This window comes from Plantibacter elymi (nom. nud.) (assembly GCF_900177795.1).
In the GTDB taxonomy this organism is placed as follows: domain Bacteria; phylum Actinomycetota; class Actinomycetes; order Actinomycetales; family Microbacteriaceae; genus Plantibacter; species Plantibacter elymi.
Window position 1 is genome coordinate 56,628 of record NZ_FXWJ01000004.1, and the last position, 226,056, is coordinate 282,683.

214 protein-coding genes, 2 tRNA genes, 1 pseudogene and 1 riboswitch (1 of these 218 cut by a window edge) are annotated in these 226,056 nt (G+C 68.6%); of the genes and pseudogenes, 59 read left to right on the forward strand and 158 right to left on the reverse strand.

Annotation, left to right across the window (positions count from 1 at the left end; genetic code table 11):
• The 5 genes from CCK91_RS12790 to CCK91_RS12810 form a co-directional block, all read left to right on the forward strand.
• A protein-coding gene (locus CCK91_RS12790) for a helicase-associated domain-containing protein (RefSeq protein WP_086474371.1) crosses the window boundary here: on the forward strand, positions 1–1,571 show its 3' portion. Its footprint begins 265 nt before the window's first position; the window shows 1,571 of its 1,836 coding nt (coding positions 266–1,836); its start codon lies beyond the left edge, outside the window; the stop codon is at positions 1,569–1,571.
• A gap of 50 nt (positions 1,572–1,621) precedes the next feature.
• A complete protein-coding gene (locus CCK91_RS12795; RefSeq protein ID WP_086474372.1) occupies positions 1,622–3,265 on the forward strand; it encodes a DNA repair helicase XPB in 1,644 nt (547 codons plus the stop codon).
• A gap of 46 nt (positions 3,266–3,311) precedes the next feature.
• The gene (locus CCK91_RS12800; protein WP_056007716.1) at positions 3,312–4,001 is read left to right on the forward strand and encodes a response regulator transcription factor; all 690 of its coding nucleotides are present in this window, start codon (positions 3,312–3,314) and stop codon (positions 3,999–4,001) included.
• A 10-nt stretch (positions 4,002–4,011) separates the two neighbouring features.
• The gene (locus tag CCK91_RS12805; RefSeq protein ID WP_086474373.1) at positions 4,012–5,676 is read left to right on the forward strand and encodes a sensor histidine kinase; all 1,665 of its coding nucleotides are present in this window, start codon (positions 4,012–4,014) and stop codon (positions 5,674–5,676) included.
• Positions 5,677–5,829: 153 nt separating this feature from the next.
• Entirely contained in the window at positions 5,830–6,120 is a 291-nt protein-coding gene (locus tag CCK91_RS12810; protein WP_086474374.1) for a WXG100 family type VII secretion target, read from the forward strand.
• Positions 6,121–6,135: 15 nt separating this feature from the next.
• Here CCK91_RS12810 and CCK91_RS12815 read toward each other — a convergent pair whose 3' ends face one another.
• The 5 genes from CCK91_RS12815 to CCK91_RS12835 form a co-directional block, all read right to left on the reverse strand.
• Positions 6,136–7,170 (reverse strand): hypothetical protein, encoded by a 1,035-nt coding sequence (locus CCK91_RS12815; RefSeq protein ID WP_086474375.1) that lies wholly within the window; start codon positions 7,168–7,170, stop codon positions 6,136–6,138.
• 323 nt (positions 7,171–7,493) lie between these two features.
• On the reverse strand, positions 7,494–9,113 hold the full coding sequence (gene groL / locus CCK91_RS12820; RefSeq protein WP_064296567.1) for a chaperonin GroEL: 1,620 nt from the start codon (positions 9,111–9,113) through the stop codon (positions 7,494–7,496).
• A 204-nt stretch (positions 9,114–9,317) separates the two neighbouring features.
• A complete protein-coding gene (locus CCK91_RS12825) occupies positions 9,318–9,521 on the reverse strand; it encodes a cold-shock protein (RefSeq protein WP_079705369.1) in 204 nt (67 codons plus the stop codon).
• A 285-nt stretch (positions 9,522–9,806) separates the two neighbouring features.
• The gene (locus tag CCK91_RS12830; protein ID WP_086474376.1) at positions 9,807–10,379 is read right to left on the reverse strand and encodes a LytR C-terminal domain-containing protein; all 573 of its coding nucleotides are present in this window, start codon (positions 10,377–10,379) and stop codon (positions 9,807–9,809) included.
• Between the two features lie 21 nt (positions 10,380–10,400).
• The gene (locus CCK91_RS12835) at positions 10,401–10,703 is read right to left on the reverse strand and encodes a DUF3263 domain-containing protein (RefSeq protein ID WP_086474690.1); all 303 of its coding nucleotides are present in this window, start codon (positions 10,701–10,703) and stop codon (positions 10,401–10,403) included.
• Positions 10,704–10,926: 223 nt separating this feature from the next.
• Here CCK91_RS12835 and msrB point away from each other — a divergent pair, with 223 nt between their 5' ends.
• A complete protein-coding gene (gene msrB / locus CCK91_RS12840) occupies positions 10,927–11,346 on the forward strand; it encodes a peptide-methionine (R)-S-oxide reductase MsrB (protein WP_079705364.1) in 420 nt (139 codons plus the stop codon).
• Entirely contained in the window at positions 11,343–11,891 is a 549-nt protein-coding gene (locus tag CCK91_RS12845; RefSeq protein WP_086474377.1) for a nitroreductase family protein, read from the forward strand. The genes msrB and CCK91_RS12845 overlap by 4 nt, the downstream gene beginning before the upstream one ends.
• 34 nt (positions 11,892–11,925) lie before the next feature.
• Here the strand turns inward: CCK91_RS12845 and CCK91_RS12850 are convergent, their stop codons facing one another.
• The 3 genes from CCK91_RS12850 to CCK91_RS12860 all read right to left on the reverse strand — a co-directional run bounded on the left by CCK91_RS12850 (position 11,926) and on the right by CCK91_RS12860 (position 14,034).
• On the reverse strand, positions 11,926–12,882 hold the full coding sequence (locus tag CCK91_RS12850) for a DMT family transporter (protein ID WP_086474378.1): 957 nt from the start codon (positions 12,880–12,882) through the stop codon (positions 11,926–11,928).
• A 61-nt stretch (positions 12,883–12,943) separates the two neighbouring features.
• Positions 12,944–13,019: transfer RNA gene (locus CCK91_RS12855), tRNA-Thr, on the reverse strand.
• A 46-nt stretch (positions 13,020–13,065) separates the two neighbouring features.
• Positions 13,066–14,034 carry a DsbA family protein gene (locus tag CCK91_RS12860; RefSeq protein WP_086474379.1) on the reverse strand — a complete coding sequence of 323 codons (969 nt, stop codon included), beginning with the start codon at positions 14,032–14,034 and terminating at the stop codon, positions 13,066–13,068.
• 256 nt (positions 14,035–14,290) lie between these two features.
• Between CCK91_RS12860 and CCK91_RS12865 the strand changes: the two genes are divergently transcribed.
• Positions 14,291–15,400 carry an ABC transporter ATP-binding protein gene (locus tag CCK91_RS12865; RefSeq protein ID WP_079705359.1) on the forward strand — a complete coding sequence of 370 codons (1,110 nt, stop codon included), beginning with the start codon at positions 14,291–14,293 and terminating at the stop codon, positions 15,398–15,400.
• Between the two features lie 104 nt (positions 15,401–15,504).
• Positions 15,505–16,785: a DUF4032 domain-containing protein gene (locus CCK91_RS12870; protein ID WP_064296363.1), complete on the forward strand. Its 1,281-nt coding sequence runs from the start codon at positions 15,505–15,507 to the stop codon at positions 16,783–16,785.
• A 95-nt stretch (positions 16,786–16,880) separates the two neighbouring features.
• Here the strand turns inward: CCK91_RS12870 and rlmB are convergent, their stop codons facing one another.
• Positions 16,881–17,891: a 23S rRNA (guanosine(2251)-2'-O)-methyltransferase RlmB gene (gene rlmB / locus CCK91_RS12875; protein ID WP_064296364.1), complete on the reverse strand. Its 1,011-nt coding sequence runs from the start codon at positions 17,889–17,891 to the stop codon at positions 16,881–16,883.
• Positions 17,881–19,335 (reverse strand): cysteine--tRNA ligase, encoded by a 1,455-nt coding sequence (gene cysS / locus CCK91_RS12880; RefSeq protein ID WP_086474380.1) that lies wholly within the window; start codon positions 19,333–19,335, stop codon positions 17,881–17,883. Before cysS ends, rlmB begins: the two co-directional genes overlap by 11 nt.
• 40 nt (positions 19,336–19,375) lie before the next feature.
• On the opposite strand from cysS, the gene CCK91_RS12885 reads away from it, so the two are divergent.
• Positions 19,376–20,488, forward strand: a complete 1,113-nt coding sequence (locus CCK91_RS12885; RefSeq protein ID WP_086474381.1) for a winged helix DNA-binding domain-containing protein — start codon at positions 19,376–19,378, stop codon at positions 20,486–20,488.
• An 11-nt stretch (positions 20,489–20,499) separates the two neighbouring features.
• Here CCK91_RS12885 and ispD read toward each other — a convergent pair whose 3' ends face one another.
• Positions 20,500–21,750: a 2-C-methyl-D-erythritol 4-phosphate cytidylyltransferase gene (gene ispD, locus CCK91_RS12890; protein WP_086474382.1), complete on the reverse strand. Its 1,251-nt coding sequence runs from the start codon at positions 21,748–21,750 to the stop codon at positions 20,500–20,502.
• A 46-nt stretch (positions 21,751–21,796) separates the two neighbouring features.
• Positions 21,797–22,279, reverse strand: coding sequence for a CarD family transcriptional regulator (locus CCK91_RS12895; RefSeq protein ID WP_064296368.1), 483 nt, complete (start codon positions 22,277–22,279; stop codon positions 21,797–21,799).
• 211 nt (positions 22,280–22,490) lie between these two features.
• On the opposite strand from CCK91_RS12895, the gene CCK91_RS12900 reads away from it, so the two are divergent.
• Positions 22,491–23,024, forward strand: coding sequence for a hypothetical protein (locus CCK91_RS12900; RefSeq protein ID WP_207568234.1), 534 nt, complete (start codon positions 22,491–22,493; stop codon positions 23,022–23,024).
• A gap of 76 nt (positions 23,025–23,100) precedes the next feature.
• Here the strand turns inward: CCK91_RS12900 and CCK91_RS12905 are convergent, their stop codons facing one another.
• On the reverse strand, positions 23,101–23,784 hold the full coding sequence (locus tag CCK91_RS12905; protein WP_064296370.1) for a response regulator transcription factor: 684 nt from the start codon (positions 23,782–23,784) through the stop codon (positions 23,101–23,103).
• A complete protein-coding gene (locus CCK91_RS12910) occupies positions 23,781–24,947 on the reverse strand; it encodes a sensor histidine kinase (protein WP_079705355.1) in 1,167 nt (388 codons plus the stop codon). Before CCK91_RS12910 ends, CCK91_RS12905 begins: the two co-directional genes overlap by 4 nt.
• A gap of 166 nt (positions 24,948–25,113) precedes the next feature.
• On the opposite strand from CCK91_RS12910, the gene phoU reads away from it, so the two are divergent.
• Entirely contained in the window at positions 25,114–25,782 is a 669-nt protein-coding gene (gene phoU / locus CCK91_RS12915) for a phosphate signaling complex protein PhoU (RefSeq protein WP_064296372.1), read from the forward strand.
• Positions 25,783–25,858: 76 nt separating this feature from the next.
• On the opposite strand, the gene CCK91_RS12920 is transcribed toward phoU, so the two are convergent.
• The 3 genes from CCK91_RS12920 to CCK91_RS12930 form a co-directional block, all read right to left on the reverse strand.
• Positions 25,859–27,253, reverse strand: a complete 1,395-nt coding sequence (locus CCK91_RS12920; protein WP_086474383.1) for a chaplin family protein — start codon at positions 27,251–27,253, stop codon at positions 25,859–25,861.
• 110 nt (positions 27,254–27,363) lie between these two features.
• Positions 27,364–28,227 carry a hypothetical protein gene (locus CCK91_RS12925; protein WP_086474384.1) on the reverse strand — a complete coding sequence of 288 codons (864 nt, stop codon included), beginning with the start codon at positions 28,225–28,227 and terminating at the stop codon, positions 27,364–27,366.
• Positions 28,228–28,389: 162 nt separating this feature from the next.
• On the reverse strand, positions 28,390–29,139 hold the full coding sequence (locus CCK91_RS12930; protein WP_079705352.1) for a phosphoglyceromutase: 750 nt from the start codon (positions 29,137–29,139) through the stop codon (positions 28,390–28,392).
• Between the two features lie 71 nt (positions 29,140–29,210).
• On the opposite strand from CCK91_RS12930, the gene CCK91_RS12935 reads away from it, so the two are divergent.
• Positions 29,211–30,035: an SAM-dependent methyltransferase gene (locus CCK91_RS12935; RefSeq protein WP_086474385.1), complete on the forward strand. Its 825-nt coding sequence runs from the start codon at positions 29,211–29,213 to the stop codon at positions 30,033–30,035.
• 19 nt (positions 30,036–30,054) lie between these two features.
• On the opposite strand, the gene CCK91_RS12940 is transcribed toward CCK91_RS12935, so the two are convergent.
• From CCK91_RS12940 to CCK91_RS12955, 4 genes are all read right to left on the reverse strand, one after another.
• Positions 30,055–31,122: an FUSC family protein gene (locus CCK91_RS12940; RefSeq protein WP_133059992.1), complete on the reverse strand. Its 1,068-nt coding sequence runs from the start codon at positions 31,120–31,122 to the stop codon at positions 30,055–30,057.
• A gap of 62 nt (positions 31,123–31,184) precedes the next feature.
• Positions 31,185–32,345: a CAF17-like 4Fe-4S cluster assembly/insertion protein YgfZ gene (gene ygfZ, locus CCK91_RS12945; RefSeq protein ID WP_369821900.1), complete on the reverse strand. Its 1,161-nt coding sequence runs from the start codon at positions 32,343–32,345 to the stop codon at positions 31,185–31,187.
• 1 nt (position 32,346) lies between these two features.
• A complete protein-coding gene (locus CCK91_RS12950) occupies positions 32,347–33,051 on the reverse strand; it encodes an FABP family protein (RefSeq protein WP_086474387.1) in 705 nt (234 codons plus the stop codon).
• A gap of 133 nt (positions 33,052–33,184) precedes the next feature.
• Positions 33,185–33,475 (reverse strand): hypothetical protein, encoded by a 291-nt coding sequence (locus CCK91_RS12955; RefSeq protein ID WP_064296602.1) that lies wholly within the window; start codon positions 33,473–33,475, stop codon positions 33,185–33,187.
• Positions 33,476–33,585: 110 nt separating this feature from the next.
• Between CCK91_RS12955 and CCK91_RS12960 the strand changes: the two genes are divergently transcribed.
• The 8 genes from CCK91_RS12960 to pstB all read left to right on the forward strand — a co-directional run bounded on the left by CCK91_RS12960 (position 33,586) and on the right by pstB (position 42,689).
• Positions 33,586–34,275, forward strand: coding sequence for a response regulator transcription factor (locus CCK91_RS12960; RefSeq protein ID WP_175116223.1), 690 nt, complete (start codon positions 33,586–33,588; stop codon positions 34,273–34,275).
• Positions 34,247–35,152, forward strand: a complete 906-nt coding sequence (gene mshD / locus CCK91_RS12965; RefSeq protein ID WP_086474388.1) for a mycothiol synthase — start codon at positions 34,247–34,249, stop codon at positions 35,150–35,152. Before CCK91_RS12960 ends, mshD begins: the two co-directional genes overlap by 29 nt.
• A gap of 90 nt (positions 35,153–35,242) precedes the next feature.
• Positions 35,243–37,438 carry an RNA degradosome polyphosphate kinase gene (locus CCK91_RS12970; protein ID WP_079705346.1) on the forward strand — a complete coding sequence of 732 codons (2,196 nt, stop codon included), beginning with the start codon at positions 35,243–35,245 and terminating at the stop codon, positions 37,436–37,438.
• A 52-nt stretch (positions 37,439–37,490) separates the two neighbouring features.
• Positions 37,491–38,429 (forward strand): NUDIX hydrolase, encoded by a 939-nt coding sequence (locus CCK91_RS12975; protein WP_086474389.1) that lies wholly within the window; start codon positions 37,491–37,493, stop codon positions 38,427–38,429.
• Positions 38,430–38,622: 193 nt separating this feature from the next.
• Entirely contained in the window at positions 38,623–39,714 is a 1,092-nt protein-coding gene (gene pstS, locus CCK91_RS12980; protein ID WP_369821901.1) for a phosphate ABC transporter substrate-binding protein PstS, read from the forward strand.
• Between the two features lie 130 nt (positions 39,715–39,844).
• A complete protein-coding gene (gene pstC / locus CCK91_RS12985) occupies positions 39,845–40,789 on the forward strand; it encodes a phosphate ABC transporter permease subunit PstC (protein ID WP_079705344.1) in 945 nt (314 codons plus the stop codon).
• Entirely contained in the window at positions 40,789–41,889 is a 1,101-nt protein-coding gene (gene pstA / locus CCK91_RS12990; RefSeq protein WP_086474391.1) for a phosphate ABC transporter permease PstA, read from the forward strand. The genes pstC and pstA overlap by 1 nt, the downstream gene beginning before the upstream one ends.
• 20 nt (positions 41,890–41,909) lie before the next feature.
• Positions 41,910–42,689, forward strand: coding sequence for a phosphate ABC transporter ATP-binding protein PstB (gene pstB / locus CCK91_RS12995; protein ID WP_056007815.1), 780 nt, complete (start codon positions 41,910–41,912; stop codon positions 42,687–42,689).
• A 126-nt stretch (positions 42,690–42,815) separates the two neighbouring features.
• Here pstB and CCK91_RS13000 read toward each other — a convergent pair whose 3' ends face one another.
• The 3 genes from CCK91_RS13000 to CCK91_RS13010 form a co-directional block, all read right to left on the reverse strand.
• On the reverse strand, positions 42,816–43,673 hold the full coding sequence (locus CCK91_RS13000) for an anti-sigma factor (RefSeq protein ID WP_086474392.1): 858 nt from the start codon (positions 43,671–43,673) through the stop codon (positions 42,816–42,818).
• On the reverse strand, positions 43,670–44,260 hold the full coding sequence (sigK, locus tag CCK91_RS13005) for an ECF RNA polymerase sigma factor SigK (RefSeq protein ID WP_229940357.1): 591 nt from the start codon (positions 44,258–44,260) through the stop codon (positions 43,670–43,672). Before sigK ends, CCK91_RS13000 begins: the two co-directional genes overlap by 4 nt.
• A 346-nt stretch (positions 44,261–44,606) precedes the next feature.
• Positions 44,607–45,236: a DNA-directed RNA polymerase subunit beta gene (locus CCK91_RS13010; RefSeq protein WP_086474394.1), complete on the reverse strand. Its 630-nt coding sequence runs from the start codon at positions 45,234–45,236 to the stop codon at positions 44,607–44,609.
• Positions 45,237–45,366: 130 nt separating this feature from the next.
• On the opposite strand from CCK91_RS13010, the gene CCK91_RS13015 reads away from it, so the two are divergent.
• Positions 45,367–45,442 (forward strand) — tRNA-Lys (locus CCK91_RS13015).
• Between the two features lie 722 nt (positions 45,443–46,164).
• On the opposite strand, the gene CCK91_RS13030 is transcribed toward CCK91_RS13015, so the two are convergent.
• The 5 genes from CCK91_RS13030 to CCK91_RS13050 all read right to left on the reverse strand — a co-directional run bounded on the left by CCK91_RS13030 (position 46,165) and on the right by CCK91_RS13050 (position 51,854).
• Positions 46,165–47,598 (reverse strand): hypothetical protein, encoded by a 1,434-nt coding sequence (locus tag CCK91_RS13030; protein ID WP_086474397.1) that lies wholly within the window; start codon positions 47,596–47,598, stop codon positions 46,165–46,167.
• 185 nt (positions 47,599–47,783) lie between these two features.
• Positions 47,784–48,239, reverse strand: coding sequence for an NUDIX hydrolase (locus CCK91_RS13035; RefSeq protein WP_165767054.1), 456 nt, complete (start codon positions 48,237–48,239; stop codon positions 47,784–47,786).
• A 131-nt stretch (positions 48,240–48,370) separates the two neighbouring features.
• On the reverse strand, positions 48,371–48,907 hold the full coding sequence (locus CCK91_RS13040; RefSeq protein ID WP_086474399.1) for an HIT family protein: 537 nt from the start codon (positions 48,905–48,907) through the stop codon (positions 48,371–48,373).
• 317 nt (positions 48,908–49,224) lie between these two features.
• Entirely contained in the window at positions 49,225–50,886 is a 1,662-nt protein-coding gene (locus CCK91_RS13045; protein ID WP_086474400.1) for a ThiF family adenylyltransferase, read from the reverse strand.
• A complete protein-coding gene (locus tag CCK91_RS13050; protein ID WP_086474401.1) occupies positions 50,883–51,854 on the reverse strand; it encodes an SMODS domain-containing nucleotidyltransferase in 972 nt (323 codons plus the stop codon). Before CCK91_RS13050 ends, CCK91_RS13045 begins: the two co-directional genes overlap by 4 nt.
• Positions 51,855–52,124: 270 nt before the next feature.
• On the opposite strand from CCK91_RS13050, the gene CCK91_RS13055 reads away from it, so the two are divergent.
• The gene (locus CCK91_RS13055; protein ID WP_165767056.1) at positions 52,125–53,132 is read left to right on the forward strand and encodes an SAVED domain-containing protein; all 1,008 of its coding nucleotides are present in this window, start codon (positions 52,125–52,127) and stop codon (positions 53,130–53,132) included.
• Between the two features lie 51 nt (positions 53,133–53,183).
• On the opposite strand, the gene CCK91_RS13060 is transcribed toward CCK91_RS13055, so the two are convergent.
• Entirely contained in the window at positions 53,184–53,582 is a 399-nt protein-coding gene (locus tag CCK91_RS13060; protein ID WP_133059994.1) for a helix-turn-helix domain-containing protein, read from the reverse strand.
• Positions 53,583–53,676: 94 nt separating this feature from the next.
• On the opposite strand from CCK91_RS13060, the gene CCK91_RS13065 reads away from it, so the two are divergent.
• Both CCK91_RS13065 and CCK91_RS13070 read left to right on the forward strand, forming a co-directional pair.
• The gene (locus tag CCK91_RS13065; RefSeq protein WP_242664538.1) at positions 53,677–54,642 is read left to right on the forward strand and encodes a pyridoxal-phosphate dependent enzyme; all 966 of its coding nucleotides are present in this window, start codon (positions 53,677–53,679) and stop codon (positions 54,640–54,642) included.
• A 140-nt stretch (positions 54,643–54,782) separates the two neighbouring features.
• Entirely contained in the window at positions 54,783–55,292 is a 510-nt protein-coding gene (locus CCK91_RS13070) for a hypothetical protein (RefSeq protein ID WP_086474404.1), read from the forward strand.
• 59 nt (positions 55,293–55,351) lie between these two features.
• On the opposite strand, the gene CCK91_RS13075 is transcribed toward CCK91_RS13070, so the two are convergent.
• The 3 genes from CCK91_RS13075 to CCK91_RS13085 all read right to left on the reverse strand — a co-directional run bounded on the left by CCK91_RS13075 (position 55,352) and on the right by CCK91_RS13085 (position 57,725).
• Positions 55,352–56,005, reverse strand: coding sequence for a ScbR family autoregulator-binding transcription factor (locus CCK91_RS13075; RefSeq protein WP_086474405.1), 654 nt, complete (start codon positions 56,003–56,005; stop codon positions 55,352–55,354).
• Positions 56,006–56,305: 300 nt separating this feature from the next.
• Positions 56,306–57,109, reverse strand: coding sequence for a hypothetical protein (locus CCK91_RS13080; protein ID WP_086474406.1), 804 nt, complete (start codon positions 57,107–57,109; stop codon positions 56,306–56,308).
• A 4-nt stretch (positions 57,110–57,113) separates the two neighbouring features.
• Positions 57,114–57,725 (reverse strand): TetR/AcrR family transcriptional regulator, encoded by a 612-nt coding sequence (locus CCK91_RS13085; RefSeq protein WP_086474407.1) that lies wholly within the window; start codon positions 57,723–57,725, stop codon positions 57,114–57,116.
• Positions 57,726–57,831: 106 nt separating this feature from the next.
• Between CCK91_RS13085 and CCK91_RS13090 the strand changes: the two genes are divergently transcribed.
• Entirely contained in the window at positions 57,832–59,328 is a 1,497-nt protein-coding gene (locus CCK91_RS13090) for an MFS transporter (protein ID WP_086474408.1), read from the forward strand.
• Between the two features lie 80 nt (positions 59,329–59,408).
• On the opposite strand, the gene CCK91_RS13095 is transcribed toward CCK91_RS13090, so the two are convergent.
• Positions 59,409–59,765: a DUF2200 domain-containing protein gene (locus CCK91_RS13095; protein ID WP_086474409.1), complete on the reverse strand. Its 357-nt coding sequence runs from the start codon at positions 59,763–59,765 to the stop codon at positions 59,409–59,411.
• A 117-nt stretch (positions 59,766–59,882) separates the two neighbouring features.
• Between CCK91_RS13095 and CCK91_RS13100 the strand changes: the two genes are divergently transcribed.
• A complete protein-coding gene (locus tag CCK91_RS13100) occupies positions 59,883–60,974 on the forward strand; it encodes a CPBP family intramembrane glutamic endopeptidase (protein WP_165767057.1) in 1,092 nt (363 codons plus the stop codon).
• On the opposite strand, the gene CCK91_RS13105 is transcribed toward CCK91_RS13100, so the two are convergent.
• Positions 60,916–61,431 carry a YbaK/EbsC family protein gene (locus CCK91_RS13105; RefSeq protein WP_086474411.1) on the reverse strand — a complete coding sequence of 172 codons (516 nt, stop codon included), beginning with the start codon at positions 61,429–61,431 and terminating at the stop codon, positions 60,916–60,918. The two genes, CCK91_RS13100 and CCK91_RS13105, sit on opposite strands and share 59 nt — an antisense overlap.
• 67 nt (positions 61,432–61,498) lie before the next feature.
• Complete coding sequence (locus CCK91_RS13110; RefSeq protein WP_086474412.1) at positions 61,499–62,311, reverse strand: DeoR/GlpR family DNA-binding transcription regulator; 813 nt, start codon at positions 62,309–62,311, stop codon at positions 61,499–61,501.
• A gap of 83 nt (positions 62,312–62,394) precedes the next feature.
• On the opposite strand from CCK91_RS13110, the gene galT reads away from it, so the two are divergent.
• The 3 genes from galT (at position 62,395) to CCK91_RS13125 (ending at position 65,754) form a co-directional block, all read left to right on the forward strand.
• Positions 62,395–63,546: a galactose-1-phosphate uridylyltransferase gene (gene galT / locus CCK91_RS13115; protein ID WP_086474413.1), complete on the forward strand. Its 1,152-nt coding sequence runs from the start codon at positions 62,395–62,397 to the stop codon at positions 63,544–63,546.
• On the forward strand, positions 63,543–64,703 hold the full coding sequence (gene galK, locus CCK91_RS13120) for a galactokinase (RefSeq protein ID WP_086474414.1): 1,161 nt from the start codon (positions 63,543–63,545) through the stop codon (positions 64,701–64,703). Before galT ends, galK begins: the two co-directional genes overlap by 4 nt.
• A 133-nt stretch (positions 64,704–64,836) precedes the next feature.
• Positions 64,837–65,754, forward strand: a complete 918-nt coding sequence (locus CCK91_RS13125; RefSeq protein ID WP_086474415.1) for a hypothetical protein — start codon at positions 64,837–64,839, stop codon at positions 65,752–65,754.
• A 26-nt stretch (positions 65,755–65,780) separates the two neighbouring features.
• Here the strand turns inward: CCK91_RS13125 and CCK91_RS13130 are convergent, their stop codons facing one another.
• Positions 65,781–66,653, reverse strand: a complete 873-nt coding sequence (locus tag CCK91_RS13130) for a bifunctional methylenetetrahydrofolate dehydrogenase/methenyltetrahydrofolate cyclohydrolase (RefSeq protein ID WP_071259424.1) — start codon at positions 66,651–66,653, stop codon at positions 65,781–65,783.
• Between the two features lie 11 nt (positions 66,654–66,664).
• Complete coding sequence (gene glyA / locus CCK91_RS13135) at positions 66,665–67,936, reverse strand: serine hydroxymethyltransferase (RefSeq protein WP_064296623.1); 1,272 nt, start codon at positions 67,934–67,936, stop codon at positions 66,665–66,667.
• A 42-nt stretch (positions 67,937–67,978) separates the two neighbouring features.
• Positions 67,979–68,097, reverse strand: a riboswitch (ZMP/ZTP riboswitch).
• A 158-nt stretch (positions 68,098–68,255) separates the two neighbouring features.
• On the opposite strand from glyA, the gene CCK91_RS13140 reads away from it, so the two are divergent.
• Both CCK91_RS13140 and CCK91_RS20080 read left to right on the forward strand, forming a co-directional pair.
• Entirely contained in the window at positions 68,256–69,758 is a 1,503-nt protein-coding gene (locus CCK91_RS13140) for a beta-N-acetylhexosaminidase (RefSeq protein WP_086474416.1), read from the forward strand.
• Positions 69,759–70,163: 405 nt separating this feature from the next.
• Entirely contained in the window at positions 70,164–72,389 is a 2,226-nt protein-coding gene (locus CCK91_RS20080; RefSeq protein WP_086474417.1) for a sigma-70 family RNA polymerase sigma factor, read from the forward strand.
• A 40-nt stretch (positions 72,390–72,429) separates the two neighbouring features.
• On the opposite strand, the gene CCK91_RS13150 is transcribed toward CCK91_RS20080, so the two are convergent.
• The gene (locus tag CCK91_RS13150) at positions 72,430–73,659 is read right to left on the reverse strand and encodes an MFS transporter (RefSeq protein WP_086474418.1); all 1,230 of its coding nucleotides are present in this window, start codon (positions 73,657–73,659) and stop codon (positions 72,430–72,432) included.
• Between the two features lie 184 nt (positions 73,660–73,843).
• Between CCK91_RS13150 and CCK91_RS13155 the strand changes: the two genes are divergently transcribed.
• The 5 genes from CCK91_RS13155 to CCK91_RS13175 are packed head-to-tail and all read left to right on the forward strand — an operon-like array spanning position 73,844 to position 78,066.
• A complete protein-coding gene (locus CCK91_RS13155) occupies positions 73,844–74,236 on the forward strand; it encodes a MerR family transcriptional regulator (protein ID WP_159453310.1) in 393 nt (130 codons plus the stop codon).
• A 27-nt stretch (positions 74,237–74,263) separates the two neighbouring features.
• Complete coding sequence (gene purU, locus CCK91_RS13160; protein ID WP_369821902.1) at positions 74,264–75,160, forward strand: formyltetrahydrofolate deformylase; 897 nt, start codon at positions 74,264–74,266, stop codon at positions 75,158–75,160.
• Positions 75,161–75,200: 40 nt separating this feature from the next.
• Positions 75,201–75,557 carry a YrdB family protein gene (locus CCK91_RS13165; protein WP_234993927.1) on the forward strand — a complete coding sequence of 119 codons (357 nt, stop codon included), beginning with the start codon at positions 75,201–75,203 and terminating at the stop codon, positions 75,555–75,557.
• A complete protein-coding gene (gene nagA / locus CCK91_RS13170; protein ID WP_086474420.1) occupies positions 75,554–76,708 on the forward strand; it encodes an N-acetylglucosamine-6-phosphate deacetylase in 1,155 nt (384 codons plus the stop codon). Before CCK91_RS13165 ends, nagA begins: the two co-directional genes overlap by 4 nt.
• A complete protein-coding gene (locus tag CCK91_RS13175) occupies positions 76,705–78,066 on the forward strand; it encodes an FAD-binding oxidoreductase (RefSeq protein ID WP_086474421.1) in 1,362 nt (453 codons plus the stop codon). The genes nagA and CCK91_RS13175 overlap by 4 nt, the downstream gene beginning before the upstream one ends.
• A 116-nt stretch (positions 78,067–78,182) precedes the next feature.
• Here the strand turns inward: CCK91_RS13175 and CCK91_RS13180 are convergent, their stop codons facing one another.
• From CCK91_RS13180 to CCK91_RS13205, 6 genes are all read right to left on the reverse strand, one after another.
• Entirely contained in the window at positions 78,183–79,337 is a 1,155-nt protein-coding gene (locus CCK91_RS13180; protein ID WP_086474422.1) for a mannitol-1-phosphate 5-dehydrogenase, read from the reverse strand.
• Positions 79,337–79,771: a PTS sugar transporter subunit IIA gene (locus CCK91_RS13185; RefSeq protein ID WP_064296632.1), complete on the reverse strand. Its 435-nt coding sequence runs from the start codon at positions 79,769–79,771 to the stop codon at positions 79,337–79,339. Before CCK91_RS13185 ends, CCK91_RS13180 begins: the two co-directional genes overlap by 1 nt.
• Before the next feature lie 118 nt (positions 79,772–79,889).
• Entirely contained in the window at positions 79,890–81,476 is a 1,587-nt protein-coding gene (locus CCK91_RS13190) for a PTS mannitol transporter subunit IICB (protein ID WP_086474423.1), read from the reverse strand.
• Positions 81,473–83,152 carry a phosphoenolpyruvate--protein phosphotransferase gene (gene ptsP, locus CCK91_RS13195; RefSeq protein WP_085510291.1) on the reverse strand — a complete coding sequence of 560 codons (1,680 nt, stop codon included), beginning with the start codon at positions 83,150–83,152 and terminating at the stop codon, positions 81,473–81,475. Before ptsP ends, CCK91_RS13190 begins: the two co-directional genes overlap by 4 nt.
• 4 nt (positions 83,153–83,156) lie before the next feature.
• Positions 83,157–83,432: an HPr family phosphocarrier protein gene (locus CCK91_RS13200; protein WP_064296634.1), complete on the reverse strand. Its 276-nt coding sequence runs from the start codon at positions 83,430–83,432 to the stop codon at positions 83,157–83,159.
• A gap of 4 nt (positions 83,433–83,436) precedes the next feature.
• Positions 83,437–83,760 (reverse strand): PTS sugar transporter subunit IIB, encoded by a 324-nt coding sequence (locus CCK91_RS13205; RefSeq protein ID WP_086474424.1) that lies wholly within the window; start codon positions 83,758–83,760, stop codon positions 83,437–83,439.
• Between the two features lie 187 nt (positions 83,761–83,947).
• Here CCK91_RS13205 and CCK91_RS13210 point away from each other — a divergent pair, with 187 nt between their 5' ends.
• Positions 83,948–85,870, forward strand: coding sequence for a BglG family transcription antiterminator (locus tag CCK91_RS13210; protein WP_369821903.1), 1,923 nt, complete (start codon positions 83,948–83,950; stop codon positions 85,868–85,870).
• 92 nt (positions 85,871–85,962) lie between these two features.
• Here CCK91_RS13210 and CCK91_RS13215 read toward each other — a convergent pair whose 3' ends face one another.
• A complete protein-coding gene (locus tag CCK91_RS13215; RefSeq protein WP_086474425.1) occupies positions 85,963–86,535 on the reverse strand; it encodes a helix-turn-helix domain-containing protein in 573 nt (190 codons plus the stop codon).
• Positions 86,536–86,601: 66 nt separating this feature from the next.
• Between CCK91_RS13215 and CCK91_RS13220 the strand changes: the two genes are divergently transcribed.
• Positions 86,602–87,291, forward strand: a complete 690-nt coding sequence (locus CCK91_RS13220) for an AzlC family ABC transporter permease (protein ID WP_086474695.1) — start codon at positions 86,602–86,604, stop codon at positions 87,289–87,291.
• Complete coding sequence (locus CCK91_RS13225) at positions 87,288–87,611, forward strand: AzlD domain-containing protein (RefSeq protein WP_086474426.1); 324 nt, start codon at positions 87,288–87,290, stop codon at positions 87,609–87,611. The genes CCK91_RS13220 and CCK91_RS13225 overlap by 4 nt, the downstream gene beginning before the upstream one ends.
• 4 nt (positions 87,612–87,615) lie before the next feature.
• Here CCK91_RS13225 and CCK91_RS13230 read toward each other — a convergent pair whose 3' ends face one another.
• Positions 87,616–88,395 carry a glucosamine-6-phosphate deaminase gene (locus CCK91_RS13230; protein WP_086474427.1) on the reverse strand — a complete coding sequence of 260 codons (780 nt, stop codon included), beginning with the start codon at positions 88,393–88,395 and terminating at the stop codon, positions 87,616–87,618.
• On the reverse strand, positions 88,388–89,299 hold the full coding sequence (locus tag CCK91_RS13235; protein ID WP_086474428.1) for an ROK family protein: 912 nt from the start codon (positions 89,297–89,299) through the stop codon (positions 88,388–88,390). Before CCK91_RS13235 ends, CCK91_RS13230 begins: the two co-directional genes overlap by 8 nt.
• A gap of 258 nt (positions 89,300–89,557) precedes the next feature.
• Between CCK91_RS13235 and CCK91_RS13240 the strand changes: the two genes are divergently transcribed.
• Positions 89,558–89,971, forward strand: coding sequence for a hypothetical protein (locus CCK91_RS13240; protein ID WP_086474429.1), 414 nt, complete (start codon positions 89,558–89,560; stop codon positions 89,969–89,971).
• Positions 89,972–90,039: 68 nt separating this feature from the next.
• Here the strand turns inward: CCK91_RS13240 and CCK91_RS13245 are convergent, their stop codons facing one another.
• The 4 genes from CCK91_RS13245 to CCK91_RS13260 form a co-directional block, all read right to left on the reverse strand.
• Positions 90,040–90,957 carry a carbohydrate ABC transporter permease gene (locus CCK91_RS13245; protein WP_086474430.1) on the reverse strand — a complete coding sequence of 306 codons (918 nt, stop codon included), beginning with the start codon at positions 90,955–90,957 and terminating at the stop codon, positions 90,040–90,042.
• Complete coding sequence (locus CCK91_RS13250) at positions 90,954–91,907, reverse strand: carbohydrate ABC transporter permease (protein WP_369821904.1); 954 nt, start codon at positions 91,905–91,907, stop codon at positions 90,954–90,956. The genes CCK91_RS13245 and CCK91_RS13250 overlap by 4 nt, the downstream gene beginning before the upstream one ends.
• On the reverse strand, positions 91,904–93,241 hold the full coding sequence (locus CCK91_RS13255) for an ABC transporter substrate-binding protein (protein ID WP_086474431.1): 1,338 nt from the start codon (positions 93,239–93,241) through the stop codon (positions 91,904–91,906). Before CCK91_RS13255 ends, CCK91_RS13250 begins: the two co-directional genes overlap by 4 nt.
• Before the next feature lie 149 nt (positions 93,242–93,390).
• Positions 93,391–94,605: an NADP-dependent isocitrate dehydrogenase gene (locus tag CCK91_RS13260; RefSeq protein WP_079705296.1), complete on the reverse strand. Its 1,215-nt coding sequence runs from the start codon at positions 94,603–94,605 to the stop codon at positions 93,391–93,393.
• Between the two features lie 281 nt (positions 94,606–94,886).
• On the opposite strand from CCK91_RS13260, the gene CCK91_RS13265 reads away from it, so the two are divergent.
• Together CCK91_RS13265 and CCK91_RS13270 are read left to right on the forward strand one after the other, a co-directional pair.
• Positions 94,887–95,339, forward strand: coding sequence for a GNAT family N-acetyltransferase (locus tag CCK91_RS13265; protein ID WP_086474432.1), 453 nt, complete (start codon positions 94,887–94,889; stop codon positions 95,337–95,339).
• A 4-nt stretch (positions 95,340–95,343) separates the two neighbouring features.
• On the forward strand, positions 95,344–95,664 hold the full coding sequence (locus CCK91_RS13270; RefSeq protein ID WP_086474433.1) for an MGMT family protein: 321 nt from the start codon (positions 95,344–95,346) through the stop codon (positions 95,662–95,664).
• Between the two features lie 16 nt (positions 95,665–95,680).
• On the opposite strand, the gene CCK91_RS13275 is transcribed toward CCK91_RS13270, so the two are convergent.
• The 12 genes from CCK91_RS13275 to sucC all read right to left on the reverse strand — a co-directional run bounded on the left by CCK91_RS13275 (position 95,681) and on the right by sucC (position 109,774).
• Positions 95,681–97,459 carry a sensor histidine kinase gene (locus CCK91_RS13275; RefSeq protein ID WP_086474434.1) on the reverse strand — a complete coding sequence of 593 codons (1,779 nt, stop codon included), beginning with the start codon at positions 97,457–97,459 and terminating at the stop codon, positions 95,681–95,683.
• Positions 97,452–98,129 (reverse strand): LuxR C-terminal-related transcriptional regulator, encoded by a 678-nt coding sequence (locus tag CCK91_RS13280; RefSeq protein ID WP_086474435.1) that lies wholly within the window; start codon positions 98,127–98,129, stop codon positions 97,452–97,454. Before CCK91_RS13280 ends, CCK91_RS13275 begins: the two co-directional genes overlap by 8 nt.
• Positions 98,130–98,223: 94 nt before the next feature.
• Positions 98,224–100,044, reverse strand: coding sequence for an ABC transporter ATP-binding protein (locus CCK91_RS13285; protein WP_086474436.1), 1,821 nt, complete (start codon positions 100,042–100,044; stop codon positions 98,224–98,226).
• The gene (locus CCK91_RS13290; protein WP_086474437.1) at positions 100,041–101,873 is read right to left on the reverse strand and encodes an ABC transporter ATP-binding protein; all 1,833 of its coding nucleotides are present in this window, start codon (positions 101,871–101,873) and stop codon (positions 100,041–100,043) included. Before CCK91_RS13290 ends, CCK91_RS13285 begins: the two co-directional genes overlap by 4 nt.
• A gap of 159 nt (positions 101,874–102,032) precedes the next feature.
• Positions 102,033–102,158 carry a hypothetical protein gene (locus CCK91_RS20050; RefSeq protein WP_255376697.1) on the reverse strand — a complete coding sequence of 42 codons (126 nt, stop codon included), beginning with the start codon at positions 102,156–102,158 and terminating at the stop codon, positions 102,033–102,035.
• Positions 102,159–102,338: 180 nt separating this feature from the next.
• Positions 102,339–102,653, reverse strand: coding sequence for a hypothetical protein (locus CCK91_RS13295; protein ID WP_086474697.1), 315 nt, complete (start codon positions 102,651–102,653; stop codon positions 102,339–102,341).
• A gap of 88 nt (positions 102,654–102,741) precedes the next feature.
• A complete protein-coding gene (gene ddaH / locus CCK91_RS13300; protein WP_086474438.1) occupies positions 102,742–103,953 on the reverse strand; it encodes a dimethylargininase in 1,212 nt (403 codons plus the stop codon).
• 109 nt (positions 103,954–104,062) lie between these two features.
• On the reverse strand, positions 104,063–105,670 hold the full coding sequence (gene purH, locus CCK91_RS13305; protein WP_086474439.1) for a bifunctional phosphoribosylaminoimidazolecarboxamide formyltransferase/IMP cyclohydrolase: 1,608 nt from the start codon (positions 105,668–105,670) through the stop codon (positions 104,063–104,065).
• The gene (purN, locus tag CCK91_RS13310) at positions 105,667–106,293 is read right to left on the reverse strand and encodes a phosphoribosylglycinamide formyltransferase (protein WP_064296651.1); all 627 of its coding nucleotides are present in this window, start codon (positions 106,291–106,293) and stop codon (positions 105,667–105,669) included. Before purN ends, purH begins: the two co-directional genes overlap by 4 nt.
• A gap of 9 nt (positions 106,294–106,302) precedes the next feature.
• Positions 106,303–107,580, reverse strand: a complete 1,278-nt coding sequence (locus CCK91_RS13315) for a cell division protein PerM (RefSeq protein ID WP_086474440.1) — start codon at positions 107,578–107,580, stop codon at positions 106,303–106,305.
• A 125-nt stretch (positions 107,581–107,705) separates the two neighbouring features.
• Complete coding sequence (gene sucD / locus CCK91_RS13320; RefSeq protein WP_064296653.1) at positions 107,706–108,596, reverse strand: succinate--CoA ligase subunit alpha; 891 nt, start codon at positions 108,594–108,596, stop codon at positions 107,706–107,708.
• A gap of 14 nt (positions 108,597–108,610) precedes the next feature.
• Complete coding sequence (gene sucC / locus CCK91_RS13325) at positions 108,611–109,774, reverse strand: ADP-forming succinate--CoA ligase subunit beta (RefSeq protein WP_086474441.1); 1,164 nt, start codon at positions 109,772–109,774, stop codon at positions 108,611–108,613.
• 160 nt (positions 109,775–109,934) lie between these two features.
• On the opposite strand from sucC, the gene CCK91_RS13330 reads away from it, so the two are divergent.
• Both CCK91_RS13330 and CCK91_RS13335 read left to right on the forward strand, forming a co-directional pair.
• The gene (locus CCK91_RS13330; RefSeq protein ID WP_086474442.1) at positions 109,935–110,735 is read left to right on the forward strand and encodes an oxygenase MpaB family protein; all 801 of its coding nucleotides are present in this window, start codon (positions 109,935–109,937) and stop codon (positions 110,733–110,735) included.
• A gap of 104 nt (positions 110,736–110,839) precedes the next feature.
• Positions 110,840–112,414, forward strand: a complete 1,575-nt coding sequence (locus CCK91_RS13335; RefSeq protein WP_086474443.1) for a hypothetical protein — start codon at positions 110,840–110,842, stop codon at positions 112,412–112,414.
• Here the strand turns inward: CCK91_RS13335 and CCK91_RS13340 are convergent.
• From CCK91_RS13340 to CCK91_RS13350, 3 genes are all read right to left on the reverse strand, one after another.
• A complete protein-coding gene (locus tag CCK91_RS13340) occupies positions 112,341–113,336 on the reverse strand; it encodes an SseB family protein (RefSeq protein ID WP_086474444.1) in 996 nt (331 codons plus the stop codon). The genes CCK91_RS13335 and CCK91_RS13340 overlap by 74 nt on opposite strands.
• A gap of 70 nt (positions 113,337–113,406) precedes the next feature.
• Positions 113,407–115,875, reverse strand: coding sequence for an ATP-dependent helicase (locus tag CCK91_RS13345; RefSeq protein ID WP_086474445.1), 2,469 nt, complete (start codon positions 115,873–115,875; stop codon positions 113,407–113,409).
• A gap of 13 nt (positions 115,876–115,888) precedes the next feature.
• Positions 115,889–116,968: a glycerophosphodiester phosphodiesterase family protein gene (locus CCK91_RS13350; protein ID WP_086474698.1), complete on the reverse strand. Its 1,080-nt coding sequence runs from the start codon at positions 116,966–116,968 to the stop codon at positions 115,889–115,891.
• A gap of 194 nt (positions 116,969–117,162) precedes the next feature.
• On the opposite strand from CCK91_RS13350, the gene CCK91_RS13355 reads away from it, so the two are divergent.
• The gene (locus CCK91_RS13355) at positions 117,163–118,020 is read left to right on the forward strand and encodes a Bax inhibitor-1/YccA family protein (RefSeq protein WP_064296659.1); all 858 of its coding nucleotides are present in this window, start codon (positions 117,163–117,165) and stop codon (positions 118,018–118,020) included.
• A 272-nt stretch (positions 118,021–118,292) separates the two neighbouring features.
• On the opposite strand, the gene guaA is transcribed toward CCK91_RS13355, so the two are convergent.
• The 7 genes from guaA to CCK91_RS13390 all read right to left on the reverse strand — a co-directional run bounded on the left by guaA (position 118,293) and on the right by CCK91_RS13390 (position 126,225).
• The gene (gene guaA, locus CCK91_RS13360; RefSeq protein ID WP_086474446.1) at positions 118,293–119,897 is read right to left on the reverse strand and encodes a glutamine-hydrolyzing GMP synthase; all 1,605 of its coding nucleotides are present in this window, start codon (positions 119,895–119,897) and stop codon (positions 118,293–118,295) included.
• Complete coding sequence (locus CCK91_RS13365) at positions 119,894–120,337, reverse strand: DUF3817 domain-containing protein (RefSeq protein ID WP_056778703.1); 444 nt, start codon at positions 120,335–120,337, stop codon at positions 119,894–119,896. Before CCK91_RS13365 ends, guaA begins: the two co-directional genes overlap by 4 nt.
• 37 nt (positions 120,338–120,374) lie before the next feature.
• On the reverse strand, positions 120,375–121,151 hold the full coding sequence (locus CCK91_RS13370; RefSeq protein WP_079001734.1) for an SURF1 family protein: 777 nt from the start codon (positions 121,149–121,151) through the stop codon (positions 120,375–120,377).
• A 64-nt stretch (positions 121,152–121,215) separates the two neighbouring features.
• A complete protein-coding gene (locus CCK91_RS13375) occupies positions 121,216–122,592 on the reverse strand; it encodes a cation:proton antiporter (protein ID WP_086474447.1) in 1,377 nt (458 codons plus the stop codon).
• Between the two features lie 2 nt (positions 122,593–122,594).
• Positions 122,595–123,122, reverse strand: coding sequence for a cation:proton antiporter regulatory subunit (locus CCK91_RS13380; protein ID WP_056008027.1), 528 nt, complete (start codon positions 123,120–123,122; stop codon positions 122,595–122,597).
• A 109-nt stretch (positions 123,123–123,231) separates the two neighbouring features.
• Entirely contained in the window at positions 123,232–124,965 is a 1,734-nt protein-coding gene (locus CCK91_RS13385; protein ID WP_207568235.1) for a glycerol-3-phosphate dehydrogenase/oxidase, read from the reverse strand.
• A 141-nt stretch (positions 124,966–125,106) separates the two neighbouring features.
• The gene (locus CCK91_RS13390) at positions 125,107–126,225 is read right to left on the reverse strand and encodes a GuaB3 family IMP dehydrogenase-related protein (RefSeq protein WP_086474448.1); all 1,119 of its coding nucleotides are present in this window, start codon (positions 126,223–126,225) and stop codon (positions 125,107–125,109) included.
• 140 nt (positions 126,226–126,365) lie between these two features.
• Here CCK91_RS13390 and CCK91_RS13395 point away from each other — a divergent pair, with 140 nt between their 5' ends.
• Positions 126,366–126,911: a hypothetical protein gene (locus tag CCK91_RS13395; protein ID WP_133059996.1), complete on the forward strand. Its 546-nt coding sequence runs from the start codon at positions 126,366–126,368 to the stop codon at positions 126,909–126,911.
• Positions 126,912–127,190: 279 nt separating this feature from the next.
• On the opposite strand, the gene guaB is transcribed toward CCK91_RS13395, so the two are convergent.
• A complete protein-coding gene (gene guaB, locus CCK91_RS13400; protein WP_079705279.1) occupies positions 127,191–128,693 on the reverse strand; it encodes an IMP dehydrogenase in 1,503 nt (500 codons plus the stop codon).
• 315 nt (positions 128,694–129,008) lie between these two features.
• Between guaB and CCK91_RS13405 the strand changes: the two genes are divergently transcribed.
• From CCK91_RS13405 to CCK91_RS13425, 5 genes are all read left to right on the forward strand, one after another.
• A complete protein-coding gene (locus CCK91_RS13405; RefSeq protein ID WP_086474700.1) occupies positions 129,009–130,226 on the forward strand; it encodes a branched-chain amino acid ABC transporter permease in 1,218 nt (405 codons plus the stop codon).
• 10 nt (positions 130,227–130,236) lie between these two features.
• Positions 130,237–131,217: a branched-chain amino acid ABC transporter permease gene (locus CCK91_RS13410; RefSeq protein WP_086474449.1), complete on the forward strand. Its 981-nt coding sequence runs from the start codon at positions 130,237–130,239 to the stop codon at positions 131,215–131,217.
• The gene (locus CCK91_RS13415) at positions 131,207–132,178 is read left to right on the forward strand and encodes an ABC transporter ATP-binding protein (RefSeq protein ID WP_064296668.1); all 972 of its coding nucleotides are present in this window, start codon (positions 131,207–131,209) and stop codon (positions 132,176–132,178) included. Before CCK91_RS13410 ends, CCK91_RS13415 begins: the two co-directional genes overlap by 11 nt.
• Complete coding sequence (locus CCK91_RS13420; protein ID WP_064296669.1) at positions 132,175–132,951, forward strand: ABC transporter ATP-binding protein; 777 nt, start codon at positions 132,175–132,177, stop codon at positions 132,949–132,951. Before CCK91_RS13415 ends, CCK91_RS13420 begins: the two co-directional genes overlap by 4 nt.
• 479 nt (positions 132,952–133,430) lie before the next feature.
• Positions 133,431–134,375, forward strand: a complete 945-nt coding sequence (locus CCK91_RS13425; protein WP_133059997.1) for a hypothetical protein — start codon at positions 133,431–133,433, stop codon at positions 134,373–134,375.
• Between the two features lie 341 nt (positions 134,376–134,716).
• On the opposite strand, the gene CCK91_RS13430 is transcribed toward CCK91_RS13425, so the two are convergent.
• From CCK91_RS13430 to groES, 3 genes are all read right to left on the reverse strand, one after another.
• Positions 134,717–135,994 carry an ABC transporter substrate-binding protein gene (locus CCK91_RS13430; protein WP_086474451.1) on the reverse strand — a complete coding sequence of 426 codons (1,278 nt, stop codon included), beginning with the start codon at positions 135,992–135,994 and terminating at the stop codon, positions 134,717–134,719.
• 187 nt (positions 135,995–136,181) lie between these two features.
• Positions 136,182–137,120: an EamA family transporter RarD gene (gene rarD / locus CCK91_RS13435; RefSeq protein WP_086474701.1), complete on the reverse strand. Its 939-nt coding sequence runs from the start codon at positions 137,118–137,120 to the stop codon at positions 136,182–136,184.
• A 195-nt stretch (positions 137,121–137,315) separates the two neighbouring features.
• A complete protein-coding gene (gene groES / locus CCK91_RS13440; RefSeq protein ID WP_056008047.1) occupies positions 137,316–137,612 on the reverse strand; it encodes a co-chaperone GroES in 297 nt (98 codons plus the stop codon).
• Between the two features lie 158 nt (positions 137,613–137,770).
• Between groES and CCK91_RS13445 the strand changes: the two genes are divergently transcribed.
• Positions 137,771–138,976, forward strand: a complete 1,206-nt coding sequence (locus CCK91_RS13445) for a class I SAM-dependent methyltransferase (protein WP_086474452.1) — start codon at positions 137,771–137,773, stop codon at positions 138,974–138,976.
• A gap of 38 nt (positions 138,977–139,014) precedes the next feature.
• Here CCK91_RS13445 and CCK91_RS20085 read toward each other — a convergent pair whose 3' ends face one another.
• The 71 genes and pseudogenes from CCK91_RS20085 to CCK91_RS13805 form a co-directional block, all read right to left on the reverse strand.
• Positions 139,015–139,836 (reverse strand): DUF4190 domain-containing protein, encoded by an 822-nt coding sequence (locus tag CCK91_RS20085; protein WP_119863561.1) that lies wholly within the window; start codon positions 139,834–139,836, stop codon positions 139,015–139,017.
• Between the two features lie 94 nt (positions 139,837–139,930).
• Positions 139,931–140,989: a tRNA (adenosine(37)-N6)-threonylcarbamoyltransferase complex transferase subunit TsaD gene (gene tsaD, locus CCK91_RS13460; RefSeq protein ID WP_086474455.1), complete on the reverse strand. Its 1,059-nt coding sequence runs from the start codon at positions 140,987–140,989 to the stop codon at positions 139,931–139,933.
• The gene (gene rimI / locus CCK91_RS13465; protein WP_242664539.1) at positions 140,986–141,522 is read right to left on the reverse strand and encodes a ribosomal protein S18-alanine N-acetyltransferase; all 537 of its coding nucleotides are present in this window, start codon (positions 141,520–141,522) and stop codon (positions 140,986–140,988) included. Before rimI ends, tsaD begins: the two co-directional genes overlap by 4 nt.
• The gene (gene tsaB / locus CCK91_RS13470; RefSeq protein ID WP_086474456.1) at positions 141,519–142,148 is read right to left on the reverse strand and encodes a tRNA (adenosine(37)-N6)-threonylcarbamoyltransferase complex dimerization subunit type 1 TsaB; all 630 of its coding nucleotides are present in this window, start codon (positions 142,146–142,148) and stop codon (positions 141,519–141,521) included. Before tsaB ends, rimI begins: the two co-directional genes overlap by 4 nt.
• 10 nt (positions 142,149–142,158) lie before the next feature.
• Positions 142,159–142,659 carry a tRNA (adenosine(37)-N6)-threonylcarbamoyltransferase complex ATPase subunit type 1 TsaE gene (tsaE, locus tag CCK91_RS13475; RefSeq protein WP_086474457.1) on the reverse strand — a complete coding sequence of 167 codons (501 nt, stop codon included), beginning with the start codon at positions 142,657–142,659 and terminating at the stop codon, positions 142,159–142,161.
• Complete coding sequence (gene alr / locus CCK91_RS13480) at positions 142,656–143,816, reverse strand: alanine racemase (protein ID WP_086474458.1); 1,161 nt, start codon at positions 143,814–143,816, stop codon at positions 142,656–142,658. Before alr ends, tsaE begins: the two co-directional genes overlap by 4 nt.
• The gene (locus CCK91_RS13485) at positions 143,813–144,169 is read right to left on the reverse strand and encodes a holo-ACP synthase (protein ID WP_086474459.1); all 357 of its coding nucleotides are present in this window, start codon (positions 144,167–144,169) and stop codon (positions 143,813–143,815) included. The genes alr and CCK91_RS13485 overlap by 4 nt, the downstream gene beginning before the upstream one ends.
• Positions 144,170–144,242: 73 nt before the next feature.
• Complete coding sequence (glmS, locus tag CCK91_RS13490; protein WP_086474703.1) at positions 144,243–146,090, reverse strand: glutamine--fructose-6-phosphate transaminase (isomerizing); 1,848 nt, start codon at positions 146,088–146,090, stop codon at positions 144,243–144,245.
• 132 nt (positions 146,091–146,222) lie between these two features.
• Complete coding sequence (gene coaA / locus CCK91_RS13495; protein WP_064296681.1) at positions 146,223–147,176, reverse strand: type I pantothenate kinase; 954 nt, start codon at positions 147,174–147,176, stop codon at positions 146,223–146,225.
• Between the two features lie 46 nt (positions 147,177–147,222).
• Positions 147,223–148,584, reverse strand: a complete 1,362-nt coding sequence (gene glmM, locus CCK91_RS13500; RefSeq protein WP_086474460.1) for a phosphoglucosamine mutase — start codon at positions 148,582–148,584, stop codon at positions 147,223–147,225.
• A 25-nt stretch (positions 148,585–148,609) separates the two neighbouring features.
• The gene (rpsI, locus tag CCK91_RS13505; protein WP_064296683.1) at positions 148,610–149,095 is read right to left on the reverse strand and encodes a 30S ribosomal protein S9; all 486 of its coding nucleotides are present in this window, start codon (positions 149,093–149,095) and stop codon (positions 148,610–148,612) included.
• Positions 149,096–149,123: 28 nt separating this feature from the next.
• Complete coding sequence (rplM, locus tag CCK91_RS13510) at positions 149,124–149,570, reverse strand: 50S ribosomal protein L13 (protein ID WP_071259493.1); 447 nt, start codon at positions 149,568–149,570, stop codon at positions 149,124–149,126.
• Between the two features lie 176 nt (positions 149,571–149,746).
• A complete protein-coding gene (gene truA, locus CCK91_RS13515; RefSeq protein WP_242664540.1) occupies positions 149,747–150,691 on the reverse strand; it encodes a tRNA pseudouridine(38-40) synthase TruA in 945 nt (314 codons plus the stop codon).
• Positions 150,681–151,694, reverse strand: a complete 1,014-nt coding sequence (locus CCK91_RS13520) for a GNAT family N-acetyltransferase (protein WP_086474461.1) — start codon at positions 151,692–151,694, stop codon at positions 150,681–150,683. The genes truA and CCK91_RS13520 overlap by 11 nt, the downstream gene beginning before the upstream one ends.
• A gap of 94 nt (positions 151,695–151,788) precedes the next feature.
• Complete coding sequence (gene rplQ, locus CCK91_RS13525) at positions 151,789–152,334, reverse strand: 50S ribosomal protein L17 (protein WP_086474462.1); 546 nt, start codon at positions 152,332–152,334, stop codon at positions 151,789–151,791.
• A 44-nt stretch (positions 152,335–152,378) separates the two neighbouring features.
• Positions 152,379–153,371: a DNA-directed RNA polymerase subunit alpha gene (locus CCK91_RS13530; RefSeq protein ID WP_056008091.1), complete on the reverse strand. Its 993-nt coding sequence runs from the start codon at positions 153,369–153,371 to the stop codon at positions 152,379–152,381.
• 157 nt (positions 153,372–153,528) lie between these two features.
• A complete protein-coding gene (gene rpsK / locus CCK91_RS13535) occupies positions 153,529–153,927 on the reverse strand; it encodes a 30S ribosomal protein S11 (protein ID WP_056008094.1) in 399 nt (132 codons plus the stop codon).
• A gap of 41 nt (positions 153,928–153,968) precedes the next feature.
• Positions 153,969–154,343: a 30S ribosomal protein S13 gene (gene rpsM / locus CCK91_RS13540; RefSeq protein WP_064296688.1), complete on the reverse strand. Its 375-nt coding sequence runs from the start codon at positions 154,341–154,343 to the stop codon at positions 153,969–153,971.
• Positions 154,344–154,505: 162 nt separating this feature from the next.
• A complete protein-coding gene (gene rpmJ / locus CCK91_RS13545) occupies positions 154,506–154,619 on the reverse strand; it encodes a 50S ribosomal protein L36 (RefSeq protein ID WP_021759549.1) in 114 nt (37 codons plus the stop codon).
• A gap of 80 nt (positions 154,620–154,699) precedes the next feature.
• The gene (infA, locus tag CCK91_RS13550; RefSeq protein WP_017885304.1) at positions 154,700–154,921 is read right to left on the reverse strand and encodes a translation initiation factor IF-1; all 222 of its coding nucleotides are present in this window, start codon (positions 154,919–154,921) and stop codon (positions 154,700–154,702) included.
• 149 nt (positions 154,922–155,070) lie between these two features.
• Positions 155,071–155,955, reverse strand: coding sequence for an aminodeoxychorismate lyase (locus CCK91_RS13555; RefSeq protein WP_242664541.1), 885 nt, complete (start codon positions 155,953–155,955; stop codon positions 155,071–155,073).
• Between the two features lie 57 nt (positions 155,956–156,012).
• Entirely contained in the window at positions 156,013–156,852 is an 840-nt protein-coding gene (map, locus tag CCK91_RS13560) for a type I methionyl aminopeptidase (protein ID WP_086474463.1), read from the reverse strand.
• A 21-nt stretch (positions 156,853–156,873) separates the two neighbouring features.
• Positions 156,874–157,482 carry an adenylate kinase gene (locus tag CCK91_RS13565; RefSeq protein ID WP_086474464.1) on the reverse strand — a complete coding sequence of 203 codons (609 nt, stop codon included), beginning with the start codon at positions 157,480–157,482 and terminating at the stop codon, positions 156,874–156,876.
• Positions 157,479–158,807, reverse strand: a complete 1,329-nt coding sequence (gene secY / locus CCK91_RS13570; protein WP_085510249.1) for a preprotein translocase subunit SecY — start codon at positions 158,805–158,807, stop codon at positions 157,479–157,481. The genes CCK91_RS13565 and secY overlap by 4 nt, the downstream gene beginning before the upstream one ends.
• A gap of 93 nt (positions 158,808–158,900) precedes the next feature.
• On the reverse strand, positions 158,901–159,497 hold the full coding sequence (gene rplO, locus CCK91_RS13575) for a 50S ribosomal protein L15 (RefSeq protein ID WP_079705265.1): 597 nt from the start codon (positions 159,495–159,497) through the stop codon (positions 158,901–158,903).
• Positions 159,497–159,679, reverse strand: coding sequence for a 50S ribosomal protein L30 (rpmD, locus tag CCK91_RS13580; RefSeq protein ID WP_079001710.1), 183 nt, complete (start codon positions 159,677–159,679; stop codon positions 159,497–159,499). Before rpmD ends, rplO begins: the two co-directional genes overlap by 1 nt.
• Positions 159,679–160,347, reverse strand: coding sequence for a 30S ribosomal protein S5 (gene rpsE, locus CCK91_RS13585; RefSeq protein WP_229939737.1), 669 nt, complete (start codon positions 160,345–160,347; stop codon positions 159,679–159,681). Before rpsE ends, rpmD begins: the two co-directional genes overlap by 1 nt.
• Positions 160,348–160,385: 38 nt before the next feature.
• A complete protein-coding gene (gene rplR / locus CCK91_RS13590; RefSeq protein ID WP_064296693.1) occupies positions 160,386–160,745 on the reverse strand; it encodes a 50S ribosomal protein L18 in 360 nt (119 codons plus the stop codon).
• Positions 160,746–160,747: 2 nt separating this feature from the next.
• The gene (gene rplF, locus CCK91_RS13595; protein ID WP_064296694.1) at positions 160,748–161,284 is read right to left on the reverse strand and encodes a 50S ribosomal protein L6; all 537 of its coding nucleotides are present in this window, start codon (positions 161,282–161,284) and stop codon (positions 160,748–160,750) included.
• Positions 161,285–161,290: 6 nt separating this feature from the next.
• Entirely contained in the window at positions 161,291–161,689 is a 399-nt protein-coding gene (gene rpsH / locus CCK91_RS13600) for a 30S ribosomal protein S8 (RefSeq protein ID WP_064296695.1), read from the reverse strand.
• Positions 161,690–161,834: 145 nt separating this feature from the next.
• Positions 161,835–162,419 (reverse strand): 50S ribosomal protein L5, encoded by a 585-nt coding sequence (gene rplE / locus CCK91_RS13605; RefSeq protein WP_056008119.1) that lies wholly within the window; start codon positions 162,417–162,419, stop codon positions 161,835–161,837.
• Positions 162,419–162,778: a 50S ribosomal protein L24 gene (gene rplX / locus CCK91_RS13610; RefSeq protein WP_056008121.1), complete on the reverse strand. Its 360-nt coding sequence runs from the start codon at positions 162,776–162,778 to the stop codon at positions 162,419–162,421. Before rplX ends, rplE begins: the two co-directional genes overlap by 1 nt.
• 3 nt (positions 162,779–162,781) lie before the next feature.
• Positions 162,782–163,150 carry a 50S ribosomal protein L14 gene (gene rplN, locus CCK91_RS13615; protein ID WP_064296696.1) on the reverse strand — a complete coding sequence of 123 codons (369 nt, stop codon included), beginning with the start codon at positions 163,148–163,150 and terminating at the stop codon, positions 162,782–162,784.
• A 31-nt stretch (positions 163,151–163,181) separates the two neighbouring features.
• Positions 163,182–163,502, reverse strand: a complete 321-nt coding sequence (gene rpsQ / locus CCK91_RS13620; protein WP_056008125.1) for a 30S ribosomal protein S17 — start codon at positions 163,500–163,502, stop codon at positions 163,182–163,184.
• Positions 163,503–163,504: 2 nt separating this feature from the next.
• Positions 163,505–163,840, reverse strand: coding sequence for a 50S ribosomal protein L29 (gene rpmC, locus CCK91_RS20090; RefSeq protein ID WP_079705264.1), 336 nt, complete (start codon positions 163,838–163,840; stop codon positions 163,505–163,507).
• The gene (gene rplP / locus CCK91_RS13630) at positions 163,840–164,259 is read right to left on the reverse strand and encodes a 50S ribosomal protein L16 (protein ID WP_056008131.1); all 420 of its coding nucleotides are present in this window, start codon (positions 164,257–164,259) and stop codon (positions 163,840–163,842) included. Before rplP ends, rpmC begins: the two co-directional genes overlap by 1 nt.
• 2 nt (positions 164,260–164,261) lie before the next feature.
• Positions 164,262–165,050: a 30S ribosomal protein S3 gene (rpsC, locus tag CCK91_RS13635; protein ID WP_064296699.1), complete on the reverse strand. Its 789-nt coding sequence runs from the start codon at positions 165,048–165,050 to the stop codon at positions 164,262–164,264.
• Positions 165,050–165,442: a 50S ribosomal protein L22 gene (gene rplV, locus CCK91_RS13640; RefSeq protein ID WP_056008137.1), complete on the reverse strand. Its 393-nt coding sequence runs from the start codon at positions 165,440–165,442 to the stop codon at positions 165,050–165,052. Before rplV ends, rpsC begins: the two co-directional genes overlap by 1 nt.
• 26 nt (positions 165,443–165,468) lie before the next feature.
• Positions 165,469–165,750, reverse strand: a complete 282-nt coding sequence (gene rpsS, locus CCK91_RS13645) for a 30S ribosomal protein S19 (RefSeq protein ID WP_064296700.1) — start codon at positions 165,748–165,750, stop codon at positions 165,469–165,471.
• Between the two features lie 12 nt (positions 165,751–165,762).
• Positions 165,763–166,602, reverse strand: a complete 840-nt coding sequence (gene rplB, locus CCK91_RS13650; RefSeq protein ID WP_064296701.1) for a 50S ribosomal protein L2 — start codon at positions 166,600–166,602, stop codon at positions 165,763–165,765.
• Positions 166,603–166,630: 28 nt separating this feature from the next.
• Positions 166,631–166,930 (reverse strand): 50S ribosomal protein L23, encoded by a 300-nt coding sequence (rplW, locus tag CCK91_RS13655; protein ID WP_056008147.1) that lies wholly within the window; start codon positions 166,928–166,930, stop codon positions 166,631–166,633.
• The gene (gene rplD, locus CCK91_RS13660; protein ID WP_079705263.1) at positions 166,927–167,592 is read right to left on the reverse strand and encodes a 50S ribosomal protein L4; all 666 of its coding nucleotides are present in this window, start codon (positions 167,590–167,592) and stop codon (positions 166,927–166,929) included. The genes rplW and rplD overlap by 4 nt, the downstream gene beginning before the upstream one ends.
• A gap of 4 nt (positions 167,593–167,596) precedes the next feature.
• Positions 167,597–168,250, reverse strand: a complete 654-nt coding sequence (rplC, locus tag CCK91_RS13665; protein ID WP_056008154.1) for a 50S ribosomal protein L3 — start codon at positions 168,248–168,250, stop codon at positions 167,597–167,599.
• 24 nt (positions 168,251–168,274) lie between these two features.
• Positions 168,275–168,583 (reverse strand): 30S ribosomal protein S10, encoded by a 309-nt coding sequence (gene rpsJ / locus CCK91_RS13670; protein ID WP_005050520.1) that lies wholly within the window; start codon positions 168,581–168,583, stop codon positions 168,275–168,277.
• A 469-nt stretch (positions 168,584–169,052) separates the two neighbouring features.
• Positions 169,053–170,867 (reverse strand): DUF4012 domain-containing protein, encoded by a 1,815-nt coding sequence (locus CCK91_RS13675; RefSeq protein WP_133059998.1) that lies wholly within the window; start codon positions 170,865–170,867, stop codon positions 169,053–169,055.
• Positions 170,868–171,042: 175 nt separating this feature from the next.
• Positions 171,043–172,233, reverse strand: coding sequence for an elongation factor Tu (gene tuf, locus CCK91_RS13680; protein WP_064296705.1), 1,191 nt, complete (start codon positions 172,231–172,233; stop codon positions 171,043–171,045).
• 141 nt (positions 172,234–172,374) lie between these two features.
• Entirely contained in the window at positions 172,375–174,489 is a 2,115-nt protein-coding gene (gene fusA, locus CCK91_RS13685; RefSeq protein WP_079705261.1) for an elongation factor G, read from the reverse strand.
• Positions 174,490–174,576: 87 nt separating this feature from the next.
• On the reverse strand, positions 174,577–175,047 hold the full coding sequence (gene rpsG, locus CCK91_RS13690) for a 30S ribosomal protein S7 (protein ID WP_064296707.1): 471 nt from the start codon (positions 175,045–175,047) through the stop codon (positions 174,577–174,579).
• The gene (gene rpsL / locus CCK91_RS13695) at positions 175,047–175,421 is read right to left on the reverse strand and encodes a 30S ribosomal protein S12 (protein WP_056008169.1); all 375 of its coding nucleotides are present in this window, start codon (positions 175,419–175,421) and stop codon (positions 175,047–175,049) included. Before rpsL ends, rpsG begins: the two co-directional genes overlap by 1 nt.
• Positions 175,422–175,769: 348 nt before the next feature.
• Complete coding sequence (locus tag CCK91_RS13700; protein WP_086474466.1) at positions 175,770–177,224, reverse strand: hypothetical protein; 1,455 nt, start codon at positions 177,222–177,224, stop codon at positions 175,770–175,772.
• A gap of 120 nt (positions 177,225–177,344) precedes the next feature.
• Positions 177,345–177,986: a spermidine/putrescine ABC transporter substrate-binding protein gene (locus CCK91_RS13705; RefSeq protein ID WP_086474706.1), complete on the reverse strand. Its 642-nt coding sequence runs from the start codon at positions 177,984–177,986 to the stop codon at positions 177,345–177,347.
• 37 nt (positions 177,987–178,023) lie between these two features.
• Entirely contained in the window at positions 178,024–180,477 is a 2,454-nt protein-coding gene (locus CCK91_RS13710) for a transglutaminase-like domain-containing protein (protein ID WP_086474467.1), read from the reverse strand.
• Positions 180,474–181,853 carry a DUF58 domain-containing protein gene (locus CCK91_RS13715; protein ID WP_086474468.1) on the reverse strand — a complete coding sequence of 460 codons (1,380 nt, stop codon included), beginning with the start codon at positions 181,851–181,853 and terminating at the stop codon, positions 180,474–180,476. Before CCK91_RS13715 ends, CCK91_RS13710 begins: the two co-directional genes overlap by 4 nt.
• Positions 181,850–182,818, reverse strand: coding sequence for an AAA family ATPase (locus CCK91_RS13720; protein WP_085510244.1), 969 nt, complete (start codon positions 182,816–182,818; stop codon positions 181,850–181,852). The genes CCK91_RS13715 and CCK91_RS13720 overlap by 4 nt, the downstream gene beginning before the upstream one ends.
• 45 nt (positions 182,819–182,863) lie before the next feature.
• The gene (locus CCK91_RS13725; protein ID WP_086474469.1) at positions 182,864–188,110 is read right to left on the reverse strand and encodes an Ig-like domain-containing protein; all 5,247 of its coding nucleotides are present in this window, start codon (positions 188,108–188,110) and stop codon (positions 182,864–182,866) included.
• A 102-nt stretch (positions 188,111–188,212) separates the two neighbouring features.
• A complete protein-coding gene (locus CCK91_RS13730) occupies positions 188,213–188,974 on the reverse strand; it encodes a hypothetical protein (protein WP_086474470.1) in 762 nt (253 codons plus the stop codon).
• 39 nt (positions 188,975–189,013) lie between these two features.
• Positions 189,014–190,657, reverse strand: coding sequence for a serine/threonine-protein kinase (locus tag CCK91_RS13735; RefSeq protein WP_086474471.1), 1,644 nt, complete (start codon positions 190,655–190,657; stop codon positions 189,014–189,016).
• Position 190,658: 1 nt separating this feature from the next.
• Entirely contained in the window at positions 190,659–192,014 is a 1,356-nt protein-coding gene (locus CCK91_RS13740) for an FHA domain-containing protein (RefSeq protein ID WP_133059999.1), read from the reverse strand.
• 10 nt (positions 192,015–192,024) lie between these two features.
• Positions 192,025–192,846, reverse strand: coding sequence for a PP2C family protein-serine/threonine phosphatase (locus CCK91_RS13745; protein ID WP_086474473.1), 822 nt, complete (start codon positions 192,844–192,846; stop codon positions 192,025–192,027).
• The gene (locus CCK91_RS13750; RefSeq protein ID WP_086474474.1) at positions 192,843–193,373 is read right to left on the reverse strand and encodes a hypothetical protein; all 531 of its coding nucleotides are present in this window, start codon (positions 193,371–193,373) and stop codon (positions 192,843–192,845) included. Before CCK91_RS13750 ends, CCK91_RS13745 begins: the two co-directional genes overlap by 4 nt.
• Positions 193,374–193,384: 11 nt before the next feature.
• Positions 193,385–195,043, reverse strand: coding sequence for a hypothetical protein (locus CCK91_RS13755; RefSeq protein WP_086474475.1), 1,659 nt, complete (start codon positions 195,041–195,043; stop codon positions 193,385–193,387).
• Positions 195,040–195,984: a hypothetical protein gene (locus CCK91_RS13760; RefSeq protein WP_086474476.1), complete on the reverse strand. Its 945-nt coding sequence runs from the start codon at positions 195,982–195,984 to the stop codon at positions 195,040–195,042. Before CCK91_RS13760 ends, CCK91_RS13755 begins: the two co-directional genes overlap by 4 nt.
• Positions 195,984–196,481: pseudogene (locus CCK91_RS13765) on the reverse strand (hypothetical protein); the annotation flags it as partial. The gene CCK91_RS13760 and the pseudogene CCK91_RS13765, both read right to left, overlap by 1 nt.
• 119 nt (positions 196,482–196,600) lie before the next feature.
• Complete coding sequence (locus CCK91_RS13770; protein ID WP_056008215.1) at positions 196,601–196,897, reverse strand: WXG100 family type VII secretion target; 297 nt, start codon at positions 196,895–196,897, stop codon at positions 196,601–196,603.
• Positions 196,898–197,018: 121 nt separating this feature from the next.
• Complete coding sequence (locus CCK91_RS13775; protein WP_086474478.1) at positions 197,019–201,539, reverse strand: FtsK/SpoIIIE domain-containing protein; 4,521 nt, start codon at positions 201,537–201,539, stop codon at positions 197,019–197,021.
• Between the two features lie 95 nt (positions 201,540–201,634).
• The gene (locus tag CCK91_RS13780; protein ID WP_086474479.1) at positions 201,635–202,066 is read right to left on the reverse strand and encodes a hypothetical protein; all 432 of its coding nucleotides are present in this window, start codon (positions 202,064–202,066) and stop codon (positions 201,635–201,637) included.
• A 184-nt stretch (positions 202,067–202,250) separates the two neighbouring features.
• On the reverse strand, positions 202,251–204,539 hold the full coding sequence (locus CCK91_RS13785; protein ID WP_133060000.1) for a hypothetical protein: 2,289 nt from the start codon (positions 204,537–204,539) through the stop codon (positions 202,251–202,253).
• 113 nt (positions 204,540–204,652) lie between these two features.
• Positions 204,653–204,925, reverse strand: a complete 273-nt coding sequence (locus CCK91_RS13790; protein WP_133060001.1) for a hypothetical protein — start codon at positions 204,923–204,925, stop codon at positions 204,653–204,655.
• Positions 204,926–205,058: 133 nt separating this feature from the next.
• Entirely contained in the window at positions 205,059–206,381 is a 1,323-nt protein-coding gene (locus CCK91_RS20095) for a hypothetical protein (protein WP_086474482.1), read from the reverse strand.
• Between the two features lie 89 nt (positions 206,382–206,470).
• Entirely contained in the window at positions 206,471–206,959 is a 489-nt protein-coding gene (locus CCK91_RS13800; protein WP_086474483.1) for a DUF6121 family protein, read from the reverse strand.
• 2 nt (positions 206,960–206,961) lie between these two features.
• Positions 206,962–207,996: a hypothetical protein gene (locus CCK91_RS13805; protein ID WP_133060002.1), complete on the reverse strand. Its 1,035-nt coding sequence runs from the start codon at positions 207,994–207,996 to the stop codon at positions 206,962–206,964.
• Between the two features lie 261 nt (positions 207,997–208,257).
• Between CCK91_RS13805 and CCK91_RS13815 the strand changes: the two genes are divergently transcribed.
• Entirely contained in the window at positions 208,258–209,253 is a 996-nt protein-coding gene (locus CCK91_RS13815) for an amidase domain-containing protein (RefSeq protein WP_086474486.1), read from the forward strand.
• A gap of 96 nt (positions 209,254–209,349) precedes the next feature.
• Here the strand turns inward: CCK91_RS13815 and CCK91_RS13820 are convergent, their stop codons facing one another.
• The 6 genes from CCK91_RS13820 to CCK91_RS13845 all read right to left on the reverse strand — a co-directional run bounded on the left by CCK91_RS13820 (position 209,350) and on the right by CCK91_RS13845 (position 220,235).
• Complete coding sequence (locus tag CCK91_RS13820; protein WP_086474487.1) at positions 209,350–210,120, reverse strand: hypothetical protein; 771 nt, start codon at positions 210,118–210,120, stop codon at positions 209,350–209,352.
• A gap of 115 nt (positions 210,121–210,235) precedes the next feature.
• Positions 210,236–214,117 (reverse strand): DNA-directed RNA polymerase subunit beta', encoded by a 3,882-nt coding sequence (locus CCK91_RS13825; RefSeq protein WP_064296730.1) that lies wholly within the window; start codon positions 214,115–214,117, stop codon positions 210,236–210,238.
• Positions 214,118–214,162: 45 nt separating this feature from the next.
• Positions 214,163–217,654, reverse strand: coding sequence for a DNA-directed RNA polymerase subunit beta (gene rpoB / locus CCK91_RS13830; protein WP_079705237.1), 3,492 nt, complete (start codon positions 217,652–217,654; stop codon positions 214,163–214,165).
• Positions 217,655–217,891: 237 nt separating this feature from the next.
• A complete protein-coding gene (locus CCK91_RS13835) occupies positions 217,892–218,761 on the reverse strand; it encodes a biotin-dependent carboxyltransferase family protein (RefSeq protein WP_086474488.1) in 870 nt (289 codons plus the stop codon).
• Complete coding sequence (locus tag CCK91_RS13840) at positions 218,758–219,450, reverse strand: 5-oxoprolinase subunit B family protein (RefSeq protein ID WP_242664542.1); 693 nt, start codon at positions 219,448–219,450, stop codon at positions 218,758–218,760. Before CCK91_RS13840 ends, CCK91_RS13835 begins: the two co-directional genes overlap by 4 nt.
• Positions 219,447–220,235, reverse strand: coding sequence for a LamB/YcsF family protein (locus tag CCK91_RS13845; RefSeq protein ID WP_086474489.1), 789 nt, complete (start codon positions 220,233–220,235; stop codon positions 219,447–219,449). The genes CCK91_RS13840 and CCK91_RS13845 overlap by 4 nt, the downstream gene beginning before the upstream one ends.
• Positions 220,236–220,291: 56 nt before the next feature.
• Between CCK91_RS13845 and CCK91_RS13850 the strand changes: the two genes are divergently transcribed.
• The 5 genes from CCK91_RS13850 to CCK91_RS13870 all read left to right on the forward strand — a co-directional run bounded on the left by CCK91_RS13850 (position 220,292) and on the right by CCK91_RS13870 (position 224,464).
• Complete coding sequence (locus tag CCK91_RS13850; RefSeq protein ID WP_071259566.1) at positions 220,292–221,146, forward strand: spermidine synthase; 855 nt, start codon at positions 220,292–220,294, stop codon at positions 221,144–221,146.
• 2 nt (positions 221,147–221,148) lie between these two features.
• On the forward strand, positions 221,149–222,381 hold the full coding sequence (locus CCK91_RS13855; RefSeq protein ID WP_086474490.1) for a PQQ-dependent sugar dehydrogenase: 1,233 nt from the start codon (positions 221,149–221,151) through the stop codon (positions 222,379–222,381).
• A 73-nt stretch (positions 222,382–222,454) separates the two neighbouring features.
• Entirely contained in the window at positions 222,455–222,979 is a 525-nt protein-coding gene (locus CCK91_RS13860; RefSeq protein WP_064296385.1) for a SprT-like domain-containing protein, read from the forward strand.
• Complete coding sequence (locus tag CCK91_RS13865; RefSeq protein ID WP_086474491.1) at positions 222,976–223,542, forward strand: DUF1697 domain-containing protein; 567 nt, start codon at positions 222,976–222,978, stop codon at positions 223,540–223,542. The genes CCK91_RS13860 and CCK91_RS13865 overlap by 4 nt, the downstream gene beginning before the upstream one ends.
• A gap of 100 nt (positions 223,543–223,642) precedes the next feature.
• A complete protein-coding gene (locus CCK91_RS13870; RefSeq protein ID WP_086474492.1) occupies positions 223,643–224,464 on the forward strand; it encodes a TspO/MBR family protein in 822 nt (273 codons plus the stop codon).
• 27 nt (positions 224,465–224,491) lie between these two features.
• Here CCK91_RS13870 and CCK91_RS13875 read toward each other — a convergent pair whose 3' ends face one another.
• Genes CCK91_RS13875 through CCK91_RS13885 form a run of 3 tightly spaced genes read right to left on the reverse strand, consistent with a single transcriptional unit; the run spans position 224,492 to position 225,957 of the window.
• Complete coding sequence (locus tag CCK91_RS13875) at positions 224,492–224,995, reverse strand: DinB family protein (RefSeq protein WP_086474493.1); 504 nt, start codon at positions 224,993–224,995, stop codon at positions 224,492–224,494.
• On the reverse strand, positions 224,995–225,297 hold the full coding sequence (locus tag CCK91_RS13880; RefSeq protein WP_086474494.1) for a DUF427 domain-containing protein: 303 nt from the start codon (positions 225,295–225,297) through the stop codon (positions 224,995–224,997). The genes CCK91_RS13875 and CCK91_RS13880 overlap by 1 nt, the downstream gene beginning before the upstream one ends.
• Positions 225,298–225,306: 9 nt before the next feature.
• Positions 225,307–225,957 (reverse strand): 2-phosphosulfolactate phosphatase, encoded by a 651-nt coding sequence (locus CCK91_RS13885; protein ID WP_242664543.1) that lies wholly within the window; start codon positions 225,955–225,957, stop codon positions 225,307–225,309.
• Positions 225,958–226,056 lie beyond the last annotated feature (99 nt).

The window sequence follows — 226,056 nt, forward strand, 5'->3', positions numbered from 1 at the left end:
CCGCACTGGAGCGGCTGGAGCGCGACATCCTGGTGCTCGACGACGGGGCCGGTCCGATCAGGCCGGTGAGCGCGGTGGCCGCGGTGTTCGAGGAGTGGGCGGCGAGCGGCAGACCCGGCCGTACCGAACTCCAACGTCCGGCGGAGGCGCCGACATCCCATGCGACCCGCCCCTCGCCCGACACGGACGCCCTCGCAAGCGAGCGAGCGGCCGGCGCGGTCGGCATCGTCGGCGAGAGCCTCCACGAACTCGACCGCGAGCCCGCGCGCCTGCTCGGCCGCGGAGCCCCGTCCATGCCGGACCTCAAACGGCTCGCAGCCGCGGCGGTGAGCACGCCCGACCAGATCGAGCTCGCCCTGTCCGTGGCGTCGGCTGCCGGGCTCACGGACGCGATCAGCTCCGCCATCCGCCTGAGCGAGGTCGGCGAGGCCTGGTTGGCATCGGCCACCGCGGAGCGCTGGCTCCGTCTCGCGACAGCCTGGCGCGACGCGATCCCGGCCACGGTCCGCGATCACATCCTGACGGCGTATCGGCGCGGTTCCGTCGACCTGGTCGAGGAGCTCAGCTGGTGGTATCCGTTGGCGGAGGATGCCGTCGTGGCACCGACGCGTGCGGTCGCCGCGGTCGCCGAGCTGCTCGGGATCACCGTCGACGGGGCGACCAGTGGGTTCGGACGATTCCTCGTCGACGGCCACGCGGCCGACGCAGCCTCGGCGCTCGCGTCGATGCTCCCCGCCGAGGTGTCGCAGGTCGTCCTCCAGGACGACCTGACCGTCATCGCGCTCGGTCCCCCGACGGCGGAACTCGACGTGCGACTCCGGGCCCTCGCGGAGCCGGAGGGGCGCGCTCAGGCGTCGAGGTACCGCATCACGACCGCGAGCGTCACCCGGGCCCTCGCCGACGGAGACACGGCCGAGGACCTGCTCGCGTACCTCGAGTCGATCTCCCTGACCGGCGTCCCTCAACCCCTGCGGTACCTCGTGTCCGAGGCCGCATCCCGATTCGGCCTCGTCCGCGTCGGGACGATCCGCGCGTCGGCCGACGCCTCGGCCGACCCTGGACGCAGCAGCTACATCCGCTCCGACGACGCCGGCCTGATCGCGGCGATCTCGGTCGACCAGAGCCTCGTGGCGCTCGGTCTCCGTCCGAGCGACGAGCACCGGCTCACCAGCCGGATCGAGGCGGCGACGGTCTACTGGGCCCTCCACGACGCGCGCTACCCGGTGGTCGCGGAGGACGACGACGGCGCCCCGCTCCGGATCCGCCGGCAGCCGGTCATGCGCACCACCCTGTCCGCTCCGGCCTCATCGACGGAACCGGATCTGGTGTCGCGGCTCCGCGCCGACGACCGCGGGGACACGAGCAGCGCGTGGTTGGCCAAGCAGCTGGAGATCGCCGTCCGCGACCACACGCCGGTCACCGTGCAGCTGCAGCACGGCGAGCGGCGATCCACGTTCACGATCGAACCGGTGAGCCTCGCCGGCGGTCGCCTGCGTGGTCTGGACCGGTCGGCCGATGTCGAACGCACCCTGCCGCTCGCGATGATCACCGAGGTTCGGATCGCCGGCTGAGCGCCCACTCAGGGGGTTGCGCACCGGATCCGCCGGTAGACTCGACCGTTATGTCTGATGGACCACTGATCGTCCAAAGCGACCGCACCGTGCTGCTCGAGGTCGCCCACCCGCTCGCCGAGGACGCCCGCCACGATCTCTCGGTGTTCGCCGAGCTCGAGCGCGCGCCGGAGCACATCCACACCTACCGGATCACCCGTCTCGGACTCTGGAACGCGCGTGCCGCCGGGCACGACGCCGACCAGATGATCGAGACGCTGGAACGGTACTCGAAGTTCTCCATCCCCGCGTCCGTGACGATCGACATGCGCGAGACGGTCAACCGCTACGGCCGGCTCGTGATCGAACGCTCCGCGGAGGGTGAACTCGTCCTCCGCTCCACCGACCTCCCGATCCTGACCGAGGTGGCCGGCGCCAAGCGGATCGCGCCCCTCCTCATCGGGCACCCGACGCCGGACACCTTCCTCGTCGAGCCGTGGGCACGTGGCGCGCTCAAACAGGAACTCGTGAAGCTGGGCTGGCCCGCCGAGGACCTCGCCGGATACACCGCCGGCACGCCGCACCAGATCGACCTGGTCGAGGACGGCTGGCATCTCCGCGACTACCAGCAGCAGGCGGTCGACAACTTCTTCTCCGGCGGTTCCGGCGTCGTGGTGCTCCCCTGTGGTGCGGGCAAGACCCTGGTCGGCGCCGGGGCGATGGCGACGGCGTCCACCAACACCCTCATCCTCGTCACGAACACGGTGTCGGCGCGGCAGTGGCGCGACGAGCTGTTGAAGCGCACCTCGCTCACCGCCGAGGAGATCGGCGAGTACTCGGGGCAGGTGAAGGAGGTCAAGCCGGTCACGATCGCGACCTATCAGATCCTCACGGCCAAGCGGAAGGGCGAGTACGCCCACCTCGCACTGCTCGACGCCATGGACTGGGGCCTCGTGGTCTACGACGAGGTGCACCTGCTCCCGGCCCCCGTCTTCAAGCTCACCGCCGAGCTGCAGGCGCGGCGTCGCCTCGGCCTGACCGCGACGCTCATCCGTGAAGACGGCCGCGAGGGCGACGTCTTCTCGCTCATCGGCCCGAAGCGGTTCGACGCCCCGTGGAAGGAGATCGAGGCACAGGGTTTCATCTCCCCCGCCGCATGCTTCGAGGTCCGCGTCGACCTGCCTCAGGCAGACCGCCTCACCTACGCGGCATCCGCCGACGACGAACGGTACCGCCTCGCGGCGACCGCTCCGGCGAAGCTCGACGTCGTCCGGCAGCTCGTCGAACGGCATCGCGGCGAGCAGATCCTCGTCATCGGGCAGTACCTCGATCAGATCGAGGAGCTGGCCGAGACGCTGGGTGCCCCGCAGTTGACGGGCGCCACCCCGGTCGACGAGCGGGAACGGCTCTATCAGGCATTCCGCGACGGTACCGAGCAGGTGCTCGTCGTCTCGAAGGTCGCGAACTTCTCGGTCGACCTGCCCGAAGCGACCGTCGCCATCCAGGTGTCGGGGTCGTTCGGTTCACGACAGGAGGAGGCGCAGCGTCTCGGCCGCCTGTTGCGCCCGAAGTCCACGGGACTCACCGCGAGCTTCTACACGCTGGTGTCGCGCGACACGGTCGATCAGGAGTTCGCGCAGAACCGCCAACGGTTCCTCGCCGAACAGGGCTACAGCTACACGATCCTCGACGCCCACGCCTTGCAGACCGCGTGAATCACGCTCTCAGAAAAGTCTCAAGAAACGTGCAGATAATGGTGTCATGACCGGACCCCGCATCCTCATCGTCGACGACGAACCGAACATCCGCGACCTCCTCACCACCAGCCTGCGATTCGCCGGCTTCGCCGTCCGTGCCGTGGGCAACGGCGCAGCCGCCATCTCAGCGGTCCTCGAGGAGGAGCCCGACCTCATCATCCTCGACGTGATGCTGCCGGACATGAACGGCTTCGGCGTCACCAAGCGCCTCCGCAGCGCCGGCTACACGGCGCCCATCCTGTTCCTCACCGCGAAGGACGACACCGAGGACAAGATCACGGGCCTCACGGTCGGCGGCGACGACTACGTCACTAAGCCGTTCAGCCTCGACGAGATCGTGGCACGCATCAAGGCCATCCTCCGCCGGACGATGCAGGCGGACGAGGACGCGGTGATCCGCACCGGCGAGCTGACGATGGACCAGGACACCCACGAGGTCCTCGTCGGCGACACCCCCATCGACCTCAGCCCGACCGAGTTCAAGCTCCTCCGCTACCTCATGCTCAACCCGAACCGCGTCTTGTCGAAGGCCCAGATCCTCGACCACGTCTGGGAGTACGACTTCAACGGCGACGCCGGCATCGTCGAGAGCTACATCTCCTACCTGCGCCGGAAGCTCGACCAGTTCTCCAGCGAGCCGCTCATCCAGACCAAGCGCGGATTCGGCTACATGCTCAAGGCCGGAAAGGCGTAGCCCCCACCCGATGGCCGATTCCCTGTCCACCTGGTGGAGCAGCGTCTCACTCCGGACGAAGATCACCGGGGTGACGGTGCTCGTCCTCGCCTTCGGTCTGCTCGTCGCGGGCATGGGGACGACCCCGCTCCTCAAAGAGGTCCTCACCCAGCAGGCGAACGACAGTCTGGTCACCGCCGCTAAGGGCAAGATCGTCGGTGAGATCTCCGAGGACGGACAGCTCCAGCTCGACGCCCCCTCGACGCTGTTCGTCGCCGTGTACGACACGAACGGCGAACTCCGGGCCTCGTCCGGGTGGGACGACAGCATCGCTCCCGAACACCCGGCACACCTCAGCGCGAACGACGTCGCCGCGAGCGGGACCCAGATCTACACGACCACCAACGCGAGCGGCACGATCGTCTACCACGCGGTCTCCGTCCCGGTCACCCTCGACGGCTTCCGCACGGGAGCGGCATGGGTCGCCATCTCGATGCAGGGCACCGACAACACCATCGCGACCTACCTCACGATCTTCTTCGTCCTCGGCGTGCTCATCATCGTGGTCGGAGCGCTGCTCACCCGGTGGCTGGTGACGGGCACCTTCGAACCGCTCCGCCAGGTGGAACGGACGGCCGCCGCGTTCGCCGACGGCGACTTCAGTCAGCGACTCGCGGGCTCGACGCCGAACACCGAGGTGGGGCGACTCAGCCGATCGCTCAACACGATGCTGGCTCGCATCGACCGCGCGTACTCCGATCGCGGGAAGACCATCGAGCAGATGCGGAACTTCGTCGGCGACGCGAGCCACGAGCTGCGCACCCCGCTCGTCTCGGTGCGCGGCTACGCGGAGCTCTACCGGATGGGTGCCCTCCAGACGCCGCAGGACGTGGCACAGGCCATGGAGCGCATCGAGAAGGAGGCCATCCGCATGGGCGCGCTCGTCGAGGACCTCCTCCAGCTCGCCCGCCTCGATGAGACGCGACCACTGAACGTCGCGCCCGTCGACCTGCTCCCGATCGCACGCGACGCCGCTCTCGACACCACAGCCCAGGCCCCCGGGCGCACGGTCCAGGTCGTCCGCGACGAACGCATGGCACGAGCCGTGGACGACGAAGCGGCCGAGACGACCGGCGAGTCCTCGGCCGCTGCCGACGCACCAGCCCAGACGGGCTCGACCGGGCCGATCTTCGGCGCGACGTTCAACCGCTTCCGGCGTCGGCCGAAGCCCCCCGGCGACGCCACCACGCCCGACACGAAGCCCATCGTCAAACCACTGACCCTGGCCGTGCCGCCGATCGTCCTCGGCGAGGAGAACAAGATCCGGCAGGTCGTCACGAACCTCATCGGAAACGCCCTGCGCTTCACGCCCGCCGACAGTCCGATCGAGCTCGCGGTCGGCACGGACGCCCGCGCCGGGACCGCCAGCATCGCCATCGTCGACCACGGCGAGGGCATCCCGCCACAGATCCGCGAGAAGATCTTCCAGCGCTTCTGGCGTGCCGACAGTTCGCGGACCCGCGAGACGGGCGGCAGCGGCCTCGGACTGGCGATCGTCGCGTCCATCGTCGCGGCGCACGGTGGCACGGTCGACGTGACCGAGACCCCCGGCGGCGGCGCGACGTTCCGCGTCATCCTGCCGCTCGCCCCGTCGGCGGCTACGAGCCCCATCGTCATCGCGGGCCCTCCGGCCTGACCCGGCGGCGGACCGCCTCGACCCTCCTCCACAGGCTCCGGCCTGCTCCGGACTGCGCGCCCGAGGCCTTTCTCGCCGGTTCCGGCCGGTGACGAGCACCTACCGTCTCGGTAGCGGCGATGACAGGCATCGCCCGGACGAACGGAGTTCCCGATGGCCACTTTCCAGGTCGACAGCGACGCGGTCGAGCGCGCCTCCACGGCGGCACGCGTCACGATCGAGCAGATCCAGAACGAGGTAGCCCGCCTGCACACGCAGCTGGCGGCACTCGACGGCCAATGGACCGGCGCTGCGGCGGCCGCGTTCCACGGTGTCGTCGAGCGCTGGAGGGGCACCCAGCGTCAGGTCGAGGAGAACCTCGGCGAGATCAGTCGAGCACTCGCTGTCGCGGGCACACAGTACGCCGAGATCGAACGGACGAACGCGAGCATGTTCAGCGGCTGACGCCGCGCGCGGGGATCAGGGACGCGCGGCGATACCGGCGGCGGCGAGTGCTGCGTAGGCGAGAGCCTGCTGACGCAGCTCGTCGACGTCGTAGGTGTCGTCGAGGGAACTCTCGTTGTTCGCCTCGACTTCCAACCAGTGCCCGGCGACCGCCATCTGCACGCTGCACTTGGACCACGGGCTCGTCTTGCACTCGATGAAGGCGTCCCGGGCTCCGAGCCCGTCGATCGTCAGGAACTCGATGTCCGCTCCCGCCCTCATGCGGGTCTCGACCAGCTGCTCGTACGCCCAGCGTCCGCCCGGGAGCGCTAGCAGGATGCCTCGCGACGAGTCACTGTCGGGGAGGGAGAAGATGCAGTCCGGCGCTCCGAAGTCGTCGGCGGCGACGCCTCGGTTCCACAGTCGCTTCTTCGGCGCCGAATTGTAGGTGAGCTCCTGGCCGAGGGCCTCACTCATCGCCGCCGCAGGCACGAACGCCTCGCACTCCGTCGGCAGCGCGTTCGCCCCCGGCGTCGTCCCGCCCCAGGCGTACCGTGGCGCCGTGCCGACCGGTTCGAGCGCCGAGCGGATCGCCTCGATGAAGGGTGTGACCGCGGCGACGGCATCCTCGTCCGACGCTGCGGCGTCGTCGGCCGGGCCGTACATGATCAGGTCCACCCAGCTGTCACCGACCAGGAAGTTGATGCTGCAGACGCCGGGCACAGCTCCGTTCTGGGTGAAGCAGGACAGCTTCGTGGAGTCCGGCCACGGCCCTGATTCGCCGTACGCCCAGCGCTCGTAATAGAAGTCCCAGTCGGCGTGTGACCCGGGGAGGATAGCCAGCTCGGCCCACCGCTCCGTGCCGACCAGCGTCCCACCCTCCGCCAGGTCTCTCGGCTCACCATTGCTCCACGTGCAATACATGCCGCCGAGCGAGGTCGCCGCCCACAACATCGGGTTCGCACTGGACGAGTCGGCAAAGGCGGGCTCCAGGGCCGCTGTCGGGGCGAGCGCCGTCGCCACCACGTCCTGGGGGACGAGGTTCTCGCACCCGAATCCGTAGGAGCTCACCGGCGCAGTGGGTTTTGCCGTCGCCGAGGGCCTCGGCGACGACGACACCGTCGGTGATGCGGTCGGAACCGCTTCGCTCGGCGTGCACGCGGCCAGCCCCACAACCAATACCGCGGCGACTGCCGCTCCCCCGATGCGTCTCATAGCTCGATCATAGGAAACGACACACGCGTCGATATGCCGTTCCGATCACGTCTCTACAACGACTGTCGGGCCCATGCGGAAACGGGCATACAGGTCGAGGGTTCTCCCCGATGTGGGGTGACGAAACGACGCAGGGCGCCTCCCGAAGGAGACGCCCTGCGCAGGTGTTGCTGTCGGACTTAGAAGTCCATGCCACCGGTCGGGTCGCCGGCCGGAGCCGGGTTCTTCTCCGGCTTGTCGGCGACGACGGCCTCGGTGGTGAGGAACAGGCCGGCGATCGACGCTGCGTTGAGCAGCGCGGAGCGCGTGACCTTCACCGGGTCGTTGATGCCGGCAGCGAGCATGTCGACGTACTCACCGGTCGCGGCGTTGAGGCCGTGTCCGACGGGCAGGTTGCGGACCTTGTCGGCGACGACGCCGGGCTCGAGGCCTGCGTTGAGCGCGATCTGCTTGAGCGGAGCGTCGATGGCGACCTTGACGATGTTCGCACCGGTCGCCTCGTCACCGACGAGCTCGAGCTTCTCGAACGCGGTCTTGCCGGCCTGGATCAGGGCGACGCCACCACCGGCGACGATGCCCTCTTCGACGGCAGCCTTCGCGTTGCGGACAGCGTCCTCGATGCGGTGCTTGCGCTCCTTGAGCTCGACCTCGGTCGCTGCGCCGGCCTTGATGACCGCCACACCGCCCGCGAGCTTGGCGAGACGCTCCTGGAGCTTCTCGCGGTCGTAGTCGCTGTCGGTGTTGTCGATCTCCTTGCGGATCTGCGAGACACGACCGGCGATGGCGTCGGCGTCGCCGGCACCCTCGACGATGGTGGTCTCATCCTTGGTGATGACGACCTTGCGGGCACGGCCGAGCAGGTCGAGGGTGACGGTCTCGAGCTTGAGGCCGACCTCCTCGGAGATGACCTGGCCACCGGTGAGGATGGCGATGTCCTGCAGCTGAGCCTTGCGGCGGTCGCCGAAGCCCGGAGCCTTGACGGCGACGGACTTGAAGATGCCACGGATCTTGTTGACGACGAGCGTCGCGAGAGCTTCGCCGTCGACGTCCTCAGCGATGATGAGGAGCTGCTTGCCCGACTGGATGACCTGGTCGACGATCGGCAGGAGGTCCTTGATCGCAGAGATCTTCTGGTTCGCGATGAGGATGTAGGGGTCCTCGAACACCGCTTCCTGGCGGTCGGGGTCGGTCACGAAGTACTGCGACAGGTAGCCCTTGTCGAAGCGCATGCCCTCGGTGAGCTCGAGCTCGGTGCCGAAGGTGTTCGACTCCTCGACGGTGACGACACCCTCCTTGCCGACCTTGTCGATCGCCTCGGCGATGATCTCGCCGATGGTGGTGTCGCCAGCGGAGATGGAAGCGGTCGCAGCGATCTCCTCCTTGGTCTCCACCTCCTTGGCGTTGGCGATGAGCTCGACCGTGACGGCCTCGACGGCCTTCTCGATGCCGCGCTTGAGGCTGATGGGGTCGGCGCCTGCGGCGACGTTGCGGAGGCCCTCGCGGACGAGTGCCTGTGCCAGCACGGTCGCCGTGGTGGTGCCGTCGCCGGCGACGTCATCGGTCTTCTTGGCGACCTCCTTGACGAGCTCCGCGCCGATCTTCTCGTACGGGTCGTCGAGTTCGATCTCCTTGGCGATGGACACGCCGTCGTTGGTGATCGTGGGGGCGCCCCACTTCTTCTCGAGGACAACGTTGCGACCGCGCGGCCCAAGGGTGACCTTGACCGTGTCAGCAAGAATGTTCAGTCCACGCTCGAGGCCGCGACGGGCCTCCTCGTCGAAAGCAATGATCTTAGCCATGTGTGTTTTTCGTCCCTCCCGGACGTCATGAACGTTGTTAGCACTCAATGAGTACGAGTGCTAAGTCGATTCTGGCACTCAGGGGGTGGGAGTGCAAGTGAGCACCGGAGCCCTGAGCGAACTCCCGGGAACAGCCCCGGAACGACGAACGACGCCGCCCACCGAAGTGGACGGCGTCGCAGGAATCGCGTACCTGATCAGCGGCTACGCCAGGCGCACACCCTCGGCCTGAGGCCCCTTTGCTCCCGTGCCGACCTCGAAGACGACCGCCTGGCCCTCTTCCAAGGACTTGTAGCCGCTCATGTCGATCGCCGAGTAGTGGACGAAGACATCCTGTCCGCCGTCGTCGACCGTGATGAAGCCGAAGCCCTTCTCAGCGTTGAACCACTTGACGGTTCCGTTCGCCATTTCATACTCCCATTGCTGCGTGCTCGCAGGCATCGACTGTTGCCGAACCCGGACCTGCCATCCGGGATCGGGACCCCGGTGACCACCCTGCGCCGAAGCGGACCCGGGGGCGAGTCGAGACGGGACGGGATGAGCGGCCAGTTCCAGATACTAATCCGGAGCACCGCGCGGATTCACCCCGAAATCGACAAATGGGGCGGAGTGATACGACAACTCAACATGGAGGAAACACTCCGGAAACACGGCGTGCCGGCGACCAGAGAGATCGACCTGCTCCAGCCGCGCTCAGGCGGCCGGCTGGTAGTCCGCGCCGACCACGACGACGATGCGGAGGACCGGCGCCTCGCCCTCCTCGACGGGGATCGCGTACGTGTCCGTGATCTGGATCGGGATGCCGCCGAGCGCGTTCGCGATGGCGCGGGCGACGCCTTCCTGCGACGGATCCTGGTAGTAGACGCCGCTCGCCGTGACGTCCTCCGTGCTGGCGTCGCTCGTCGGGATCTGCTGCGTGAAGCCGGCGGCCGTGATCGCTGCCGCCGCCGATGCGGCGAGGCCTGCGGTGGGTGTGCCGTTCAGGACGAGGATGCTGGCCGCGGGGTCGACGACAGGGGCCGCCTCGGTCGGGGTGGGGGTCGGCGTGGGCGTGGCGCTCGGACTCTGCGAGCCGCCGAAGAAGTCGATCCGGTCGTTCAGCCCGAACAGGGCGAAGGTGCCGACCCCCACGAGGACGAGCGTGGCGACGACGGCGACGAGGAAGGCGATCCAGCCGCGTCCCTTGGGAGCAGGGGCACGGTGCGCGCCGACGCGCTTGAGGTCGGGGACCTCGTCGAAGCGGTCGGGCGGGAAGGATTCAGCCATGGTGTGGTCTCCGAGAGCTGCTCAGCCGTCGGTGCGGGGAGCCGAGGCTCCTCGCGCCGAGAGTCGGGCGTCGCGGGTGCGCTGCAGCCGCTTGATCAGCATGGGGTCGTGGGCGAGGGCGGACGGCGAGTCGATGAGCGCGCCGAGCAGTTGATAATACCGGGCCGGGGACAGGGCGAAGCGGTCGCGGATGGCGGCCTCCTTGGCCCCGACGTGCTGCATCCAGTGGGACTCGAATTCGAGGATCTCGAGTTCGCGCTGGTCGAGGCCTCCCGTCGGCGTCGACGCGTCGTCATCGGCAGGCGTGCGCGACGCTGGCTGCATGCTCATCTCCTGCCGATCGGTGCCGAAACGGCGACCGTGGATTCACGCCCCGGTCCGCCGTCGTCCAAGTCTATTCAGCCGATGCCCGCCGGGCCGCATCCACCCCGGCGAAGGCCGACGTTCACCGGGAAGGATCAGGCTCGGTGCAGTGTTATGGAATACGTCGGGAGCCGCATGCACGAGGCAACCCCGCACGTAGGATGACCGAGACGAATGGAGCAGCATGACGTACGACGTGTCGAAGACCGATGAGCAGTGGCGCGAGGAACTCACGCCCGAGCAGTATCAGGTCCTCCGCGGAGCGGCCACCGAACGGGCCTGGACCGGCGAGCTCCTCGACGAGTCCCGCGCGGGCCTCTACACCTGTGCCGCCTGCAACGCCGAACTCTTCAAGAGCGGTACCAAGTTCGATTCCGGCTGCGGATGGCCGAGTTTCTACGAGTCCGTGAACCCCGAGGCGGTGCAGCTCATCGAGGACCGCACCCTCGGCATGGTGCGCACCGAGGTCCGGTGTGCCAACTGCGGCTCGCACCTCGGCCACGTGTTCGACGACGGCTTCGGGACGCCCACCGGCGACCGATACTGCATGAATTCGATCGCGCTCAACTTCGCCGCGGCCGACACCACCGAGCCGACGGAGTGACCGAACCGGTCGAGCGCCCGGTCCTCGCTGCCGTCGCCGGACGCCGTTCGTGGTCCAAGGTCACCGATGTCGCTCCGAGTGACGCGGAACTCCTCGAGGTCCTCGGGGCCGCCGGTCGAGTGGCCGACCACAGCGCCCTGCGTCCGTGGAGGGTCATCACCATCCGCGGCGACGACCGGGTGAAGCTCGGCCGGGCGCTCGCGAAGGCGGAGGGGGACTCGAAGCCCTCGACGAAGCCGCTCCGCGCGCCGCTGCTGCTCGCGGTCGTCGTGAGCGTGAAGAAGTCGAAGGTGCCCGCCTGGGAGCAGGAAGCGGTCGCGGCCGGAGTGGCCCACATGGTCAGCCTCCTCCTCGACGACGCCGGTTGGGGCGTGTTCTGGCGCACCGGCGGCGCCACGCGCACCAAAGCGGTCCGGAAGGCGCACGGTCTGAAGAAGGGCGAGGAGCTCCTCGGTTGGCTGTACGTCGGAGGGAAGCCGGGCAACGCTCGCTCGGGGCGTCGCAAGACGATCAACGCGAAGGCGCACCTCAGCTCCATGCCCTGACGACGGAGTCGCTCACGGCGTCCGACGGCTCGACTCAGTCGCCGGTCGACGATGCCGTGGGACGACGCCTGAACCGCGCCGACGCGATCGCCACGGCGGCGAACGCGAGGAGCGTCCCGATGACGGTCGCGACATGCACCCCGCCGTCGTCGGTGGGCAGCAGCACGTCCAGGGCGAGCGCGCTCAGGGTCTGACCGGCCACCGTGCCGAGACCGAGGATGAGCACGCCCGTGTGCTGCACGAGGAACGCCGCCACGGCGATGAACACGCAGCCGATCGGGCCACCGAGGTAGAGCCACCACTCCCCCGGGAGCGGTCCGGGCGGCGCGACGATGATCGCGTGCAGCACGGCGGCGATGACCAGCACGACCGTCCCCACGACGAAGTTGATGAACGTGGCGGCGAGCGTGCTCTGTGCCCGCATCTTCACGCGGCCGTTGACCGCCTGCTGCCAGCCGATCCCGATGCCGGCGAGCAGCGGCAGGACGAGCAGGCCGAGTGGGATGCTCCCGCCGAGCTCGCCCGAGACCGCGACGCCGACTGCGACGAGGGCGACGACCGCCCCGAGGACGCGCTGGACGCTGAACCCGACGACGCCTCCCGGGCCGAAGCCGATCCGGTCGAGCACGAGTCCGCTCGCGGTCTGGCCGGCGACGACCGCGACCGTGAAGAGGGCGACGCCGAGCGTGGCGGCGGTGAGCCCCTGCGAGAGCACGAGGAACGCGCCGGCACACCCACCGAGCACCGTCCACCAGGGCATCTCCCTGCGTCGGACGGCACCGGCCACCGTGGAGAGACCGCGACGACCGGTACGGGACAGCGCCAGTCCGACGGTGAGGATGATCAAGCCGCCGCCGAACGAGATCGCCGCTGCGGTGAACCCATCGCCGAGTCGCGCGCCGAGCTCGCCGTTCAATCGGGCCTGCACCGCGATGAAGGCTCCGCTGACGACGGCGATGAGGAGCGCGAGCGGCGCTGGGACACGGGTCACGGGATGGTTCCTTCCAATGAGGAACCGCCCACTCAGCGAGGCTGAGCGGGCGGTTCTCGGCTGGAGCCGACGACGGGACTTGAACCCGTAACCTACGCTTTACAAGAGCGTTGCGCTACCAATTGCGCCACGTCGGCCGACAGGGGCTGGCCCCGGTCCCATCCATCCTACGATGACGGCGGATCAGCCGTTGGTCACGGGCGACTCGCTGGCACCCGGCGTCGGCGTGCCGGTGGAGTAGCTCTCGCTCGAGACGGCGAGGACGAATGCCGCGAACTGCTCTGCGTCGGTCAGCGAACCCGTGTACTGCTTGCCGTTCACCAGGATGGTCGGCGTCCCCTCGACCTTGGCGACGTCGGTGCCGGGCAGCGGGCCGCTGCGCGCACGGTCGGTCGAGTCCTTCACCCACGACTTGTAGGTGCCGTCGTCGATGCAGGCGTTGATCTTCTTCTCGCCGCCGGAGATGACACCCTTGGCGATCGACTTCAGTTCGGCGTCGGTCAGGCCCTCGGTGTTCTCCTTGGGCTGGTTCTCGAACAGTGCCGTGTTGAAGGAGAAGAAGTCGTTCGGGGAGTACTCCGCGACGCAGGCGGCCGCGTTCGAAGCGCGCAGCGAGTACTGCGTCCCGAGCGACAGGTTGCTCAGCGTTGCGAGGGGGTGCACCGTGTACGTCGCGGCGCCGGCCTCGAGCCAACCCTTGACCTGCTCGGCGTTCGTGGTCTCGAACTGACCGCAGTAGGGGCAGAGGAAGTCCTGGTAGACGGAGATCTCGACGCCGTCGGCGGTCGGGGTCTCGGTGGCGGCCGGCGTCTCGGCCGGGGCCGGCTCCGCGGGGGCGGCCGGATCAGTCGCGCTCGGCGTGGGCGTCGACGCACCGGCCGGGGCCCCGACCAGCTGCAAGCCGGCCGAGACGGTGAAGCCGTCGTTCTTGGCCGCGGTCGGGACCGGTCCGGCGGGCTTGATCGACGTCACGATGATGACCGCCACCACCGCCACGATCGCGAGCGCACCGAGCACGATGCCGCCCTGGAGCAGCACCCGGTTGCGACGGTCGCGGCGCTTCTGCTGCTCGCGCAGCACCCGCGCCTTCTCGCGTGCCGCGTCGCGGCGTTCGTTCTTGGTCGGTCGGTTCTGCGATCCAGCGCCAGACATTGATCCTCGTTTCGGGGGGCTCGCGCTGCGGAGACGAGGCAGCGCCAAACAGAGTAATCGTAGACCTGCCGCCTGGGAGAGGCCCAAACCAGGCCGGGAGGCGGCTGTGCGTCCGCCGAGAGATCCGCTGGCCGCTGGACCTTCCATTCACAGGAGGTCGTGGCATACTGGGACGGCGAACCGGCCATCGATGACGGGTTCGCGTCCATTCACAACGGATCGTCCGGCACGTACCTGCCGGTGAAGGAGAACAACCATGGCGTCTGTGACGTTCGACAACGCAACCCGTTTCTACCCGGGTGGCACCCGCCCCGCGGTCGACAAGCTGAACCTCGAGGTCGCCGACGGCGAATTCCTCGTCCTCGTCGGCCCGTCCGGCTGCGGCAAGTCCACCTCCCTCCGCATGCTCGCGGGCCTCGAAGAGGTCAACGACGGCCACATCTTCATCGGCGACCGCGACGTCACCGACGTGCCGCCGAAGGACCGCGACATCGCGATGGTGTTCCAGAACTACGCGCTCTACCCGCACATGACCGTCGCCGAGAACATGGGCTTCGCGCTCAAGATCGCCGGTGTCGGCAAGGAAGAGCGTGCCACCCGCGTGCTCGAAGCCGCCAAGCTCCTCGACCTCGAGGACTACCTGACCCGCAAGCCGAAGGCGCTCTCCGGTGGTCAGCGTCAGCGCGTCGCGATGGGTCGAGCCATCGTCCGTCAGCCCCAGGTCTTCCTCATGGACGAGCCGCTGTCGAACCTCGACGCCAAGCTCCGCGTCCAGACCCGCACCCAGATCGCGTCGCTGCAGCGTCGTCTCGGCGTCACCACCGTCTACGTCACCCACGACCAGACCGAGGCGCTCACCATGGGCGACCGCATCGCGGTCCTCAAGGACGGCATCCTGCAGCAGGTCGGCACCCCGCGCGACCTCTACGAGAAGCCGAACAACGTCTTCGTCGCCGGCTTCATCGGCAGCCCGGCCATGAACCTGTTCGAGGGTGAGATCGCCGACGGCGGCATCAAGCTCGGCGGATTCATCATCCCGGTCGAGCGCGAGATCACCGATGCCGCTCCGTCGAAGAACGTCACGGTCGGCGTGCGCCCCGAGGACATCACCGTGTCCAGCAACTCGGGCTCCGGCATCGAGGTGACCGTCGACCTCGTCGAGGAGCTCGGCGCCGACGGCTACCTGTACGGCCACACCGACGTCTCCGGCAAGCGCACCGACATCGTCGCCCGCGTCGACGGTCGCAACCACGCACACATCGGCGACACGGTGTTCCTCGCGCCGACGCCGCACCACGTGCACGCGTTCGACTCGGCATCGGGTGAGCGTCTGGGCAACAAGCCGGTCGTGTCCTCCTCGATCTAGTTTCCCGCCGACGATGGTCGAGCGGTCGGTCTCCGATCGCTCGGCCATCGTCGTTTTCGCATGTCCAGTCTCAGCACGACCATCACCGAGGAGCGCTCCGCACCATGTCCGGCGCATTGAACATCACCGCTGCCACCGTCGACCCGGCGCTGCTCGACCTCCCCTGGGAGCTCCCCCTCGAGAACTGGCCGAATGAGGCCATCGCCTCGCTCCCGAAGGGCATCTCGCGCCACCTGGTCCGGTTCGCGAACCTGTCCGGCTACGTCATCGCCGTCAAGGAGACGACCGCGGAGATGGCGAAGGGCGAGTACGACATGCTGCGCACGCTGCAGCGCCTCGACATCCCCTGCGTCGACCCGCTCGCGGTCATCACGAACCGGAGCGACCGCAAGGGCCGTGAGCTGCCGAGCGTGCTCGTGACGCGGCACCTGAAGTTCTCACTCCCCTACCGCGCGCTCTTCCAGGGCACCCTCCGGCCCGACACCGCGACCCGCCTCGTCGACGCGCTGGCCGTCCTCCTCGTCCGGCTGCACATCGTCGGCTTCTTCTGGGGCGACGTGTCGCTGTCGAACACGCTCTTCCGGCGCGACGCGGGCGCCTTCGCGGCCTATCTCGTCGACGCCGAGACGGGCAAGCTCTACGAGGGCGGCCTGTCGAACGGGCAGCGTGAGAACGACCTCGAGATCGCCCGGGTGAACATCGCCGGCGAGCTCCTCGATCTCGAGGCCGGCGGACGCGCGGACGCCGAACTCGACCCCGTCACCGTGAGCAACGGTATCGTCGCCGCCTACCGGTCCCTCTGGAAGGAGCTCACGGGCTCCGAGTCCTTCGACGCGTCCGAGCGCTGGCGCATCACCGAGCGCGTCCACCGCCTGAACGAACTCGGCTTCGACATCGAGGAACTCGCGATCAAGACGACCGACGAGGGCTCGACCGTGCGGATCCAGCCGAAGGTCGTCGACGCCGGGCATCACCAACGCCGACTCCTGCGGCTCACCGGCCTCGACGCCGGCGAGAACCAGGCGAGGCGACTGCTCAACGACCTCGACGCCTACTCGGCCTCGTTCGGGAAGGACGGGTTCGACGAAGAGATGGCGGCGCACGAATGGCTCATCCGCGTGTTCGAGCCGGTGGTGAAGGCGATCCCGCGCGAACTCCGCGGCAAGCTCGAGCCCGCCGAGATCTTCCACCAGCTCCTGGAACATCGCTGGTTCCTCGCGCAGAACGAGGGTCGCGACATCCCCCTGGCGGAAGCCGTGGGTTCCTACGTGAACACCGTCCTGCGGCACCGCCGCGACGAGGCGACCATGATTGTGCCGCCGACCGAGGCGATCAGCATCCCCGCCGCCATGACCGGACCGGTCGACTGGCGAGACCTGGTCTGATCGGGTCCGTCACCTCGACTGACGACAGACAGGCCCTCGGAACGGAGATCCGTTCCGAGGGCCTGTCTCGTTCGTGCGGCGCGTCCGCCGGTCGCCTACTCGGCGTTACGGCGGCGCGCGATCTCGTACAGCGTCACGCTGGCCGCGATCCCGGCGTTGAGCGATTCAGTCGAGGCCGAGATCGGGATCGACACGACCGCGTCGCAGGTCTCGGTGACGAGGCGGGACAGGCCCTTGCCCTCGCTGCCGACGACCACGAGGATCGGCTGGTCGGCGAGTTCGAGCCCGGGAAGGGAGACGTCGCCGTCGCCGTCGAGACCGATGACGAAGACGCCGCGCTCCTTGAACGCCTTGAGTGTCTGTGTGAGGTTGGCTGCCATCGCGACCGGCGTCCGAGCCGCCGCTCCTGCCGAAGTCTTCCACGCGGAGGCGGTGAGGCCCACGCTCCGGCGCTGCGGCAGGATCACTCCGTGACCGCCGAAGGCTGCGGTCGACCGGATGATCGCACCCAGGTTCCGGGGGTCGGTGATGCCGTCGAGGGCGATGAACAACGGGTTCTCGCCACGGGCGATGACCTGGTCGAGCAACTCCATGGGGTGCGCATACTCGTAGGGCGGCACCTTGATGGCGAGGCCCTGGTGCACGCCGTCGAACCCGGCCATGCGGTCGAGCTCCGGACGCATGACCTCGAGCACCGGGATGCCGCGTCGGGTGGCGATGCTGAGCGCCTCCTTCACCCGGTCGTCCATCTCGATGCGGGTCGCGACGTACAGCGTGGTGGCCGGGATCTTCGCGCGGAGCGCTTCGAGGACGGAGTTGCGGCCCGTGACGACCTCGGACTCGTCGCTCGACTTCTGCTTGGTCCGGCCGTTCGTGGACGGGCGTCCGTTCTGGCCGGCCGCCTGCCTTGGCTTGCCGGTGCCGCCGGAAGCCGCGTAGCGCTCCTGCGCGGCCTTCCGCTTGCCGGCGGGGTGCCAGGCGCGGTCCTCGGCCTTCGGGGTCGGTCCACGACCCTCGAGCGCCTTGCGGCCGAGGCCACCGGTGCCCTTGGTGGGACCCTTCTTCGCTTTCTTCGGCCCGGTCGGGCGGGAAGGCTTACTTGCCACTGATACTCCAATGTGCTCCGGACGGGGTGTCTTCGATGGTGATCCCAGCCGCTGTGAGTTCGTCGCGGATCCGGTCGGCCGCTGCGAAGTCCTTGGCGACCCTGGCGTCCGCGCGGTCGACGAGCAGACGCTCGACGAGTGCGGACAGGGATCGGTGAGTGACGGGGTCGGTGCCCGACGACCACGAGGGGTCGGTCGGGTCGATGCCGAGCACCCGGGTCATGTCGAGGACGGCGACCGCACGCTCGCGGGCTGTCGCCTGGTCGTCGCCGCCATCGAGGGCGGCGTTGCCGACGCGAACGGCGTCATGCAACACGGCGAGCGCGCGGGGGATGTTCAGGTCGTCGTCCATGGCCTCGACGAACGCGGCCGGGAGCGTCGCTCGACTGGCGGCGGTGGTCGTCTCGGTGAGCAGGTCGGCGCGGGCGGCGCGATCGAGGAAGCCCTCGATGCGTCCGAGTGCGGCTTCGGCCTCGGCGAGTGCGCCCGGATGGAACTCGAGCGTCGATCGGTACTGCGCTGCCCCGAGGTAGTACCGGACGACGAGCGGCCGGGCCGCTGCCAGGAGGTCGGCGGCGTAGACGGAGTTGCCGAGGGACTTCGACATCTTCTGCCCACCCGTGACCGCGACCAGCCCGTTGTGCAACCAGTATCGGGCGAAGGGGTCGCCGGCTGCGCTGGACTGGGCGAGCTCGTTCTCGTGGTGGGGGAACCGGAGGTCGAGTCCGCCGCCGTGGATGTCGAACTCCTCACCGAGGTACTTGGTCGACATCGCCGAGCACTCGATGTGCCAGCCGGGCCGCCCCTCGCCCCATGGAGACATCCAACTCGCCGAGCGCGGCTCCCCAGGCTTGGTGCCCTTCCAGAGCGCGAAGTCGCGGGGATCCCGTTTGCCGCGCGGGTCGGCGTCGGTCGCGGCCTCCATGTGCTCGGCGCTCTGCCGCGTGAGTTCGCCGTAGCGGCTCCATGAGGCGGTGTCGAAGTAGACGTCGCCGGAGTCGTCGGGAGCCGGGTACGCGTGTCCGGCGTCGATGAGCCGTTCGATGAGCTCCTGCATCTCCGGGATGCTCGCCGTCGCGCGTGGCTCGTAGCTCGGGGGCAGGATGCCCAGGGCACGGTAGGCGGCCGTGAACTCGAGTTCGTACCGGTAGGCGAGCGCCCACCACTCCTCGCCGGGCTGGGCGAAGCCGCCCTCGACGCCGGCGGCGGCGTTCGCGAGGATCTTGTCGTCGATGTCGGTGACGTTGCGGACGAGCGTGACGCGGACCCCGGAGGCCGTCAGCCAGCGTCGCAGCTGGTCGTAGACGAGCGCGCTGCGCAGGTGTCCGATGTGCGGAGAGGACTGCACGGTCGGTCCGCAGACGTACAGCCCCGCCTCGGCTTCGCGGAGCGGCACGAAGTCCCGGAGGGACTGCGTTTTCGAATCGTAGAGTCGGAGGGCCACGAGACCAGACTAGCCGCCGTCGTCCGGGCATGATGGTCCCATGACCACGGGACGCGACGACCAGCAGGTTCTCCGCGCGCGACTCGCGGCCCAGCTCCTCGACGGAGCCGAGCACCGCTCCCCCACGGGTGTCGTCTCGCGGCTGCTCGCGATCCAGGCCCAGGACCTCGCTTCGTCGCTGTGGGCGGTCGGCGTCAGGTCGACCGGCACGACGATGGACGCGGTGCTCGCGGCGCTCGAGGACGGCTCGATCGTCCGGTCCTGGCCGATGCGCGGCACCCTGCATCTCGTCGCCGCGGAGGACCTCGGGTGGCTGCTCGGACTCGGTGTCCCGCGGGTGCGCTCCACGATCGCTGCGAGACACCGGCAACTCGAGCTCGACGCCGAGACCCTCTCGCGCTCCCGTGCGCTCACCGAGGGGATGCTCAGCGGGCATCGGCGCATGACGAGGGATGAGCTGCTGGCCGCCCACACCGGCGCCGGGATCCCGATCGACGGACAACGGGCCTCCCACCTCATCATGGAACTCGCGATGTCGGGCGTGGTCTGCTGGGGACCGCCCGCCGGGAGACAGCAGGCCCTCGTCCTGAGTGAGGAGTGGATCCGTGCACCGCGGGTGCTCGAAGCGGATGAGGCGCTCGGCGAGTTCGTCGTCCGGTATCTCACCGGCCACGGCCCGTCGACGATCGCCGACCTCACCTGGTGGTCGAAGCTCACCGTCGCCCAGGCGAAACGCGGCATCGAGGTGGCCGCCGGACGGCTGGTCTCCGAGTCGCGCGACGGGGTCACCCGCTGGTCGACGGCCGAGGGCATCGAGCCGCAATCTGCTCCGCGGCCACCACGGGTGCTCGCGCTGCCCGGATTCGACGAGCTCCTCCTCGGCTACCGCGACCGCGAGCTGACGCTCCCCGCCGCGTTCGCAGACCGCATCGTGCCCGGCGCGAACGGCATCTTCCTCCCGATGATCGCCGTCGACGGACGCGTCGTCGGTACCTGGCGCCGACGGACGAGTGCGGCCGGCGTCGTCGTCACCCCGACGCAGTTCCAACCGCTGTCGCAGCGGGTGCAGGCGGGGTTCCGGCGGGCAGCTGGCGAATACGGCCGGTTCCTCGGGCTCGGTGCGTCGGTCGACGAGGGCACGTCCGCCGGCTGAGGACCGACCCGTCAGCAGCGCTCGACGAGGGCGGTGGCGATGGCCGTGACTCCCTCGCCACGGCCGGTGAACCCGAGCGCATCCGTGGTCGTCGCCGCGATGCTGACCGGCCCGTGGACCAGCGCGCTCAGTACGCCCTCCGCCTCCGTCCGACGTGGCGCGAACCGCGGGCGGTTGCCGACGAGCTGCACCGCGACGTTGACGACGACGAAGCCCGCGGCGTGCAGCCGTTCGACAGCTGCCCGCAGGAAGACCTCGCCGCTCGCCCCGGCGAAGCGGGGGTCGTCGGTGCCGAACATGGAGCCGATGTCGCCGAGGCCAGCAGCGGACAACAGGGCGTCGACGATGGCATGGGCGACCGCATCCCCGTCGCTGTGTCCGGCCAGCGGCCGTTCCCCCGGCCAGCTGAGGCCGGCGAGGCTCAGCTCGCCGTCGTCGGCGAAGGCGTGGACGTCGATCCCGATGCCGGTCCTGATCGTCGAGGTCGGCCGTGCGCCCACCTCGCGCTCTCGGCCTCGGTCCCGCTCCACCAGGAGTCGCTCCGCACGCTGGGCGTCCCACGGGGTCGTGATCTTGAACGCCGCCTCCGACCCCTCGACGGCCAGGACGGGGTGTCCGGCGTCCGCGTAGAGTGCCGCATCGTCGGTGGCCGCCGCCAGGCGGTCCTCGGCGACGCGGAAGGCCGCGACGAGGGCATCGCGCGGGAACGCCTGCGGTGTCTGGACGGCTCTGAGGGCGGCCCGATCCACGGTCTCCTCGACGAGGTCGCTCGCGTCGACCCGCTTGATCGTGTCGGTCACCGGGAGCCCCGGCACGACCCCCCACCCCGTTCGCGCTGCGGCGTCGATCACCCGTTCGAACTGCTCGGTCGGGGTGAGCGCTCGTGCGGCGTCGTGGACGAGCACCGTGCGCACTCCCGGCCACAGGGCGGCGAGTCCGGCGAGGACGGAGGACTGTCTCGTGTCGCCTCCGACGACGACGTGGAGGTGGTCGGCCGCCTTCCCCGCCGCGCGACGACCGATCGTCTCCGCCTCGCCGACGCGATCCACGGGGACCACGACGACGACCTGGACCGCGTCCCGCAGGCGGAAGACCGGGGCGAGCGCGTGTTCGAGCACGGTGCTGCCGGCGAGCGACACGAACGCCTTGGGGATCCCGGCGCCGAGGCGCGTCCCACTGCCCGCCGCCACGACGAGCACGCCGACAGCCGGGCCGTCCAGGGATGGGTCGGCAACGGCACCCGGTTCGTCGATCGCAGTCATGTCACGAGCCTACTTCTCGGGCGCCGCGCGGGAAGGGACGGTCGGCTCAGGAGGCGAGGACCTCGTCGAGGACGGACGACGCCTGTTCCTCGTCGGTCTGCTCCGCCAATGCCAGTTCGGAGACCAGGATCTGGCGGGCCTTCGCGAGCATCCGCTTCTCCCCCGCAGAGAGGCCTCGGTCCTGGTCGCGACGCCACAGGTCGCGGACCACCTCGGAGACCTTGATGACGTCGCCCGAGGCCAACTTCTCGAGGTTCGCCTTGTAGCGGCGGGACCAGTTCGTCGGCTCCTCCGTGAACGGCGCACGGAGTACGTCGAACACGCGGTCGACACCCTCGCGTCCGATGACGTCTCGCACCCCGACCAGGTCGACGTTCTCGGCCGGGACCTCGATCATGAGGTCGCCCTGGGTCACGCGGAGCTTCAGGTAGAGCTTCTCCTCGCCCTTGATGATCCTGGTCTTCACCTCGGTGATGGTCGCGGCACCGTGGTGCGGGTAGACGACGGTCTCGCCAACTTCGAAGATCATGGGTCTCGGTCCCTTCAGCGTCTCCCAGAATACCACGGGACCCCTGATCAGAGCCGGGTACCGGGTGCCCCGCGGACCGGGACGCGAGCCCACCCACGACGGGTCCTCGACCCGGCCACGCCCCCTCGCAGGCGTGGGCTAGACTCGAATCCGGATCCCGGGACACCTGTCACTCGTCTGCGCCCGGGGCCACCACATCTTGGAGGGTTCTGTGAAGGCGCGTCTCATCGCTTCCATCGTCGTCGCGGGTGCTGTCGCACTCGGCATGAGCGGTTGCAACCTCATCGCGCCGCAGGCGACCCTGAAGCACTACGACGCCTCGGACGGCGTCGGTGTCACCGTCGGCTCGGTGGCCGTCCGCAACGCCATCGTCGTCTCCGACGACGGCGAGACCGGCAACCTCGTCTTCAGCGTCGCGAACAGCGACGACCGCGCCCACACGGTGCTGATCGAGATCGAGGGCAAGGACGAGCAGTTCCAGGTCCTCGCGGAGCCCGGCCTGACGACGTTCGACGGCTCCGGAGCCAACGACCCGCTGCGCATCGAGTCCCTCGGTGTCCAGCCCGGAGCGATCGTGGACGTCTTCTTCCAGTACGGCGACGAGACGGGCGCCACGGCGAGCGTCCCGGTCCTCACCGGCCAGCTGCTCGAGTACTCCACGCTCGTCCCGACGCCGCTGCCGACGGATGAGCCCACCGAGACGCCGACGCCGCTCGCGACGCCCACCACGGAGCCGACCGAATAACGCTCCGTCGCCCCACACGACCGAACGCCCCGCACCTCTTCGGAGTTGCGGGGCGTTCGTCCGTCCTTGACCTGCGTCAGGCCTCGAAGCGGTAGCCGAGCCCACGCACGGTGACGAGCATCACCGGTTCCGAGGGGTTCGCCTCGATCCGGGAACGGATGCGCTTGATGTGGACGTCGAGCGTCTTGGTGTCGCCGTAGTAGTCGCTCCCCCACACCCGGTCGATCAGCTGACCACGGGTGAGAACCCGTCCGGCGTTCCGCAGGAGCAGCTCGAGCAACTCGTACTCCTTGAGCGGCATCGGGATCGGCGCCCCGTTGACCTCGACGACATGGCGCTCGGTGTCCATCCGGACCGTGCCGGCCTCGAGCAGCACCTCCTCCTGCGCCTGGTCCGCCTCGACACGGCGTCGCAGCACCGCCCGGATCCGCGCGAGCAGCTCGCGGGTCGAGTAGGGCTTCGTGACGTAGTCGTCGGCGCCCAGCTCGAGCCCGACGACGATGTCGACCTCGGAGTCCTTCGCGGTCAGCATGATGATCGGCGTGCTCGAGACCGCGCGGATCTGACGGCAGACCTCCGTCCCGGGGATGCCGGGGAGCATGAGGTCGAGCAACACGAGGTCCGCGCCACGAGCAGTGAAGGCCTGGACCGCCGAGGGACCGTCCTCCGCCACCTCGACCTCGTACCCCTCCCGTTCGAGCAGGTAGCTCAGTGGTTCGCTCAGGGACGCTTCGTCTTCGACGAGCAGGATGCGGGTCACGGGGTACTCCTTGCCGTGCCGGTGGAGAGGTCCTCCGGCGGGGTCGTTGCTCTGGGAAGGCGGATGGTGAACGTCGAGCCACGGCCCAGCTGCGACCAGACCTTCACTTCGCCGCCGTGGTTCTGGACGGTGTGCTTGACGATGCTGAGGCCGAGGCCGGTGCCGCCCGTGTGGCGGGACCGCGCCTGGTCGACGCGGAAGAACCGTTCGAAGACCCGATCGCGGTCCTCTTCGGCGATCCCGACGCCCTGATCGGTGACGGCGATCTCGACGACGTCGTCGACCGCCCGGACGCCGACACCCACGTGCGCGCCGGTGGGCGAGTAGTGGATGGCGTTCGAGATGAGGTTGTGCACGGCGACGACGAGCATGGCCTCGTCACCGTACACCTCGAGGTTCTTGCCGCCTTTGAGGGAGAGCCCAACGCCGGTCGCCTCGGCCGGCACACGGTTCTGGTCCACTGCCGCGGCGATGACCCGATCGAGGCGGACGAGTTCGGGCTGATGGAGGGCGTCGGCCGCCTGCAACCGCGAGAGGTCGATGATCTCCGCCGTCATCCGGGTGAGTCGCTGTGACTCGGTCGAGAGCCGGCTGGCGAAGCGCTTCACCCGTTCCGGGTCGTCGGCCGCCGTGTCGAGTGCTTCCGAGAGGAGCCCGATGGCGCCGATCGGCGTCTTCAACTCATGGCTGATGTTCGCGATGAAGTCCCGGCGGACCTCGTCGAGTCGACGCGCCTCCGTGTGGTCCTCAGCGAGGAGCAGGATGAACCGCGACCCGAGCGGCGCCGCTCGCACCCGCAGGTGCCGGGTGGCCTCACCGAAGCGCCCGAGCGCGAGTTCCAGGTCGCTCGTGACGGCCTCGCCGGTGCGGCGGACCTCGAGCGCGAGGTCGATGAACTCCTGGTTGTCGAGCACGCGGTCGCGCACCAGCCCGAGCGCGAACGCCCCAGGAGAGGCCTTCAGCACGTTGTTGGACGGGTCGACGACGATGCCCGCGCTGTCGAGGGCTTCGAGCACCTGGTCGACCCCGTCGGGGACGACCGGGTTGACGACCGTCGCGGCGCGCTCGCCCCGTCGGAGGGCGAGGGTGATGAGGGCGACGAAACCGCCCCCGACGATGAGGCCGAGTGCCAGGGCGATCAGCACCAACCACATGGTGTCCATGGGTACTACGTTACTCAGTCCGCCGAACGCCGAACTCGCGAATACCCCGCCACTTCGACGACTGTTCACGCGTGGGGCCCCAACTGTTAACCTTGGTTCGGCATCATCGGCGGAGCGGGCATCTGCCTGCCCACCGCCAGGTCACGGAAGGACGGCACCCAGAGCCATGCGCGAGGTATTCCAGCAGTCACTGCGAGAGGTCCAGGATCGCCTGGTCGAGATCGCCGAACTCGTCACGATCTCCATCGAGAAGGCGACGCAGTCCTTCGGCAACTCGGACGTCGCGGTCGCTGAAGAGGTCATCGCCAACGACAACCGCATCGACCAGCTCGCGATCGAACTCGACGAGCTCGCCATCGACATCCTCGCCCGTCAGCAGCCGGTCGCTCGCGACCTGCGCATCGTCGTGAGCGCGCTGCGCATCAGCGCGTCGCTCGAGCGGATGGGCGACATGGCCGAGCACATCGCCCAGCTGTCGCGGTACCGCTTCCCCGACAAGGCCGTGCCCAAGGGCCTGCGGACCACCTTCGCCGAGATGGGTCGACTCGACGTCTCGATCGCCCGCAAGCTGACGGAGCTGCTGCGCACCCAGGACCCGCGCATCGCCGATGAGATCCGCAACGACGACGACGACGTCGACGAGCTGCACGCCAGCGTCTTCGAGAAGGTCCTCGGCGACACCTGGAAGGGTGAGCCCGTCGCGACCGTCGACGCCACCCTGGCCTCGCGGTACCACGAGCGCTTCGCCGACCACGCCGTCTCCATCGCCAAGAAGGTCCAGTACCTGGCGACGGGCGACTGGATCCCCGAGGCGACCACGCCGGTGCACCACTGACCAGCTGATCCCGGACACCCCGACGAGCGGTGTCGACCCGAGACCGGGTCGGCACCGCTCGTCCGTTCGTGTGGAACTAGCTCATCCGACGACGGGTGATCGTGCCACCTGCCAGGAGCAGGAGGCCGAGGACCGTGGCGAGGCCGGCGAGCGGCAGGAGCTGACCCGCGCCGCTGCCGGTGTCGGCGAGCGTCGGCTCAGCTGAACGCGCGGCCGAGGCCGTCGTGTTCGAGCCGGTCGAAGACGCCGCCGTCGTGGTGGTGATCACCGTGGCGGGGCCCGTCGGCACGACGGGGGTCACCGGGGTGGTGGGGTCCGTCGGGTCGGTCGGGTCCGTCGGGTCGACCGGAGTGGTGGGATCGGTCGTCCCGGGACCACCGGTCTCGCTGTCCCCGATCACGGAGATCGCGTTGCCGCCGATCGTGACCGGCAGCTCCAGGCCGAGGTCGATCTGGTTCCCACCGCCGAGGCTGTCGTCACCACCGGTGGTCGACGTACCGCCGCCGGACGATGCCGGAGCGGAGGTCGAGGTGCCCGTCGACTCGGAGTCGCCGATCACGCTGACGGCGTTGCCGACCACGGAGATCGGGAGTCCGAGGTCGCCGAGGACCTGGTTGCCACCGGCGACACTGTCGTCACCGGTCGTGGTCGACGGTGCCGCCGGAACAGCCGCACCACCCGACGTGGCAGGCGCACCCGCCTGCTCACTGCTCGAATCACCGAACAGCGAGATGGCGTTCCCACCGACCGTGACCGGAACGGTCACCACCGGCGACACCTGGTTCCCACCGGCGACGCTGTCGTCACCGGTCGTCGTCGACGGTGCCGCCGGAACAGCCGCACCACCCGACGTGGCAGGCGCACCCGCCTGCTCACTGCTCGAATCACCGAACAGCGAGATGGCGTTCCCACCGACCGTGACCGGAACGGTCACCACCGGCGACACCTGGTTCCCACCGGCGACACTGTCGTCACCGGTCGTCGTTGCCTCGTCGGTGACCGGCGAGGCGGACTCCCCCGCCGCCGGTCCGGCCGTCGCACCCGACTGCTCGGCATCGCCGATGATCGAGATCGCGTTGTCCTCGACCGTCACCGGGATGGAGACGGGCAGCTGGACCTGGTTCCCACCCGCGACACTGTCGTCACCACTGGTCGTGGTGGCCGACGCGGGCTCGGGTACCGGTGCGGGCTCCGGCGCAGGTGCCGGCTCCGGTGCGGGTGCCGGCTCCGGTGCGGGTGCCGGCTCCGGTGCGGGTGCCGCCTCCGGTGCGGACGTCGCCGACGAATCGCCGACGACGCTCACCGCGGTGTCCACGATCTCGACGGGGGCCTCGAGGACCACGTCGACGAGGGTTCCGCCGAGGATGCTGTCGTCCCCGGACGTGTCGGCGTTGGCCGCCGTAGCGCCGAGGAACGTGAGTCCCGCGACGAACAGGCCACAGTAGAGGCCTTTCTTGACATACGAATTCATGATTCCTGCTCCTTGCAGAGTGACTGATGTGCTCCCGTGGTCGGGAGGCTTCGGACCGTTGAACCGCCCGGTGGGCGGGTCTCCGCCGCGAACGGCAGAGTGGTCCGGGGTCAGTCAGGAGAGGTATCGGAGGGGAACGTGGGAGAAGCCGGGAGGTCGTCGTCTCGCGCGGGTCCGCGACGGTCGTCGCCGGGCGCAGGGAGGATGACGGAGATCGATTGTTCAGCCGCAGCGGGGCCGCCGACGGCACCACCGGAGCCGGAGGACCCGGAACCGCTCGGCGTGACGGCCCAGCGGCTGTCGGCGTCCGGCAGCAGCGGAAGGTTCGCAGGGGCTGCCGGGAGGCTGGACCATCCGACGGCGGCGGGCACGTCCATGGTGAACGACGTGTCTTCGCGATCCTGCCCGACCGACACGGTCGCCGAGTCGCCCTGCTGGTCGGAGGGCGGTCCGAGGACCGTCGTCAAGAGGTTGGCGCCCGTTGTGGTCGGGTCGGTCGTCGACACACCATCTCCCGGGCCCTGCGGAAGCGCCGGGACGACCGGATCGACGATCGGCGTGCTGGGGACCGGGACCGCTGCGACGACGTCGGCGACGCCGGTCAACGTCTGGTCGACCGTCTGCACGACCGGATCGACGATCGCGGCGACGGGTGCTGCCCCGACGGTCTCCTCGACCACGTCGTTCACCACCGGTACCGCTGCGACGGTCTCGTCGACGACGTCGACCACCGGTTCGAGCACGGTGGTGTCGACGACGTCGACGACCTCGGCGACGGCATTGACGGGCTGTTCGAGCGAGCCGACGACCTCGGTCACCGCGCCCAGGAGCGACGGATCGGTGGCGCTGTCGTCGGCATGCGCCGAGGATGGGGACCCGAAGAGGGCCACCGCCGTGAACGCCGCGGCGGCGAAGCCACCGAGCGCCAGAGCGCGCCACAAGGGGAAACGGGTGCCGTCGGTCGACTGCTCCATGCGTATCCCCCCAATCGGGTTACAGTGCAGTCACTGTACGCCCAACCCCGAAGCGGTTCAACCCCTTTTTTTCGACATGGAAAACCCCGGCCAGGAGCACTTTCGGCGACGATGTCGCCACGCCGCGCTCCCGACCGGGGTGGTGGTTTGGTGGGGTTTCCGCTACTTCTTCCCCTGCGCCGCGACGGCGGCCGCGCCTGCTGCTGCTGCCTCGGGATCGAGGTACCGGGCCGGGGCGACCGGACGGAAGTCCGCGTCGAGCTCGTAGACGAGCGGGATGCCGGTGGGGATGTTCAGCTCGGCGATCTCATCGTCCGAGATGTCGTCGAGGTGCTTCACGAGTGCGCGGAGCGAGTTGCCGTGCGCCGTCACGAGGACGGTCTTGCCGGCAGCCAGATCGACCGTGATGTCGGACTCCCAGTAGGGCAGCATGCGGTCGATGACGTCCTTCAGGCACTCGGTGCGCGGCAGTTCGCCGTCGATCCCGACATACCGGGGGTCATCGGCCTGCGACCACTCGTTGTCATCGTCGATCGGCGGCGGCGGCACGTCGAAGGAACGACGCCAGGTCTGGAACTGCTCCGGACCGTACTCGGCGAGCGTCTGCGCCTTGTCCTTGCCCTGCAGGGCGCCGTAGTGACGCTCGTTGAGGCGCCAGCTGCGCTTGACCGGGATCCACATGCGGTCGGCGGTCTCGAGGGCGAGGTTCGCCGTCTGGATCGCGCGGGAGAGCACCGAGGTGTACAGCACATCCGGGGTGATGCCGGAGTCGGCGAGCAGTTCGCCCGCGCGCTTGGCCTCGGTGACGCCGAGTTCGCTGAGTCGGACGTCGACCCAACCGGTGAACAGGTTCTTCTGATTCCAGTCGCTGTTGCCGTGGCGCAGCAGGACGAGGGTGTAAGTCTCAGGCATGTCCCCAGCATACCGACGGCGCATGACCGCGAGGTGGACGATGACCCCGCTCCGTGAGGGAGAATGGGTCCATGCCCGTCGGATCGATCACCCGCGGGACGACGGGTACGAACCGGCTCCGGCGGGTGGACCGCTGGATCGCGACCCACCCCTCACTCAGACGGACGACGAACCCGCTGGTGGTGGACCTCGGCTACGGCGCGAGCGGCGTCACAGCGTTGGAACTGCACGACCGACTACTCGCCGTCCGACCCGACGTACGGGTCATCGGATTCGAGATCGAACCGGGGCGCGTCCGCACCGCTGACGCGCAGCTGCAGCAGGTGCGCGCGGGCACGACCCGGTTCACGCCGACGGCTGCGGTCTCCTTCGCGCGCGGCGGGTTCGAGGTGCCGACCGGCGACGACCGTCCCACGGTGATCCGGGCGTTCAACGTGCTTCGGCAGTACGACGAAGCCGAGGTCGCGGGGGCCTGGCGCCTCATGGCGTCGCGGCTGCAGCTCGGCGGTGTGCTCGTCGAGGGGACGTGCGACGAGATCGGACGGGTGTCCAGCTGGATCGCGGTCGACGACCAGGGGCGTGCCGAGTCGTTCTCCATCAGTCTGCGGCTCGCCGACCTCGAGCTGCCGTCCATCGTGGCCGAACGACTGCCGAAGGCACTGATCCACCACAACGTGCCGGGCGAACGTGTCCATGCGCTCATGACGGACCTCGACCGCGCCTGGCGGATGCACGCACCCCTGGCGGTCCACAGCCCGGTCCAGCGCTGGTTGGCGACCGTCCGGACACTTCGCGACAGCGGGTGGCCGGTGCTGGCCGGCCGCAGCCGCTGGCGCCTCGGCGAGTTGACACTGCCGTGGTCGGCTGTCGCCCCGAATCCCTCCTCGACGGACTGAGTGTCGGGAATCGGTCCCGTCAGAGCGAGGGCAGCGCCGCCTGCGCCTCCGGCGTCGGCAGGCCCGTGGCCGTGAGCAGGTCGACGAGGTACGGCCGGAGCACGAGCACGAGCGCCTGCTCGGAGACCGAGGCATCGGGGAGGACGGCGACCGGCTCGAGATGCTTCGCGATCTCGAGTAGGGACTGCCTCGCGACCGGCTGCTGGGCGATGTCGCCGATCGACTGCGACAGGATGCCGAGCGCGACGGAGGTGCGCGCGAGCAGGTCCGCGAGTTCAGGGCGGCTCGTGGCGTCGCGCGACACGTAGTCGATGCGCCGGGCGATCACCCGGAGGTTGCGGGTCGCGAGGTCCATGCCGTCGAGCATGGTCCGCTGCCGTTCGAGGTCGAACACCGCCTTGCGGAGGAACGGCGAGATGCGCGCGATCGCGAGCCCGGAGTCGAGGGTTCCGCGCCACGCGTCCAGGGCCGGCTGGGTGGCCCGCGCCCGTGCGAGCGCGCGGTCCGCCTCCTCGAGGTCGCCGAGACGGAGGGCGGCGACGAGCGAGGCGAGGGTCCGGACGTGTTCGTCGATGAGCCGTTGGCCGTCCCGGCGAGCACTCCGGCGCGGGTCGCGCGGGATGAGCGCGGTCGCGAGCAGGGCGAAGACCCCGCCGATCAATCCGTCGAGGGTGCGCACGAACGGGCCCCCGTCAGGCACGGGCAGGAGCATGACGAGGACGGACTGCACCGCCGCCGCGATCGCGAACGACGCCGCCGGCGACAGGAACCGGGCGACGAGCAGCGTGAGCACGAGCGCGACCGCGAGTTGCCACGTCCCCTGACCGAAGCCGAGGAGCAGGATCTCGGCCAGCGCGATCCCGACGCTCATCCCCACGGCCGTCTCGAGGACTCGGATCGGGCGGGCGTCGCGAACGAAGCCGAGACTCGAGATCGTCACCGTCAAGGCGAGGAGTGGCACGGCATGCCCGAGCACGTAGTGGGAGAACGCGTACGCGCCGATCGCCGTCGCGCTGACCTGCAGCACCGCCGGAACGGATCCGACGAGACGATGCCAGGCGTCGCCGAGCGCGATGCGGCGACGCACCGCAGCGGTCCATCGGTCGACCCGTACGCCCGGGTCCGAGGCGTCGTCGCTCCCCACCGGGGTCAGCGCCGGACGGCGCCGAGTCGCGGCAGCCGCGGCACGTTCGCCGTGGCTCCAGCATCCGCCGGCACGACGATCTCCTGAGACGCCGCGACGTCGATGCCGTCGGCCTCCACCGTCAGCACGGCCGCCGGATCCGCGGAGCGCTTGACGATCGCCAGCGCCACCGGGCCCAACTCGTGGTGGATCGCGCTCGAGGTGATGCGTCCGACGGGTTTCCGGGTCGCGTCGTCGCCGACGAGCACCACGTTCGAACCGGCCGGCGGCAGGACCGCATCGGAGCCGTCCAGGAGGAGCATGACGAGGCGACGCGGCGGGTGCCCGAGGTTGTGCACCTTGGCGACGGTCTCCTGACCGCGATAGCAGCCCTTGTTCAAGTGGACGGCCGAGCGCAGCCAGTCCAGCTCGTGCGGGATGCTCCGCTCGTCGACCTCCGACTGCAACCGCGGGCGCCAAGCGGCGATCCGCAGGGCCTCGGCGGCCAGCGAACCCGCGGCGGAGAACGTCCCCGCACGGATCTGCTGCACGAGCGACTCGAGCTGCTCGCGCGCGACGATCGTCTCGGTCCACGTCCACGCTGCACCCGGGTGCTCACCCGTCGCGTACTGGTGCCCGCCGACCGCGACCTCGGACCACGGATCGTGCCAGACGAGCGGCATGCCGTTCGGCTCTGCGGCCTCGATCGCGAGACCCGCCGCCGCGCCGATCACGGCGTACTGCCCGGTTGCGACGGCCACCTCGACGCGCAGCATGAACCGCATCCGGTCGAGCCAGGCGTGGAGGGGTGCAGCATCGGCTGCCTCGGTGACGAGCCACGTGGTCGTGCCGTCGTCGAGCAGCTTGACCGCGTGCTCGATCCGGCCGCTCTGGTCGAGGAAGAGGGTCTCCGTCGAGGTGCCGGCCGACAGCGATCGCAGCTCCTGGCTCGTGATGGAGTTGAGCCAGCTCAGCCGATCGGGTCCGGTGACGGTCACGATGCCACGGTTCGACAGGTCGACGATCGCCTTCCCGCTGGAGATGAGGCGCTGCTCGATGTTCGGGCTGCCGTAGTGGGAGGGGACGCCGTGGTCGACGGCGTCCGCCTGTTCGACGGCACCCGGCAGCGTGAGGAAGGGCGAGCCCGGAATCGCGTCCGGTGTGTCCGCTCCGTTGGGAATGGTCACGTCAGTCGGCTTTGGCCAGGCGCGCCGAGGCGTGCGTCCGGAGGTCCTGACCCAGGGCCGCGATGTCCCAAGCCCAGAGCAGGTGGTTCTCGACGAGACCGTACAGGCGCGTCGCCGCGGCGTACTCCTTGGCTCCCGCGGTCCGGACGACGGCGTCGGTCGCGAGGTCGATGCGCGGGCCGTCGATCTGGCCGAGGTAGAGCTCGCTCACACCGTTCGGGTGGACGATCGAGACCTGCAGGGGGAAGGCGCCGGTCGACGTACGCAGGGTCTCGACCGATTGTGCGGTGCCGAACGGGCGGGGGCCTTGCCCTGGGAGCATGCCCGGGCCGGGGTCGCCCTCGATCAGCGGGCGTTCGAGGCGCCAGTAACCCGTCTCGGTGACGAGCGGCTCGGGCACACCGGGCTCGTCCGCCGAGGCTCCCTCAGGCGCGACGTCCGCAGCGGTGTCGTCCGACAGGGCGTCCGCGTCGGTGGACGAGGCCCCCTCGGCGTCGCGCGGGGGCTGCTCGGGCAGGAGCCAGGTGTAGGAGTTGTAGTTCAAGTACGGCAGGCCGTCGTGGCTGAAGCTCACGCGCTGACCGAACTCGCGGGTCACGGTCTCGTCGCCGACCCGGTAGTCGATGACGCCGGTGCCCTCCCAGACGCCGATGAGCCACGACAGCGGGACCAGTTCGCTCGGCAGGCCGCTCGGGATCTCGATCATCGAGGGACCCGGACTAGCGCTGACCGCGGTACAGGTTCTTCAGCACGACCACCGCGGTGAACGCGATGGCGAGGCTGGCGAGGACGAGCAAGCCGATGAAGAAGATTTCGAGAGCGAGCAGCATGGGGAAAGTCTACCCCGAGGCCAGGGCGATGAGGCCATACACGGCACCGCCGATGGCGAGGATGAGGACGGCGCCGGTGACGCTCGTCGACATCCGATCGACGAATCCCACCTTCTGTCGCGTCAACAGCTGTGCCGAGAACGCGGCCAGGGTGCAGAGGCCGAGCGTGGCCGACAGCCCGAAGAAGGTCTCCCCCGGGCTCCAGAGCAGGCCGGACACGACGACGCCGACGAGCGCGAGCGCCCAGATGGAGACGACACTGATCCAGCGCAGCCGGGGGGAGAGAGTGGTTTCGCTCACGGACCCATTGTCACAGAGCGGACGCCATCGGACCACCAGCGGGCGCCCGGTGCGACGTGGGGTGCGGTCGTTCGCCTAATATGGTTCCAAACTCAGTCGGGAGGATGCGCGTGGCGCAAATTTTGGTCTTGACCTCCATGGTCGGCACCGAGGTCCTCCCATCCCTCGGGCTCCTGAGCCACCGCACCCGGCAGATCCCCGCCGACCCCGCACAACTCGTGAACGCTCCGAGTTCGGACCTCGTGCTCGTCGACGCCCGCCAGGACCTCGCGAGCGCCAAGTCGCTCTGCAAGATCCTCGGCGCGTCCGGACTGTCCGTCCCACTGCTCCTCATCCTGACCGAGGGCGGCCTCACCGCCGTCAGCGCCGACTGGGGCGTGAACGACGTCATCCTCGAATCCGCCGGGCCGGCCGAGGTCGACGCGCGGATCCGGCTCGCGATCGGCCGCGCCTCCCAAGAGCACTCGGCGAGCAAGATCCAGGCGTCGGGCGTCGTCATCGACGAGGCGAGTTACTCCGCGAAGGTCCACGGCAAGCCGCTCGACCTCACCTTCAAGGAGTTCGAGCTGCTCCGCTTCTTCGCGACCCACCCCTCCCGCGTGTTCACGCGCGAGCAGCTGCTGAGCGAGGTGTGGGGCTACGACTACTTCGGTGGCACGCGAACCGTCGACGTCCACGTCCGTCGGTTGCGCGCCAAGCTGGGCGACCTCGAACAGCTCATCGGCACCGTGCGCAACGTCGGCTACCGCTTCAACGTCTACGAGGACGATCATGCCCCGGCTGACGCTGTCGGTTCGTAACGTCGACGACGCCCGGACCCGGGATGCGCTCGAGCGCGTCGTGCGCACGGCGTCGCTCGTCGACGGCCAGCCGCCGTTCAGTGACCAGTCGCTCATCGACGCCGCGTCCGGCGCCCGGACGCTGATCCTCGCCGTCGAACCGCAGGACCCGCCGGTCGACCCCGACGACTTCGCCGTCGTGGGTGCGGCCATCCTCGGCCACGGCGAGCTCGAGTTCGTCGTCGAGCCCGAGTGGCGGGGTCACGGCTACGGTCGCGCCGCACTGCGCGGCGTCCTCGCCAACTGTCCTCCGCAGGTGCGCATCTGGGCACACGGCGACCACCCCGCCTCCCGGGTGCTCGCACAGGAGTTCGGCTTCTCGCCGATCAGGACGCTGCTGCAGCTCCGCCTGACCAAGACACCGGCGAGCCGCGCACGACCGGCCACCGCAGGGCACGCTGATGTCACGGTCGGCACGTTCCGGCCGGGAGTCGACGAGGAGGAGTGGCTCGAGGTGAACGCGCTCGCCTTCGCCGACCACCCCGAGCAGGGACGCATGACCCTCGACGATCTCCGCGCCCGGGAGGCCGAGTCCTGGTTCGACGCCGACGACTTCCTCCTCGCACGAGGCTCCGACGGCGACCTCCTCGGCTTCATCTGGTTGAAGGTCGAGGACACGGTCGGCGAGGTCTACGCGGTTGGCGTCCACCCGGCGGCCAGTGGCCGAGGGCTCGGGCGACTCCTGATGGAGGTCGGCCTGGCCCGCCTGCGGGATCGACGCGTCGAGGCGGTCACGCTCTACGTCGAAGCCGACAACCTCCCCGCGGTGTCGCTCTACCGCTCGCTTGGATTCACCGACCACACCATCGACGTGCAGTACGCGAGAACCGACGCCTGATCCCCTCCACAGCGGCGCGGCGCTGCGGCATTTACACAGTGTTCACCGCAGTCGTCGCGACCACCCCCGCCACGGTGTCATGATGAAGACATGCCAGCAGACCCAACCGTGCTCGATGTCGGCCTCGATGGAGACGAAGAGGACTTCGACCCCGCCTTCGAGCGGAACGATCCCGCGCTGCCCGAACACCGCTACCTCGACCGCGAACTCAGCTGGCTCGCCTTCAACCAGCGTGTCCTCGAGCTCGCCGAAGACCCGGCGCTGCCCGTCCTCGAACGCGCCAACTTCCTCGCGATCTTCGCCTCGAACCTCGACGAGTTCTTCATGGTGCGGGTCGCGGGCCTGAAGCGCCGCATCCTCACCGGACTGGCTGTCCCGACGAACGTCGGCAACGCTCCGGCCGACGTCCTCTCCGAGATCTCGCAGCAGGCGCACGTCCTGCAGGAACGTCACGCGCGCGCCTGGCACGACCTCGTCCGTCCCGACCTCGCCGAACGCGGCGTCACGGTCGTCACCTGGGACTCACTCGATGCAGCCGACCGCGAGTACCTCAGCGAATACTTCAGCAACCAGGTCTTCCCGGTGCTCATGCCGCTCGCAGTCGACCCGGCCCACCCGTTCCCCTACATCTCCGGCCTCTCGTTGAACCTCGCGGTCCGAGTGCGGAACACCCGCACCGGGCGCGAGGAGTTCGCCCGGCTCAAGGTCCCGCAGATGATGCCGCGCTTCGTCCGCGTGGGTCCGGCGGAGCGCCGTTCCGCGTCGCTCGACACCGCTCCCAGCGTGCGCTACATCGCCCTCGAAGAGGTCATCGCCAACCACCTCGGCCACCTCTTCCCCGGCATGGAGATCGTCGACCACCACGTCTTCCGCGTGACGCGCAACGAGGACATGGTGATCGAGGAGGACGAGACCGAGAACCTCATCCAGGCCCTCGAGAAGGAACTGCTGCGCCGACGGTTCGGCCCGCCCATCCGCCTCGAGATCACCGACGACATGGACGACGTCACCCTCGGACTCCTCGTCCGCGAACTCGACATCACCGAGCAGGAGGTCTATCGCCTGCCCTCACCGCTCGACCTCGGCGGGCTCTTCAGCCTCGCCGGCATCGACCGCCCGGACCTCCAGTACCCGAAGCGCGTCCCGACCACGGCGCTGCAGTTCCAGCCCGACGAGCCGAACGGCAAGCCCGACCTCTTCCGGTCGATCGCCCGTGAGGACGTCCTGGTCCACCACCCGTACGAGTCCTTCGCCACGAGCGTGCAGGCGTTCATCGAGCAGGCCGCCGCCGACCCGCACGTGCTTGCGATCAAGCAGACCCTGTACCGCACCTCGGGCGACAGCCCCATCGTCGAAGCACTCATCGACGCGGCGGAGGCCGGGAAGCAGGTCCTCGCCCTGGTCGAGATCAAGGCCCGGTTCGACGAACAGAACAACATCTCCTGGGCCCGGAAGCTCGAGAAGGCCGGCGTCCACGTCGTCTACGGGCTCGTCGGACTGAAGACGCACTGCAAGCTCGCGCTCGTCGTCCGACAGGAGCGCGGTGTCCTGCGCCACTACAGCCACATCGGAACGGGTAACTACAACCCGAAGACGAGCCGCATCTACGAGGACCTCGGTCTGTTCACGGCCGACGACCAGGTCGGCAAGGACCTCACCCGCCTCTTCAACGAGCTGTCCGGGTACGCGATCGAGAAGAAGTTCAAGCGACTCCTGGTCGCGCCGCGCCACCTGCGCAAGGGCCTGCTCAAGCACATCGAGCAGGAGCGCACGAACGCCGAGGAGGGCAAGCCCTCCGGGATCCGCATCAAGGTCAACTCGATGGTGGACGAGTCGATCATCGACGCGCTCTACCGGGCCAGCCAGGCGGGGGTCCCGGTCGACCTGTGGGTTCGCGGGATCTGCGCGCTGAAGCCCGGCCAGCCGGGGATGAGCGAGACGATCCGCGTGCGCTCCATCCTCGGGCGGTACCTCGAACACTCGCGCATCTTCTCGTTCCACAACGACGGCGACCCGCACGTGTTCATCGGTAGCGCCGACATGATGCACCGCAACCTCGACCGTCGCGTCGAGGCGCTCGTCAGACTCACCGACCCGAAGCACCTCGAGGCGACCGCCGCGATGTTCGAGCAGGCCCTCGACGAGCAGACGTCGTCGTGGTGGCTCGACGCCGACGGCGTCTGGACGCGCCACGCGGTCGACGCTGACGGACGACCGCTCACGGATCTGCAAGACTCCCTCATGCTCGAGACCGCGGCCCGCCGCCGGCCGAGGAACCGTCGCTGACGACTTCGCACCGCGACCCACCCGAGCACCACGACACGACGAGGCAGTGACTATGACGACGACGGCAATCTACGCAGCCGGTGCCGTGTGCTGGCGTCTCATCGACGGCAAGGTCCACCTCCTCGTCATCCACCGCACGGTGTACGGCGACGTCACGATCCCCAAGGGCAAGGTCGATCCCGGAGAGACGCTCGCGCAGACGGCCGTGCGGGAGATCAAGGAGGAGACCGGCCTGAGCGTCCACCTCGGTGTGCCGCTCGGCGTCTCCACCTACCCCTTGTCGAGCGGTCGCGAGAAGATCGTCCACTACTGGTCCGCCGAGGTCACCGACCAGGCCGTCCGCGAGAGCACGTTCATCCCGAACGGCGAAGTCGCCGCCCTGGAGTGGGTCACCATCAAGCGGGCACGGAGCTACCTCAGCTACGAACGCGACGTGGAGATCCTCGAAGCCTTCGCCGCACTGGTCGAGGAAGGCGTCACCGCGACCTTCGCCCTCATCGCGATGCGCCACGGGAAGGCCACGTCGCCCTCCGAATGGTCCGGCGAGGACGCGACCAGGCCGCTGGCACCGCGCGGGGTGAAGCAGGCGGCGGGGAACGTCCCGACCCTGCTCGCCTTCGGCCCCCACAAGATCGTGACGAGCACGGCCGTGCGCTGCGTCAGCACCGTCAGCCCGATCGCCGCGGCCGCGGGCATCGAGCCGAAACGCTCCGACCTCATCAGCCAGGACGCCTACGAGCGGGGCGAATCGGATGTCCGCCGGGTCGTCGGCCGCCGCGTCCGGGCGCTCAAGACGGCGATCCTCTGCAGCCACGGGCCGGTCCTCCCCGAGATCCTGCACGAGATCGCGCTCGCCACCGGGTCCACCCGAGGCTCCTACCTCGGGAGCGCAGCCGCACTCGAGACCGGGGCGTTCTCCATCGTGCACCTCTCCCGGACCAACCCGAGCTCCGGCATCATCGCCATCGAGACGCACGAACCCCGCGTCTGACCCATCCGCGCGAACCCCCTGAACAGGGGGCGTTCGTCGCGCATTCGCGGCATCGCCACGTCGGCCGCCATGAAGCCGTCGATATCCGTTCACCCGTTGTTTACCATCACGGGGGATGCTCGTCATGCCACGTGGTTAGCGTCACTGACGAGCCAGCACCGGCTCGCACCCACACCAATGAATGGACATCCCTGTGAAGTTCTCACGTTTCGGCCGCGTCGCGGTCGTAGCAGCAGTCGCAGCCGTCGCACTGACCTCCTGTGCGGCCAACGAAGGCGGCGCCACCGCCACGAGCGCAGCCGCCAGCGACCTCAAGGGCAGCCTGGCCGGTAGCGGCGCTTCGTCGCAGGGCAGCGCCCAGGAAGCCTGGGTCGCCGCCTTCCAGACGGCCAACCCGGACGTCACCATCAACTACTCCCCCGACGGCTCCGGCGCCGGCCGCAAGGCGTTCATCGCCGGCGGCGTGCAGTTCGCCGGTTCGGACTCGGCACTCTCCGACGAAGAGCTCTCGAGCACCTTCGCCGCATGTGCAGCCGACACCAAGGCGATCGACCTCCCGGTCTACATCTCCCCGATCGCGGTCATCTTCAACGTCGAGGGCGTCGACGAGCTCAACCTCGACGCAGCGACCATCGCGAAGATCTTCGCCGGTCAGATCACCAGCTGGGACGACCCGGCGATCGTCGCGCTGAACCCCGAGGCCAAGCTCCCCTCGACCCCCATCACCGCCGTCCACCGCTCGGACGACTCGGGTACGACGAAGAACTTCGCCGACTACCTGAACAAGAACGCTCCGGACGTCTGGACCGCTGAGCCGGCCGACACCTTCCCGTTCCAGTCGGGTGAGGGCGCCAAGGGCACCTCCGGTGTCGTCGACACCGTCAAGGGTGGCACCGGCACCATCGGCTACGCCGACGCGTCGAAGGCCGGCGACCTCGGTGTCGCGAAGATCAAGGTCGGCGAGGAGTTCGTCGAGTACAGCGCCGAGGGTGCTGCCGCCGTCGTCGAGGGCTCGCCGCTCGTCGAAGGCCGCGAGGCGAACGACATCGCGATCAAGCTCGACCGCGAGACCACGGACGCGACCCACTACCCGATCGTGCTCGTGAGCTACCTCATCGCCTGCCAGGAGTACGCCGACCCGAAGGTCGCCGACCTCGTCAAGGCCTACGCCGGATACATCGCCAGCGACGAGGGCCAGGAAGAGGCTGCGAAGTCGGCCGGTGCTGCGCCGCTCTCCGCCGACCTCGCCAAGAAGGTCCAGGACGCGATCGCGTCCATCAAGTAGTCAAACGGTCGAGCGTGCCGGGTCCTGCCCGGCACGCTCGACCTGCGTCACCAGCACTCGCAACACCCGCAGTACCCGCTCCCCGAGTCTGTCGAGGGGCACCACCATCGCATCGAGAGAACGGGAACCCATGGCTGTCGAGGCCCTAGCTGCGAGACCCAAAGCCAAGCAACGAGTCGGCGACCGCGTCTTCTCGACGCTCTCCGTCGTCTCCGGATCGCTCATCCTCGTCATCCTGGCGGCGGTCGCGATCTTCCTCATCGTCCAGGCGTTCCCGGCCCTCACCGCCGACTCCTCGTCGTTCACCGGCGCTCCGACGAGCTTCTGGGCCTACGTCGGTCCGTTCGTCTTCGGCACCATCTGGGCGGCAATCCTCGCCCTCGCGATCGCCGTGCCGCTCTCGCTCGGGATCGCCCTCTTCATCACCCACTACGCGCCGCGCCGACTCGCAGTCGCCCTCGGCTACGTCATCGACCTCCTGGCCGCCGTTCCATCGGTCGTCTACGGCCTCTGGGGCGCGCTCGTCCTCGCGCCGTTCGTCCAGCCGTTCTTCGCCTGGCTGTCCGAGAACCTCGGCTGGATCCCGCTCTTCGGTGGCACGGTGTCCGGCACCGGTCGCACGATCCTCACCGTCGCCCTCGTGCTCGCGGTCATGATCATCCCGATCATCACGGCCATCTCCCGGGAGATCTTCCTCCAGACCCCGAAGCTCCACGAGGAGGCCGCGCTCGCGCTCGGCGCCACGCGCTGGGAGATGATCCAGATGGCGGTCCTGCCGTTCGGACGCCCGGGCATCGTGTCCGCCTCCATGCTCGGCCTCGGACGAGCGCTCGGCGAGACGATGGCCGTCGCGCTCGTGCTCTCCCCCGCCGCCGTCTACTCGTTCTTCCTGCTCACCTCGAGCAACCCGAACACCATTGCGGCGAACATCGCCCTCAACTTCCCCGAGTCCTTCGGCATCGACGTGAACAAGCTCATCGCCACCGGCCTGATCCTGTTCATCATCACCTTCGTGGTGAACTTCATCGCCAGACTCATCGTCAACCGTCGTAAAGAATTCTCGGGAGCGAACTGATGACCGCCACGACCGACCGCCGCCAGGCGTCCATCGCCACGCCGTTCTCCAACTCGCTCACCGCGGGCAAGCTGCCGAAGTTCGCGCCGCTCACGATCCTCGCGGGCAGCCTCATCGTCAGCGGTGTCATCTTCCTGCTGTTGCAGCAGTCGACGGCCGACAAGAGCTACAACGTCCCCGGAGCCGTCGTGCTCGGTGCTGCGCTCTACGCGGTCACGGTGTACGTCTCGTCGCTCATGGTGGAGGGACGCCGGAAGGCCAAGGACCGCCTGCTCACCACCCTGGTGACCGCGGCCTTCGTCGTCGCCCTCCTGCCGCTCGTCTCGGTCGCCATCACGGTGATCTCGGCCGGCGCCGCCCGCTTCGACATCGAGTTCTTCTCCCTGTCGATGCGGAACGTCGTCGGTGAGGGCGGTGGCGCACTGCACGCCATCACCGGAACGCTGCTCATCACCCTGGCCACGTCCGTCATCTCCATCCCGATCGGGATCCTGACGGCCATCTACCTCGTCGAGTACGGTCGCGGCAAACTCTCCCAGGGCATCACCTTCCTCGTCGACGTGATGACCGGTATCCCGTCCATCGTCGCCGGACTGTTCGCCTTCGCCCTGCTGGCGATCTTCTTCGGCCCGGGCGTCCGGCTCGGCATCGGCGGTGCCATCGCGCTGTCGCTGCTCATGATCCCCGTCGTGGTCCGCTCCAGCGAGGAGATGCTGAAGCTCGTGCCGAACGAGCTGCGTGAGGCCTCCTACGCCCTCGGCGTGCCGAAGTGGCTGACCATCCTCAAGATCGTCCTCCCCACCTCGATCGCCGGCATCATCACCGGCGTGACGCTCGCCGTCGCCCGCGTCATCGGTGAGACCGCGCCCCTCCTGATCATCGCCGGCTTCACCCAGAGCATGAACTACAACCTGTTCGACGGCCCGATGATGACCCTCCCCGTCTTCGTGTACACCCAGTACGCGAACCAGGGCACCGACGGGGCCGCCTACGTGGACCGCGCCTGGACCGGCGCCCTCGTCCTCATCCTCATCGTCATGGCGCTGAACCTCATCGCCCGACTCATCGCCAAGATCTTCGCCCCCAAGTTCGGCCGCTAGGCCGCGAGCAAAGGAACCCCGTGTCCAAGAGCATCGAAGTCAACGACCTCAACGTCTTCTACGGCAGCTTCATGGCTGTCGAAGGCGTCTCCCTCCAGATCCAGCCCCGCACGGTCACCGCCTTCATCGGCCCTTCCGGCTGCGGCAAGTCCACCTTCCTCCGCACTCTGAACCGCATGCACGAGGTCATCCCCGGCGCACGCGTCGAGGGCGAGGTCCTCATCGACGGCAACAACCTCTACGGCCCGGGCGTCGACCCGGTCCTCGTCCGCCGTCAGGTCGGCATGGTCTTCCAGCGCCCGAACCCGTTCCCGACGATGAGCATCAAGGAGAACGTCCTCGCGGGCGTCAAGCTCAACAACCGGAAGATGTCGAAGTCCGACCAGGACGCGCTCGTCGAGCGCTCGCTCCAGGGCGCCAACCTCTGGAACGAGGTGAAGGACCGCCTCGACAAGCCGGGCTCCGGCCTCTCCGGTGGTCAGCAGCAGCGTCTCTGCATCGCTCGCGCCATCGCCGTCTCCCCCGACGTCGTGCTGATGGACGAGCCGTGCTCGGCCCTCGACCCGATCTCCACGCTCGCCATCGAAGACCTCATCGAGGAGCTCAAGCAGGAGTACACGATCGTGATCGTGACGCACAACATGCAGCAGGCGAGCCGCGTCAGCGACAAGACCGCGTTCTTCAACATCGCGGGCACCGGCAAGCCGGGCAAGCTCATCGAGTACGACGACACCACCACGATGTTCTCGAAGCCGTCCGTCCAGGCGACCGAGGACTACGTCTCGGGCCGCTTCGGTTGATCTGACGCCGGCATCACGACAGCCCCGCCCGGGATCCCCGGGCGGGGCTGTCGTCGTCTGCAGCGGAGTCCGAGAGCCTGTAGAGAGGCGAAGCCTGCCGACAGGCTCAGGACCGGAGGGAACGGACTACGCCGTCTCGATGACCATGATCGGGTCGGTGGTGGGCTGCTCGGAACCGCCCTGCGGCTCGACCGTGACGCCGACCTTGTCGCCCGCGCTCATGGCGCCGTCGAGGACCCGCCAGGTGGTGCCGTTGGCTGCCGAGAAGGTGCCGGCCGAGACCGGGCCTCCCTCGCCGATGTACCAGAGTTCGTAGACCTTGTCGGACGGCAGGGAGCCGAGTCCGTCGACGAGCAGGGCGGACTTGCCGAGCTCGCCCGACCAGACGAGGGTCGCCGTCGCGTCATCCATGGACACCTTCGCGCGCTGGACGTCGGACGCCGCGTTGATCTCCGCGAGCGCGACCGTCTGCGTGAGGGACCCGCCACCGAAGGTGTTCGCGAGTCCGACACCGCCGAAGATGAGGCCGACCGCTGCTGCGGCGCCGACGACCATGCCGACGGCGCTGCGACGCCACCGTGAGGCGGCCTTGCGCTCCGCCGCACCGGCCACCGGGGCTGCCGGGGTGATCGCTGCTGCAGGGGTCGGCGTGGCGATCGGTGTCGACACCAGCGTCTCGTCGACGTCTGGAACCGCGGTCGGAAGCGCCTGCACCTCGGCGACAGGAGCATCGACGGGGGCGTCAGCGGGCAGCTGCGGCAGGTTCTGGATCGCGGCCATGAGCGAGTTCTTGAGCGCTGCCGACGGCTGCACGGGAGGTGCTGCGAGGTCGAGCATGGCGACGGTCTCCTCGAATTCCGCCGCTTCCTCGCGGACGGACTCGTGTTCGGCGCGCAGGCGGTCGAACCGCTCCTGCTCGCGCGGGGTCAGGGTGTGCAGCGCGTTTCCGGCTGCCAGGTCTGTTGCATCGTCTCGCTCGGTCATGTACGCACCCCCAACTCGTCTCGAAGTCTGATCATTCCGTCTCGCAACCTGGTCTTCACCGTACCGATGGGCACGCCGAGCAGGTTCGAGATCTCGCTGTGACTGTAGCCGCCGTAGTACGCAAGCGAAACAGCTTCGCGTTGCAGCTCGCTCAACCGGACGAAGGCCCGCTTGACGCGTTCGTGCTCGATCCGGATCTCGACCGTCTCCTGCACGTTGTCGACACGCTCGTCGAAGTCGCGGATGCCGATCTTGAGATCGCGGTCGCGTCCGGCCTGTGAGGCCCGCACGCGGTCGATCGCACGACGGTGGGCCATGGTGAGCACCCAGGTCGTGGCTGTGCCCTTGCCCGCCTCGAACTTCTGGGCGTTCTGCCAGACCTCCAGGAACACCTCCTGGGTGACCTCTTCGGACTGGGCGTGGTCGACGAGCACCCGCTTGACGAGTCCGAGGACCCGCGGCGCGATGTGGTCGTACAGCTCGCTGAACGCGACCTGGTCGCCACCGGCCACGCGGATGAGGAGCGCGTCGAGCACGTTCGCCAAGGACACCTGCGGTGCAGCGTCGGCTTCCGGTCCCGTGGTCACAAGTCTTAGCTTCTCACGGACACCGGCCGTTTGCGTGACGCCCACCCGAGGTCGGGTCTGCGTGTACAGTGCGGCGGTCATACACGGAGTTCGGTGCCGACCCGGGATCCGATTGGAGGAATCGACCGGATTCGACACCCCAGTTCCGGTGTCATCACGGAACAGGCGGCAGCGGCTGAAGACGTCCGCACAAAGGAAGTGCCAGGCCGCAGGAACGCCTCTCGGCGCAAGGCCGCTCGAAGCGGCGATTTTTGGAGCCCGGGGTTACTGCGGCCCGGCTTGAACAGTGTAGCAAGGGATCACCTGTGGACATTCCCAGGTCGGGGGCCTTGACCAGGCGCCTGGATCAGTCCAGGGAGTCGGTGCGCCACAGTCGGGCGCAGCCGGCGAGCTCCTCGGCGATGGTGCTGAACCGTGCGGCCTTCGTGGTGAGCCGTGCGGCGTCTGCGGGGTCGACCGCGTCCCGGTCGTTCGCGAGGGAAGTGCAGCCGACCGCGTTGATCCGGCAGAAGGACGCCGCCCGCTCGAGGGCGATGGCGAAGTCGCCGGTGTACAGCCCACGGAGGATCTGGTCGGCGAGGACGATGATCTCCTCCGGCCCGGTCGGCTCGGCCGCGCCGGCGATCACGGGGTCGACGGTGGTGATGAGCTCGGTGCCCCGCTGGAAGCTGAAGCTCGTCCCCACCGGGTCCTGCCGAATGAGCAGGCGCAGCAGGTAGATGCGCCAGAGGGCTCCGGGGAGACTCCGGGGGCTGGCGTGCGACCAGAGTTCGGCGATCGCGTCGATCCCGTGCTCGTCCGTGTACGTCACGAGACGGTCGACCACGGCCGGGTCCGGATCCGCCCGGACCCGGGTGAGGAGGGCGACGGCCGTCTCGTGCGTGATCCTCGACACGGCTTCCGGGTCGAGACCGCCCTGGATGGCTTCGAGCATCGACGGCGGCAGCTTCGTCGGACGATGGAATCCCTCGGTCATGCCTGCTCCTCCCCGCGACGCGCTTCGCGCACCCGACAACGGTACTCGCCTCGTGGGGCGATACTCCCCCTGTGCCCCCGACCTGCGCGTCAACGGGTGCCGTCGAAATCTCGTAGAGTAGAGCGCGTATGGGCCTGTAGCTCAGTTGGCAGAGCATCGGACTTTTAATCCGCGGGTCGTGGGTTCGAGCCCCACCGGGCCCACCACCGACGCGGTACTCGAACAATTCACCCTGAGATAGAGGTTGTCGGTCGTGGGTTCGAGCCCCACCGGGCCCACCACCGACGCGGTACTCGAACAAATCACCCTGAGATAGAGGTTGTCGTTCGTTCCACTCAAAGCGTCGGTCGCTACACCGGCGCTTTTTGCGTGTTCGCCTGCGGCGGCGTGAAGTAGCGCGATGGGCTCGTGGAGTTCGACCCGAGCGACGACGCCGGACTGCTCATCCTCGACCCACACGCGATCAAAGAACGCCTCCAGGATCTTTCGCTTCAGGGAATCGGAGGCGCTCGCATAGAAGCTGTACGGGTGGGCCAGCAGGTCGAGATACGCGAGCGTCGCCTGCGCCTGCCGCGCCGCCTGCTGCTCCGAGGTAGCGAGCTTGTCTACTAAAGACCTGCGCTGAACCGCGATCTTGCGCAGTCGTTCTTGCACGGCGCTTACCGACATCTCTCTGTCCGCTGCCACGTCGAGCAAGTTTGCCTCCTGCGACTCGCAGCTTCTTCAACTGCACGGTGACGTTCCATTCGACTTGCAGTCCATCCGCTACCTGCTTTACGGCGTTGGGACCAGCGAGAGGGCGTCACTGCGAAGGCAGTTGAGCGAGCGAATCACCACGCTGTCTAGCCAGACGGAATTATGAGTAGGCTCGCGCGTGTGGCTGACCGCGTGCTCCACTCGAGCCAATGAGATAGCTGTCGGACGCCGCTTACCGAAGGCCCAGAAAGTCGCGCATGCGATCGGTGAGATCTGAGTCGTCCGCGACGTCCACATGAAGCGATCCGGTGAAGACCTCGTTGTAACCGCGGACCGTTGCCCTCCAAGTCCCCAAGATCGGTCCTGCCGTGCGCTGGTGAACGACGAGAATCGATTCACCGTCAGCAGACGCGAAACGCGCCTCGGGCCGAAGGTCGCCAATGGTGACGCCCACGTCGACGGACCCGCCGTCGGACCATGACGTCAGCGACGGCGGCGCGGCGGGCGAGGACATGAACGGCAGGGTCGGCATCGGGTACGTGATCGCACTGAACTGACTGTGCAGATCTCGACGAACCGGCCCCCAAACTCGTGGCGGATGCGGCAGGCCAATGTCCGCCCAACCTGGCTCGTTTCCCGCCTCATATGCGGGCTCGAGAGTAGTAACGGCTCCGGCCAGATGAATCGTCAACTCGACATCGTGCAGGAAGGTGTGCGTTTCATTCTGGACCGACACCTCGTTTGAGGGCAACGAGTGCCGCGCGAACTGCACTACCGCCTCGGGCCATGCGTCCCTGAATGCCGACGCCCAGCTGTCGATCTGTTCGCGATAGTCCTTCTCACTCCGGGCCTCGGGTTCGACGGTAGAGAGGAGAGAGGACTGCATCTGGTCGACCAGTCTCGAAAGACCGACGCTGGCATTCACAACCTCGGCCACGGAGGAAGGTAAGAGTGGTTCGCTCTCCTTCGGCGACATTGGGAGTGCGTCTATAAGCTTCCGGCGCGTCACGTCGATAAACTCGTCAACGGTGCGCTCGTCGTCGACGCCGATCCACGTAACGTTGCCGAGGACAGAAACGTCCATCTCGACGGGCGATGCAGCCGCAGCCGCTCCCCGCCTCATGAGCTGGTCCCATTCAGCGGATGTCGGTTCTCGAGTCTCGCCATCCGCCCGGCAGTAGACCCGACCGTCCTGCAAACCTTCACCGCTGGACCTGCATACGAAAGGTGGCTGACCGATCCGAGGCGGATCCACGAGGATGAGCACGACTTGCCTAGACGGTTCGACGGCAGCGACACGAACGATGTCCCACCGCGGCCCGTCAGCACCGAGAATAGGCTGAATGATCTTCGCGAGCGTCAGCATCTCGACCGGCGGCACCCCTTCAGCTCCGTTGACCGTCACACCAACGATCATCACGCCGTAGCCCTCGAACGCCTCGGCGGCACGGTCTGGCATACGGTTGGCCGCACCAAGGATGAATTTCGCTACCTTTTGCAGGCTGACCTTAGAGCTCAAGTCGCTCGGCCCCTTCAACTCGAGGTAGTGGCGTTCGGCAAGATCTCCGTGCTGAGCTGCGGCCTCCACCAGTCGTGTCGCAGCGAGCTCGCCCAACGGCGCGTGGGCCAGGTCGAGAACTGATGCGGGGTCGCGTTGCGGTGCCATAGGCCTCAGTATGGCCGAACCAAGCTCAATGAGTAGTAAGATTCGACAGACGTCCGCGGAACCGTGAGCGCTGCCCTATCACCACATCCGACTTCTTTCACCAGCCCCACTGAGGCTGGCGTCGCTTGCTAGAAGCATGGAGTAGCTCCAATTCCGTCAGGCCTTCTAGCGAAAATAGTGTTGCGCTAGCGATTCACGCCGTGTCGCGGAGCATCGACACGTTGATGCATCGCGGTCCCGGACATAGTCTCCAAATGAAGGGCGGCCAGCGACTTATCGTCACATAAATCGCCAGACAGTATCAAATCACGCAACTGGTCGGCATCAAAAAATTTGGACTCACTCACTTCGGTCATTTCAGCAGAATCCCCGCGCGGCGGCATTGCTAGTAGATCGGTAGCGAGGAAGACACCGGCTTCAAAGTTTGTCGCATTCGGGAGGCTCACGACATTGCCAAGCTGTCGCCACCTGCCGGCACCAACCCCGGTCTCTTCGTACAGTTCTCTCTGCGCGGCGACGAGAAGATCTTCAGAAGGCTCGACACCGCCAGCAGGCACTTCCCAGGTGTATCTGCCGATTGGATGACGATACTGGCGCACGAGAAGAAGCCGCCCCTGATCGTCTCTGACGACAATTCGCACGCCAGGGCTAGCGAACTCGACATAACGGTAATCTCCACCGCGGACAGCATCGCGGTCCTTCTTAACCGTGAAGAATGAATTTGTGTGGAGAACTTCCGCCCTCCATCGCCTTAGAGATATTTTAGACCGCATTACGAACCATTATAGATCGTATTTACCTGGCTTGGAAGCCTCTTGGCGATATTCAGCAGAGGAATGTAGTCCACTTCATGCGCATCCTTGTCCAATAGCGGATCGAACATCCTCTCCCTATCGGGGGCCAGATGGAGGTGGAAGTGACTCAGTTTCCTTTGGTCACTCACCTCGGCATCAACCTCGCTCCTAAACCGCCAAAAGAAGATATACTTGCCAGTGCGCTCACCCTCCGGTAAATTTGACTGAAAATTCCTAAGAGCATCCACGGCAATTGCGTATATTGTGAAGAGCTCGCCGGTTTCCACAACACTCAGATCACTCATTTCAACGACGTGCCTTCTAGGAATCAGCATCGTGTGATACTTCCAATAGGGTGACCGATTGAGTATCCATAGCCAGTGATTGGTCGACGCTAGAACGATTTGATAGTCCTGCCACTCACAGAAGGTGCATAGCTCCTCAGGCAGGGACTTCAGCCACTCGTCGTACTGGGCCCGTGGCATCAACGGGTGCTGAGGCGGCCTGTCAGACATCAGCGCACCGCGCTACCGGCACGCCGACCAAGCCGATGGGAGTGGTTCGTTGGACTAGTGCACGCAGCATAGATGCACGTTAGCAGCACGTCACCTTCCTGACGTGCTGCAGCTGCGTGTTCCTTTGGGGGGGGGTGGTTCTCGATTCGCCCGTGCACACCACGCATGATCTTGATTCGCGCGCAGTGTCGGCCATGCGAGTCCTCGACTCGAAAGAGAACTCGCTTTGCTGCTGAACGAACTCCTCACAATCCTGGGCGACAACGTAGGCGCTTCGGCCCGACCTCCTGCCACAGGCGGTCCGGGCTTCCCGGAGCCTATGATCTGGGCACCTCGATCCAGGCAGCGTTTACGCCCTGCGGCTCCGGGAGACGAAAGACCTGACTGCCGGAGGCGGTCGCGCCTCGGTGCCTGGCCAGTGTGCTGACAAGAATTCCTGCAATCGCCGCCATGTCTGCCGCTGAACCGTGAAAAGTAGGGATCGAGCAACCCCGAGTTGGCGTGACGAGATGCGAAGGCGCCGTCAGAGCCCAAAAGGAGTGGAAGTCTTCGAGGTCTGGTCGGTCAGTCACCAGCCGGCCTGCGGCATCGTCAATCTCGCGTAGTGGACGATCGTCCCCTACGCCTGCAACAGTGGCGATACCTCTAACGCCATGAGCAGGATCCGTCGCCACCTGAGCTAGGACACCTCGCCGATTAGGGAAGCTCGCAAGCACTGTTTGAAGGAGCTGCGAGGCGGCAACGTTAGCTGTCGCGTCAATCACAAAGTCGGCCGCAAGAACCGAGGCGCTTGTAGGCTCCTCGGTCGAGGTGGCCAGGTCATTGACAACCACTTGGTCGGAGATGCTGCGCAGGCGCCGCGCGAGGGCCGTTGACTTGATGTCTCCGACATCATCCTCGACGTAGTTCTGCCGAACGAGAAGGCCACCAAGGATTCGACCAGGATCTGTGAGCGTGATAGACGCCACGCCAGCGCGGACCATGAACTCAGCCATCCATGATCCGAGTGCCCCGCATCCGTAAAGGAAAACGCTGGCGCCTCGAAAACCCGCAGCCGCCGACTCGGCGTCCCGCCTCCTCGTAACAACTGGACGCTCATCTGACACGCTGCACCAGTCAATCTTCATGATCTCGGCAGGCGAGGTACGAGAACCCAGAGCGGCTGCGTCCGACTCCGTGATCCTGCCAGCTACCAGTTGGCTCGCGCCGCCCGCTGGATGTGGCACTCCGAGTACGAACATGAGCGGTCGCGCTCCAGCATCACCTCTCGATGCTAGAACCCGCAGCGCTTCGAGAAAGGCATCTCCCGTGTCTCCGATCGCAGCCAGAAGTTCGGAAAGGGTGTCGCCCGCGCCAAGCGGAAGCGGGCCACCACACGGCCATGAAAGGATCGGGAAGCTCGACTCACGAGGCTGCGAATGCACGTCAACGCGCCGTTCGGTTCGATACGCCCCATAGAGTCTTGTTGGCGTGTTCGGAACGTCGTCCCGGACAACCAGTACCGTCTCCGCTCTCGCACCCGAAGGGACTCCTCCGATCGCGTGGTACAGAGAGTCGCTCGCAGCAAACCGTCCGGCTGTAGCGTCGACCAGCCACTCCCAGAGGCGGTCGATAAAACCCACCGCAAGCTGGGCAGGGTTCCACTCTCGACTGGGATCGAGGTACACGCAGAGCTGCCGTCCGTGCATCACGTGCGGATAGCCGACAAATCGGTTGTGCACGACGAGCACATCGGGCGGACGAGTGGCCTCCGGCGCTACCACGATCAGGAATTGCTCGTTGGGTTCAAGTTTCATCCCGCCCTCCTCGCGCGTCATACCCGAGGTGTCGATTGAAACGAACAGCGGAAGCCGGCCACTAACGATGGCGCGCTGCTCATTGAGGCGTATCGGATAGTCGGGGCTCGTCGATAGGTGGGTTAGAGCTTCCACAAAGGCTTTTTGCCAAGCACTCAGCTTGCTGCCTCGATACGAGTTCATCCCGCTCGACCCGGCACGTACCCGGGCGTGACGGTCGGCGCAAACGGTCGAGGGTCAGTCTTCTTGCTGCCATCAGTGAAGCGGTCCCCGAAGATCTCGCGCCAGAGCTCCTCGCTCTCATCACGATTGGACGAGGCGAACGCTGCACGGGTTGTTTCGGCGATGGAGTGAAGGCGCGAGCGGAAATTTGAGTAGGTTCCCGGCAACCACCGGTGGTCGAAGGTCAAGCCCGTGCCAGATGGATCGGCCACGCTGGGCTGCTCAATCTGCGGCCAAATGTAGTCGTCAAGATCGCAGATGAGGTGGGTGAAGGCAGTCGGGAGATCCTGGTAGTAACCCGGATCGGCGAACTTCCTGCTGGCCTCGACCTGTTCACCAAGCAACGTTGTGAGGATGATCGATCGAACGCCTGTGAAACCGCGATGGTGCCGAACGTATTTCATAAGCCGGATGACACGACGAAGGTTGGACTGCGCTGTCGCGTCCTTCTCTTGCATCCATACGGTGAAGCCGTCCGGATTAGTGAGTTCCCAGCTATTTGTCTCATAGTTAGCGATGTATTCGGCTGCACCCTGAACGACTGCGGGAACGACATCAACATGGAATGCATTCGCGTAGACGACGCGGACGCACCGGTTTTTTCGTTCGAGGGTCATCTCCCCGTAGATTGTGCTGTCCTTGAGGGCGCGGCGGACCGCTCGAAGGTAGTCTTGAGGTTCCCAACCTTCCTGAAGCTCGAGCTGGAGAGTGAAGTCGGCATCGAAGTCCTTACCTGCCGGCGGGTTGATGATGGTGCCCTGTGCCCAGGATCCCTGTCTGGTCTTCTTGACGACCATCGGTCCGACCGTGGAGTCGTCTTGGAGCGCCCCATAGATACTCTCCGCTCGGCTCTCCATTTTTTCCAGGCGCGGCAAGCTCAGATTTACTGTGTCCTTGAGCAGTGCGTTGAAGTGTCCCTCGAGTTTCATGCTTTTCCAATCGGTATAGTCACGAGCAAGGGCGCGCCTCAAGTGAGCACGGTCCCAGTCCGAGGCTAGCCCGCACCGCCGACACTCAGCAGGAGGTTCCCCTTGAGCGATAGCTCTCTCGAGAAATCAGGGCAAAAGATACTTTCACGCGCGAAAGTTACGCCGCAAACTGAACGAGAAATATGGGCGAAAGCAGCAGGCCGGTGCGTGATGTGTGCTTGCTACCTGCTCAGTGCCAGTTGGGACTACGGCATTTACACGGTCGGTCAAGTGGCGCACATCGTCGGAGCTACGGACGCCAGCGGTTCGCCTCGCGGCCGGTCAACACTCTCCGGGTCAGCCCGCGCCGCCGCACCAAACCTCATGTTGCTTTGCTACGCCTGCCACAAGAAAGCGGACCAGGACCCCGAACACTACAGCCCTGACTACCTCATCGAGCTGAAGGACCAGTTCGAAAACAGGGTGCGCGCAGTTACGGATTTCTCGACGCTCGAACCAACCATTGTCATTCGACTCACGTCCCCGATTCGCGGAAACTCCGCTGTCATCGACGATGCGCAAGTCTCCGAGGCTCTCCGATACGCCCATCTGACCTACGCTGGTGAGGACGTGCGCGCTGCCACTCAACGAGTGACTCTGAACACCGCCGAAACAGTCGACGGGGTGTGGTCGACGGCCGCGTCACACATCGAGAAGAAGGTCGAGCGAGCTCTCTCCACCCTCGAAGAAAGCTCCGCACGATCAATCAGCGTCTTCGCTCTCGCTCCGATCCCCCTCCTCGTGAAACTTGGGCATTGCATTGGGACGAAGCACGCAACCCATGTCTTCGAGCGCCACCGGATCGACGGTGACGCGAGCTACCGGTGGCCGAACGAGGACGAGACTGAAACCGGTTTCGTAGTTTCCGATGTGGGATCAGAAGCTAGCGCCACCGATGTAGTGGCGCTCGTGTCGATTAGTGCCACTGTCCAGCAGGACAGAATGCCTTTGGACGTGCAGTCTTTCCCCAGGATCGAACTGACCACGGCGGGCACCCCGGGTCCTGGCCTGATTCGGACCTCATCCGCGCTCAGGCGTTTCGCCGATGCCTGGCGGCAGACCCTCCAGCGCGTAGAAGCCAACTTCCCCAAGGTTGAACGACTGCATCTGGTCGCCGCGTCGCCGATCGCGGCCTCGATCGAGCTTGGGAGGCATCATATGCACGATGCCCACCCACAGCTCCTGGTCTATCAGCTCGACGAGCGCCGGCAGTACGCGCCTGTATTGACAGTGGGATGAGCTCACCCGGGCGTGGCACGATGATCCAGACCAGACAGCCTGATCGACCATCTACCTACCAGGGCGCGGCCGTAGCTTCACACCCTCTGCAATCAGCACCCGATGAACCGCACCGAAGCTTGAGCCAAGACGGTCAGCGACGGGCTTGATGGCCAGGCCAGATGTGTAGAGCTCCACTGCCTCGGTCCGTTGGATCGGCGTGAGTGGTTGCCGACGCATCTGCACGCCCTGCCCATGAAGCAGATCCAGCATGCTCGGTTTCGAGATGCCGTAGTCCAAGCACAGTTGCGGAGTTCCGATGCCAGCGCGGTACTTCGGCACGATCTCGGAGACGAGCTCATCGTTGAGCCGTCGACGCACCAGCCAGGACTTCCCGGCTGCCGCCATATCCACCTGTTCCGGCGCCTCGCGGGCTAGATCTGCCAGTTTCTGCAGCTGTTCCAGGGGCAATTGACCCCGGTGGGATTTATTGGAGTCCGAGTCACCGGGCCCACCACGACGCGCGACGCCGGCGGATGCGATCTCGTCGTGACGAGGGGGACCCGTGAACGGCGATCAGCAGCTGATTCCCGACCCGACGTTCGTGTCGGGTCCGACGCAGGTCCACCTGGCGGACCGACTCGCGGTCGCGATCGGCCTCGACGCGGGCGACCTGCTCATCAAACGCGACGATCTCATCGAGCTCGGCGGCGGCGGGAACAAAGCGCGGAAGCTGCAGATCACCATGGGCGAGGCGTTGCGGTCTGGTGCGGGCGCCGTCCTCACGACCGGAGCCCCACAGAGCAACCACGCCCGGCTGACAGCGGCCGCGGCCGCCCGGGTCGGCCTCCGGTGCGTGCTCGTGCTGCAGGAAGAGGCACCGCCGAAGCCGCTCGGCAACGTCCTCCTGGATCAGTTGTTCGGCGCGCACATCGTCTGGTCCGGTGACGCGTCCGCGGAAGCCGTCGCCGACGACCTCCAGACTGGAGGTTCCCTCGGATCGGTCTCACGGATCCCGTTCGGCGGGTCGAACGCCGCCAGCGCGAAGGCGTACATCGACGCCGCCGGGGAACTCCGGAACCAGGTCCCCGACGTCCGCCACGTCGTGGTGGCTATCGGTTCCGGCGGCACGATGGCGGGGCTCGTCTCCGGTCTCGGAGCGGAGGTCGTACTCGGAGTCGACTGCGGCGCCGTGCCGGACGGACGCGCGACCGTCGCTGGACTCATCGCCGCCATGGGCCACGGCGACCAGTATCCCGCTGAGTCCCTCCGGGTCGATCGCTCGCAGATCGGCGCAGGGTACGAACACCTCACGGACGGCACCCGAGCTGCACTCACGCTCGCCGCGGAGCGTGAAGGACTGCTCCTCGACCCCACCTACACCGGTCGTGCATGCAGCGGACTCGTCGATGCCGTCGCGCGTGGTGACATCCGGCCGGGCGAGCGGACGGTGTTCCTGCACACCGGTGGGTTGCCCGGGCTGTTCGGTCACCCGGCGTTCGCCGGATCCGACGCAGAACCGCCAGTCTGAGTTCCGTCTCGGGTCAGCGCATGAAGGTCGCCGATCACTGGTCGTCGTTTCCACAGGCTCGGCGCGACCGTCTTTCTGCAACCATCGCCGTCGTGACGCCGGTGCTGTGCGGGTGTTCCTGTCGCAGGTAGGTTCGATGCATGGCTCAGACGCAGAACATCCAAGCTTTCCGGAAGGTGGTCGATGAGCCGTTGGCCACCTGGCCGAGTGCCTTCGTGGTGCTCCTGGCGGTGTTGGGCGTCGGCTTCGTCACGGCGGCAGCGTATGTCGGCCCCTTGGACGGCTATTCGGAGGAAGAGCTGGCGGAGACGCTGCCGATCTTCGTGTCCTCGTTCGGGGCGTTCGTCTTGGCCGCCGGGGTCGTCGTCCAGCAGGGTGCAGGAACGGTTCAAGTCCGGATCGACGCCGTCGTGCGTGCAGTGGAGCGTCTGACCGAGCCGACTCCCGCGCCGTCTCCGGGGACTCCTGCAGACGAGGCGCTGCTTCGCCGCTTCGGGGCGGAGATGGCGGGGTACATCGAAACCGTGACACGGCTGCGTCGACGCCTCGGCCTCGCCAAACGGACGAGCGCGGGCCTCGTCGGCAGTGCCGTGGTGATACTCGGTAGTGGTGCGGCGCTGAGTTGCTGGGCGCTACCGGTGCTCACCTGACACGAGTCCAGTGAAGGGAGGGCTGGCCGAGCCTTGCGTCGCGTCGCGCGCAGCCCGACCTAAAAGCCGAAGGCGTCCTCCCGGACGCGCGTCGCCGCTGACCGCCGCGCCTCGGGGACGATGGCGTCGATCGCGAGCCGCCACATGCGGTCCACCGACGCTGCGATGTCCGAGCGCCCGACCGTCGCCTGGGCGGTGAGCTGGACACCGGTGAAGAATCCGATCAGCGTGCGGGCCAGGTCCGGTGCCGACATCGAGCTCACCAGGTCCCCGGCCTGCAGCGCGACGTCGAGCTGAGCGGCCGTCCCCGAGATCCAATCCTCGTAGAAGGCGCCGGCCGGTTGGCTCAGCGAACCCTCATCGAGCGTGAGTCTGATCCCGGCACGGACCACCGGGTCGTTCTCGAGTTGGTCGACGATGGCGCGCGACACCCGGATGAGCCGTTCGAGGACCCCGTCGTACTGTTCCGACACCCGTGCCATGAGCGGCATCGACCGGTCGTGCTGCTCGTGGATGACCGCGAGGGCGATCTGCTCCTTCGACTTGAAGTGGAAGTACATGGACCCCTGCGAGATCCCGGATGCTTCCGCGACCATCGACAGACTCGCGTTCCCATAGCCGATGCGGTCGAAGACGGTCGCTGCGCCCTCGATGATCGCGTCCTGCGTCACCTGTCCGCGTTCCTGCGTGGGCGTTCGCCGTGTCCCCGGCATCCTGACCTCCTCGGGCAGCCTGTGCTCCGGCTCCGATCCATCGGTGCCGTATCCGTCGACCGTGGCCGGTCGGGGCCTCAGCCTAGGGCTCGGAGCTCACACAACCGACCTCTTCTCGATAACTGGTACGAACGACTTATTCGTGTCACACTGATGGAGGTGATGCCGCCGCAGTCCACGCCTCAGTGGACTGTGCGTTCGCGACGGGGGTTTGCGACGCTCACCGCCTCGACCGGTGGGTCACGCAGGGATCGGGGGATCCAGCGCTGCGTGATCCACCCGGTCACACGCCCGACGTGATCAGCGCGCGAGCAGCTCCGGGAGGCCCACCACCAGCGCCTCGTCCGCGAGGCTCGCGTCGACCGAGACGAACGACAGGACCGTGATCGCGACCCCGAGACGCGCGGCTGCTTCGAGCTTGTGGTGGCCGTCGAGCACGAAGTGCACGAGACCCGTGTGGGCGTCGGCGCTGTCGAACGGCTGCGTCCGGTCCAGCACGGAGACCGCGAGCACGGTCGCCGCTCCCCCGGCGCGAAGCCGCTCCTCGTACGAGGCCACGCGCTCGCGGTCGTTCCAACCGGGCGGCACCATCGGCACCAGGAACTCGAAGAGGGTCTCGTGATCGCCGGTCGTCCGGGTCGGGCCGCGGTAGTAGCCGGTCGCCGGGTCCTCCGGTGCACCCAGCGTGGGGTCGATGCCGCGGTGCGCGACCTGTTCCTGCGAGAAATAGTCGTGATCGCCACCCGGAGCGACCAGAACGGGCTCGATGGACAGCAGGAGCGGCAGATAGGTCCCCTCGGGCAGGATCGTCGACACGAGGTCGCGTAACGAAGGATCGTCGATCGCGGGCACGCCCTCGTCCAGGTGATCGTGCAGTGCGTCTGCGGCGAGCGCCCGAGCAGCCTCGTCCAGACGACGGAACAGCAGCGCGCAGCTTCCGCACGGGAAGCTCAACTCGAACGCCTGCGCGCCATCGACGATGAGGTGGCGTCCGCCGGGCTCGCGGAAACCAGTGAAGCGCAGTGGGGCGTCGGGTGTCCCGAGGTGGACCGGTGCCGCTCGATCGAGCAGCCCGGTTCGAGATCGGGCGGGTCCGTCGGTCATCGAGCTACTTCCGGACGGCCGGGATGATGACGCCGTCGATCACCGAGATGAGGAAATCTCGCGTCACGGGCTCTCGCAGCATGAGGACGCGGTAGCTGACCATCGCCTGACTCACAAGCGACAGCGTCTCCACATCGGCGTCCGCGCGGATCTCACCGCGGTCGATCGCGCGCTGCAACAGGAAGCGGTTGACCGCGATGCGCGGCTCCACGATCGCCGCATGGATGGACTCGGTGAGCTCCGGGGCATCCGAGATCATCGACATCACGCCGGCGAACACGCGCATCTTGCGCTCGCCCTCGGCGATGGACGGCGCCTTGATCATCGCGACGAGGTCGCCGCGGAGTGAGCCGGTGTCGGGCAACTTGGAGAAGTCGGGATCGATCTGCTTCATGCAGGCGACCGCGTCGATCACGAGTTCGGACTTCGACGCCCATCGGCGGTAGAGCGTCGCCTTGCCGGCCTTCGCCCGCGCGGCGACCATGTCGACCGTCATCCCGGCGTAGCCCGTGTCGGCGAGGACGTCGAGCGCGGCGTCGAGGATCTCGGCGTCCCGCGTGTGATCGCGCTTCCGGCCGAGCTTCGGCGCTGCGGGTGGGGTCTCGAGCTGCGTCATCGCGGCTCACCTCCCTTTCGTCTCCCGGAACAGCATAGTTCAGGAACTCGAACGTTCAGGAACTATTCGGTTCCGAAACTGTCCAGTTCCGTATAGAGTCCTCAGCATGACTTCGAACCTCGCCGCCGGAACCCCGGCAGTCTCCTCACGCCGCTGGTGGACTCTTGTCACCGTCGGCCTCGCGCAACTCATGGTCGTGCTCGACGCCACCGTCGTGAACATCGCGATGCCCGCCGCCCAGGCCGACCTCGGATTCTCCGACGGCGACCGCCAGTGGATCGTCACCGCCTACTCCCTCGCCTTCGGCAGCCTGCTGCTGCTCGGCGGACGCCTGTCCGACCTCATGGGCCGGAAGCGGGCGTTCATCATCGGACTCGTCGGGTTCGCGATCGCCTCGGCCCTCGGAGGCGCCGCGGACTCGTTCGGCACCCTCGTCGCCGCGCGGGCACTCCAGGGCGTCTTCGCCGCCCTCCTCGCACCGACCGCGCTCGCGATGCTCACGACCACCTTCACGATCCCGAAGGAGCGCGCCCGCGCGTTCGGCGTCTTCGGCGCGATCGCCGGCGCAGGTGGCGCGGTCGGTCTCCTCCTCGGTGGATTCCTCACCGAGCAGTTCGACTGGCGCTGGAACCTGTACATCAACGTCGTGATCGCCGTGGTCGCCATCGTCGGGGCGGTCCTCTTCATCACCACCCCGAAGACGACCGGCCCCCGCCCCAAGCTCGACGTTCCGGGCACCATCCTCGTCTCGGGTGCGTTGTTCAGCCTCGTCTATGGCTTCGCCAATGCCGAGACCGACGGCTGGGACTCACCGCTCAGCTGGGCCTTCCTGGCCGCGGCAGCCGTGCTCCTCGTCGTGTTCGTCCTCTGGCAGCGTCGGGCCGCACATCCGCTCCTGCCCTTGTCGATCATCCTCGACCGCAACCGCGGTGCCGCGTTCATCTCGGTCATGATCGCCGGAGCCGGGATGTTCGGCATCTTCCTCTTCGTGACCTACTACCTGCAGGCCTCGCTCGGGTACTCACCGCAGCAGACGGGCTTCGCCTTCCTCCCGATGATCGCGATGCTCGTGCTCGCCGCACAGCTGGGGACCAACCTCCTCGTCCCCCGCTTCGGCCCGAAGGTCATAGTGCCGTTCGGCATGACGCTCGGGGCGATCGGCATGCTCCTCCTCACCCGACTCGACCTCGACAGCTCCTATGTCGGCAACGTCATGCCGGCGCTCATGGTGCTCGGCTTCGCGATGGGATCGATCATGCCCGCCTCGATGCAGACCGCGACGCTCGGTGTCGACCGGGCGTTCGCCGGGGTCGCCTCGGCGACGGTCAACACGAGCCAGCAGGTCGGCGGGTCGATCGGTGTGGCGCTGCTCAACACCCTCGCGGCGAGCGCCGCCACGGCCTACGTGACCGACAACGCGCCGCCCACCCCCGAGGTGCTCGCGCAGGCCGCGATCCAGAGCTACCAGACCGCCTACTTCTGGGGTGCCGGGTTCTTCGCGGTCGGCGCAGTGACGGCGGCACTGCTGTTCCGCCGACGCAACCAGGGACTCGCCCTGCACCACGCCCCGGAGGCGTCCGCGGAACCGGTGCTCGCGCACTGATCCAACCGGGTTCCGAGCCCACGGCCGTCGCGCACTCGCGCGGCGGCCGTGTGCGTCATCGGAGGCCACGCGTTCGACGGTCAGGCGGAGGTGCGGAGGATCGACGACATCTTCTTCCCCTTCGCGACCTCGTCCACGAGCTTGTCGAGCTGACGGACGCGCTGCATGAGGGGATCCTCGATCTCCTCGACGCGGATGCCGCAGATGAGGCCCGTGATGAGCGACGCGTTGGGGTGCATCGCCGGCGCTTCGGCGAAGAAGGTCTCGAAGTCGGTACCGTCGGCGAGCACCCGTTTGATCGCGGCGTCGTCGTAACCCGTGAGCCAGGTGATGACCTGGTCCACCTCGTCCTTCGTGTGGCCCTTCCGCTCCGCCTTCGCGACGTAGAGCGGGTACACGCTGGCGAAGCTCGTCGTGAAGATGCGATGTCCGGCCATACCGGTCAGTCTCCCACCGTCGAGCGTTCGGGACCAGGCCGATCACCGGCTATCCGTCGCTCGTCGTCCATCGCTCGGGGGACGCGTCCTGCCGCGACGGCTGCCTACCCTGACAGCATGACGAATCCCGGACAGCACCCGCAGACGCCTTCGCCATTCCCCTCGACGACACCGGCGTCGATGCACGTCGATCCGGTCGCGCCGTCGCCGCAGCTCGCGACGTACGACCACGCCCTCCGCGCCGCACCGGCCTGGTGGCGTGGCGCGCTCGCGCTCCTCCTGCTCGTCGTGGGGTTCCTGATCCTCTCGATCGCGCTCGGCGGCATCGCACTCATCGTGGACGTGGCCACCGGGGCGTACACGCTCGACGACGTCGCGAACGGCCTCATGACCCTGACGCCGGTGACGATGCTCGCGAACAACCTGTCGCTCGCCGCGCTCATCCCGGTGTCGATGCTCATCCAGTGGGCGATCTTCGGCGTCCGTCCACGGTGGCTGTCCTCGGTGGAGGGGCGCTTCCGTTGGCGCTGGTTCGGGCGCCTCGCGCTCATCATCGGCCCGGTGTGGATCGTGTACGTCGGCGCGTCCGTCCTGCTCTCCCCGCTCGAGCCCATCGTGGTCGACGGCACCATGATCGCGATGCTCGCCGTCGTGATCCTCACGACGCCGCTGCAGTCGGCCGGCGAGGAGTACGGGGCGCGCGGCCTCATCCAGCGCTCCGTCGGATCCTGGTTCAGTCGACCGATGACCGCGTTCCTCGTCGGCACAGTCGTCTCCGGCGCGGTCTTCGCCTCGGTGCACTTCGCCGGCGACCCCTGGCTCATCGCCTACTACTTCGTGTTCGGCGCCTCGATGTCCTTCGCCGCCCGCGGGACCGGTGGCCTCGAGGCGCCGGTGCTCATCCATGCGACGAACAACATCCTGCTCCTCGTCCCCACGGCCCTCATGTCGCAGACCGACCAGGTCTTCGAGCGAGGCGAGGGCGCCGGCGGACCGTTCATGCTCATCCCGATGGCGCTCTGCGTCGCCGCAGCCGTCGTGAGCACCTGGTGGGGGCGCAGGAACGGCGTGACCGCGACGGCTCCGCTGCCGCCGAGCCGGGTGACGAAGCAGCAGGGGACGCCGCCGGCCGCCATGGCCGCTCCGGTGGCTACGCCGACGCAGCTGCCGACGACCCCGCAGGATCCGTCGGCGGCTCCACCGCGATGACCTGCCCGCCGGTCACTCGCACGAGCTCCTCGAAGGTCGTCGGGAACACCGTGTGCGCATGGCCGGCTGCGGCCCAGACCTCCGGGTAGGCAGCGAGCGCCTCGTCCACATAGGTGCGGATCGGTTCCGGGTGACCGACGGGCGCGACGCCACCGATCACCTGTCCCGTCGCCGCCTTGACGACCTCGGCGTCAGCACGCTTCAGCCGTCCACCGAGCCGCTCGCCGACCCAGGCGGTGTCGACACGGTGGGCGCCGCTCGTGAGGATCAGCGTCGGCTCGCCGTCGAGCGTGAACACGAGGGAGTTCGCGATCGCCCCGACCTCGATCCCCAAGGCCTCCGCTGCGAGCGCTGCCGTTCGTGCAGCATCGTCGAGCCAGGTGACCTCGCCCTGAGCCCCGCGATCGCGCAGCGTCTGCTCGACGATGGACACGGCAGGATGCGCTCGATCACTCATGCGACCATGCTGCCGCATCGGGCCGTCGGCGCGCGAGTGCCGGGACGCCGCGGGACGCGGCGCGAGGTCAGTCGCCGAGTGGGACCAGCGTCACCGCGAGTCCCGCTTCCCGGAGGAGTGCGATGGTCTCGGGTGCGGCCTCGTCGTCGGTCAGGAGGGCGTCGAAGGCCTCGAGCCCGGCGATCCGGCCGAGCTGCCGCACACCGAGCTTGGAGGCGTCGGCGACCACGACCACCCGCTCGGCGGCGCGGACCATCCTGGCCTTCACCTCGGCCTCGGGCAGGTTGACGTTGGTCACGCCATGGGCAGCGTCGACACCGTTGCAGCCGATGAAGGCGAGATCGGCATGGACCTGGCCGAGCAGCGAACCGGCGAGCGGATCGACGAGCGAATGCTGGAGCGGTCGGAGCGACCCACCCGTGACGATCACCGAGAACCTCGGGACCTCCGACTCGAGTTCGAGCGCGATGGTCAGGCCGTTCGTGATGACCACGACGTCGGCGAGGTCGCGGCGAGCCTTGAGCGCGCGGGCGAGGGCGAGGCCGGTGCTGCCGACGTCGACGATCACGCTCTGACCGGAGCGCACCATCGCGGCCGCCGCCTCACCGATCCGCTGCTTCGCGTGGGCCGAGGTCGCGGTCGCGAGTTCGATCGGCGACTCAACGGCGCCGCGTCCCTGCACGGGCATCGCGCCACCGTGCACGCGGACGGCGTCGCCCTGGTCGACGAGGGTGTCGAGGTCCGTCCGGGCGGTCACCCGGGAGACGCCGAAGTCGTCGGAGATGTCGGCCACGCGCACGAAGCCGCGCTCGTCGAGGAGCTCGCGGATGCGGTCGCGTCGCAGCGGGGCGGGCAACTGCATCGGCTCGGCGTCGGACATGCTTGAATCTTCGCGGACTTGCCTATACTTTTCAAGGCGAAACGTTGTACGTTTCCGTTCGACAACCCGTTCTGAGGATCCCCATGCCCCCACTCGACGACACCTTCGTCATCGACCCGGCGATCGCGAGCTCGACCCAGCGCCTCGCCGACGGTCGCGAACTCATCTACTTCGACGACGTCGACACGACGTTGCCCGCGGAGCGACTGCCCGACGCGCGCGAACTGGCCCCCCGGCCGCCGACCGCGTCCATGCGCCAGGACCCGCTGACGGGTGAGTGGATCTCGATCGCCGCCGCCCGCCAGAACCGCGTGATGCTGCCCCCCGCGAACCTCGACCCGCTCGCACCCGCGAGCCCGTCGAACCCCTCCGAGATCCCCGACCAGTACGACGTCGCGGTCTTCGAGAACAAGTCGCCGTCCTTCGGGCCACTGCTCGAGGACGAGAACGCCCCGGTCGATCTCGCCGACCTCGAGACGATCGGGATCGGCCGGACGCGCACCTCGGTCGGCCGATGCGAGGTCGTGAGCTTCAGCCCATCGAGCACCGGCTCCTTCGGTTCGCTGTCCCGCACCCGGGCGCGCACGGTGATCGAAGCGTGGGCCCGCCGGACGCACGCGCTGTCGCAGATCGACTCGATCCAGCAGGTGTTCCCGTTCGAGAACCGTGGGGAGCAGATCGGTGTCACCCTCCACCACCCGCACGGACAGATCTACTCCTACCCCTACGTGACCCCGCGCACGCAGCGACTCATCGCCGCGAGCGAGGCCTACGGTCCCGGACTCTTCGCCGACATCCTCGCCGCGGAACAGGCTGACGAGCGCGTCGTCCTCGCGGGCGAGCACTGGACGGCGTTCGTCCCGTTCGCGGCGCGCTGGCCCATCGAGGTGCACCTGCTCCCCCACCGGCACGTGCCCGACTTCGCCGCGACCTCGCTCGAGGAACGGGACGAACTCGCCGTCCTCTACCTGCGGCTGCTGCGCGGCGTCGACGCCCTGTACGACACCCCGACCCCGTACATCGCCGCCTGGCACCAGGCCCCGACCCGTGTCCACCGCGACGAGCTCCGACTCCACCTGCAGCTCACCTCCCCGCGTCGTGGAGCCGACCGTTTGAAGTACCTGGCCGGCTCCGAGGCCGCCATGGGCGCCTGGATCGGCGACGTCCCGCCCGAGACCACCGCCACCGCCCTGCGCGCCGCGATCGCCGCAGCCGACGAGGAGAACCCCGTATGACCGACCTGCAGCGCACCGCCACGAGCGGATTCGAGAACGCCTTCGGCAGCGAGCCGCACGGCCTCTGGACCGCGCCCGGCCGCGTGAACATCATCGGCGAGCACACCGACTACAACGACGGCTTCGTGTTCCCGATGGCGATCGACCGCCGCACCGTCGCAGCCGTCCGGCGTCGCGACGACGACCGCATCCGGGTCTCGAGCAGCTTCTCGCCCGAGATCGTCGAGGTCTCGGTGCGCGCGCTCGATCCCGACGCCTTGCACGGCTGGTCCGCCTACCCGCTCGGGGTCGCGTGGGCGCTCGGCCAGTTCGGGGCTCCCTTGCAGGAGGTGCCCGGGGTCGACATCTACATCGACTCCGACGTCCCGGTCGGGGCCGGCCTCTCCTCCTCCGCGGCCATCGAGGCCTCGGTCGCCGTCGCACTCACCGAGATCTGGCACCTCGACCACGACCGCCGGACGCTCGCGAAGATCTGCCAGCTCGCCGAGAACCGGGCGGTCGGTGCTCCGACCGGCATCATGGACCAGTCGGCGTCGCTCCTCGGCCGGCGTGACTGCGGCGTCTTCCTCGACTGCCGCTCGCTCGAGACCGACGTCATCCCCCTCGGCTTCGAGGAGCACGACCTCGAGCTGCTCGTCATCGACACGCGCGTCGAGCACGCCCACGTCTCGGGCGGGTACGCCGCCCGTCGGGCGTCCTGCGAGGCGGGGGCCGCAGCGCTCGGCGCCGACTCACTCCGCGACGTCACGGTCGGCGACCTCGACCGCGCTCGTGAGCTGCTCGACGACGAGACCTTCCGTCGCGTCCGTCACGTCGTGACGGAGAACCAGCGTGTCCTCGACACCGTCCGGACCCTGCGCGAGCACGGCCCGACGTCGATCGGCGAGCTGCTCGTGGCCTCGCACGCGTCGATGCGTGACGATTTCGAGATCTCGGTGCCGGAGCTCGACCTGGCCGTCGAGACGTCGATGGCCGCCGGTGCGATCGGTTCGCGCATGACCGGTGGTGGCTTCGGGGGTGCGGCGATCGCCCTGGTCCCCGTCGCCCTGGCGTCGTCCGTGGCCGAGGCGGTCACGGCGGCGTTCGCCGAGGCGTCCTTCACCGCCCCGACCATCTTCCCCGTCCGCCCCGCCGCAGGAGCCACCCGAGAATCCTGACCTCCCCCTCCCCTGCCCGCGAACTGTCACTTCCGGCTAGTCCCGACGGCTCGGACTAGCGTCGAGTGACAGTTCGCGGGCAGGGTGTGGAGAACTTCCGACGCCGAGACGCCGCAGTCGGCACCGTGGTGGGATGGTCCGCCGACGTCCCCTCCCCCTCGAACTCAGCAAGCAGCCGTTCTCCATGGCCGACGCCGACGAACTCGGCGTACCTCGATCGCGGCTGCGAGCGCGCGACCTCGCCACGCCGCACCGAGGCGTCCGGGCACCGCTCGACCAGCCCACGGACATCCCCGGACGCTGTCACGCCTACGCCCCGCTCCTGCACGATGGGCAGTTCTTCAGCCACGTGAGCGCGGCGGCGTTGCACGGCCTGCCCGTGCCCACCTGGGAACACGAGGCACCACTCGATGTCGCCTCCATCGCGCCGGCACGCGCGCCTCGAGGAGCGGGCGTGCGCGGGCATCAACTCGACGGGGACCACTGGGAGGTCGTCGCCGTCGAGGGACTGCCGGTACTGACCGCCGTCGACGCCTGGTGTCAGCTCGGAACCCGACTCCCCCTGGATGACCTGGTGATCGCCGGCGACGTGTTGCTCCGCCGCAAGCGACCGCTGGCCTCGGAGCAGCAGATCGTCCGCGGGCTGGCACGGATGAACGGCCGTCGCGGCGCGAAGCGGCTGCGGCTCGCGTTCTCGATGATGCGGCCTCGGACGGATTCGCCGATGGAGACCGCCTTGCGCCTGCTGATCGTCCGCGCGGGCCTTCCGGAACCGATCGTCAACGAGGTGATCGCGGACGCCCACGGACGGTTTCTGGCCTTGGGCGACCTGGTGTACCCCGAACAGCGGGTCCTCGTCGAATACGACGGCGGCACCCACTTCACGGATGAACGGCAGATCTTCCACGACATCGATCGCCTCGACCGCGTCATGGCAGCGGGCTGGCGGGTCATCCGGGTGAATCGCTCGCACCTGACGGACCCGTCGCCCATCCTCACCGCCCTGGCTCGCGAACTGTCACTTCCGGCTAGTTCCGGCCGCTCGGACTAGCGTCGAGTGACAGTTCGCGGGCTGGGTTAGGGGGTGGCCATGCGGACGACGTTGGCGAGGAGACCGACGCGGGTCATGGGGCCGACGCCACCGGGGTTCGGGCTGATCCACGAGGCGACCTCGGCCACGTCAGGGGCGACGTCGCCGACGACCCGGGACTTGCCGGTCTCGGGGTCGGTCTCACGGCTCACACCGACGTCGAGGACGATCACGCCCGGCTTCACGGCATCGCGCGTGACGATCCCGGGGACGCCCGCCGCAGCGACGATCACGTCGGCGGTGCGGAGGATGTCGTCGAGTCCGACCGTCCCGGTGTGCGTGAGCGTGACCGTCGCGTTGTATTCGCGACGGGTGAGCAGCGGGCCGATCGCGCGACCGACGGTGACCCCGCGGCCCACGACGACGACGTGCTTGCCCGCCCAGCTGATCCCATGGCGTTCCACCAGCTCGATGACGCCCTTCGGCGTGCACGGCAGCGGCGTGTGGATCGGGCGGTTCACGTTGAGCACGAGACGACCGAGGTTGGTCGGGTGGAGCCCGTCGGCGTCCTTCTCGGGATCGATGCGCTCGAGGATCGCGTCGGTGTCGATGTGCTTCGGCAACGGCAGCTGCACGATGTAGCCGGTGCAGCTCTCGTCGGCGTTGAGCTCGTCGAGGACGGCCTCGAGCTCCTCCTGCGAGACCGTCTCGGGCAGGTCGCGTCGGATCGACTCCATGCCGACCTCGGCGCAGTCGCGGTGCTTCCCGGCGACGTACCACTGCGAACCCGGGTCGGACCCGACGAGGACGGTGCCCAGCCCGACCGAGATGCCGCGCTCCTTGAGCGCGGCCACCTCGATCGCGAGTTCGGACTTGATGGCGGCGGCCGTGGCCTTACCGTCGAGGATCTGTGCGGTCATGCTCCCGCGCCCTACTGCTGGAGGCCGGGGTAGAGCGGGAAGCGCTCGGCGAGCGCAGTGACGCGCTCCCGGAGGGCTCCGGCCTCGGCACCGTTGCGCAGTGCGAGGGCGATGATGTCGGCGACCTCGGCGAACTCGGTGTCGCCGAAGCCACGCGTCGCGAGTGCCGGCGTACCGATCCGCAGGCCGGAGGTGACCATCGGCGGGCGCGGGTCGAACGGCACCGAGTTGCGGTTGACCGTGATGCCGACCTCGTGGAGGAGGTCTTCGGCCTGCTGGCCGTCGAGCTCGGAGGTGCGGAGGTCGGCGAGCACGAGGTGCACGTCGGTGCCGCCGGTGAGGACGTCGATGCCGGCGGCCTTCGACGCCTCGGAGGTGAGCGCCTCGGCGAGGAGCTTGGCACCGCGGAGCGTGCGCTCCTGGCGGTCCTTGAACTCCGCCGTGGCGGCGAGCTTGAACGCCGTCGCCTTGGCGGCGATGACGTGCATGAGCGGTCCGCCCTGCTGGCCGGGGAACACGTTCGAGTTGAGCTTCTTGGCAAGCTCCATGTCGCGGCTCACGATGAAGCCGGAGCGCGGGCCGCCGATGGTCTTGTGCACGGTGGAGGACACGACGTCGGCGAACGGCACGGGCGACGGGTGGACGCCTGCGGCGACGAGGCCGGCGAAGTGCGCCATGTCGACCCAGAGCTTCGCGCCGACCTCGTCGGCGATCGCGCGGAACGCGGCGAAGTCGAGCTGGCGCGGGTAGGCGGACCAACCGGCGATGATGACCTGCGGCTTGTGCTCGAGTGCCTTGTCGCGGACAACGTCCATGTCGACGAGGAAGGTCTCGGGGTCGACGCCGTAGGAGACCGCGTTGTAGAGCTTGCCCGAGAAGTTGAGCTTCATGCCGTGGGTGAGGTGACCACCGTGGGCGAGCTCGAGGCCGAGGATGGTGTCGCCGGGGGTGGCGATCGCCGAGAGGACCGCGGCGTTGGCCGTGGCGCCCGAGTGCGGCTGGACGTTCGCGTACGCGGCACCGAAGAGGCTCTTGGCCCGCTCGATCGCGAGGGACTCGGCGATGTCGACGAACTCGCAGCCACCGTAGTAGCGACGACCCGGGTAGCCCTCGGCGTACTTGTTGGTGAGGACACTGCCCTGCGACTGCAGGACGGAGACGGGCACGAAGTTCTCGCTCGCGATCATCTCGAGGGTGTTGCGCTGGCGACCGAGCTCCTGCTCGAGGACCGCTGCGATCTCGGGATCGACCTCGGAGAGTGGCGCGTTGAAGGTGTCGGACAAGACTGGCTCCCTTTTGTGACAGAACGGATGTCGGTGATGTGCCGTTTCGGCCCAGGCGTGCGGCCGAATCCGCCCTTGTCTTCAAGGTGCAGGGTCGCTCCCCGATGGTGAACCATCTGAGGCGGAGCGGAACTCCGTCTATACGCCAGTTGCGACTGCTAGCAGCATAGCAACGGGACGCCCGACGCGCACCGTCCTGTGGAGAGGCCGGGCAGCCGTGGGGGCCGGTGTGTCAGGATGGCTGGACGCTTGTTCACCCTCCGAACAAACCCTGATCCAGCCCCCACGATCCGCGTCGCCGACGCCGAAGGAACCACGCATGAGCCTGCTGCCCCGCCCCGTCTCGCAGACCACGGACGCCTCCGCTCCCCCGTTCCGGTTGTCGGCGGACTCGGTGATCCGTACCGACCCGTCGGCGGCGACCACGGCCCGGATCCTCGCCGACGCCCTGCGCGTTTCGACGGGGTTCGCGCTCCCGGTCGAGACCCTCGGCATGGAGCACGCCGTGGACTCCGTGAGTGCGGACATCGCGCTGTCGATCGACCCCCGCCTGTCGACGACGAGCGGGGCCTACCGATTGACCGCCGCGGCCTCCAGTGTCGAGATCGTCGGCGCGGACGCCGACGGGGTCCACCACGGCACGCAGACGCTGAGGCAGCTCCTCCCGCCGGCCAATTGGGCACCGACGGCCGGCGCACAGGACTGGATCATCACCGCGACCGTCATCGACGACGCTCCGCGCTTCGCCTACCGCGGCGCGATGCTCGACGTCGCGAGGCACTTCTTCACGGTCGCGCAGGTGCAGCGGTTCATCGACCAGATCGCAGCACTCAAGCTCAACCACCTGCATCTGCATCTCACCGACGACCAGGGGTGGCGCCTCGAGATCGCCGGGTGGCCCGAGCTCACCGGGATCGGTGCGGCGACCGCAGTCGGTGGAGGCACGGGTGGCTCATACAGCGCCGACGACTACCGGGCGATCATCGAGTACGCCGCCGACCGCCGCGTCACAATCGTCCCCGAGATCGACGTCCCCGGACACACGAACGCGGTCCTCACGGCGTATCCCGAACTCAACCCGGACGGCGTCGCCCGCGAGCCGTACACCGGCACGGAGGTCGGCTTCTCGAGCCTCGACATCCATGCCGAGTCCACCTACACGTTCCTCGACGACGTGTTCACCCAGCTCGCCGCGATGACCCCGGGCCCCTACCTCCACCTCGGCGGCGATGAAGCGCTCGCCACCACTGAAGCGGACTTCCTCCACTTCGCCCGTCGGGTGTCCGAGTTGGTCGCCACGACCGGGAAGACCGCCATCGCCTGGCACGAGTTCGGCGCGTCACGCGACCTCGCCCCCGGCACCATCGGCCAGTACTGGAACTACGTCTCCCCCGAGGACGGTCACGCCGACAAGCTGCGCTCGTTCGTGGATCAGGGCGGGCAGGTCATCATGTCCCCGGCCGATGCCGCCTACCTCGACATGCAGTACCCCGACGTCGCGACGGCCGGCCTCACCTGGGCGGACGGCCCCACGAGTGTCGAACGCTCCGCCGTCTGGGAGCCGACCGAGATCGTCGAAGGCGTCGGTGAGCAGGACATCCTCGGCGTCGAGGCCCCGCTCTGGACGGAGACCGTGGCCGACGTGCAGACGCTCGAGTTCCTCGTCTTCCCGCGGGTCGCGTCCATCGCGGAGATCGGCTGGTCGGAGCGACGCGCGCCGGACTGGAGCGACTTCCGGGTCCGACTGGCCGAGCTTGCGCAGGGCTGGTCGGCCGCGGGCATCGCCTTCCACCGCTCCCCCGAGGTCAGCTGGCTCGACTGATCCGAGCGATGGACGGGAAAGGCGGCCGGGAGTGATGCTCGCCCCCGAGCACCACTCCCGGCCTGTCGACGGGTACGCACGAAGGCGCCCCCTCCCGTCGAGATCTGCAACGTTTCGGGTCCGTTGCCCGATGCGCACCGGCCGTGGCGCGCATCGTGGCCGTCCGGGGACGACCCAGCCGGGTCCCCGTCGCCGGGAATCCTGCTGTTCATCCTGAGAGAGTGCCTCCCGAGCAGGTCATGACGCGGTTTCCCAGAACAATCGAAACGGATCTTCCTCGGCGCCAGCGACTGTCCGCGAGACACCTCGTGCCAAGATGAGGAATCGGCGTCATGATCCCGCTTCACCCGACTCTCTTGAGCGGGCACGGTGCCCGGTAGTGCGCAGCTCGCAGACGGAGGCATCATGAGCCTGGACACATCCCCGGCTTCATCGCTCACCGAGCGATCGGATGCCGAGCTCATCGAGCACACCCGAACGGGCTCGCAGGATGCCTATGCGGAGCTGTGGCGACGGCACTCGAACGCCGGACGGACCGTCGCCCGGTCCGTCACCTCGAGCCTCGATCCCGACGACCTCGTCTCGGAGTCCTTCGCCCGCATCTATCAGGCGGTCCGCCGCGGCAAGGGCCCCACCGGCGCCTTCCGCCCCTACCTGTTCACGACCATCCGGAACACCGCGGCCGCATGGGGCCGGTCGCGCCGGGAGACGTCGCTCGACACCCTCGACTCCTTCGAGGACCCGGACACGAACGAGGCGTCCTCGATCGAGGCCCTCGACCGCAGCCTGAGTGCCCGAGCGTTCCGGAGCCTGCCGACCCGGTGGCAGGAGGTGCTCTGGTATACGGAGATCGAGGCGATGACGCCCGCGGAGGTCGCGCCGCTCCTCGGGATGAAGGCCAACTCGGTGTCCGCGCTCGCCTACCGAGCACGCGAGGGGCTGCGCGAAGCGTGGATCCAGGCGCACCTGCAGGCCGTCGACGACGACTCGGAGCACGCCTTCACGATCAGCAGGCTCGGATCGTACGCGCGCGGGAACCTCTCCGCCCGCGACACGGCCAAGGTCGAGTCGCACCTGGACGCCTGTCAGCGGTGCACCATCGTGGCCGCTGAGGCGAAGGAGGTCGGCTCGCGCATGGCGCTCGTGCTCCTCCCCCTCGTCGCAGGCGCCGCCGGTGCAGCCGGCTACACCGCGTGGTTGCAGGCGAACGGCCCGTCGGCGACCGCGGTCGCCGCGATGCCGGCCGGTGTCACCAGCGGAGTCGCACTGACAGCGCACCTGAGCACCTCGGTGACGGCCGCCGGCGGAGCAGCGGCTTCCGGTGCAGTCGGTTCCAGTGGCGCCGCGTCGGGTGTCGGCGCCTCGTCGGGTGTCGGCGCCGCGTCGGGTGTCGGCGTCGCGGGTGCGGCGACGGCGGGTCTCTCCGGTGGGGTCATCGCCGCGATCGCCGTCGGCGTCGTCGCGGCGATGACCGCCGCCGCACTCGTCCTGGGTCCGATGGTGTTTCCGCCGAACGCCGACACGCCGACCTCCGGCACGGCTGCTGGGTCCACCGATCCGTCCGCCGCCCCGTCGCCGGGTGCGGCCCCGATCGCCGGCCCGACGCCGACACCCTCATCCCCGGCACCGACTCCGAGTCCGAGTCCGAGCGACGATGGGACGCCGGATCCCGTCGTGGTCTCCCCGCAGGTTCCGACGCCCACTGCCCCACCGGTCGCTCCACCCGTCGCCCCGGTCGATCCCGTCGACCCGACCGAACCCACAGCGCTCCCGGCACCGACCATGGTCGCCGACTCCGGCGGCGGGTACCTGTGGCCCACATTCAGCGGCACCGGAGCGGCCGGAGCCACCATCGACGTCCTCGACGGCGACGTCGTGGTCGCTTCGACGGTCGTGCCGGGGTCCGCGCAGCGGTCATCGATCGCCGCCGCCCCGGTGACCGGGACCTGGTCGACAGGACCGGTCGTCCTCGACCGGTCTGGGTCCTTCACCCTCACCGTGCGCCAGACCCTCGGCGACCAGGTCACCGTGTCCGCGGAACCTGCCAGTATGACGATCATCGGACCCTCGATCTCCGGATTCGAGACGGTCCTGTCGTTCCCGGTCCTGGGGCCGGACGCACCGATCATCATCAGCGGTGCTCCGAACGGCGCGATCGGGTACACGCTCGACGGAGGTGACGAGCAACGCGTCGCGCTCGACGCCGGCGGTCGAGCGACACTCACCGGCGACGCTGTCGCCGTCGGGTTCCACGAGCTCAGCGTCTGGAGCGTCGACCCGTCCGACCCATCGCGCGTGGGACCTACGACCTCCGTCGAGTACTTCTCGCTGACCGGACTCCTGAATACCGACGCCGCCGTCGATCCGGCGACGGCCCCGCTCCCGGAAGCGGTTCCGGACACCGCATCGGACGCGCCTCCCGCACCGGACGCGGCTCAGGCCGTCGTCGACCCGATCGCGGAGCAGACCCCGGCGGAAGCGGCTCCCGCGACGGAGTCGGACGTGCCGGGTCCGACCGAGCCGGATCCGGCGACGGAGACGCCGGTTGAGACCGCGCCCGACGTCACCGCGCCGACCGATGGCGCAGACGCCTCACCGGCGCCGACGACGGACGCATCGGCAGCGCCGTGAACGCGCTCGCGCAACCCTCCCGCGAGGGGCTGTCGCGTGATCAGACGGACTCTCGCTTGCGGGTGCGCAGCACGTCCGCCGCGAGAAGCGAGGTCGCAACGACGGCGAGGCACACGTACACCCACGGCAGCACGCCGAGACCGATCTCGGCGAGGAGCAACGCGCCGAGCGCCGAGCCGCCACCGATCCCCGTGTTGAACGCCGTCGTGTAGAACGCGTTCGCGGTGTCGCGGATGCGCGGGCTCGCCGCGTGCAGGAGGCGCGTCTGCATGAGCGGCGGCAGCATGCCGAAGGCCGTCCCCCAGAGGAAGAACGCGACGAGTGCGCCCGGAAGCCAGCCTGCCGAGAGGGCGAGGACGCTCACCATGGCCGCCGAAACGGTCAGGGCGACGAACAGACCCGTGGTCGCACGCCTCGCGAAGACGCTGCCGGTGAGGATGAGGCCGATCGCGCCCGCGACGCCGTAGACGAGGAGGAGGATGCTGAGCTGGCCGGCCGGGACACCGACCTCGCCGATGAGGAAGGGCGCGATGTAGGTGTAGAACGCGTAGTGGCCCGCCATGATGACGCCGACCGCGATGCAGACGATCGCGACCGGGACGATGCTCGGATCACGGCCCGTGGCGCCCGAGGCGGCCGCGTGCGACTCCTCCCGACCGACGGGCGGCAGCTTCCACCACACGACGACGGCGCCGAGGAGCATGGCCGCGGCGAGCACGCCGAACGCGAGTCGCCAGCCGAGCGCGTGCCCGAGCGCGGTGCTGAGCGGGACGCCGAGGACGAAGGCGAGCGTGCCTCCCGCGATCGTCACTGACACGGCGCGGGCGAGCTGTTCCTTCGGGACCAGGTGACCGGCGTACGCGCCGACGACCGCCCAGAAGACGCCATGGGCGAGCCCGCCGAGCACCCGGGTGGCGACGAGGAGCTCGTAGTTCGGGGCGAGCGCGCCGAGACCGGTGCTCACGCCGAGGACGACGATGACGGCGACGAGCAACGCGTGTCGCGGGACACGCCTGGTGAGGTGGATGAGCGCGGTGCTCGACAGCACCACCGTGAAGGCGAACACGCTGACGAGGAGCCCGACCTGCGACTCGGTCACGCCGAGCGAGGTGCTCATCTCCGGAAGGAGGCCGGTCGGGATCATCTCGCCGGTGACGGAGAGGAAGGTGCCCGCCGCGAGCGCGATCAGGCCGACCCAGGGGAACGGCGGCGGTGACGACGGCTTGGTGGGTTCGGCGGCGCGCGCCGAGGAGGGCGAAGAGGAGGTCATCGGATTGCTCCAACGATGGCGTTCACTCGTCGGCTGACGTGGCGGACGAGTTCGTCTACGCGCTGATGTGCGCGCCCAGGGTCAACCGACATCCGGCGACCGCGGACGAGTCTACCCGAGGGCGGGAATGCGGAGGACTCGATCCGACGTTGCAGCTGACGTGAAGGTGACAGAGAGGCCGCTCATGCGCATTGCAGAACTCGCTGAACGAACGGGTGTCCCGGCCACCCGGCTCCGCTCCTACGAGGAGGAGGGACTCCTGGTGGCGGTGCGTGCGTCGCACGCGCCCGACGAGTACGAACCGTCCGCGATCGACCACGTCGTCACGGTCGACAACCTGTTCGACGCGGGGCTCACGACCCGTCTCGTGCGCGTGGTCCTCGATCTCGACGAGACACGCGCCTCGCGCGCGGTGCCCGACTGCTCCCGCGCGACGGCTGAGTCGCTCCACGCGCAGATCGCCTCGATCGACGCCCGCATCGACTGCCTGCGGCAGAGCCGCGAGACGGTGCGGTCGTACCTGCGGCAGTCCTCCCACGCCGACCTCGTCGACGAGCGGTCCGTCCCTGCGGCTTGAGCGGTCGGGTCCCGGTAACCTGAGTCGGTGACGAACTCGACCGATCCCTCCGCTGTGCCATCGACCACGCACGAGCGCTCCGTCCACTGGGTGCTCTCGATCATCTGCGAGGACCGGCCCGGCATCGTGCACGCGATCAGCGGTGCGATCGTCGAGGCCGACGGCAACATCACCGAGAGCCAGCAGTTCTCGAGCGATGACACCGGACGGTTCTTCATGCGGCTCCAGGTCGAGGCTGCGGTCTCACGCGAGCGCTTCGAGGCGGCCATCGCGCCGGTCGTCGAGCGGTACGCGCTCCAGTGGCGGCTCGACGTCGTCGGTCGCCCGCTCCGGACGCTCGTCCTGGCCTCGACGGCGGCACACTGCGTCAACGACCTCCTGTTCCGCCAGCGGGCCGGCCAGCTCCCGGTCGAGATCCCCCTCGTGCTCAGCAACCACGGTTCGCTCCGCGATCTCGCCTCCTTCTACGGCGTGCCCTTCGAGGCGCTGCCCGTGACGGACGCCACCTCGAAGGCGGCGTTCGAGGCCAGGGTCGTCGAGGCCGTCGAGGAGCACGACATCGAGCTCGTCGTCCTCGCGAGGTACATGCAGATCCTCTCCCCCGAGCTCTGCGAGCGCCTCGCCGGCCGGGCCATCAACATCCACCACTCCTTCCTGCCCGGCTTCAAAGGTGCGAACCCGTACAAGCAGGCGCATGCTCGCGGCGTCAAGCTCATCGGCGCGACGGCGCACTTCGTGACCAGCGACCTCGACGAGGGGCCGATCATCGAGCAGAACGTCGTCCGTGTGGACCACTCCCGCTCCCCCGCAGAGCTCGTCGCCATCGGTCAGGACGAGGAGAGCCGCACCCTCACCCAGGCGGTGAAGTGGTTCGCCGAGGACCGCGTCCTCCTCGACGGCGCGCGGACGATCATCTTCCGCTGACCCGGAGCGTGGTCCCGGCCATGCGCCGTAGAATCGTGTGGTGTCTGAACGAACTCCCGCCGATGTGAAGATCGGCCCCAACGAGATCCTGCGGTTCTTCCTCGAACTCTTCGCCTTCTTCTCGCTCGGTTTCTGGGGCGTCGCGGTGTGGCCGTTCCCCCTGAACGTGGTCGTCGGGATCGCCGCGCCGGTCGTGGCGATCATCCTCTGGGCGCTGTTCCTCTCGCCGCGCGCCGTGATCCGGATCGACCTCTACGGCCAGGCGGTCGTCGAGCTCCTCATCTTCGCGGCGGCGGCGCTCGCCTGGTTGCACCTCGGGCAACCGATCATCGCGACCGTCTTCGCCGTGGTCGCCGTCGCCAGTGGTGTCGTCCGCGGCCGGAAGCAGCTCGCATGACCGGGCTCCTGATCCACTCCGCCACCAAGGTCGACGTCGACGGCCACCAGGACGCCTTCTGGCTGCACGCGGTCGACGGTGTCATCCGCTCCACCGGCACCGGCGACGACTGGCGGTCCGTCCCCGTCGGCGACGACGCATCCGTCGTCGACGCACACGGCGGCCATCTCACGCCAGGGTTCATCGACCTCCACGTCCACGGCGGTGGGGGGTCGTCATTCGACGACGGACGCGACGCCATCGGACGCGCGCTCGCGGCGCACCGGGCACACGGGACCACGAGAACGCTCATCAGTCTCGTCTCGAACCCGGTCGACGCCCTCGTCGCGAGCCTCGAGGGGATCGCCGACCTCGTCGCCGAGGATCCCCTGGTCCTCGGAGCCCACCTCGAAGGCCCGTTCCTCTCACCGGTCAAGAAGGGCGCGCACGACCCCGGTGCGCTCATCGACCCGAGCCCGGCGGTCGTCGAACGCCTCATCGACGCGAGCCGAGGCACGCTCCGGCAGATCACGATCGCTCCCGAGCTGCCGAACGCACTCGAGGCCATCCAGGTCCTCGTCGAGGCCGGCGTCATCGTCGCCGTGGGGCACACGGACGCCGACGAGGCATTGACGAAGACGGCGTTCGACCTCGGTGCCCGACTCGTCACCCACGTCTTCAACGCGATGAACGGGATCCACCACCGCGCGCCAGGACCGATCATCGCCTCCTTCGCCGACGAGCGGGTCACGGTCGAGCTCATCCTCGACGGCGAACACGTGCACCCCGACGTCGCCAAGCTCGCCTTCGAGCAGGCCCCGGGCCGCGTCGCACTCATCACCGACGCGATGGCCGCAGCCGGGTCCTCGGACGGCCGTTACCTCCTGGGAGCGCTCGAGGTCCAGGTGACGGACGGTCTGGCGCGGCTCGTGGAAGGCGACTCGATCGCCGGTTCCACGCTGACGCTCGACCGGGCGCTCCGACTCGCCGTCGCGAGCGGTGTCGCGGCGGACGCGGCGGTCGGTGCCCTCACGAGCACCCCGGCCCGTGTCCTCGGCCTCGCCGACCGCTTCGGACGGCTGGCCCCGGGATACGCCGCGGACGCCGTCCTCCTCGACCACCAGTGGAACGTCCAGGCGGTCTGGGCCGACGGATCAGCCCTGCCGCGATGACGACGCAGACCGTCCTCGACGCCCTCCGTGACGCCCTCGGCGACGCGGTCTCGACGACGGACGCCGTCCTCGCGGACGCACGGTCCGACAAATCGGGTCACGTGTCCGACGCCCCACCGATCGCCGTGGTCTCCGCGCGCTCCATCGCAAACGTCCAGACGGTGATGCGGATCGCCACCGCGACCGGGACGCCGGTCGTGACGCGCGGCGCCGGTACCGGACTGGCCGGCGGCGCGCTCGGCGGCGCGGGCGAGATCGTCCTGTCGACGCTCCAGATGCAGCGCGTCCTCGAGATCAACGAACCCGACCTCCTCGCGGTGGTCGAACCAGGCATCATCAACGGCGCCTTCAACGACCTCCTGCTCGCCAGAGGGCTCTGGTTCGCGCCCGACCCGGCGAGCCGCGCGATCTCGACCGTCGGTGGGAACATCGCGACCGGTGCCGGCGGCCTGCTCTGCGCCAAGTACGGCGTGACGCGCGACGCCGTCCTCGCCCTCAAGGTGGTGCTGGCCGACGGACGGCTCATCAGCGTCGGGCACCGGAGCGTGAAGGGGGTCACCGGCCTCGACCTCACGAGTCTCATGGTCGGCTCCGAGGGCGTCCTCGGCGTCATCGTCGAGGCGACCGTCCGCATCCGGCGCGTGACGCCGGGCACCGTCGCGACCATCGCCGGGTACTTCCCGAGCGTGGTCTCGGCAGCGGAGGCCACCGCCGCCGTCACCGCATCCGGTGTCCAGCCGTCGATCATGGAGCTGCTCGACCCCGTCGCGCTCGTCGCCGTGCACCGCTACCTGCAGCTGCCGACCCCCACCAGCGGCGAGGCGCACGTCGTGATCCAGACCGACGGCCCGAACGCCGAGGCGGAGGCCGCCGCGATCCTCGAGGTGCTCCACGCCCGCGGCGGGCGTGCCGAGATGTCCACCGACCACGCGACGGGTGAGCATCTGTTGGCCGTCCGCCGCGCCCTGCATCCCTCGCTCGAGCAGTTCGGCACGCCGCTCATCGAGGACGTGTCGGTCCCCCGCAGCCAGTTGGCGGCGATGTTCACGGCGATCGGCGAGATCGAGCGCCGGTACGGCATCTCCATCCCCACGGTCGCGCACGCGGGCGACGGCAACCTCCACCCGAACTTCGTCTTCGAGGGTGTCGAGGTACCAGACCTCATCTGGCAGGCCGCCGACGACCTCTTCACCACCGCGCTGCGGCTCGGCGGCACCCTCACCGGCGAGCATGGCATCGGCCTGCTCAAGAAGCGCTGGCTCGGCGACGAGCTCGGCGAGGATCAGCTCGCGCTCCAGCACGGGATCAAGCGGCTGTTCGACCCGGAGAACCTCCTCAACCCGGGCAAGATGTTCTGAAGCCCTTCGACAGGCTCAGGGACCCGAATGGGGCGCGCTCAGGGGCCGGAGACCGGCCGGGAAACGGCGACAGGCCCAGGGTCCGGAGATCCGGTCCCTGAGCCTGTCGAAGGGCGTTACGCGAGCGATGCCTGTCGGGCGACGACCTGCGCGAGAACCGCAGGAGCCAGCGGGTGCTCGGGGGCGAGCCCGGTGACCTCCTCGACGAAGGTGCCCGGAGCGAGCTCGTGGAGCTTCGCCTGCAGATGGACACTCTGCTCGTCGTCGGCGACGTCGAACTCGAGCGCGGCACCGATGGCCGAGACCAGTGCGTCGTGGGCCATGCCGCGCTCCGCCAGCTCGGCGGCGGGTCCGATGAACCGCTCGGTCCGGCTCAGCTTGCGCAGCGGCTGCCGACCGACGCGCTCGACGGTGTCGGGCAGGTGCACGTTCGCGAAGCGACGGAGGATCGTCTCGCGGTACTCGCGTTGCGCGTCGACGTCGAGCCCGTGCTTGGCGACGAGCAGCGCGGAGGTCTCCTCCAGCACCGCACCGACGGCTACGGCAATCGACGGCTCGGCGAGCGCTTCGGCGATGGTCCCGATACCGGCGCGCGCACCGAAGTAGGCGACGGAGGCGTGGCCGGTGTTCACGGTGAAGAGCTTCCGCTCGATGTACGGCGCGAGCTCCTCGACGAAGTGGGCACCGGGGATCGACGGCAGCGAGCCGTTGAACGCCGGGGTCTCGATCGCCCACTCGTAGAACGTCTCGACCGTCACGTCGATGCCCTGCCCGGCGGGCTGGCCCGGGACGATGCGGTCCACGGCCGTGTTCGCGAACACGGCCCGGGTCGACAGCGACGCCCAGGCCTCGTCGCCGACCGCCTGGCGCACCTCGGTGGCGAGCAGGTCGGTGGCGTTGATCGCGTTCTCGCAGGCCATGACCGCGAGCGGAGCGGCGTCGGCCGGACGGGCGGCGATCCCCCGAGCGATGACCGGAGCGACGAAGCGCAGGATGGTCGGCCCGACGGCGGTGGTCACCACGTCGGCGGTGGCGATCTCCTGGACCAGGGCCTCCTCGTCGGTGGCACTGTTGACCGCGCGGAACCCGGTGACGACCGTGTCCTTCGCGCCGTCGCCCACCTCGTGCACCGTGTAGCTGTCGGCCGCGGCGATCGCATCGATGAGCTCGGCGTTGACGTCCGCGAAGACGACCTCGTAGCCCCCCTCGTGGAGGAGCAGGCCGACGAAGCCGCGCCCGATGTTGCCGGCGCCGAAGTGGACGGCTCGCATCACTCGTTGACCTCGCTCAGGAGCGCGTAGAGCTCCTCAGGCGTCTCGGCAGCGAGCAGCTTGGCGACCTCGTCGTCCTCGGAGAAGATGATGGCGATCTTGGAGAGGATCTCCATGTGCCCGCCGTCCTTGCCGGCGATGCCGACGACGAAGCGGACCTCGTCGCCGTCCCAGTCGATGGGGGTCTCGTAGCGGGTGAACGACAGGGCGGAATCGCGGACCGCCTCCTTCGCGTCGTTCGTCCCGTGCGGGATGGCGAGGAGGTTGCCCATGTAGGTCGACACGGACTGCTCGCGGGCGAGCATGGCCTCGAAGTACTCGTCGGTCACGGCGCCGGCCGCTTCGAGGGCGTCGGCAGCGCGGCGGATGGCCTCCTCCTGCGTCACCGTCCCGGTGACGATGGTGATCCGATCCTGGGTCAGTACCTGCGACATGTCTTCCTCTGCATTCGTCGTGCGGGGCTCCGCCGGTGCGGTCCGGAGCCGGATGAAGGGCGGTGGATGGAGCCCCGGGGCGCACGCCCTTCGCGTGCGCCCCGGGATCGTTCCGTTGCTAGTGTGCTCCCTCTCCGCGGAGCAACTCCACCACTTCGTCGTACTTCGGAGAGTTCATGAAGTTGTCGACCGACATGTGCACGGCACTCGGGGTCTTCTCCTTCGCGCGCTCCGTCAGCTCGCGCTGGGTGATGACGAGGTCGACGTCGTCGGCGAGGTTCGCGATCGCCTTGTTCGTGACGGTGATCTCGTCGATGCCGGCCTTCTTGATCTTGTTGCGGAGCACCGAGGCGCCCATCGCACTCGAACCCATACCGGCATCGCACGCGAAGACGATGTTGCGGATCGGTCCGCGCTCGAGCGTCGTGACGACGCCCTCGTCGACGACGTCAGCTCCGGCTGCGGCGCTTCCGGCGGAGAGGTTGCCGAGCACGCTCGACTTCTTGCCCTTGGCGGCTTCGGTCGCGGCGACGGCGGCCGAGAGGTCACCGGCGTTCTCGTTCTCGAGGTCGCGCTTCCGGCTGGCCCGCAGGATGATCGCGGAGATCGCGAACGAGACGGCTGCTGCGACGATGACCGACAGGATCACGCCGAAGTAGCTGTCGGGTGCCGTCTGGATGAGCACGGCGATGATGCTGCCGGGCGAAGCAGGGGCGCGGAGACCCGTGTTGAACGCGACGTTCGTCGCCACACCGGCCATGCCGCCACCGATCGCGGCCAGGACCAGCATCGGCTTCATGAGCACGTACGGGAAGTAGATCTCGTGGATGCCACCGAAGAACTGGATGATGACGGCGCCGGGAGCCGACGCCTTCGCGAGACCGATGCCGAAGAAGCAGAACGCGAGCAGGATGCCGAGGCCCGGACCGGGGTTCGCCTCGAGGAGGAACAGGATGGACTTGCCGGTCTCCTCGGACTGCTGGACACCGAGCGGGGTCAGCACACCGTGGTTGATGGCGTTGTTGAGGAAGAGGATCTTGCCCGGCTCGATGAAGATGCTCGCGATCGGCAGGAGCGAGTTGGCGACGAGCCAGTCGACGATGCCCTCGAGGAAGCTGCTGAGCGCGGTGACGATCGGGGCGATGCCGTAGAACCCGCCGATGGCGAGGAGGGCTCCGAGGATACCCGCGGAGAAGTTGTTGACCAGCATCTCGAAGCCGGCCTTGATCTTGCCGTCCCAGATCCGGTCCACCTGCTTCATGAGCCACGCGGCGAGCGGGCCCATGATCATCGCACCGATGAACATCGGGATCGCGCTGCCGACGATGACGCCCATGGTCGCGATGGAGGCGACGACGCCGCCACGCTCACCGTAGATCATGCGGCCACCGGTGTTCGCGATGAGCAGCGGGAGCAGGTACGTGATCATCGGGCCGACGAGCCCGACGTACTGCGGGAAGGTCGTGCCGTCGTCGGCCTGCGCGAGTGCCGTCGCGGCACCCTGCCAGCCGATGAGGTCGGCGTTGCCGAAGCCGCCGAGCACGCCGTTCGGGAGCCAGCCGGTGGCGATGAAGAACGCGGTGATGAGGCCCCAGGCGATGAAGGCCGCGATGTTCGGCATGACCATGCCGGAGAGGAAGGTGCCGAATCGCTGAACGCCGACTCGTGCACCTCCCGGCTTCTTGGGAGTAGACGTCGTTGTCATGATGATGTTGCCTCTTTCATTTCGGGAGTCGTTGCAGCGGTGGCCGCTGCCCTGGCTTCGGCCGCACCGTCGGCGGCCAATGCTGCTGCCGCGATGCGCCGGGCATCGTCGAGCGTGTACTGCTGGAGGGAGTGACGGACGTCGGCGAGCGCCGACGGTGACATGGACAGGGTGGTGGCGCCGAGTCCGACGAGGACGACGGCGAGGAGCGGGTCGGCGGCTGCTTCGCCGCAGATGCCGACCGGCTTGCCGTGGTGCTGGCCGGCTTCGCCGACGAGCTGCACGAGACGGAGGACCGCCGGGTGCCACGGGTCCTGGAACGCACCGACGGAACCGAGCAGGCGGTCCGCGGCGAGCGTGTATTGCGTGAGGTCGTTGGTCCCGATCGACGCGAATCCGGCGTGGGCGAGGACGCGGTCGGCGAGGAGGGCGCTCGACGGCACCTCCACCATGACACCGGGCGTCTTCAGACCGTACTCGGCGGCGATCGCCATGAAGTACTTCGTCTCCTCGACGGTCGACACCATCGGGGCCATGACCCAGAGGTCGGCGTCCGTCGCGGCGTCGGCCTGGGCGAGCGCCGTGAGCTGCTCGCGCAGGATGTCCTCGCTCGCCCGCAGTGCACGGAGGCCGCGGAGTCCGAGCGCCGGGTTGTCCTCGTGCGCGTCGTTCAGGAACGCCAACGGCTTGTCTGCACCGGCGTCGAGGACGCGCACGACGACCTTCTGGCCGGGGAAGGCGTTCAGGAGCTTCTCGTAGTGCGCACGCTGCTGCTCGACCGTCGGCGCGAGCGCCTGGTCGAGGAAGAGGAACTCGGTGCGGAAGAGGCCGACGCCCTCGGCGCCGAGCTCTGCGGCGGCGTCGGCGTGCTCGGCCGAGCCCAGGTTCGCGAGCAGCGGCACCGGGGTGCCGTCGGCCAACGCACCGGGGACGACCGGTGCGTTCACGAGCGCGAGGCGGTCGGCGATGCGCTGCTCCGTGGCGGCGACGAGCTCGGGGGTCGGATCGACCGTGACCTCACCGGTTGCCGCGTCGACGACGAGCGTCGTGCCGTCGGTCAGCTCGGCTGCTCCGACGACGCCGACGATCGCGACGATCGACTTCTCGCGGGCGAGGATCGCCGTGTGCGAGGTCGGGCCGCCGTCGCTCGTGACGAGGCCGAGGACCAGGTCGAGGTCGAGGAGTGCGGTGTCGGCCGGCGCGAGGTCGCGGGCGACGAGGATGAACGGGTGGCCGGGCGAGGGGACACCGGGGGCCGGCACGCCCATGAGGTCGGCGATGACCCGCTGCGACACGTCATCGAGGTCGGCGGCGCGCTCCCCGAGGTAGCCGCCCATCGCGGCGAGCTGGTCGCGGAACGAGGCGAAGGCCGCGTGGACCGCCCACTCGGCGGTCTTGCCGTCCGCGAGCCGCGTGGCGATCTCCTCGGCGAGGGTCGGGTCCTCCGCCATCATCGCCTGGGCCTCGAGGACGTCACGAGCAGCACCACCGGCAGCGGCGCCTCGGGCCTCGAGCTCGCGGGCGACCGCGGCGAGCGAGGTGTTCGCGCGCTCGGTCTCGGTCGCGAGGTCGAGGGTGCTGGCGACGTCGGCGGGCGCGGGGAGCGGGTCGGCCATGCGGGCCACCGGGCCGACGGCGACGCCCTGGCCGATACCGATGCCCTGGAACGCGGTCATCGGACTACTGCTCGTCATGGTCGGTCACCAGGAGCTCGGAGAGCGTGTCGAGGGTGCCCTCGGCTGCGGCGCCCTCGCCGTCGACGGACAGGGTCACGTAGTCGCCGTGCTCGACGGCGAGCGCGATCACGCCGAGGATGCTCGCCGCGTTGACGGGCTTGCCGCTGCCCTTGGCGATCGTCACCGGGACCCCGGCGTCCTTCGCAGCCTGCGTGAACAGCTTCGCGGGCCTGGCATGCAGGCCGTGCGACGAGCCGATGCGGACGGTTCGAGTTGCCATGGGGTTACCTCCTGGTTGGTGAGTGGATCGAGAGGACGAGTTCGAGGGCTCGCGCGCCACCCTCGACGCCGAAGACGTCGCCGGGCAGGACGGCGACCGCGGTGCCGGTGGGCTCGGCCGCAGCGCGCAGCGCGGCTTCGTGGTCGGCGAGGTGGGCGCCGACGAGCAGGACGTCGACACCGTCGAGGGCGATCGTGCCGCTGAGGACCTGCGATTCGGCACCGGCCGCGACGGAGACGTCGACCGAACGGTCGGCTGCTGCGCGACGCAGGCGTTGGGCCATGAACGTGCTCGACGCACCCGCGCCGCAAATCACCAGGATCTTCATCGAACCTTCTCCAGAACCGCCGATTGCCTACCTATCCATCATTCCGTCGCACCCCTCGCGGCTCCACCAGAAGCTCTTCCGCCGGGGCGGAAAGGTCGTCGAACGCGCGGAAGCGGCTGGGAAGGTGGTTGACTCGGTGGAGCGGTTCGCCCGGACCGCGCGACGGCCGACCGACGGAGAGGGCATCGTGGCACGCGAGAAACACGACCGCATGCTCGGCTACCTCGCGGGACGGGACGGCTGGACGACGGCCACGGAGGTCGCGGAGGTGCTCGGCGTCACACCGCGGAGCGTCCGCAGCTACGTGACGGCGGTCAACACCCGCACGGCTCCGCACGACGTCGTCGAGTCCGGGCCGAACGGGTATCGGCTGAACGCCGACGGCTATGCGGTCTACCGACGCCGAGCCGCATCGGCGTTCGAATCGGAGACCCCCCGGGATCGGCTGTACGGGCTCGTCCGGCTGCTCATCAGCGCCCCCTCGGGAATCGACGTGCACGAGACGGCACAGCGGCTCCACGTCAGCGAGTCGACCGTCGAGGGCGACCTCGGCCGGGTCCGCGCCATGCTCGCCGACACCGCCCTCACGCTCGACCGTTCCGGATCGACGGTGACGATGGCCGGCGGCGAGACCGAGCGACGGCGCCTCCTCAGCCGCATGTTCCGCGACGAGACCGACCGCGGCATCGTCGAACTCGAGGCGCTCCAACGCGCGTTCGCGCCGAACGAGTTCAGCCCGTTCAAGGGCGAGCTGCTCGAAGCGTTGACCGCGCGCGGGTACTACGTGAACGAGTACGGCATCGCGAACGTCCTGCTCCACATCGCGATCGCCATCGACCGCGTCACGAAGGACCGTCCGGCGGAGCCCGCCGACCACGCTCCGCGCACCCCGGAGGTCGAGGCGGTCGCGGAGGATCTGGCGAGGCTCGTCGACGCCCACTTCCACGTCGAGCTCGGCGAGGGTGACCTCGTGTACCTCAGCTACCTGCTCGTGACACGGGTGGTGACGCCGGGCAGTGGGGCTCCCGCCGAAGTCCTCGTCGACGACTACGTCAACCAGGACGACCTCGCCGCCGTCCGTCAGGCCGTCGACCGCGCCGGCCGCGAGTACCTCGTCGACCTCTCCGACGAGGACTTCATCGTCCGGCTCACCCTCCACGTCCAGAACCTCATCCGTCGTGCACAGGACCAGTCCTACTCCCGCAATCCGCTGACCCGCTCGATCAAGACCTCGTACCCGATGATCTACGAGCTCGCGGTCTTCATCGCCAGCCAACTGCAGCGGCACGGCTCCATCATCATCAACGACGACGAGATCGCCTACATCGCGATGCACGTCGGCGCCCAGCTCGAGCAGAAGGCCCGCAAGGAGGCCCTCCTCGGCTCCACGATCGTCTCCGCCGGCTACTACGACATGCACGAGGTGCTGCGCCGACGCGTCGAATCGCAGCTCGGCGACGTCCTCGACGTCCGATCCGTCATCACCCGCACCGACGTCGACTGGGCCGCCATCGACACCGACCTCGTGCTCACGACGATCGAGCCACCAGCCCCTGCCGACGGCATCGTCGTCATCCAACCGTTCCTCACCGCGGCCGACGTGGAGCGCGTCCGCACCGCGGTCAGCCGCGTCCGTCGATCGTCCCGCTTGTCGGAGATCACCGACGAACTGCTGCAGTACTTCCACCCGGACCTCTTCCTCCGGAACGCGCATGCCGAGGACGAGGAGGGCATGATCCGCCTGCTCGGCGAGCGCATGATCGCCCGAGGGATCATCGACGAGAGCTACCTCACCGCGGCGATCGAGCGGGAGCGGATGTCGTCGACGGCGTTCACCGACACCCTGGCCGTGCCGCACGCCATGGCGATGACCGCGCACTCGACGGCCATCGCGATCGCCGTGAACGAGACGCCGATGGAGTGGGGCGGAGCGCGCGTGAGCGTCGTCGCACTCGTGGCGTTCAGTGAATCGGGTCGCGCGGCGTTCCAGACGGTGTTCGACCAGTTCGTCGAGGTGTTCTCGGAGCGCTCGAGCGTCGCCCGGATCATCCGCCGTTCCGAGGACTTCGCCGGCTTCATCGACGAGCTCGTGCACGTCATCGACGGCTGAGCAGCCATCACGCCGTCCCGGCACCGAATCATCCCTGTCACCGAGCGGTCCCGGTCACCGAGCGGTCCCGGTCACCGAGCTTGTCGAGGTGCTCAGACGTGCTCAGTGACCACCACGGCGGTCGTGCCCGGCTCGAGCGCCTCGAAGACGTGCGGCACGTCTCCGGCATGGGCGAGGTAGTCCCCCGGACCGAGTTCGACCTCCTCGCCGACGGGTCCGACGGACGCGCGACCGGTGCTGAGGATCCAGTGCTCGACGACGCCCGGCATGTGCGGCTCCGAACGCCTCGGCTCACCCGGTTCGACGACGATGCGGTAGATGTCGCGTCGGGCGTTCGGCGGGCAGGCCGACAGCACCGTCGCGACGTAATCCGCCCCGGACGCGGCGAGGGTCGGCCCCTCACCGGCACGGATCACCTGGACCGGTCGCCGCACCGGCTCGACCAGGCGGGCGAACGGGACGTCGAGGGTGACGCTGAGTGCCCAGAGGGTCTCGAGACTCGGGTTCCCGAGCCCCGCCTCCAGCTGCGAGAGGGTCGACTTCGCGATCCCGGCTCGACGGGCCACCTCGGCGAGTGACAGCCCGGTGCGTTGCCGCTCGCGGGTCAGCGCCGCCGCGACCGCGGCGTGCGGTGCTCCGTCGTCGGATGGTTCGACCTGCGTCATGCGTTCGCTCCAGAGTATTACGCGTTCGATTTGACGAACGCTCGACCGGCGTTCAATATAGTGTACGTGCGTTCGATATGGAGTCACCTCGGTCGGCCGACCACGCGGGCCATCGCGCTGGTCTGCATCGCCGACGGGCTGGTCGGCATCTCCTACGGAGCCGTCGCCGTGCACTCCGGCATCCAGCCCTGGGTCGTACTGGCGCTCGCCCTGCTCGTCCTCGCCGGTGCCTCGGAGATCCTGTTCGTCGGGATCGTCGCGGCCGGCGGGAGTCCACTGACCGCCGCCCTGGCCGGGCTGCTCGTGAACGCCCGTCACCTGCCGTTCGGCCTCGCGATCCACGAGGTCGTCGGTACGGGCTGGCGCCGCGTGCTCGGTACACACCTCCTCAACGACGAGTCCGTCGTCTTCGCGCTCGACCAGGACACCCTGGAGCGGAAGCGCGCCGCGTTCTGGGCCTGCGGCCTCGGCATCCTCCTCTGCTGGCCCGCGGGTGCCGCACTCGGAGCCTTCGCCGGCACCGTGATCGAGGACACGGACGCCTTCGGACTCGACGTGATGTTCCCCGCCGTCCTGCTCGCCCTCATCTTCCCCGCCCTTCGCGAGCGCCGGACGCGCCGAGCCGCGCTCGTCGGCGCGGTCGTCGCCGTCGCCGCGACGCCGTTCCTCCCGGCGGGGATCCCCGTCCTGTTGTCGCTCGTCGGTCTCCTGTTCGGCTTCGGCCGGAAGCAGCCGAAGCAGGAGGTCACCGCATGAACCAGTCGATGCTCGTGCTGGTCGGGATCGCGATCCTCGCGGTGGGCACCTACACGTTCCGCCTGGCCGGGCCACTCCTGCGGACCCGTACCGAGGTCTCGGAACGGGTCGAGACGCTGCTCGCGGACGCCGCCATCGTCCTGCTGATGGCGGTGCTCACGACCACGGCACTGACCCAGGACCAGCAGTTCGCGGGATTCGCGCGACTCTCGGGCGTCATCATCGCCGGCGTCCTCGCCTGGAGGAACGCACCATTCGTCGTCATCGTCCTCGCAGCAGCCCTCACAACGGCGCTCCTCCGCCTGGCGGGCGTCGCCTGAGCCGTCAGATGCCCTGCCAGGCGGGCTTGTTGGCATATGCGTAGCGGTAGTAGTCGGCGTGCTGCAGCTCGGACGCAGCCGCTTCGTCGAGGACCACCGTGGCGCGCGGGTGCAGCTGCACGGCCGAACCGGGGAGGTTCGCGGAGAGCGGTCCCTCGAGCGCGGCGGCGATCGCAGCGGCCTTCCCCGCACCGAAGGCGAGGAGGACGAGGTGTCTCGCGCGGAGGATGGTGCCGAGCCCCTGGGTGATGCAGTGCATGGGTACGTCGTCGATCGAGTCGAAGAACCGCGCGTTGTCCCGGCGGGTCTGCTCCGTCAGGGTCTTCACGCGGGTGAGAGACGCGAACGACGAGCCAGGCTCGTTGAACCCGATGTGGCCGTCGGTCCCGATGCCGAGGATCTGCAGGTCGACACCACCGGCGGCCTGGATCGCCGCTTCGTAGTCGGCGCCGGCGTGCTGGATGGTCTCGGCTGCACCGTTCGGCACCTGGATGCGCTCGGGCACGAGACCGAGTGGCTCGACGACCTCACGCGTGATGACGGAACGGTACGACTCGGGGTGCCCGGCCGGCAGGCCGACGTACTCGTCGAGGGCGAACCCGCGCACCCGCGAGACGTCGAGGTCGCGGGACCGGGTCGCGAGCGCTTCGTAGACGGGGAGCGGTGTCGAACCAGTCGCCAGTCCGAGGACGGCGTCTGGACGCTCCTCGATCAGGGAGACGATCGCCTCCGCGACGAGGGCGCCGGCGGCACCGCTGTCCCCCACGATCACGACTTCAGCCATGCGACGATTCTCCTCTTCCCACGAGCGCTGCGCCGATCGCCGCGACGGGGGATCCCGTCGGCACGAGGCGCACGCGCTGTTCCAATTGCAATGATGCGACGAATCGAGACCCGGCGGCGGATTCGGCCAAAGCCTCGCGGATGACGGCGAGCAGTCGCTCGCCGAGAGCGGTGAGCCCTCCGCCGAGGACGATGTCGTCGGCGTCGACGGTGAGGGTCAGGATGCGGACGGCCGCGGCCGCTCCGTGACCGAGGCGTGCGCGGAGGGCGAGGGCCCGTGGGTCGCCTGCGTCGGCGTGGTCGAAGAGGTCGAGCACCGGCAGTGCCACGTCGGCTCCCCAGGCAGCGGAGACCGCACCGCCGGCGGCCATGGTCTCGACGCACCCGCGCTGTCCGCACCCGCAGCGGTCGCCGAGCGGATCGACCGACAGATGCCCCACCTCGCCGGCGACCCCGCTCGAGCCCTGCCAGAGCCGGCCGTCCGTGACGATGCCGGCGGCGACGCCCGTGCCGAGGTTGAGGTAGGCCATCGTGCCGGAGCCGTCGAGGAGCTGCCAGGCGCCGAGGGCGGCCGCCTTCACATCGTTCTCCACGGCGACGGGGACCCCGAGGCGCTGGGCGAGGATCGCGCCGAGCTCGAGTTCCTCCACATCGAGGTTGACGGCGTGGGTCACGCGGCCGGTGCCCGGGACGATGAGGCCGGGGATACCGACGCCGACCGATGTGAAGGCGTCGATCGGACGAGCGACGGCGTCGGAGAGCCGACTGACGGCCTCGACGGCGGTCTCGACGACCGCGTCCGGGCCGCGTCCGGTGACCAGTCTGAGCCGATGCAGGAGCGCGCCGTCGTCCGTCACGACGACCGCATCGGTCTTCGTGCCGCCGATGTCGAGTCCGACCCTCACGCGGCTCGTCTCCGGAGGGCGTCGTGGCGCGTCTGCATGCTGTGGTTCCTTCGATCCGTGGTGCGACCCGCTCGCACCACCGGTTTGTTCGCCAAGCTTACAAATAAACGGGGCTCGCGTCCATGTCGACGACGACCGCGCACCAGGATCGGACGGCGCACGCCTGCGGGTGGCGGGCTCCACCGGGTAGCCTGGAGGCCGACCGCAGCGTGCGGGCGGGCCCGCCACGGGCTCCGAACACGGGGGAATCACACCACCATGAAGAAGAACGCAGCAGCATTCCTCGGCGCGATCGCCGTTTCGGGCCTGCTCCTCACCGGCTGTGCCGGCGGCGCCCAGAGCAAAGAGGATGCGTGCAAGCTCATCCAGTCCGAGGTGACGGAGTCGGCTTCGCAGCTGCAGTCGGGCCTGAGCTCGCTGTCCTCCGACCCCGAGGCGGCCGTCACCCAGCTCGACGACTTCTCCGGAACGTTCAAGGCGGCGGCCGACAAGGTCACGAACGACGAGGTGAAGACCGCGGCGAACGACTCGGTGAAGGCGCTCAACGACTTCATCGACGTCGCGAAGACGGCTGTCGACGACCCGCAGAACGTCGACCAGACCGGGCTCACGGATTCACTCACGAAGCTCCAGGACAAGTTCACCACGCTCGGGAACACCTGCAGCCTCTAGCTCGGCACGACTGACGACGGGCCCCGGATCGGCTGATCCGAGGCCCGTCTCCGTCTCCGCGCCGGTGGCTACTTCACGGATCCCTCGGTGAGCCCGCCACGCCAGAAGCGTTGCAGCACGATCATCGCGATCGCCAACGGGATGATCGACAACAGCGCGCCGCCGGTCGTCAGCTCGTAGAACTCCGGCAAGCGGTCGACCTGGCTCCGCCAGTTGTTGAGGCCCAGGGTGATCGGGTACAGCGTGCTGTCGGACAGCATGACGAGTGGCAGGAAGTAGTTGTTCCAGATGCCGACCAGCTGGAAGAGGAAGACGGTCACGAGCGCTGGCGTGAGGATCTTCAGCCCCACGGTGTGGAAGATCCGCAGCTCGCTCGCCCCGTCGATCCGCGCGGCCTCGATGAGCGAGTCGTCGATCGTCGCATCGGCGTAGATCCGGCAGAGGAACAACCCGAACGGCGAGACGAGCGACGGCAGGAGTACCGACCAGTACGTGTTCGCGAGCCCCATCTGGCTGAAGAGCAGGAACAGCGGGAGCGCGGTGGCCGTCCCCGGCACGAGGACCCCGCCGAGGATGGTGCCGAAGACGAGGTTGCGCCCGCGGAACCGGTACTTCGCGAGCGCGTACCCACCTGCGGCGGCGAGGTACGTCGCGATGAGGGCCCCCACGCCCGCGTACAGCACCGAGTTGCCGAACCAGCGGACGAAGATGCCACCGTCGTAGATGAGCACCTCGTGGAGGTTCGACCACAACGAGAACTCGGAGCCGAGGAGGAAGCCGTTGCTGCCGAACAGATCCTCGGTGCTCTTGGTCGCAGCGATCACCACCCAGTACACCGGCACCAGGAAGTAGACCGCGACGACGACGAGGATGCCCGTCACGAGCACCCGCATCGCCCTGGATCCACCTGGGCGTCCCTGCTGATCGCTCAGCCGCTGGGCTCGCTTCGACGAGCTCGCGGTCGTGATGCTCCGGGTCTCGCTCATGATGCCCTCCTCGACGTCAGGCGCAGGAAGATGAACGACAGCGCGAACGCGACCACGGCGATGAGCACCGCCTGCGCTGCGGCGACGTTGTAGTCGTTGTAGGCGAACGCGGTCGTGTAGGCGCTGAGGTTCGGCGTGTACTCGTTGTCGATCGCGGGCGACACCGTCTGCAGCACCTGGGGCTCGGCGAAGAGCTGGAGCGTACCGATGATGGAGAACACGGTCGTGAGGATGAGCGCCGGCCGGATGAGCGGGAGCTGGATGCTCACCGCGACCCGGAACGGCCCGGCGCCGTCGACCTTCGCGGCCTCGTACACCTCGCCGGGGATGGCCTTCAACTGGGCGACGATGATCATCATGTTGTAGCCGGTGTAGGTCCACGTCACGATGTTGGCGATGGACCAGAGCACGGTGCCTGCGCCGAGGAAGTCGAGCTCGATCCCCATCGCCCCGGCGATGTCGATGATCGGGCTGAGTCCCGGGACGTAGAGGAACGACCAGAGGATCGTCGCGATCACGCCGGGGATGCCGTAGGGCAGGAAGTACACGGCACGGAAGAACCCCGGCCACTTCGCGGAGGCGGACTCGAGGAGGAGCGCCAGCAGGGTGCACAGGGCGATCATGACCGTGACCTGCACGACGCCGAAGAGGAGCATCCGGCCGATCGAGGCGATGAAGTTGCCGTTCTCCAGGGCCTGGGCGTAGTTGGAGAACCACGCGAACTCGGTTGTGACTCCCTCCTCGCCGAAGACACCCTTCCGTGAGACGCGGAGGAAACTGCTGCCGATCGCGACGATGATCGGCAGGATGAAGGTGAGGACGAAGAGCGCCAGGAACGGTCCGAGGAGCACCCACGGAGCCGCGACCGAGGTCCGGCGTCGGCGCTGCGCCCCCGACCGCGACGGGTCGTCCGCCACACCGCGCGCCGGGCGTTCCGTGACGGCGCTCACGACGCCGCCTCGATCCGGAGGCCCTTGTTGCGGAACGCGGTGATGACGTCGCGCTGCCCCTGGACCACGGCGTCCACGAGGGTGCCGCCCGAGGCCTTGGCCCGGAACCCGTCGGCGAGGATGTTGAAGGTCTGCTGGGTGAGCGGCCACCACTGCCACTCGTTGTTCTGTTCCTTGGCCGCCGGCACGAAGACCTCCTCGTTGTAGTTCTGGCCACCGAAGAACTCGCTCGGCTGCTGTCGGCGCGCGCCGATGTAGGCGTCGTTCGGCGACCACCCGATGCCGGAGTGCTCGATCATGGCGTCGATGCCGGCGTCGCTCGTGGTCATCCACACGGCGAACTCGAGCGCCTCCCTCGGGTGGGCGCTGTTCGCCAGGACGGCAGCCGTGGACCCGCCCTGGAAGGTCGAGCCGTACCCCTCGCTCCCCCACCGCGGCAACGGCGCGACCCGCCACTTGCCCTCGGCCCCCGAGACGCCCTGGAGCAGGGCGTCTCCCCAGCTGGCTCCGGCGAGCGACGCGATCGAGTCCTTCGCCGCAGCGGCGAACCATGCCGGCGAGAACTGGCTGTAGGAGGTGGTCATGAGGCCCTCGTCGATGGCCCGGTCGAAGAACCTGGCCGTCTCCAGGGTCGCGTCGTCCGTCATGTCCACGATCCACCGGTCGCCGTCGACACGGAACCAGGACGCGCCGGCCTGGGTCGCCATGGCCGCGAACCACGACGCGTCGTCGAGGGCGAAGCAATCCAGGTACATGTCGGCCTCGCGCACCGCCCCCGCCACCTGGAACCAGTCGTCCCAGGTGGTCGGTGGCTTCGCGCCCACCCGGTCGAGCAGGTCCGGGCGGTAGTAGAGCGCCATCGGACCGGAGTCCTGCGGGATCCCGTAGACCCCGTCGACGTAGGAGACCTGGTTCCAGAGGGTCTCGTTGTACCGCGACGCGACCTCGTCCGCGCCATAGCGCCGGAGGTCGACCAACCCGTTCACGAGCAGGAACTCGGGGAGCGTGCGCATCTCGACCTGTGCGAGGTCCGGACCGCCGCCCGCGGCGAGCGCCGAGTAGAGCTTCTGATACCCGCCGTCGTTGCCGCCGGGGATCCACACGGCCTCGACCTGCACGTTCGGGTGGTCGGCGTTCCAGACGTCCGCGACCTTCTGGAGGTCCTTCAACCAGGCCCAGTACGTGAGCGTGATCCGTTCGCCGGCGGCGGCCGGGGCGATCGTCGGACCGGTGTTCGGCGACACCGTCCCCGGGGTGGAACAGCCCGCCAGGAGCGCGGTCGCACCACCCGCTGCAGCCCAGGCGAGCAACTGTCTTCTCGTCATCGGTGACATCGATGGTCCTCACTTCGTCGTCGAGGTGGTCCATCGACGCTAACACGACCGTCAGGACCGGCGTCGAGACCCGAACGGCGGACGGGGTCCGGGAGCATGTGCTCCCGGACCCCGTCCGTGTGGTGCTGGTGTCGGTCAGGCCGACGTCATCAGGCCAGGCGCGCCTTGAGGTTCGCCGAGATGGTCTCGAGGAACTCCTCGGTCGTCTGGTAGGCCTGGTCGGGTCCGACGAGGAGCGCGAGGTCCTTCGTCATGGCGCCGGACTCGACCGTCTTGATGACGACGTCCTCGAGGGTCGCCGCGAACTCGATGAGCTCCTGGTTGCCGTCGAGCACGCCTCGGTGCTGCAGGCCACGAGTCCACGCGAAGATCGAGGCGATCGGGTTCGTCGACGTGGGCTTGCCCTGCTGGTGCTGGCGGTAGTGGCGCGTGACGGTGCCGTGTGCGGCCTCAGCCTCCACGATCTTGCCGTCGGGCGTGGCCAGCACGCTCGTCATGAGACCGAGCGAGCCGAAGCCCTGCGCCACGGTGTCGGACTGCACGTCGCCGTCGTAGTTCTTGCAGGCCCAGACGTAACCGCCCTCCCACTTCATGGCCGAGGCGACCATGTCGTCGATGAGTCGGTGCTCGTAGGTGATGCCGGCAGCCTCGAACTGCTCCTTGAACTCCGCGTCGAAGATCTCCTGGAAGATGTCCTTGAACCGGCCGTCGTAGGCCTTGAGGATGGTGTTCTTCGTGGAGAGGTACACCGGGTAGTTGCGGTTCAAGCCGTAGTTGAGGCTGGCACGCGCGAAGTCGCGGATCGAGGCGTCGAGGTTGTACTGCACCTGTGCGATGCCGTCGCCGGGCGACTGGAAGACCTCGAACTTCTGCGGCTCGGAGCCGTCGTCGGGCGTGAACTCGACCGTGAGCTTGCCCTCGCCCTTGAACAGGAAGTCGGTCGCGCGGTACTGGTCGCCGAACGCGTGGCGGCCGATGATGATCGGCTTGTTCCACCCGGGCACGAGACGCGGGATGTTCGAGATGATGATGGGCTCGCGGAAGATGACGCCGCCGAGGATGTTGCGGATGGTGCCGTTCGGGCTCCGCCACATCTTCTTGAGTCCGAACTCCTCGACACGGGCCTCGTCGGGGGTGATGGTCGCGCACTTGACGCCGACGCCGTGCTTCTGGATGGCGTGTGCGGCGTCGATCGTGATCTGGTCGTCCGTCTCGTCACGCTTCTCGATGCCGAGGTCGTAGTACTCGAGGTTCACATCGAGGTAGGGGTGGATGAGCGAGTCCTTGATGAACTGCCAGATGATGCGAGTCATCTCATCGCCGTCGAGTTCGACGACGGTGCCTTCGACCTTGATCTTCGACACTGGTTGTCCTTTCTGATGCCGCCCTGAGCCGAGCGGCCTACGGAGGTGCGCACGCGGTGGAGTGCTCCGCATGGCATGGAGGAGACCGCATCCGAAAGGTGGACGGCACGGCCACGCCCTAGCTTACAAGACCTGCCAGGTCTCTTGACATCGAGACAGTTGCGGATGGCCTGGTTCCGTCCCCGACCTCAGCTGTGGGTCGGCCGTGGAAGTCGGCGGTCACCGCGTGTCGCCCCGGGGCCGGACTATCCGCGGTCGGCTCGACCGGTTAGCCTAAGGACATGGCTGAGCTGCGTCTGGAAGAACTGTCCGCATCGACGATCGTGGCGGTCAACGCGCTCACCATGAAACCCGGGCAGGAACAGTTCATCGCCCCGGTGTCCTATGCGGTGGCGGCCGCGGTCGTGAACCCCGCCACCTCCTGGCAGCGCGTCGTCCTCGACGGTGACGAGGTCGTCGGCTTCGTCTCCGCCAACTTCGACCACGAGTCGTTGCAGGAGGAGTTCCGTTCCGCCCTCTGGCGGATCAACGTCGACGCGGACGACCAGGGGCGCGGTGTCGGCCGGTTCGCGGTCAAGTCCCTCATCGACGAGGCGCGGAAGCGCGGCTTCGACCACGTGAACGTCATCTACGAGCCCGGCGACCCCGGTCCCGAGGCGTTCTTCCTCCGCGTCGGGTTCACCCCCGTCGGCGAGACCCAGTACGGCGAGACCATCGGCAGCATCAGTCTCTGAGGCCGTGAGCGGGTCGTCACCGACGGACTCGGCTGAGGCGTTCGCCGAGGCCGTACTGGCCGTCGTCGCCGACATCCCCGAGGGTTGCGCCCTGAGCTACGGCCAGGTCGCATCGATCATCGGTTCGAAGTCTGCGCGCGGCGTCGGTCGCGTGATGGCGCAGTACGGGCACGCCGTGCCCTGGTGGCGGGTCGTCCGTTCGGGCGGTCTCCCCCCGGCGGGGCACGAGGATCGCGCGCTGGAGCACTACGAGGCCGAGGGCACACCGATCGTCCCGATGAGCGGCGGGCGGTACCGCCTGGGCCGCGAGGCGCTGCTGTACTGACCGGGTTCGCGCCCGATCAGCCGGGAAGATGGATCGAGACGACCGTCCCGGCGCCGACCGGGCTCTCGACGCGCATCGTCCCGCCGACGGCGTCGACCCGGTCCGCGAGACCGCGCAACCCACTCCCCCGCGCGGGGTCGGCGCCGCCCACACCGTCGTCCGCAACCACGACCCGGAGCCCGCCGTCGGGGTCGTCGGAGACGACCACCTCGCAGCTGGACGCCCCGGAGTACTTCGTGACGTTGGCCAGGCACTCCGAGACGACGTAGTAGACGGTCGCCTCGATGAGCTGCCCGGGCCGCTCGCGCAGCTCGACGGCGACCTTGGTGACGACGGTGCACCGGCGCCCGAGTTCGGCGATCGCCGGCACCAGTCCCCCCTCGGCCAGGAGCGCCGGATGCAGTCCTCGGGCGAGCTCGCGGAGCTCCTTGATGGCGCTCGCGAGTTGATCGATGGTGGTCTCGAGGCCGTCGGCCAGGGCGAGTTGGCCGTCGGCGCGTGCCGCGTCGCTCGCCATCCGGAGCCGCAGCGCGACGGAGAACAACTGCTGCTGCGAGCCGTCGTGCAGGTCGCGCTCCGCCCGTCGGCGCGCTTCGTCGGCCGCCTGCACGATGCGCAACCGCGAGCGACTCACCTCGCGCAACGAGTGGCGGAGTTCAGCGGTGAGTCGTTCGTTGTCGATCATGATGCGCAGTGACGCCGACACCGACCGGAGCAACTGCGGATTGTCGAGCAGAGCCGCATCGTGCTCGATGTACACGAGCGGCGCGTCCGCATCGCCGACGCTCGACATCGCCCGACCGCGTGGGTCCCGGTCGGTGGTCCGCTGCGATCCCGGCCAGACGAGCCGGGCGGTGCGGTCCCCGAGGACGGTCTTCACGGCACCGTCCCAGCGGTCGTGGCCGGTCTCGCTCAGCCGTCCGGTCTGCACGAGGTCGACGGCCCTGGAGCGGATCGCCCGCATCCGGATGAGACCCGTCGCGTACGCGGCAGGAACGAGCACCACCGAGAACGCGTTGAGGTCCTCGACGACGAGGCTGAGGTGCTCCGGCCATCCCCCCAGGCGGACGAGAGACCAGGCCACGCCGATGACGAGCCACAACACGAACGCGACCGGCATGATGAAGGCCACCTGTCTGGCCGCTCCGCTGCTCCGCGCCCATCGCAGGAGCACGACACCTGCGACCACGACCGCGAAGGCCCCCATGACACCCGCGTGGACCCGACCGAGCACGTCGGCGACGTCTCCGGTGGCGAGGACGGCGTACCGACTCCGCTCGTGACTCGCGTCGAGCACGTGGTTCGGCGTCACCAGAAGGGTCACGATCGCATAGGTGACGAGGTAGACCGAGGCGGTGATGACCAGCCGCCGATCGAAGCCGCGCCGCAGCCGCCCGGCGGGGAAGGCCAGCGCGAGCCACACCAGTGCGACCCCCGGGAGCACGGAGATCGACATGAGGAGCGGCCAGAGCCAGCCCGCGTCGACGCCGTAGGCCCACATGTAGGCCGTCTCGGCCAGTGCGTACCCGACGATCACCCAGCCCGGAGTGGCCGTCGGAGCCAGCCACCAGATCAGCCCTGCCGCCACCAGCGCCGCGAGGTGGCCCACCAACCAGGGCAGACTGTTGCCGTCGGCGACGCCCGGCTGGACGACGCCGAACACGACCGACAGGGCGCACACGAGTGCAGCGGCGAGCAGGATGCCGAGTCGCAGCGGCCACGGCAGTCGACCGCGGCCGGCCGGTGCCGGGATCGGCAGCGATGTCGCCCGTCCGTGTGGGCGACCGTCAGCCATCCGTGTGTTCCAGCCATCGCACGACCGCGAGGACGCGGCGGTGGTCCGCCGATGAGTCCTCGAGTCCGAGCTTGGCCAGGATGCGGCTGATGTGTGCTTCGACGGTCTTCAGACTGACGACCAGCGCCTTCGCGATGCCGGAGTTCGACCGCCCCTCGGCCATGAGTGTGAGGACTTCGCGTTCCCGCTCCGTGAGGTGGTCGAGACCGTCGGACCGGGTCCGCTCCGCGACGAGGAGGGAGACGACCTCGGGATCCACCACGGACTCGCCTGCCGCCACGCGCTCCACGGCGTCGACGAGCGTCCCGGAGTCGGCGACGCGATCCTTCAGCAGGTAACCGGTGCCTCCACCGGAGCCGAGCGCGCGGACCGCATAGGACGGCACGGCGTAGGTGCTCAGCAGGAGCACCCCTGCAGCGAATCCCGACGCCCGCAACTGCTCGAGGGCGACGATGCCCTCGTCGGTGTGGGTGGGCGGCATCCGGATGTCGAGCACGACGGCGTCGAGCTGCAGGCCCGCGTCGATGCGATCGACCAGGTCGACCGCCGAACCGAACGAGCCGACCACGTCGTGACCACCCGCCTTGAGGATCTGCGCGACACCCTCACGGAGGAGCACCGCGTCGTCCGCGACGGCGACACGCAGCGAACGCGGTTCCAGACTGGTCATCCGCTCATTGTGGCAGGTCGACGAGACGAGGTGTAGTGCCCACGGGGTCAGTCCGTCACCGGAGGACCCCGTGGGCACGCCTGCGCGGTCGGGGTCAGCCGACCGAGGACCGCCAGGCCGCGTGCATCGCGGCGAACCGCCCCGTCCCGCCGATGAGCTCCGCGGGCGCGCCGTCCTCGATCACCCGGCCATGCTCCATCACGAGCACCCGGTCGGCGATCGCGACGGTCGACAGCCGGTGCGCGATGATGATCGCGGTGCGGTCCGCGAGCAGGGTCTGCAGCGCCTCCTGGACGAGTCGCTCGCTCGGGATGTCGAGCGAGGCGGTCGCCTCGTCGAGGATCAACACGGCCGGATCCGCGAGGAACGCCCGCGCGAACGACAGGAGCTGCCGCTGACCGGCCGAGACCCGACCACCGCGCTTGTTCACGTCGGTGTCGTAGCCGTTCGGCAACGCCTCGATGAAGGCGTGCGCACCGACGGCCTTCGCGGCAGCCGTGATCTCCTCGATCGTCGCATCGGGCTTACCCAACGCGATGTTGTCGGCGACCGAGCCGGAGAACAGGTAGGCCTCCTGCGTCACCATGACGATCGCCCGACGGAGGTCCTTCGGGTGCAGGTCACGCAGGTCGATGCCGTCGAGGCGCACCGCACCGTCGGTCGGGTCGTAGAACCGGCTGATGAGCTTCGCGAGCGTCGACTTGCCCGCTCCGGTCGTGCCGACGAGCGCGATGGTCTGCCCGGCCGGGATCTCGAGGTCGAACTTCGGGAGGACCACCCGATCGGCGGCGTACGCGAACGTCACGTCGTCGAAGGTGATCCGCCCCTGAGACGTCCACAGGTCGACCGGCGCGACCGGATCGGGCACTCCGGGACGCTCCTCGAGCACGCCGGAGATCTTCTCGAGCGCCGCAGCGGCCGACTGGTAGGAGTTGTAGAACATCGCCATCTCCTCCATCGGGTCGAAGAACCGACGCGTGTAGAGGAGCGCCGCGAGCAGCGCTCCGATCGCGAGCTGTCCGTCCGCGACCCGGAATCCGCCGACGAGGAGCACCACGGCGACGGAGACGTTGCCGATGAACACCAGTCCGGGATCGAACACCCCGAACAGCTGGATGACCCGGGCGTTGGTGTCGCGGTACTGCTCCACGAGCTCGCCGAACGCGCGCTCGTTCCGCCGCTCCTTCCGGAACGCCTTCACGGCACGGATGCCGGTCATCGCCTCCACGAAGAACACGATGAGCTTCGCCGAGCGGACCCGCGACTCGCGGAACATCCGCTGCGAGCGGAGCTGGAACCAGCGGGTGAGCACGAACAACGGGATGAGCGATCCGAGCAGCACCAGACCGCTGACCCAGTCCACGAGGACGAGGGCCACCGCGGTGAACCCCATGTACAGCACGCCGGACACGAGCTGGTTGATGCCGGAGTCGAGCAGTTCGCGGATGGAGTCGAGGTCGCTCGTCTGCCGGGAGATGATGCGACCCGAGGTGTAGCTCTCGTGGAAGTCGAGGCTGAGCCGCTGCGTCTGCAGGAACACGCGCTTCCGGAGGTCGATCAGGATCGCCTGGCTGATCCGTGCGGCGAGCACGGTGTACCAGGAGATGAGCGTCGCTCCGAGGGCACCCGTCAGCAGGTACGCGCCGACCACGAGGAAGGCCGGCATCCAGTCGGCGCGTTCCAGGACGGCCGGCAGGGCGCGGTCGATGCCGAGGGCGATCAGCGCGGGCCCGGCGACCTGGGCCGCGGTCGACACCACGACGATGGTCATGGCGGCGATGACGCGCAGGCGCAGGGGCGCGAGCAGCGATCCGAGCAGTCGCAGCGAACGGCGCCGGATGTGCGCGGACTCGTCACGGGTGAGGTCGTCGCGCTCCTCACCCTCCACTCCGTGGACGGTCGTCGGCGGGGTCACAGGTTCACCTCCTGGCGGTTGGACTCTCGTTCGTCGTCTTCCAGACTCGAGATCACGTAGCGGTAATGGGCGTTGTGCTGCAGCAGCTCGGTGTGGCGACCCACCGCGGTGATGCGGCCGTCCTCCAGGAGGGCGACGCGGTCCGCGAGGGTGACGGTGCTCGGTCGGTGGGCGACGATGAGGGCCGTGGTCGAGGCGAGCACTCGGCGGAGCGCCGCTTCGACGAGCGCCTCGGTGTCGACGTCGAGCGCCGACAACGGGTCGTCCAGCACCAGCACCTCCGGCCGCGCGGCCACCGCGCGGGCGAGTGCGAGCCGCTGACGCTGCCCACCGGACAGGCTGAGCCCCTCTTCACCGACCATCGTCTCGACGCCGTTCGGCAGTTCGTCGACGAACCCGGCCTGGGCGATGTCGAGCGCCTCGCGCAGGATCCGATCGGCCTCCGCGGAGTCGAGGTCGATGTCGTCCCGCCCGAGGAGGACGTTCTCCTTGACGCTCGCCGAGAAGAGGGTCGCATCCTCGAACGCCATCGCGATGTGCCGGCGCAGGTCCTCCCGCGTGAGCGCCCGGATGTCGACCCCGTCGAGCAGGATCCGCCCGCCCGTGACGTCGTACAGGCGGGTGGTCAGTGCCGTGATGGTCGACTTCCCGGAGCCCGTCAGACCGACGAGTGCCATGGTCTCCCCTGGCTCGAGCCGGAGGTCGACGCCGTTCACCACGTCCGCGTAGCCGTCGGGGGCGTCCTGGTAGCGGAAGTGCACGTCCTCGAACACGAGCTCACCACGCGGTTCACGGATGCGCTCGGGGTGCTCGGGGTCGGTGATCGTGTTGACCGAGTCGATGACCTCGAAATACCGGTCGGTCGCCGTCCGGGTGTCGAAGGTCATCGCGAGCAGGAAGCCGATCGACTCGATCGGGAACCGCAGGATCGTGGCCGTCGCGAAGAAGGCGAACAGCTGACCGACGGTGAGTTCACCGATCGACGCGAGCCAGACGCCCGCCAACAGGCAGAGCGCGAAGGCGACGTCCGGCAACAGGACGAGCCAGAACCAGATCCCCGCGATGGCCTTCGCCTTCTCGATCTCGGTGCCCCGCAGGTCCTCGGCGCGCGACGCGAAGCTCCGCAGGGCGTGCTTGCCTCGACCGAACGCTTTGAGCACGCGGATGCCGTGGACGGACTCCTCGACGGCGGTCGCCAGGTCACCGGCCTGATCCTGGCTGCGCCGGGCGATCACCGAGTACCGCCCCTCGAAGGTGAACCCGAACACCCACACGGGGATGGCGAGCGCGATGAAGATGAGTCCGAGCAGCCAGTTCCAGGTGAACAGGATGACGGCACCGATGACGATCGTGACGCCGTTGACGATCAAGAGGACGAAGCCGAACGAGATCCACCGGCGGATGAGTCCGAGGTCGCTGACGGCGCGGGAGAGCAGCTGCCCGCTCTGCCAGCGGTCGTGGAAGGTCACGGGGAGGTCCTGCAGTTTGGCGAACAGCGCGTTGCGCATCCGCGCCTCGACATGCGTCCCGGGGGTGAGGACGAACCAGCGGCGCAGCGCGATCATGACCGCCTCGAGGACGCCGAGGGCGAGGACCACGAGCACCGCCGGCCAGATCTGCGAGGAGTCGCCGGTCGAGAGCGGACCGTCGACGAGGGCTTGCAGCACGAGCGGGATCGCGAGCGCCACCAGGCCGGCGACGAGCGCGGCGACCATGCCGAGCACGATCCGCGGCATGGCGGTCTTCGCGAACGGGTAGATCCGCATCAGGGCACGGAAGGTGCTCTGGCGCGGTTGGACAGGACGGCGTTCATCGCCGAGCGGAGTCATTGCGGGGATTCCTTGCGAGAGCGTCGGTGACGTCGATCACCGACGGAATGATGGTCGTGGAGCTGCCGGACGGCGAGGTCGCTGTGCGAGGTCGCAGCATCCGGTGACGGGCCCGGACGAGGCCGGACGGATGGTGAGATGGACTGCCTGGCGCTCGTGCTACGCGTCGGCGTCCGCTGCGGCGGCGCGTCCGGCTGGCGCCGGGACGGCCACAGGGCGGCGGCTCGAGGCGGAGCGGGCACGATCGACCGTCGGCGCGAGCGCGGTGTGGTTCGAGAGCGTCATGGCATCCTCCTCATCCTGTGGGGCGAGAGCCGCGGGCCGGATGCACAGGTCGCACTCGAACGCGGGCGGCGACCGATCACGGTGAACGCGGTTCGGCGCAGCAGACCAGACTATGGGAACCGACCACCAGGCTGCAAGGGATCCATGCGGTTGCACGCACCGGACCGGGTGCGCTCGTCGTCAGGAGGTCGGTTCGTCGACGATGCCGACGAAGGCTCCGATGCCGTCGACCTCGCGCCGACGCGCTCCCTCGGGCACCGGCGGCAGCTCGTCGGCGCCGTGCCAGGAACAGCTCACCATCGAGAACTCGGGCCACCACTTCTTCGGGCGGAGCGTCTCGCTCGTGCCGCAGATCGCGCACCGCAACTCCACCCAGACCGGCCGTTTCCCGGTCCGGTTCGCGCGGGACTGCACGTACCAGGCCGGCGGGTCGGCCAGGAACGCCGCCAGCTGGTCCGCCGACCAGAACGGCGGGATCCCGTGGTGTCTGGCCATCTCGAGCGGGATGTCCAATCGCTGCGCGACGGTCCTCCGGCTCAGATCCCGACCGCCGCGCGCTCCAGCCTGCTGCTCCACGATCGGCTCAGCTGACCCGCACGGACAGGCAGGTCACGCAGCCCTCGAGCTTCTCGAACTCGCTGATGTCCACCTGGACCACGGTGTAGCCGCGGTCCTCGAGCAGCGCAGCCGTCTTGGGAGCGGCGGCGGAGATGAGCACGGTGTCCTCCGCGAGTTCGACCACAGCGACGCCCTCGCGCTCGGGCACGACGAGGTGGCGACCGAAGAAGGACGGGTCCTCGACGAGGTCGGGGTGGACGAGCACGGTCCCGTCGGGGAGCGCGGTGACCGTCGACTTCAGGTGGAGGGCCGTCGTGACGGGGACCGCCACGACGTCGAACCCGAGCGGCGCGAGGATGGCTCGGAGCTGTCGGACGCCTTCGGCGTTGGTGCGGCCGCTGCGACCGACGTAGACGGTCGTGCCGACCCGGAGGACGTCGCCTCCCTCGAGGGTGCCCTCGCCCTCGATCCGGTGGATCCGGAGGCCGAGCTCACGGGCGGTGGTCTCGGCTGCGACGACCTCGGGGCGACGGCTCTCTGCGCCCGGTCGGGTCACCACGGCGACGTCGCCGATCACGATGACGGCGTCCTCGATGAAGACGGAGTCGGCGAGCTGGTCGGCCCAGGAGACCTCGGTGGTGTCCCAGCCGGCGGCGTCGAAGGCGGCGACGTACGCGTCCCACTGCTTGTCGGCGAGCTCGGTGTCGATCGGCGTGCGCTCCAGGTGCGTCACGAGGCCTTCGGCGAGGTTGGAGGCGGGCATCCGCACGAGTGCGATGCGGCGTCCGTCGTCGAGCACGGCGTCCTGCGTGCGGACGACCATCCAGTACACGGGGTATCCGATGAATGCCGCGGAGAGCGCGACGACGACCACGAAGACGAGGTTGAGGCTGATGAGCGTCGCGACGATGCTGCCGAGCACGGCGCTGTCGATGGGCTGCCCCGTCGTCGCCACCTGGACGACGAGTCCGAGGAGCGCTCCGATGACGGCGAGGGCGGCGCCCGCCAGCAAGGCGAGGAGCCGGTACCGGTAGAGGCCGACGACACCCACGATCAGCAGCAGCACGAAGGTGATGATCGTGCTCTCGAAGAAGTACGGGCTCGCCTGGGCGAAGATCGTCCCGGCGAACTGGTAGCCGACGAATGTGACGAACATGACCCCCAGGAAGCCCACGACGATGGTCGCGACGGCGGCGGCGGCGGATGCGATGAGCTTGCGGCTCCAGGTGGCAGTCATCCGACAACCGTAGCCCAACGACACAGCGGCGTCGGGCCACGAGGGCCCGACGCCGCTGGGAGATCACCACGAGCCTGCCCAGAACCCCCACAGGGGCGGGCGGCACTGCCTAGTGGAAGAAGTGACGCTCCCCCGTGAAGTACATGGTCACGCCGGCGGCTTCGGCCGCAGCGATGACCTCTTCGTCGCGGACGGAACCACCGGGCTGCACGACCGCGCGCACGCCGGCGTCGAGCAGGACCTGCAGGCCGTCGGCGAACGGGAAGAAGGCGTCCGAGGCCGCGACGGAACCCGCGGCGCGGTCACCGGCCCGGCTCACGGCGAGGTGGCAGGAGTCGACGCGGTTGACCTGCCCCATGCCGACACCCACGCTCGCACTGCCCTTGGCGAGCAGGATGCCGTTGGACTTCACCGAGCGGCACGCCTTCCACGCGAAGATGAGGTCGAGCAGGGTGTCGTCGTCGGCCGGTTCGCCCGTGACGAGCGTCCAACCCTTGGCGGTGTCCTGCGGGTCGTCGGCGAAGCGGTCCGCGTCCTGGTAGAGCAGGCCACCCGAGATCTGCCGGACCTCGCGGTCCTCGCGCACGAAGTCCTCCGGCAGCTGCAGGAGCCGCAGGTTCTTCTTCGTCTTGAGCACCTCGAGCGCGGCATCCTCGAAGCCCGGGGCGACGAGTACCTCGGTGAAGATCTCCTTGACCGTCTCGGCCATACCGAGGGTCACGACGCGGTTGGCGGCGATGACGCCGCCGAAGGCGGAGACCGGGTCGCACTCGTGCGCCCGACGGTGGGCCGAGGCGATCGGGTCGGGTGCCTTCGGGTTCGCGAAGGCGATACCGCACGGGTTCGCGTGCTTGATGATCGCGACGGCGGGGTTGGCGAAGTCGTAGGCCGCGCGGACCGCCGCGTCGGCGTCGACGTAGTTGTTGTACGACATCTCCTTGCCGTGCAACTGCGTCGCCTGGGCGATCCCGGCACCACCCGGACGGACGTACAGCGCCGCGGCCTGGTGCGAGTTCTCGCCGTAACGAAGCACCGCCTCGCGATGACCCGTGACGGTCAGCGTGCCGGGGAAGGCCTCGGCTTCGGTCGTCTCCGTGCTCGCGAACCACGCGGACACCGCCGCGTCGTACGAGGCGGTGTGGTCGAAGGCCTGCGCGGCGAGGGAGCGACGCTGAGCGAGCGTGGTGCCGCCGGCGGCGACGGCCTCGGTGATCAGCCCGTAGCGTTCCGGAGAGACGACGATCGCGACGTTGGCGTGGTTCTTCGCCGAGGCGCGCACCATCGCCGGTCCACCGATGTCGATCTGCTCGACGACGTCGTCGCCCGCGGCGCCGCTCGCGACCGTCTCGACGAAGGGGTACAGGTTGACGACGACGAGCTGGAACGGCTCGATGCCGAGATCGGCGAGCTGGGCCTCGTGGGATTCGAGCCGCAGGTCGGCGAGGAGTCCGGCGTGCACCGAGGGGTGCAGGGTCTTGACCCGACCGTCGAGCGATTCGGGGAATCCGGTGACCTCGGACACGTCGGTCACCGGGTGGCCCGCACCGCGGATGGTCGCCGCGGTGGACCCGGTGGAGACGATCTCGACGCCCGCTGCGGCGAGCGCTCCCGCGAGCTCGAGCAGCCCGGTCTTGTCGCTCACCGAGATCAGCGCGCGGCGGACGGAGACGAGGTCGCGTTCGCGGTAGAGGCTGTGGTCGTGGCTGGGACCGCTCATGACTGGGGTGCTCCTTCTGCTGGCGGGCGGGACGCCGTGGAGAGCGCCTCGAGGTCGATGGTTCCGGTGGCGAGATCGCGGACGGCCTGGACGAGGAGTCGACGCTCCACCGGCTTGATCCGCTCATGGAGGCTGTGCTCCGTGTCGTCGGGCAGGACGGGGACACGCTCCTGCGAGATGATCGGGCCCGCGTCGACACCGTTGTCGACGACGATGATCGACGCACCGGTCTGCGAGGCGCCTGCCGCCAGCGCGTCCCGGACGCCGTGTGCCCCCGGGAACTCGGGGAGGTACGCGGGGTGCGTGTTGATGATGCGCGGCGAGAGGGCGTCGACGACCACGGGTGGCAGGAGGCGCATGAGGCCGCTGAGGACGAGGACGTCCGGGTTCCAGACCCGGATCTGCTCGAGGAGGGCTGCGCCCCATTCCGCCCGCGAGTCGAAGGACGAGTAGGGGACGGTGAACGACGGGATGCCGAACTCCTCGGCGTGAGCGAGGCCGTCAGCCTCCCGATCGGCACCGACGGCGATGACGCGAGCGGGGAAATCCGCGTCGCGTGAGGCTTCGAGGAGGGCGCGGAGATTGGATCCGCCACCGGAGATCAGCACGACGAGTGACAGCACCAGAGCATCCTATCGGTCGCGGGCACCCCGGCCGCTCGGCTGGGCGTGCAGCTCCGGGAGGCGGTCCTCCTCGGCGAGATGCGTCGGGCCGGCCGCCATGCCGACCACGGCCGCGATCCCGACCGTCAGCGTGGTCCACAGGCCCGTCGCCCAACCGTTCGGGCCGACCTCGATGAGGCGACCGGGGCCTGCCGCGCCCGCCGAGAGGGAAGCGAGGACTCCGACGATGACGCCCGCGGTGACCCCGACGCCGAGACCGACGACCGCCAGTCGTGCGAGGCCACCCCGCCCGTCGAGGTCGACGAGCAGACGACGGCGCAGCACCACGGCGGCGGCGAATCCGATGACGACCGGGACCACGAGGACCGCGAAACCGAGTGGGCTCTCCCCCGTCGGGATGGCGCCGAGGACCGGCACGGCCGGCATGGGCCCGACGAGCGTGCCGATCGGCGAGATCGCCGTACCGCTCCCGATGGCGAAGCCCGCGCCGGTGATCCAGCTCATCGCCCAGATCACGAGGTTCGGGAGGTACAGGAGTTCGGCGCCGGTGACGATGGCACCGCCCAGGACACCGAACTGCGCGCTCTCGTGCAGGGAGATGATGGCGCCGCAGCCGACGGCGATGAGGATGGCGGTCAGGACCGCGGAGACCGCCACGAGTCCGGTGGCGGCGAGTGCTCCACCACGCAGCGCCGCGACGGCCATCGACCAGGACCCGTCCGGCATCCGGTCTCGCATCGCACGGAGTCCGTCGAGGATCGGATCGGCCGCGTCCTGCTCACGGAACCGGACCCACAGCGCGGCGACCACGACCCCGCCTGCGAAGCGCACGGTCGGCGCGAGGGTCCCCTGGACGATCGACGGACGCACCGCCGGGTGGAGGGCGGTGAGGGTCACGAGGAAGGACAGCAGGGCGAACACGAGCACCGACAGCACGACGGCACCCTGCCACCAGGTGCTGCGTGCCGCGCGGGCTCCGGTGCGCAGGCCGAACAGGACCGTGCCGATCGTGAAGGCGAGGGGCGCCAGGGAGACGAGGAACGGCTCCATCCCGGCGGGCAGTCCGAGCTGGGTGACGAGGGCCGTGTCGAGGGTGATGCGCATGCTCGAGCCGTTGCCGAGCGCCCAGATGTCGACGGCCCCCCGCCAGAGCGCGGCCGGGTCGACGTCCAACTGGAAATGCAGGGCCCACAGGGCGAGGAGTGGGACGAGTGCGACACCGATGCCGATGGCCACGGCGAGGGTGGCATCGAGGGCGGCGAGGAGGGCGACGGTCAGACGGTTCATGCGCCTTCGACCCTACCTGGAGCCGCGCGTGCGGACGGTCAGGCACACGGCGCGCGTGGGCCGAAACGCCACGACGCGACGCCCGAACCGGGCGCCGCGTCGTGGTCGTAGTCGAGCTGCGGGTGTTACAGCGAGGCGATGATCTCGCGCATGAGGTCGGCGGTCTCGCTCGGCGTCTTGCCGACCTTGACGCCGGCGGCCTCGAGAGCCTCCTTCTTCGCCTGCGCGGTGCCTGCGGAGCCCGAGACGATCGCGCCGGCGTGGCCCATCGTCTTGCCCTCGGGCGCGGTGAAGCCCGCGACGTAGCCGACGACCGGCTTCGTGACGTTCGCCTTGATGAAGTCGGCCGCACGCTCCTCGGCGTCGCCACCGATCTCACCGATCATGACGATGGCCTTGGTCTCGGGGTCTGCCTCGAACGCGGCGAGCGCGTCGATGTGCGTCGTGCCGATGATCGGGTCGCCGCCGATGCCGATCGCCGTCGAGAACCCGATCTCGCGCAGCTCGTACATCATCTGGTACGTGAGGGTGCCCGACTTCGACACGAGGCCGATGGGGCCCTTGCCGGCGATGTTCGCAGGCGTGATGCCCACGAGCGACTCCCCCGGCGTGATGATGCCGGGGCAGTTCGGGCCGATGATGCGGGTCTTCGAGCCCTTCGACTGGGCGTAGGCCCAGAACTCGGCGGAGTCGCCGACCGGCACACCCTCGGTGATGATGACGAGCAGCGGGATCTCGGCGTCGATGGCCTCGATGACCGCGTCCTTGGTGAATGCCGGGGGCACGAAGGCGATCGACACGTCTGCGCCGGTCTCCTTGATGGCCTCGGCGACCGTGCCGAACACGGGCAGCTCGACGCCGCCGTCGTGGGTGACGGTCGTGCCGGCCTTGCGAGCGTTCACGCCACCGACGACCTGGGTGCCGGCCTTCAGCATGAGCGCCGTGTGCTTGGTGCCCTCGCCGCCCGTGATGCCCTGGACGATGACCTTGGAGTCCTTGTTGAGGAAGATTGACATGCTTGTGCGATCCCTTACTTCGAAGCCAGCTCGGCGGCCTTGTCGGCGCCTTCGTCCATGGTTGCGGCGAGCGTGATGAGCGGGTGCGCGGCGGCGGCGAGGATCTCGCGGCCCTCCGCGACCTTGTTGCCGTCGAGGCGGACCACGAGCGGCTTCGTCGCTGCGTCACCGAGGATCTCGAGCGCCTTCACGATGCCGTTCGCGACCGCGTCGCAGGCGGTGATGCCACCGAAGACGTTGACGAACACGCTCTTCACCTGGGCGTCGCCGAGGATGACGTCGAGGCCTGCGGCCATGACCTCGGCCGAGGCGCCGCCGCCGATGTCGAGGAAGTTGGCCGGCTTCACGCCGCCGTGCTGCTCGCCCGCGTAGGCGACGACGTCGAGCGTGGACATGACGAGTCCAGCGCCGTTGCCGATGATGCCGACCTCACCGTCGAGCTTGACGTAGTTGAGGTCGTTCTCCTTGGCCTTGAGCTCCAGGGGGTCCTCGGCTGCGGTGTCTTCGAGTTCGGCGTGGTTCGGGTGACGGAAGGCGGCGTTCTCGTCGAGCGAGACCTTGCCGTCGAGGGCGACGATGCGCCCCTCCTCCGTGAGGACGAGCGGGTTGACCTCGACGAGCGTCGCGTCCTCGCCCTTGTAGACGTCGTAGAGCTTCACGAAGACGTCGGAGACCTGGTCGATGAGCTCCTCGGGGAAGTTCGCAGCCTTGGCGATCTCGACCGCGGCCGCCTTGTCGACACCGGTGAGCGGGTTCACCTCGATGCGCGCGAGCGCCTCGGGCTTCTCGACCGCGAGTTGCTCGATCTCCATGCCGCCCTCGACGCTCGTGAGCGACAGGTAGGACCGGTTGGCGCGGTCGAGCAGCACCGAGAAGTAGAACTCCTGGGCGATGCGTGCGCCGGCCGCGACCATCACGCGCTTGACGACGTGACCCTTGATGTCGAGTCCGAGGATGGCCTTCGCCGCCTCGTAGGCCTCGTCGGGGGTCTTGGCGACCTTGACGCCGCCGGCCTTGCCGCGGCCTCCGACCTTCACCTGCGCCTTCACGACGACCACGCCGCCGAGACGCTCGGCCGCGGCCCGCACCTCGTCCGGGGTGTCGGCGATGATGCCGGCGAGGACCGGCACCTCGTACTGCTCGAACAGGTCTCGTGCCTGATACTCGTAAAGATCCACGTGTCATTCCCATCCGCGCTTCGCGCGTTCTGCTGTGATTGTCGTGGCGATTTTCGGCCGCGCGTTATCTCGGCGGCGAGAGAAAAAGGGCCAGTGACGACTCTACCCCCAGCGCTGCGCCGCAACCGGACGTTCACAGTGAACGACTAAGGTCGGGTCCATGACCGGCATGGCGGACCTCGCTCGCGAGGGCATCCTCGTCGCCGGTGCCGGACGGGCCATCCTGCTCCAGATCGCGGACCCCTCGGTCGCCGCCGGGGTGGCGCGGCACAGCGACTTCGGCTCCCGTCCGCTCGACCGGCTGCACGCCACCCTCACCTTCGTCTACGCGCTCGCCCTCGGCACGCCGGACGAGCAGCGCAGCGCGGCCCGGCGGGTGAACCACGCCCACGCGCCGGTCCGTGCGTCGCCGGGCGAGGCCGCTCCCGGGTACTCGGCGTTCGACCACGACGCGCAACTCTGGGTCGCGGCCACGCTGTACGACACCGCCGTCCAGGTCTACGAGCTCGTGTTCGGGGCGCTCGACGAGGAGTCGCGGGAGCGCCTGCACCGTGAGTACGCGATCGTGGGGACGAGCCTGCAGCTCCCGCCCGACCGTTGGCCTCCGACCCGGGCCGCGTTCGACGAGTACTTCGCAGCCCGGGTCACGGGACTCCACGTCACCGCGGAGGCGCGTGCCGTCTCGGTCGAGCTCCTGACCGCGCGCGCGGCGCCCCTCCTCGTCCGGTGCCTGCTCCCGCTCGTCCGGCTCGTGACTGCGGGACTGCTGCCCGACGGCTTGCGGAGCGCCTACGGGTTCCGTTGGACGCCGCGGCAGCAGCGTCGCTTCGCGCGGCGGGTCGCCGTCGCGCGGGTCGTCTGGCCGCGTCTTCCGCATCGACTCCGTGCGGCACCCTCCGCCTGGTACCTCCGGGCGATGCGAGAGCGGGATCACACGGAGGCGGCCCGCCACCCCGGCTGACGTCGTTCCAGCACCGCCCTCCACAGCCCGCTGGCAGAGCCGTCCCGTCCACATTCGGATCCTCGCCCGGCTGTTCGAGGTGCCGCGATTCGCACGATGGGGGCATGACAACACACCACCTCCCCCAGACCGGCCGCCTCCTCGGCGGCAGACCGCGGATCCTCCGGCTCCTGGCGGCCGTCCCGATCCTGCTGACGCTCGTCCTCGGCATCGTCCTCGGCGGCGCCACCGCATCCTCCGCTCTGACCGCGACCGGCGCCGCCTACGGCCACCGCGACGCGTCGAACGGCCGCTGGCTCGGCTCGTGGGCCTTCGACGACGGGACGGTCGGATTCTGCATCAATCTCGACCTCCCGATCCCGCCGGGTCACGCCTACGAGCACGTCGACGGATCATCGCTCGGGTGGTTCACCCCTGAAGACGCCGCCCGCCTGGCGTACCTCTCCCGGCACTGGGGCGCCAGCCAGAACGCCGACGAGGCGGCCGCTGGCCAGCTCGCCACCTGGATTATCACCGGCCTGAACGGATGGACGCCGGCGCAGATCGCCGCTCGGGCAGGAGCGAGCGCCGACCGCGTGCTCTCCCGGGCCCATCAGATGCTCGCCGAGGCCGACGGACCCGGCGGCGCGAGTCGAGGAGCGAGCGCGACCATGTCCATCCAACGCGGCGAGGACGGATTCGACCTCGTCCGAACGGAACTCGCCGTCGACTTCATCTCCTCCGGCGTCACCACCCTGCCGCCGGGCACCCACACCGGCACGGTCACCCTCGACGGCGCGACCTTCGAGGACGGCACGTCCGAACGGGCCGTCGGGAACGGTGAGAGCCTGCGGATCCTGCCGAGCACCGATGCCGCCGTCGTGGCCTTCTCAGCGAACGCCACCTTCGGTGAGCTGCCCTACGGTGCCGGGCTCACGATCGCTCAAAGCGCCGCCAACGTGCAGAGCGTCCTCATCGCCCGCCCGATCACGGTCGCCGCCGGAGCGAGCGCCGACCGCGAGCGCCCCACGCCACTCCCCTTCCAACCGATCGTCGTCACCACCACCTCGCATGTGACGGCGACACCGGGAACCGAGATCAGCGACCGGCTGTCGGTCGGGATCGCGACCAACACCGGCCTCGCCGCGGAATGGGGCCTGATCGGGCCTGAGGGTGGACCGTACACGCCGATCCCGGTGACCGTCCGCAGCCAGCTGCTCGGTCCGTTCGCGGAGCGCCCGGTCGAGGCACCGGAGGTCCCGCTCGGAGCACCGGTGGTCTGCGAGGTCGAGACGCTCGTGGATGCAGGCCCCGGCGAGTACACGACGCCGTCCTGCATCCTCCCCGACGACGGCTACTACGTCTGGGTCGAGCGCATCGAGCCGAGCGACACCCTGCCGGAGAACGGCGGCACGATGATCCGCCCGTGGAGATCCGCCTTCGGGGTCGCGTCGGAGATCACGCTCGCGTCCACACCACCCGTCCACGAGGAGCGCCTCGCCGAGACCGGAGCCGACGACCGGTCCTTGCTCCTCGCCGGTTCGACGGCGACCGGAGCGCTCGCCCTCGGTGGTGTCCTACTCGCGTTCCGACGTCGGCTGGCTCTGAGTGGGCCGGCCGCGGCGCTCAGCGGACGTCGAGCAGGGGTGCGAGCTGGGCGCGGTCGACGTCCAGCCACGGCGCCGCAGGGTTCACGATGATCCCGGTGATGCCCTCGTCGCTGCGAAGCGCGGCCGCGAGTTCCGCTGCGGTGACCGGGTACGCGTCATCCCCTCGTCCCAGTGCGGCGATCTCGATGGGTGAGGTGAAGACCTCCAGCAGACGACGCTCGCCGAGGCGGGTCTCCGCGATGCCGACGGTCTTGCGGTTGCCGTCCTCGTCGACCTCGGCGCGACCGGCGACGAATCCGCCGTGTGCGGCGAGTGCGGCGACCAGCCGCTGGAGGGCATCGGCCTCCCGTGGCTGGGCGAGCGCCTGCTTCGCGGGGTCGTTGTTGCGGCCATCCCCGAACAGACGCACGATCAGCGTCTTCGGGACGACCGCACTCGCCTTGCCGTCGGCGGGGTTCAGCACGATGCCGGCGTAGCCGTCGCCGGTCGCCTGACGGAGTGCCCAGACGGCGTCCACCGCGACCCCGGAGACGGGCCCCTCCGCGGTCCGCGTCTTCTCGAGCTCTCGAGGCGAGGTGAAGGCGAGGAGGTAGACGGCGCCCTCCGGGTCGCGGTGGACGCCGAGCGGGACGCGTCCCGCGGCCTTGTCCTCCTCCGAGACACCGTCGAGGCTCGTGGACAGCAGGAGCTTGCCCTGGATGCTCTGGCGCAGGACGTGCATCATCGCGCGCTCGTCACCGCCTTCGGCCAGAGCGGTGAGCGCCTGCGCGAGGTCGACGTTCGAATCAGGCTCGACGGGCGCGGGCGCCGGGGCCGGCGCCGCAGCAGGCACGGAGACAGGCGCCTCCGGTGTCCGAGCGGCTGCGTTGACCGTCGTGACCGAAATCGACACCTGCGGCACGGTCTCCGGGGCTTCCGCGGGCGGATCCACCTCATCCTCAGGTGCCGATGTCTCGGCCTCCACGGCTGCAGATCGGGCATCGGACGCGTTGCGCTTGGAGAACAGACCCATGATGCATCAGCCTAGATGCTGGACTCCGCTCAGGGAACAGGCCGGACCGACGGCGCGCGCCTCAGCGCACTCAGTCGAGCTTCTCGATGGGTGCGATCTTGATCAGCAGCTTCTTTGCTCCGGCTGACTCGAACTGCACGTGGGCGATGCGTTTCGCGCCCTCGCCGGTGACGGCGTTCACCCGACCCACACCGAAGTCCGCGTGGGAGATGCGGTCACCGGGGACGAGCTCGAGGTCGCCGTTGTCGCGGACCTTCGCCGTGATGCGGTTGGCCCAGGCCGTCTCCGGCTTGCTCGAACCGCCGGAGAACCGGGTGTCGCCCGCGGAGGCGCCCTCAGGGAGCGCGCGGACCGACCAACGGTCGCTCGAGGGGGCACGGCGGGCGTTCAGGGCGCGCGACTGCGTGCCACCACGACCGTTGACGTTGCCGGGCGACTGACGCCACTCGATCAGTTCCGCCGGGATCTCCTGCAGGTAGCGGCTGGGCATGGCGACGGCCGTCTCGCCGTACTGGGCACGCGTCATCGCCAGCGAGAGGTACAGACGCTTGCGCGCACGGGTGATGCCGACGTAGAACAGGCGTCGCTCCTCGGCCGGGCCGCCCGGCTCGTTCGCCGACATCCGGTGCGGGAGGAGATCCTCCTCGATGCCCGTCAGGAAGACCGCGTCGTACTCGAGGCCCTTCGCCGTGTGCAGGGTCATGAGCGACACGCTGCCCGTCGCGTCGTCGAGGTCGTCGGCCGCGGCGACGAGCGAGACCTCGGTCAGGAAGTCGACGATGCCGCCGTCGGGGTTGTTCTTGGCGAACTCCTTGGTGACGGCGATGAGCTCGTCGACGTTCTCCGCTCGTGCCTCATCCTGCGGGTCGCGACTGTTGCGCAGCGAGTCGAGGTAGCCGCTCTTCGTCATGAGGAGCGACAGGACGTCGCCGACAGCGGTCGCTGACGCCGTCGGGCGGTCGGCTGCAGCGGCGTCGTCGAGCGCGGCCTGCGCTTCGTCAAGGAGCGCCGACAGCTGCAGGATCGCGCTCGTGACCTTCGGCCCGAGCCCGAGGGCGTCGGCGCGCCGCATCGCCTCGCGGAAGGTGACGCCGTTGTTCTCGGCGAAGCTCGCGAGTGCCGTCTCCGTCGCCGGCCCGATGCCACGCTTGGGCGTGTTCAGGATGCGCCGCAGCGCCATGATGTCGGCCGGGTTCGCGACCGACACGAGGTAGGCGAGGGCGTCCTTGATCTCAGCGCGTTCGTAGAACTTGGTGCCGCCCATGATCCGGTACGGGAGGGCCGCACGGATGAAGATCTCCTCGAGCGCACGGGTCTGGGCGTTCGTGCGGTAGAACACCGCGATGTCGCTGTAGGCCGTGCCGGCGTTCCGGAGCTTCTCGATCTCATCGGCGATGAACTGCGCTTCATCGTGGCCGGAGTACCCCGTGAAGCCGACGATCTTCTCCCCGTCGCCGACGGCCGTCCAGAGCTTCTTGTCCTTGCGGTCGAAGTTGTTGGAGATGACCGCGTTCGCCGCCGAGAGGATGTTCTGCGTGGAGCGGTAGTTCTGCTCGAGCAGCACCACCTTGGCGCCAGGGAAGTCACGCTCGAATTCGGTGATGTTCCGGATGTCGGCCCCACGGAACGCGTAGATCGACTGGTCCGAGTCGCCGACGACGGTGAGCGAGGCACCCTCGGTGCGTGTGATGGCGAGCTGATCCGTGCCGGCCTCGGGGGCACGGGTGAGCTCCCGGATCAGCGAGTACTGGGCGTGGTTGGTGTCCTGGTATTCGTCGACGAGGATGTGGCGGAACCGCTGCTGGTACTGCGCGGCGACGTGTGGGAACGCCCGGAAGAGGAACACGGTCTGGCTGATGAGGTCGTCGAAGTCGAAGGCGTTCGCGTCGGCCAGCGCGCGCGTGTACTTCCGGAAGACCTGCAGGAACACGAGTTCCTGCGGGTCGTTCGTGTTGATCGTGCGGGAGTACGACTCGACGTCCGACAGCTCGTTCTTGAGCTTCGAGATCTTCGCCGAGGTGTTCGACGGCGTGAAGCCGTACGCGTCGGCCTCGAGCTCCTTGATGATGCGCTTCAACAGGGCGCGTTGGTCGCCGCTGTCGTAGATCGTGAAGTTCTTGGTGAAGCCGAAGTGCTCGGCCTCGCGGCGGAGGATCCGGACGCAGGCGGAGTGGAAGGTGGAGATCCACATGCCCTGAGCGGCCTGCCCGACGAGCGCCTGCACCCGCTCGCGCATCTCGGCGGCGGCCTTGTTGGTGAAGGTGATCGCCAGGATCTGGCTCGGCCAGGCCTCCCGCTGTTCGAGCAGCAGCGCAACGCGGCGGGTGAGCACACTCGTCTTGCCGGATCCGGCACCGGCGACGATGAGCAGGGCCTGCCCGCGGTACTCCACCGCGATCCGTTGCTGCGGGTTGAGCCCCTCCAGCAGCCGACTCCCGCCGGCACGCTCGTCGGAGGACGACTCGGGGACGGTTGCCGTGGGCCAGCCGACGATCACCGGTTGCACGGCGTCGGCGTTCGAAGAAGGAGAGCTCGCCATATCGCCTGCAAGTCTAGGCGCTGCCTCCGACATCGCTCGGCAGAGCACCGCCGTCGCGGTGATCCGCACCGGCGCCGGCCGCCGATCGTGCGGCGACGCCGAGGTCGGCCTGGTCGACGAAGCAGCCGTCGACCCCCGTGGAGAGCACCAGGACGAACTCCTCGAGCCAGCGGCCGACCGCCGCCGGATCGACCCCGTCCCGGAAGGGCGGCGCGAGGAACCGGTTCTCGGGGCGGAGGGTCCAGGTGTAGACGCGCAGGCCAGCCGCGTGGGCGCGCTCCACGAGGTCCGTCGGGCGGGCGCCGTCGTCGTCGCCCAGGTCGATGAGCATCGCCTTGTCCACGCTGATGGCATCGACCTCGAGGGCGAGCGCCGCGAGTCCGGCGTCGGTCATCGCGTCGGCGTAGGTCGGGGCCGCATCACCCAGCCGGGCGACGAGGTCGGTCGGCCTGCCGGACCGCTCGATGAGGTACACGAACTCCGCCTGCACCCGACGGGCCTGCAACGCCATGAGGACCGACTGCTCGAACGACTCGATGATGAGCGGCTCGGCACCGGGATCGGCGCCGAAGCCCAGGGCGGCGAGCTCTTCGGCCAGGAGTCGATCGAGCGGGAGGCCGATGGACGCGAAATAGTCGGCGTGCTTCACCTCGGCCACGATGCCGACGGGTCGTCGGTGCGATCCGGCGGCACTGCGCACGACCGCGACGAGGTCGGCGAACCGCAGGATGCCCTCGGTGCCGTCGAATCCCGCGCTCACCGTCCGCACCTCGGGGATCCGCTCACGCGCGGTCAGGGTCGACAGCTCGGCCCAGGTGAAGTCCTCGGTGAACCATCCGGTCAGCTCGTGGCCGTCGACGCGCTTCGTCGTCCGCCGGTCGGCGAACTCCGCCCGGATGGCGACATCGGTCGTCCCGGAGATCTCGTTCTCGTGTCGGACCACGAGGACACCGTCCTTCGACGCGACGAGATCGGGCTCGACGGCGTCCGCACCGAGCGCGACGGCCAAGCGGTAGGAGGACTCGGTGTGCTCCGGGCGGTAACCGGGAGCCCCGCGGTGTCCGATGACGAGCGGGTTGGGCAGGGAGTCGATGCGCACGCCGACAGCCTAGGACCACGACCAGCGGCTCTGGCAGGGAGCCAGCTGTCAGCCCGCGGCGAACATCGGCTCCGGTTCGGGCTATTCCACACCTGACCCGGCTGATTCAAAGGGAACTCGGATACTCTGGGTGTCAGCAGCGCCGCCTGGCGCGACACAGCCTCCACGACTGAGAGTAGGAATCAGCCATGGCCCTCGACAATCCCGCGTTCTCGAAGAACCCGGCATTCGCGAAGCAGGGAGGCGGGACGCTGCAAGCAGCTCAAGCAGCGAACCCCTCGCTGACCGCCGAACAGCTCCGCAAGATGTACGAGCAGCCCACCGCACCGGCGGGTGTCGGCACCGCCGACCGCATGACGATCGAGAACACGCTCGTCAAGACGCTCGGCTCGTTCGCCGTCCTCGTCGTGTTCGCCGTCATCTCCTGGATGTGGACGACGTCCCTCCTGCAGGCGGGCAGCGGCTACGCCCTCCCCATGATCATCGGCATGATCGGCGGCCTCGGTCTCGGTCTCGTCAACTCCTTCAAGAAGGAGCCGGTCCCGGCGCTCATCCTCGGGTACGCCGTCTTCCAGGGGCTCTTCGTCGGCGGCATCTCGCGCGTCTTCGAGGCGAACCCGGCCTGGTCCGGCGTCGTCGTCCAGGCGGTCCTCGCGACCCTCGCCGTCGTCGGCGTGACCCTCGCCCTCTTCGCGAGCGGTAAGGTCCGCGCCTCGAAGAAGCTGACGAAGGTCTTCCTCGTCGCCATCATCGGCTACGGCGTCTTCCAGCTCCTCAACCTCGTGCTCATGTTCACGGGCGTGCTGAACAACCCGTTCGGCCTCTACGGCGCGACGATCTTCGGCATCCCGCTCGGGATCGTCATCGGCATCTTCGCGGTGCTGATGGGTGCGTACTCGCTGGTGCTCGACTTCGACTTCATCCAGCGTGGCGTGCAGAACCGCGCACCTGCCAAGTACGGCTGGACCGGCGCCTTCGGCATCATGGTCACGGTCATCTGGATCTACGTCGAGATCCTGCGTCTGCTGGCCATCTCCCGCAACTAGGAGCGCACACGCTGCAAGGCCCGTCCCGTTCGCGGGGCGGGCCTTCGTCGTTCGAGGAATCGGCCAGTCGAGGCACTCCCCTTCGACAGGCTCAGGGACCGAATCCCTCGCACGCGGGCACCTTCCCCGTCCCTGAGCCACCCACCGCGGTCCCTGAGCCCCCACCGCGCGGTCCCCGAGCCACCCACCGCGGTCCCTGAGCTTGTCGAAGGGCGCGGACGACGGAAGGCCGCCCCGCGAACGGGACGGCCTTCCGATGACTCAGGGAGCGATCACTCCCACTCGATGGTCCCCGGTGGCTTCGACGTGACGTCGAGTACGACGCGGTTGACGTCCTTCACCTCGTTCGTGATGCGGTTGCTGATGCGCGCGAGGACGTCGTACGGCAAGCGGGTCCAGTCGGCGGTCATGGCATCTTCGGAGGAGACCGGTCGCAGCACGATCGGGTGGCCGTAGGTGCGGCCGTCGCCCTGGACGCCCACGGAACGGACGTCCGCCAGCAGGACCACGGGGCACTGCCAGATCTCCTGGTCGAGGCCGGCCGCGGAGAGTTCCTCGCGGACGATCGCGTCGGCGTCGCGGAGGAGGTCGAGACGCTCGGCCGTGACCTCACCGACGATGCGGATACCGAGTCCGGGACCGGGGAACGGCTGACGGCCGACGATCTCCTCCGGGAGGCCCAGCTCCCGGCCGATTGCCCGGACCTCGTCCTTGAACAGGGTGCGCAGGGGCTCGACGAGTTCGAACTGGAGGTCTTCCGGCAGGCCGCCGACGTTGTGGTGGCTCTTGATGTTGGCCGTGCCGGATCCGCCACCGGACTCGACGACGTCGGGGTACAGCGTGCCCTGGACGAGGAAGCGGATGGGCTCACCCTCGCTCTGGGCCTCCTTCACGAGATCGACCTCGGCCTGTTCGAAGGACCGGATGAACTCGCGGCCGATGATCTTGCGCTTCTGCTCCGGGTCGCTGACGCCGGCGAGCGCCGAGAGGAACTGCTCACGGGCGTCGACCGTGACCAGCCGGACGCCGGTCGAGGCGACGAAGTCCTCCTCGACCTGGCGTCGCTCGTCCTTCCGGAGCAGGCCGTGGTCGACGAAGATGCAGACGAGCTGGTCGCCGACGGCCTTGTGCACGAGCGCCGCGGCGACGGCCGAGTCGACACCGCCGGAGAGCCCGCAGATGACCTTGGCGTCGCCCACCTGGGCGCGGATGCGGTCGACCTGTTCGGCGATGACGTTGCCGCTGTTCCAGTCGGCCGGGATGCCCGCCGCCCGGTGGAGGAAGTTCTCGAGCACCTGCTGGCCGTAGGCGGTGTGCTTGACCTCGGGGTGCCACTGGACGCCGTAGAGGCCGCGTTCCGCGTTGGCGAAGGCGGCGACCGGGGTCGAGGCGGTCGAGGCGAGGACCTCGAAGCCCTCGGGGGCCTTGGAGACGGAGTCGCCGTGGCTCATCCAGACGTTCTGCTCGGTCGGGACGCCGTGCAGGAGCGTGCCCGGGACGTCGACGACGCTCGTCGCATCGGTGGCGCCGTACTCCCGGAGACCCGTGTGCGCGACTTCTCCACCGAGCTGCTTGGCCATGACCTGGAAGCCGTAGCAGATGCCGAACGTCGGGACGCCGAGCTCGAGGATGCCCTCGTCGAGCGACGGAGCGCCCGGCTCGTACACGCTGGACGGGCCACCGGACAAGACGATCCCGACAGGGTTCTTGGCGGCGACCTCGGCGGCGGACACGGTGTGCGGCACGATCTCGGAGTACACGCCGGCTTCGCGGACGCGACGCGCGATCAGCTGCGCGTACTGCGCACCGAAATCGACGACGAGGACCGGTCGGGCGGCGGTCTGCTCCGCTGCGGCGGCGGGGGTGGTTTCACTCACTGCATGGACTCCACGGGTTCGGCGGCCGCTGCTGCTTCGCGGCCGGAGAGGTAGCCCTTCACTTCCCGCGGGATGCGGCTCTCGAAGAAGAAGGACAGGAACGGGATGATGCCGCCGAGCGCGAGCCAGAGCAGACGCAGGACGTTCCACCGCATGAGGCTCCAGAGCCGGAACGCGGCGAACAGGTACACGACGTAGAACCAGCCGTGGATGATGAGGATGCCCGTGCTCAGGTTGACAGCGGTGGCGGTGCCGGAGGGCACGAAGGCGAGGAAGCCGTAGGCACCGCCGAGCTCGAGCTCGAGGCCGAACGCGTACTTCATGAGCATCTCGGCGCAGAGCGACAGGAGCAGCACACCCGTGATGGGGGCGGCCACCTGGTAGAACTTCAGCGCGCCTCGGATCGCGGGAAACGTCGACGGTTTCGGCTGGAGGGGCATGCCCCCATCCTACCCGCGGCCGCCAGGCCACCGGACATCACGGACGGAGCGCTGCGGCCTCCTCCTCGGCGTCCTCGAGCTCCTCGATCTCGCGCTCCCAGGCGTCCTTGGCGAGCCGGAACCAGAGGAACACGGCGAAGCACGCGAAGACGACCCACTCGGCCGCGTAGAAGATGTTCAACCAGTTGAGCTGGATCTCCTGGCTGGGCGCGGGTGACGAGATGGGCTCGAGTCCGTCGACGGCGACGTCGTCCACGACGAAGGCGCTGAACACCCGCAGGCCGTCGGCGTCGTTCCACCGGTTCAGCAGTGCGGCGACCGACATGTTGTCGAGGTCGGTCGGTGCGGCGTCCGCTGCCGGCTCCTCCGGGCCCTCCGGCGGGTTCAGCCGCCCTTCGAGCTCGACGGCGCCGGTGGGGGCGTCCGCGTTCAACGCCTCGGCGACGCGGTCGGCGGTCTCGCGGTCCTTCGTCCAGCCGAGCGCGACCGCGAGACCGGCCTGGTCAGGGCGGTCCGTCGCGAGGTGGCCCGTCACCCAGTACCCGAGCGTGCCGTCGTTCACCCGGTTACCGACCACGAGGTAGTCCTCCGGCACCCAGGTGCCCGACACGCTCACCCGCTGGCCGGCGTCGGCCTCTCGGATCCCCACACCCGGTTCGAGGACGTCCGCGAGCGGCCGGACCGACTCGGTCTCGGTCGGCACCACCTGCCCGGATTCGATGGCGCGTGCGAGCTGCCACTGCCCGAGCGCGGCGAACGCGCCGGCGACGGCGAGACAGAGGACGAGGACGCCGATCCACCGGGGACGCAGCATGACGGAGCGGAGCGTCGGACGAACCTGTCCGTGGTTGTCGGGGCCTGGTGCCGACGGGGCGGTGCTAGTAATCGGGCTCTCGCTTTCGTGCTGGTGGTTCCGGGTCGTTCATCGCCTGTTCGACGAGTCGGTCGATGGCCGCCTGATCGGTGTCGGCGGGTGTCGTGTCCTGGTGGTCGCCCGCACCCTCGACGAGCGCGATGGCCTCCTCCGCCGTCGTGTCGACCTGCTCCACTCGGCGCGCCTTCCGGCGACGCGGACGCAGGATGACGGTGCCGATCTGCTCGGACCGACCGGCGACGATCGGGCCCATCACGGCCATGATAAGCACGTAGAGCCCGGCGAACGGTTGGATGAGCGGGTTGAGCCCCGCGCTCAGCGAGAGCGTCGCGAGGATGAGGGCGAACTCGCCGCGATTCTGCAGGATGACCGCGGCGTTGATCCCCGCTTGCGGCCCGAGTCCGTTGAGCCAGGCGACGAACTGACCGGCCAGGACGTTGAGGACCACCGTCATGAGGACGGCGAGGAGCACCGGGACGAGGACGCTGCCGAACTTCGTCGCGTCGAGCGCGAGGCCGAAGTTCAGGAAGAAGAACGCACCGAACACGTCGCGGAGTGGGATCGCGATCTGCTCGATCTTGTTGCGGAACCGGGTGGCACCGAGGACCAGGCCGATGAGGAACGCACCGATCGCGTCGGTGACTCCGAGGAGCTCCCCGATGCCGCCGAACGCGACCGCGAGGCCGAAGAACAAGATGGTGAAGAGCTCGTCGTCCTTGGTGCGGAACAGCCGCGACACGAACCGTCCGCCGAACCGCGCGATCGCGAACATCACGAGGATGAACGTGAAGGCGATCGCGAGCTTGCCGATGACGGGCCACACCTCGGTCTCGCCGCTCAGGACGACACCGACGATGGCGAGGTAGATCGCGATGAAGATGTCCTCCACCACGGTGACGCCCAGGATCATGGGCGTCTCATCGTTCGTCAGCCGTTTGAGCTCGATGAGGAGCTTCGTGACGATCGCGCTCGAGCTCGTCGCCGTGATGCCGGCGATGATGAGCGCCTCCCGCGTGCCCCACCCGACCAGGAAGCCGAACACGAGCCCGGCGGCCATGTTGACGAGGATGTAGGAGCCGCCCGAGACGATGAGCTTCCCGGCGTTGCCGAAGAACTCGTCCTGGTCGAACTCCAGGCCGAGGTTGAACAGCAGGAGCACGAGGCCGAAGACGGCGATGAGTTCGATCTGCGCGCTGGCGAAGTCGAGCGGGAACCAGCCCGTGTACGGACTCGCGAGCAGGCCGACGAGCATGTAGACGGGGATCGACGGGAGGCCGATCAGCTTGCCGAGGCGGCCGAGGATGTAGGCGATGACGAACAGGACGCCGAGGATGAGCAGATCCTGGCCGAGGTGGGGGTTGTCGGTCGCGGCGTGCAGCATGCCTACCCTCCGGGCGGAGCGTCGACGGCGACCTTCTTGACGGCGCCCGAACGGAAGTAGGCGAAGGCCTTGGCGACCTTCTCGGGACTGCCCGCGACGACGAGGGTGTCTCCCGGGAAGACCCGGAAGTCCGCAGCAGGGGCCGGGTTGGCGGAGTCGCCGCGCACGACGGCGACGACGGTCAGCCCGACCATGCCCTTCTCGGCGGGGTTGCCGAGCGGCTGCCCGGCGATGTGGTCCTCGTAGTCGACGGTGAACCAGTCGATGCTGAGGCCGGGGATCTGGTCGAGCGCGCTGAGCGACTCGGTGATCTGCGTGCCACCGAGGAGTTCGGCCAGCGTGTGCGCCTCGTCCTCGTTGAGTCGGAGCGACACCTTGCCGGCATCGGCACCGTCCTCGTGGTCGGCGAAGGTGATGAGGTCGCTGTGGCCGGACCGGTGGGCGATGACGCCGACCTTGCCGCCGTCGTCCGTGACGAAGGTGTGGAGCACACCGACCCCGGGAAGTTTGACCCGCCGAACATCCACCATGGCTGTACTCCTCAGGCTTGTTGTGGCAGTCCTCCTAGTCTATCCGCCACACCTGGCCCGCCTGCCCGAGGCGCCCGCAGCCGTTGCGCTGCGGGCGATCACCGCCCGTTCAGGCCCCTGGGACGATGTCCGGGGCCTCCAGGCGCACGCGGTCGGCGGCCTCGTCGTTCGGCTGCTCCTGCGAGGCCCGCTCCGCCGCGACCCGCTTCAGGTAGTAGGAGACCTCCTTCTCGATGCGCTCCTCGTCCCACCCCAGGACCCCACCCATGAGCTTCGCCGCGACCGGGGCCGCCGAGACACCGCGGTCCCAGGCCTCGATGGAGATGCGCGTCCGACGGGCGAGGACGTCGTCGAGGTGGAGGGCACCCTCGTGGGAGGCCGCGTAGACGACCTCCGCCCCGATGTAGTCGTCCGCCCCCGGCAGCGCTTCGGCGAGCGTCGGGTCGTCCTTGATGAGGTCGAGCAGTTCGTCCGTCAGCACGCCGTAGCGGTTCAGCAGGTGCTCGATGCGAGCCGTGTGCACCCCGAAGGCCCGCGCGATCTTGCCACGCTTGTTCCAGGCCGCCTGGTACCCCTCGGCTCCGAGGAGGGCGATGTTCTCCGTCGCGCTGGCCGGGATCTTGCCGTCGAGTGCGTCCACCGCGGCGTCGATCGCGTCCTTCGCCATGACCCGGTAGGTGGTCCACTTGCCGCCGGCGATGACCACGAGACCGGGCACGGAGTGCGCGACGAGGTGCTCGCGAGAGAGCTTCGACGTCTGCTCCGACTCACCGGCCAGCAGCGGACGGAGTCCGGCGTAGACGCCCTCGACGTCCTCTCGGGTCAGCGGCACGGCCAGGATCGTGTTGACGTGGTCGAGCAGGTAGTCGATGTCGGCCGCCGTCGCCGCCGGGTGCGCCTTGTCGAGGTGCCAGTCCGTGTCCGTCGTGCCGATGAGCCAGTGCCGACCCCACGGGATGACGAAGAGCACGCTCTTCTCCGTACGGAGCAGGAGGCCCATGTTCGACTGGAAGCGGTCGCGAGGGACGACGAGGTGGATGCCCTTCGATGCGCGGACCTTGAACTGGCCCCGCTCCCCCACCATCGATTGCGTGTCGTCGGTCCACACCCCGGTCGCGTTGACGACCTGCTTGGCGCGGATCTCGAAGCGCTCGTCGGTCTGCAGGTCGTGCGCTTTGACGCCCACGACGCGCTGTCCGACCTTGACGAACCCCTCGACCCGTACGCGGCTCGCGACGTGCGCGCCATAGGCCGACGCCGTCCGCGCGAGGGACGAGACGTATCGGGCGTCGTCGACCTGGGCGTCGTAGTAGGTGAGTCCGCCCACGAACGCGTCCGACTTGAGGCTCGGGATCGAGGTCAGGACCTGACGCTTGGACAGGTGCCGGTGGTGCGGGACGCCGGGCGGACGGCCACCGCTCCAGCTGAAGAGGTCGTAGAGCAGCATGCCGGCGCCGATGTAGAGGCGCTCGAAGACCGGCTTGTTGAGCGGGTACAGGAACCGGACCGGCTTCACGAGGTGCGGCGCGATGCGCTGCAGCAGCAACCCGCGCTCGATGAGCGCCTCTCGGACGAGTCGGAAGTCGAGTTGTTCGAGGTAGCGGATGCCGCCGTGCACGAGCTTCGAGGACCGGCTCGAGGTGCCGCTCGCCCAGTCACGCGCCTCGAGCAGACCGGTGCTCAGACCGCGCGTGACGGCGTCGAGCGCAGCACCGGTGCCCACGATGCCACCACCGACGACGAGGATGTCGAGCTCTTTCGACTTCAACGCTTCGATCGCGGCGTCGCGCTCCTCCATCCCCAGCTTGGTGGAACGTGACACGTTGTTGTGGGTGGTGGCCATCGTCGAACTCCGCTCGCTGGAACCGCCCTCGCGATGATCCTGCCGGAGGCAGGTGCTCGTCCACGAGGCTCTGCCTCAGAGGCTAGTCGGCGCGATGCGACCCGACAACCGCTTGCGGAAGCGGCTCGGTTCCGGCAGGGCTCAGGCGCCCTGGTACGGCGCGACGACGACCTCGACCCGCTGGAACTCCTTGAGGTCGGAGTACCCGGTGGTGGCCATCGACCGACGCAGCGCACCGATGAGGTTCGCCGTGCCGTCCGACTTCGGCGACGGGCCGTAGAGGATCTCCTCGAGGGTGGCCACGGTGCCGACCTCGACCCGACGACCGCGCGGCAGGTGCAGGTGGTGGGCCTCGGCACCCCAGTGCCAGCCACCGCCGGGTGCGTCCGTGGCGCGGGCCAACGCGGTCCCGAGCATGACGGCGTCGGCACCCATCGCGACGGCCTTGACGATGTCGCCCGAGGTCCCGAGACCGCCGTCGGCGATGACGTGCACGTAGCGGCCGCCGGACTCGTCGAGGTAGTCGCGACGCGCACCGGCGACGTCGGCCACGGCGGTCGCCATCGGGGCGTGGATGCCGAGCGAGGCCCGCGTGGTGGAGGCGGCACCGCCACCGAAGCCGACGAGAACGCCGGCTGCTCCGGTCCGCATGAGGTGGAGGGCCGCGGTGTAGGTGGCCGCGCCGCCGACGATCACGGGGACGTCGAGTTCGTAGATGAACTTCTTGAGGTTGAGCGGCTCCTGGTTCTTGGAGACGTGCTCGGCGGACACGGTGGTGCCGCGGATGACGAAGAGGTCGACCCCTGCGGCGACGACGGTCTCGTAGAGCTCCTGGGTGCGCTGCGGCGAGAGGGCGGCGGCGACGGTGACACCGGCCGCGCGGATCTCGGCGAGCCGTGCCGTGACGAGTTCGGGCTTGATGGGCTCCGAGTAGATCTCCTGCATGCGCGCGGTCGCGCGGCCGACCGGCAACGACCGGATCTCGGACAGCAACGGCTCAGGGTCTTCGTACCGCGTCCAGAGGCCCTCGAGGTCGAGGACGCCGACGCCGCCGAGCTGGCCCATCATGATCGCGGTCGTCGGCGAGACGACGGAGTCCATCGGTGCTGCGAGCACCGGGATCTCGAACTGGTAGGCATCGATCGACCAGGACACCGAGACGTCCTGTGGGTCGCGGGTCCGCCGCGACGGGACGACGGCGATGTCGTCGAACGCGTAGGCGCGCCGTGCGCGCTTTGACCGGCCGATCTCAATATCCATGCTCACCGCACCAGCCTACCGGTCGCTTGGTGGACGAACACCGGATCCCGTCAACACTCTGGACGTTTGATTCAGAAATATCTATATTAACGACCAGGTTCGCACCGCGGCGCACCAATCAGAGAAGGGGATACCAAGTCATGCTCACCACTTCACGGGCCTTCAGTCTCGGAACAATCCTGGCGGTCGTCGTCGCTCTCGCTGCGCCGGCAACAGCCAACGCTGCTCCTCCACCTGTTACCGCGACGCCCCTGAGCACATCAGCTCAGCCCGAGATCACTCCCGAACAGCTTCGACTGGCCGTCGAGGAGTTGAAGGCAGCACAAGTCCCGTTCACCACACAGCAGGTAGGTGAGGACACGATCGAGACATTCGTATTCGAGAACGGGTTCAGCTTCTCGGTGGGACAAGGCCCTTCCGACACGCGTCTCGGCGGAGGGCAGGACTCCGGTGGGATCTATGTCCTGTTCAATGCCTTCGACCAAGGCCTCATCATCGGTGGAGGCGCGATGGCCCTTCAAGGAGCGTTGTGCCTCCTCCCAGGGGTCGGCGCCGCGCTGTGCGTCGTCTTCGGAGCCATCCTCTTGGTCGCATCCACCGCTCTCGCGACGAACGGCATCTGCCAAGGAGGACGAGAGATGAAGATCTACATCGGCGGCAACCAAGGCCGCTGCGTCTACGTATGAGCCCTGAGACCCACAACGTTCCTCCTAAGCGACCTCTACGCGTCCGCCAATCAGTCCTCGCCAGCACCATTGTCGGGATCGTCATCTGTGGCACGACGGCGGTCCGTTTGGGATTCGGCCTCGATGGCTACCTGCTATACGCCCTGTGGATCGGAGGCTTCGCCCTAGTCATGTGGGTGACGCTAACCGCTCTGAACAAGCGTCGGATGCGCTGACCACACCTACGCCGACGGTCCGGCAGGCGGAAGCCTGCCGGGCCGTCGGTGTTCGTGCGGGTGCCTACTTGCGGTAGTTCGGCGCCTCGACGACGATCTGTACGTCGTGGGGGTGCGACTCCTTGAGGCCCGCCGAGGTGATGCGGACGAACTTGCCCTTGGCCTTCAGCTCGCCGATGTTGCGCGCGCCGACGTAGAACATCGACTGACGCAGCCCGCCGATGAGCTGGTACGCGACGGCCGAGACCGGACCGCGGTAGGGCACCTGGCCCTCGATGCCCTCGGGGATCAGCTTGTCGTCGCTCGGCACGTCGGCCTGGAAGTAGCGGTCCTTCGAGTACGAGGTCTTCTCGCCACGCGTCTGCATGGCTCCGAGCGATCCCATGCCGCGGTAGTTCTTGAACTGCTTGCCACCCACGAACACGAGGTCGCCGGGGCTCTCGTCGGTGCCGGCGAGGAGCGAGCCGAGCATGACGGTGTCGGCACCCGCGACGAGTGCCTTCGCGATGTCGCCCGAGTACTGCAGACCGCCGTCGGCGATGACCGGGACGTTCGCCTCACGCGCCGCGAGCGACGCCTCGTAGACCGCGGTGACCTGCGGGACACCGACACCGGCGACGACGCGCGTGGTGCAGATGGAACCCGGACCGACGCCGACCTTGATCGCGTCCGCGCCGGCCTCGATGAGGGCCTGCGCGCCGGAGCGGGTCGCGACGTTGCCGCCGATGACGTCGACACCGGCGAACGCCGGATCGGCCTTGAGCTTACGGATGATGTCGAGCACGCCGGCGCTCTCACCGTTGGCCGTGTCGACCACGATGACGTCGACGCCGGCGTCGAGCAGCTGGCCCGCACGGGACCAGGCGTCGCCGAAGAAGCCGATGGCCGCACCGACCCGCAGACGACCGGTGTCGTCCTTCGTGGCCAGCGGGTACTTCTCGCTCTTGTCGAAGTCCTTGACGGTGATGAGGCCCTTGAGCTTGCCCGCCTCGTCGACGAGGGGCAGCTTCTCGATGCGGTGCTGCGCGAGGAGCGCCATCACCGCGTTGCGGTCGGTGCCGACGGGGGCGGTCACGAGACCGGTGCTCGTCATGACCTCGCTGACGCGGGTCGTCGCCTTCTCGAACGGCGACACGAAGCGCATGTCGCGGTTCGTGATGATGCCGACGAGCACACCCTTGTCGTCGACGACCGGGAGGCCCGAGATGCGGAACTGGCCGCACAGCTCGTCGACCTCGGCGACGGTGGCGTCGGCCGTGGTGGTGATCGGGTTCGTGATCATGCCCGATTCGCTCCGCTTCACGCGGTCGACCTGTTCGGCCTGGTCGGAGATCGACAGGTTGCGGTGCAGGATGCCGATGCCGCCCTCGCGAGCCATCGCGATCGCCATGCGGGCCTCGGTCACGGTGTCCATCGCGCTCGACAGCAGCGGCGTGTTCACGGTGATCCGCTTCGTCAGGCGGGACGAGGTCTCCGCCTCGCTCGGGATGACGTCGGTGTGCCCTGGCAGCAGCAGCACATCGTCATACGTGAGTCCTACGAATCCGAACGGATCAGGCTGGTCCATTTATCCCTCTCATAGCCACGAACACACCGGAGAAACGCAGACCTGCCGGTATCACCATCGTAACCGAGCAGGGCCTACCCCTATTCCACGATCCCGACAAATCGATGCGGAGAAATACGCACGGGCGAAACATGTAGGCAATAATCAGGTTCTATCGTCGAACAGCGTTGTCCGACGCAGGAGAACGGTTCACGGAAGTGGCCCGGCACTGGAGGTGCAGTGAAGTTCGCTGGAACGACCCGAAACCCGAGACTGGCACGGAGATTCGTGCTCCTCATCGCCCTGTTGTTCGGGGCCATCACCCTCACGTCCGTCATGAGCGCCGTCCCGGCTCATGCTGACGAGGTGGGCGAGGAGTACGACTTCTACTTCGCTGGGAACGTCAAGTACGACGACAAACCACTCGAAGGCGTGAACATCACGGTCGACGGCAACGGCTACAAGGCCGATGTCGACACCGACGCCGACGGCAAGTGGAAGATCGGCGTCCCCGAGAAAGGTACGTACAAGGTAACGCTCGACGAGGAGACCCTCCCGAAGGGCGTCATCGTCGCCGAGGGCGGCTCGACCATCGAGGCGAAGTTCGGCCTCACCCAATCGAAGGCCGTGAACTTCTTCCTCGGCGAGGGCGTCCGCGTCACCGTCAGCTTCTGGGATCAACTCGCAGAACGACTCGTCAACGGCCTGAACTTCGGGCTCATGCTGGCCCTGGCGGCCATCGGAGCCTCCCTGGTGTTCGGCACCACCGGACTCAGCAACTTCGCCCACGCGGAGATGGTGACCTTCGGCGCGATCATGGCGCTCGTGTTCGGGGTGTTCCTGCAATGGCCGATCTGGTTGGCCATCATCATCGCCCTCGCTCTGAGTGCCGCGTTCGGCTTCGCGCTCGACGCCGGCATCTGGAGACCCTTGAGACGCAAGGGCGTCGGCATCGTGCAGGTGATGATCGTCTCGATCGGCCTGTCGCTGGCGCTCCGCTACGTCTTCCTCTACTTCATCGGCGGCGGGACGTTCCAGCTGCCCGGTTCGGGAGAGGAGAACATCAAGCTGTTCGGTACGGTCTCGCTCAGCGTCACCGACATGATCAGCATGGCGGTCAGCGTCGTGGTGCTCCTCGGCGTGGCCTGGTGGCTCATCAAGACGAAGACCGGCAAGGCGACGCGAGCCATCTCGGACAACCCGAGCCTGGCAGCGGCCAGCGGCATCGACGTCGACCGCGTGGTCCGCATCGTCTGGATCCTCGCAGCGACGCTCGCCGGCCTCTCCGGCATCCTGTGGGCGTACTTCCGACCGGGCATCAAGTGGGACATGGGAGCGCAGCTGCTCCTCCTCATCTTCGCGGCCATCACCCTCGGCGGGCTCGGAACCGCCTTCGGCGCCATGGTCGGCGCCCTCATCATCGGCATCCTCGTCGAGGTCTCGACGCTCTGGATCCCGTCTGACATCAAGTACGTCGGCGCCCTCGTGGTGCTCATCGCGGTGCTCCTCGTGAGACCGCAGGGCATCCTCGGACGTCGCGAGAGAATCGGTTAGGGGCACGCGCATGGACTGGGGAAGCATTCTCTCGAACACGCTCGCTTGGGTCATCAGCCCGGAGACGATCGCGTACGCGCTCGCAGCACTCGGCTTGGCCGTGCACTTCGGCTACGGCGGTCTGTTGAACTTCGGTATGGCGGGGTTCATGGCGCTCGGCGCCTACGGCTACGCCATCTCGATCCTGAGCTTCAACCTCCCGTGGTGGGCGGGCATCATCGTCGGCTGTCTGGCCTCGGTGGTCTTCGCCTTCATCCTCGGCATCCCGACCCTGCGGCTGCGGGCGGACTATCTGGCCATCGTCACCATCGCGGCGGCCGAGATCGTCCGACTCCTCTTCACGACGCAGGTCTTCGACGAGTTCACCAACTCGGCCGACGGACTCGGCAACTACCACGAGGGCTTCCGCGCGGCGAACCCGATCCCGGAGGGCATCTACGGCTTCGGCCCGTGGGAGCTCAACGCGAACCAGTGGTGGGTCCGCATCTTCGGCATCCTGCTGCTCGCCGTCGCCGCGCTCCTCGTGTTCCTCCTCATGCGCAGCCCCTGGGGCCGCGTGCTGAAGGGCATCCGTGAGGACGAGGACGCCGTGCGCGCACTCGGCAAGAACGTGTTCGCCTACAAGATGCAGGCGCTCGTCGTCGGTGGCGTCTTCGGCGCACTCGGCGGGGTGGTGCTGGCACTCCCCTCCGCGGTCGTGCCGAGCGTGTACGTCACGAGTCTCACCTTCTTCATTTGGACGATCCTCCTCCTGGGTGGAGCCGCGACGGTCTTCGGGCCGCTACTCGGCTCGGTGATCTTCTGGGTGATCATGGCGTTCCTCTCGAACGTCCTCCCGGCGCTCGTGAAGGCGGACGTCCTGCCGTTCATGAGCTCGACGCAGGCGTCGACGCTCCGCTACGTGCTGGTCGGTGTCGCGCTCATGCTGATCGTCATCTTCAGGCCGCAAGGCATCCTCGGAAACAAGAAGGAGCTGACCTTTGTCAAGTAACAGCTCACCCACCTCGCGACCGGTCAAGACCACCGGCCTCCACGTCGGCGAGATCGTCCCGGGCGTCAAGAAGGTCGACCCGATCCTCATCGCGGACCAGGTCACCCGGACCTTCGGCGGCCTGCAGGCGGTGAACGTGGAGCACCTGGAGGTGCCCCGCAACGCGATCACCGCCCTCATCGGCCCGAACGGCGCCGGTAAGACCACGCTGTTCAACCTGCTGACCGGCTTCGACAAGCCGAACACCGGGACGTGGAACTTCGACGGCAAGAGCCTCGGGGGCGTCCCGGCGTTCAAGGTCGCCCGCATGGGTCAGGTCCGGACCTTCCAGCTGACGAAGGCGCTCGGGCTGCTCACGGTGCTCGAGAACATGAAGCTCGGCGCGACCGGCCAGACCGGTGAGGGCATCTTCTCCAGCCTGGTGAAGCCGCTCTGGCGGAAGCAGGAGGAGGACCTCGAGGTCAAGGCGATGGACCTCCTGCGTCGCTTCAAGCTCGACACGAAGCGTGACGACTACGCCGCGAGCCTGTCCGGTGGGCAGCGGAAGCTCCTCGAGATGGCACGGGCGCTCATGAGCGACCCGAAGCTCGTCATGCTCGACGAGCCGATGGCCGGCGTCAACCCGGCGCTCACGCAGTCACTGCTCGACCACATCCTGGCGTTGAAGGACGAGGGCATGACCGTGCTGTTCGTCGAGCACGACATGCAGATGGTCCGGCACATCGCCGACTGGGTGGTCGTCATGGCCGAGGGTCGTGTCGTCGCGGAGGGTCCGCCGGACACCGTCATGGAGGACCCCGCCGTCATCGACGCCTACCTCGGGAGCCACCAGGACGTCGACCTCGGGGTCGTGACCGGCAGGATCGCCGGAGAGGACAGCGCTGCGGCCGAGGAGCTGCTCGCCGAGATCGAGGACGAACGGCTCGCGGCTGGTGCCGAGCCCGAGGAGGAGCGGAAATGAGCGACGTGAAGGGTGCGCCGGTCGGCGGCACTGCGGTCAAGACCGCCGAGATGGTGGTGGAGGTCACTGACCTGACCGCCGGGTACCTCCCCGGCGTGAACATCCTCAACAGTGCGAACCTGACCGCCCGGAAGGGCGAGCTCATCGGCATCATCGGACCGAATGGTGCGGGGAAGTCGACGCTGTTGAAGGCGATCTTCGGACAGGTGAAGGTGCGCAGCGGACAGGTGCTGCTGAACGGCGAGGACATCACGGGGCTCCGGGCGAACAAGCTCGTGGCGCGCGGCGTCGGGTTCGTCCCGCAGACGAACAACGTGTTCCCGAGCCTCACCATCGAGGACAACCTCAAGATGGGGCTGTTCCAGAAGCCGAAGCAGTACAACGAGCGCCTCGAGTTCGTCACCGGGATCTTCAGCGAACTCGGCAAGCGGCTCAAGCAGCGCGCCGGTTCTCTCTCCGGTGGTGAGCGCCAGATGGTCGCGATGTCGCGGGCCCTCATGATGGATCCGCACGTGCTGCTCCTCGACGAGCCGTCCGCGGGATTGTCGCCGGTGCGTCAGGACGACGCGTTCATCCGGGTCTCGGACATCAACAAGGCCGGCGTCACCACGATCATGGTGGAGCAGAACGCACGTCGCTGTCTGCAGATCTGCGACCGCGGGTACGTGCTCGACCAGGGTCGTGACGCCTACACGGGGACGGGCCGCGAGCTCCTCTCGGATGACAAGGTGATCGGCCTCTACCTGGGGACGCTCGGCCAGGACGAGGACTGATCAGGGCGATCCCCACTCGCGGGTCGGCGGGTACTTCGGTACCCTCGAACATGCCTGTCCCGGCTGTGTGCCGAGCGACGGGCCAGAAGCCACCGGATCCCGACCGGTGAACGAACCACAACTCCTCCCTCCCCCGAGGGGCACCGTCGTACCAAGACGGCCTCCTGAGACGGGGACGGAGGAGTTGTGCATTCTCCCCCTCCGCCTTTCGCCAGCGCGGTGCGCTGACGCGAGCGCGGTCCTGGCGTGTGAGCGCGGGTCTCCGGAGGCGCGCGCTCACGCGCTGGAACCGCGCTCACGCCGAATCCCCGCCCCCGCGGCACAGCGGCCCGCGCTGAGGCCGACGACCCGCGCTGGCGTCAGCGCACCGCGCTGGGCACCAGTCCACCCTCGCTCCACCGGAGGCTGGATGGGAGCAGTTCTCCACATCGCTTCCACGAAACGAGGTGCCGGCGGAGGCGAACGGGCACGGTGAGGCGATGGAATCCTTCGATCTCAACCTGCTCCTCCGCCCGACCGGACTCCTCCTCGTCCGCGACGCACGACGGGTCGGTGCCGAGCGCCTGGTGAGCGCCGCCCACCGCGACGGCGACCTGGTGCGTCTGCGGAAGGGCATCTACGTCCCTGAACCGATATGGAGTTCCCTGTCACCCGATGACCGCTACCGGGTCCGGATCGATGCGGCGGCCGTCGCGCTCCGGAAGGACGCCTTGTTCAGCCACTACTCGGCGGCGCGGTTGTGGGGACTCCCGATCGTGGGTCCGTGGCCTCCCGAGGTGCACACGCTGACGAGCGGTGATCGCGGAGGGCGTTCGGCACCCGGCATCATCCGTCACACGACGCAAGGCTCCGTCGCCCGACGGATGCGGCACGGGCTCGCGGTCACGGACCCGGCTCGGACCGTTGTCGATCTCGCTCGGATCGCCCGCCTCGAGGACGCCGTCGCCGTCGCCGATGCTGCCCTCCGGCTCAAGCTCACCGACGAGACGGCGCTCCGCTCGCTCGCACGAGACCTGCCGGGCCGTCGGGGAGGGCGCCAGGTGCGCTTTGCGATCGAGTTCGCGAACCCCCTCGCCGCGAACGGTGGTGAATCGAAGATGCGGGTCGTGATCGCGCAGCTCGGTTTCGCCCTGCCGGTGCTGCAGCAGGCCTTCTCCGACGCGGACGGACCGGTCGGTGTGGTCGATGCCGTCTGGCCGGACGAGCGCATCATCCTCGAACTCGACGGCCGGCAGAAGTATGTGCGGGAGGAGTTCACGCAGGGACGGGACGTGGCCGACATCGTCCTGGCGGAGAAGCATCGGGAGGATCGGCTGCGCGCGCTCGGCTACACGGTCGTCCGCGCCACCTGGGAGGACCTCGTCCATCCGAGCCGGCTCGCCGCGAAGCTCGAGCGCGCGGGGCTGCAACGCGCGTTCCGTTGACCCGGGGGGCCCAACTGGTCGCTGTCAGCGCGGTGCGCCGGCGTGACCGCACCGCACCCTCCGTCAGCGCGGTGCGCTGGCACGAGCCCCTCCCCTCGTCGGCGCGGTGCGCCGGCGTGAGCGCGCCCCGTTGTGCCGCATGGGCTCGGAATCGGCGTGACCGCGCCGCAGGCGCGTGAGCGCGGGTCTCCGGAGACCCGCGCTCACGCGCTGGACCCGCGCTCGCATCAGCGCACCGCGCTGGCGCCACCACACACGACACACCACACGCGGGGCGCGTCGGCGCCCGAGCACGACGAAGGCCCCGGATCACTCCGGGGCCTCGTCAGTCGCGTGGGCGACTAGTTGATGCGGGTGTACTTGTTGTCGTCACCGTACTGGTAGATACCGATGGTCGCCTCGGTCGGGTCACCGTTCTCGTCGAACGTGATCGGACCGGAGTTGCCGTCGTAGTCGATCTTCTTTCCGTCGGCGATGGCCTTCGCACCCTCTTCGAAGGTGGTCACCTTCTCGCCCTTGTCCTTGCCACCGGACACGGACTGGAGCTGGGCTGCCATGTCGGCACCCTCGGTCGAACCGGCCTGCAGCGCCGCGAGGGCGAGCAGGATGACGGCGTCGTAGGATTCAGCCGCGTAGCTGTAGTCCTTCAGCGGCTCGCCGCCCTCGTCCTTCACGAACGCCTGGAGGCGGTCGGTGAAGTCACCGAGCTTCGCGGTGTCAAGGCCGGGCAGCGTGCCCTTGGCGCCCGTCAGGGTGCCCGGAGCGAAGTCCGCGCTGTAGTCGGCGAGGTTGCCGTCGACGAAGTAGAGCTTGTCCGACGGGAAGCCGGCGAGACCGGGGACGATCGTCTTGGTCTCCTCGAACGCGATGATCGCGATCGCGTCGGGGTTCTCCGCCTTGACCGCGCTGATCTGCGCGTCGAACGAGGTGTCACCGGTGTTGTACGACTGCTCGGCGACCACTTCACCGCCGGCGCTCTCGAACGCCTCCTTGGTGAACTTCGCGAGGCCGGTGCCGTACGAGTCGTTCAGGTAGATGATGCCGAGGGTGGCGTTGCCGTCCTCTGCGATCAGGTTCCCGAGGACCTCGCCCTGCAGCACGTCGGACGGCGCCGTCCGCCAGTAGAGACCGTTGTCGTCCCACGTCGTGAAGTCCGCGGAGGTGTTCGCCGGGGAGAACTGGATGACGCCTGCGCCGGTGACTTCGTCGATGAAGAGCTTCGACACACCCGAGGACGCTGCACCGATGATGGCCGTGACGCCCTCGGAGAGCAGACGGGGGACCTCGGTCGCGTACGCCTTGTTGTCGGAGTCACCCGAGTCGCCGAGCGTCAGGTCGATCTTGATGCCGAGGTCGGCGTCGTTGACCTCCTTGACCGCGAGACCGACACCGGCCTCCTCGGGCGGGCCGAGGAACGCGAGGTTACCGGTCTGCGGCAACGCCGTGCCGAGCTTCAGGGTCAGGTCGCCAGCAGGCTTGCTGCTGCTGCCGCTGTCGCCGCTACCACTCGAGGCGCAACCGCTCAGGACCAGCGCGCTGGCTCCGATCAGTGCGATACCACCGAGAACGATGGAACGTGGGCGGGAGCGAGCGGCCGTGGCCTTCGAAAAGACGCTCATGGTACTCCTTGCTTGTCAGAAGAGTGGCAGCTCCAGGGGCTGCCGTTGAGTCAAGTTATCCGCTGGACGTGCGCTGGACAATGTCGTTGACGTTACAAGCGTGTAACACGACCAAATCGTTACCTCAGGAGGGCCTGTTTCGCGCTTTTCCTGCAGTGGTCGCGCGATCAGCGCTGGAATCCGCTGTTCAGGCCGGCGTCGAGCGGCGCCGTTCGGCCCCGGCGGCCCGGCGACCCCGGGTGGAGGCGACGAGCATGTCGACGGTGAGGATCGCGAGCGCCAGCCACACGAGACCGAAGCCCAACCAGCGCTCCGGCGGCATCGCCTCGTGCAGGACCGCGACACCCACGACGAACTGGATGATCGGCGCGAAGTACTGGATGAACCCCATCCAGGTGAGCGGGAGGCGGCGGGCCGCCGCCGCGAACAGCAGGAGTGGGACGGCGGTGATGACGCCGGCGCCGACGAGCAGCAGGGCGTGCCCGACGCCCGCGGTGCCGATGGTCAGCCCACCGGTCACGCCGACCGCGATGAGCTGGGCGATCGCGACCGGCGTCAGCCACACGGTCTCGAGCGTCAGCCCGGACACGGCGTCGACCGAGCCGCCCACGAGTTTCTTGATGTAGCCGTAGAGGCCGAACGAGAAGGCCAGGATGAGGGCGATCCAGGGGACGCTGCCGTGCCCGATGGCGAGGACCAGGACCGCGATCACGCTCACGCTCACCGCGGCCCACTGGGCCGGACGCAACCGCTCGCGGAGGAAGAAGACGCCGAGGAAGACGGTCACGATCGGGTTGATGAAGTACCCGAGCGACGCCTCGACCACTTGGCCGTTGAGCGCACCGTAGACGTACGTCTGCCAGTTGACGTAGATGAGCGCCCCGGCGAGGCCCATCGTCAGGACGATGCGGCGCTGGCGGAGGATGCCGAACAGCCGACGCCAGGAACGGGTCGCCAGGATGAGGACGGCGCAGAAGACGAGGGAGAAGAGGATCCGCCACGCCACCACCTCGAACGCGCCGGCCGGTGCCAGGGCGATGAAGTAGAGCGGGAGCGCTCCCCAGAGGCAGTAGGCGGCGACCGCCGAGAGCAGTCCGGACCGGCTCCCCTGCTGGGGTACGGCCACGCTCGCACGTCGATCCCCTCCCCCGTCGACGGTGACGGGGTGGATGTCGACGTCGGCTGGATCGCTGGGGTTCTGCACTGGTCCAGGCTAGACCCGCTGCTCCCCGCGACACCCTCCGGAAACGGACACAGCCCGAACGGCGAATGCCATTCGGGCTGTTGAGCGGCTCGAGCCGCCGGATCCGTGCGCTGGTGACTAGCGGACGACGACTGCGAGGACGTCGCGCGCGGACAGGACGAGGTAGTCCTCACCGGCGTACTTGACCTCGGTGCCACCGTACTTGGAGTAGATCACCTTGTCGCCGACGGCGACGTCGAGCGGGACGCGGTTGCCGTTGTCGTCGATGCGACCGGGTCCGACCGCCACGACCTCGCCCTCCTGGGGCTTCTCCTTGGCGGTGTCGGGGATGACCAGACCGGAAGCGGTGGTCTGCTCTGCCTCGACCTGCTTGATGACGATGCGATCCTCGAGCGGCTTGATGGAGACCGACACGGTTGACCTCTTTCTTGAAACGAAGACGTGGTTAGCACTCACACTGCGAGAGTGCTGATTCCAGTGTAGGCATCTTCTGGCACTCATGCAATGCGAGTGCCAATCAGCGACTGCTACCGTTGCCGGATGCATCCAGCTCCGCCCGAGGCCCGCTGACCATGGACCGTTCGGAACTCGTCGAACTCCTCACAGCCGACGGCCTCCGGCTCCTCGACTCCCTCCCGCCCTACCCGACGAAGGACGAGGCCGTCCGCTTGGTCGGGCGCCTGCGCAAGGAGGGCCACTCCCCCGAGCTGGTCGCGGCGGTGCTCACGCAGTCGCGACTCAGGCAGAAGGCCCAGGCGAAGTTCGGACCGTTCGCCGGCCGCATGCTGTTCACCGAGGCAGGCCTCGAACAGGCCACGCGCCTCCCCGTCGCCGCATTGCATGCCGGGCGTTTCGCCCGGGCCGGCCTCACACGCATCGCCGACCTCGGCAGCGGCATCGGCGCCGACTCGATGGCCATGGCCTCGCTCGACCTGGAGGTCACGGCGGTCGACATCGACGAGGTCACCGCGGCCATCGCCAGCTACAACCTCGCTCCGTTCCCCACGGCGACCGTGCGGAACGCCGCCGCCGAGGACGTCGCCCTCGCCGACTTCGACGCGGTCTGGTTCGATCCCGCGCGACGCACAGCTGGGCACGTCGACACCGCGCGGCTGGCCAGTGCCGCCGACTACACGCCGTCCCTCGACCTGGTCTTCGGCGCGGCGGCCCGCCTTCCCACAGGCGTCAAGCTCGGACCCGGCTTCGACCGCTCCCTCATCCCCGACGACGCCGAGGCGCAGTGGGTGTCGGTCGACGGGCAGCTCGTCGAGATGACGCTGTGGTTCGGCCCGCTGGCGCGTCCGGACGTCCGACGGTCCGCACTCCTCCTCGCGGACGGCGTCCACCACGAGTTGCACGCCGAGGCCGACGCCGACGACGCCCCCGTCCGAGAGCTCGGCGACTACGTGCACGAACCCGACGGATCCGTGATCCGGGCCCGACTCATCGGCGACCTCGCCATCCGGTTGGAGGCCGGCATGCTCGGCCAGGGCATCGCCTACCTGACCTCCGACACCGCGACGAGCTCGCCGTTCGCCACGACCTTCCGGGTGCTCGAACGGCTGCCGATGGACGAGAAGGTCCTCAAGCGCACGATGCGGGATCGCGGGATCGGCGTCCTCGAGATCAAGAAACGCGGCGTCGACGTCGACCCCGCGGCGTTCCGGAAGCGCATGGCGCTCAAGGGCGACGGCTCGGCCACGATCATCCTCACGAGGATCGCCGGCAAGCACAGTGCGCTGCTCGTCGAACGGGTGACGCCGGCCGCCGACGCCTGACCCGACGGCGTCCGCCGGGCTGCAGCCTCCGAGGAGGATCAGGTCGAGACGTACCCGATGATGACGACGACGCTGTAGGCGAGCCAGCCGACCGAGCAGGCGAGACCGACGAACCCGGTCACGAGGCCGGTGAGGGCGCGGCCTCGGCCCTGGGGCTCGCGACGCCTGGCGCCGAACCCGAGCACGATCGCGGCGATCGACAAGGGGAAGCCCCAACCGACGAAGACGGAGACGACGAGCCCGACGACACCGGTGATGAGCGACCAGGTGCTCCGCGAGGTCCCGGTCGAGGCGGCAGCGGTCTGCGTCTGCGACTGCTGGTACGCGGCGTAGCCTCCCTGGCTCGGTGCCTGGTAGACCGCCGTCGGCACCGTCTGGAGATAGGTCGCGTGATCGCCCTGCCAACCCGCCGGAGGCGCCGAGGGGGACGAACCCTGCTGGGCAGGGCGCGTCGGCGGTGTGACGGGCGCGCCGGAGCCACTGTGCCAATCCGTGGGCGGCGGGGAGGCCTGACCCTGGGGCTGGTACGGCTGTTGGGGCTGGTACGGCTGCTGGCCCTGGGGCTGAGGCGGGTACGGCTGCTGGCCCTGGGGCTGAGGCGGGTACGGCTGCTGCTGCCCCTGGGGCTGAGGCGGGTACGACGGCTGCTGGCCCTGCGGCGCGACACCGGCCTGCTGAGTGGGCTGTGACGGCTGGTACGGCGACCAGGGCTGCTGGGCCTGCGGCTGATGCGGAGGCTGCTGCCCCCACGGCTGCTGCGGCTGCGCATTCGGCCGCTCGGCCTGCGGCGGGCGCGACTGTCCGTCCACCGCACCGTCCTGGTGCGGAGGTCGTCCGTCGGGGTGCTCGTGCTGATCCATCGCCGCTCCTTCGATCCGTGACCGGGTACCGGCCCATCCTATGCGCCGACGTCCGCGCACCCGGTCGACGGCCGGGAGACGGCTCGCCGAGTGGTCAGTGCACCTGGATCTCGGTGACCGGCAGGGTCGAGTCGGCGCCGAAGTCGAGCGACGACGGCTCGTGTCCGGCGGAGATGAGCTGCGCGGCGAGCGCGGCGATCATCGCGCCGTTGTCGGTGCACAGCTGCAACGGCGGGATACGGAGTTCGATCCCGGCCGAGGCGGTGCGTTCGGCCGCCACCTCGCGGAGCCGCGCGTTCGCGATGACGCCGCCCCCCAGCAGCAGGCGGGGCACGCCGAGCTCGGTGCACGCCTTGACCGCCTTCGAGACGAGCACGTCGACGACGGCCTCGCGGAAGCTGGCGGCGACATCCGCGACAGGGACCGGCTCCCCGGCATCCTGCTTCGCCTCGACCCAGCGCGCAACGGCCGTCTTCAGGCCGGAGAAGGAGAAGTCGTAGCGATGCCGCTCCATGTCCTTCGGCAGGCTGAGTCCGCGGGGGAACCGGATCGCCTTCGGGTCGCCGCCGACGGCCGCCCGGTCGATCTGCGGCCCGCCCGGGTACGGCAGACCCAGGATGCGCGCGACCTTGTCGAAGGCCTCGCCCGCCGCGTCGTCGATGGTCTCCCCGAGGAGTTCGACGTCCGACACGAGGTCCCGCACGAGGAGCAGGGAGGTATGCCCGCCGGAGACGAGCAGGGCGATCGTCGGGTACTCGATCGTCCCGTCTTCGGAGTCGAGGACGTCCGCGCCGACGTGCCCGACGAGGTGGTTCACGGCGTACAGCGGTTTGCCCAGGGACACGGCGAGCGCCTTCGCCGCTCCGACGCCGACCATGAGTGCGCCGGACAGGCCGGGGCCACTCGTCACCGCGACGGCGTCGAGGTCGGCCAACGCGATGCCGGCCTCGGCGAGCGCCGCCGTGAGCGTGGGCTCGAGCGCCTCGAGGTGGGCGCGTGCGGCGACCTCCGGCACGACCCCGCCGTACCGCGCGTGTTCGTCCATGCTCGAGGCGATGGTGTTCGCCAGCAGGCGGTGTCCGCGGACGATGCCGATCCCGGTCTCGTCGCAGCTTGTCTCGATGCCGAGGACGAGCGGTTCTGCACGGTTCACGCGATGCTCCCGGGGTGCTGGTCGGTCTGTTCGAGCGGGGACTGGCCGTGGGCGGGCATGGGCAGCCTCGGCTGGACCGTGAGTCGCATGACGATGGCGTCGACGTCGTCCGGCTGGTAGTAGCCGGGACGGACGCCGAGTTCCTCGAAGCCGAGACTCCGGTACAGCGCGATCGCCACCGGGTTGTCGGCCCTGACCTCGAGGAAGACCTGGGCGACGTCCTGCTGTCTGGCCTGCTCGATGAGCGCCTGCATGAGGAGTCGTCCGAGCCCTCGTCCTCTGGCGTGGCCGGCGACGGCGATGGTCTGGATGTCGGCGTCATCGGACCGGGACGGTGCGAAGAGACCGCCGTAGCCGGCGAGTGTCGCGTCGTCGGCGTCGACCTCCGTCGCGACGAGGTAGTACCCGTGCGGCGACGACAGTTCGGCGCGCATCATGTCCGCCGACCAGGCGTCGTTCACGAAGACGGTGTGCTCGAGCTCCATGATGGCGTCGAGGTCGGCGACGCCGGCGCGGCGCAGCGACCAGGTCACGCCGTCACCCGCTTGGCGCCCGCGGACATCGTGACGTCGGGCGAGCGGAGGTACAACGGCTCCTCCCCCGCGAACGCGCCGTCGGTGGCGAGGAGTGCGGCGGCGACCTGTCCCAGTGCCCCGGCGGGGACGACCAGCGCGTCGAGGCGCACGGATTCGGAGGTCGGGAGGTCGTCGGGTTTCGCGAGGGCCGGCCCCTGCACGCGGACCGGGAGGCCGGCTGCGTCGAGTCCGGCGTAGCTCGTCCAGTAGCGTTCGCGACGGCGGGCGTCGGTGACCACGAGCAGTGTGGCGTCGGGTGCGGCGGAACCGGAACGGTAGGCGTCGAGCGCGATCGCATCGTGGCTCACCACGGGGTGCACCGGGAGGCCTGCACCGATCCCGAAGCTGCGGGCCGCGGCGATCCCGATCCGGAGTCCGGTGAACGGCCCTGGTCCCATACCCGCGACCAGCCCGGTGAGGGCGGCGACCTCGATCCCGGCGTCGTCGAGGCATCCGGCGATGAGTGTGCCGATGACCTCGGCGTGCCGCATCGGGTCGTCGGAGGACCGTTCGGCCAGCACCTCGCCACCCAGGGTGACGACGGCGACGCTCGAACCTGCGGATGTATCGATCGCCAACAGCACGTCGTCCAGCCTACCCGGCGTCGATGGCGGGGTGCCGCGAGAGCGTGAGGGTTCGGCGTTCGATCGGCTCCTCGCCGGCATCGTCCGTCGCGGGCTCGTCGCCGGCTCCGGTCGGCCGCTCGATGACGAGCTCGAACCAGGTGGGGACCACGCCGTCGAGCAATCCGGCTCCCCACTCCACGACGACGACGGACCGGGCGAAGTCGATGTCGAGGTCGTCGATTTCGAGCGCCGAGCCGAGCCGGTAGGCGTCCACGTGGACGAGTGGCGGACCGCCGACCAGGCTCGGGTGCGTCCTGGCGAGCACGAAGGTGGGGCTGGTGACGGGGCCGCGGACCCCGAGACCCTCGCCGATCCCTCGCGTCAGGGTGGTCTTGCCCGCTCCGAGTGGCCCGGTCAGGACCAGGAGCTGCCCTGCACGCAGTTCTGCGCCGAGCCGGACGCCGTAGGCGTGCATCTCCTCGGGCGTCGCCACCTCGACGGTGCCCGGGGTGAGGACGTGATCGGTCATGACCGCTCCCTGGTCGTCCGGACCACGCGCGGGCCGATGCGGGTGACGAGTTCGTAGTTGATGGTGCCGGCGGCCTCCGCCCACTCCTCGACACGCGGCGCGCCGGACGCCGGGTCGCCGAAGAGCACGGCGTCGTCCCCCACGGCGACCGCGTCGTCGCCGACGTCGACGACGAACTGGTCCATCGCGATCCGCCCGCACACCCGGTAGCGGCGACCGTTGATCACGACCGGGCCGGCGTTCGAGGCGCTCCGCGGCACACCGTCGGCGTATCCGAGCGGGATGAGGGCGAGCGTCGTCGCCGCACTGGTCCGGTAGCTGTAGTCGTAGGACACCCCGGTGCCCGGTTCGACCCGACGCACGGCGGCGACCGTCGCCCGGAGGCTCATGACGGGCCGGAGGCCGAAGGCGTCGGCCGAGCGGCCGGCGTCCTCGGTGGGCTCGAAGGGCGAGAGGCCGTACACGGCGAGTCCGAGGCGGACGGCGTCGTAGCGGAGGAACGGCTCGCCGAGCGCCGCCGCCGACGCGGCGAGGTGCAGACTCCGCGGAGCGAGACCGGCTTCCGTGGCGAGGGCCACACCGCGCTCGAAGCGGACGGCGGCGGCCCGGTCGTCGGCGGTGGAGGTGTTGGAGACGTGCGAGAACAGCCCGTCGACCCGGACGAGCCCGGCGGCCTCGGCGGCTGCGGCGGCTTGGAAGAGCTCCGGCCAGTCGGCTTCGGCCGCGCCGTTCCGGCTGAGGCCGGTCTCGAGTTTGAACTGGACGACCGGCACGACGGACGGCCGATCCCGAGCGGCCGCGATCACGCGGTGGAGCTGCGCCACCGACGACAGACCGAGGTCGATCCCGGCGTCGAGCGCGGCACCGAACGCCGCATGCGGGCCGTGCAGCCAGGCGAGGATCGGTGCCGTGATCCCGGCGGCGCGCAGCGCGACGCCCTCCGTGATGTCGGCGACACCCAGGCGATCAGCGCCGGCCTCGACCGCCGCGCGGGCAATCGCCTCGGCACCGTGCCCGTAGGCGTCGGCCTTGACGACGACGATGAGTTCGCCGACGCCGGTCACCTCGCGGAGGCGACGGACGTTGTGGCGCAGGGCGTCGAGGTCGATGATCGCCTCGCGGGTCGGTCGGTCGTCGTGCTCGGACACGGTCGTCATCCCTCCCGCTCCGCGACGACGAACGCGACGGCGACCCCGGCGTCGTGCGTCATGGTCAGGTGCAGGCTCGTGATCCCGCGCTCGGCGACGACACCGGCCGTGACGCCGGACAGCGCGAAGTCGGGCTTCCCTTCCGGACCGTTCACGATCGCCATCTCCGGCCATCGGATGCCGTCCGAGGAACCCAGTGCCTTGATGAGCGCCTCCTTGGCGGCGAACCGTCCGGCGAGGGACCGCAGCGGGAGGTCGCGTTCCGACGGGACGAAGAGCCTGGCCAGCAGGTTCGGGGTGCGCGTGATCGCCCGTTCGAACCGTGCGAGGTCGACCAGGTCCACCCCGATGCCGATGATCATCCCTCTACTCTACGGCCGTCGTGTGCGGCCCGGAGGCCCGCTCGACGGGCCACCTCGGACCCCGCGGACCGTCCTACTCGACGGTGACGGACTTCGCGAGGTTCCGCGGCTGGTCGACGTCGAGGCCCTTCGCCGTCGCGAGCTCCATCGCGAAGATGTGCAGCGGGATGACGGCGAGCAGAGGCTCGAACAGCGGGCCGGCGAGCGGGATCGGGATGACCTCGTCGGCCGAGGGGAGGACGGCGGCGTCGCCCTGCTCCGCGATCGCGATGACCCGGGCACCACGGGCGCGGATCTCCTCGATGGTCGAGATGACCTTCGGGTGCAGGATCGCCGAGCCACGTGGGCTCGGGACGACGACGAAGACGGGCTGGCCCGGCTCGATCAGGGCGATCGGACCGTGCTTGAGCTCGCCACCGGCGAAGCCTTCAGCGTGGATGTAGGCGAGCTCCTTGAGCTTCAGCGCACCCTCGAGCGCGATCGGGTAGCCGACGTGACGACCGAGGAAGAGCACCGCGCGGGAGTCGGCCATCCAGTGGGCGAGCTGGGCGATCTTCTCGGAGGCCCCGAGGATGCTGGCGATCTTGTCGGGGACGGCCTGCAACTCCTCGACCTGCGACGCCAGGAACGCCGGGGTGTGGGTGCCGCGGACCCGCGCGAGGTGCAGGCCGAACAGGTACAGCGCCGTGATCTGGGCGGTGAACGCCTTCGTGGACGCGACCGCGACCTCGGGCCCCGCGTGGGTGTACACCACGGCGTCCGACTCGCGCGCGATCGTGGCGCCCTGCGTGTTGCAGATCGACAGGGTCTTCGCGCCGGACTCGCTCGCGAAACGCACCGCCATGAGCGTGTCCATGGTCTCGCCCGACTGGCTCACCGAGATGACGAGCGTGCGCGCGTCGATGACCGGATCGCGGTAGCGGAACTCGTGGCTCAGCTCGACGGTGACCGGGATCCCGGCCCAGCGCTCGATCGCGTAGGTGCCGACCGTGCCGGCGTAGGCGGCGGTGCCGCACGCGATGATCACGATGCGGTTGATGTCGACGAAGAGCTCGTCGAGACCGGCGAGTTCGGGGATGACGACCTGGCCGCCCTCGACCCGCCCGCGGATCGTGTTCGCGACCGCGTCCGGCTCCTCGCTGATCTCCTTCGCCATGAAGCTCGACCAGCCGCCCTTGTCGGCCGCCGAAGCGTCCCACTGGATCTCGAACGGCTCGGTCACGACGTGGTTACCGGAGAAGTCGGTGACCGTCACCTCGTCGGGCGTGATGACGACCATCTGGTCCTGACCGATCGCGACCGCGCGCTGGGTGTACTGCACGAACGCGGCGACGTCCGACCCGAGGAAGTTCTCGCCGTCGCCGAGTCCGATGACGAGCGGCGAGTTCCGACGCGCTCCGATGACGACGCCGGGCAGGTCCTGGTGCATGGCGAGCAGCGTGAAGGCGCCGTCCAGGCGAGCGACGACGCGGCGGAAGGCCTCGGTGAGGTCGCCGGTGGAACGGTACTCGCGGCCGATGAGCACGGCGGCGATCTCGGTGTCGGTGTCGCTCTCGAAGGTGAAGCCGTCCGCGAGGAGCTCCGCACGCAGCTCGGCGAAGTTCTCGATGATGCCGTTGTGGATGAGCGCGAGGCGTCCTTCGTCACCGAGGTGCGGGTGCGCGTTGCGGTCCGTCGGTCCACCGTGGGTCGCCCAGCGGGTGTGTCCGATACCGGTCGAGCCCGGAGCGATGGGGTTCGCGGCGAGGTCCTCGGTGAGGACGGCCAGCTTTCCGGCGCGCTTCCGGGTGTTCAGCGAACCCGTCGCGTCGAGCACGGCGATCCCGGCGGAGTCGTACCCCCGGTACTCGAGCCGCTTGAGTCCGCCCATGAGGACGTCCACCGTCTTGTCGTTCCCGACGTACCCTACGATTCCACACATGTAGAGCAGCATAATCGTGCGATTTTGCGAGGATCCTGCACCAACCTCGCGGCCCCGGAGATCGGCGTGGGTGCAGGGCACGGGCAGGGGTCCGGAACCCGCCTGCTGCCGGGCCGGTCCTCCTGCTGCGGCTCAGAGCTTCCGGAGCAGTACCGACGACACCGTGTGATCGGAGTCCTTCCGCAGCACGAGCTTCGCGCGTGAGCGGGTCGGGCGGATGTTGTCGATGAGGTTCGGTTCGTTGATCGAGCGCCAGAACCCACGCGCCTGATCGGCGGCCTCCTCGTCGGACAGCTCGGCGAAGACGTTGAAGAAGGAGTTCGGGTTCGAGAACGCGCCCCGCTTGAGCGCCATGAATCGGTCGACGTACCAGGACTCGATGTCCCGCGTCCGTGCGTCGACGTAGATGCTGAAGTCGAACAGGTCGCTGATCGCGAGCCCGCTGGCCGTCGCAGCCGGCTGCAGGACGTTCAAGCCCTCGACGATCAAGACGTCGGGGCGGCGGACGACGACTTGCGCCGTCGGGATGATGTCGTAGCGCAGGTGGGAGTAGAACGGCGCCCGTACCTCAGCGGCGCCACTCTTCACCGCGGTGATGAACCGCAGGAGCGCGCGCCGGTCGTAGGACTCGGGGAAGCCTTTGCGATCCATGATGCCGCGCCGCTGGAGCTCCTCGTTCGGGTAGAGGAAGCCGTCGGTCGTCACCAGCTCGACGTGCGGGGTGTCCGGCCAGCGCGACAGCAGCTCGCGCAGCAGCCGCGCGATCGTCGACTTGCCGACGGCCACCGAACCCGCCACGCCGATCACGAACGGTGTGCGGAGCGCCTGGTCGCCGAGGAACCGGCTCGTCGCGCGCCCGAGATCCTGGGTGCCCTTCGCGTACAGGCTCAGCAGCCGGCTGAGCGGCACGTAGACCTCCTCGACCTCACGCATGTCGAGACGGTCGCCGAGGCCGCGGATCTGCACGACCTCGGTCTCGCTGAGCGGTGTGGCCGTCTCCGGAGCGAGTCGCGCCCATTCGGCACGGTCGATCTCCACGTAGGGCGTCGGCTGCCCGGAGGCACCGCCCGTCGTCGTCGAAGTCATGCGATCACTCTTCCACAGCTGAAGCGCCGACCCGCCGCCGGACGACTCAGATGGCGAGTCGCTCGCGCACGACGTCGGCGAGGCGGTGCGCCAGGCGATCGGCGGTCGGTTGATCGGCCGCCTCGACCATGACACGGACGAGCTGCTCGGTGCCGGACGGCCGCAACAGCACGCGTCCGTCATCTCCGAGCTCGGCTTCGGCAGCCTGGACGGCAGCCTCGACGACCTCGTCGCCGACGAGGCGCGTGCGGTCGACACCCGTGACGTTGACGAGGATCTGCGGGTACACCTGCATCACGGCGGCGAGCTCCGCGAGCGTCTTCCCGGTGCGCGCCATCTCGGCCACGATGTGCAGACCGGTGAGGATGCCGTCGCCGGTGGTCGCGTAGTCGGCCATGATGACGTGACCCGACTGCTCACCGCCGAGCGAATAGGCGTTCGCGTTCATCGCCTCGAGGACGTAGCGGTCGCCGACCCCGGTCTGGACGACGTCGATGCCGTGCTCGCGCATCGCGACGTGCAGGCCGAGGTTGCTCATCACCGTGGCGACGAGCGTGTCGTCCTTGAGCTTGCCGCGCTCCTGCATCGAGACCGCGAGGATGGCCATGATCTGGTCGCCGTCGACGATCTTGCCCGCGGCGTCGACCGCGAGGCAGCGGTCGGCGTCGCCGTCGTGCGCGATGCCGAGGTCGGCACCGTGCTCGAGGACCGCCTTGGACAGGAGGTCGAGGTGCGTGGAGCCGACGCCGTCGTTGATGTTCATGCCGTCGGGGTCGTTGCCGATGATCGTGACCTTGGCCCCGGCGTCGCGGAAGGTCTCCGGCGACACACCCGCGGCCGCGCCGTGCGCGCAGTCGAGGACGACATGGATGCCGTCAAGGCGGTTCGGGAGGCTGCCGAGCAGATGGAGGACGTAGCGGTCCTCGGCGTCGGCGAAGCGGATGATCCGGCCGACGTCGGCGCCGGTCGGGCTGAGCTTGGGGCGGTCGAGGTATTCCTCGATGCGGCGTTCCACCGCGTCGGGCAGCTTCGTCCCGCCGCGGGCGAAGATCTTGATGCCGTTGTCGGGCGCGGGGTTGTGCGAGGCGGAGATCATCACGCCGAAATCGGCGTCGATGTCGGCGATGAGGAACGCCGTCGCTGGCGTCGGCAGCACGCCAGCCTCGAGCACGTCGACGCCCGAGGACGCCAGGCCCGCCGCGACGGCGGCGGACAGGAACTCGCCGGAGATACGCGGGTCGCGTGCGAGCACGGCGACCGGGCGCTTCCCGGCGGCACGGCGGGCCTCAGCACTACGGCCTTGCCCAAGCACCACTGCGGTGGCTTGGGCAAGGCCGAGAGCGAGGTCTGCCGTCAGGTCGGCGTTCGCGAGTCCGCGTACGCCGTCGGTACCAAACAGCTGAGGCATCGAGCTTCGCTTGTCTTGAGAGCGCTTAGCGCTTCGAGAACTGCGGAGCCTTACGGGCCTTCTTGAGTCCGGCCTTCTTGCGCTCCTTGACGCGAGCGTCACGGGAGAGGAAGCCGGCCTTCTTCAGGGTGGCGCGGTTGTTCTCCTCGTCGATCTGGTTCAGCGAGCGAGCGATGCCGAGGCGCAGCGCACCGGCCTGGCCCGAGGGGCCACCACCGGAGATGCGTGCGATGACGTCGTAGCCGCCGGCCAGGTCGAGGACGGTGAACGGGTCGTTGATGAGCTGCTGGTGCAGCTTGTTCGGGAAGTAGTCCTCGAGCGTGCGGCCGTTGACCGTGATGGTGCCGCTGCCGGGGACGAGGCGCACGCGGGCGATGGCCTGCTTGCGACGGCCGACGGCTGCGCCGGGGACGCTCAGCACGGCGCGAGGCGCGGTGACTGCTGCTTCAGGAGCCGACTCGGTGGAGTAGCTCTGCGGGGTCTCTTCGATGGAATCTGCGATGTTCGCCACTGTGTAATCCTTTTTTCTTGTCCGGTGCTTACTGGGCGACCTGGTCGAGCGTGAACGGCTTGGGCTGCTGAGCGGCGTGCGGGTGCTCGCTGCCCGTGTAGACCTTGAGCTTCTTCAGCTGGTCGCGGCCGAGCGTGTTCTTCGGCAGCATGCCGCGGATCGCCTTCTCGACGGCGCGGATCGGGTTCTTCTCGAGGAGCTCGGCGTAGGTGACGGCCGAGAGCCCGCCCGGGTAACCGGAGTGGCGGTAGGCCTTCTTCTGCAGGAGCTTGGCGCCGGTGAGGGCCACCTTGTCGGCGTTGATGATGATGACGAAGTCGCCACCGTCCATGTGAGGGGAGAAGGTCGCCTTGTGCTTGCCGCGCAGGAGCGCTGCAGCGTGGCTGGCCAGGCGGCCGAGGACCACGTCGGTGGCGTCGATGACGACCCAGTCGTGCGTGATCTCACTGGCCTTCGGGGAATACGTGCGCGTCACAATAGTGCTGCTTTCTGGTCGGAGTTGGTCGTTCGTGAATCCCGCTCCTGTTGGGTGTTCCGAACGGAACGCCCGAGGTGGAGGGCTCAACTTCGGGTACCGCGCCGCAGAAGGCGCAGGCACCAACGGGAGAGTCTACGCGACGACACCCCGGCGGTCAATTCCCACCGGGAACCTCACTCGGCGCTCGCTTCCACGTGCTCATGGCTGCGCCGCTGACGGGTCTCGGCGGCCCGCGCATGCAGCAGCCCCGGCTCGGGGTAACCGACCTCGACGAGGGTGAGTCCGCGCGCCGGCATCACCCGGAAATCGATCTCCCGCCGCCCACCGTCCCGGAGCCGGACGACCTCCTCGAGCGACATGCGCCCCTCCCCCACGGCGACGCAGGCGCCGACGAGCGCCCGCACCATGCTGTGGCAGAACGCGTCGGCCGTGAGGCTCGCCACGAGCACGCCCGCTTCATCCCGCTCCCAGCTGAAGGACTGCAGGGTCCGGATGGTCGTCGCGCGTGGTCTCGGTTTGCAGTACGCCTGGAAGTCGTGGAGCCCGACGAGCGAGGTGGCCGCCTGGTGGAGTAGCTCGACGTCGAGCGACGTCGTCGTCCAGCTCGTCGTCCGCCGGAGGATCGGGTCCTTGCGGACGTCGGCGTCCGCGAGGCGGTAGCGGTAGTGACGCCAGACCGCCGAGAAGCGCGCGTCGAAGCCCTCTGGCGCCGGCTCCGCCGTGTGGATCACGACGTCGCGGTCCATCCCGAGCACACCGTTCAGTCGACGTACCAGGAGGGAGCTCGCGGTCTCGTTCCGCGGCGTCCCGTCGTGGAACTCGGCGTGGCGCCCCTGCAATCGCGTGATCTTCGCGAGCTGCGGCTCGGTGAGGTCGAGGTGGGCCACCTGACCGGCCGCGTGCACCCCGGCATCCGTCCGTCCGGCCACCACGAACCGCGGCATGGGCGGGACGGTCTTCCCGAGTACGCGGTAGAGCGCTTCCTCCAGGACCCCCTCGACCGTGCGGAGCCCCGGTTGCTTCGCCCATCCGGCGAAGTCCGTGCCGTCGTACGCGATGGCAAGCCGGAACCGCTGGGTCGGGAGGACGTCCGCTGCCGCGACCTGCTCAGCGATCACGGACGTACGCCAGATCACGCGTCGTCGCGACGAAGCCCTGTCGTTCGTACAGCCCGAGTGCACCCGTTGGACTGGCCGTGTCGACCTCGAGGGTCGCCCGCTCGAGGCCGGCTGCCTGGATCCGACGAAGCGCGGTGGCCAGCAGAGCCGGTGCGAGTCGTCGGCCACGCCAGTCGCGGACGGTCCCGACGAGGGCGATGTACGCGCTGGTGAACCCCTGCGCGGACCAGCTGTCCTCGTCCACCTCGGCCAGCGTGAAGCCGACGACCCGTCCGTCGTCGTCGATCGCGACCACCGAGAGGTCGTCGCGGAAGTGGGATCCGCCGACGAACTGCGCCCACATCGCGGGGACCGTCTCCAGGCTGCCCCAGTGGTCCCGGAACGAGTCGTTCCGAGCCTCCCTCGTGCGTTCGGCCACGTCCGGGTGGTACGCCTCGAGTCGGACACCGTCGGGCACGTCGATCTCGTCGACGGGCGCGGAGAGATCGCGCTCCATGATGGTGAAGTACCGCGCCACGGCGAAGCCGAACCGCTCCAACAAGCGCGCCGCCCCCGGGTTCCGTTCGTCGACGTAGGCACGGGAGGAAGCCGGAGCACCCGTCTCGACGGAGGCCAGCTGCTGCTCGGACCGTTCCAGCGACCACGCGAGCAGCGCTCGGCCGATCCCCCGCTCACGCCATGCGGGATGCACGCCGCCGAAGACGTACGAATACACGGACACGTCTCGTGATGGCGACAGGATCACCATCGCATAGGCGACCAGCGTGCCGTCGGCCGCGATCGCGAGCAGGCTGTCCGAGGCCATGTCGATCCACGCGTGGTCGAACTGGTCCGCGATCTCGTCGCGGCTCGTCACCCGGTGGGGGTTGTCGAACGGGTCCATGGCGCGGCACAGGCCCACGATGTCGTCGATGTCTGCGCGGACCGCCGGACGCCACTGGTCGACGTCGGGGTGCTGCGGCAGGGCCGGTTGGCCGGCCGGAACGGCGGGAGTGGTACTCATGTCTCCAGCCTAGGACACCGTCGCAACGCCGCCAGGAACGGCGGAACCCCGCCCTCCGGATGGAGAGCGGGGTTCCGTTCGTGTGTCGTTGAGCCTACTTGGCGTCCTTCACGGGAGCCTCGTCGGTGGTCTCGCCGGCGTCGACGGACTCGCCGTCGGTCTCGGTCGCCTCGACGGCTTCCGTCGCCTCTGCGTCGGCCGAGGTCTCCTCGGCCGGAGCCTCGTCGACCGGCGCTGCGGCGTGCTTCGCGGACTGCTTGGCCGGCTTCGCCTTCGGCGTGACGGGCTCGAGGACGAGCTCGATCACGGCCATCGGAGCGTTGTCGCCCTTGCGGTAACCGGTCTTGATGATGCGCGTGTAGCCACCCTGACGGTCGGCGACGAGGGGCGCGATCTCCGTGAAGAGCTCGTGCACGACGCTCTTGTCGGTGATGGTCGCGAGCACCCGACGGCGGGCGTGCAGGTCGCCGCGCTTCGCGAAGGTGATCAGGCGCTCAGCGAGCGGACGCAGGCGCTTCGCCTTGGTCTCGGTGGTCTGGATGCGCTTGTGGGTGAACAGCGCAGCAGCGAGGTTGGCGAGCAGGAGACGCTCGTGGGCAGGTCCGCCTCCGAGGCGGGGTCCCTTGGTGGGAGTAGGCATTCTTGTCTCTCTTCAGGTTGGAAAGTCGTCAGGTGGATCGCGTGCTAGGAGACGGTCTCGTCGTCGTAGCCGCTGTAGAAGTGGGCGCCGTCGAACCCGGGAACCGAGTCCTTCAGGGAGAGGCCCATTTCGGTGAGCTTGTCGCGAACTTCATCCACCGACTTCTGTCCGAAGTTGCGGATGTTCATGAGCTGCGTCTCCGACAGCGCGACGAGCTCGCTGACGTTGTTGATGCCCTCGCGCTTGAGGCAGTTGTACGAACGCACGGAGAGGTCGAGGTCCTCGATCGGGATCGAGAGCTCGCCCGGCAGCACGGCGTCGACCGGCGCGGGGCCGATCTCGATGCCCTCTGCAGCGGTGTTGAGCTCGCGAGCCAGGCCGAACAGCTCGGTCAGCGTGCGACCGGCCGACGCGATGGCGTCGCGCGGCGTGATGGCCGGCTTCGACTCGACGTCGACGACCAGGCGGTCGAAGTCGGTGCGCTCACCGGCACGAGTCGCCTCGACGCGGTAGGTCACCTTGAGGACGGGCGAGTAGATCGAGTCGACGGGGATCTGACCGGCTTCGCTGAACTCGTTGCGGTTCTGCGTGGCCGACACGTAGCCGCGGCCACGCTCGATCGTGAGCTCGAGCTCGAACTTCGCCTTGTCGTTGAGGGTCGCGATGACGAGGTCCGGGTTGTGGACCTCGACGCCGGCCGGAGCCGAGATGTCGGCTGCGGTGACCTGGCCTGCGCCGGTCTTGCGGAGGTACGCCGTGATCGGCTCGTCGTGCTCGCTGGAGACGACGAGGCCCTTGATGTTCAGGATGATCTCGGTGACGTCTTCCTTGACACCGGGGATCGTGCTGAACTCGTGCAGCACGCCGTCGATGCGGATGCTGGTGACGGCTGCACCGGGGATGGACGACAGCAGGGTGCGACGGAGCGAGTTCCCGAGGGTGTACCCGAAGCCTGGCTCGAGCGGCTCGATGATGAACCGGCTGCGGAACTCCGAGATGGATTCTTCGGTGAGCGTAGGGCGCTGTGCGATGAGCACTATGGATTCCTTTCGGCTAAGTGTCCGCTATATGACACTTGCGTTGGCGAGGTAGTGAATGGTGTTCGCTGGCCCTGGTCACCAGGACCATGCCGTGATCCGTCCGCGGCGATCAGACGATCGCTACGGACGGATCACGGCCGGTGAACCGAAGGAATTAGACGCGGCGACGCTTCGGGGGGCGGCAGCCGTTGTGTGCCTGAGGCGTGACGTCGTTGATCGAACCGACCTCGAGGCCTGCGGCCTGGAGCGAACGGATCGCGGTCTCGCGGCCGGAGCCGGGTCCCTTGACGAAGACGTCGACCTTCTTCATGCCGTGCTCCTGCGCCTGACGCGCAGCCGACTCGGCGGCGAGCTGTGCGGCGAACGGGGTCGACTTGCGCGAACCCTTGAAGCCGACGCCACCGGACGAAGCCCAGCTGATGACCGCGCCCGAGGGGTCGGTGATCGAGACGATCGTGTTGTTGAACGTCGACTTGATGTGGGCCTGGCCCACGGCGATGTTCTTCTTTTCCTTCTTACGCGGCTTCCGAACGGCCGACTTTGGTGCTGCCATGAATATCTCCTGAGTCCTATGACGAGGCGACTAGGCGGGGCCTAGCGAGCCTTCTTCTTGCCGGCGACGGTGCGCTTCGGGCCCTTGCGGGTGCGCGCGTTGGTCTTGGTGCGCTGGCCGCGGACCGGAAGTCCACGACGGTGACGGATGCCCTGGTAGGACCCGATCTCCACCTTGCGGCGGATGTCGGCGGCGACCTCACGGCGGAGGTCACCCTCGACCTTGAAGGTGCCCTCGATGTAATCGCGCAGGGCGATCAGCTGGTCATCGGTGAGATCCTTCACGCGGATGTCTCCGCTGATGCCGGTGTCGGCGAGGGTCTTGAGTGACCGCGTGCGGCCAACACCGTAGATGTACGTCAGTGCAACTTCCACGCGCTTGTCGCGTGGGATGTCTACGCCGGCGAGACGTGCCATGGTGGCTTCTCCTAGGAGTTGTGGAGGTGTGGAGCAGTTCCGGTGCTCGGGCCTCCGACCCGAGGTGTCACCCGCGGCGCACGATGTGCTGCGGGATCTGGAACTGCCGTTAGAGGGGTGGTGCTGTGTTGCTCAGGGCTGCGTGCTGCAGATCCTCTGAGATCAACCCTGGCGCTGCTTGTGGCGCGGGTTCTCGCAGATGACCATGACGCGGCCGTTGCGACGGATGACCTTGCACTTGTCGCAGATCTTCTTGACGCTGGGCTTGACCTTCATAGTTCTCTCTTTTCGCTGTCATCGTGCCGGGCCCACCACCGGATGGTGGCGGCGCGTCCGGCCGTTACTTACAGCGCGACCTACTTGTAGCGGTAGACGATCCGACCACGGGTCAGGTCGTAGGGGGTCAGTTCCACGATCACGCGGTCCTCTGGGAGGATGCGGATGTAGTGCTGACGCATTTTGCCCGAAATGTGGGCAAGTACCTTGTGTCCGTTGGTCAGCTCAACGCGGAACATCGCGTTGGGCAGAGCCTCGACCACTTGGCCCTCGATCTCGATGACGCCGTCTTTTTTGGCCATAGCCTCACTGTCGCTCAGGTTGAGTCGCACTGGTCGTGCGGATGGATTGCGGTGCGGATGTCGGCTCGCCGAAGGCATGCAGAAAGCACCAAAGATCGATTCTATGCTATGTTTCCGGGTTTCGCCAACTCAACGTCGGCCACGGCCCGTCAGTCGGTGCGGGAGAGCAGCGCGTCGTTGATCTGTGCCGTGAGACCGGCGTCCATCGCCAGCGGACGTCCGTCCACCGCACGCACCGGCGCGGCCAGTCGGACGCTGGAGAGCAGCCATGCCGCTTCCGCATCGAGCACGTCCTCCGGTGTCAGCATCCGGTACTCGTGTGCCAGCCCCTGCTCCTCGAGGTGGGCCCAGAGCGCGAGCTGCGTGGTGCCGGGTAGGATGCCACTCGACGGAGGCGGTGTCACGAACGTTCCGCCGATCCGGACGACCACGGTGGAGGTGGGGCCCTCGAGGACGAAGCCGTCGCTGCTGAGGAAGAGCACGTCGTCCGCTCCACGTCGGTGCGCCTCACGGAGCGCGGCCATGTTGACCGCGTACGACAGCGTCTTGGCACCGGCGAGCAGCCACGGCGAGCGCTCCTGCACGTCGCTCGGGAGGCCTCGATCGAGCAGGACGACCTCGATGCCGTTCTCACGCTCGGGGAACCCGTCAGCCGGCGTCGCCGAGATCCACGCGGTCGGGCGTCCGCCACTCCCCCGCGTCACGACGAGTCGGACGGCGCTCTGATCGACGTCGGGGAGTTCCGCGATCGCGCGCGCGATCGCGAGCCGCCACTGTGCGTGGTTCGGCGCGGGCAGATCGAGGATCGCCGCCGACTCGGTCAGTCGATCGAGGTGCGCCTCGACCGACTGCGGGTGCCGGCCGACGACACCGATCGTCTCGAAGATCCCGTCCCCCCGCGCGGGGCCCAGATCGAAGACGCTCAACACACCGGACCCGTCGCCGGCAGGCGTGATCGTGGCCGCGAGGTCGGCGTCGTCGATGATGGTGTCCGCAGGGAGGACGTCGAGAAGGAACACGATCGGCACGCTCATGCCGAGCAACTCTACCGGGACGGACGAGGTCCGGACGGCGACCGGGCTGACGCTCGGTCAGGCGGGACGGACGGGGGTGACGCCGAACGCGGAGAGAGCCTCGGCGCCGCCGTCGTGAGCGGTCAGGACCCAGATGCCGTCGCGGTGCACGGCGACGCTGTGCTCCCAGTGCGCAGCCGAACCACCGTCGAGCGTGGCGACGGTCCATTCGTCGTCGCGGACGAGGGTGTCGGGGCTCCCGGCGACCACCATCGGTTCGATGGCCACCACGAGCCCGGGCTTCACTTCGGGGCCACGCTGGCGGACACGGTAGTTGAACACCGGTGGCGCCTCGTGCATCGTGCGTCCGATGCCGTGCCCGACGTAGTCGGTGAGGATCCCATAGGGCTTCCCCTCGGGTGAGTGGTCCTCGACGTACTCCTCGATCGCGGCACCGACCTGGTTGAGGTGTCGGGCGGTCGCGAGCTCGGCGATCCCGGCCCACAGTGAACCCTCCGTCACCGCCGAGAGCCGCTCGCGCTCGGTGACGAGCTCCGGGCGCGTGGGATCGGGCAGCACGATGGTCATCGCGGAGTCGCCGTTCCAGCCGTCGATCTCGGCGCCGCTGTCGATGGACACGATGTCGCCCGACTGCAGCACGCGTGACCCGGGGATGCCGTGGACCACGTCCTCGTTGACCGAGGTGCAGACCGTGTGGCGATAGCCGGGGACGAGCTTGAAGTTGGAGTGCCCGCCGGCCGCGACGATGGCTGCCTCGGCAGCCGCGTCGAGTTGCAGCGTCGTCACCCCGGGGGCGACGAGCGCGCGGACCGCATCGAGCGAGGCCGCGGTGGCCAGCCCCGGCGCGAGCATGGCGCGGATCTGGTCAGGGGTCTTGTAGATCGACTTCCGGAACACCGTGGTGGACGTGTCGGTGTGTCAGACGGCCGGGACGATGATGCCGCGAGCAGCGAGGGCGGCGTCGATCCGCGCGGTGACCTCGTCGACCTCACCGAGACCGTCGACGGCCACGACGAGCCCCCGGGCGGTGAAGACCTCGATCAGCGGAGCCGTCTCGTGCGCGTAGAGGTCGAGCCGGTGACGGATAACCTCTTCCGTGTCGTCGGTGCGGCCCTGCTCGGCGGCACGTTTGAGGAGTCGTGCGACGACCTCCTCGGTGTCGGCCTGCAGTTGCACGACGGCGTCCAGGCTTGCATCACTCTCGGCCAGCAGGGCGTCGAGCGCGACCACCTGGTCGGTGGTCCGCGGGTACCCGTCGAGCAAGAACCCCTCGATCGCGTCCGGCTGGTGGAGCCGGTCACGGACGATCTCGTTGGTCAGCGAGTCGGGGACGTATCCGCCCTCGCTCACGATCGCCTGGACCTGCTTGCCGAGGGCCGTGCCCTCCTTGATGTTCGCGCGGAAGATGTCGCCCGTCGAGATCGCGGGGATGTCGAAGCGATCCGCGAGGAATGCCGCCTGCGTGCCCTTGCCGGATCCCGGAGGGCCGACGATGAGCAGACGGGGCTTGCCGGCCGCCGCGCTCAACGCAGGAGCCCTTCGTAGTGGCGCTGCTGAAGCTGCGAGTCGATCTGCTTGACCGTCTCCAGTCCGACACCCACGATGATGAGGATCGACGCCCCACCGAACGGGAAGTTCGCGTTCGCACCGACCAGCGCCAGCGCGATGAGCGGCAGGAGGGCGATCAACCCCAGGTAGATCGATCCGGGCAGGGTCACGCGGGTCAGGACGTAGTCGAGGTACTCGGCCGTCGGGCGTCCGGCGCGGATGCCGGGGATGAACCCGCCGTACTTCTTCATGTTGTCGGCGACCTCTTCAGGGTTGAAGGTGATCGCGACGTAGAAGTAGGTGAAGCCGACGATGAGCAGGAAGTACATGAGCATGTACAGCGGGTGGTCACCCTTGGTGAGGTATTGCTGGATCCACAGGACCCAGGGCGCCGGGGTGCCGGTCGTCGGCTGGTTGAACTGCGCGATGAGGGCCGGCAGGTACAGGATCGACGACGCGAAGATGACGGGCACCACACCGGCCATGTTGACCTTGATGGGGATGTAGGTGTTGTTGCCGCCGTACGTCCGGCGTCCGACCATCCGCTTCGCGTACTGCACGGGGATGCGACGTTGCGACTGCTCGACGAAGACGACGAGTCCGACGATCACGAGGCCGACGGCGAGCACGAGGAGGAAGACCTCGGGGCCCTTCGCGGTCCAGATGGCGGCCAGCGAGCCCGGGAAGGTGGCTGCGATCGAGGTGAAGATGAGGAGCGACATGCCGTTGCCGACGCCGCGCTCGGTGACGAGCTCGGCCATCCACATGACGAGGCCGGTGCCCGCGGTCATGGTGACGACCATGAGGAGCATGCCGTACCAGGTGCCGCCCTGGGCGGTGATGAGGTCGGCGCAGACGCCGCCCTGGTTGCCGAACAGTGCGCCGCTCTTGGCGACGGTGATGAGTGTCGTCGACTGGAGGATGCCGAGAAAGATCGTCAGGTACCGCGTGTACTGCGTCAGCTTGCCCTGGCCGGACTGGCCTTCCTTGTGCAGGGTCTCGAAGTGCGGGATGACCACGCGGAGGAGCTGGACGATGATCGACGCGGTGATGTAGGGCATGATGCCCAGCGCGAAGATGGAGAGTTGGAGGAGCGCGCCACCACTGAAGAGGTTGACGAGCTCGTAGAGGCCTGATGCGCCGGCGGCCTGCTGGTTCGCGAGGCACTGCTGCACGTTCGGGAAGTTCACGAACGGAGCGGGGATGAAGGACCCCAGCCGGTAGATGGCGATGATCCCGAGCGTGAACCCGATCTTGCGACGAAGATCCGGGGTCCGGAAGATCCGGCCGATGGCGCTGAACAAAAGGGGCCTCCTGTGAGATGTTGCGGGGTCGGCCCGGGTGACCGGCATGATGCCGGCCACCCGAGTGAGCTCCTGTGCGGAGCCGGCCGAGGGCTACTTGACGCTGCCCCCGGCTGCCACGATCTTCTGCTCAGCTGAGCCGGAGACCTTGTCAACCGCGACATTCAGCTTAACCGAGATGTCACCGTTTCCGAGAACCTTGACCTTCTCGTTCTTCCGGACGGCACCCTTGGCGACGAGGTCCACCGTGGTGACGTCGCCACCCTTCGGGTACAGCTCGGCGAGCTTCTCCAGGTTCACGACCTGGTACTCGACGCGGAAGGGGTTCTTGAAGCCACGGAGCTTCGGGGTGCGCATGTGCAGCGGCATCTGCCCACCCTCGAAGCCGACCTTGACGTTGTAACGCGCCTTCGTACCCTTGGTACCGCGACCGGCGGTCTTACCCTTGGACGCCTCACCACGGCCGACACGCATCCGGGACTTCTTGGCCCCGGCTGCCGGACGCAGGTGGTGCACCTTCAGGACCTGCTCGCGCTTCTCGGCGGGCTCGTCCTTCGCGGGCTTCTTGGCGGCAGCAGCCTTGGGGGCTGCCTTCGCCTTGGGCTCGGCCTTCGCGGCAGCCGTCTTCGGAGCTGCCTTCGCAGCAGCCTTGGGGGCCTTCTCCTCAGTGGTTTCGTTCTTCTCAGCCATTAGTCGATCTCCTCAACCTGTACGAGGTGAGCAACAGTGTTCACGTAGCCGCGGTTCTGCGCGTTGTCCGGGCGGACGACGACAGCACCGATGCGACGGAGACCCAGGCTGCGAAGCGTGTCGCGCTGGTTCTGCTTCTCACTAATTCTGCCCTTGATCTGGGTGATCCTCAGCTGGGCCATCAGGCACCTACCTTCGCAGCAGCGGCCGCCTGAACGGCCTCTGCCTCTGCACGGAGCAGGCGGGCCGGAGCGACCTGGTCGAACTCGAGACCACGACGGGCTGCGACGGCACGAGGTTCCTCGAGCTGCTTCAGCGCCGTGACGGTCGCGTGGACGATGTTGATCGTGTTGGACGAACCGAGCGACTTACTCAGCACGTCGTGGATGCCGGCGCACTCGAGGACGGCGCGGACGGGACCGCCGGCGATGACACCGGTACCAGCGGCGGCGGGGCGCAGGAGCACCACACCGGCTGCTGCCTCACCCTGGGTGGGGTGCGGGATGGTCGAGCCGACGCGCGGGACGCGGAAGAAGTTCTTCTTCGCCTCTTCGACGCCCTTCGCGATCGCGAGCGGGACTTCGCGAGCCTTGCCGTAGCCGACGCCGACCATGCCGTTGCCGTCACCGACGACCACGAGGGCGGTGAAGCTGAAGCGACGACCACCCTTCACGACCTTCGAGACACGGTTGATGGTCACGACGCGCTCCAGGAACTGGCTCTTGTCGCTGTCGCGGCTACCGCGGTCGCGGTTGGGGTTGCGCTCGCGGCCTCCGCGGCGCGCCTCGCGCGGCTCGCGGTCGCCGGTGGGCGCCGTCGATGCCGCGGTCTCGACCGGGGCCTCGGCCACGGTCGCCACAGGCTCTTGCTGCTGCTTGTTGTCTTCGCTCACAGGTTCAATCCGCCCTCTCGAGCACCATCGGCAATTGCTGCCACGCGACCTGCGTAGCGGTTGCCTCCACGGTCAAATACGACATCGTCGATGCCGGCTGCCTTGGCACGCTCGGCGATGAGTTCGCCGACCTTGCGCGACTTGGCGGTCTTGTCGCCGTCGAACGTCCGGAGGGTGTCCTCCATGGTCGAGGCGGAGACGAGGGTGTGACCCTTCGTGTCATCGACAACCTGCACGAACACGTGACGGGCTGAACGGTTGACGACGAGGCGCGGACGGACCGCGGTGCCCTCGACCTTCTTGCGCAGACGCGTGTGGCGACGGCCACGTGCGGCAGTCTTCGTTGGACGAGCCATGGTTACTTACCAGCCTTTCCGGCCTTGCGACGCACGATCTCGCCGGCGTAGCGCACGCCCTTGCCCTTGTACGGCTCGGGCTTGCGGATCTTACGGATGTTGGCGGCGACCTCGCCGACGGCCTGCTTGTCGATACCGGCGACCGTGAGCTTGTTGTTGCCCTCGACGGTCAGCGTGATGCCGACCGGCGGCTCGACGGTGACGGGGTGCGAGAAGCCGAGCGCGAACTCGACGGCGCTGCCCTTCTGAGCGACGCGGTAACCGGTACCGACGACCTCGAGGCCCTTGGTGTAACCCTGGGTGACGCCGATGATCTGGTTCGCGATGAGCGTGCGGGTCAGGCCGTGGAGCGAGCGCGAGTTGCGCTCGTCGTCGGGACGCGTGACCAGCAGCTGTGCGTCTTCGAGCTTGACCTCGATGGGGCTCGCGACGGTGAGCTGGAGCTCACCCTTCGGGCCCTTGACGGTGACGTTCTGACCGGCGACGTCGATGGTGACGCCTGCCGGGATGTCGATGGGGAGTCTTCCAATACGAGACATGACTGGCTACCACACGTAGGCGAGGACTTCCCCACCCACGCCCTTCTTCTCGGCCTGGCGGTCCGTGAGGAGGCCGCTGGAGGTGGACAGGATGACGACGCCGAGGCCGCCGAGGACCTTGGGGATCTCGTTCGACTTCGCGTAAACGCGGAGGCCGGGCTTCGAGACGCGCTTGATGCCGGCGATGGAGCGCTCGCGGTTCGGGCCGAACTTGAGGCTCAGCGAGAGCGTCTGTCCGACGGCCGCGTCAGCGACCTCCCAGCCGGAGATGTAGCCCTCGGACTTGAGGATCTCGGCGATGTTCACCTTGAGCTTGGAGTGCGGCATCGACACGGTGTCGTGGTGCGCCGAGTTCGCATTGCGCAGTCTGGTCAGCATGTCTGCGACCGGATCTGTCATGGTCATATCGAGTGTTTCCTTTGTTCACCAGGTTTCGACATCCTGTGCAAGGGTGCCGACCTGTGGTGGTTGAACCGTTCTGGGCAGGAGTGCCCCGAACGGGCGGAAGCCCGGTCCTCGACATACACCGAGGACCGGGCAGAAGCTCAGCCTACTTGGACTCAGCCGCCTTGAACGGGAAGCCGAGCGCCTTGAGCAGCGCGCGACCCTCGTCGTCGTTCTTGGCCGTGGTCACGACAGTGATGTCGAAGCCGCGGACGCGATCGATCTTGTCCTGGTCGATCTCGTGGAACATGGACTGCTCCTGGAGACCGAAGGTGTAGTTGCCGTTGCCGTCGAACTGCTTGTCCGAGAGACCGCGGAAGTCGCGGATACGCGGAAGAGCGAGGCTCAGCAGGCGGTCGAGGAACTCCCAAGCGCGGTCGCCACGAAGCGTGACGTGGGCGCCGATGGGCTGACCCTCGCGCAGCTTGAACTGCGCGATGGACTTGCGTGCCTTGGTGACCTGCGGCTTCTGGCCGGTGATCTTGGTGAGGTCCGAAACAGCGCCGTCGATGACCTTGCTGTCGCGAGCGGCCTCGCCCACACCGGTGTTGACGACGACCTTCACGAGTCCGGGCACCTGGTGCACGTTCGTGAAGCCGAAGTCCTTCTGCAGCTGCGGAAGGATCTCAGCGCGGTACTTCTGCTTGAGACGGGGCTGGATTTTGCCAGTCGCCACTTCTGTGTCGGTCATTACAGGTCCTTACCTGACTTCTTGGCGTAACGAACGCGGACCGTCTTGGTGACGCCGTCCTTCGTGACTTCCTCGTTGCGGTGGCCGACCTTGGTCGGGCCCTTGGTCTCCGGGTCGACGAGCGCGACGTTGGAGATGTGGATCGAAGCCTCGACGGTCTCGATGCCGCCGGTCTTCGTTCCACGCTGGGTCTGGCCGACACGGGAGTGCTTCGTGACGTAGTTGACGCCCTCCACGATCACCCGGTTCTTGTCCGCCAGGACCTCGATGACGCGACCCTGCTTGCCGCGGTAACCACCGCGGTCCTGCTTCGGGCCGGAGACGACCTGAACCAGGTCGCCCTTCTTGATCTTTGCCATGACTTAGATAACCTCCGGCGCCAACGAGACGATCTTCATGAACTTCTTGTCACGAAGCTCGCGACCGACCGGTCCGAAGATGCGGGTACCACGGGGGTCCCCGTCAGCCTTCAGGATGACAGCGGCGTTCTCGTCGAACTTGATGTACGAACCGTCGGAACGACGGGTCTGCTTGCGGGTGCGGACGATGACCGCCTTGACGACGTCGCCCTTCTTGACGTTGCCACCGGGGATCGCGTCCTTGACGGTCGCGACGATGGTGTCACCGAGGCCCGCGTAGCGGCGGCCGGAGCCACCGAGCACGCGAATGGTCAGGAGCTCCTTGGCGCCGGTGTTGTCGGCGACCTTGACTCGTGATTCTTGCTGAAGCATTGTTCGCTTTCCTCTCAGTAAGCCGCGAGGCCTACTTGGCCTTCTCGAGAATCTCGACCAGACGCCAGCGCTTGGTGGCGCTGGTGGGGCGGGTCTCGCTGATCAGGACGAGGTCGCCGATGCCGGCGGAGTTCGCCTCGTCGTGAGCCTTGACCTTGGAGGTGCGGCGGATGACCTTGCCGTAGAGCGGGTGCTTCACGCGGTCCTCGACCTCGACGACGATGGTCTTCTCCATCTTGTCGCTGGTCACCAGACCACGGCGGGTCTTGCGGTAGCCACGAGCAGCGGCGTCCTTGACGTCGTGCTCGGCCGACTCGTGACCCTCGGGGGCCTTGTCAGTAGCGGTAGCCATGTCTAGGCCTCCTTCGTGGTCTCGGCGTCGGCTGCAGCGGTGTCCTCGGACTTCGGTGCGGCCTTGGCCTTCTTGGTCTTCTTCTCGGCCTTGGCCTCGACGACCTCGACGGTCGGCGTGGCACGGATGCCGAGCTCGCGCTCACGGATGACCGTGTAGATGCGAGCGATGTCGCGCTTCACGGCGCGCAGGCGGCCGTGGTTCTCGAGCTGCCCCGTGGCCGACTGGAAGCGCAGGTTGAACAGCTCCTCCTTGGCCTTGCGGAGCTCCTCGAGGAGCCGCTGGTCTTCAAAGGTGTCGAGCTCGACGGGGGTGAGCTCCTTGGATCCGATCGCCATTATGCGTCGCCCTCCTCGCGCTTGATGATGCGTGCCTTGAGGGGCAGCTTGTGGATTGCACGGGTCAGCGCCTCGCGGGCCAGGGTCTCATCGACTCCGGCGACCTCGAACAGCACACGACCCGGCTTGACGTTCGCGACCCACCACTCGGGCGAACCCTTACCGGAACCCATGCGGGTTTCGGCGGGCTTCTTGGTCAGCGGACGGTCGGGGTAGATGTTGATCCACACCTTTCCGCCACGCTTGATGTGACGCGTCATGGCGATACGAGCGGACTCGATCTGACGGTTGGTCACGTAAGCGGGCGTCAGGGCCTGGATACCGTACTCACCGAACGACACCTTGGTGCCACCGGTCGCCTGGCCGGAACGGCCGGGGTGGTGCTGCTTCCGGTGCTTGACTTTGCGTGGGATCAACATGGTTATGCCTCAACTCCTGCGGCGGCGGGCGCCTCAGCAGCTGCCTTAGGGGCGCTGCTCGGACCGGCGTTCCGACGGGGGCGGTCGCCACCGTCGCGACGTTCCGGACGCGTCGACTTCTGGTTGGCCTGCTCGCGAGCAAGCTCCTTGTTGGTGATGTCGCCCTTGTAGATCCAGACCTTCACGCCGATGCGGCCGAACGTGGTCTTCGCCTCGTAGAAGCCGTAGTCGATGTTCGCGCGGAGCGTGTGCAGCGGCACACGGCCTTCGCGGTAGAACTCGGAACGGCTCATCTCGGCGCCGCCGAGGCGGCCGGACACCTGGATGCGGACACCCTTGACGGTGGACGTGCGCTGAGCGCCCTGCAGGCCCTTACGCATCGCGCGGCGGAAGGCCACACGTGCGGAGAGCTGCTCGGCGATGCCCTGCGCGACGAGCTGAGCGTCGGCCTCGGGGTTCTTGACCTCGAGGATGTTCAGCTGGATCTGCTTCTTCGTGAGCTTCTCGAGGTCGGCGCGGATGCGCTCGGCCTCGGCGCCACGGCGACCGATCACGATGCCCGGACGGGCGGTGTGGATGTCGACGCGGACGCGGTCACGGGTGCGCTCGATCTCGATGCGGCTGACACCAGCGCGGTCGAGCGAGGTCGCCAGCAGACGGCGGATCTTGACGTCTTCCGCGACGAAGTCGCTGTAACGCTGACCCTTCTTCGTGCTGTCGGAGAACCAACGCGACACGTGGTCGGTCGTGATTCCCAGACGGAAGCCGTATGGATTGACTTTCTGACCCATTACTTGCTCACCTTCTTGGCCTTGGCAGCGCCGGCAGTCTCATCAGGCGTCGAGAGCTCGACGGTGATGTGGCTGGTGCGCTTGAGGATGCGGAACGCGCGGCCCTGTGCGCGGGGACGGAAACGCTTGAGGGTTGCACCCTCATCGACGTACGCCTTCGCGATGTACAGGTCCTGCTCGTCAAGGAACACGTTGTCCTTGTCGGCCGTGACGCGAGCGTTCGCGATGGCCGAGGCAACGAGCTTGTAGATGGGCTCGCTGGCGCTCTGTGGTGCGAACTTCAGGATGGCCAAGGCCTCCTGAGCCTGCTTGCCACGGATGAGCGCGACGACACGACGGGCCTTCTGGGGGGTGACGCGGATGTGTCGCACGCGGGCGATCGACTCCACCATTTCTCTTCCTCCTTCACGTCACCGCGTTAGCGGCGACGGCCCTTCTTGTCGTCCTTCACGTGTCCACGGAAGGTGCGGGTGGGCGCGAACTCGCCGAGCTTGTGCCCGACCATCGTCTCGGTGACGAACACCGGGATGTGCTTGCGACCGTCGTGGACGGCGATGGTGTGACCCAGCATCGCCGGGATGATCATCGATCGACGCGACCAGGTCTTGATCACGTTCTTGTTGTTGGCCTCGTTCGCCGTGACGACCTTGCGGAGCAGGTGGTCGTCGACGAAGGGGCCCTTCTTGAGACTGCGTGGCATCTTCTCTTACTCCTACTTACGCTTCTTGCCGGCGGTACGACGACGAACGATGAGCTTGTCGCTTTCCTTGTTGGGGTGGCGCGTGCGGCCTTCCTTCTGGCCCCACGGGCTGACCGGGTGACGTCCACCGGAGGTCTTGCCCTCACCACCACCGTGCGGGTGGTCGATCGGGTTCATCGCGACACCACGGACGGTCGGGCGGACGCCCAGCCAGCGCTTCCGGCCGGCCTTACCCCAGTTGATGTTCGACTGCTCGGCGTTGCCGACCTCACCGATGGTGGCGCGGCAGCGCAGGTCGACGTTACGGATCTCACCGGACGGCAGACGGAGCTGCGCGTACGGACCGTCCTTCGCGACGAGACGCACCGATGCACCCGCGGAGCGGGCCATCTTCGCGCCGCCGCCGGGACGGAGCTCGATCGCGTGGATGACCGTACCGGTGGGGATGTTCTTCAGCGGCAGGTTGTTACCGGGCTTGATGTCCGCGCCTGCACCCGACTCGACCACGTCGCCCTGGCTGAGCTTGTTCGGAGCCAGGATGTACCGCTTGGTGCCGTCCACGAAGTGGAGCAGCGCGATACGCGCGGTGCGGTTGGGGTCGTACTCGATGTGAGCGACCTTGGCGTTGACGCCGTCCTTGTCGTTGCGACGGAAGTCGATCAGACGGTACTGGCGCTTGTGGCCACCACCGATGTGACGCGTCGTGATGCGGCCCTGGTTGTTGCGACCACCGGTCTTCGACAACGGACGAAGCAGCGACTTCTCCGGCGTGGTGCGGGTGATCTCCGCGAAGTCCGCGACAGACGAACCGCGACGACCAGGAGTCGTGGGCTTGTACTTACGAATAGCCATTTCTTATTCCTCTTCGTTCCCGGCCGTCTTAGCCAACAGCCGTGAAGATGTCGATGGAACCCGACTTGAGCGACACGATGGCGCGCTTGGTGTCCTTGCGCTTGCCGGTGCCGAACTTGGTGCGACGGGTCTTGCCCTGACGGGTGAGGGTGTTGATCGAAGCGACCTCGACACCGAAGATCTTCTCGATGGCGAGCTTGATCTCGGTCTTGTTCGAGCGCGGGTCGACGAGGAAGGTGTACTTGCCCTCGTCGATCAGGCTGTAGCTCTTCTCGGAGACGACCGGCGCGAAGATGACGTCGCGGGGGTCCTTGTTGATCGCGGTCATGCCGAGACCTCCTCGGTTGCGGCCGTGTTGCCGGTCTTGCTGGCGACGAATGCCTCGAAGGCGGCCTTGGTGAAGACGATGTCGTCGGAGACGAGCACGTCGTATGCGTTCAGCTGGTCGTACGACAGCACGTGCACGTTCTGCAGGTTGCGGACGCTGCGGAGGCTGACCTCGTCGTCGCGCTGGAGGACGATCAGGACGTGCTTCGAGGAAGCGACGTTCGTCAGGTACTCGGACACGGCCTTCGTCGACGGCTTCTCACCGATCGAGAGGGAGTCGACGACGTGCAGGCGGCTGCCGCGTGCGCGGTCGGAGATGGCGCCGAGGAGAGCCGCGGCGATCATCTTCTTGGGGGTGCGCTGTGCGTAGTTGCGGGGCACTGGACCGTGGACGATGCCACCGCCGGTCATCTGAGGTGCACGGATGGAGCCCTGACGAGCGTTACCCGTACCCTTCTGCTTGAACGGCTTGCGGCCGGCACCGGACACTTCGCCGCGGCGCTTGGTCTTGTGCGTCCCCTGGCGGGCGGCAGCGAGCTGCGCGACGACCACCTGGTGGATGAGCGGGATGTTGGTCTGAACGTCGAACACCTCGGCAGGAAGGTCGACGGTGCCGGCCTTCTTGAGCTTGGTGTCGAGCACGTCGAGAGTAGCGATAGCCATGGAACTACGCTCCCTTCACTGCGGTGCGGACGAATACGATGCGGCCACGAGCGCCGGGAACGGCACCCTTGACGAGCAGCAGGCCCTTCTCGGCGTCGATGGCGTGAACCCGGAGGTTCAGCACGGTGACGCGCTCGCCACCCATACGACCGGCCATGCGCATGCCCTTGAAGACACGGCTCGGGGTCGAGGAGGCGCCGATGGAGCCCGGCTTGCGGTGGTTGCGGTGAGCACCGTGAGATGCGCCCGTTCCCTTGAAGTTGTGACGCTTCATGACACCGGCGAAACCCTTACCCTTCGAAGTGCCGACGACGTCGACCTTCTGGCCGGCCTCGAAGACACCGTCGACGGTGAGCTCCTGGCCGAGCGAGTACTCGGATGCGTCGGCGGTGCGGACCTCGGTGAGGTGACGACGCGGCGTCACGCCGGCCTTGTCGAAGTGACCCGCGTCAGGCTTGCTGACCTTGCGGGGATCGATCTGGCCGTACGCGATCTGCACGGCGTCGTAGCCGTCGACCTCGGGGGTGCGAACCTGCGTGACCACGTTGGGCGTGATCTCGATGACGGTGACGGGAACGAGCTTGTTGTTCTCGTCCCACACCTGGGTCATGCCGAGCTTGGTGCCGAGCAGACCCTTGCTGGTCTTCGTGTTAGACATGTCTTCCTTCCGTCTCTACCGAGCTCAGAGCTTGATCTCGATGTTGACGTCCGCCGGCAGGTCGAGACGCATGAGCGAGTCGACGGCCTTCGGGGTCGGGTCGATGATGTCGATCAGACGCTTGTGGGTGCGCATTTCGAAGTGCTCCCGGCTGTCCTTGTACTTGTGCGGCGAACGGATCACGCAGACCACGTTCTTCTCCGTCGGAAGCGGCACGGGGCCGACGACGGTTGCGCCTGCACGGGTGACCGTGTCGACGATCTTGCGCGCCGAAGTATCGATGACCTCGTGGTCATACGACTTCAGTCGGATGCGGATCTTCTGTCCCGCCATGTGTGACTCACTCTCTGTCTCGCGTCGTGCGGATCGCTCCGTATTGGACGCATATCGTGCGCTTTGCAACGTTCGGTTGCTCCGCGCCATTGGCACTACTGGTGTCGCACCACTGTTCTGCTGTCAACGACCACTCGTGTCTTGCGACCCTCGTGGTCATCCACCGGCTTCCACCCCGACTCGTGGTCGGCGCTGGGCGTAGCACTGCTACGACCTGGATTGCGATGAAGTGATTGGTGTTCTGCTACCCGCGGCCTAGGCTCGATCCCTGTCGCGTTGCCGCGTCTGGGAGCTCCTATGCACTACCTGGCAGTGATCCGCCGGAGCGCGCACAGGCACGCTCGTCCGAAATACTGAACTGGACTAGTTTGCCACGGATCCACCATGCGTGCAACCCGGGCGTGTCGCGGGCGGCGGATGGTCAGGATCCGCCCAGTCTCGGGCGTCGCGAGCACCGCTGCGCCGCCGCTCAGCAGGGCTCCACGACGTTGTCGACCTCGACCGGACGCACCCCCGGGGTGCCCGCGAACCGCACCGCGTCGATCGCCGAGCCGGACACGTCCGCATCGACGTCGAGCGTCACCGTCGCGCCCGGCGCGATGGTCACCACCAGGTAGGCCACCGGGCGTCCGTCGTCCGACCCTGCCGTATACGGGACTTCGGCGCCGTCGACACGGACCGAGCGGATGTCGGCACCGTCGGGCGCGTAGGCCATGACCCGTAGACGCATCCAACCGCGTGGGAGCCCCTCGCGCTCGTGGAACCCGGCGATGTAGTCGAACGCCTCCGAGTCGAGCTCCGGCTCCGTGTCGATCGTGTTGGACAGCTCCGACGCGACCGTCACCGTGCGCGTTCCGTCGACGTCGCACGATCCCGCACGGACGCGCACCTGCTGTCGGAGGTAGTACTCGAGCTTGGACCCGACCGCGTCCGCGAGGTACAGCCCGAAGGGCACCGAACGAGACGAACGCTCGGGCAGGGCGCCGCCGACCCCGGCGAGCTCCAGTGCCCGCTCCTCGACGCGGTCGGGACTCCAGGCGAGCAGACGCCGCTCGTCGACCGCCTGGACCCAGCCGCCGATCGCCCGGGGCACCACCAGGGAACCCGCCTGCAGCTGCGAGGTGAGCGCCTGCACGACGGCGGTGAAGGTCGCGTCCTGCGCCCGGTTCGCCTCGTCACTGAGACCGGGGTGGTCTCGGTACACGCCGTTCAGGAGCTCGTCGACGACCGTGTCGCTCGACACCTCCGTACCGTCGGCCAGCACCACGGGTCCGGTCGCTCGCAGCAGGTGGGACAACGCGACCGGATCCACGGCCAGCACCAGGTCAGGCGTGACACCCTGGCTCTCCTGCCACAGCCGCGATGCCACCTGCGCACCGTACGGGAAGTCCGGCCGCGCCGTCACCTCATGGATCGAGGTGCCTGCTGCAGCGTAGCCCTCGGTCCGGTAGAGCGCGTCGGCATCGGCCGGAAGGGGCACCACCGGATCAGCGTGCGATACGAAGTCAGCGCCGCCGAGGGTCCTGGTCACACTGAGCACGCCCTCCTCGACGTGCACGAGCACCGAAGCTCCTGCGATGCCGCCGAGGGCTCGGCTCTCCGCGGAGTTCTGGAACAGGACGACCACGTCTCGCGGCCCCTCCTCCCCCAGGAACCCGGGCAGCGCCCGAAGCACCGGCGCGAGCCGCTCGGCGAGCGATGCGGCCTCACGCAGCGGTCCGTCGAGTCCGCCGAGCGCCGACGCCACCTGTGGCAGAAGCGCCGAACGGTCGAGGCGGTCGAGGCGCGCCACCTGCTCCTCGAGCCGCTCGAGCGCACGCGCCGAGGTGCGGGCAAGTCTCCCCACCCGCCCCGTGTCCAGACGCCCGTCGACCGCCAATCCATCGAGGGACAGGGCGAGGACCGGCTCGACGACCTCGTCGACGACCACGTGGGCCGCCTCGACGGCCGTGCGCACAGCCTCGAAGTTCGCCCCGGCGACGGGCACGCGTTCCGCGAGCCACCAGTCGGGCCGCCGCGTCGACGCCAGGGCCCGCTCGACCGCATCGCCGGCACGCTCCACGGCGGCAGGATCGATCGCGTCGGTGCCGACGCCGTCGACGCCCGCCCGGATCGCGTCGAGCTCCGGCAGGACCGACACGAGCTCCTCCCGGACGGACATGGCCTCCACCGCCGCCGACACGGTGGCTCCAGCGATGCCGAGCACAGCGGACAGGGCGACGACGCTCGGGATCAGGACCTGTGGGCGCGATAGACGACGCGGACGGACGGAGGAACGGGACACGGTCACCTCGGACGGTTCGATGCAGATGGGTCGTCCGATATCTTACATATGAGTCGGCAGGCCGCCGACCGGCCGACGGCGCGCACGACGAAGGGCCCGGAGCGAAATGCTCCGGGCCCTTCGTGTGGAACCGTGTCGACCCTGAGGTCGACCAGGGGTTCGCGTCAGCGGATGCTTACGCGAGCACCTTGGTGACGGTGCCGGCGCCGACCGTGCGGCCACCCTCGCGGATGGCGTAGCCGAGGCCGACCTCCATGGCGATGGGCTGGATCAGCTCAACGGTCATGTCGGTGGTGTCGCCGGGCATGACCATCTCGGTGCCCTCGGGCAGCGTGATGACGCCGGTGACGTCGGTGGTGCGGAAGTAGAACTGCGGACGGTAGTTCGCGTAGAACGGGTTGTGACGCCCACCCTCATCCTTGGACAGGATGTACGCGGTGCCCTCGAAGTTCGTGTGCGGCGTGACCGAACCCGGCTTCACGACGACCTGGCCGCGCTCGACGTCTTCACGCTTCGTGCCACGGAGCAGGAGACCACAGTTCTCGCCGGCCCATGCCTCGTCGAGCTGCTTGTGGAACATCTCGATACCCGTGACGATCGTCTTCTGCGTCGGGCGGATGCCGACGATCTCGACCTCGGAGTTGATCGCGAGCGTGCCACGCTCGGCGCGGCCCGTGACGACGGTTCCACGACCGGTGATCGTGAAGACGTCCTCGATCGGCATGAGGAAGGGCTTGTCCTTGTCGCGCACGGGGTCGGGGACGTTGGCGTCCACGGCGTCCATGAGGTCGAGGATGCTCTGCACCCACTTCTCGTCGCCCTCGAGCGCCTTGAGGCCCGAGACGCGGACGACCGGTGCGTCCTCAGCGAAGCCCTGCGAGGCGAGGAGCTCGGAGACCTCGAGCTCGACGAGCTCCAGGATCTCCTCGTCGTCGACCATGTCGGACTTGTTCAGCGCGACGAGCAGGTAGGGGACGCCGACCTGCTTGGCGAGCAGCACGTGCTCACGCGTCTGAGCCATCGGGCCGTCAGTGGCGGCGACGACCAGGATCGCGCCGTCCATCTGCGCAGCACCGGTGATCATGTTCTTGATGTAGTCAGCGTGACCGGGGGCGTCGACGTGCGCGTAGTGGCGCTTCGGGGTCTCGTACTCGACGTGCGAGATGTTGATCGTGATACCACGCTGACGCTCTTCCGGCGCGGAGTCGATCGACGCGAAGTCGCGCTGCACGTTGGTCGCGGACGGGAACTTGTCCGCCAGGACCTTCGAGATCGCCGCGGTGAGCGTGGTCTTGCCGTGGTCGACGTGACCGATCGTACCGATGTTGACGTGCGGCTTGGTCCGCTCGAACTTGGCCTTTGCCACTGTGAGTCCTCCTCAGGACGTTGTGCGGGACGCCGGGCACCATTCGATGCCCGACGCACTGCAGGGATGTGTATTCATGTTACGCGATCCGCCCGGGTGTTCGCACACCCGGCCGGACCGCGGTGAAGAGAGAGTGAGTGACTACTCGCCCTTGTTCTTCTGGATGATCTCGTCGGCGACAGCCTTCGGGACCTCCGCGTAGCTCTCGAACGTCATCGAGTACACGGCACGACCAGAGGTCTTCGACCGGAGGTCGCCGATGTAGCCGAACATCTCGGAGAGCGGCACGTTGGCACGGATGACCTTGACGCCGGTGGCGTCGTCCATGGACTGGATCTGTCCACGGCGCGAGTTGAGGTCTCCGATGACGTCGCCCATGTACTCCTCAGGAGTACGCACCTCGACCGCCATGAGCGGTTCGAGGAGGACGGGGTTGGCACGCGAGTAGGCCTCCTTGAGACCCATCGAGCCGGCGATCTTGAACGCCATCTCCGAGGAGTCGACGTCGTGCGCCGCACCATCGGTGATGATCGCCTTGACACCCACGACCGGGTAGCCGGCGAGGCCACCGACCTGCAGGGCGTCCTGGAAACCGGCGTCGATCGACGGGATGTACTCGCGCGGGATGCGACCACCGGTCACGGCGTTCACGAACTCGTAGGTCGTCTCCGGAGTGACGTCCATCGGCTCCAGATCGAACTGGATCTTCGCGAACTGACCCGAACCACCGGTCTGCTTCTTGTGCGTGTAGCCGTACTTCTCGACCTTGCGCTTGATGGTCTCGCGGTACGCGACCTGCGGCTTGCCGACGTTGGCCTCGACGTTGAACTCGCGCTTCATGCGGTCGACGAGGATGTCGAGGTGGAGCTCGCCCATGCCCTTGATGACCGTCTGGCCGGTCTCGGTGTTCTGCTCGGTGCGGAACGTCGGGTCCTCTTCGGCCAGCTTCTGGATCGCGGTGCCCAGCTTCTCCTGGTCGGCCTTGGTCTTCGGCTCGATCGCGACCTCGATGACGGGCTCCGGGAAGCTCATCGACTCGAGGACGACCTGGTTCTGCGGGTCGGACAGGGTGTCACCGGTGGTGGTGTCCTTCAGGCCGATGACCGCGTAGATGTGACCGGCGGTGACGAAGTCGACCGGGTTCTCCTTGTTGGCGTGCATCTGGAAGATCTTCCCGATGCGCTCCTTCTTGCCCTTGGTCGAGTTGATGATCTGCGCACCGGAGTCGAGACGACCCGAGTAGACGCGGACGTACGTGAGGCGACCGAAGAACGGGTGCACCGCGACCTTGAACGCGAGCGCGGTGAAGGGCTCGGTCGAGTCGGGGTGACGCTCCACGACCTTCTCCTCGTCGCGCGCGTCGTGGGCCTCGATGGCCGGGACGTCGAGCGGGGAGGGGAGGTAGTCGATGACGGCGTCGAGCATCGGCTGGACGCCGCGGTTCTTGAACGCGGAGCCACAGAGGACCGGGTACATGGTGCTCGTGATGGTGAGGTGACGGATCGCGGCCTTGATCTCCGCGACGGTCAGCTCTTCGCCACCGAAGTACTTCTCCATGAGTGCGTCGTCGGTCTCGGCGACGGCCTCGAGGAGCGCGGTGCGGTACTCGGCCGCCTTCTCCTTGAGGTCTTCCGGGATCTCCTCGATGGCGTACTTGGCGCCCATCTCGACATCACCCTTGGCGTCTCCGCGCCAGGTGAGCGCACGCATCTCGACGAGGTCGACGACGCCCTCGAAGTTGGACTCGGCACCGATCGGCAGCTGGATGACCAGCGGCTTCGCGCCGAGGCGGCTGATGATCGTGTCGACGGTGAAGTAGAAGTCGGCGCCGAGCTTGTCCATCTTGTTGACGAAGCAGATGCGCGGGACGTCGTACTTGTCGGCCTGACGCCAGACGGTCTCGGACTGGGGCTCGACGCCCTCCTTGCCGTCGAACACCGCGACCGCGCCGTCGAGGACGCGGAGCGAACGCTCGACCTCGACCGTGAAGTCGACGTGGCCGGGGGTGTCGATGATGTTGATCTGGTTCTTGTTCCAGAAACAGGTCGTCGCGGCGGACGTGATGGTGATGCCGCGCTCCTGCTCCTGCGCCATCCAGTCCATCGTCGACGCACCGTCGTGGGTCTCGCCGATCTTGTGGTTGACGCCCGTGTAGAACAGGATGCGCTCGGTGGTGGTGGTCTTGCCGGCATCGATGTGGGCCATGATGCCGATGTTGCGGACCTTGTTCAGGTCGGTGAGCACGTCTTGTGCCACGGGGTCCTCCGGGGATAGGTAGGGGTGAGCTGATTCACTCGGTGACGCGAGGGCGGGCGGATCGCCCGCCCTCGCGTCGGGCGGCGACTACCAGCGGTAGTGCGCGAACGCCTTGTTCGACTCGGCCATCTTGTGCGTGTCTTCACGACGCTTGACGGCTGCACCGAGACCGTTCGATGCGTCGAGGATCTCGTTCTGGAGACGCTCGGTCATCGTCTTCTCGCGGCGGCCCTTCGCGTAGCTCACGAGCCAGCGCAGAGCGAGGGTGTTGGCGCGGTGAGGCTTGACCTCGACCGGCACCTGGTAGGTGGAACCACCGACGCGGCGCGAACGCACCTCGAGGGTCGGGCGGACGTTGTCGAGCGCCTTCTTGAGCGTGACGACGGCATCGCCCTGGTTCTTGGCGGTGACGCCTTCGAGTGCGTCGTAGACGATGCGCTCAGCGAGGCCCTTCTTGCCGTCCAGCAGGATCTTGTTGACGAGCTGGCTGACGATGGGGGCGCCGTAGACGGGATCGGCGACGACGGGACGCTTCGGAGCTGGACCCTTGCGAGGCATTACTTCTTCTCCATCTTCGCGCCGTAGCGGCTGCGAGCCTGCTTGCGGTTCTTGACGGCCTGCGTGTCGAGGGCGCCACGGACGATCTTGTAACGGACACCCGGGAGGTCCTTCACACGACCACCACGGACCAGGACCAGCGAGTGCTCCTGGAGGTTGTGGCCCTCACCGGGGATGTACGCGGTGACCTCGGTGCCGTTGCGCAGCTTCACGCGGGCGACCTTGCGCATCGCCGAGTTCGGCTTCTTCGGGGTGGTGGTGTACACGCGGGTGCACACGCCGGCCTGCTGGGGGTTGCTCTTCAGGGCGGGCGCCTTGGTCTTGACGACCTTGGGGCTGCGGCCCTTCCGAACCAACTGCTGAATGGTTGGCACTACTTGCTCCTTGATGATGACTGCACGGTGACAGTGGTACTGCAGCATTCGTGGACCGGTCTCCCGGATCACGAGGTCGTATGGACCCACCGGCGCCGCGCGAGTGCGCGTCGCTTTCATGGTGGGTATGCCGTGGGGGCGATCTTGCAACCGGGACCAGCCCGGCGGGGATCAACCCGATGGTGCAAGACTGCTGTCCACTCCCCCGAGCCAGGCTCCGAGGAACGTGGACAGCACGAGAGCGCACGACAGCGCGCACACCCAACCAAGACTAGCCCGCCGACAGGCTGTGGTCAAACGACGACGGCCCCTGGGAGCATCGCTCCCAGGGGCCGTTCAGCTCGGCGTCTACGGGGACGGGACGAAGGTCGCGCCCTCGTCGGTGAAGCCCTCGATCGTGCCGCCGACGACGAAGTCGACGGGGTTGATGCTGTAGCCCGGGCCGGTCTGGCCGGTGGCCGGGTCGGTCAGCGTGCAGGTCATCGACATGCGTCCGACGGTCTCGGAGTCGACGGTCCAGCCGCCGCCCGAGAAGTCGCCGACCGTGAAGGTCGGGCGGGTGTCGAACTTCCAGGTCACGCCGGAGGGGGTGAAGCCGGTGTCGTTGCGGATCTCGAAGGGGCACCCCTCCGGGGCGAGCTCCGTCGCCGCGCCGCAGCCGTCGATGTACGCGTTGACGGCCTCCTCGACGGCGGTCGTCCCGGCGTCGGTGAGGGCGACGGCGAGCGTCGCCGGTTCCGCGGCCTGACCGAAGCCCACGGCCGTCGTGGTCGTCGCCTCGGCGGTGTACCAGTCGCTCTCGCTGAGGGCGACGTCGTAGGTACCCGGGAGGGCGCGCAGCTGGTAGGACCCCTCGGCGATCGGTTCGACGTCGGTGAGATCGACGCCGCCGACCGTCGCGACCGCGTCCTCTGGGGCGACCACGTCGACCTGCACCGTGCTGAGTTCGGGAGCGTCGAGCTTCCACTTGTCGAAGAGCACGGCGTCCTTGCCGACCTTGGTGAGCGTGAACTCCTGGTCGACGCTCTCGCCGCCCTGGGTGAGACGGGCCTCGACGGTCGCGGTGTTCCCGCTGGTCGTCGTCTTCCCGATCGTGTATCCGGAGACCTTGCCGGACGCGGCCTTGTACGCGTCGTCGGTCAGCAGGACGTCGGCCGCCGACACCTCGGTGCCGGAGAGCTTGAGCGCCTGCTCGGCGTCGCCCGACTTCAGGGCGTCGAGATAGCTCTTGACCGTCACCTCCGGGGCGTGGAGGGCGTTGCCGACGCTGACGCCGACGATGCCACCCACGATGATGAGGAGGAGGGCGCTGCCACCGGCGATGATGCCGGTGAGCCCCTTCTTCGAGAGCTTCTTCTTGGGCGGCTGCTGCCCTCCGCCGTACCCGCCTGCGCCCTGCGCGTACGGCGCCTGGCCGTACTGCTCGGTGGGCTGCTGGCCGTACTGCCCCGTGGGCTGCTGGCCGTACTGACCGGTGCCCTGCTGACCGAACTGCTCGGTCGGCTGCTGGCCGTACTGCGCGGTCTGACCGTATTGACCGGTCTGCTGGCTGTACTGACCCGTCTGCTGGCTGTCCTGCCCGGGCGACTGCTCACCGTACTGGCCGGACTGCTGCCCGTACTGCCCTGACGGCTGGGTCGGCGACTGCCCGTACGGCGACTGCTGGCCGTACTGCCCCGTCTGCTGCTGGCCTGAGCCCGACTGCTGCGGGCCGTTGCCCTGCCACCCCTGCTGCGGGTCTGGCTGAGCGGGCGGTCGCTGCCACTGGGGCTGCTGCGGGTTCTGATCTCCGGGATCGGTCATGGTGTTGCGCCCCCAATGAGCATGGATCGTGCTGATGACAAGTGCTCGAAAGTATAGTGACGGGTGTCGGACAGCACGATGGGGAGATCTCCCCTCCTGCGTCCGGGGGAACCCCGACGGCTACCAGGGCGAGGTTGGGGAATCCAGCTCGAGCGCGAGGTCGTCGAGGAGCGCGGTGACCTGCGGTTCCACGTACCGTTCCACTGCGTCGTGGATGGCGAGGCGGTGCCCGACCAGGAGTTCGCAGATGCGGCGCCCGGTCTCGTTCGCGCACTGGTCGGCGAGGGCGATCTCGGTGCGCAGCGCCTCCTTCGCGTCGTCCGACAACGGCGGCGGTGGCGGGACGGTCCTCGCTTGGGATTCGCCGAGCTCCGCGAGGGTGAAGAGGTAGGGCTGCTCGGGATCCGGGTCGGGGTCGAGCTGCAGCCCGTCGAACTCCGGGTCGAGCCCCTCCCCCGGGCGGTAGGAGCGCTGCGCCTCGCGCAGGTCCGCCGCGCGCAGTTCCGCGCGGAGGACGGGGAGGTTCCGCTCGGTGTACTCCGCAACGGCGTGGTCGACGAGGGCCTTCATCCGGGTGGCGAGGCCGTGCTGCACCTGGTGCGGGACGTCGTCGACGAGGCCGGCCGCTCGCAGGATCGGCGACCCGATGCACCGGCGGCAGATCCGGGTGCGTCCGCGGTGGGCGGCGGGGTGCCAGCGCGGCAACCACCGGAGCCAGGCGTCGACGGCCTGGCTCACGCTGGTCTCGAGCGAGCGCTCCATACTCACCGAGGGTAGTGCCTCGGCGGCCGCATCCGCCTCAGCGACCTCCGGCGGCGCGCTGGTCGCGTGCTGCTCGACGGGCGAGCGCACCGGACGGCTGCAGCCGGCTCACGAGACTGCGCTTCGCGCGGTAGCGGAACCGGCTCCGCTGGCGGGCGAACCAGCCGAGCGCTCCCTGTGCCCGCGACGCCTCGGCCTCCGACCGCTGCCACAGCTCGTCGGCCGTCGTGTCGTCCACGTCACGACCGGAGAAGACGACATCGTCGGTCGTCCCCGCCAGCGCGGTGAGCGTGGTCGCGCCCTCCGGTTCCTGGACACCGAGCATGGACGCCGTGGTCGACCGCGTGGCGGCCGCGGGCACCGTGTACCCGAGCTCGGCGTAGCGGTCGATCAACTCGTCCCACGCACCGGCGGCGCTGCGGTCGCCACTTCCCTCGCGGCGACGCTTCGTCCGCCGACGCTTCGCGCCCGAGATGGCGAGGAGCGGGATGACGTACAGCGACACCGGGACACCCACGATCAGCGCGAGCCACCACACCCACTCCGGGATCACGAGTCCGTCGTTCTTGTCCTTGTCGTCGCCGTCGTCGATCGAGGCCTCGGTGAGGAGGCTGTCGTCGAGGTTGTCACTGCGCGGCGGCTGACGCACCTGCGGCTGCGGCTCGGTCTTGGGCTTCGGGTCCTGGTCCTGCGGGATCTCGGTCTCATCGGGGGTCGGCGAGAACGCGACCCAGCCGTAGCCCTCGAAGGGCACCTCGACCCACGCCGTCACGTCGTCCCCGACGACCTGCACGGAACTCTGGCCCTCGGTCACCTCGGGCGCGAAGCCCATGACGACCCGCGCGGGGTAGCCGAGCGATCGGGCCATGAGGGCGAACGCCGAGGCGTACTGCTCCTCGTCGCCGACCATCGGCGTGCGGGTGAACAGCTCGGACATCCGGTCGGCACCGTGGCCGGCGCGCGACGGCGAGCTGTCCGAGGCGAGCCCGTGGCTGAGGAACCCGGTGGTGCGGAGCTTCTGCTCGATCGCGCGCAGCTGCCCCATCGGCGTCGTCTCGGTGCCGACGAACTCCGACGCCTTCGCGACGACGATGTCGGGGATGTTCGTGACGGGTGGCAGCTCGACCGCTGCGGTCGGCGTCGTAGCGAGGGCCGTGTCGCTCGGGACCGCCTGCGTCGTGGACCGCTCCTCGTAGTCGTCGCCCGCGCCGATGCCCGAGGTGATGACGGCCGCGCCGCTCTCGGCGTTGTAGCGGATGTCCTCGGATCGCTCCGCCGCCTTGCCGTCGAGGGTGAGCGCGCTCGGGTACCCGACGCTGGGCACCCAGATGTCGTCGTAGCCGGTGATGTCGATCGACACCCGACGGTCGCTACCGGCCGTGATGAGCTTCGGTCCGGGCAGGTGGTCGCCGACGAGTTCGAAGGCACCGGAGCCGTCGGTCGCCGTGGACGGTCCCGAGACGGTCCACAGGCGTCCGTCGTAGCTGTCCATGGCCGCCAGACGGATCCGATCCCCCGGCTTGAGGCCGGTGGCGGTGAAGAGCTTCGTCTCGGCGAGGTCCTTCGTGTACTCGCGGAACCCGGCGAGCGGGCTCGGGTACTCCAGGGGGTCGAACGGTGGGGTGACGACCTCGCGGAGGACGAACCGGGAATCCGTGGGCGGTGAGGCGACCACGGCCGCGCCGCCCCCGACGACGACCGCGACGGCGGCGAGGACGGCCGTGCCGATGATCTTCTTGCGACGGAGGACGGCGGTGGTCGACGCCGCAGCGTTCTCGCCACGACCGGCGCCCGGCCGCCACCCCAGCCAGAGGAGGGCGATCAGCGCGAACGCGATCCCGCGGACGGCCGCCAGGAACGGCGTCTGCGTGCCGAGGAGCACGCCGAGCGCGTACAGCACGGTCGGGCCGACGAGCAGGACGGCGCAGCGCACGGCGACCTGCGGACGGCGCGGGAGCCAGCGGACGGCGAGCACGGCGGAGACGACCCCGACGAGCATCCCCGCGACGTAGGGCAGGGTCATGATGTAGGCGGGCGCGCTCAGCGGGGTCTGCAGGGTGACGAAGTCCTTCCACCCGAACACCGCCCCGATGCTGATCCCACCGAGGGTCCGCAGGTTCGGGAGGACCGCGAACGTCGCGACCGACGGCATCGCCAGGGCACTGCCGAAGACGTAGAAGACGAGGACGGTCGAGAGGCCGGTCAGGAGCGCGTTCAGCCGGAGGGCATGGGAGGCGACACCGACCGCCATGCCGAGCGCGAGACCGCCGAGGCCGGCGAGGAGGAACCCGGTGCCGCTGAGCGCCGCACCGAAGCCGAGCAGGCCGAGGGCCGCGAGGACGAAGACGACCGCGAGGTCGATCCAGGAGCGGCCGGGCAACGGCCACGGCGCGACGAAGGTCGGGACGATGCCCTGGACGTCGACGTCCGCGGCCGAGCCGGCGGGAACGCGTCCGGGGCGCACGGTCGTGCGCTCGTCGACCCCGCTCATAGGGCCCTCGACATGACCTTGGCGAGGTCGCTCAGTGCCCCGACCGTCATGACGTTCATCCCGGCGACGTCCTTGATGCCGGCCCGTGCACCGCGTTCGACGCGGATCCCGAACACGTTGACGTCGGGACCGAAGAGGCGTTGGATCCCCCGGTACTCCTGCGCCTCGAGTCGCGAACCGGCGACGATGATGACGACACTCGGTGCAGGGAGACGCTTCGTGGTCTCCCGGGCGAAGGTGCGTGGGGTGTCGAAGGTGCCCTCGGCGAGCTGCAGCCGGCAGCTGTCGTCGAGGAAGGAGGTCACGGTGTGGGTCCGCAGCGCGAGCCGGTCGGTCACCACGCTGATCGGCACCTGGTCGAGGATCACCTGGGTCGCGATCGACGCGGTGAGTGACACCGCCAACTCGAACTCGTCCTCGTCGTCGGCGTAGTAGCGGGAGTCGGTCGTCATCACCATGGTGAGCTGCGAACGCCGTGTCTCCTCGAACTGCCGCACCATGAGCTGGCCCGTCTTCGCGGAGGACTTCCAGTGGATGTAGCGGCGGTCATCACCGGGGACGTACCCGCGGAGCGCGTGGAAGGAGATGTCGTTGTTCGTGATGGTCTTCGTGACGAGGCCCTCGAGGTCGCGGATGAGACCGGCGGCCGTCGGGTGGAGACGGGTGGTCTCGGGATGCACGAAGAGCTCGACCGGTTCCGTCCAGCGCACCTCGCGGCGCAGCAGACCGAGCTGATCGCCACGGACCGACACGGCGGGCCCGGCCGGGATGACGGCCCGCCGGTTCGTCGGCACGGCGAACAGTTCCTCGTGCTCGCCGTCCTTCGGGATCGCCGGGATGGCGAACTCCGCGAGGCCGTAGCCGACGGGGACCTCGAGGCGCGTGGGCGTCGTGGCACGGTTGCCGGGGTTGGCGATGAGGACCTGCCCGATCGCGCGCTCCCCGACGGTGACCCGGCTGGGGTTCAAGTGGATGGAGATGCGGAAGGTCGACCGCCCGAAGAGGTAGGCGACGGAGGCCAGCAACGCGGCCAGCGGGACGAAGCCGAGGAAGACGAGCTCCGCCCACCCCAGGATGAAGCCGGCGACGGTCGCGATGACGCCGATCGCGAGCACGACCCAGCCCAGCCCGCTGACGACCGCGAGCACGGGTTGCGCCGCCGACCAGACGACCCTGGCCCAGGGCACGACGACGGCACCGACGCCGTCGAGCGCGCTGCGGAACGGGTTCGGCCGTCGAGCGGGAGCCGGCGCGCCGTCGACGTGCGCGTCGGGACCCTCGGGGCCCGCCTCGGCAGGCGCGCCGACCGTCGCCGAGCGGACCGGATCGGATCCGTCCGGTGCGGCGGCGGCGCGCTGCTCGAGGGTCTCGCTCATGCTGCGCGGTACGCCGGCGGAGCGATGCTGACGAGGACCCGGGCGACGACGTCCTGCGCGGTCACGCCGGCGAAGTCGGACTCGGGGTCGATGATGATGCGGTGTGCGAGGACGGCCTGCGCGAGGTCGTTGACGTCGTCGGGGGTGACGTAGGTGCGCCCCTGCGAGATCGCCCAGGTCTTGACGGCGCGCACGAGCGCCAAAGCACCGCGCATGCTCACGCCGAGCGCGACGTCCTGGTCGTCCCGCGTCGCCGCGACGACGTCGGCGACGTACTCGAGGATGCTGCCGTCGACGTGCACCTCGGTGGCGAGCTGCGCCATGGTGATGACCGCACTGGACGCGATGATCGGCTGCACCTTCGTCGCGCGTGCCCGGTTGGAGGCGTCGAGCAGCAGGTTCACGGAGGTCTGGCGGTCGGGGTAGCCGAGCGTCGTCTTGATGAGGAAGCGGTCGAGCTGCGCCTCGGGCAGTTTGTACGTGCCGGCCTGTTCGATCGGGTTCTGCGTCGCGATGACCATGAAGGGTTGGCCGGCCTCGTAGCTCGTGCCGTCGATCGTGACGATGCCCTCCTCCATCACCTCGAGCAGCGCCGACTGCGTCTTCGGCGAGGCACGGTTGATCTCGTCCGCGAGCACGATGGAGGCGAAGATCGGTCCCTTGTGGAACTCGAAGATCCCCTTGCCCTGGTCGTAGATCGTCACACCGGTGACGTCGGACGGCAGGAGGTCGGGCGTGAACTGGATCCGCGAGCTCGTGCCGTCGAGCGTGTTCGCGAGGGCCTTGGCGAGCACGGTCTTGCCGGTGCCCGGGTAGTCCTCGAGGAGCACGTGGCCCTCCGAGAGCATGGCCGTGACGACGAGCTTGATGACGTGCTCCTTACCGAGGATGGCCTGCTCGACGTTGCCGACGAGCTTGCCGAACGCGTCGGCGAACCAGGTGGCCTGTTCCTGCGTGACAGTCATGGGTGTGTGGGGTGCTTTCTCATCGGGTGGGATTCGGAACGGAGCTCACCAGTCGGTGCCGTTGGTCTGTGCGACATCCCACGTCTTGCCGTCTGACAGACGAGTGAACTTGACGTACAGGGAGAAGTTGGTCTTGCCGTAGAGCCGCGAGAACTGTGCGCTCCCACTCGCACCGATGTTCTGGCCGTCGAGCGTGCTCACCACGGAACCGTTCTCGTAGAGGTCGAGACGGTAGCTGCCGGCTTCGAAGTCGTTCCAGTTCACGACGACGCGGTAACAGCCGAACTTGCCGTCACTCGGGCACGTCACCGGACCGGCACCACGACTGATGGACCCGGTGGGGTTCTTCGGCGGCGGATCGTTGACCGTCACCTGGACCGGCCCGGCCTCGGGACCGGTACCGCCCGGCCCGGTCGCGGAGACGTAGAGCTGGTAGGTGCCGGACGGGACCTGGCCCTGCATGACCTTGGTGCCCGAGGATTCGCCGGAGTACACCGCGCTCGAGCCCTTCATCACCCGCCATTTGTACGAGTCGACGCGACCTCCGGTGTCCGCCGGGGCCGACCACCGCATCGTCAGCGTCGACGGGGCGTCGCCCGACGAGTCGATCGAGAGGTTCTGCGGTGCACTCGGGACGCCGTATGCTGTCGCCGTCTCGGCTCCCGAATCAGCGCTGTTCCCGACCGCATTCTTCGCGTAGGCGCTGAAGGAGTAGCTCTGCCCGTTGGTCACGTCGAAGGAGCAGTCGTTCCCGGGGGCGCACTGCCGGTCGCCGCCGCCCGTCCACTTCACCCAGTGCGACTCGATCGGCGAACCGTTGCTCGCCGGCGAGCCGCCGACCACGACGACGATCTTGCCGCTCTTCGCGCTCTTGACCGCGATGGTCGGCGGATCGGGGACGTCCTTCACGATGACGGTGATGCGACCTTGGACCTTCCGGTTGGGGTCGTTCGTCGCGTCCTGGACCGTGTAGATGACGCTGACGGTCCCGCTCTTCGACGAGCCAGGGGTCACCGTCACCGTGCTCCCGGAGAAGGTCGCCGTCGCTCCACCGGCCGGCGCGCTCTCCACGGTGGCGTCGACGATCTTGAGGGGGGTGTCGGGGAACGGGTTGTAGTCGTTCGCGAGCACGCTGATCGACTCGGCCTTGTTCTTGCGGCCTTCTTCGACGCGGTCGTCGATCGCCCGTGGGAGTGGGCGGGTCGACGACACGACCTGCACCTGCACCGATCCGGGGATCGAGTACTCCTTGTAGGTCACCGTGAAGTTCAAGGTCGCCGACGTCCCCGGCTGCGTGCCCTGCGGCGCGGAGACCGACAACTGCGACCCGGACAGGGAGCCTTGGATACCGGCTGTGGTCCCGGTGAGCCCCTGGTACGACAGCGCAGCCAGGATCTTCGGGTTCGGGTGGTCGCTCGAGGCGCGGAGGTCGACGACGATCGCCGGTTCACCCGCCTCGACGGGGATCGTCACCGGGGTGAACGTCGGCGGCACGTCCTCGAGGTTCGGGTCGCCCACCGTGATCGGCAGCGTGAGCAGCTTGCTCTCGCGGCCGTCCGTGGCCTCGAAGCTCACCGAGGCGGGTCCGCGGTAGTCCTTCGCCGGGGTGAAGGTGATCGTGGCGTCGTCGACGTAGCTCGAGGTGCCGTTACTGCGGAAGTTGACGACGCTGCCCTCGGAGGCGATCGTGACGGGCTTCCCGGACGGCGCCTCGGTGATGTCGGAGAGCTTCCAGGCGCGCGTCTCGTTGACCTTGACGATCTGCTCCGGCAACGGACTCTTCATCCGCGGTGGCTCGCCGTCGGTCGCGGCCGGCACGATGATGAACGCGGCACCGCTCAGCTGGGTCACCGGATCCGTCAATCGATAGGCGATCGCCTGGCGTCGGTCGGTGAGGGTCACCCGGATGGTGCCGCCGTCGCGGACCTCGCCGGAGGCGGCGTTCACACCTTCGAGGCTCGGCTGCAGGTCGTCGATCAGCCCACCGGGGTTCTGCGCGCCGTCGAGGACGTCGATGTCGATGGTCTTCTTGCCGACGATGTCGGCGTCCTCGAGGACGTGGTCATCCGCCTCGGGGAATTGCGGCTTCGCGTCCTTCGTCACCTTGACCTGGATGTAGGCGCTGTCGATGCCACCCTTGCCGTTGGTGATCTGGTATCGGACGGTGAAGAACGCCTCCTCCTCCGGCACTTCGATGACGACACGGCTCTTGCTGACCTCGGCGGTGAGGCCGTCATCCACCGAGAGCAGTTTCGGAGCGAGCTTGAGTGTGTACCCGTTCGGGTCGGAGTCGTTCGAGAGCACCGGAACGGAGGCCACCTTGCCCGGGAGGACCTCGATGTAGTCGTCGACCGCGTTCGGTTGGCCGTCGACCTCGGGACGCCCGATGACGCCGATCTTGATCGTGCCCACGGCGACCGCGCCGTAGGTGTCCTTGACCCGGTACTGGAAGGTGTCGGTCCCGGAGGAGTCCGGAGCCGCCTCATAGACGAACCAGGTGCTCCCCTGCTCGATGACGCGACCGAGCAACGGTGCGGAGGCGATGTCGTCGACGACGACGGAGTCACCGTTCGGGTCCAGGCCGTCGAGCGGGACGTCCACGCGGACCGTCGCACCCGCGAACACGCGCGAGGTGAGCAGCTGCGGCACGGGCGGCTGGTTGTTCTTCTTGTCCTCGCCGACCACGTTGAAGGTGACCGTCGCCGTGTCGGCCTCGCCGAATGTGTCGGAGACGCGGTACGTCGTCGTGTAGGTGCCCGGTTCGCTCGGCGCCTGGAAGCGGACCTCGTCGTCGTCGACGAAGGCGAGGCCGGCGGTCGGATCTTCGACGAGCTGGCGGTCGACGAGCATGACCGCCGCGTCCGGGTGGTAGTCGTTCTCGAGCACCGCGACGTTGGCGATGTCGCCCGCGCGGACGACGACCGCATCGTCGGTGGCGACCGGTGCCTGATGCTTCGGCAGGGGTGGCACCGGGACGACCGTCACGGCCGCGGTCGCGGACGAGGTGCCGTCGGACACGACGTAGGTGAACTGCAGCTGCTGCTCGATCGGCGCGGAGGAGGAGACGCGGATGACCGCGCTGTCGAGGACCTCGACGGACAACGAGGTCGACTCGTCGGGAACGGAGACGGACTGCACGGCGAGCACCTGCCCGCCCGGCGACTCGTCGTTGGCCAGGACCGGGATCGTGATCGTCTCGTTCGGACGCAGGTACCCTTCGTCCTTGACAGCGACCGGCGGCCGCACATCGGTGGGCTTCTCGAGGACGTCGACGCGGATGAGCCCGATGCTCGAGGCGATGCCGGCGCCGAGCGTGTACTTCAGGTAGTAGGTGCCCGGCTCGTTCGAGGAGACCGTGACGGACTGTTTCTCGAGGCTCGGCGAGGACACGAGACCGCCCTGCAACGCTTCGACGCCGATGAGACCGAGCGGGGCCCCACTCGGTGACTGGTCGTTCGCCAGCGGTTGGACGAGCGCGGACTCGCCGACGAAGGTCGAGACGAAGTCGGGTGTGCCGATCGGACTCAGGGCTCCGGCGGGCTGCACGTCGACCTTGAGAGTGCCCTCCGCCGAGTTGACTCCGTCGGACACGACGAACTTGACGTCGCGCGGGCCCATCTCGGGCGAGGCGTGCGTGAACGTGACGAAGCCGTCCGGGGTGAACCGGACGAGGTCGCTGGACGCCGGCGAGGCCGACTGGAGGAAGATGTCGTCGCCGTCGGGATCACGCCAGTCGGCGAGCACGTTGTAGGTGACCGTCTGCCCGGCCTCGACCGAGACGGCGGCCTCTCGATGGGACGTCGGCGGCTCGTTGACCTCGGGTGGTTTGATGGCGATGCTCACGTTCGCTTCGGCCACGCCGCCTGGGCGGCCGTCGTTGACGGAGTAGCGGAACGAGGTCGTCCCGGCCACGAAGCCCTCGGCCGGGGTGAACTGGAGCGCGCGCCCGCCGTCGATGTACTCCAGCTTGCCGGTCTCGGCCGCGACGTCGCTCGTGTTCTGGATCGTCAGGACGTCGCCGTCGGCGTCGGAATCGTTGTCGAGCAGCGGCAGGACGGTCGCGCGACCCGGGCGGACGCCGAACGCGTCGTCGCGGGCGATGGGCGGACGGTTCTCCTCGGTGCGCTCCGCGAGCGTGTCCTCGAAGGACTGCTCGGAGGCCTTCTCATCGCCGTCCTCGCCGTCCTCCTCCTGTGGGGGCGTCACCTCGTCCCAGTTGTCGACGAGGCGCATGTTCGCCTGCACGAGCCAGGAGTTGCCGGTCTGGACGTTGTTCAGCGCGATCACCGAGCGGTTCACCCGGAAGACGAGCTGCTGCCCGACGGTCTCCGGGTTGATGTCGGCGATGACCGGCTTCTTGTCGGCGCACTCGGCCGCATACCGGCTGGAGGAGGCCCACGCACCGTGCATGCAGCCGTCGAGGTTGACCGGTGCCGTGACCTCGGCCGCACTCGTCGCCTCGGTGACGACGTCCGCGTCGAGCACCTCCGGGTCGCCGCCACCGAGCGGGATGCGGACGAGGGAGTCGCCGGTCGCGATGACGGCCGCGTCGTCCGACGCCGACGGCTCCTGGATCTTCAGCGGCTTGCCCGGCAGCTCGACGACGGAGCCGTCCTGCTTCACGAGGTCGCCGGACTTCACGTCGAGGATGACCGCCTGCTCACCAGCCGCACTCAACTGGTAGTCGTCGAGTTTCGGGAGCTTCGACTCGGTCTTCGTGCCGTCGGGCAGGATGCGGTAGAGGATCCCCTTGGCAGGCGCGACCGCGAGGATGGTGCCGGTCGAGGTGACGACCGCCTGGCCGGCCTTGCCGATGGAGACGATCGGCTTGGTCTCGGTGGGGTCGAACCGGAGTTCCCCGGCGGCGTCGACGGACCAGAGCTTGCCGGTCTCCCCCGCGACGACCGAGAGTCGGTCGCCGCCGTAGTGCACCGTCGCGCCGGTCGGCAGCGAGACGCGCTGGATGAGGCTCGTGAAGGCCGGGTCGATGCGTTCGAGCGAGGAGAGCGCCTTGTCCTGGAGGAAGACGTCGTCGCCGTCCTGCAGCACGTCGGCGTTGTTGGACGCCGTCGACACCGCTCCGTCGAGTTCGGAGATCTGATCGTTGAGACGCCCTGCGAGGAGCGACTCGCCGTTGGTGACCCAGACGTCGCGGGACTCGAGATCCACCTCCGTGACCGGGAAGCCCTGGTGGATGAGCGCGGCGGTCACCGGTACGGCGACGAGGACCGACAGGGCCGTGATCGAGGCCGCGGTCTTGCGTTTGCGCAGCCAGGCACTCCAGTTGCTCACGGTCCCCCAGGTGATGTTCGGTCAAGCATCGGTCGATGCGCCACGCTGCAAACGCGGAGTCACTCTAACAAAGAAGTCAGCCATGGAAAACGGTTGCGAGGGTCAACCACGAACCGGTTGCCCCCCGCCGACGTCCGCCTGATCGGCGTGGTCGAGGAGCGGGAGGTCGCTGGCGTCCACGAGACGGGTCGAGACCGCGTACTCGACCAGCCGTGCACGACGGCCGGTCGCGAGCTTCCCCGGCCCGCCGCGGAGCCCCTGGACGCCGAACTTGTCGAGCTTGTCGCAGACGTTGTCGAGTTTGCGGTTGAAGGTGGTCTGGCTCCAGCCGAGGCGGGCGGCAGCGGCGGCCGACGCCGGGATCTCGCCGCGGCCGGGCGACGCCTGGCGCAGGACGTCCTCGGCCAGGGCGACGATGAGGAGGCGCTGGCTGCTCGTCAGGTGGATCGGCCCGACCGTCGTGGTCCCGGCGGTCGTCGTCGAGAGCTGCGACGGACTGAAGTACTCGAGGTCCGAGGTGATCGTGAAGTCGTAGGTCGTCGTCCCGGCACTGAACAACACCTGCAGCTCGGGGAACACGATCGGGAGCCGCGCACCGGGCGCGAGCCACGCCTGCACGTTGCCGGTCGTGTCCGTCACCGTCGCGGAGAGGGTGTTCCCGATGTTCGTGAGCCACCAGAGACCGGCATCGAAGGTGACACTGAGGAAGGTGCGGTGCAGGAATGGGTTCTCGTCGACGACGAGGTCGCCCTCGCGACCGATCAGGAACGGCTTGCGTGCGTCCACGGCGTACTCCTCGCCGCAGAACTCGACGCGCACCGCCGTCTTCGCCGTCGCCGTGTCCGTCGCTTCGTCCGTGCTCATCGTGTGGTCCCCCTGTGGTCGGTCATCGTCTCGCTCCCGCTACTGCTGCGAGCACATCTCGAGTGGATCGGGCGAGGTGACGCCGCCCCGGACGATCACCACCTCGATGCACAGCTGCGCGCCCGGAGCGCTCGGTTTCAGGTCGACCGCGTAGGTCGAGGTCGGCACCTTCGGCGAATTCTTGCCGCTGCTCGTCACCTGGTAGATGTACGAGTCGCCGTCCTGCGGATCCGGGTTGTCCCAGATGAACGTGACGACGCTGCCGTCCTCGCTGATGTTCACCCCGAACGGCTTCGGCGAGGGGACGTCGCTCAGTTGAATGGGCGCCCCGGTCGCGGCGGCCGTCGGCTTCGGGTCGGCCGCCGCTCCCTGCCAGATGATCCCGGCCGCGATCCCGCCGACCGCGAGCACCGCGACACCGCCCACGACGAGGAGGCGGGTCAGTCGGCGGCGTCCGGCACGTCCGGCCGCATCGGCATCGGGGTCCTCCGTGGGAACCGCAGCGGCGGTCTCGAGACGGACGCGGCGGATCGTCTCGGAGGGCACCGCTGCCGCACCGACGGTGATCGGGGCCGACGGCTGGATCGGTTGGACGAGCGGCCCGGCCGAACGCACGACCGTCTCGTCGCCGATCGACGGCTGCACACTCGGCACGCCCGGTCGCGGCTGGGCCTCGACCGTCGGGACCTGCCGGACCCGGGTCTCGTCCGACGCACTGCTGGACGTGTCCGGTCGGGAGGCCTGCGACTGCGGCTGGACGAGGTTCGGGATGTCGATGGGCGTCGGCGCGTAGGCCAGCTCCATCTCGACCCGCTGCAGCGCCCGCGCGAAGTCGACGGCGCTCTCGAAGCGGTTGGCGCGGTCCTTCGCGAGGCCCTTCTGCAGCGTCGCGACGAGGGACGCCGGCGCGTCGTCGCGCCCGAGCGGCGTGACGGTCCCGCGCTCGATCCGGCTGATGAGGTCGGCAGCACCGTTCGACTGCCCGGGGATCTCGAACGGCGTGCGTCCGGCGAGCAGCGTGTAGGCCGTCGCGGCCAGGGAGAAGACGTCGGATCGGACGTCGGGATGCGGCTCGTCCTCGAACATCTCGGGCGGCGACCAGGGGATCGAGAGACCGACCGTCTGCGTGCCCGAGGCCCCCGTCGAACCGACGTCGCCAGGGCGCCCGGGGCCGGCCGTCGACGGGACCTCGAGTTCGACGGCCTGCGAGATGCCGAAGTCGGTCAGCGCCGGCCAACCGTATGCGTTCGTGAGCACGTTGGCCGGTTTGATGTCGCGGTGGAGGATACCGGCCGCGTGGGCGGTCGCCACCGCACTGGCCAGACGGACGCCGGTCCGCAGTGCGTCGGCGACGGCGAACCGCCGCAGCTTCGCCTGCTCGGCGAGGCTCGGCCCCGCGCAGTACTCCATCGCGAGGTACGGTCGGCCGTCCGGGGCGACGTCCGCCGTGTAGATCGTGACGATGTACGGGTGCGCGGAGAGCTGCGCCATGAGGTTCGCCTCGGCGACGAAGGCCTCGCGGGTCTGCTCGCTGAGGTGCTCGGCGAGGAGTACCTTGACGGCGACCTGACGCCTCGGCAACTGCTGCTCGTAGAGGAAGACGTCGGAGAACCCACCGGCTCCGAGCTGTCGTTCGAACCGCAGCCCGGGGATGGCCGGCGGTTGCGAGGGTGAGCGGCGCACGTCAGCCCTCTCGGACGCGCAGCGCGACGCCGCCGCCGAGGTCGATGACGGTCCCGACGATCACCGGTGTCGGCTCCCCCGGTCGCAGGGACTGCGGCGCCTGACCGGGCAGGACGACCTGTGTGCCGTTCCGCGAGTGAAGGTCGGTGACGATGACCGTGCCACCCTCGACCGCGACGCGCACGTGGCTCCGCGAGATGTCGTCTCCCGTGAGGGTGACGAGCGTCGGGACGACTGACGCCGGGACCTGCGAGACGCTCGGTGCCCGGCCGAGCACGACGGGCGAGGCGAGCGACTGGCGGGTGCCGCCGGGGAGCTCGAGGTAGGTGAGCGGCGTTGCCGACGGGGTGGACGACCGCGGGGGCGGCGTCTCGGCCGCGCGACGCGCGCGCAATGCGGCGAGATCCTCGGCGAGGATCGTGTGGCCGTCGTGGTCGCCGAGGTCCGATGGTTCCACTGCTGCGGGTTCCGGCGTGGCGACGGCGGTGGCTCCCGCCTGTTGGTTCGCCGACTGCTCGGCCGCAGCGCGTTCGGCGTCGCCGGCCTCGTCGACCGCCGCCGCACCGACCGGACGGAGCACGGTCTGGCCGAACAGGAAGTCGTACCCCTCGTCGACGGGCTCATCCGGGGTCGTCGGGGTCTCGTCCGGGTCGTCCTCGTCGTGGAAGAACTGGGTGTCGGAGACGGACGGCACGACGTGGAGCGGCTGAACGGGCTCGACGTGCGCCACCGGGGTCGCCTCATCGCCGTCCGTCTCGTCGTCCGCGTCGTCCGAGGTCGCCGCGGATGCAGCGGGCTCGGCGGGGGCCGGGACGGGCGGTGCCGCGAGCTGCTCCGCCGCGGTCGGCGCGCTCGTGGACTCGGTCGGCCGGCGCTCGTCGGCGGCCGGAGCGGCGAGGGAAGCCGTGGTCTCCTCGTCGAGGGTCGCCGTGATGGAGGTCGTCCAGACGGCTCCCGACCCGAGCGGGAGGCGCACGCCGGACGGGTTCGGCTGGTCGCTCCGGAGCGTGACGCTCACCGCGTCCGCGTGGTGTTCCTCGACCCAGGTGGTCGCGCGGGCGCCCAGGACCGTCTCGGTGCCGGCGGCGCTCGTCACGACGGCGGCCGCGAGCCCGCGAACGATGACCGTCGCGCCCGACTCGTCCCAGACCGCCGCGGCGAACGCGGGCGTGCTCGAGAGACCGCCGGCCGCGAGGCGGTCGACGATCAGCGACAACGACGCGTCGCCTGGGAGGTCTGCGGCGAATGCGGCAGCGGCGGTGTCGTCTCCCTGGGCGTCGACCAGCACCAGTCTGCCGGGACCCGCCACAGCGAGCCAACGGCGGACCTCGGCCGGTTCCATTTCGTACGAGTACACGGCCACTCCTCTAGCCTCGCGGCATCGTCTCTTCAAGATACCCGAGACCACCCGCGTCATCGTAGCCGGGGCCGCTGGACATCAGCGAGGTCGACACGACGTCGACGACGAGCGCGGTGACGTTGTCCCGTCCGCCGGCGGCCAGCGCGAGCTCCACGAGGCGGTCGGCGGCTCCCTCGAAGCCCTGCGACAGCACCTCGGCGATCCGCTCGTCGGACAGTTCGCCCGTGAGGCCGTCGGAGCAGAGGAGGAACCGCTGCCGCCCGGCGACGGGGAGGAGCCAGACGTCCGGGTCGATGCCTGACTCGACGCCGATCGCCTTCGTCACGATGTTGCGATCGGGGTGTTCGCGCGCCTCCGCCTCCGTGATGGAACCGGCATCGACGAGTTCCTGCACGGCCGAATGGTCGACGGTGATCCGACGGAGTGCGCCGTCGGTCCAGGTGTAGACGCGGGAGTCCCCCACGTTGAACACCATCCAGTGGAGGTCGGTCTGCGGCGACAGCGCCACGAGCGCGAGGCCCGCGACGGTCGTGCCGATGACCCCGTTCGGCGTGGGGATGCTTCGGATGACCGCGTTGGCGGCGACGATCGTGGTCACGACCGCTTCGGTCGTCGTCGGCATGCCGATCGGGATGCCGCGTTCGAGCGCCGCCGCGACCTCACGGCTCGCGACCTCGCCGCGTTCGTGCCCGCCCATGCCGTCGGCGACCACGAAGGCGGGCGGGCCGGCGTAGAACGCGTCCTCGTTCAGGCGTCGGACCAGCCCGGTGTCGGTCCGGCCCTCGCTGCGCAGGGTGTGCGTGGACCGCGCGGTCTCGATCGTCGTCATCCCGTGCCTCCGAACGTCGCGGGCAGTTCGGGGACTGCTCCCGGCCAGCTACCGTAGCGCGACTCGAGGTCGGCGAGCTTCAGCGAGACCGACTGTCCCGAGTACGGCATGGCCGAGACACCGATCTGTGCGAGAGCCGCTGTGATGGCGGCCTGGTCACGACCCGCGCCGGTGACGCCCAACGTCACGTAACGTTCCGGTGACTCCTCACCCTGCGACCAAACCTGTCCGAGAACGAAGTCGAGGAGGGCCGCGTCTCGTGTCTCGCCATCTCCCGCCGCGATCTCCGCGGCGAACGCCTCGTCGAGTTCCACGTTGACCGAGAGGTACGCCCTGGATCCGTCGTTCGCTCGCGCGATGCGAGCAGTCACACCGTCGATGGCTTGGATCGCCTCCACCGACTCGTCTACGGACCGGACCGGACCGGACGGGGACGGATCGCCGGCCGGTGGGCGCTGAGCACTCGGCATGAACGTGCACCCGGCGAGGAGTCCGCTCAGCAGCATCGATGCGATGAGCGATGCCATCGTCCTGCGTCTCACTGGCGAGTCCCCCGGTAGTCGACGACGGTCTGATCGCCGCTGAAGAACGGGTCCGCTGAATCGACGAAGGCGTCGACACTCGGGTCGCCAGCGCTCGCGACGTGATCGGCGAACTCCTCGTACCGATGTGAGTTGTGCGAGAACGCGATTCCCGGACCATCCTCCTCGAGCTCCTGCGTCGCCGGGTCGATCAGCCGTGGTGCGTCGCCCTGCACCGTCGTCCAATTGGCCCTGTCCGGATTCTTTCGTCCGTCCAACCGTGCCACGGGGTCCTCTTCGAACTCGAGTGACAGCACCTGGACGTCATCGGGGATGTCGTATCGCGCGACCGGCGAGCCCGCGGTGGCGACATGGGTGATGTTGAAGGGTACCGACGGGTCCGAGGCGATCAGCCCTGCCGTGATCCCGCCCAGACTGAACCCTTCCAGCATGACCGGATCGGTCGATGAGATGCCGGCGGCGCGCATGGCGTCGAGCACCGCGGAGGCCAAGGCGGTCTGCTCCCCCTGCATGGCGACGACGTCGGAGGTGGAGTCGTTCGCGGCGGGCCCCGCGTCGGGATTCCACACCTGGGTACTGGGGATCTGCACGATGTACGACTTCGGCGGGCCAGCGCTCTCGACGATCCGGATGTCGCTGAAGTCGTCGCCGCCGATCCGATCGATTTCGCTCGAACCGTTCATGAGATCGCCGAGCCCCCGCACCTCCGTGTCCGGGACGGCATGAGGCTTCGGCTTCCCGTCCGCACCGAGCTCGAGAGCGGCGGTGCCATCCTCGAAGAGGCCGAACCGGCCGCCACCGGTGGCGATGGCGTCGATCGCCTGCTCATAGGTGAGCGGCGGCCAGCCCTGGCCGGTGACGACCGACATGAGTCCGTTGAAGCCGGGCAACAACCCGGGGAGGAAGGTGAGGCCGGCCAGCAGGCCTGGGGCGCCATCCGTGAGGATGTCCTCGATCCACGCGTTGTCGCCCAGCCACTCGTTGGCCGCCTGGCCTGCGATCGGAGCGAGTTCCTGCAGTCTCGCGAGTGCATCCGCATACGTCGCGGCGGTCCGGTCGATGACCTCTTGCGGTGAGTAGGCGGCGATCGAGTTGGCGGTGAACAGCCCCGCGACACCCGCGGGAGAGAGCAGCAGCCACGGGTTGTCGCCGATCTGGTCGAGCGTCTGCTGGGTGCCCTCGACCAGCGAGTCGACACCCTCGACCACGATGTTGACGCCAGCCACGGTGAGCATCCACGCCCCTCCCACCACGACCACGCCCGCCGCTGCGACGAGGCCGACCGGCACCGCGAGGACCCCGATGACGAAGGCGACCCCGTTGTGGAGGGCGACGGTCGCGGCGGCGATCAGCTGGTCGGCGGTCTCGTACGCGACGACGGCGCCCTCGAGGAAGACGGCGGAGACGCCGGTCTCGGTCGCGACGAGGAGGAGGGAACCGGAGGCGAGGACGATGGCGCCTTCCGCGGCCGCCCCCGTGACCGGCGACAGGATCATGGATTCGAGCAGGTCGCCGTCGATCGCCTTCGCAGCGGCCGAGCCCGAGCGTCCGATCAGCTCGGTCGACAACATGGCGAGTTGCTGTGCCTGCAGCCGCATGTCGTCGAGCCTCGCGCCGACACCGCCGGCACCGCCGGAGACCGTGATGCCGCTCACGCTCGTGCCCCCTGGACGGTCGCGGCGATCGCCAACACCTCGGCGACGATGTCCGCGCGGCGGACGGCCCGGAGCGAGACCCGGGTCCCCTCGGCGACGGTGGACGGGTCCATACCCGCCGCTTCGAGGTCCGGGGTGTCGACCGACACCGCGACCCAGCCGTCGGCACCACGGAGCCAGGTGTCCGTCCAACGTCGCATGGGCTCCCCGCTCCGGGAGAGCGCGTCGAGCCGGAAGCCGCCGTCGATCCGCTGGGCGACGCCGCCGAGGAGCACTGCGGCCCGCGGGCTGTGGAGCTGTTCGACGACCGCGCCGACGACGTCTGGACGGTCCTGGCGGAGCGCGAGGACGAGCGCCTCGGCGTCCGCGAGCGGAAGGACGACCACGTCGGTCGAACGACCCCGCGTATCGGGGACGTCGTGGAGCGCGGAGAGCGGCCGCAGGAGTTGCTGTGCCAGCCCGGCGGTGTCGAACGCGCGGATCTCCACGGCGTCCTCGTCGCGTGCGGCGGTGCCGTGCTCGGCGAGTGCTGCGTCCGAGTGGTCGACCCGCTGCGTCCGCAACAGCGCCAGAGCGTGGGCGCCGATCACGGAGACGGATTGGATCGCCGTGCGATCGAGGGACCAGCACGAGGAGTCGACGGCCGCCGTCGCGAACTGCGGCATCGACAGGAAGGCGGCGAAATCGGGATCGACGTCAGCGGTGAGGTCGTCCGGGAGGCTGTCGTCGCCACGGGCGAGGAGTCGCCGCTCCCGGAGCCGCACGACGGCTCGCTGCTCGCGCTCACGGACCTCGGCGGGCGGCACGTCCGAGCCCCACTCGGTGTGGAAGGCGGGTGGCAGGACGAGGTGCGGCGTGCGGTGCTCCAGGACGTGGAGTTCGTCTGCGGTCAGCAGGAACGCTGCGGTGGCGGGGGCCGGTCGGGTGCGGGTCATGGGCATCAGGGGGTCCATCCTCGACTGCGGTAGAGGTCTGCAAGGTCCAACCAGCTGCGATCACCGGGTGTCGGAAGCGTCGGCGTGGAGGCGACGATGTCCTTGGCCTGGTGCACGAGGAAGTCCGGGACCTCCTGACCGAAGAACTCGAACACCTTCGCGGCGCCGTCCTTCACGGTCTCGACCGCGCCGGAGACGAGGTTCACCGCGTCGTTCCAGCGGTCGCCCACCCAACGGGCTGCGTCCTCGATGAGCTGCTTCACGTGTTCGACGGCGGTCGCGTGCGCGTCGAGCTTGTCGGCGGCGTCGTCGAGCTGCGTCGCCGAGTTCTCGAGCGAGACCGCCCGGGTGCCGAGCTGCTCGATGAAGGTCTCCGCCGCGGTGGAGGTCCACGCGATCTCGGCGGCCGAGCGGAGGTCTCCGGCACGGCTGCGGACCTCGGTCGCGAGGGTTCGCAGCTCCGTCGCCCGGAGGCGGATCTGTCGGGTGTCGCCGTACACTGCTCGCTCCTCGTCGCGTGGTGCTGCGTCGCTGTCGCCGTGGGTCGCCTTCGCCGGAAAACCCGCGCGCCCTCACCGACACCTGGTCGAGAGGGCGCGCAGAGCGAAGCCGACGGTGGTGACTACTGGCCGGCGCCGGCAGCGAGCGCTGCGTCGGTCTGCTCGAGCGTGGTCACAGCGTTGTTGAGGTAGCCCGACAGCTTGTCGAGGTGCTGGATCGTGACCGTCGCGCTCTGCGTGAAGGCCGTGTAGGTCTCGTTGAAGGTGCCGGACGCGGTGTCGGTCTGGAACCCGGAGGACACGAGGTTGTTGATGAGGGTCTGCAGGCGGTTGAGCGTGGTCTCGACCTCGCCCTTACCCGTCGTCAGGTTGACGGCGGCCTGCTTGATCTCGCTGTAGTTGACGTTGATGTTGGCCATGAGTCTTGCTCCTTCGTTGTGGTCACCGGCACCGTCGGTGCCTTCATCATGTAACCACAACGCCTCGCGGGAGCACATGGGGAGCACTCCCCATGCAGTCCCCACCCAGGGACGACGCCGCTCAGGTGACGGGGAACTCGGGCGCGATCGGGAGCTGCACGCGTGACAGTGCGCCGCGGTTCGCGTAGATCCCGCGCCCCTGCGGGAAGTCCTTGCGCGCGAGTCTGGGGAAGGTCGTCCGGAGGACGAGGTCGCCCTCCATCTGCTCCGGCTGCAACAGGATGCCCCGCCTGGCGCTCTTGATCTCGCCCATGAGCGGCCAGGACGACGACCAGCCCGACACCTCGTTCTCGGCGATCACGAGGTGGTCGCTGCGCTTGATGGCCTTGATGAGCTCCACGAGCGGCGGGTCGGCGATGCCGTTGAGGTAGTCCGACAGCGTCTCGATGACGACGACCGTCCGGCCGGTCACCGTCTCCGCCGCGATCGCCGCGGACAGCACCTTCGCCTGCTCGGCGATCGTCTCGGGGGTGACGGCCGACTCGTCGAAGCGCAGCTCCCGCAGCAGTTCCGAGCGCTTGGAGCCGAAGTAGACGAAGCGCGTCGCCGGATCGAAGCGTCGCATGGCGCCGACCAGGGATGCGACGGCGTTCGTCCGACCGCTGCCGGGAGGGCCGCCGACGAGGAACGCGCCGGACGGGTCGAACCCGATCGGTGCGAGGTCGGCGTCGCCGATGCCGAGCACCGGGCGGTCGCCGACGCGCTCGGGCAGCTCGCGCGCCTCGATCTCCTTCGGCAGCGCGCCGATCGGCGGAGCCGTGATCGTGGCTCCCGCGCGGGACATGGCCTCCGCGAGCCGGACCGTCGCGACGGACTGATCTGACAGCACCGGCGAACCACCGAGGATCGCGACCTGGACCTCGAGGCCGTCGACGATCGCCCGGCCGGCGGGAGACTCGGGGCCGAGGATGTCCTTCGGCACGCCGAGGAGCTGGTAGCCGGTCTCGTCCGCGAGGCGCAGCACCACGCGTCGCTGCACACCGGAGCTGATGTTCGTCGGGACGGAGCCCGGGCGGTCGGCCGAGAAGGCGATGTTCACGCCGAGCTGCCGGCCGTCGGTGATGAGCTGCTGGAACAGCGTGTACCAGGAGGACAGGCCGAGCGTGGTCTCGTACTCCTGCCGGAAGGACTGGAAGCCGTCGACGAGCAACAGGATGCGGCGCTCGTCGTTGCGACCCGAGACGCGCCGGTAGTCGGTGATGGACGACGCGTTCGCCTCGGCGTATCGGACGCTGCGCTCGTCGACGATCTCCTTGATCCGGCGGAGCAGTCGGATGACGCGCTCCTGGTCGTCGCCGGGGATGATCGAGCCGACGTGCGGCAAGGCCTCCAGCATGCGGAGGCTGCCCGCGCCGAAGTCGAGGCCGTACACCTCGACCGGACCGCCACGCGGCGTGATGCCCGCCGCCGTGGCGAGGGTCCGCAGGACGGTGCTCTTGCCCGAGCCACCGGTGCCGAACACGGCGATGTGGCCGTCGACGTCGGGCCGGAAGTAGACCGGACGCTGCTCCTGCGAGTCCGGGAGGTCGGCGACACCGATGAGCAGTTCGGCATCGGAACGCTGACGGAGCTTGCTGAGGTCGTAGACGGGCGCCAGCTCGTCGAGCCAGGGCCGTCGCGGCGCCGGGATGGATGCCCGGTCGGCTGCGGCGATGATGCTCGCGACGAGCCGCTGCTGGTCGGTGGGGCCGAGGTCGCGCTCCTCCTCGGCGTCGGCCGCGCGGGGCTCCTCCCAGCGTGTCTCACCGCCGAACCGCAGCTCCCGGACCTCGATGTCGGAACGCTTGGGCTCGTCGCTCGTCCAGCCGCCCGCATAGCCGGACTGGAAGATGCTCAGGCGACCGGGACCGGTCTTCGCGATGCCACGGCCGGGGACGCCCGGGTCGAAGTGCGCCGCGTCCTTGACGCCGACCACGTCCTGGCTGTCGGACTCGTCGGCCATGCGCAGCGCGACGCGGAGGTTGGTGTTCGCGCGCAGGTTGTCCTTGATGACACCGGCAGGCCGCTGGGTCGCCATGATGAGGTGGATCCCGAGCGAGCGACCGCGCTGGGCGATGTCGACGACGCCGTCGACGAACTCCGGGACCTCGCCGACGAGCGCCGCGAACTCGTCGATGACGAGGACGAGGGCGGGTGGCGAGTCGGGGTCGCCCCGCTTCTCGAGCTCGAGGAGGTCCTTGGCCTTCTTCCGGTTGAGCAGGTGCTCGCGGAAGTGCAGCTCGGCTCGGAGGCTCGTGAGCGCCCGCCGGACGAGGTGCGGACTGAGGTCGGTGACGAGTCCGACGCAGTGCGGGAGCGTCACGCAATCCGCGAAGGCCGAACCGCCCTTGTAGTCGACGAAGAGGAACGAGACGCGGTCGGGGCTGTACTCGGCCGCCATCCCGAGCACCCAGGCCTGCAAGAACTCGCTCTTGCCGGCACCAGTCGTCCCGCCCACGAGGGCATGGGGGCCCTGGGCGCGGAGGTCGAGGTGCATGGCGTCGACACCGCCCGATCCGACGGTCGCGCGCAGCTGGCCGGCCCGGCGGGGCTTCGGCGGGAGCCCGGGCGTGCGGTCGTGGATCGAGGAGTTCTGCCGCCAGCGGTCGACCACGGCGTCGCTCGAGGTCGTGAGCTCCGGGCCGAGCAGCGTCACCATCGACACCGACCGCGGGAGGTCGCTCGAGTCCTCGACGAGGGCACCGGCGTCGATCACGGACGCCATGCGTCGCGCGTAGTCGAGGGCCGTCACCGGGTCGACGAACTCCGGGCGGGCGTCGTCGACGGAGTAGCCGAGGCGGACCATGCCGACCGTCGCCGGTGCGTCCACGCCGGCCCCGGCCTCGGGGACCTGCAGGAAGGTGCGGCAGGCGGCGGGCAGCGAGACGACGTCGTCGGCGATCCAGATCGGGAAGACCCCCGCGTCCGCTGCGATCTCGGCGAGCTGGACGAGGCGTGCGCGGTCGACGCCGACGTCGTCGGAGATGAGGAGGACGATCGCGGGGATCGGGGACTTCGTGCCGGTGTCGTTGGAACTCTTCGTCCCGATCTCCGCGCCGCGCTCCTGGGCCGCCTGCTTCTCGGAGATGGCGCCGCGTCGGGCGTCGCCGGCCCGCGCCGCTTGCAGGCGGGTCTGGACGAGTTCCTCGATCGCGGCCAGCAGCAGGTTGCCGCTCGACACGCTGTCGGCGAGGTGGCCGACGTCGAGCGGGCTGTTGGGCGACGACGCGTGCGGGAGCCACTTGACCCACGAGAGGGCGTTCGACCACGCGGGCGAGACGATCGCCGAGACGACGACCTCGGCCGGCGAGTGGAGGGCGGTGAGCTGGACGAGGATGCCGTTCACCGCTCCCCCGGCGGTCTGCGGTGAACCGGCGATGCCGAGCGCGCCTGCGTCGTAGAGGTTGTCGATGATCGGCACGTCGGCGACCGTCGCGTACTGCTCTTTCAGCTTCTCGAGTCGTTCCTGGAACTCCGGCAGGAAGCTGTCGCGGGCCTTCGCCGAGACCTCGTTGCGCGAGGGCATGGTGCCGACGCCGAGCCGGAGGTTCAGGAAGGACCAGTGCTCGGGGCGCCTGGTCCACAGCAGTGGCCCCCGCGTGAGTGCGTGCTTGAGCGCCTCCGAGGTGGACGGTGCCTCCCGCATGCGGACGTCGTGCTCGATCTCCCGCTCGGCCGCGAGCTGCTTGCCGAGGGACTCGAGGCGCTCGTCGAAGATCTTGATCTGCTGCTTGAGTTTGCGCTTGTTGCGCCCGCGACCGGTGAAGTAGTTGCCGATGAGCATGAGCGGCGTCATGGCGATGAAGATGAGCGACAGCGGGTTGCGCGTGAAGAAGTACATCGCGCCGCCGAGGAGCATCGGCGTGAGCATGCCGAGGAGCGGGAACGGCTGGTTCTCGCGCTCGGTGGGTGGTTCTGGGGCGGGGAAGGTCTCCCCCGCGTAGCGCTGCTCGACGCGCGGCGAGCGGTTGAAGTACACGGGCCCGGCCTTCGGGACGACACCCGCGCGACCGACGGTCCCGGCGAACCCGATCTCGACCTCGGTGTCGCCGATGAGCACGCGCTCCGGCTCGATGACCTTGAGTCGGGGCACGATGCCGCCGTCGACGACGATGCCATTGGCCGCGCCGAGGTCGACGAGTTCGATCTCGCCGCCGACCTCGAGGCGTGCGTGCCGCTTCGAGACGAGCGGATCGTCGAGGACGATGTCGCAGCTCGCCTCGCGACCGATGGTCCAGCTGCCGGCCGGCAGGGTGAACTCGCGGCCGGCGTCGTCGCCGGAGAGGACCCGCACGACGGCGACGGCAGGCGCCTGGCCGGTGCGCGCCGCGGAGTAGTACACCCCCGCGTCGGCGAGCTCGATGACGGCACCCGAGCCGACCCATGCCTCACCGATGGGAGCCTCCGGCGGGAGCGGTAGGGTCTCGGTCGAACCCGGCAGACGCGCGTGCAGCGTGAAGTCGGCGTTCGCGGAATCGGGCCCCTGCGGGTCGACGCGCGCGATCGTCGACGCGACCTCGGCGATGCTCGCCGCCGCGTCCGTCGTCACGACGATGTCGGCGGACGACCCCGACGGCCTGGTCAACGTCAGCTTGATGCGCATGCAGGATCCCCTTGGAAGTGCGGGCCGCTCGACGCGACCTCGATCAGCCTAGCGACGGGTGATGGCTCCACGACGCGTCTCAACGCCGGCCGTCCTCAATCCCGGGTCGGCCGGACGATCTTCTGGACGTCGTCCACGGTCGAAGGCTCAGGTGCCGGGTCGAAGAGGGCGACGGGCAGCTCGATGGTCGAACAGTCGAGGTCCGGCAGGTTGGAGGTCGACGTGACGACCCGAGCGTCTCCGTCGCGTTCAAGCCGATACTCGATGCCTCGGGCATCGAGCGTTTCCGGTGGGGTCCCTTCCGTGCTCGCCCACTGCGCGGCGACGCAGCCGCGAACGGCGGCGACGGATGCGTCCGCTCCATCCGTGACCTCGACCGGAGCGAACGGGAGCGGGCCGGGCAAGACCTCGGTGTTCCCGCTGTTCGTGAGGCGGTCGAGGGACGCACCGTACAGCCTGGATCGCAGATCGTACGCCGTCGTTGCGTTCAGCGATGGCCGCGAGAAGTCATTCCGGTTGATGGCCATTGCCTGCGCCTCGAGCGATGCCCGTACCGCTCCAACCCACGGGTCGTCCTCCAATGATCCCTCCGGGACTCCGGACCGCCAGACCATGGTGGGCTCCGCGGACGGCTGCTGCGTCGTCGGCGTGCACGCGGTGAGCGAGCTCAAGACGGTCGCGGCGAGAACCGCCGCGACCGTCCGCCGAGTCTCAATCCTCCGGGTAGTTTGCATACGCGGTGTAGTTATTGAACTTCTCGAGCAGCTGCGTCGCCCGCACATCGAGTTTGTCGGTGCTGTTGGCTGCCTCGCTGATGAGGTCGTCAAGGTCACCTCGATGGCTGTCGACCCATGCCCACCAGACGTCGGGGTCGTCGGTGTCCGGCGGCTGGAGACCAGACTCTGGGGACAGCTCCAGCAGCATCTGAGCGAAGCCGATCTGCGTGGCATGCAGGCGGTCATCCTTCCCGTCTTCCAACGTCGTGAGCAGGTCATCGTAGGAGCCCGCCCACGCATCACCGGCGGCACCTGTGGCCGCGTCCGTGAGCTGGCCTCTGATGTATCCGATCCCTTCGCTCGCGATCTTCTCGGCCACTGCGTCGCCGAGCGTTCCGACCAGCTTGTCGAGGCCGGGAATGGGCAGCATGCCCACACCGGTCTCGACGACGCCGATCGCCGACTGGACCGCTTCGTCGTGACGAGCGGCTTCACCGAGGTTGACACCGGCGGTGCTGCCGTCGACGACGGACTGCAGGACAGAGACGCGAGCGGCCGCATCGACCGGGTTGTAGACGCCGAGTTCCGCGGCACCGAGCACAGTGTTCTGGTAATCGGTGACAACGGCCTGCAGCGTTTCCGCGCCGGCGTCCGTACTCGCGGCGATGCCGAGGATTCGAGCAAGAGCTTCCGGCGACAGGTTGGCGTACTCCCGCTGATCGCCCTCAATTCCGTAGGGGTCCATCAGTGCAGTCGGGTCCGACCCCTTGCCGCTCAGCGCCGACATCGGATGCTCGACGATTCCCGGGATCTGCGGAGCCAACGCCTGGACGAGCTTGACACTTCCCAGCTCGCTCAGATTCTCACTCAGAAAGTGTGGATTGCCCGCAACGTAATCCTCAGCGCTGACTGTGCGGCGAGGCTCACCGACGAGCTCGTACAGCACATCATGGGTCAGGGTCGACGCCCGGGCCCATGCAGTCGGATCATAACCCGTTGGGTCCGTCGGCCCGCCGGGGAGCGACTGCGCCCCCTCCCACATCGCGAGAACACCTTCGAAGCCGTCGAGGCCGGAATCCCGACGGCCGTACCAGTAGTCCACCCGGTTCGCGCCGAGCTCCTCCGAGCGATAGGGCGAGTCCGTGTCCACCAGCGAGTCTGCGTACGGGTCCTGCTCGGTCGAGGTCAGCCAGTCCATGGCCGCGTCGGGGTACTCTCCCAAGGTGCTGAACACGCGCGAGGTCCAGTCACCCAGCCGGTTGATGTCGTACCCGGCCTGTTCGGCTTCGGCGAGGCTGAGGAAGCCACCGGGGCCCATGATGCCCTGTCCCGGCCACGGCTGCCCGTCATAGACGCCAGGGAGACCGCGCTCGTTCGCGTCGGCGATGTCAGCCAAGCCCACGGTCGTGGTCACGCCGATCGGGTTGTCGAGCTCGTCGCCGAAGAGGAAGGCGAGGCTCGTCCAGCTGTCGGTGCCGTGCACAGATGCGGACCCGCTGTGCAGCTCCTGGGCGAACTGGTCGCCGGTCTCCTCGTTCCAACGCTGTGATCCGACGGAGAGGCCACCGCGGACAGACTGTGCGAGCAGCAGAGCCGCGCCGGGAGCCAACCATCCGTTCTCGCCAGCGTTGTCGATCGCGTCGATCAGCGAGATGACGTCCTCGCCGCCCATGGCGAGGTTCATCTTCGACATGACGACGGGGTCGTTGCCGTACAACGCGTAGAGCGACTGCAGTCTGGCGGCGTCCTCTGCGTCGTAGATCCCGTTCTTGGCGAGCTCGGAACCCAGCTCGGCCATGCCCTTGGCGATCGCGTCGGGGGTGAGGCCGGCAGCCGACGTGATGCCGATGGACGCGAGCGCCGCCTGCTGGGCGTCCCAGTTGTCGCCGCCAGGGGAAGACAGCGCGGAGACGAGCAGGGCGTCGGCTTCCTCACGCTCTGCAGAAAGCGCTTCAAGCAGGCTCTCGGCCTTCGCCTTGTCGTTCAAGGCCGTCTGGTGCTGCTCATCCCGGAGTGCCTGCTGAGCCGGATCCGGACCGCCGATGGCATCCATGTACTGGACCGTGGCCATGAGACTCGCCTGGACAATCGTCTCCTTGTAGCTGGTCGCTCGCGTCCTGATGCCTTCGACGGTCGTGGTGTAGGTCGCGATCGCCGCGCGGACCTCCGCCATCTCCGGAACCACTGCATTGATCTTGCCGATCGGCGTCGACAACGAGCTGACCCAGGCCGTTGCGGCCTCTCCACTCCAGATCGAATCGGTGATGCCGCCCTGAGCCGTCACGGCGGTGTCGCGTGCCTCGGTCAGACTCGTCTCCGTGGTCTGGATCGTCGTGGCGATCGTCGCCAGGGACCCGGAGTCGATCTGACCGGGGGTGTCTGCTGTCCAGTTCGCCATCAGCCTTGCCCGTTCAGCTGCGTATCGGTCGAATCCCAGGTGCTGACGATGTCGCTCGCCGTCTTCCCGGCCTCGACCATCGCGGAGCCGGCGAGGGAGACGTGCACGGACACCCACATCGCGAAGCTCTCAGCTGCGGCGGTCACGGCGCTGCTGCAGCTACCGGAGAAGTCGAGTGGGATGTTCTGCGGCAGGCCCGAGCCGCTCGGTGTCAGTGGTGCGGCGACGGACAGGATCTCCGTCCCCTTTACGACGAGTGGTTGCTCGCTCATCATTCCCCTTCATAGAACCGGCGCAGCGGACCCGCGCCGCCCACCGGTTGCTCGTCCGGCGGGTACGTCGTTCAGCGTATCCGAGAGCACGGGGCGCGACGATGGGGAGCACTCCCCATGCCCGACGGCGTTCTCAGCCGACGACGACGCGGATCGGGAACTCACCGATCCCGATGGTCGACCCGGCTTCCGCGACGTAGGCCTCGCCTGGCTGGCAGACGGTGACCGCGCCGGACGCATCGGTGATCGTCGTGCCGTTCGTGGAGTGCAGGTCCGTCACGCGGAGCGACCGTCGTCCGGGTACGACGACCGTGTGCGTCTTCGAGACGGACATGCGCGGGTCGACGAGTGAACGCAGCTCGGCGTCGGGCTGTTCGGGCCGCGCCGCAGGGTTGCGCCCGAGCAGGATCGGCCCGCGGAGCGGGATGCGCTCACCGTCGGGCAGCTCGAGCGCGAAGTCCCCCGCTCGCAGCGACGCTGAGACGACCGTGGCGCCGACGTCCGCTCCCGGCGTCGGGACCACAGTGTCCGCTGCTGGCCGGACCGGTCCCGGCACGTTCGGCTCCGGCGCGCCCGGGGACACCGGTGCACCGGCGAACAGTCCCGGCGGAACGGTGATCTGCAGCTCCGGCGGGACCGAGGACGTCGATGCGGCCGGAGCGCGCGTCTGAGCGGGTGCGACCGGCGGCTCGCGGAACTGCGGCTCGGGAGCGGGTGGCTCGACGACGACCGGCGTCGGCTCAGGGGCGGAGTCCGCGGGAGCCCACGTCGGTTCGGGAGCCGGAGCCGCAGGAGCCGGGACCCCGGGGACCGGAGCCTCGGGAACGGCACGCTCGGGAGCCGGCACCTGGGCAGCCGGAGCCTCGAAGACCGGAGCCGGTTCGGCGGACGTCGGGGTCGAGACGGCAGGGGACGGTGTCGGCGCATCGGCCGTCGCGGGAGCCCAGCCCGGGGCGACCTGCCCGTCCGTGACGGGGACGTCTGTAGGTGCGCCTGCAGGAGACGCTTCCGCGCTGCCCGGCGCCGCTGCCGGACGCGGAGCGAGGACGGTCCGAGCGCCGTGCACGCGCAGGGTGGCGGAGGCGTCGGGATCGGACTCGGCCGCCAGCTCGGCGAGCGCGCGCAGGAAGGTCAGGAACGGCTCCTGCCCGACCAACGAGCGCTGGCGCCGGCGCTTCTGGACGCCGTGCTGCATGATGAACGTCGCCGCCGCCGTTCCCCGTGCGGACGGGGCGGTCGTGATCGCGAACGCGAGCAGCGGAGCCGGGTCGTCGACGGACACGACCCGCAAGCGGATGTCCGCGCTCGTCCCACCGTCGATCGCGACATAGTGTCTGGTCTGCTGCGCATCCTCACCGGAGGCGGCGACCGCACGTTGGACGAGCGCGACGACGTCGTCAGCGGTCCCCGCGAGGTCGAGATCCAGACCGGTGTCGGTCAGGTCGGGTGATCTCATCGGTGGTTCCTCCCCAAGCGCCGTCGGCCGACGACGGCAACGGATCGATTATCGCGCACGCGAGAGCTCGACGGGCGGCACGTCCGGGATCAGCCCCCGTCGTGCTCCCACGGCCAGCGCGGGGTCGCGCGCCGCCCGGTGGACGACGTCGCGACGGCGGCGGCCGCCAGGACCATGACGAGCGCCAACACCCCGACGGTGACCGAGAACGGTCCGGTCAGCGTCGTCACGGCGAAGGCGGCGGCGTCCGCTCCGTCCCGGCTGGCGATCGCGTCGAACACGCCGCCGCTCACGCCGTACGCGAGCCAGGCGAGCAGCCCCGCGAGGACCGCCGAGCCGACCGAGACGCGCAGCGGGGTGCGGCGCGTCTCACGGATGATCGCCCAGAGCACCACGATCGTGGCGACCACGACCATGAGCGGACCGGTCAGCGGGCCGGCGTCCGGGTCGGTCACGACATCGAGGTCCGCCAGCAGGCTGATGAACCCGAAGGCGCAGACGACGAGCGCCACGTAGGTGGCCGCTGCGAACGGGGCGACCCACCAGGGGCCACGTGCTCCGTCCGCGTCACCGGTCATGCTCAGCGGGCGGTCGTCGGTCCGGCTTCGAGGACGCGCTCGTACTCGGCACGGGCTTCGAGGTTCGCCTCGCGCACCTTGCGTCCGCGGGCTGCGATCCAGCCACCCAGCCAGACGGGGATCTCGCGGGCGACGACGAAGGCGAGGACCGGCCCGAAGGTGAAGGCGACACCGGTGACCTCGGCGAGGATCTCGTCGACGCTGAGCGTCCAAGCGCGCTCCTGGACCAGGAACCCGCCGACCCACGCGAGGAAGACGACCAGGCCGATGATGAAGCCGCCGAGCACCCAGTGCACCCAGCCGGAACGGTTCACGATGGTCGCGGTCACGACCCAGGCAAGGAAGAAGCCTGCGGCGGCCATGAGGAACGGCCAGCTGGTGGCGATCTGGATGAGGTTCTCGACGAACGTGCCGTCGCCTTCCAGGACCAGCTGGAGGCCCGCGACGGCTACCGCGTAGAGGCCGGCGAAGATGATGGTGCCGAGGAGACCGATGAGGATGCCGAAGCCGCGGTTGCCGCGGACCTCCGGCTCGGACGGCGCCTGGACGTACAGCGGGAAGGCCTGCTGCTGCTCGGTCTCAGCGGCGGTGGCGGTCTCGGTCGCGCCGGAGCGGGCGACCGGCTCGTAGGCCGCGGCGGGGTACGGGTGGGCGCCGGTGTCGGCCTGCCGGGCGGTCGCCGTCGACGGCGGGGTACCGGCGGTGTCGTCGTCGTCGAAGTCGATGTTCGAGTACGCGCGCTGCGGCGTGTGCGGCTGGTAGGGACGTGTCTCGCGCACCCCGGCGTCCGAGGCCGTCTCGTCGCGGTCTGCGACCCGACGGTCGTCGACGACCGGGTCCGCCCCGACGCCGTCCGCCGTGGAGATGGTGTCCTGCTGCACGGTGTCCTCGGAGAGGATGTCCCGCTCAGCCACGGGCCGCTCGGCAACGGGCCGCTCGGACGCGGTCGTGGGACGCACGGAGCCAGACGCGGTCTGGGCAGCCGCCGGAGTGCTCGGGTCGGTCGGCGATCCGGGCTCGGGGTTCTGGGTGCTCATCGCGTACTCCTTCGGCGGAAGCCAGTTCAGGAGCGCCCTCACGGCACTCCGCTCGCCACGGTAGCAAGCCGGGGCACGGATGCCCGGCAACCTCGCCGGGACTCGCGCACTCCCGTCGACCCGATTCAGGTCTGATTCATATCCGGAGGAAACGGACTCCTCAGCTCCGCGCGCTTGAGTGGGAGTTCTAACAGACATCTGTCGGATCACTGCCGATCCCGCGACGCCGATCCCCCACGGCGCATCCCCCGGAAAGGCCCCATGCCCGAGCAACTCCCCCACGCCCGTCACGCCGACGCCCGTTCCCCGTTCAGGCGGCTCTCCTCCCGCTACCGCGCCCTCCCCCTGCGCGGGCGACGCGTGGTCGCCGGTACCGCTGCCGGAGCCGCCCTGCTCCTCGCCACCGCGGTCATCACCCCGATCGCGCTGCAACAGTCCGACACGACCGGCTCCGCTCCGGCCGTGCAAGCGGTGGAGGAGACGAGGTCCACGGTCCCGGCCTCGACGGTCAACGCCACGGCGGTCACCGCGATCTCCGCCACGACCGGATCCGTCGTCGGTGGCAGCACCCTCACCGTGAGCGGTGTCGACGTCGACGGCGTGACCCGCGTCGTGTTCGGTGAGCAGGAAGCCCGGATCCTGTCGGCGACGAGCACCGAGGTGACCGTCGCCGTGCCGGCAGCCTCCGGCTTCTCCCCCGCCGACGTCGGCATCGCCGTCTACGCGGACGAACTCCGGGTCGACGGCGACGCGTTGAGCTACAGCTACGACATCACGAGCCCCGTCGACGCGCAGATGGCCTACGTGTTCACGCACTGGGACGACTACAACCTGGCTGAATACGGCTCGCTGGTCGACACCGACTGCGCGAACTTCGCCAGCCAGAGTCTGCTGGAACGCGGGTGGACGATGGACGAGGACTGGTGGGCCGAAGGGACCGGCGACGACTTCGACTTCTCGAAGGCCTGGGTCAGCTCGACGTTCTTCATGAACTACGTCGAGGAGCATCCAGAGCTCGCCACCGCCCTGGACGACACCCAGCGCGACCAGGTCAAGGTCGGCGACATCGTGCAGTTCGACTGGGACAACAGCGGCGACCGCGACCACACGGGCATCGTCTCCAAGGTCGAGACCACGGACGCCGGCACCCAGGTGTACTACGCGGGGCACACCGACGACACCGACTACCGCACCGTCGACGAGGCGATCACCGTCATCCACCCCGGCGCCTCCGTGTACTACTGGAGCATCGCCTAGCCGCCACCCTCCGACCCGTTCTCAGGAGTCCGGCGGCGTTTCCGGCCCGTGGTTGCGCGGCGCGCCGTGCATTTCCTGAGAACGGTCACCCGGCCGTCAGGCGGGGAAGAGCGTCGAGACGATCGCCTGCGTCCAGCCGCTGATGGTCGTGTTCGACCAGCTCGTGGCGATCCAGGTACCGTCGCGCACGAAGTGACGTTCGCCGTACGTACCGGCGTCCTCCGAGACCTCGGTGAAGCACATCGTTCCGCCGGTCTCCTCGGAGCAGGTGAAGCCTGCCTCGTTCATCCGCGCGATCACCGACGCCTGGGTCGCGGCGTCGATGGAGAGGACGTTGGTGGTGATGCCGACGTCGCCGCCCCCGCTCGCCTTCACCAGGGCACAGTTCAGACGGTCGGTGTTCGAGGAGATCACGGCCACCAGTGCGCTGTCGTTCGAACCGAAGAAGTCGGTGGCGAGTTCCGGCAGTGACCATTCCGGATTGAGCGCCAGGAAGCCGTCCGCGGTCAGTGACTCGATGTAGCCGGCGGGGAAGAGCTGCGTGCATTCGGTCGGACGCACCGGTGCAGCAGGGGTCTCGGCGGCGTCCGTCGTGGTCGGAGCAGGAGTGGAGCCCGCGGTCGCTGTCGCGCTCGGCGTGCGGGTCGAGTCGGCGGCGGGGGTGCCGCCCGGGCCGACGACCAGGAGCCCGATGACGACGATGAGCGCGATCGCCAGCACGCCGGCGAGCACGCTCAAGCCGATCACGACGGGATTGCGCTTCCCCTTGGGTGCCGGAGCACCGGAGCGGACGTCTGGCTGCACCGGCGTCGCGTCCGGCTCCAGCGGCTGGAACTGGCCGGTGGGCTGCTCGGGCTGATCACTCATCGGACCAGCATGTCGTGCGGAGACCCGCCACACAACTCACCGGTGCTCGAACGACGGAGGGCCCGTCCCGATCGAGAAACGATCGGGACGGGCCCTCCGGGTGAGTCGTTCAGCCCTAGTTGTAGTTACCGGGGGTGAAGTCGTCGGAGCTGAAGCTGTCGAAGTCGACGAAGCTCAGGTCGGACTCGTTGAACGCGCCGTCCTCACCGAAGATGCGGTTCGGGTAACGCTCCGCCTTCGCCTCCTCGGTGGCCTCGACCGTCACGTTGCGGTAGCGCGCCAGGCCGGTACCGGCCGGGATGAGCTTACCGATGATGACGTTCTCCTTGAGGCCGACCAGCGGGTCGCTCTTGCCTTCCATGGCGGCCTGCGTGAGGACACGCGTGGTCTCCTGGAAGGAAGCGGCCGACAGCCACGACTCGGTCGCGAGGGACGCCTTGGTGATACCCATGACCTCCTGGCGAGCCGATGCGGTGCGACGACCCTCCGACACGGCCGAGCGGTTGAGCTCGGCGTAGCGCAGGCGGTCGACGAGCTCACCAGGCAGCAGGTCGGTGTCGCCGTGGTCGACGACGGTCACCTTCCGCAGCATCTGGCGCACGATGACCTCGATGTGCTTGTCGTGGATCGGGACACCCTGCGAGCGGTACACGCCCTGGACGCCACCGACGAGGTGCTTCTGGACCTCGCGGACGCCCTGCACGCGCAGGACCTCCTTCGGGTCGACCGCACCGACGTGGATCTTCTGACCGAGCTCGACGTGCTGTCCGTCCTCGACGAGGAGGACCGCACGCTTCAGCACCGGGTAGACGACCGGCTCGTCGCCGTTGTCGGGCGTCAGGATGACCTTACGAGCCTTGTCGTTCTCGTCGATCGTGATGCGACCGGCGGCCTCGGCGATCGGGGTCGCACCCTTGGGGGTACGAGCCTCGAACAGCTCCTGCACGCGGGGCAGACCCTGCGTGATGTCGTCCGCCGATGCCGAACCACCCGTGTGGAAGGTACGCATCGTCAGCTGGGTACCGGGCTCACCGATCGACTGGGCCGCGATGATGCCGACGGCCTCGCCGATGTCGACGAGCTTGCCCGTGGCGAGCGAGCGGCCGTAGCAGGCTGCACACACACCGACGGTCGACTCGCAGGTCAGGACCGAGCGCACCTTGATGTTCTCGACACCCGCGGAGACGAGCTTGTCGATGAGCACGTCACCGACGTCCTCGCCGGCCTCGGCGACGACCTCACCCTTCGGGCCCACCGCAGCAGCGGCCAGCGAACGGGCGAACACGGAGTTCTCCACGTTCGGGTCGCGCACGAGCTCACCCGAGCTGTCGACGTTCGCGATCGCGAGCTCGAGACCCTTGGTCGTGCCGCAGTCGTCTTCGCGGATGATGACATCCTGCGAGACGTCGACGAGACGACGCGTGAGGTATCCCGAGTCGGCGGTACGGAGCGCCGTGTCGGCCAGACCCTTACGAGCACCGTGGGTCGCGATGAAGTACTCCGCGACCGACAGGCCCTCACGGTAGGAGGAGATGATCGGGCGAGGGATGATCTCACCCTTCGGGTTGTTCACCAGGCCTCGCATACCCGCGATGTTGCGGATCTGCAGCCAGTTACCACGAGCACCCGACGACACCATGCGGTTGATGGTGTTGTCCGCCGGGAAGTTCGCGCGCATGGCCTCGGCGACCTTCTCGGTGGCCTCCGTCCAGATCTTGATGAGCTCCTGACGACGCTCGGCATCCGTGGTCAGACCCTTGTCGAACTGGCTCTGGACCTTGGCCGCCTGCTTCTCGTAGCCCTGCACGATCTCGCGCTTGTTCGGCGGGGTCAGGACGTCGCTGAGCGCAACGGTCACACCGGAACGCGTCGCCCAGTGGAAACCGGCGTCCTTGATGTTGTCGAGCGTGGCGGCGACGACCGTCTTCGGGTACCGCTCCGCGAGGTCGTTGACGATCGAGGACAGCTTGCCCTTGTCCGCCACGTCTTCCACGTAGGGGTAGTCCGCCGGGAGCGCCTCGTTGAAGAGTGCGCGACCGAGGGTCGTCTCGACGAGTGCGACACCCGAGCCCTCGTAGCCCTCGGGACCCGTGCCTTCGGCGAACGTCACGTCGGTCAGACGGATGCGCACCTTGGCGTTGAGGTCGAGCGAGCCCTGGTCCTTCGCGAGGATGGCCTCGGCGACGGACGAGAAGGCACGGCCCTCACCCTCGACACCCTCCTTGAGGGTGGTCAGGTGGTGGAGACCGATGATCATGTCCTGCGTGGGCAGGGTGACCGGGCGGCCGTCGGACGGCTTCAGGATGTTGTTCGACGCGAGCATCAGGATGCGCGCCTCGGCCTGGGCCTCGACGGAGAGCGGGAGGTGGACAGCCATCTGGTCGCCGTCGAAGTCCGCGTTGAACGCGGCGCAGACGAGCGGGTGCAGCTGAATGGCCTTGCCCTCGACGAGCTGAGGCTCGAACGCCTGGATGCCGAGACGGTGCAGCGTTGGCGCACGGTTCAGCAGCACGGGACGCTCGCGGATGATCTCCTCCAGCACGTCCCAGACCTCGGGACGGCTGCGCTCGACCATGCGCTTCGCGGCCTTGATGTTCTGAGCGTGGCTCAGGTCGATCAGGCGCTTGATGACGAACGGCTTGAAGAGCTCCAGCGCCATCTGCTTGGGCAGACCACACTGGTGCAGCTTCAGCTGCGGGCCGACGATGATGACCGAACGGCCCGAGTAGTCGACGCGCTTCCCGAGCAGGTTCTGGCGGAATCGACCCTGCTTGCCCTTCAGCATGTCGCTGAGGGACTTCAGGGCACGGTTGCCGGTACCGGTGACGGGGCGACCACGACGACCGTTGTCGAACAGTGCGTCGACGGCCTCCTGCAGCATCCGCTTCTCGTTGTTGACGATGATCTCGGGAGCCCCGAGGTCGAGCAGACGACGCAGACGGTTGTTGCGGTTGATCACACGACGGTAGAGGTCGTTGAGGTCGGAGGTCGCGAAGCGGCCACCGTCGAGCTGCACCATCGGGCGGAGCTCCGGCGGGATGACCGGGACCACGTCGAGCACCATCGCGGCCGGCGAGTTGCCGGTGATGAGGAACGAGTTGACCACGCGCAGACGCTTGATGGCGCGGATCTTCTTCTGACCCTTGCCCTCCGCGATCTGGTGGTGGAGCAGCTCGGACTCGGCCGCGAGGTCGAAGGACAGCAGGCGCTTCTTGACCGCCTCGGCACCCATGTAGGCCTCGAAGTACAGGCCGAAGCGGTCCTGCAGCTCGTGGAACACGGAGTCCTCGGGCTTGAGGTCGCCGACCTTGAGGTTGCGGAAGTCCTCCCAGACGCGCTCGAGGTGAGCGATCTGCTCGTCGTAGGACTTGCGGGTCTGGCTCATCTCCTTCTCAGCGGCGTCCTTGGTGCGACGCTTCTGCTCGCTCTTGGCGCCTTCCTCCTCGAGGGCGACGAGGTCGTCCTCGAGCTTCTTCAGGCGGTCTGCGATGCGCGAGTCGCGCTGGTCGCCGAGCGTCTTGATCTCGAGACGGAGCTCGTTCTCAAGGCCGGGCATGTCCTGGTGACGTGCGTCCTCGTCCACATCGATGACCATGTAGGCCGCGAAGTAGATGACCTTCTCGAGGTCCTTGGGCGCCATGTCCAGCAGGTAGCCGAGGCGCGAGGGGACACCCTTGAAGTACCAGATGTGCGTGACCGGGGCGGCGAGTTCGATGTGGCCCATGCGCTCACGGCGCACCGACGACTTCGTGACCTCGACACCGCAGCGCTCGCACACGATGCCCTTGAAGCGGACCCGCTTGTACTTGCCGCAGGCGCACTCCCAGTCGCGGGAAGGACCGAAGATCTGCTCACCGAACAGACCGTCCTTCTCGGGCTTGAGGGTGCGGTAGTTGATGGTCTCGGGCTTCTTGACCTCTCCGTGCGACCAGGCACGGATGTCGTCTGCGGTGGCCAGACCAATGCGAAGCTCGTCAAAAGTTGTGACGTCGAGCAATGTATCTCCTATGAAAGGTTTCGTCAGTCTCTACAGTGGTCAGGCTTAGATCTCGTCGATGGACGACGACTCGAACCTGGAGGAAATGTTGATCCCGAGCTCCTCGGCGGCGCGGAACGCGTCGTCGTCGGTGTCGCGCAGGCTCACCGCGGTGCCGTCGGCCGAGAGGACCTCGACGTTCAAGCACAGCGACTGCATTTCCTTGATGAGCACCTTGAAGCTCTCGGGGATACCCGGCTCCTGGATGTTCTCGCCCTTGACGATGGCCTCGTACACCTTGACGCGGCCGAGGATGTCGTCGGACTTGATGGTCAGGAGCTCCTGGAGCGCGTATGCGGCTCCATAGGCCTCGAGGGCCCAGACCTCCATCTCACCGAAGCGCTGTCCACCGAACTGAGCCTTACCACCGAGCGGCTGCTGCGTGATCATCGAGTACGGACCCGTCGAACGCGCGTGGATCTTGTCGTCCACGAGGTGGTGCAGCTTGAGGATGTACATGTAGCCGACCGAGACCGGTGCCGGGAACGGCTCGCCGGAGCGGCCGTCGAACAGACGGGCCTTTCCGGAGGAACCGATGAGACGGTCGCCGTCGCGGGTGACGTTGGTCGAGTCGAGCAGACCGGCGATCTCCTCCTCGGAAGCGCCGTCGAACACCGGGGTCGCGACCTTGGTGTTCGGCTCGGCCGAGTGCGCGGCAGCCGGGAGCTTCTTGGCCCAGCTGGGCTTGCCCTCGACGTTCCAGCCCTGCTTCGCGATCCACCCCAGGTGGATCTCGAGGACCTGACCGAAGTTCATTCGACCGGGGATACCGAGCGGGTTGAGGATGACGTCGACCGGCGTGCCGTCCTCGAGGAACGGCATGTCCTCGACGGGCAGGATCTTCGCGATGACACCCTTGTTGCCGTGACGGCCGGCGAGCTTGTCGCCCTCGGTGATCTTGCGCTTCTGGGCGATGTAGACGACCACACGCTGGTTGACGCCCGAGCCGAGCTCGTCGTCGCCGTCCTGTGCGTCGAACACCTTGACGGCGATGATCGTGCCGGCTTCACCGTGGGGAACCTTCAGCGAGGTGTCGCGGACTTCGCGGCTCTTCTCGTTGAAGATGGCGCGGAGCAGGCGCTCCTCGGCGGAGAGCTCGGTCTCACCCTTCGGCGTGACCTTGCCGACGAGGATGTCGCCGGGGCGGACCTCGGCACCGATGCGGATGATGCCGCGCTCGTCGAGGTCCTTGAGCAGCTCCGGGCTGACGTTCGGGAGATCACGGGTGATCTCCTCCTTGCCGAGCTTGGTGTCGCGGGCGTCGACCTCGTACTCCTCGATGTGGATCGAGGAGAGGACGTCGTCCTTCACCAGGTTCTGGCTGAGGATGATCGCGTCCTCGAAGTTGTGACCCTCCCACGTCATGAAGGCGACGAGGAGGTTCTTGCCGAGCGCGAGCTCGCCGTTCTCCGTGGCGGGACCGTCGGCGATGACCTCGCCGGCCTCGATGCGTGCACCTTCGGAGACGATGACGCGGTTGTTGTAGCTCGTGCCCTGGTTGGAGCGGTCGAACTTGCGCAGGTAGTAGGTCTGCGTGCCACCCTCGTCGAGCTGGATGGTGACGGACTCGGCCGACACCTCCTGGACGACGCCGGCCTTGTCGGCGGTGACGACGTCACCCGCGTCGATGGCTGCGTAGCCCTCCATACCGGTGCCGACGAGCGGCGAGTCCGACATGAGGAGCGGGACGGCCTGACGCTGCATGTTGGCACCCATGAGTGCGCGGTTCGCGTCGTCGTGCTCGAGGAACGGGATGAGGGAGGTCGCGACCGACACCATCTGGCGCGGGGAGACGTCCATGTAGCCGATCTCCTCGGACGGGATGAGGTCGACCTCGCCGCCCTTCTTCCGGGCGAGGACGCGGTCCTCCTGGAAGTGGCCGTCGCTCTTCAGCGGAGCGTTGGCCTGCGCGACGATGTAGTTGTCCTCTTCCATCGCGGTCAGGTAGTCGATGTCCTCGGTGACCCGGCCGTCGACGACGCGACGGTACGGGGTCTCGATGAAACCGAACGAGTTGATGCGCGCGAACGATGCGAGCGAACCGATGAGGCCGATGTTCGGGCCTTCCGGGGTCTCGATCGGGCACATGCGGCCGTAGTGCGACGGGTGGACGTCTCGCACCTCGACGCCTGCACGCTCACGCGACAGACCACCGGGGCCGAGCGCCGAGAGGCGACGCTTGTGGGTCAGACCCGCGAGCGGGTTGTTCTGGTCCATGAACTGCGACAGCTGCGAGGTCCCGAAGAACTCCTTGATCGCGGCGACGACGGGGCGCACGTTGATCAGGGTCTGCGGCGTGATGGCCTCGATGTCCTGCGTGGTCATGCGCTCGCGGACGACGCGCTCCATGCGGGACAGACCGGTGCGGACCTGGTTCTGGATGAGCTCGCCGACGGCGCGGATGCGACGGTTGCCGAAGTTGTCGATGTCGTCAGTGTCGAGACGGAGGTCGACGGGCTTGCCGTTGCGGACACCCGGGAGGGTGGCCGTGCCGCGGTGCAGGGCGACGAGGTACTTGATCGTGGCGACGATGTCGTCGGTCGTCAGGACGGAGTCGCTGAGCGGCTTGTCGAGACCGAGCTTGTTGTTGATCTTGTACCGGCCGACCTTCGCGAGGTCGTAGCGCTTCGAGTTGAAGTAGAAGTTGTCGAGGAGCGCACGCGCGGCCTCGGCAGCGACCTGCTCGCCCGGACGGAGCTTGCGGTAGATGTCGCGGAGCGCGTCCTCCTTGGTGAGGATCGTGTCCTTCTCGAGGGTGAGCTCGATGGACTCGTAGCCCTTGAACTCCTCGAGGATCTCCTCGCTCGTCATGCCGAGCGCCTTGAGGAACACGGTGACGGACTGCTTGCGCTTGCGGTCGATGCGGACGCCGACCTGGTCGCGCTTGTCGATCTCGAACTCGAGCCAGGCACCGCGGCTCGGGATGACGCGAGCGGAGAAGATGTCCTTGTCGGAGGTCTTCTCCTGAGCCGACTCGAAGTACACGCCCGGGCTGCGGACGAGCTGGGAGACGACGACACGCTCGGTGCCGTTGATGATGAAGGTACCGCGCTCGGTCATGAGCGGGAAGTCACCCATGAAGACCGTCTGCGTCTTGATCTCACCGGTGAGGTGGTTCATGAACTCGGCCTCGACGTAGAGCGGGGCCGCGTACGTCTTGCCGCGTTCCTTGCACTCGTCGATGGAGTACTTCTCGGGCTCGAGGTACGGGTTGGCGAAGGAGAGCTGCATCGTCTCGCCGAGGTCCTCGATGGGCGAGATCTCCTCGAAGATCTCGTCGAGGCCGCTCTTCGTGGGCAGGTCCTGTCGGCCGGCCTGGGTGGCTTCTTCGACGCGTGCCTTCCACACGTCGTTGCCGACCAGCCAGTCGAAGCTCTCGGTCTGCAGAGCCAGGAGGTCTGGAACCGTGAGCGTGTCGGTGATCTTCGCGAACGAGAGGCGGGATGCTCCGCGGCCGTTCTTGGGTGAGTTGGTGGTTGCGTTGCGCGCAGCAGCCAAGGGGATAACCTCCGGAGGCCTGTTGGGGGCCGAGTTACTGGTCGTCAGTGGAGTTACTCACCAGAAAGAGAACATGTGGCGGGTTGGACCCGCACACCAGCCGACCGCAATATGAAGGCATAGAGATTCTGGGAGCGCAAAGAACAACTATATGCCGGAATCTTCGGCGTGTCTACTCTTTCCTTGACGAGTTTTCGACTTTCCGGTATAACCGCCGCGTCGCCCCCGGTGTCCCCGTCACCCCGTGCTGAACCGCAGGCGCTGACCGGGCCGGAGTTGCGCGAGGAGGTCGCGGTCCGCGGCACGCACGACCGCGATGACCGGATACCCGCCGGTGACGGGGTGGTCGGCCGCCAGGATCGTCGGCCGACCGCTCGGCGGCACCTGGACCGCCCCGGCGACCATGCCCTCACTCGGCAGTTCGCGACCGGGGTCGAGTCGCTCGAGCGGCGTCCCGTCGAGGCGCATCCCGATGCGATCGGTGTCGGCCGTCACACCCCACGACTGTTCGACGAGACGCTGCAGGGAGGCGGCGTCGAACCAGTCCCGGCGGGGTCCGGGCGAGACCCGTACGAGCCGCTCCCCGTCGTCGGGCCGCGTCCACGGGGCGATGTCGAGCGGAGGGATGCGGCGGCGCGGGGTGGGGAGGACGACGAGTCGATCGCCGCCGACGACCGGTGCCGGGCCGAGGCCGGACAGGGTGTCGGTCGACCGCGAGCCGAGGAGCTGCGGTCCGTCGAACCCGCCGCGGACGGCGAGGACGTACCGGAGTCCGTGGGTCGCCGCGCCGAGTTCGAGCCGGGAACCGGCCGCCACGCGGACGGCGCGGTGTCCGTCGACCGGTCGGCCGTCGACGGTGATCGCACCCCACGCGCCGGTCACGGCGATCCAGAGGTCGACGTCGGGGACGGCCACGAACGGGCCCAGGACGACCTCGAGCGCCGCACGGCCCTCCGGGTTGCCGACGAGGCGGTTGGCGAGGCGCAGGGCGCCGCGATCGAGCGCACCGGACGGGCTGACCCCGAGCGCCGCGGCGCCCGGTCGACCCAGGTCCTGCACGGTGGTCGCCGGTCCGGCCACCTCCACGAGCAGGGTCCCGCCCATCATGCGGGGACCTGCACGAAGCGGACCCGACCGCCGGGGACGAGGAGGCCTGGTGGATCCGCTGCATCGTCCCACAGCACGGCGTCCGTCGTCCCGATGATGCGCCACCCGCCCGGGGAGGCTCGCGGGTAGACGCCGCTGAACGTCCCGGCGAGCGCCACCGAACCGGAGGGGACGGTCGTCCGCGGCACGCTCAGACGCGGGATCTCGAGCGGCGGGCCGATCGTCTCGTCCTCCCGCTCCGGCACGAGGTAGGCGAACCCCGGCGCGAAGCCGCTGAAGGCGACGGTCCACAGGCGACCGGTGTGCCAGGCGATGAGACCGTCGGCGTCCATGCCGAGCAGCGCCGCGGTCTCAGCGAGGTCCTGGCCGTCGTAGCGGACCTGGATGACGGTGTCCGACCGTCTCCCCGCCTCGTCGACAGCGCCGGTCGAGCCTCCCACGCCGGGTGCGAGCGCCCGTTCCGCGGTCGCGAGCAGCCAGGCCCCCACCGCGGCGAGCGCCGGGCCCCGTGCGTCCGTCACGGCGAGCACGGTCCGGGCGGCCGGGACGAGGTCGACCAACCCCGCCGGGCGTGAGGCGGCGAGCGCCCGGTGCACGAGCAGGACGTCCTCGAGCAATGCGAGTTCGAGGAGTACGGCCTCCTCCCCCATCGCTCGGAGCACGGGTCCGGTCGAGGTGTCCGCGGTCACCACGGCGCGACCAGTTCGACGCCGGCGTCCAGCAGGGCGGCCCTGACCGCCGTGGCGAGCGACACGGCCCCCGGGGTGTCGCCGTGCACGCAGAGCGAGACCGCGTCGAGTTCGAAGTCTGGACCGTCGACGCTGGTGATGCGTCGGTCGAGGACGAGGGAGACGGCCCGGCGGGCGGCGGCCGTCTCATCGGTCAGCAGCGCCCCGGGCGCGTCGCGCGGGACGAGCGAACCGTCGGAGCGGTAGCCGCGGTCGACGAAGGCCTCAGCGACGAAGCGGAGTCCGGCGGCGAGGGTCTCCTGTTCGATCACGGAGCCGGGTATCCCGAGCACGGGAAGTGGTCGCCCGAGCTCCTCGGAGGCCGCGACCACCGCGCGCACGACGGCCCGCGCCTGCACCCGGTCGTGCGCGATCCGGTTGTAGAGGGCACCGTGCGGCTTCACGTAGGCGAGCCCCACGCCGGTCCCGTCGGCCTCGCGGACCTCGTCGACCGCACGCTGCAGGGCGCGGAGCTGCTCCAGGACCTCGGCCTCGAGCACCTCGGCCGGTACGTCCTGGTCGCGTCGCCCGAACCCCGCCTCATCCCGGTAGGACGGGTGGGCGCCGAGCGACACCCCGTGGGCCGTCGAGCGGCGGACGGCATCGCACATGGACGCGTCGTCCCCGGCGTGGAAGCCGCAAGCGATGTTCGCGCTCGTGATCAGGGCGAACATGGCGTCGTCGTCAGCGGTCGGCACACCACGCCAGACCTCGCCGAGGTCGCTGTTGAGGTCCACCTGCGCCACGGCCGCACCCCTTCCGCTCCGCCTCCCGCCACTGCGGGAAAGTCTAGGGTGGGGGTATGGACGAGGCACAGGTACGACTCGGCGTCAGCGGATACCTGGCCAGGATCGAGGCCGACCGCTTCGTGCCGGGCACCTATCAGCTGGTGGTCGACGGCACGCCGCAGTCGCACGTCAACCTCGATCAGCCCGAGGAGCTCTTCTTCGAGTACATCCAGCGGATCGGTCACATCATCGACGAGATCGCGGACCCCGGTCAGCCGATCACGGCGGTCCACCTCGGTGCCGGCGCGCTCACCCTCCCCCGCTACGTGGAGGCGACGAGGCCGGGCTCGCGGCAGCAGGTCGTCGAACTCGAGCGCGAACTCATCGATCTCGTGCGCGAGCACCTCCCCTGGTCGAAGCGCGCCCAGATCCGCGTCCGCTACGGCGACGCCCGCGAGATCGTCGCGAAGCTGCCGCCAGGCCTCCGCGGCACCGTCGACCTCGTCGTCGTCGACATCTTCAGCGGCGCCAACACGCCCGCCCATGTCACGAGCACGGAGTTCTACGCCTCGGCGGTCGAGCTGCTGTCGCCGACCGGCGTCATCGTCGTGAACGTCGCCGACGGCCGCGGACTCGCGTTCGCCCGCGGACAGGCCGCGACGCTCGCCGACTCCGTGTCGCACGTCGCCGCCCTCGCGGAGACGCAGATCCTCAAGGGCCGCCGCTTCGGCAACGTCGTCCTCGTCGGCTCGAACACCGCCCTCCCGCTCGACTTCCTACCGAGGCTCCTCGCGGCCGGACCCCACCCCGCCAAGGCGGTGGCGGGCGCCGAGCTGCGCGCCTTCATCGCGGGGGCTCAGGTCGTGACCGACACGACCGCCGTCCCCTCCCCGAACCCGGCCCAGGGCATCTTCCAGACGAAGGGCTGACCATGGCCACCACGCAGACGCCGCGACGACGGGGCCTGCGTGCGCCCGCCTCGCTCACCACCCTGCTCGCCGCCACCGCCCTGGCGCTCGTGGCGTGCACCGACGGGGAGCCACGATCACCGGGTACGGCCTCCCTCTCGCCCTCCCCCGCGCCGAGCGCGTCCGTGTCGACGCCCACATCCGCGGTTCCCACCGGACCGGTCGCCCCGACCGGTGAGGCCACCACGGTCGTCGGCGGCCTCGACGCGCCCTGGTCGATGGTCCGACTCGCCTCGGGCAGCACGCTGGTGAGCCAGCGCGACGCGGGCGACGTCCTCGAGGTCGTCAGCGGCGGCGCGGTGCGGCAGGTCGGCGTGGTCCCCGGGGTGGCCGCGGGAGGCGAGGGCGGGCTGCTCGGGCTCGCCGTCCTCGCCCCGGAGCAGTCCGGCGACGATCACACCTGGCTCTACGCCTACCTGACGACGTCGTCCGACAACCGCATCGTTCGGTTCCCGCTCACGGGAGCGGCCGGCTCGTACGCGCTCGGCGGCGTCGAGGAGATCCTCGTCGGCATCCCCCGGGCCGGGAACCACAACGGTGGACGCATCGCGTTCGGACCGGACGGCATGCTCTACGCCACCGCGGGTGACGCCGGTGACCGCAGCCTGGCTCAGGACGTGGACAGCCTCGGCGGGAAGATCCTGCGGCTCACACCCGACGGCGCGGTACCGGGCGACAACCCCTTCCCGGGATCGCCCGTCTACTCCCTCGGCCATCGCAACCCGCAGGGCATCGCGTGGGATCGCGACGGCGGCCTGTGGGCGAGCGAGTTCGGGCAGAACACCTGGGACGAGCTCAACCGGATCACCCCCGGTGGCAACTACGGCTGGCCGGTCGCCGAGGGCGTCGCCGGAGCCCAGGGCATGATCGACCCGGTCGCGCAGTGGGCCACGGAGGACGCGAGCCCGAGCGGTCTCGCGATCATCGACGACACGATCTTCATGGCCTCGCTCCGCGGCGAGCGCCTGTACGGCATCACCGACGGCGTGCACGTCCCGGCGGGGAGCAGCGCGCTCGTGGGCGTGATCGACGCGGTGCCCTACCTCGTCGGCGAGTTCGGACGGATCCGCGACGTCGTGGCCGGCCCGCCGGGGACCGCCTGGATCCTCACGAACAACACCGACGGCCGCGGTTCGCCCGGGTCCGAGGACGACCGGATCGTCGAACTCCCCCTCGCCCCGCTCGCGGCCCGCTGAGGATTCACCGCCACACCTGTGGGTCATCCCGCGCCTGCGGTCCGGTGTCGGTCGCCGGGAGTACCATCCAGGCATGGCAGAACTCAGTCGGGTCACGGCGTGGGCACAGGCGCTCATCGTGTTGCACCTCGACCCGACGGTCTGGACCTTCGGCTTCGACAACGCCAAGCGACGCGCCGGCCTGTGCAACTTCACGACGAAGCGCATCACCGTCTCGCGCTATCTCGCGGCACGCTACGACGACGACGAGATCCACCAGATCCTCCTCCACGAGGTCGCGCACGCCCTCGCCGGGGCGCGCGCCGGGCACGGACCCAAGTGGCGCAAGGTCGCCGAGGAGATCGGCTACGAGGGCTCGCGGCTCCACGAGGGCCAGACGGCCGACGAACTCGCCCCGTGGGTCGGCACCTGCCCCTCGGGCCATGTCCTCTACCGGCACCGGCGCCCGAGCCGGGCGACCTCCTGCGGCAAGTGCTCGCGCTCCTGGGACGAACGCTTCCTCCTCAGCTGGGTGCACCGGGAGGTCACGCCGGCCATGCGGCGTCGGGCGGCCGCGTTCGACGGGTCCACCCCGCCTGAGCCGGGCATCGGGTCATGACCGGCGGCGCGGTTCCCACCGACAGCTGGATCGCACTCCTGCGCGGGGTCAACGTCGGCGGCGTCACGATCCGCTCCGCCGACCTCGCCGAGGTGTTCCGATCGGCCGGGTTCACGGGAGTCCGCACCGTCCTCGCGAGCGGCAACGTCGTGTTCGACGACCCCGAGCACCAGCCTGGAGACGCCGAGGACCACGCGCGCGGTGCACTGAAGCGGCGCATCGAACGGTCGCTCGCGGAGGCCTTCGGATACGAGGCGTGGATCGTGCTCACGCATCAGCACGCACTCGCCGACGTCATCGAGGCCTACCCCTGGCCGGAGGCCGAGCAGGTCCAGCCGTACGTCATGTTCTCCTCCGAACAGACCTCCCTCGACGCCCTGCTCGCGTTCTCGGCGGCAGCCGGGGAGCAGCCCGACCGCGTCGCATCCGGCGACGGCGTCCTCTACTGGGAGGTCCCGAAAGGGTCGAGCACCGACACCGCCTTCGCGAAGGAGTCCTCGAAGGCCCGGTTCAAGCCGCACGTCACCACACGCAATCTGCGGACGCTGCGCAAGCTCCTCTGAGCAGGCCGTTCCGCGGCGCCGGCGCAAGCCCCCGCGAGGTGCTCCACGATGACGTACGCTGAATTGATCAGCTAGCTGCACAATTCTGGAGGCATGCGTCATGACCGGCACCGATTCACCCACCACCGCGGACCGCGTCCGGCAGATCGCCGTCGCCGTCAGCGCGGTCCTCGCGATCATCGGCTCCTACATCGGGTCAGGAGCCGCCGGGGGTACGCAGGTCCAGAACGCGGCGAACGGCGCGTTGAGCGCCTCGTCGACGCCGATCGCACCGGATGGGCCCGCGTTCTCCATCTGGAGCGTCATCTACCTCGGGCTCGTCGCCTACGCGGTCTGGCAGTTCATGCCCTCGCAGACGACCCGTGAACGCCACCGTCGTCTCGGCTACTGGGTCGTGGCGAGCCTCCTGCTGAACGCGGCGTGGATCCTCGTGGTGCAGGCGGGATTCCTGATCCTCAGCGTGTTCGTGATCATCGCCCTCCTGGGTGTCCTGGCCCGCATCTTCGTGATCGTGCTCCGGACCAGGCCGTCCGGCGTGGTCGACACGATCATCACCGACGGCACGATGGGCCTCTACCTCGGGTGGGTGTGCGTCGCGACAGCGGCGAACATCACCGCTGCGCTCGTCGGATCCGGGATCGGGAGCGCGGACGGCCCGGCCGCCGGTGTCTGGGCGATCATCGTCCTCGCGGTCGCCGGAGCGGTCGGGATCCTGCTCGCGGTCGTCGGCCGCGGACGGATCGCCCCCATGCTGTCGCTCTGCTGGGGGCTCGCGTGGGTGGCCGTGGGCCGATTCACTGGCGAACTACTCTCGACCGAAGCCGGGGTCACGGCGCTGATCGTCGCGGTCGTGGTGGCCGTCGGCACCGTGGTCGTCCGCGTCTCGCGGGGACGCGACCGAGCAGCGCTCGTGAGCGCCTGACGCTCCGCACGCTCGACGGCCGCGGCGCTACTCGCCCGTTCGGCCGTCGAGCTGTTCGCGGAGGACGTCGATGTGCCCGAGATGCCGGGCCGTCTCCTCGATCATGTGGAGCTCGATCCACCGCAGCGTGAACCGCTGGTCGTTGCCGAGGCAGACATCGTCGAGCTGATACCGCGATGCCACCTCGCGGGACTCCGCGCAGGCCGCCTCGTAGTCGGCGATGATCTCGGCCAGGCTGTCGTCGGCCGTGACGCGCCATTCGCCGTCGGGGTCGTCGTCGGTCCACCGTGCCGGGACATCCGACTGCCCGTCCATGTCCTCGCGGAACCAGCTGCGCTCGACATCGGCGAGGTGTCGGATGACGCCCGAGACGGTCGTGATGCTCCGCAACAGTCGCTTGGCCGCGAGCTCGTCGGTGAGTCCGCGTGCCTTCCAGACGATGCTGGCGCGCTGCAGATCGAGGAAACCCTCGATCGTCTCGCGCTCCCCACCGCGCTCAGGCGGCTGCGGGCGGTCGCCCCAGTCGGCCATCAGTCGACGACCTCGACCTCGTTCCCGAAGGCGACGTAGCCGGAGAAGTCCTTGCCGACCCGGTCGAACGCGGTCGGATACGGGGTCGGGTACGACCAGGCCACATCGGGCTTGACCTCGCCGCCGTCGGTGACGCCCCAGTACTGGGCATCGCCCTTCCACGGGCAGTGGTACTGGGTGTCGGTCTCGACGAAGCGCTCGCGGTCGAGGCTCGACGGCGGGAAGTACCAGTTGCCCTCGATCTTGATGAGCTCCGATTCGGGGGCTTCGGCGAGGACGGTGGTTCCGAGGAGTGCGCGCATGCGCCGAGACTACGCCCGGAACACGGCTCCGTCCAGGACCGGGACGACGCTTGACACGTCGACCTCGCGTGCCGCCTGCACGTGCCGCGTGGCACCCGCCTGCGCGAGCTGCTGGGCGGTGGCGGACGCGGACAGCAGGTGCCCGACGCCGTTCCGCAGGCCCTCGTACGCGGCAGCAGCGGCGGCCGCTTCCGGTGAGGTGAAGTCGATGCCGCGGAGCCCCAGCGCCTCGATCACGGCACCGGCACCGAAGAGGTCCTCGACGGCGAACCGGGTCTCGGCCGTGTCGTCGAGTTCACCGACCGCGATGACGACGATGCTCGTGCGCCGACCGAGCTCGGCCTGCTTCGCGATGATCCAGTCCGCGACCGCCGACCGGTTGCGCAGGCACCCGGCGACGACCGTCGCACCCGCGTCGGCGAGCAGGGTCGCGATCTGAGCCGTCTCCCCGCGGTCGTCCAGTTCGGCGACGGCGACGGCCTCCCCACCGCTCACGCGCTGCTCGACGGACGTCGTCGCGTGGAGCACGTCCACGACGACCGCGACGTCCGCCGTCTCGACCCGCCCGGCTCCTGCGACGCCCCAGTCGAACCTGACCTGGTACTTGGTCTGGGCGAACGGCGGGTGGACGGGCGGCGGTGTGGCGGCTGCGGTACTCACCCGTTCATCGTATCCACGCGCACCCACCCACCCCACGAGTGTTGCGCCCGAAGACCTCCGTGGGGGTGGTCGCCAGCGCGGTGCGCTGGCGCGAGCGCG

What these genes read in the sequence shown, in the direction of transcription:
- CCK91_RS12795 (WP_086474372.1), top strand. Translation starts at nt 1,622, where the DNA reads ATGTCTGATGGACCACTGATCGTCCAAAGCGACCGCACCGTGCTGCTC.
- CCK91_RS12800 (WP_056007716.1), top strand. Translation starts at nt 3,312, where the DNA reads ATGACCGGACCCCGCATCCTCATCGTCGACGACGAACCGAACATCCGC.
- CCK91_RS12805 (WP_086474373.1), top strand. Translation starts at nt 4,012, where the DNA reads ATGGCCGATTCCCTGTCCACCTGGTGGAGCAGCGTCTCACTCCGGACG.
- CCK91_RS12810 (WP_086474374.1), top strand. Translation starts at nt 5,830, where the DNA reads ATGGCCACTTTCCAGGTCGACAGCGACGCGGTCGAGCGCGCCTCCACG.
- groL (WP_064296567.1), bottom strand. Translation starts at nt 9,113, where the DNA reads ATGGCTAAGATCATTGCTTTCGACGAGGAGGCCCGTCGCGGCCTCGAG.
- CCK91_RS12825 (WP_079705369.1), bottom strand. Translation starts at nt 9,521, where the DNA reads ATGGCGAACGGAACCGTCAAGTGGTTCAACGCTGAGAAGGGCTTCGGC.
- CCK91_RS12830 (WP_086474376.1), bottom strand. Translation starts at nt 10,379, where the DNA reads ATGGCTGAATCCTTCCCGCCCGACCGCTTCGACGAGGTCCCCGACCTC.
- CCK91_RS12835 (WP_086474690.1), bottom strand. Translation starts at nt 10,703, where the DNA reads ATGCAGCCAGCGTCGCGCACGCCTGCCGATGACGACGCGTCGACGCCG.
- msrB (WP_079705364.1), top strand. Translation starts at nt 10,927, where the DNA reads ATGACGTACGACGTGTCGAAGACCGATGAGCAGTGGCGCGAGGAACTC.
- CCK91_RS12860 (WP_086474379.1), bottom strand. Translation starts at nt 14,034, where the DNA reads ATGTCTGGCGCTGGATCGCAGAACCGACCGACCAAGAACGAACGCCGC.
- CCK91_RS12865 (WP_079705359.1), top strand. Translation starts at nt 14,291, where the DNA reads ATGGCGTCTGTGACGTTCGACAACGCAACCCGTTTCTACCCGGGTGGC.
- CCK91_RS12870 (WP_064296363.1), top strand. Translation starts at nt 15,505, where the DNA reads ATGTCCGGCGCATTGAACATCACCGCTGCCACCGTCGACCCGGCGCTG.
- CCK91_RS12885 (WP_086474381.1), top strand. Translation starts at nt 19,376, where the DNA reads ATGACCACGGGACGCGACGACCAGCAGGTTCTCCGCGCGCGACTCGCG.
- ispD (WP_086474382.1), bottom strand. Translation starts at nt 21,750, where the DNA reads ATGACTGCGATCGACGAACCGGGTGCCGTTGCCGACCCATCCCTGGAC.
- CCK91_RS12895 (WP_064296368.1), bottom strand. Translation starts at nt 22,279, where the DNA reads ATGATCTTCGAAGTTGGCGAGACCGTCGTCTACCCGCACCACGGTGCC.
- CCK91_RS12910 (WP_079705355.1), bottom strand. Translation starts at nt 24,947, where the DNA reads ATGGACACCATGTGGTTGGTGCTGATCGCCCTGGCACTCGGCCTCATC.
- phoU (WP_064296372.1), top strand. Translation starts at nt 25,114, where the DNA reads ATGCGCGAGGTATTCCAGCAGTCACTGCGAGAGGTCCAGGATCGCCTG.
- CCK91_RS12920 (WP_086474383.1), bottom strand. Translation starts at nt 27,253, where the DNA reads ATGAATTCGTATGTCAAGAAAGGCCTCTACTGTGGCCTGTTCGTCGCG.
- CCK91_RS12925 (WP_086474384.1), bottom strand. Translation starts at nt 28,227, where the DNA reads ATGGAGCAGTCGACCGACGGCACCCGTTTCCCCTTGTGGCGCGCTCTG.
- CCK91_RS12930 (WP_079705352.1), bottom strand. Translation starts at nt 29,139, where the DNA reads ATGCCTGAGACTTACACCCTCGTCCTGCTGCGCCACGGCAACAGCGAC.
- CCK91_RS12935 (WP_086474385.1), top strand. Translation starts at nt 29,211, where the DNA reads ATGCCCGTCGGATCGATCACCCGCGGGACGACGGGTACGAACCGGCTC.
- CCK91_RS12950 (WP_086474387.1), bottom strand. Translation starts at nt 33,051, where the DNA reads ATGATCGAGATCCCGAGCGGCCTGCCGAGCGAACTGGTCCCGCTGTCG.
- mshD (WP_086474388.1), top strand. Translation starts at nt 34,247, where the DNA reads ATGCCCCGGCTGACGCTGTCGGTTCGTAACGTCGACGACGCCCGGACC.
- CCK91_RS12970 (WP_079705346.1), top strand. Translation starts at nt 35,243, where the DNA reads ATGCCAGCAGACCCAACCGTGCTCGATGTCGGCCTCGATGGAGACGAA.
- CCK91_RS12975 (WP_086474389.1), top strand. Translation starts at nt 37,491, where the DNA reads ATGACGACGACGGCAATCTACGCAGCCGGTGCCGTGTGCTGGCGTCTC.
- pstC (WP_079705344.1), top strand. Translation starts at nt 39,845, where the DNA reads ATGGCTGTCGAGGCCCTAGCTGCGAGACCCAAAGCCAAGCAACGAGTC.
- pstA (WP_086474391.1), top strand. Translation starts at nt 40,789, where the DNA reads ATGACCGCCACGACCGACCGCCGCCAGGCGTCCATCGCCACGCCGTTC.
- CCK91_RS13000 (WP_086474392.1), bottom strand. Translation starts at nt 43,673, where the DNA reads ATGACCGAGCGAGACGATGCAACAGACCTGGCAGCCGGAAACGCGCTG.
- CCK91_RS13010 (WP_086474394.1), bottom strand. Translation starts at nt 45,236, where the DNA reads ATGACCGAGGGATTCCATCGTCCGACGAAGCTGCCGCCGTCGATGCTC.
- CCK91_RS13030 (WP_086474397.1), bottom strand. Translation starts at nt 47,598, where the DNA reads ATGGCACCGCAACGCGACCCCGCATCAGTTCTCGACCTGGCCCACGCG.
- CCK91_RS13040 (WP_086474399.1), bottom strand. Translation starts at nt 48,907, where the DNA reads ATGTCTGACAGGCCGCCTCAGCACCCGTTGATGCCACGGGCCCAGTAC.
- CCK91_RS13045 (WP_086474400.1), bottom strand. Translation starts at nt 50,886, where the DNA reads ATGAACTCGTATCGAGGCAGCAAGCTGAGTGCTTGGCAAAAAGCCTTT.
- CCK91_RS13050 (WP_086474401.1), bottom strand. Translation starts at nt 51,854, where the DNA reads ATGAAACTCGAGGGACACTTCAACGCACTGCTCAAGGACACAGTAAAT.
- CCK91_RS13070 (WP_086474404.1), top strand. Translation starts at nt 54,783, where the DNA reads ATGGCTCAGACGCAGAACATCCAAGCTTTCCGGAAGGTGGTCGATGAG.
- CCK91_RS13075 (WP_086474405.1), bottom strand. Translation starts at nt 56,005, where the DNA reads ATGCCGGGGACACGGCGAACGCCCACGCAGGAACGCGGACAGGTGACG.
- CCK91_RS13080 (WP_086474406.1), bottom strand. Translation starts at nt 57,109, where the DNA reads ATGACCGACGGACCCGCCCGATCTCGAACCGGGCTGCTCGATCGAGCG.
- CCK91_RS13085 (WP_086474407.1), bottom strand. Translation starts at nt 57,725, where the DNA reads ATGACGCAGCTCGAGACCCCACCCGCAGCGCCGAAGCTCGGCCGGAAG.
- CCK91_RS13090 (WP_086474408.1), top strand. Translation starts at nt 57,832, where the DNA reads ATGACTTCGAACCTCGCCGCCGGAACCCCGGCAGTCTCCTCACGCCGC.
- CCK91_RS13095 (WP_086474409.1), bottom strand. Translation starts at nt 59,765, where the DNA reads ATGGCCGGACATCGCATCTTCACGACGAGCTTCGCCAGCGTGTACCCG.
- CCK91_RS13100 (WP_165767057.1), top strand. Translation starts at nt 59,883, where the DNA reads ATGACGAATCCCGGACAGCACCCGCAGACGCCTTCGCCATTCCCCTCG.
- CCK91_RS13105 (WP_086474411.1), bottom strand. Translation starts at nt 61,431, where the DNA reads ATGAGTGATCGAGCGCATCCTGCCGTGTCCATCGTCGAGCAGACGCTG.
- CCK91_RS13110 (WP_086474412.1), bottom strand. Translation starts at nt 62,311, where the DNA reads ATGTCCGACGCCGAGCCGATGCAGTTGCCCGCCCCGCTGCGACGCGAC.
- galT (WP_086474413.1), top strand. Translation starts at nt 62,395, where the DNA reads ATGCCCCCACTCGACGACACCTTCGTCATCGACCCGGCGATCGCGAGC.
- galK (WP_086474414.1), top strand. Translation starts at nt 63,543, where the DNA reads ATGACCGACCTGCAGCGCACCGCCACGAGCGGATTCGAGAACGCCTTC.
- CCK91_RS13125 (WP_086474415.1), top strand. Translation starts at nt 64,837, where the DNA reads ATGGTCCGCCGACGTCCCCTCCCCCTCGAACTCAGCAAGCAGCCGTTC.
- CCK91_RS13130 (WP_071259424.1), bottom strand. Translation starts at nt 66,653, where the DNA reads ATGACCGCACAGATCCTCGACGGTAAGGCCACGGCCGCCGCCATCAAG.
- CCK91_RS13140 (WP_086474416.1), top strand. Translation starts at nt 68,256, where the DNA reads ATGAGCCTGCTGCCCCGCCCCGTCTCGCAGACCACGGACGCCTCCGCT.
- CCK91_RS20080 (WP_086474417.1), top strand. Translation starts at nt 70,164, where the DNA reads ATGAGCCTGGACACATCCCCGGCTTCATCGCTCACCGAGCGATCGGAT.
- CCK91_RS13150 (WP_086474418.1), bottom strand. Translation starts at nt 73,659, where the DNA reads ATGACCTCCTCTTCGCCCTCCTCGGCGCGCGCCGCCGAACCCACCAAG.
- CCK91_RS13155 (WP_159453310.1), top strand. Translation starts at nt 73,844, where the DNA reads ATGCGCATTGCAGAACTCGCTGAACGAACGGGTGTCCCGGCCACCCGG.
- nagA (WP_086474420.1), top strand. Translation starts at nt 75,554, where the DNA reads ATGACCGGGCTCCTGATCCACTCCGCCACCAAGGTCGACGTCGACGGC.
- CCK91_RS13175 (WP_086474421.1), top strand. Translation starts at nt 76,705, where the DNA reads ATGACGACGCAGACCGTCCTCGACGCCCTCCGTGACGCCCTCGGCGAC.
- CCK91_RS13180 (WP_086474422.1), bottom strand. Translation starts at nt 79,337, where the DNA reads ATGCGAGCCGTCCACTTCGGCGCCGGCAACATCGGGCGCGGCTTCGTC.
- CCK91_RS13185 (WP_064296632.1), bottom strand. Translation starts at nt 79,771, where the DNA reads ATGTCGCAGGTACTGACCCAGGATCGGATCACCATCGTCACCGGGACG.
- CCK91_RS13190 (WP_086474423.1), bottom strand. Translation starts at nt 81,476, where the DNA reads ATGACAACGACGTCTACTCCCAAGAAGCCGGGAGGTGCACGAGTCGGC.
- ptsP (WP_085510291.1), bottom strand. Translation starts at nt 83,152, where the DNA reads ATGACCGCGTTCCAGGGCATCGGTATCGGCCAGGGCGTCGCCGTCGGC.
- CCK91_RS13200 (WP_064296634.1), bottom strand. Translation starts at nt 83,432, where the DNA reads ATGGCAACTCGAACCGTCCGCATCGGCTCGTCGCACGGCCTGCATGCC.
- CCK91_RS13205 (WP_086474424.1), bottom strand. Translation starts at nt 83,760, where the DNA reads ATGAAGATCCTGGTGATTTGCGGCGCGGGTGCGTCGAGCACGTTCATG.
- CCK91_RS13215 (WP_086474425.1), bottom strand. Translation starts at nt 86,535, where the DNA reads ATGACGCAGGTCGAACCATCCGACGACGGAGCACCGCACGCCGCGGTC.
- CCK91_RS13225 (WP_086474426.1), top strand. Translation starts at nt 87,288, where the DNA reads ATGAACCAGTCGATGCTCGTGCTGGTCGGGATCGCGATCCTCGCGGTG.
- CCK91_RS13230 (WP_086474427.1), bottom strand. Translation starts at nt 88,395, where the DNA reads ATGGCTGAAGTCGTGATCGTGGGGGACAGCGGTGCCGCCGGCGCCCTC.
- CCK91_RS13240 (WP_086474429.1), top strand. Translation starts at nt 89,558, where the DNA reads ATGAAGAAGAACGCAGCAGCATTCCTCGGCGCGATCGCCGTTTCGGGC.
- CCK91_RS13245 (WP_086474430.1), bottom strand. Translation starts at nt 90,957, where the DNA reads ATGAGCGAGACCCGGAGCATCACGACCGCGAGCTCGTCGAAGCGAGCC.
- CCK91_RS13255 (WP_086474431.1), bottom strand. Translation starts at nt 93,241, where the DNA reads ATGTCACCGATGACGAGAAGACAGTTGCTCGCCTGGGCTGCAGCGGGT.
- CCK91_RS13265 (WP_086474432.1), top strand. Translation starts at nt 94,887, where the DNA reads ATGGCTGAGCTGCGTCTGGAAGAACTGTCCGCATCGACGATCGTGGCG.
- CCK91_RS13275 (WP_086474434.1), bottom strand. Translation starts at nt 97,459, where the DNA reads ATGGCTGACGGTCGCCCACACGGACGGGCGACATCGCTGCCGATCCCG.
- CCK91_RS13280 (WP_086474435.1), bottom strand. Translation starts at nt 98,129, where the DNA reads ATGACCAGTCTGGAACCGCGTTCGCTGCGTGTCGCCGTCGCGGACGAC.
- CCK91_RS13290 (WP_086474437.1), bottom strand. Translation starts at nt 101,873, where the DNA reads ATGACTCCGCTCGGCGATGAACGCCGTCCTGTCCAACCGCGCCAGAGC.
- CCK91_RS20050 (WP_255376697.1), bottom strand. Translation starts at nt 102,158, where the DNA reads ATGACGCTCTCGAACCACACCGCGCTCGCGCCGACGGTCGATCGTGCC.
- CCK91_RS13295 (WP_086474697.1), bottom strand. Translation starts at nt 102,653, where the DNA reads ATGGCCAGACACCACGGGATCCCGCCGTTCTGGTCGGCGGACCAGCTG.
- ddaH (WP_086474438.1), bottom strand. Translation starts at nt 103,953, where the DNA reads ATGACTGCCACCTGGAGCCGCAAGCTCATCGCATCCGCCGCCGCCGCC.
- purH (WP_086474439.1), bottom strand. Translation starts at nt 105,670, where the DNA reads ATGAGCGGTCCCAGCCACGACCACAGCCTCTACCGCGAACGCGACCTC.
- CCK91_RS13315 (WP_086474440.1), bottom strand. Translation starts at nt 107,580, where the DNA reads ATGAACCGTCTGACCGTCGCCCTCCTCGCCGCCCTCGATGCCACCCTC.
- sucD (WP_064296653.1), bottom strand. Translation starts at nt 108,596, where the DNA reads ATGTCAATCTTCCTCAACAAGGACTCCAAGGTCATCGTCCAGGGCATC.
- CCK91_RS13330 (WP_086474442.1), top strand. Translation starts at nt 109,935, where the DNA reads ATGACCGGCATGGCGGACCTCGCTCGCGAGGGCATCCTCGTCGCCGGT.
- CCK91_RS13335 (WP_086474443.1), top strand. Translation starts at nt 110,840, where the DNA reads ATGACAACACACCACCTCCCCCAGACCGGCCGCCTCCTCGGCGGCAGA.
- CCK91_RS13340 (WP_086474444.1), bottom strand. Translation starts at nt 113,336, where the DNA reads ATGGGTCTGTTCTCCAAGCGCAACGCGTCCGATGCCCGATCTGCAGCC.
- CCK91_RS13345 (WP_086474445.1), bottom strand. Translation starts at nt 115,875, where the DNA reads ATGGCGAGCTCTCCTTCTTCGAACGCCGACGCCGTGCAACCGGTGATC.
- CCK91_RS13355 (WP_064296659.1), top strand. Translation starts at nt 117,163, where the DNA reads ATGGCCCTCGACAATCCCGCGTTCTCGAAGAACCCGGCATTCGCGAAG.
- CCK91_RS13365 (WP_056778703.1), bottom strand. Translation starts at nt 120,337, where the DNA reads ATGCCCCTCCAGCCGAAACCGTCGACGTTTCCCGCGATCCGAGGCGCG.
- CCK91_RS13370 (WP_079001734.1), bottom strand. Translation starts at nt 121,151, where the DNA reads ATGCTGCGTCCCCGGTGGATCGGCGTCCTCGTCCTCTGTCTCGCCGTC.
- CCK91_RS13375 (WP_086474447.1), bottom strand. Translation starts at nt 122,592, where the DNA reads ATGCTGCACGCCGCGACCGACAACCCCCACCTCGGCCAGGATCTGCTC.
- CCK91_RS13380 (WP_056008027.1), bottom strand. Translation starts at nt 123,122, where the DNA reads ATGGTGGATGTTCGGCGGGTCAAACTTCCCGGGGTCGGTGTGCTCCAC.
- CCK91_RS13385 (WP_207568235.1), bottom strand. Translation starts at nt 124,965, where the DNA reads ATGGCCACCACCCACAACAACGTGTCACGTTCCACCAAGCTGGGGATG.
- CCK91_RS13390 (WP_086474448.1), bottom strand. Translation starts at nt 126,225, where the DNA reads ATGGATATTGAGATCGGCCGGTCAAAGCGCGCACGGCGCGCCTACGCG.
- CCK91_RS13395 (WP_133059996.1), top strand. Translation starts at nt 126,366, where the DNA reads ATGCTCACCACTTCACGGGCCTTCAGTCTCGGAACAATCCTGGCGGTC.
- guaB (WP_079705279.1), bottom strand. Translation starts at nt 128,693, where the DNA reads ATGGACCAGCCTGATCCGTTCGGATTCGTAGGACTCACGTATGACGAT.
- CCK91_RS13405 (WP_086474700.1), top strand. Translation starts at nt 129,009, where the DNA reads ATGAGCGCCGTCCCGGCTCATGCTGACGAGGTGGGCGAGGAGTACGAC.
- CCK91_RS13410 (WP_086474449.1), top strand. Translation starts at nt 130,237, where the DNA reads ATGGACTGGGGAAGCATTCTCTCGAACACGCTCGCTTGGGTCATCAGC.
- CCK91_RS13420 (WP_064296669.1), top strand. Translation starts at nt 132,175, where the DNA reads ATGAGCGACGTGAAGGGTGCGCCGGTCGGCGGCACTGCGGTCAAGACC.
- CCK91_RS13425 (WP_133059997.1), top strand. Translation starts at nt 133,431, where the DNA reads ATGGAATCCTTCGATCTCAACCTGCTCCTCCGCCCGACCGGACTCCTC.
- CCK91_RS13430 (WP_086474451.1), bottom strand. Translation starts at nt 135,994, where the DNA reads ATGAGCGTCTTTTCGAAGGCCACGGCCGCTCGCTCCCGCCCACGTTCC.
- CCK91_RS13445 (WP_086474452.1), top strand. Translation starts at nt 137,771, where the DNA reads ATGGACCGTTCGGAACTCGTCGAACTCCTCACAGCCGACGGCCTCCGG.
- CCK91_RS20085 (WP_119863561.1), bottom strand. Translation starts at nt 139,836, where the DNA reads ATGGATCAGCACGAGCACCCCGACGGACGACCTCCGCACCAGGACGGT.
- tsaE (WP_086474457.1), bottom strand. Translation starts at nt 142,659, where the DNA reads ATGACCGATCACGTCCTCACCCCGGGCACCGTCGAGGTGGCGACGCCC.
- alr (WP_086474458.1), bottom strand. Translation starts at nt 143,816, where the DNA reads ATGACGACCGTGTCCGAGCACGACGACCGACCGACCCGCGAGGCGATC.
- CCK91_RS13485 (WP_086474459.1), bottom strand. Translation starts at nt 144,169, where the DNA reads ATGATCATCGGCATCGGGGTGGACCTGGTCGACCTCGCACGGTTCGAA.
- glmS (WP_086474703.1), bottom strand. Translation starts at nt 146,090, where the DNA reads ATGTGTGGAATCGTAGGGTACGTCGGGAACGACAAGACGGTGGACGTC.
- coaA (WP_064296681.1), bottom strand. Translation starts at nt 147,176, where the DNA reads ATGACTTCGACGACGACGGGCGGTGCCTCCGGGCAGCCGACGCCCTAC.
- glmM (WP_086474460.1), bottom strand. Translation starts at nt 148,584, where the DNA reads ATGCCTCAGCTGTTTGGTACCGACGGCGTACGCGGACTCGCGAACGCC.
- CCK91_RS13520 (WP_086474461.1), bottom strand. Translation starts at nt 151,694, where the DNA reads ATGAGTACCACTCCCGCCGTTCCGGCCGGCCAACCGGCCCTGCCGCAG.
- rplQ (WP_086474462.1), bottom strand. Translation starts at nt 152,334, where the DNA reads ATGCCTACTCCCACCAAGGGACCCCGCCTCGGAGGCGGACCTGCCCAC.
- rpsK (WP_056008094.1), bottom strand. Translation starts at nt 153,927, where the DNA reads ATGGCAGCACCAAAGTCGGCCGTTCGGAAGCCGCGTAAGAAGGAAAAG.
- rpsM (WP_064296688.1), bottom strand. Translation starts at nt 154,343, where the DNA reads ATGGCACGTCTCGCCGGCGTAGACATCCCACGCGACAAGCGCGTGGAA.
- rpmJ (WP_021759549.1), bottom strand. Translation starts at nt 154,619, where the DNA reads ATGAAGGTCAAGCCCAGCGTCAAGAAGATCTGCGACAAGTGCAAGGTC.
- infA (WP_017885304.1), bottom strand. Translation starts at nt 154,921, where the DNA reads ATGGCCAAAAAAGACGGCGTCATCGAGATCGAGGGCCAAGTGGTCGAG.
- CCK91_RS13555 (WP_242664541.1), bottom strand. Translation starts at nt 155,955, where the DNA reads ATGAGCGTGCCGATCGTGTTCCTTCTCGACGTCCTCCCTGCGGACACC.
- rplO (WP_079705265.1), bottom strand. Translation starts at nt 159,497, where the DNA reads ATGGCTGAGAAGAACGAAACCACTGAGGAGAAGGCCCCCAAGGCTGCT.
- rpmD (WP_079001710.1), bottom strand. Translation starts at nt 159,679, where the DNA reads ATGGCCCAGCTGAGGATCACCCAGATCAAGGGCAGAATTAGTGAGAAG.
- rplR (WP_064296693.1), bottom strand. Translation starts at nt 160,745, where the DNA reads ATGGCTCGTCCAACGAAGACTGCCGCACGTGGCCGTCGCCACACGCGT.
- rplF (WP_064296694.1), bottom strand. Translation starts at nt 161,284, where the DNA reads ATGTCTCGTATTGGAAGACTCCCCATCGACATCCCGGCAGGCGTCACC.
- rpsH (WP_064296695.1), bottom strand. Translation starts at nt 161,689, where the DNA reads ATGACCATGACAGATCCGGTCGCAGACATGCTGACCAGACTGCGCAAT.
- rplE (WP_056008119.1), bottom strand. Translation starts at nt 162,419, where the DNA reads ATGACCGACACAGAAGTGGCGACTGGCAAAATCCAGCCCCGTCTCAAG.
- rplX (WP_056008121.1), bottom strand. Translation starts at nt 162,778, where the DNA reads ATGGCAAAGATCAAGAAGGGCGACCTGGTTCAGGTCGTCTCCGGCCCG.
- rplN (WP_064296696.1), bottom strand. Translation starts at nt 163,150, where the DNA reads ATGCTTCAGCAAGAATCACGAGTCAAGGTCGCCGACAACACCGGCGCC.
- rpsQ (WP_056008125.1), bottom strand. Translation starts at nt 163,502, where the DNA reads ATGGCTACCGCTACTGACAAGGCCCCCGAGGGTCACGAGTCGGCCGAG.
- rpmC (WP_079705264.1), bottom strand. Translation starts at nt 163,840, where the DNA reads ATGGCGATCGGATCCAAGGAGCTCACCCCCGTCGAGCTCGACACCTTT.
- rplP (WP_056008131.1), bottom strand. Translation starts at nt 164,259, where the DNA reads ATGTTGATCCCACGCAAAGTCAAGCACCGGAAGCAGCACCACCCCGGC.
- rpsC (WP_064296699.1), bottom strand. Translation starts at nt 165,050, where the DNA reads ATGGGTCAGAAAGTCAATCCATACGGCTTCCGTCTGGGAATCACGACC.
- rplV (WP_056008137.1), bottom strand. Translation starts at nt 165,442, where the DNA reads ATGGTGGAGTCGATCGCCCGCGTGCGACACATCCGCGTCACCCCCCAG.
- rpsS (WP_064296700.1), bottom strand. Translation starts at nt 165,750, where the DNA reads ATGCCACGCAGTCTCAAGAAGGGCCCCTTCGTCGACGACCACCTGCTC.
- rplB (WP_064296701.1), bottom strand. Translation starts at nt 166,602, where the DNA reads ATGGCTATTCGTAAGTACAAGCCCACGACTCCTGGTCGTCGCGGTTCG.
- rplW (WP_056008147.1), bottom strand. Translation starts at nt 166,930, where the DNA reads ATGACCGCGATCAACAAGGACCCCCGCGACGTCATCTTCGCGCCGGTC.
- rplD (WP_079705263.1), bottom strand. Translation starts at nt 167,592, where the DNA reads ATGGCTATCGCTACTCTCGACGTGCTCGACACCAAGCTCAAGAAGGCC.
- rplC (WP_056008154.1), bottom strand. Translation starts at nt 168,250, where the DNA reads ATGTCTAACACGAAGACCAGCAAGGGTCTGCTCGGCACCAAGCTCGGC.
- rpsJ (WP_005050520.1), bottom strand. Translation starts at nt 168,583, where the DNA reads ATGGCGGGACAGAAGATCCGCATCCGACTGAAGTCGTATGACCACGAG.
- rpsG (WP_064296707.1), bottom strand. Translation starts at nt 175,047, where the DNA reads ATGCCTCGCAAGGGTCCAGCTCCGAAGCGTCCCGTCGTCGCCGATCCC.
- CCK91_RS13700 (WP_086474466.1), bottom strand. Translation starts at nt 177,224, where the DNA reads ATGACCGATCCCGGAGATCAGAACCCGCAGCAGCCCCAGTGGCAGCGA.
- CCK91_RS13705 (WP_086474706.1), bottom strand. Translation starts at nt 177,986, where the DNA reads ATGGAGCGCTCGCTCGAGACCAGCGTGAGCCAGGCCGTCGACGCCTGG.
- CCK91_RS13710 (WP_086474467.1), bottom strand. Translation starts at nt 180,477, where the DNA reads ATGAGCGGGGTCGACGAGCGCACGACCGTGCGCCCCGGACGCGTTCCC.
- CCK91_RS13715 (WP_086474468.1), bottom strand. Translation starts at nt 181,853, where the DNA reads ATGAGCGAGACCCTCGAGCAGCGCGCCGCCGCCGCACCGGACGGATCC.
- CCK91_RS13720 (WP_085510244.1), bottom strand. Translation starts at nt 182,818, where the DNA reads ATGACTGTCACGCAGGAACAGGCCACCTGGTTCGCCGACGCGTTCGGC.
- CCK91_RS13730 (WP_086474470.1), bottom strand. Translation starts at nt 188,974, where the DNA reads ATGAGCACGGACGAAGCGACGGACACGGCGACGGCGAAGACGGCGGTG.
- CCK91_RS13745 (WP_086474473.1), bottom strand. Translation starts at nt 192,846, where the DNA reads ATGACGACGATCGAGACCGCGCGGTCCACGCACACCCTGCGCAGCGAG.
- CCK91_RS13750 (WP_086474474.1), bottom strand. Translation starts at nt 193,373, where the DNA reads ATGGCATCGCTCATCGCATCGATGCTGCTGAGCGGACTCCTCGCCGGG.
- CCK91_RS13760 (WP_086474476.1), bottom strand. Translation starts at nt 195,984, where the DNA reads ATGCCCATGACCCGCACCCGACCGGCCCCCGCCACCGCAGCGTTCCTG.
- CCK91_RS13770 (WP_056008215.1), bottom strand. Translation starts at nt 196,897, where the DNA reads ATGGCCAACATCAACGTCAACTACAGCGAGATCAAGCAGGCCGCCGTC.
- CCK91_RS13775 (WP_086474478.1), bottom strand. Translation starts at nt 201,539, where the DNA reads ATGCGCATCAAGCTGACGTTGACCAGGCCGTCGGGGTCGTCCGCCGAC.
- CCK91_RS13780 (WP_086474479.1), bottom strand. Translation starts at nt 202,066, where the DNA reads ATGGCCATCAACCGGAATGACTTCTCGCGGCCATCGCTGAACGCAACG.
- CCK91_RS13790 (WP_133060001.1), bottom strand. Translation starts at nt 204,925, where the DNA reads ATGAGCGAGCAACCACTCGTCGTAAAGGGGACGGAGATCCTGTCCGTC.
- CCK91_RS20095 (WP_086474482.1), bottom strand. Translation starts at nt 206,381, where the DNA reads ATGAGATCACCCGACCTGACCGACACCGGTCTGGATCTCGACCTCGCG.
- CCK91_RS13800 (WP_086474483.1), bottom strand. Translation starts at nt 206,959, where the DNA reads ATGACCGGTGACGCGGACGGAGCACGTGGCCCCTGGTGGGTCGCCCCG.
- CCK91_RS13805 (WP_133060002.1), bottom strand. Translation starts at nt 207,996, where the DNA reads ATGAGCACCCAGAACCCCGAGCCCGGATCGCCGACCGACCCGAGCACT.
- CCK91_RS13815 (WP_086474486.1), top strand. Translation starts at nt 208,258, where the DNA reads ATGCCCGAGCAACTCCCCCACGCCCGTCACGCCGACGCCCGTTCCCCG.
- CCK91_RS13820 (WP_086474487.1), bottom strand. Translation starts at nt 210,120, where the DNA reads ATGAGTGATCAGCCCGAGCAGCCCACCGGCCAGTTCCAGCCGCTGGAG.
- CCK91_RS13835 (WP_086474488.1), bottom strand. Translation starts at nt 218,761, where the DNA reads ATGATGGGCGGGACCCTGCTCGTGGAGGTGGCCGGACCGGCGACCACC.
- CCK91_RS13850 (WP_071259566.1), top strand. Translation starts at nt 220,292, where the DNA reads ATGGACGAGGCACAGGTACGACTCGGCGTCAGCGGATACCTGGCCAGG.
- CCK91_RS13855 (WP_086474490.1), top strand. Translation starts at nt 221,149, where the DNA reads ATGGCCACCACGCAGACGCCGCGACGACGGGGCCTGCGTGCGCCCGCC.
- CCK91_RS13860 (WP_064296385.1), top strand. Translation starts at nt 222,455, where the DNA reads ATGGCAGAACTCAGTCGGGTCACGGCGTGGGCACAGGCGCTCATCGTG.
- CCK91_RS13865 (WP_086474491.1), top strand. Translation starts at nt 222,976, where the DNA reads ATGACCGGCGGCGCGGTTCCCACCGACAGCTGGATCGCACTCCTGCGC.
- CCK91_RS13870 (WP_086474492.1), top strand. Translation starts at nt 223,643, where the DNA reads ATGACCGGCACCGATTCACCCACCACCGCGGACCGCGTCCGGCAGATC.
- CCK91_RS13875 (WP_086474493.1), bottom strand. Translation starts at nt 224,995, where the DNA reads ATGGCCGACTGGGGCGACCGCCCGCAGCCGCCTGAGCGCGGTGGGGAG.
- CCK91_RS13880 (WP_086474494.1), bottom strand. Translation starts at nt 225,297, where the DNA reads ATGCGCGCACTCCTCGGAACCACCGTCCTCGCCGAAGCCCCCGAATCG.